This is a genomic window from Mycolicibacterium wolinskyi str. Jessa 2025 (genome assembly GCF_049241375.1).
Lineage (GTDB): Bacteria > Actinomycetota > Actinomycetes > Mycobacteriales > Mycobacteriaceae > Mycobacterium > Mycobacterium wolinskyi.
This window is the reverse complement of the sequence record NZ_CP185960.1, coordinates 111965-338497: the sequence shown is the minus strand read 5'-3', so window position 1 is coordinate 338497 and position 226533 is coordinate 111965. Positions and strand designations below refer to the sequence as shown.

General features: G+C 67.3%; 223 protein-coding genes and 2 pseudogenes (2 of these 225 only partly in view). 113 read left to right on the top strand and 112 right to left on the bottom strand.

Annotated elements, in window-relative coordinates; all coding sequences use genetic code 11:
• Window positions 1-433, bottom strand: partial view of a cysteine desulfurase-like protein gene (locus ACOI2T_RS01715; RefSeq protein ID WP_067851496.1) — the start only. 764 nt of this gene lie to the left of the window's left edge; the window shows 433 of its 1197 coding nt (coding positions 1-433); the start codon lies at window positions 431-433; its stop codon lies off the left edge, out of view.
• 124 nt (window positions 434-557) lie between these two features.
• Here ACOI2T_RS01715 and ACOI2T_RS01710 point away from each other — a divergent pair, with 124 nt between their 5' ends.
• From ACOI2T_RS01710 to wzm, 5 genes are read left to right on the top strand one after another with little or no spacing between them, the layout of a single operon-like run.
• Window positions 558-2525 carry a DUF6541 family protein gene (locus ACOI2T_RS01710; protein WP_409502386.1) on the top strand — a complete coding sequence of 656 codons (1968 nt, stop codon included), beginning with the start codon at window positions 558-560 and terminating at the stop codon, window positions 2523-2525.
• Between the two features lie 11 nt (window positions 2526-2536).
• The gene (locus ACOI2T_RS01705; protein ID WP_409502385.1) at window positions 2537-3058 is read left to right on the top strand and encodes a bacterial proteasome activator family protein; all 522 of its coding nucleotides are present in this window, start codon (window positions 2537-2539) and stop codon (window positions 3056-3058) included.
• Between the two features lie 7 nt (window positions 3059-3065).
• Window positions 3066-3860, top strand: coding sequence for a galactan export ABC transporter ATP-binding subunit Wzt/RfbE (wzt, locus tag ACOI2T_RS01700; protein WP_067851490.1), 795 nt, complete (start codon window positions 3066-3068; stop codon window positions 3858-3860).
• Complete coding sequence (glfT1, locus tag ACOI2T_RS01695) at window positions 3853-4746, top strand: galactofuranosyltransferase GlfT1 (protein WP_409502384.1); 894 nt, start codon at window positions 3853-3855, stop codon at window positions 4744-4746. The genes wzt and glfT1 overlap by 8 nt, the downstream gene beginning before the upstream one ends.
• Window positions 4743-5573, top strand: coding sequence for a galactan export ABC transporter permease subunit Wzm/RfbD (gene wzm, locus ACOI2T_RS01690; RefSeq protein ID WP_067851485.1), 831 nt, complete (start codon window positions 4743-4745; stop codon window positions 5571-5573). The genes glfT1 and wzm overlap by 4 nt, the downstream gene beginning before the upstream one ends.
• Here the strand turns inward: wzm and ACOI2T_RS01685 are convergent.
• Both ACOI2T_RS01685 and ACOI2T_RS01680 read right to left on the bottom strand, forming a co-directional pair.
• A complete protein-coding gene (locus tag ACOI2T_RS01685; protein ID WP_409502383.1) occupies window positions 5561-5971 on the bottom strand; it encodes a pyridoxamine 5'-phosphate oxidase family protein in 411 nt (136 codons plus the stop codon). The two genes, wzm and ACOI2T_RS01685, sit on opposite strands and share 13 nt — an antisense overlap.
• Window positions 5972-5996: 25 nt before the next feature.
• Window positions 5997-7250: an HNH endonuclease gene (locus tag ACOI2T_RS01680; RefSeq protein ID WP_409502734.1), complete on the bottom strand. Its 1254-nt coding sequence runs from the start codon at window positions 7248-7250 to the stop codon at window positions 5997-5999.
• 91 nt (window positions 7251-7341) lie between these two features.
• On the opposite strand from ACOI2T_RS01680, the gene ACOI2T_RS01675 reads away from it, so the two are divergent.
• Complete coding sequence (locus ACOI2T_RS01675; protein ID WP_421874006.1) at window positions 7342-8619, top strand: integrase core domain-containing protein; 1278 nt, start codon at window positions 7342-7344, stop codon at window positions 8617-8619.
• A 138-nt stretch (window positions 8620-8757) separates the two neighbouring features.
• Here the strand turns inward: ACOI2T_RS01675 and ACOI2T_RS01670 are convergent, their stop codons facing one another.
• A complete protein-coding gene (locus ACOI2T_RS01670) occupies window positions 8758-9288 on the bottom strand; it encodes a P-loop nucleotide/nucleoside kinase family protein (RefSeq protein WP_409504218.1) in 531 nt (176 codons plus the stop codon).
• A gap of 64 nt (window positions 9289-9352) precedes the next feature.
• On the opposite strand from ACOI2T_RS01670, the gene ACOI2T_RS01665 reads away from it, so the two are divergent.
• The gene (locus ACOI2T_RS01665) at window positions 9353-9694 is read left to right on the top strand and encodes a TFIIB-type zinc ribbon-containing protein (protein WP_067851479.1); all 342 of its coding nucleotides are present in this window, start codon (window positions 9353-9355) and stop codon (window positions 9692-9694) included.
• On the opposite strand, the gene ACOI2T_RS01660 is transcribed toward ACOI2T_RS01665, so the two are convergent.
• Window positions 9652-10428, bottom strand: coding sequence for an aminoglycoside phosphotransferase family protein (locus ACOI2T_RS01660; protein WP_409504217.1), 777 nt, complete (start codon window positions 10426-10428; stop codon window positions 9652-9654). The genes ACOI2T_RS01665 and ACOI2T_RS01660 overlap by 43 nt on opposite strands.
• 18 nt (window positions 10429-10446) lie before the next feature.
• Window positions 10447-10917 (bottom strand): carboxymuconolactone decarboxylase family protein, encoded by a 471-nt coding sequence (locus tag ACOI2T_RS01655; RefSeq protein WP_409504216.1) that lies wholly within the window; start codon window positions 10915-10917, stop codon window positions 10447-10449.
• A gap of 49 nt (window positions 10918-10966) precedes the next feature.
• Here ACOI2T_RS01655 and pdxR point away from each other — a divergent pair, with 49 nt between their 5' ends.
• Window positions 10967-12379, top strand: a complete 1413-nt coding sequence (gene pdxR / locus ACOI2T_RS01650) for a MocR-like pyridoxine biosynthesis transcription factor PdxR (RefSeq protein WP_409504215.1) — start codon at window positions 10967-10969, stop codon at window positions 12377-12379.
• Here the strand turns inward: pdxR and ACOI2T_RS01645 are convergent.
• The gene (locus ACOI2T_RS01645) at window positions 12376-13002 is read right to left on the bottom strand and encodes a trimeric intracellular cation channel family protein (RefSeq protein ID WP_409504214.1); all 627 of its coding nucleotides are present in this window, start codon (window positions 13000-13002) and stop codon (window positions 12376-12378) included. The genes pdxR and ACOI2T_RS01645 overlap by 4 nt on opposite strands.
• A gap of 33 nt (window positions 13003-13035) precedes the next feature.
• Between ACOI2T_RS01645 and ACOI2T_RS01640 the strand changes: the two genes are divergently transcribed.
• Entirely contained in the window at window positions 13036-13449 is a 414-nt protein-coding gene (locus ACOI2T_RS01640) for a GtrA family protein (protein WP_085144521.1), read from the top strand.
• On the opposite strand, the gene ACOI2T_RS01635 is transcribed toward ACOI2T_RS01640, so the two are convergent.
• The 6 genes from ACOI2T_RS01635 to ACOI2T_RS01610 all read right to left on the bottom strand — a co-directional run bounded on the left by ACOI2T_RS01635 (window position 13430) and on the right by ACOI2T_RS01610 (window position 19213).
• Entirely contained in the window at window positions 13430-14071 is a 642-nt protein-coding gene (locus ACOI2T_RS01635; RefSeq protein WP_067859997.1) for a 3-oxoacid CoA-transferase subunit B, read from the bottom strand. The genes ACOI2T_RS01640 and ACOI2T_RS01635 overlap by 20 nt on opposite strands.
• The gene (locus ACOI2T_RS01630; protein ID WP_409504213.1) at window positions 14068-14841 is read right to left on the bottom strand and encodes a CoA transferase subunit A; all 774 of its coding nucleotides are present in this window, start codon (window positions 14839-14841) and stop codon (window positions 14068-14070) included. The genes ACOI2T_RS01635 and ACOI2T_RS01630 overlap by 4 nt, the downstream gene beginning before the upstream one ends.
• A 1-nt stretch (window position 14842) precedes the next feature.
• Window positions 14843-15769, bottom strand: coding sequence for a beta-keto acid cleavage family enzyme (locus tag ACOI2T_RS01625; RefSeq protein WP_409504212.1), 927 nt, complete (start codon window positions 15767-15769; stop codon window positions 14843-14845).
• A gap of 25 nt (window positions 15770-15794) precedes the next feature.
• Window positions 15795-16808, bottom strand: a complete 1014-nt coding sequence (locus ACOI2T_RS01620; protein WP_409504211.1) for a ketopantoate reductase family protein — start codon at window positions 16806-16808, stop codon at window positions 15795-15797.
• A complete protein-coding gene (locus tag ACOI2T_RS01615; protein WP_409504210.1) occupies window positions 16805-18103 on the bottom strand; it encodes an MFS transporter in 1299 nt (432 codons plus the stop codon). The genes ACOI2T_RS01620 and ACOI2T_RS01615 overlap by 4 nt, the downstream gene beginning before the upstream one ends.
• A gap of 78 nt (window positions 18104-18181) precedes the next feature.
• Window positions 18182-19213, bottom strand: a complete 1032-nt coding sequence (locus ACOI2T_RS01610) for a LacI family DNA-binding transcriptional regulator (RefSeq protein WP_067860006.1) — start codon at window positions 19211-19213, stop codon at window positions 18182-18184.
• A 221-nt stretch (window positions 19214-19434) separates the two neighbouring features.
• Here ACOI2T_RS01610 and ACOI2T_RS01605 point away from each other — a divergent pair, with 221 nt between their 5' ends.
• The 10 genes from ACOI2T_RS01605 to ACOI2T_RS01560 all read left to right on the top strand — a co-directional run bounded on the left by ACOI2T_RS01605 (window position 19435) and on the right by ACOI2T_RS01560 (window position 38384).
• Complete coding sequence (locus ACOI2T_RS01605) at window positions 19435-20334, top strand: SMP-30/gluconolactonase/LRE family protein (RefSeq protein WP_409504209.1); 900 nt, start codon at window positions 19435-19437, stop codon at window positions 20332-20334.
• 24 nt (window positions 20335-20358) lie between these two features.
• Window positions 20359-21696: an MFS transporter gene (locus ACOI2T_RS01600; protein WP_409504208.1), complete on the top strand. Its 1338-nt coding sequence runs from the start codon at window positions 20359-20361 to the stop codon at window positions 21694-21696.
• 41 nt (window positions 21697-21737) lie between these two features.
• On the top strand, window positions 21738-23120 hold the full coding sequence (locus ACOI2T_RS01595; RefSeq protein ID WP_085144529.1) for a decaprenylphosphoryl-beta-D-ribose oxidase: 1383 nt from the start codon (window positions 21738-21740) through the stop codon (window positions 23118-23120).
• A gap of 100 nt (window positions 23121-23220) precedes the next feature.
• On the top strand, window positions 23221-23625 hold the full coding sequence (locus tag ACOI2T_RS01590; RefSeq protein WP_067855108.1) for a Fur family transcriptional regulator: 405 nt from the start codon (window positions 23221-23223) through the stop codon (window positions 23623-23625).
• Between the two features lie 35 nt (window positions 23626-23660).
• Entirely contained in the window at window positions 23661-25865 is a 2205-nt protein-coding gene (gene katG / locus ACOI2T_RS01585; protein ID WP_409504207.1) for a catalase/peroxidase HPI, read from the top strand.
• A 119-nt stretch (window positions 25866-25984) separates the two neighbouring features.
• On the top strand, window positions 25985-26749 hold the full coding sequence (locus tag ACOI2T_RS01580; protein WP_409504206.1) for a decaprenylphospho-beta-D-erythro-pentofuranosid-2-ulose 2-reductase: 765 nt from the start codon (window positions 25985-25987) through the stop codon (window positions 26747-26749).
• Window positions 26749-28623 (top strand): galactan 5-O-arabinofuranosyltransferase, encoded by a 1875-nt coding sequence (locus ACOI2T_RS01575; protein WP_409504205.1) that lies wholly within the window; start codon window positions 26749-26751, stop codon window positions 28621-28623. Before ACOI2T_RS01580 ends, ACOI2T_RS01575 begins: the two co-directional genes overlap by 1 nt.
• On the top strand, window positions 28613-31870 hold the full coding sequence (locus ACOI2T_RS01570) for an arabinosyltransferase domain-containing protein (RefSeq protein WP_085144532.1): 3258 nt from the start codon (window positions 28613-28615) through the stop codon (window positions 31868-31870). The genes ACOI2T_RS01575 and ACOI2T_RS01570 overlap by 11 nt, the downstream gene beginning before the upstream one ends.
• Before the next feature lie 56 nt (window positions 31871-31926).
• Window positions 31927-35217 carry an arabinosyltransferase domain-containing protein gene (locus ACOI2T_RS01565; RefSeq protein ID WP_409504204.1) on the top strand — a complete coding sequence of 1097 codons (3291 nt, stop codon included), beginning with the start codon at window positions 31927-31929 and terminating at the stop codon, window positions 35215-35217.
• Window positions 35217-38384, top strand: coding sequence for an arabinosyltransferase domain-containing protein (locus tag ACOI2T_RS01560; protein ID WP_409504203.1), 3168 nt, complete (start codon window positions 35217-35219; stop codon window positions 38382-38384). Before ACOI2T_RS01565 ends, ACOI2T_RS01560 begins: the two co-directional genes overlap by 1 nt.
• A 24-nt stretch (window positions 38385-38408) precedes the next feature.
• On the opposite strand, the gene ACOI2T_RS01555 is transcribed toward ACOI2T_RS01560, so the two are convergent.
• The 14 genes and pseudogenes from ACOI2T_RS01555 to glf all read right to left on the bottom strand — a co-directional run bounded on the left by ACOI2T_RS01555 (window position 38409) and on the right by glf (window position 60764).
• Window positions 38409-39827: a phytoene desaturase family protein gene (locus tag ACOI2T_RS01555; RefSeq protein WP_409504202.1), complete on the bottom strand. Its 1419-nt coding sequence runs from the start codon at window positions 39825-39827 to the stop codon at window positions 38409-38411.
• A 185-nt stretch (window positions 39828-40012) separates the two neighbouring features.
• Window positions 40013-41566 carry an acyl-CoA carboxylase subunit beta gene (locus ACOI2T_RS01550; RefSeq protein ID WP_067855090.1) on the bottom strand — a complete coding sequence of 518 codons (1554 nt, stop codon included), beginning with the start codon at window positions 41564-41566 and terminating at the stop codon, window positions 40013-40015.
• A complete protein-coding gene (gene pks13 / locus ACOI2T_RS01545) occupies window positions 41563-46974 on the bottom strand; it encodes a polyketide synthase Pks13 (protein WP_409504201.1) in 5412 nt (1803 codons plus the stop codon). The genes ACOI2T_RS01550 and pks13 overlap by 4 nt, the downstream gene beginning before the upstream one ends.
• A 56-nt stretch (window positions 46975-47030) precedes the next feature.
• Window positions 47031-48922, bottom strand: a pseudogene (gene fadD32 / locus ACOI2T_RS01540) (long-chain-fatty-acid--AMP ligase FadD32).
• A 231-nt stretch (window positions 48923-49153) separates the two neighbouring features.
• The gene (gene culp6 / locus ACOI2T_RS01535) at window positions 49154-50164 is read right to left on the bottom strand and encodes a carboxylesterase Culp6 (RefSeq protein ID WP_085144536.1); all 1011 of its coding nucleotides are present in this window, start codon (window positions 50162-50164) and stop codon (window positions 49154-49156) included.
• Window positions 50165-50182: 18 nt separating this feature from the next.
• Window positions 50183-50662, bottom strand: a complete 480-nt coding sequence (locus ACOI2T_RS01530; RefSeq protein WP_409504200.1) for a DUF732 domain-containing protein — start codon at window positions 50660-50662, stop codon at window positions 50183-50185.
• A 54-nt stretch (window positions 50663-50716) separates the two neighbouring features.
• Window positions 50717-51619, bottom strand: a complete 903-nt coding sequence (locus ACOI2T_RS01525) for an alpha/beta hydrolase-fold protein (protein ID WP_067855081.1) — start codon at window positions 51617-51619, stop codon at window positions 50717-50719.
• Window positions 51620-51761: 142 nt separating this feature from the next.
• Window positions 51762-52763 carry an esterase family protein gene (locus ACOI2T_RS01520; RefSeq protein ID WP_067855078.1) on the bottom strand — a complete coding sequence of 334 codons (1002 nt, stop codon included), beginning with the start codon at window positions 52761-52763 and terminating at the stop codon, window positions 51762-51764.
• Between the two features lie 146 nt (window positions 52764-52909).
• On the bottom strand, window positions 52910-53953 hold the full coding sequence (locus ACOI2T_RS01515; RefSeq protein WP_409504199.1) for an esterase family protein: 1044 nt from the start codon (window positions 53951-53953) through the stop codon (window positions 52910-52912).
• 73 nt (window positions 53954-54026) lie between these two features.
• Window positions 54027-56072 (bottom strand): terminal beta-(1->2)-arabinofuranosyltransferase, encoded by a 2046-nt coding sequence (gene aftB, locus ACOI2T_RS01510; protein ID WP_409504198.1) that lies wholly within the window; start codon window positions 56070-56072, stop codon window positions 54027-54029.
• Entirely contained in the window at window positions 56050-56991 is a 942-nt protein-coding gene (locus ACOI2T_RS01505; RefSeq protein ID WP_067855073.1) for a decaprenyl-phosphate phosphoribosyltransferase, read from the bottom strand. The genes aftB and ACOI2T_RS01505 overlap by 23 nt, the downstream gene beginning before the upstream one ends.
• A gap of 41 nt (window positions 56992-57032) precedes the next feature.
• Window positions 57033-57590, bottom strand: coding sequence for a phosphatase PAP2 family protein (locus tag ACOI2T_RS01500; RefSeq protein WP_409504197.1), 558 nt, complete (start codon window positions 57588-57590; stop codon window positions 57033-57035).
• Between the two features lies 1 nt (window position 57591).
• Window positions 57592-59553, bottom strand: a complete 1962-nt coding sequence (locus ACOI2T_RS01495; RefSeq protein ID WP_409504196.1) for a glycosyltransferase — start codon at window positions 59551-59553, stop codon at window positions 57592-57594.
• Between the two features lie 17 nt (window positions 59554-59570).
• Window positions 59571-60764, bottom strand: a complete 1194-nt coding sequence (glf, locus tag ACOI2T_RS01490) for a UDP-galactopyranose mutase (protein ID WP_085144788.1) — start codon at window positions 60762-60764, stop codon at window positions 59571-59573.
• Between the two features lie 230 nt (window positions 60765-60994).
• Between glf and ACOI2T_RS01485 the strand changes: the two genes are divergently transcribed.
• Entirely contained in the window at window positions 60995-61927 is a 933-nt protein-coding gene (locus ACOI2T_RS01485; RefSeq protein WP_409504195.1) for a hypothetical protein, read from the top strand.
• A gap of 129 nt (window positions 61928-62056) precedes the next feature.
• On the top strand, window positions 62057-63664 hold the full coding sequence (locus tag ACOI2T_RS01480; protein ID WP_409504194.1) for an N-acetylmuramoyl-L-alanine amidase: 1608 nt from the start codon (window positions 62057-62059) through the stop codon (window positions 63662-63664).
• Here the strand turns inward: ACOI2T_RS01480 and ACOI2T_RS01475 are convergent.
• Genes ACOI2T_RS01475 through ACOI2T_RS01465 form a run of 3 tightly spaced genes read right to left on the bottom strand, consistent with a single transcriptional unit; the run spans window position 63661 to window position 66045 of the window.
• The gene (locus ACOI2T_RS01475; RefSeq protein ID WP_409504193.1) at window positions 63661-64485 is read right to left on the bottom strand and encodes an HAD family hydrolase; all 825 of its coding nucleotides are present in this window, start codon (window positions 64483-64485) and stop codon (window positions 63661-63663) included. The genes ACOI2T_RS01480 and ACOI2T_RS01475 overlap by 4 nt on opposite strands.
• Window positions 64482-65246: a lysophospholipid acyltransferase family protein gene (locus ACOI2T_RS01470; RefSeq protein WP_409504192.1), complete on the bottom strand. Its 765-nt coding sequence runs from the start codon at window positions 65244-65246 to the stop codon at window positions 64482-64484. Before ACOI2T_RS01470 ends, ACOI2T_RS01475 begins: the two co-directional genes overlap by 4 nt.
• 7 nt (window positions 65247-65253) lie before the next feature.
• Window positions 65254-66045 (bottom strand): lysophospholipid acyltransferase family protein, encoded by a 792-nt coding sequence (locus tag ACOI2T_RS01465; RefSeq protein WP_409504191.1) that lies wholly within the window; start codon window positions 66043-66045, stop codon window positions 65254-65256.
• A 169-nt stretch (window positions 66046-66214) separates the two neighbouring features.
• Here ACOI2T_RS01465 and ACOI2T_RS01460 point away from each other — a divergent pair, with 169 nt between their 5' ends.
• Window positions 66215-67771: a Rieske 2Fe-2S domain-containing protein gene (locus ACOI2T_RS01460; RefSeq protein ID WP_409504190.1), complete on the top strand. Its 1557-nt coding sequence runs from the start codon at window positions 66215-66217 to the stop codon at window positions 67769-67771.
• Window positions 67768-68100, top strand: coding sequence for a hypothetical protein (locus ACOI2T_RS01455; RefSeq protein WP_409504189.1), 333 nt, complete (start codon window positions 67768-67770; stop codon window positions 68098-68100). Before ACOI2T_RS01460 ends, ACOI2T_RS01455 begins: the two co-directional genes overlap by 4 nt.
• On the opposite strand, the gene ACOI2T_RS01450 is transcribed toward ACOI2T_RS01455, so the two are convergent.
• Both ACOI2T_RS01450 and serS read right to left on the bottom strand, forming a co-directional pair.
• Entirely contained in the window at window positions 68097-68912 is an 816-nt protein-coding gene (locus ACOI2T_RS01450) for a DUF5718 family protein (RefSeq protein ID WP_067855043.1), read from the bottom strand. The two genes, ACOI2T_RS01455 and ACOI2T_RS01450, sit on opposite strands and share 4 nt — an antisense overlap.
• Entirely contained in the window at window positions 68909-70162 is a 1254-nt protein-coding gene (gene serS, locus ACOI2T_RS01445; RefSeq protein WP_409504188.1) for a serine--tRNA ligase, read from the bottom strand. Before serS ends, ACOI2T_RS01450 begins: the two co-directional genes overlap by 4 nt.
• A gap of 136 nt (window positions 70163-70298) precedes the next feature.
• On the opposite strand from serS, the gene ACOI2T_RS01440 reads away from it, so the two are divergent.
• The 3 genes from ACOI2T_RS01440 to ACOI2T_RS01430 are packed head-to-tail and all read left to right on the top strand — an operon-like array spanning window position 70299 to window position 72366.
• A complete protein-coding gene (locus tag ACOI2T_RS01440; protein WP_409504187.1) occupies window positions 70299-71753 on the top strand; it encodes a septum formation family protein in 1455 nt (484 codons plus the stop codon).
• Window positions 71754-71757: 4 nt separating this feature from the next.
• The gene (locus ACOI2T_RS01435) at window positions 71758-72108 is read left to right on the top strand and encodes a metallopeptidase family protein (RefSeq protein WP_409504186.1); all 351 of its coding nucleotides are present in this window, start codon (window positions 71758-71760) and stop codon (window positions 72106-72108) included.
• Between the two features lie 60 nt (window positions 72109-72168).
• Window positions 72169-72366, top strand: a complete 198-nt coding sequence (locus ACOI2T_RS01430; protein WP_409504185.1) for a hypothetical protein — start codon at window positions 72169-72171, stop codon at window positions 72364-72366.
• On the opposite strand, the gene ACOI2T_RS01425 is transcribed toward ACOI2T_RS01430, so the two are convergent.
• Window positions 72363-73049 (bottom strand): histidine phosphatase family protein, encoded by a 687-nt coding sequence (locus ACOI2T_RS01425; protein WP_409504184.1) that lies wholly within the window; start codon window positions 73047-73049, stop codon window positions 72363-72365. The two genes, ACOI2T_RS01430 and ACOI2T_RS01425, sit on opposite strands and share 4 nt — an antisense overlap.
• On the bottom strand, window positions 73046-73978 hold the full coding sequence (gene pheA, locus ACOI2T_RS01420; RefSeq protein ID WP_409504183.1) for a prephenate dehydratase: 933 nt from the start codon (window positions 73976-73978) through the stop codon (window positions 73046-73048). Before pheA ends, ACOI2T_RS01425 begins: the two co-directional genes overlap by 4 nt.
• Before the next feature lie 130 nt (window positions 73979-74108).
• Between pheA and ACOI2T_RS01415 the strand changes: the two genes are divergently transcribed.
• From ACOI2T_RS01415 to ACOI2T_RS01405, 3 genes are read left to right on the top strand one after another with little or no spacing between them, the layout of a single operon-like run.
• Window positions 74109-74891 carry a DUF2470 domain-containing protein gene (locus ACOI2T_RS01415; protein ID WP_067855024.1) on the top strand — a complete coding sequence of 261 codons (783 nt, stop codon included), beginning with the start codon at window positions 74109-74111 and terminating at the stop codon, window positions 74889-74891.
• Between the two features lie 19 nt (window positions 74892-74910).
• Window positions 74911-75675 carry a CPBP family intramembrane glutamic endopeptidase gene (locus ACOI2T_RS01410; protein ID WP_409504182.1) on the top strand — a complete coding sequence of 255 codons (765 nt, stop codon included), beginning with the start codon at window positions 74911-74913 and terminating at the stop codon, window positions 75673-75675.
• A gap of 30 nt (window positions 75676-75705) precedes the next feature.
• Window positions 75706-76944, top strand: coding sequence for an LCP family protein (locus tag ACOI2T_RS01405; protein WP_409504181.1), 1239 nt, complete (start codon window positions 75706-75708; stop codon window positions 76942-76944).
• Between the two features lie 65 nt (window positions 76945-77009).
• Here the strand turns inward: ACOI2T_RS01405 and ACOI2T_RS01400 are convergent, their stop codons facing one another.
• The gene (locus ACOI2T_RS01400) at window positions 77010-77255 is read right to left on the bottom strand and encodes a hypothetical protein (RefSeq protein WP_421877507.1); all 246 of its coding nucleotides are present in this window, start codon (window positions 77253-77255) and stop codon (window positions 77010-77012) included.
• Between ACOI2T_RS01400 and ACOI2T_RS01395 the strand changes: the two genes are divergently transcribed.
• Window positions 77136-77627, top strand: a complete 492-nt coding sequence (locus ACOI2T_RS01395) for a ferritin (protein ID WP_421877499.1) — start codon at window positions 77136-77138, stop codon at window positions 77625-77627. The two genes, ACOI2T_RS01400 and ACOI2T_RS01395, sit on opposite strands and share 120 nt — an antisense overlap.
• 6 nt (window positions 77628-77633) lie before the next feature.
• Here the strand turns inward: ACOI2T_RS01395 and ACOI2T_RS01390 are convergent, their stop codons facing one another.
• From ACOI2T_RS01390 to ACOI2T_RS01380, 3 genes are read right to left on the bottom strand one after another with little or no spacing between them, the layout of a single operon-like run.
• Window positions 77634-78479, bottom strand: a complete 846-nt coding sequence (locus ACOI2T_RS01390; protein WP_409504179.1) for a glycerophosphodiester phosphodiesterase — start codon at window positions 78477-78479, stop codon at window positions 77634-77636.
• 4 nt (window positions 78480-78483) lie between these two features.
• Window positions 78484-79569 carry a DUF4328 domain-containing protein gene (locus ACOI2T_RS01385; RefSeq protein WP_409504178.1) on the bottom strand — a complete coding sequence of 362 codons (1086 nt, stop codon included), beginning with the start codon at window positions 79567-79569 and terminating at the stop codon, window positions 78484-78486.
• Window positions 79570-79615: 46 nt separating this feature from the next.
• A complete protein-coding gene (locus tag ACOI2T_RS01380) occupies window positions 79616-79957 on the bottom strand; it encodes a rhodanese-like domain-containing protein (RefSeq protein WP_067855007.1) in 342 nt (113 codons plus the stop codon).
• A 445-nt stretch (window positions 79958-80402) separates the two neighbouring features.
• Here ACOI2T_RS01380 and ACOI2T_RS01375 point away from each other — a divergent pair, with 445 nt between their 5' ends.
• From ACOI2T_RS01375 to ACOI2T_RS01355, 5 genes are all read left to right on the top strand, one after another.
• Window positions 80403-80561 (top strand): hypothetical protein, encoded by a 159-nt coding sequence (locus tag ACOI2T_RS01375; RefSeq protein ID WP_165765953.1) that lies wholly within the window; start codon window positions 80403-80405, stop codon window positions 80559-80561.
• Between the two features lie 138 nt (window positions 80562-80699).
• Window positions 80700-81323, top strand: coding sequence for a superoxide dismutase (locus ACOI2T_RS01370; protein WP_067855005.1), 624 nt, complete (start codon window positions 80700-80702; stop codon window positions 81321-81323).
• A 203-nt stretch (window positions 81324-81526) separates the two neighbouring features.
• Window positions 81527-82060 (top strand): peptidase, encoded by a 534-nt coding sequence (locus ACOI2T_RS01365; RefSeq protein WP_067855002.1) that lies wholly within the window; start codon window positions 81527-81529, stop codon window positions 82058-82060.
• 232 nt (window positions 82061-82292) lie between these two features.
• The gene (locus tag ACOI2T_RS01360; protein ID WP_409504177.1) at window positions 82293-83000 is read left to right on the top strand and encodes a TMEM165/GDT1 family protein; all 708 of its coding nucleotides are present in this window, start codon (window positions 82293-82295) and stop codon (window positions 82998-83000) included.
• Window positions 83001-83438: 438 nt separating this feature from the next.
• Window positions 83439-83837: a secretion protein EspR gene (locus ACOI2T_RS01355; protein WP_067855149.1), complete on the top strand. Its 399-nt coding sequence runs from the start codon at window positions 83439-83441 to the stop codon at window positions 83835-83837.
• A gap of 53 nt (window positions 83838-83890) precedes the next feature.
• Here the strand turns inward: ACOI2T_RS01355 and ACOI2T_RS01350 are convergent, their stop codons facing one another.
• The 3 genes from ACOI2T_RS01350 to ACOI2T_RS01340 are packed head-to-tail and all read right to left on the bottom strand — an operon-like array spanning window position 83891 to window position 86721.
• Complete coding sequence (locus ACOI2T_RS01350; RefSeq protein WP_409504176.1) at window positions 83891-85030, bottom strand: hypothetical protein; 1140 nt, start codon at window positions 85028-85030, stop codon at window positions 83891-83893.
• Window positions 85027-85518 carry an ImmA/IrrE family metallo-endopeptidase gene (locus tag ACOI2T_RS01345; protein WP_067854996.1) on the bottom strand — a complete coding sequence of 164 codons (492 nt, stop codon included), beginning with the start codon at window positions 85516-85518 and terminating at the stop codon, window positions 85027-85029. The genes ACOI2T_RS01350 and ACOI2T_RS01345 overlap by 4 nt, the downstream gene beginning before the upstream one ends.
• A gap of 60 nt (window positions 85519-85578) precedes the next feature.
• A complete protein-coding gene (locus ACOI2T_RS01340; RefSeq protein ID WP_409504175.1) occupies window positions 85579-86721 on the bottom strand; it encodes a hypothetical protein in 1143 nt (380 codons plus the stop codon).
• A gap of 212 nt (window positions 86722-86933) precedes the next feature.
• On the opposite strand from ACOI2T_RS01340, the gene ACOI2T_RS01335 reads away from it, so the two are divergent.
• The 8 genes from ACOI2T_RS01335 to rraA all read left to right on the top strand — a co-directional run bounded on the left by ACOI2T_RS01335 (window position 86934) and on the right by rraA (window position 92192).
• Entirely contained in the window at window positions 86934-87590 is a 657-nt protein-coding gene (locus ACOI2T_RS01335) for a DUF6474 family protein (protein WP_409504174.1), read from the top strand.
• 22 nt (window positions 87591-87612) lie between these two features.
• On the top strand, window positions 87613-88146 hold the full coding sequence (locus ACOI2T_RS01330) for a hypothetical protein (RefSeq protein ID WP_409504173.1): 534 nt from the start codon (window positions 87613-87615) through the stop codon (window positions 88144-88146).
• Window positions 88147-88182: 36 nt separating this feature from the next.
• Window positions 88183-88890: a YcnI family copper-binding membrane protein gene (locus ACOI2T_RS01325; protein WP_409504172.1), complete on the top strand. Its 708-nt coding sequence runs from the start codon at window positions 88183-88185 to the stop codon at window positions 88888-88890.
• Window positions 88887-89393 (top strand): copper resistance CopC family protein, encoded by a 507-nt coding sequence (locus ACOI2T_RS01320; RefSeq protein ID WP_085144561.1) that lies wholly within the window; start codon window positions 88887-88889, stop codon window positions 89391-89393. The genes ACOI2T_RS01325 and ACOI2T_RS01320 overlap by 4 nt, the downstream gene beginning before the upstream one ends.
• Window positions 89390-90310 (top strand): CopD family protein, encoded by a 921-nt coding sequence (locus ACOI2T_RS01315; RefSeq protein ID WP_409504171.1) that lies wholly within the window; start codon window positions 89390-89392, stop codon window positions 90308-90310. The genes ACOI2T_RS01320 and ACOI2T_RS01315 overlap by 4 nt, the downstream gene beginning before the upstream one ends.
• A 91-nt stretch (window positions 90311-90401) precedes the next feature.
• On the top strand, window positions 90402-90893 hold the full coding sequence (locus tag ACOI2T_RS01310) for a hypothetical protein (protein WP_409504170.1): 492 nt from the start codon (window positions 90402-90404) through the stop codon (window positions 90891-90893).
• Between the two features lie 47 nt (window positions 90894-90940).
• Window positions 90941-91705, top strand: a complete 765-nt coding sequence (locus ACOI2T_RS01305) for a MerR family transcriptional regulator (protein WP_409504169.1) — start codon at window positions 90941-90943, stop codon at window positions 91703-91705.
• Between the two features lie 7 nt (window positions 91706-91712).
• Window positions 91713-92192 carry a ribonuclease E activity regulator RraA gene (rraA, locus tag ACOI2T_RS01300; protein WP_409504168.1) on the top strand — a complete coding sequence of 160 codons (480 nt, stop codon included), beginning with the start codon at window positions 91713-91715 and terminating at the stop codon, window positions 92190-92192.
• A 68-nt stretch (window positions 92193-92260) separates the two neighbouring features.
• Here rraA and ACOI2T_RS01295 read toward each other — a convergent pair whose 3' ends face one another.
• Entirely contained in the window at window positions 92261-93730 is a 1470-nt protein-coding gene (locus tag ACOI2T_RS01295; protein WP_409504167.1) for a flavin-containing monooxygenase, read from the bottom strand.
• 78 nt (window positions 93731-93808) lie between these two features.
• Here ACOI2T_RS01295 and ACOI2T_RS01290 point away from each other — a divergent pair, with 78 nt between their 5' ends.
• Both ACOI2T_RS01290 and dinB read left to right on the top strand, forming a co-directional pair.
• On the top strand, window positions 93809-94450 hold the full coding sequence (locus ACOI2T_RS01290) for a TetR/AcrR family transcriptional regulator (RefSeq protein ID WP_067854967.1): 642 nt from the start codon (window positions 93809-93811) through the stop codon (window positions 94448-94450).
• A gap of 35 nt (window positions 94451-94485) precedes the next feature.
• Window positions 94486-95697 carry a DNA polymerase IV gene (gene dinB / locus ACOI2T_RS01285; protein ID WP_409504166.1) on the top strand — a complete coding sequence of 404 codons (1212 nt, stop codon included), beginning with the start codon at window positions 94486-94488 and terminating at the stop codon, window positions 95695-95697.
• On the opposite strand, the gene ACOI2T_RS01280 is transcribed toward dinB, so the two are convergent.
• A complete protein-coding gene (locus ACOI2T_RS01280; protein ID WP_409504165.1) occupies window positions 95694-96125 on the bottom strand; it encodes a hypothetical protein in 432 nt (143 codons plus the stop codon). The genes dinB and ACOI2T_RS01280 overlap by 4 nt on opposite strands.
• A 65-nt stretch (window positions 96126-96190) precedes the next feature.
• Between ACOI2T_RS01280 and ACOI2T_RS01275 the strand changes: the two genes are divergently transcribed.
• Window positions 96191-96475 carry a YiaA/YiaB family inner membrane protein gene (locus ACOI2T_RS01275; RefSeq protein WP_085144567.1) on the top strand — a complete coding sequence of 95 codons (285 nt, stop codon included), beginning with the start codon at window positions 96191-96193 and terminating at the stop codon, window positions 96473-96475.
• 2 nt (window positions 96476-96477) lie between these two features.
• On the opposite strand, the gene ACOI2T_RS01270 is transcribed toward ACOI2T_RS01275, so the two are convergent.
• Together ACOI2T_RS01270 and ACOI2T_RS01265 are read right to left on the bottom strand one after the other, a co-directional pair.
• The gene (locus ACOI2T_RS01270; protein WP_409504164.1) at window positions 96478-97485 is read right to left on the bottom strand and encodes a PHP domain-containing protein; all 1008 of its coding nucleotides are present in this window, start codon (window positions 97483-97485) and stop codon (window positions 96478-96480) included.
• Between the two features lie 2 nt (window positions 97486-97487).
• On the bottom strand, window positions 97488-97865 hold the full coding sequence (locus ACOI2T_RS01265) for a thiol-disulfide oxidoreductase DCC family protein (protein ID WP_409504163.1): 378 nt from the start codon (window positions 97863-97865) through the stop codon (window positions 97488-97490).
• 89 nt (window positions 97866-97954) lie between these two features.
• Between ACOI2T_RS01265 and ACOI2T_RS01260 the strand changes: the two genes are divergently transcribed.
• Together ACOI2T_RS01260 and ACOI2T_RS01255 are read left to right on the top strand one after the other, a co-directional pair.
• Entirely contained in the window at window positions 97955-98332 is a 378-nt protein-coding gene (locus ACOI2T_RS01260; protein ID WP_409504234.1) for an ArsR/SmtB family transcription factor, read from the top strand.
• Window positions 98329-99975 (top strand): SulP family inorganic anion transporter, encoded by a 1647-nt coding sequence (locus ACOI2T_RS01255; protein ID WP_409504162.1) that lies wholly within the window; start codon window positions 98329-98331, stop codon window positions 99973-99975. The genes ACOI2T_RS01260 and ACOI2T_RS01255 overlap by 4 nt, the downstream gene beginning before the upstream one ends.
• Before the next feature lie 3 nt (window positions 99976-99978).
• Here ACOI2T_RS01255 and ACOI2T_RS01250 read toward each other — a convergent pair whose 3' ends face one another.
• The gene (locus ACOI2T_RS01250) at window positions 99979-101325 is read right to left on the bottom strand and encodes an NAD-dependent succinate-semialdehyde dehydrogenase (RefSeq protein ID WP_409504161.1); all 1347 of its coding nucleotides are present in this window, start codon (window positions 101323-101325) and stop codon (window positions 99979-99981) included.
• A gap of 134 nt (window positions 101326-101459) precedes the next feature.
• Between ACOI2T_RS01250 and ACOI2T_RS01245 the strand changes: the two genes are divergently transcribed.
• The 5 genes from ACOI2T_RS01245 to ACOI2T_RS01225 all read left to right on the top strand — a co-directional run bounded on the left by ACOI2T_RS01245 (window position 101460) and on the right by ACOI2T_RS01225 (window position 106613).
• Window positions 101460-102311 carry an LLM class F420-dependent oxidoreductase gene (locus ACOI2T_RS01245; protein ID WP_085144572.1) on the top strand — a complete coding sequence of 284 codons (852 nt, stop codon included), beginning with the start codon at window positions 101460-101462 and terminating at the stop codon, window positions 102309-102311.
• A gap of 863 nt (window positions 102312-103174) precedes the next feature.
• The gene (locus ACOI2T_RS01240) at window positions 103175-104419 is read left to right on the top strand and encodes an EspA/EspE family type VII secretion system effector (RefSeq protein WP_409504159.1); all 1245 of its coding nucleotides are present in this window, start codon (window positions 103175-103177) and stop codon (window positions 104417-104419) included.
• 20 nt (window positions 104420-104439) lie between these two features.
• Entirely contained in the window at window positions 104440-104763 is a 324-nt protein-coding gene (locus tag ACOI2T_RS01235; protein WP_067854936.1) for an ESX-1 secretion-associated protein, read from the top strand.
• Complete coding sequence (locus ACOI2T_RS01230) at window positions 104764-105246, top strand: hypothetical protein (RefSeq protein WP_067854933.1); 483 nt, start codon at window positions 104764-104766, stop codon at window positions 105244-105246.
• Window positions 105243-106613, top strand: coding sequence for a 9-bladed beta-propeller domain-containing protein (locus tag ACOI2T_RS01225; protein ID WP_409504158.1), 1371 nt, complete (start codon window positions 105243-105245; stop codon window positions 106611-106613). Before ACOI2T_RS01230 ends, ACOI2T_RS01225 begins: the two co-directional genes overlap by 4 nt.
• 122 nt (window positions 106614-106735) lie before the next feature.
• On the opposite strand, the gene ACOI2T_RS01220 is transcribed toward ACOI2T_RS01225, so the two are convergent.
• The 3 genes from ACOI2T_RS01220 to ACOI2T_RS01210 all read right to left on the bottom strand — a co-directional run bounded on the left by ACOI2T_RS01220 (window position 106736) and on the right by ACOI2T_RS01210 (window position 115287).
• Window positions 106736-108202, bottom strand: coding sequence for a glutamate synthase subunit beta (locus ACOI2T_RS01220; protein WP_409504157.1), 1467 nt, complete (start codon window positions 108200-108202; stop codon window positions 106736-106738).
• Window positions 108195-112763, bottom strand: coding sequence for a glutamate synthase large subunit (gltB, locus tag ACOI2T_RS01215; RefSeq protein WP_421877496.1), 4569 nt, complete (start codon window positions 112761-112763; stop codon window positions 108195-108197). Before gltB ends, ACOI2T_RS01220 begins: the two co-directional genes overlap by 8 nt.
• 478 nt (window positions 112764-113241) lie before the next feature.
• A complete protein-coding gene (locus ACOI2T_RS01210) occupies window positions 113242-115287 on the bottom strand; it encodes a heavy metal translocating P-type ATPase (RefSeq protein ID WP_409504155.1) in 2046 nt (681 codons plus the stop codon).
• Window positions 115288-115349: 62 nt separating this feature from the next.
• Here ACOI2T_RS01210 and ACOI2T_RS01205 point away from each other — a divergent pair, with 62 nt between their 5' ends.
• From ACOI2T_RS01205 to aqpZ, 3 genes are all read left to right on the top strand, one after another.
• The gene (locus tag ACOI2T_RS01205) at window positions 115350-116153 is read left to right on the top strand and encodes a PaaI family thioesterase (protein ID WP_409504154.1); all 804 of its coding nucleotides are present in this window, start codon (window positions 115350-115352) and stop codon (window positions 116151-116153) included.
• Between the two features lie 32 nt (window positions 116154-116185).
• Window positions 116186-117556, top strand: a complete 1371-nt coding sequence (locus ACOI2T_RS01200) for a chloride channel protein (protein ID WP_409504153.1) — start codon at window positions 116186-116188, stop codon at window positions 117554-117556.
• A 134-nt stretch (window positions 117557-117690) separates the two neighbouring features.
• Window positions 117691-118470, top strand: coding sequence for an aquaporin Z (gene aqpZ, locus ACOI2T_RS01195; protein WP_409504152.1), 780 nt, complete (start codon window positions 117691-117693; stop codon window positions 118468-118470).
• On the opposite strand, the gene ACOI2T_RS01190 is transcribed toward aqpZ, so the two are convergent.
• The 4 genes from ACOI2T_RS01190 to ACOI2T_RS01175 form a co-directional block, all read right to left on the bottom strand.
• Window positions 118458-119285 carry an MBL fold metallo-hydrolase gene (locus ACOI2T_RS01190; RefSeq protein WP_409504151.1) on the bottom strand — a complete coding sequence of 276 codons (828 nt, stop codon included), beginning with the start codon at window positions 119283-119285 and terminating at the stop codon, window positions 118458-118460. The two genes, aqpZ and ACOI2T_RS01190, sit on opposite strands and share 13 nt — an antisense overlap.
• A 59-nt stretch (window positions 119286-119344) precedes the next feature.
• Window positions 119345-119908: a Dps family protein gene (locus tag ACOI2T_RS01185; RefSeq protein WP_409504150.1), complete on the bottom strand. Its 564-nt coding sequence runs from the start codon at window positions 119906-119908 to the stop codon at window positions 119345-119347.
• Between the two features lie 78 nt (window positions 119909-119986).
• Window positions 119987-120886, bottom strand: coding sequence for a DNA-3-methyladenine glycosylase family protein (locus ACOI2T_RS01180; protein ID WP_409504149.1), 900 nt, complete (start codon window positions 120884-120886; stop codon window positions 119987-119989).
• 41 nt (window positions 120887-120927) lie between these two features.
• Entirely contained in the window at window positions 120928-121287 is a 360-nt protein-coding gene (locus tag ACOI2T_RS01175; protein ID WP_409504148.1) for a DUF427 domain-containing protein, read from the bottom strand.
• A gap of 59 nt (window positions 121288-121346) precedes the next feature.
• Between ACOI2T_RS01175 and ACOI2T_RS01170 the strand changes: the two genes are divergently transcribed.
• The gene (locus ACOI2T_RS01170; RefSeq protein WP_409504147.1) at window positions 121347-121805 is read left to right on the top strand and encodes an SRPBCC family protein; all 459 of its coding nucleotides are present in this window, start codon (window positions 121347-121349) and stop codon (window positions 121803-121805) included.
• A gap of 124 nt (window positions 121806-121929) precedes the next feature.
• Window positions 121930-122097: a hypothetical protein gene (locus ACOI2T_RS01165; protein ID WP_409504146.1), complete on the top strand. Its 168-nt coding sequence runs from the start codon at window positions 121930-121932 to the stop codon at window positions 122095-122097.
• A 57-nt stretch (window positions 122098-122154) separates the two neighbouring features.
• Here ACOI2T_RS01165 and ACOI2T_RS01160 read toward each other — a convergent pair whose 3' ends face one another.
• From ACOI2T_RS01160 to ACOI2T_RS01145, 4 genes are all read right to left on the bottom strand, one after another.
• On the bottom strand, window positions 122155-122973 hold the full coding sequence (locus ACOI2T_RS01160) for a class I SAM-dependent methyltransferase (protein WP_409504145.1): 819 nt from the start codon (window positions 122971-122973) through the stop codon (window positions 122155-122157).
• A 62-nt stretch (window positions 122974-123035) separates the two neighbouring features.
• Window positions 123036-124061, bottom strand: a complete 1026-nt coding sequence (locus ACOI2T_RS01155; RefSeq protein ID WP_409504144.1) for an NAD-dependent epimerase/dehydratase family protein — start codon at window positions 124059-124061, stop codon at window positions 123036-123038.
• On the bottom strand, window positions 124058-124561 hold the full coding sequence (locus ACOI2T_RS01150) for a nuclear transport factor 2 family protein (RefSeq protein ID WP_409504143.1): 504 nt from the start codon (window positions 124559-124561) through the stop codon (window positions 124058-124060). The genes ACOI2T_RS01155 and ACOI2T_RS01150 overlap by 4 nt, the downstream gene beginning before the upstream one ends.
• A 42-nt stretch (window positions 124562-124603) precedes the next feature.
• Complete coding sequence (locus ACOI2T_RS01145) at window positions 124604-125008, bottom strand: hypothetical protein (RefSeq protein ID WP_409504142.1); 405 nt, start codon at window positions 125006-125008, stop codon at window positions 124604-124606.
• A gap of 53 nt (window positions 125009-125061) precedes the next feature.
• Here ACOI2T_RS01145 and msrA point away from each other — a divergent pair, with 53 nt between their 5' ends.
• Window positions 125062-125577, top strand: coding sequence for a peptide-methionine (S)-S-oxide reductase MsrA (msrA, locus tag ACOI2T_RS01140; protein ID WP_067854892.1), 516 nt, complete (start codon window positions 125062-125064; stop codon window positions 125575-125577).
• Window positions 125578-125580: 3 nt separating this feature from the next.
• Here the strand turns inward: msrA and ACOI2T_RS01135 are convergent, their stop codons facing one another.
• A complete protein-coding gene (locus ACOI2T_RS01135) occupies window positions 125581-126924 on the bottom strand; it encodes a cytochrome P450 (protein WP_409504141.1) in 1344 nt (447 codons plus the stop codon).
• Between the two features lie 92 nt (window positions 126925-127016).
• On the opposite strand from ACOI2T_RS01135, the gene ACOI2T_RS01130 reads away from it, so the two are divergent.
• Entirely contained in the window at window positions 127017-127634 is a 618-nt protein-coding gene (locus ACOI2T_RS01130) for a TetR/AcrR family transcriptional regulator (RefSeq protein WP_409504140.1), read from the top strand.
• 4 nt (window positions 127635-127638) lie between these two features.
• Here the strand turns inward: ACOI2T_RS01130 and ACOI2T_RS01125 are convergent.
• Both ACOI2T_RS01125 and ACOI2T_RS01120 read right to left on the bottom strand, forming a co-directional pair.
• Window positions 127639-127917: pseudogene (locus ACOI2T_RS01125) on the bottom strand (SDR family oxidoreductase); the annotation flags it as partial.
• Window positions 127881-128450 carry a TetR/AcrR family transcriptional regulator gene (locus ACOI2T_RS01120; RefSeq protein ID WP_067854879.1) on the bottom strand — a complete coding sequence of 190 codons (570 nt, stop codon included), beginning with the start codon at window positions 128448-128450 and terminating at the stop codon, window positions 127881-127883. The gene ACOI2T_RS01120 and the pseudogene ACOI2T_RS01125, both read right to left, overlap by 37 nt.
• Before the next feature lie 53 nt (window positions 128451-128503).
• On the opposite strand from ACOI2T_RS01120, the gene ACOI2T_RS01115 reads away from it, so the two are divergent.
• Complete coding sequence (locus tag ACOI2T_RS01115; protein ID WP_409504139.1) at window positions 128504-129175, top strand: class I SAM-dependent methyltransferase; 672 nt, start codon at window positions 128504-128506, stop codon at window positions 129173-129175.
• A 13-nt stretch (window positions 129176-129188) separates the two neighbouring features.
• On the opposite strand, the gene ACOI2T_RS01110 is transcribed toward ACOI2T_RS01115, so the two are convergent.
• From ACOI2T_RS01110 to ACOI2T_RS01090, 5 genes are all read right to left on the bottom strand, one after another.
• Window positions 129189-130256 (bottom strand): MMP endo-(1,4)-3-O-methyl-alpha-D-mannosidase, encoded by a 1068-nt coding sequence (locus ACOI2T_RS01110; RefSeq protein WP_409504138.1) that lies wholly within the window; start codon window positions 130254-130256, stop codon window positions 129189-129191.
• Between the two features lie 7 nt (window positions 130257-130263).
• Window positions 130264-130986 (bottom strand): class I SAM-dependent methyltransferase, encoded by a 723-nt coding sequence (locus ACOI2T_RS01105; protein WP_409504137.1) that lies wholly within the window; start codon window positions 130984-130986, stop codon window positions 130264-130266.
• Window positions 130980-132227, bottom strand: a complete 1248-nt coding sequence (locus ACOI2T_RS01100; protein ID WP_409504136.1) for an MMP alpha-(1->4)-mannosyltransferase — start codon at window positions 132225-132227, stop codon at window positions 130980-130982. The genes ACOI2T_RS01105 and ACOI2T_RS01100 overlap by 7 nt, the downstream gene beginning before the upstream one ends.
• A gap of 134 nt (window positions 132228-132361) precedes the next feature.
• Window positions 132362-132820 carry a PPOX class F420-dependent oxidoreductase gene (locus tag ACOI2T_RS01095; RefSeq protein WP_409504135.1) on the bottom strand — a complete coding sequence of 153 codons (459 nt, stop codon included), beginning with the start codon at window positions 132818-132820 and terminating at the stop codon, window positions 132362-132364.
• On the bottom strand, window positions 132790-133350 hold the full coding sequence (locus ACOI2T_RS01090) for a hypothetical protein (protein ID WP_409504134.1): 561 nt from the start codon (window positions 133348-133350) through the stop codon (window positions 132790-132792). The genes ACOI2T_RS01095 and ACOI2T_RS01090 overlap by 31 nt, the downstream gene beginning before the upstream one ends.
• Before the next feature lie 122 nt (window positions 133351-133472).
• On the opposite strand from ACOI2T_RS01090, the gene ACOI2T_RS01085 reads away from it, so the two are divergent.
• The 7 genes from ACOI2T_RS01085 (at window position 133473) to ACOI2T_RS01055 (ending at window position 139077) form a co-directional block, all read left to right on the top strand.
• Window positions 133473-133766 (top strand): hypothetical protein, encoded by a 294-nt coding sequence (locus ACOI2T_RS01085; RefSeq protein WP_409504133.1) that lies wholly within the window; start codon window positions 133473-133475, stop codon window positions 133764-133766.
• 95 nt (window positions 133767-133861) lie between these two features.
• The gene (locus tag ACOI2T_RS01080) at window positions 133862-134662 is read left to right on the top strand and encodes a DUF427 domain-containing protein (RefSeq protein WP_409504132.1); all 801 of its coding nucleotides are present in this window, start codon (window positions 133862-133864) and stop codon (window positions 134660-134662) included.
• Between the two features lie 105 nt (window positions 134663-134767).
• Window positions 134768-136615 (top strand): hypothetical protein, encoded by a 1848-nt coding sequence (locus ACOI2T_RS01075; RefSeq protein ID WP_409504233.1) that lies wholly within the window; start codon window positions 134768-134770, stop codon window positions 136613-136615.
• Window positions 136616-136623: 8 nt separating this feature from the next.
• On the top strand, window positions 136624-136791 hold the full coding sequence (locus tag ACOI2T_RS01070) for a hypothetical protein (RefSeq protein ID WP_198538970.1): 168 nt from the start codon (window positions 136624-136626) through the stop codon (window positions 136789-136791).
• Window positions 136788-137231 carry a hypothetical protein gene (locus tag ACOI2T_RS01065; RefSeq protein WP_409504131.1) on the top strand — a complete coding sequence of 148 codons (444 nt, stop codon included), beginning with the start codon at window positions 136788-136790 and terminating at the stop codon, window positions 137229-137231. Before ACOI2T_RS01070 ends, ACOI2T_RS01065 begins: the two co-directional genes overlap by 4 nt.
• Window positions 137228-138514 carry a hypothetical protein gene (locus tag ACOI2T_RS01060; RefSeq protein WP_409504130.1) on the top strand — a complete coding sequence of 429 codons (1287 nt, stop codon included), beginning with the start codon at window positions 137228-137230 and terminating at the stop codon, window positions 138512-138514. Before ACOI2T_RS01065 ends, ACOI2T_RS01060 begins: the two co-directional genes overlap by 4 nt.
• A gap of 11 nt (window positions 138515-138525) precedes the next feature.
• Window positions 138526-139077, top strand: a complete 552-nt coding sequence (locus ACOI2T_RS01055) for an isochorismatase family protein (protein ID WP_409504129.1) — start codon at window positions 138526-138528, stop codon at window positions 139075-139077.
• Here ACOI2T_RS01055 and ACOI2T_RS01050 read toward each other — a convergent pair.
• On the bottom strand, window positions 139070-139885 hold the full coding sequence (locus tag ACOI2T_RS01050) for an enoyl-CoA hydratase/isomerase family protein (protein WP_409504128.1): 816 nt from the start codon (window positions 139883-139885) through the stop codon (window positions 139070-139072). The genes ACOI2T_RS01055 and ACOI2T_RS01050 overlap by 8 nt on opposite strands.
• Before the next feature lie 90 nt (window positions 139886-139975).
• On the opposite strand from ACOI2T_RS01050, the gene glgX reads away from it, so the two are divergent.
• From glgX to ACOI2T_RS01030, 4 genes are all read left to right on the top strand, one after another.
• The gene (gene glgX, locus ACOI2T_RS01045; protein ID WP_409504127.1) at window positions 139976-142126 is read left to right on the top strand and encodes a glycogen debranching protein GlgX; all 2151 of its coding nucleotides are present in this window, start codon (window positions 139976-139978) and stop codon (window positions 142124-142126) included.
• 270 nt (window positions 142127-142396) lie between these two features.
• Window positions 142397-142840, top strand: coding sequence for a MarR family winged helix-turn-helix transcriptional regulator (locus ACOI2T_RS01040; RefSeq protein WP_409504126.1), 444 nt, complete (start codon window positions 142397-142399; stop codon window positions 142838-142840).
• A complete protein-coding gene (locus tag ACOI2T_RS01035) occupies window positions 142837-143667 on the top strand; it encodes an ATP-binding cassette domain-containing protein (RefSeq protein WP_409504125.1) in 831 nt (276 codons plus the stop codon). Before ACOI2T_RS01040 ends, ACOI2T_RS01035 begins: the two co-directional genes overlap by 4 nt.
• A gap of 70 nt (window positions 143668-143737) precedes the next feature.
• A complete protein-coding gene (locus tag ACOI2T_RS01030; RefSeq protein WP_409504232.1) occupies window positions 143738-144478 on the top strand; it encodes an ABC transporter permease in 741 nt (246 codons plus the stop codon).
• Here ACOI2T_RS01030 and ACOI2T_RS01025 read toward each other — a convergent pair.
• Window positions 144475-144927, bottom strand: coding sequence for a YkgB family protein (locus ACOI2T_RS01025; protein ID WP_409504231.1), 453 nt, complete (start codon window positions 144925-144927; stop codon window positions 144475-144477). The two genes, ACOI2T_RS01030 and ACOI2T_RS01025, sit on opposite strands and share 4 nt — an antisense overlap.
• 114 nt (window positions 144928-145041) lie before the next feature.
• Between ACOI2T_RS01025 and ACOI2T_RS01020 the strand changes: the two genes are divergently transcribed.
• Window positions 145042-146199 carry an acyl-CoA dehydrogenase family protein gene (locus ACOI2T_RS01020; protein ID WP_409504124.1) on the top strand — a complete coding sequence of 386 codons (1158 nt, stop codon included), beginning with the start codon at window positions 145042-145044 and terminating at the stop codon, window positions 146197-146199.
• Between the two features lie 8 nt (window positions 146200-146207).
• The gene (locus ACOI2T_RS01015; protein WP_409504123.1) at window positions 146208-147314 is read left to right on the top strand and encodes an acyl-CoA dehydrogenase family protein; all 1107 of its coding nucleotides are present in this window, start codon (window positions 146208-146210) and stop codon (window positions 147312-147314) included.
• A 7-nt stretch (window positions 147315-147321) separates the two neighbouring features.
• Here the strand turns inward: ACOI2T_RS01015 and ACOI2T_RS01010 are convergent, their stop codons facing one another.
• Both ACOI2T_RS01010 and treS read right to left on the bottom strand, forming a co-directional pair.
• Entirely contained in the window at window positions 147322-148656 is a 1335-nt protein-coding gene (locus ACOI2T_RS01010; protein WP_409504122.1) for a maltokinase N-terminal cap-like domain-containing protein, read from the bottom strand.
• Window positions 148656-150428, bottom strand: a complete 1773-nt coding sequence (gene treS, locus ACOI2T_RS01005; RefSeq protein WP_085144646.1) for a maltose alpha-D-glucosyltransferase — start codon at window positions 150426-150428, stop codon at window positions 148656-148658. Before treS ends, ACOI2T_RS01010 begins: the two co-directional genes overlap by 1 nt.
• Before the next feature lie 320 nt (window positions 150429-150748).
• Here treS and ACOI2T_RS01000 point away from each other — a divergent pair, with 320 nt between their 5' ends.
• On the top strand, window positions 150749-151138 hold the full coding sequence (locus ACOI2T_RS01000) for a hypothetical protein (protein WP_067855121.1): 390 nt from the start codon (window positions 150749-150751) through the stop codon (window positions 151136-151138).
• A gap of 18 nt (window positions 151139-151156) precedes the next feature.
• Here the strand turns inward: ACOI2T_RS01000 and ACOI2T_RS00995 are convergent, their stop codons facing one another.
• Entirely contained in the window at window positions 151157-151819 is a 663-nt protein-coding gene (locus ACOI2T_RS00995) for a hypothetical protein (RefSeq protein ID WP_409504121.1), read from the bottom strand.
• Between the two features lie 154 nt (window positions 151820-151973).
• Between ACOI2T_RS00995 and ACOI2T_RS00990 the strand changes: the two genes are divergently transcribed.
• Together ACOI2T_RS00990 and ACOI2T_RS00985 are read left to right on the top strand one after the other, a co-directional pair.
• On the top strand, window positions 151974-152801 hold the full coding sequence (locus ACOI2T_RS00990) for a HugZ family pyridoxamine 5'-phosphate oxidase (protein WP_409504120.1): 828 nt from the start codon (window positions 151974-151976) through the stop codon (window positions 152799-152801).
• 43 nt (window positions 152802-152844) lie between these two features.
• Entirely contained in the window at window positions 152845-153423 is a 579-nt protein-coding gene (locus tag ACOI2T_RS00985) for an orotate phosphoribosyltransferase (protein ID WP_067855118.1), read from the top strand.
• A 3-nt stretch (window positions 153424-153426) separates the two neighbouring features.
• Here the strand turns inward: ACOI2T_RS00985 and ACOI2T_RS00980 are convergent, their stop codons facing one another.
• From ACOI2T_RS00980 to ACOI2T_RS00965, 4 genes are read right to left on the bottom strand one after another with little or no spacing between them, the layout of a single operon-like run.
• A complete protein-coding gene (locus ACOI2T_RS00980) occupies window positions 153427-154464 on the bottom strand; it encodes an ABC transporter ATP-binding protein (protein ID WP_409504119.1) in 1038 nt (345 codons plus the stop codon).
• Window positions 154461-155237 carry an ABC transporter permease gene (locus ACOI2T_RS00975; protein WP_409504118.1) on the bottom strand — a complete coding sequence of 259 codons (777 nt, stop codon included), beginning with the start codon at window positions 155235-155237 and terminating at the stop codon, window positions 154461-154463. Before ACOI2T_RS00975 ends, ACOI2T_RS00980 begins: the two co-directional genes overlap by 4 nt.
• Window positions 155234-156094 (bottom strand): ABC transporter permease, encoded by an 861-nt coding sequence (locus ACOI2T_RS00970; protein ID WP_409504117.1) that lies wholly within the window; start codon window positions 156092-156094, stop codon window positions 155234-155236. The genes ACOI2T_RS00975 and ACOI2T_RS00970 overlap by 4 nt, the downstream gene beginning before the upstream one ends.
• Before the next feature lie 8 nt (window positions 156095-156102).
• The gene (locus ACOI2T_RS00965) at window positions 156103-157242 is read right to left on the bottom strand and encodes an ABC transporter substrate-binding protein (RefSeq protein WP_409504116.1); all 1140 of its coding nucleotides are present in this window, start codon (window positions 157240-157242) and stop codon (window positions 156103-156105) included.
• Window positions 157243-157472: 230 nt separating this feature from the next.
• Here ACOI2T_RS00965 and ACOI2T_RS00960 point away from each other — a divergent pair, with 230 nt between their 5' ends.
• The 3 genes from ACOI2T_RS00960 to ACOI2T_RS00950 are packed head-to-tail and all read left to right on the top strand — an operon-like array spanning window position 157473 to window position 159032.
• A complete protein-coding gene (locus tag ACOI2T_RS00960; protein WP_067854792.1) occupies window positions 157473-157985 on the top strand; it encodes a hypothetical protein in 513 nt (170 codons plus the stop codon).
• 23 nt (window positions 157986-158008) lie between these two features.
• Entirely contained in the window at window positions 158009-158428 is a 420-nt protein-coding gene (locus tag ACOI2T_RS00955; RefSeq protein ID WP_409504115.1) for a TIGR03668 family PPOX class F420-dependent oxidoreductase, read from the top strand.
• Between the two features lie 7 nt (window positions 158429-158435).
• Window positions 158436-159032, top strand: coding sequence for a TetR/AcrR family transcriptional regulator (locus ACOI2T_RS00950; RefSeq protein WP_409504114.1), 597 nt, complete (start codon window positions 158436-158438; stop codon window positions 159030-159032).
• On the opposite strand, the gene ACOI2T_RS00945 is transcribed toward ACOI2T_RS00950, so the two are convergent.
• A complete protein-coding gene (locus ACOI2T_RS00945) occupies window positions 158991-159923 on the bottom strand; it encodes an alpha/beta hydrolase (protein WP_409504113.1) in 933 nt (310 codons plus the stop codon). The genes ACOI2T_RS00950 and ACOI2T_RS00945 overlap by 42 nt on opposite strands.
• A gap of 204 nt (window positions 159924-160127) precedes the next feature.
• On the opposite strand from ACOI2T_RS00945, the gene ACOI2T_RS00940 reads away from it, so the two are divergent.
• On the top strand, window positions 160128-162269 hold the full coding sequence (locus ACOI2T_RS00940; protein ID WP_409504112.1) for an elongation factor G-like protein EF-G2: 2142 nt from the start codon (window positions 160128-160130) through the stop codon (window positions 162267-162269).
• Window positions 162270-162289: 20 nt separating this feature from the next.
• Here ACOI2T_RS00940 and ACOI2T_RS00935 read toward each other — a convergent pair whose 3' ends face one another.
• Window positions 162290-162847, bottom strand: coding sequence for a carboxymuconolactone decarboxylase family protein (locus ACOI2T_RS00935; RefSeq protein WP_409504111.1), 558 nt, complete (start codon window positions 162845-162847; stop codon window positions 162290-162292).
• Between the two features lie 100 nt (window positions 162848-162947).
• Here ACOI2T_RS00935 and ACOI2T_RS00930 point away from each other — a divergent pair, with 100 nt between their 5' ends.
• From ACOI2T_RS00930 to ACOI2T_RS00920, 3 genes are all read left to right on the top strand, one after another.
• On the top strand, window positions 162948-163541 hold the full coding sequence (locus ACOI2T_RS00930; protein WP_409504230.1) for a TetR/AcrR family transcriptional regulator: 594 nt from the start codon (window positions 162948-162950) through the stop codon (window positions 163539-163541).
• A 27-nt stretch (window positions 163542-163568) separates the two neighbouring features.
• Window positions 163569-164276 (top strand): SDR family NAD(P)-dependent oxidoreductase, encoded by a 708-nt coding sequence (locus ACOI2T_RS00925; RefSeq protein WP_409504110.1) that lies wholly within the window; start codon window positions 163569-163571, stop codon window positions 164274-164276.
• 236 nt (window positions 164277-164512) lie between these two features.
• Entirely contained in the window at window positions 164513-165664 is a 1152-nt protein-coding gene (locus ACOI2T_RS00920) for an MCE family protein (RefSeq protein ID WP_409504229.1), read from the top strand.
• Window positions 165665-165670: 6 nt separating this feature from the next.
• Here ACOI2T_RS00920 and ACOI2T_RS00915 read toward each other — a convergent pair whose 3' ends face one another.
• Window positions 165671-166582, bottom strand: a complete 912-nt coding sequence (locus tag ACOI2T_RS00915; RefSeq protein ID WP_085144656.1) for a DMT family transporter — start codon at window positions 166580-166582, stop codon at window positions 165671-165673.
• Window positions 166583-166686: 104 nt separating this feature from the next.
• Window positions 166687-166980, bottom strand: a complete 294-nt coding sequence (locus ACOI2T_RS00910) for a hypothetical protein (protein WP_067853860.1) — start codon at window positions 166978-166980, stop codon at window positions 166687-166689.
• Window positions 166981-167197: 217 nt separating this feature from the next.
• Here ACOI2T_RS00910 and ACOI2T_RS00905 point away from each other — a divergent pair, with 217 nt between their 5' ends.
• On the top strand, window positions 167198-168652 hold the full coding sequence (locus ACOI2T_RS00905; protein WP_409504109.1) for an NHL repeat-containing protein: 1455 nt from the start codon (window positions 167198-167200) through the stop codon (window positions 168650-168652).
• Between the two features lies 1 nt (window position 168653).
• Here ACOI2T_RS00905 and ACOI2T_RS00900 read toward each other — a convergent pair whose 3' ends face one another.
• Entirely contained in the window at window positions 168654-169364 is a 711-nt protein-coding gene (locus ACOI2T_RS00900) for a histidine phosphatase family protein (RefSeq protein ID WP_409504108.1), read from the bottom strand.
• A gap of 29 nt (window positions 169365-169393) precedes the next feature.
• On the opposite strand from ACOI2T_RS00900, the gene ACOI2T_RS00895 reads away from it, so the two are divergent.
• Entirely contained in the window at window positions 169394-170053 is a 660-nt protein-coding gene (locus ACOI2T_RS00895) for an O-methyltransferase (RefSeq protein WP_409504107.1), read from the top strand.
• Window positions 170054-170135: 82 nt separating this feature from the next.
• On the opposite strand, the gene ACOI2T_RS00890 is transcribed toward ACOI2T_RS00895, so the two are convergent.
• The gene (locus ACOI2T_RS00890) at window positions 170136-170963 is read right to left on the bottom strand and encodes an AraC family transcriptional regulator (RefSeq protein ID WP_409504106.1); all 828 of its coding nucleotides are present in this window, start codon (window positions 170961-170963) and stop codon (window positions 170136-170138) included.
• Window positions 170964-170987: 24 nt separating this feature from the next.
• Here ACOI2T_RS00890 and ACOI2T_RS00885 point away from each other — a divergent pair, with 24 nt between their 5' ends.
• Window positions 170988-172250: an amidohydrolase family protein gene (locus tag ACOI2T_RS00885; RefSeq protein ID WP_409504105.1), complete on the top strand. Its 1263-nt coding sequence runs from the start codon at window positions 170988-170990 to the stop codon at window positions 172248-172250.
• Window positions 172251-172253: 3 nt separating this feature from the next.
• Here the strand turns inward: ACOI2T_RS00885 and ACOI2T_RS00880 are convergent, their stop codons facing one another.
• The 8 genes from ACOI2T_RS00880 to ACOI2T_RS00845 all read right to left on the bottom strand — a co-directional run bounded on the left by ACOI2T_RS00880 (window position 172254) and on the right by ACOI2T_RS00845 (window position 181706).
• A complete protein-coding gene (locus ACOI2T_RS00880) occupies window positions 172254-172673 on the bottom strand; it encodes a Rieske (2Fe-2S) protein (RefSeq protein ID WP_409504104.1) in 420 nt (139 codons plus the stop codon).
• 11 nt (window positions 172674-172684) lie between these two features.
• Window positions 172685-173203: a DUF6529 family protein gene (locus tag ACOI2T_RS00875; RefSeq protein ID WP_409504228.1), complete on the bottom strand. Its 519-nt coding sequence runs from the start codon at window positions 173201-173203 to the stop codon at window positions 172685-172687.
• A gap of 73 nt (window positions 173204-173276) precedes the next feature.
• Window positions 173277-173735, bottom strand: a complete 459-nt coding sequence (locus ACOI2T_RS00870) for a hypothetical protein (RefSeq protein ID WP_409504103.1) — start codon at window positions 173733-173735, stop codon at window positions 173277-173279.
• A gap of 75 nt (window positions 173736-173810) precedes the next feature.
• Window positions 173811-174317: a hypothetical protein gene (locus tag ACOI2T_RS00865; protein ID WP_409504102.1), complete on the bottom strand. Its 507-nt coding sequence runs from the start codon at window positions 174315-174317 to the stop codon at window positions 173811-173813.
• Between the two features lie 96 nt (window positions 174318-174413).
• Window positions 174414-176573 carry an acyl-CoA dehydrogenase family protein gene (locus ACOI2T_RS00860; RefSeq protein ID WP_409504101.1) on the bottom strand — a complete coding sequence of 720 codons (2160 nt, stop codon included), beginning with the start codon at window positions 176571-176573 and terminating at the stop codon, window positions 174414-174416.
• A gap of 101 nt (window positions 176574-176674) precedes the next feature.
• Window positions 176675-178405, bottom strand: a complete 1731-nt coding sequence (locus ACOI2T_RS00855) for an ABC transporter ATP-binding protein (protein WP_409504100.1) — start codon at window positions 178403-178405, stop codon at window positions 176675-176677.
• On the bottom strand, window positions 178402-180993 hold the full coding sequence (locus tag ACOI2T_RS00850; RefSeq protein ID WP_409504099.1) for an ABC transporter ATP-binding protein/permease: 2592 nt from the start codon (window positions 180991-180993) through the stop codon (window positions 178402-178404). The genes ACOI2T_RS00855 and ACOI2T_RS00850 overlap by 4 nt, the downstream gene beginning before the upstream one ends.
• On the bottom strand, window positions 180993-181706 hold the full coding sequence (locus ACOI2T_RS00845) for a TetR/AcrR family transcriptional regulator (RefSeq protein ID WP_409504098.1): 714 nt from the start codon (window positions 181704-181706) through the stop codon (window positions 180993-180995). Before ACOI2T_RS00845 ends, ACOI2T_RS00850 begins: the two co-directional genes overlap by 1 nt.
• Before the next feature lie 113 nt (window positions 181707-181819).
• On the opposite strand from ACOI2T_RS00845, the gene ACOI2T_RS00840 reads away from it, so the two are divergent.
• On the top strand, window positions 181820-182440 hold the full coding sequence (locus tag ACOI2T_RS00840; protein WP_409504097.1) for a TetR/AcrR family transcriptional regulator: 621 nt from the start codon (window positions 181820-181822) through the stop codon (window positions 182438-182440).
• On the top strand, window positions 182437-183093 hold the full coding sequence (locus tag ACOI2T_RS00835) for an enoyl-CoA hydratase-related protein (protein WP_409504096.1): 657 nt from the start codon (window positions 182437-182439) through the stop codon (window positions 183091-183093). Before ACOI2T_RS00840 ends, ACOI2T_RS00835 begins: the two co-directional genes overlap by 4 nt.
• Here the strand turns inward: ACOI2T_RS00835 and ACOI2T_RS00830 are convergent.
• The 6 genes from ACOI2T_RS00830 to ACOI2T_RS00805 form a co-directional block, all read right to left on the bottom strand.
• The gene (locus tag ACOI2T_RS00830) at window positions 183090-183980 is read right to left on the bottom strand and encodes an SDR family NAD(P)-dependent oxidoreductase (RefSeq protein ID WP_409504095.1); all 891 of its coding nucleotides are present in this window, start codon (window positions 183978-183980) and stop codon (window positions 183090-183092) included. The two genes, ACOI2T_RS00835 and ACOI2T_RS00830, sit on opposite strands and share 4 nt — an antisense overlap.
• Window positions 183981-183996: 16 nt before the next feature.
• Window positions 183997-184302, bottom strand: coding sequence for a hypothetical protein (locus ACOI2T_RS00825; RefSeq protein WP_409504094.1), 306 nt, complete (start codon window positions 184300-184302; stop codon window positions 183997-183999).
• 78 nt (window positions 184303-184380) lie between these two features.
• A complete protein-coding gene (locus ACOI2T_RS00820) occupies window positions 184381-184791 on the bottom strand; it encodes a Zn-ribbon domain-containing OB-fold protein (protein WP_409504093.1) in 411 nt (136 codons plus the stop codon).
• Between the two features lie 2 nt (window positions 184792-184793).
• Window positions 184794-186002, bottom strand: coding sequence for a thiolase family protein (locus ACOI2T_RS00815; RefSeq protein ID WP_409504092.1), 1209 nt, complete (start codon window positions 186000-186002; stop codon window positions 184794-184796).
• A gap of 10 nt (window positions 186003-186012) precedes the next feature.
• Window positions 186013-188223, bottom strand: a complete 2211-nt coding sequence (locus ACOI2T_RS00810) for an acyl-CoA dehydrogenase family protein (protein ID WP_409504091.1) — start codon at window positions 188221-188223, stop codon at window positions 186013-186015.
• A complete protein-coding gene (locus ACOI2T_RS00805; RefSeq protein ID WP_409504090.1) occupies window positions 188220-189212 on the bottom strand; it encodes an NAD-dependent epimerase/dehydratase family protein in 993 nt (330 codons plus the stop codon). Before ACOI2T_RS00805 ends, ACOI2T_RS00810 begins: the two co-directional genes overlap by 4 nt.
• 103 nt (window positions 189213-189315) lie before the next feature.
• Between ACOI2T_RS00805 and ACOI2T_RS00800 the strand changes: the two genes are divergently transcribed.
• The gene (locus tag ACOI2T_RS00800; protein ID WP_409504089.1) at window positions 189316-189885 is read left to right on the top strand and encodes a TetR/AcrR family transcriptional regulator; all 570 of its coding nucleotides are present in this window, start codon (window positions 189316-189318) and stop codon (window positions 189883-189885) included.
• Here the strand turns inward: ACOI2T_RS00800 and ACOI2T_RS00795 are convergent.
• A complete protein-coding gene (locus tag ACOI2T_RS00795) occupies window positions 189882-190550 on the bottom strand; it encodes a GNAT family N-acetyltransferase (RefSeq protein WP_409504088.1) in 669 nt (222 codons plus the stop codon). The two genes, ACOI2T_RS00800 and ACOI2T_RS00795, sit on opposite strands and share 4 nt — an antisense overlap.
• A gap of 60 nt (window positions 190551-190610) precedes the next feature.
• On the opposite strand from ACOI2T_RS00795, the gene ACOI2T_RS00790 reads away from it, so the two are divergent.
• Window positions 190611-191438, top strand: coding sequence for a class I SAM-dependent methyltransferase (locus tag ACOI2T_RS00790; RefSeq protein ID WP_409504087.1), 828 nt, complete (start codon window positions 190611-190613; stop codon window positions 191436-191438).
• Here the strand turns inward: ACOI2T_RS00790 and ACOI2T_RS00785 are convergent.
• The 5 genes from ACOI2T_RS00785 to ACOI2T_RS00765 form a co-directional block, all read right to left on the bottom strand.
• Entirely contained in the window at window positions 191435-192634 is a 1200-nt protein-coding gene (locus ACOI2T_RS00785; RefSeq protein WP_409504086.1) for a Dyp-type peroxidase, read from the bottom strand. The two genes, ACOI2T_RS00790 and ACOI2T_RS00785, sit on opposite strands and share 4 nt — an antisense overlap.
• Window positions 192627-193121, bottom strand: a complete 495-nt coding sequence (locus tag ACOI2T_RS00780; protein WP_409504085.1) for a copper chaperone PCu(A)C — start codon at window positions 193119-193121, stop codon at window positions 192627-192629. The genes ACOI2T_RS00785 and ACOI2T_RS00780 overlap by 8 nt, the downstream gene beginning before the upstream one ends.
• On the bottom strand, window positions 193114-194502 hold the full coding sequence (locus tag ACOI2T_RS00775) for a PepSY-associated TM helix domain-containing protein (protein WP_409504084.1): 1389 nt from the start codon (window positions 194500-194502) through the stop codon (window positions 193114-193116). Before ACOI2T_RS00775 ends, ACOI2T_RS00780 begins: the two co-directional genes overlap by 8 nt.
• Window positions 194503-194594: 92 nt before the next feature.
• Window positions 194595-195137, bottom strand: coding sequence for a hypothetical protein (locus ACOI2T_RS00770; protein ID WP_409504083.1), 543 nt, complete (start codon window positions 195135-195137; stop codon window positions 194595-194597).
• Between the two features lie 10 nt (window positions 195138-195147).
• Window positions 195148-195591 (bottom strand): hypothetical protein, encoded by a 444-nt coding sequence (locus ACOI2T_RS00765; RefSeq protein ID WP_421877490.1) that lies wholly within the window; start codon window positions 195589-195591, stop codon window positions 195148-195150.
• A 78-nt stretch (window positions 195592-195669) separates the two neighbouring features.
• Here ACOI2T_RS00765 and ACOI2T_RS00760 point away from each other — a divergent pair, with 78 nt between their 5' ends.
• From ACOI2T_RS00760 to lipE, 3 genes are read left to right on the top strand one after another with little or no spacing between them, the layout of a single operon-like run.
• Complete coding sequence (locus ACOI2T_RS00760; protein ID WP_409504082.1) at window positions 195670-196338, top strand: class I SAM-dependent methyltransferase; 669 nt, start codon at window positions 195670-195672, stop codon at window positions 196336-196338.
• Between the two features lie 50 nt (window positions 196339-196388).
• Window positions 196389-196874: a peroxynitrite isomerase gene (locus ACOI2T_RS00755; RefSeq protein WP_085144683.1), complete on the top strand. Its 486-nt coding sequence runs from the start codon at window positions 196389-196391 to the stop codon at window positions 196872-196874.
• The gene (lipE, locus tag ACOI2T_RS00750) at window positions 196871-198106 is read left to right on the top strand and encodes a lipase LipE (RefSeq protein WP_198538954.1); all 1236 of its coding nucleotides are present in this window, start codon (window positions 196871-196873) and stop codon (window positions 198104-198106) included. The genes ACOI2T_RS00755 and lipE overlap by 4 nt, the downstream gene beginning before the upstream one ends.
• 1 nt (window position 198107) lies before the next feature.
• Here lipE and ACOI2T_RS00745 read toward each other — a convergent pair whose 3' ends face one another.
• Window positions 198108-198539, bottom strand: a complete 432-nt coding sequence (locus ACOI2T_RS00745) for a PPOX class F420-dependent oxidoreductase (RefSeq protein ID WP_067853936.1) — start codon at window positions 198537-198539, stop codon at window positions 198108-198110.
• Between the two features lie 48 nt (window positions 198540-198587).
• On the opposite strand from ACOI2T_RS00745, the gene ACOI2T_RS00740 reads away from it, so the two are divergent.
• Window positions 198588-200135, top strand: a complete 1548-nt coding sequence (locus tag ACOI2T_RS00740; RefSeq protein WP_409504081.1) for an acyl-CoA carboxylase subunit beta — start codon at window positions 198588-198590, stop codon at window positions 200133-200135.
• On the opposite strand, the gene ACOI2T_RS00735 is transcribed toward ACOI2T_RS00740, so the two are convergent.
• The gene (locus ACOI2T_RS00735; RefSeq protein ID WP_409504080.1) at window positions 200136-200621 is read right to left on the bottom strand and encodes a GNAT family N-acetyltransferase; all 486 of its coding nucleotides are present in this window, start codon (window positions 200619-200621) and stop codon (window positions 200136-200138) included. It abuts the gene before it with no gap.
• Between the two features lie 57 nt (window positions 200622-200678).
• Here ACOI2T_RS00735 and ACOI2T_RS00730 point away from each other — a divergent pair, with 57 nt between their 5' ends.
• The 4 genes from ACOI2T_RS00730 (at window position 200679) to ACOI2T_RS00715 (ending at window position 203077) form a co-directional block, all read left to right on the top strand.
• Window positions 200679-201116, top strand: a complete 438-nt coding sequence (locus ACOI2T_RS00730; protein WP_409504079.1) for a DUF4383 domain-containing protein — start codon at window positions 200679-200681, stop codon at window positions 201114-201116.
• A 273-nt stretch (window positions 201117-201389) separates the two neighbouring features.
• Window positions 201390-201788, top strand: coding sequence for a heme-binding protein (locus ACOI2T_RS00725; RefSeq protein WP_067853933.1), 399 nt, complete (start codon window positions 201390-201392; stop codon window positions 201786-201788).
• Between the two features lie 82 nt (window positions 201789-201870).
• Entirely contained in the window at window positions 201871-202320 is a 450-nt protein-coding gene (locus ACOI2T_RS00720) for a winged helix-turn-helix transcriptional regulator (RefSeq protein WP_409504078.1), read from the top strand.
• A gap of 67 nt (window positions 202321-202387) precedes the next feature.
• Window positions 202388-203077 carry an SDR family oxidoreductase gene (locus tag ACOI2T_RS00715; RefSeq protein WP_409504077.1) on the top strand — a complete coding sequence of 230 codons (690 nt, stop codon included), beginning with the start codon at window positions 202388-202390 and terminating at the stop codon, window positions 203075-203077.
• Between the two features lie 24 nt (window positions 203078-203101).
• Here ACOI2T_RS00715 and ACOI2T_RS00710 read toward each other — a convergent pair whose 3' ends face one another.
• The 3 genes from ACOI2T_RS00710 to ACOI2T_RS00700 all read right to left on the bottom strand — a co-directional run bounded on the left by ACOI2T_RS00710 (window position 203102) and on the right by ACOI2T_RS00700 (window position 205956).
• Window positions 203102-204031 carry an aromatic alcohol reductase gene (locus ACOI2T_RS00710; protein ID WP_409504076.1) on the bottom strand — a complete coding sequence of 310 codons (930 nt, stop codon included), beginning with the start codon at window positions 204029-204031 and terminating at the stop codon, window positions 203102-203104.
• Window positions 204032-204178: 147 nt separating this feature from the next.
• A complete protein-coding gene (locus ACOI2T_RS00705) occupies window positions 204179-204943 on the bottom strand; it encodes an SDR family oxidoreductase (protein WP_421875576.1) in 765 nt (254 codons plus the stop codon).
• 77 nt (window positions 204944-205020) lie between these two features.
• On the bottom strand, window positions 205021-205956 hold the full coding sequence (locus tag ACOI2T_RS00700) for an SDR family oxidoreductase (protein WP_409504074.1): 936 nt from the start codon (window positions 205954-205956) through the stop codon (window positions 205021-205023).
• Window positions 205957-205984: 28 nt separating this feature from the next.
• On the opposite strand from ACOI2T_RS00700, the gene ACOI2T_RS00695 reads away from it, so the two are divergent.
• Complete coding sequence (locus ACOI2T_RS00695; protein WP_409504073.1) at window positions 205985-206896, top strand: LysR substrate-binding domain-containing protein; 912 nt, start codon at window positions 205985-205987, stop codon at window positions 206894-206896.
• 35 nt (window positions 206897-206931) lie between these two features.
• Here the strand turns inward: ACOI2T_RS00695 and ACOI2T_RS00690 are convergent, their stop codons facing one another.
• Together ACOI2T_RS00690 and ACOI2T_RS00685 are read right to left on the bottom strand one after the other, a co-directional pair.
• On the bottom strand, window positions 206932-207303 hold the full coding sequence (locus ACOI2T_RS00690) for a heme-binding protein (protein ID WP_409504072.1): 372 nt from the start codon (window positions 207301-207303) through the stop codon (window positions 206932-206934).
• Between the two features lie 53 nt (window positions 207304-207356).
• Complete coding sequence (locus ACOI2T_RS00685; RefSeq protein WP_084356844.1) at window positions 207357-207650, bottom strand: hypothetical protein; 294 nt, start codon at window positions 207648-207650, stop codon at window positions 207357-207359.
• Between the two features lie 242 nt (window positions 207651-207892).
• On the opposite strand from ACOI2T_RS00685, the gene ACOI2T_RS00680 reads away from it, so the two are divergent.
• Genes ACOI2T_RS00680 through ACOI2T_RS00665 form a run of 4 tightly spaced genes read left to right on the top strand, consistent with a single transcriptional unit; the run spans window position 207893 to window position 212788 of the window.
• A complete protein-coding gene (locus tag ACOI2T_RS00680) occupies window positions 207893-208453 on the top strand; it encodes a hypothetical protein (protein ID WP_409504071.1) in 561 nt (186 codons plus the stop codon).
• Window positions 208454-208463: 10 nt separating this feature from the next.
• Window positions 208464-209783 carry a Dyp-type peroxidase gene (locus tag ACOI2T_RS00675; protein WP_409504070.1) on the top strand — a complete coding sequence of 440 codons (1320 nt, stop codon included), beginning with the start codon at window positions 208464-208466 and terminating at the stop codon, window positions 209781-209783.
• Between the two features lie 9 nt (window positions 209784-209792).
• The gene (locus tag ACOI2T_RS00670) at window positions 209793-210794 is read left to right on the top strand and encodes a hypothetical protein (RefSeq protein ID WP_409504069.1); all 1002 of its coding nucleotides are present in this window, start codon (window positions 209793-209795) and stop codon (window positions 210792-210794) included.
• Window positions 210795-210847: 53 nt separating this feature from the next.
• Window positions 210848-212788: a CocE/NonD family hydrolase gene (locus tag ACOI2T_RS00665; RefSeq protein ID WP_409504068.1), complete on the top strand. Its 1941-nt coding sequence runs from the start codon at window positions 210848-210850 to the stop codon at window positions 212786-212788.
• On the opposite strand, the gene ACOI2T_RS00660 is transcribed toward ACOI2T_RS00665, so the two are convergent.
• Window positions 212757-213350 carry a methyltransferase domain-containing protein gene (locus ACOI2T_RS00660; protein ID WP_409504067.1) on the bottom strand — a complete coding sequence of 198 codons (594 nt, stop codon included), beginning with the start codon at window positions 213348-213350 and terminating at the stop codon, window positions 212757-212759. The genes ACOI2T_RS00665 and ACOI2T_RS00660 overlap by 32 nt on opposite strands.
• 73 nt (window positions 213351-213423) lie before the next feature.
• Between ACOI2T_RS00660 and ACOI2T_RS00655 the strand changes: the two genes are divergently transcribed.
• Window positions 213424-214302, top strand: a complete 879-nt coding sequence (locus tag ACOI2T_RS00655; protein ID WP_409504066.1) for a helix-turn-helix transcriptional regulator — start codon at window positions 213424-213426, stop codon at window positions 214300-214302.
• A gap of 128 nt (window positions 214303-214430) precedes the next feature.
• Window positions 214431-215477 carry an esterase family protein gene (locus ACOI2T_RS00650; protein WP_409504226.1) on the top strand — a complete coding sequence of 349 codons (1047 nt, stop codon included), beginning with the start codon at window positions 214431-214433 and terminating at the stop codon, window positions 215475-215477.
• A gap of 2 nt (window positions 215478-215479) precedes the next feature.
• Here ACOI2T_RS00650 and ACOI2T_RS00645 read toward each other — a convergent pair whose 3' ends face one another.
• On the bottom strand, window positions 215480-216511 hold the full coding sequence (locus ACOI2T_RS00645) for an alpha/beta fold hydrolase (RefSeq protein WP_409504065.1): 1032 nt from the start codon (window positions 216509-216511) through the stop codon (window positions 215480-215482).
• Between the two features lie 83 nt (window positions 216512-216594).
• Here ACOI2T_RS00645 and ACOI2T_RS00640 point away from each other — a divergent pair, with 83 nt between their 5' ends.
• Both ACOI2T_RS00640 and ACOI2T_RS00635 read left to right on the top strand, forming a co-directional pair.
• Window positions 216595-217485 (top strand): LysR family transcriptional regulator, encoded by an 891-nt coding sequence (locus ACOI2T_RS00640; protein WP_409504064.1) that lies wholly within the window; start codon window positions 216595-216597, stop codon window positions 217483-217485.
• Between the two features lie 74 nt (window positions 217486-217559).
• Window positions 217560-217979, top strand: a complete 420-nt coding sequence (locus ACOI2T_RS00635; protein ID WP_409504063.1) for a cupin domain-containing protein — start codon at window positions 217560-217562, stop codon at window positions 217977-217979.
• Here ACOI2T_RS00635 and ACOI2T_RS00630 read toward each other — a convergent pair.
• Both ACOI2T_RS00630 and ACOI2T_RS00625 read right to left on the bottom strand, forming a co-directional pair.
• Window positions 217955-219085: an FAD-dependent oxidoreductase gene (locus ACOI2T_RS00630; RefSeq protein ID WP_409504062.1), complete on the bottom strand. Its 1131-nt coding sequence runs from the start codon at window positions 219083-219085 to the stop codon at window positions 217955-217957. The genes ACOI2T_RS00635 and ACOI2T_RS00630 overlap by 25 nt on opposite strands.
• 11 nt (window positions 219086-219096) lie before the next feature.
• Window positions 219097-219699, bottom strand: coding sequence for a TetR/AcrR family transcriptional regulator (locus ACOI2T_RS00625; RefSeq protein ID WP_409504061.1), 603 nt, complete (start codon window positions 219697-219699; stop codon window positions 219097-219099).
• A 97-nt stretch (window positions 219700-219796) separates the two neighbouring features.
• Between ACOI2T_RS00625 and ACOI2T_RS00620 the strand changes: the two genes are divergently transcribed.
• Genes ACOI2T_RS00620 through ACOI2T_RS00600 form a run of 5 tightly spaced genes read left to right on the top strand, consistent with a single transcriptional unit; the run spans window position 219797 to window position 224567 of the window.
• Entirely contained in the window at window positions 219797-220378 is a 582-nt protein-coding gene (locus tag ACOI2T_RS00620) for an NADPH-dependent FMN reductase (RefSeq protein WP_409504060.1), read from the top strand.
• A gap of 47 nt (window positions 220379-220425) precedes the next feature.
• A complete protein-coding gene (locus tag ACOI2T_RS00615) occupies window positions 220426-221616 on the top strand; it encodes an acyl-CoA dehydrogenase family protein (RefSeq protein ID WP_409504059.1) in 1191 nt (396 codons plus the stop codon).
• Window positions 221579-222787 (top strand): acyl-CoA dehydrogenase family protein, encoded by a 1209-nt coding sequence (locus ACOI2T_RS00610; protein ID WP_409504058.1) that lies wholly within the window; start codon window positions 221579-221581, stop codon window positions 222785-222787. Before ACOI2T_RS00615 ends, ACOI2T_RS00610 begins: the two co-directional genes overlap by 38 nt.
• Before the next feature lie 47 nt (window positions 222788-222834).
• Window positions 222835-223665 carry an alpha/beta fold hydrolase gene (locus tag ACOI2T_RS00605; RefSeq protein ID WP_409504057.1) on the top strand — a complete coding sequence of 277 codons (831 nt, stop codon included), beginning with the start codon at window positions 222835-222837 and terminating at the stop codon, window positions 223663-223665.
• Window positions 223662-224567 carry a fumarylacetoacetate hydrolase family protein gene (locus ACOI2T_RS00600; RefSeq protein WP_409504056.1) on the top strand — a complete coding sequence of 302 codons (906 nt, stop codon included), beginning with the start codon at window positions 223662-223664 and terminating at the stop codon, window positions 224565-224567. Before ACOI2T_RS00605 ends, ACOI2T_RS00600 begins: the two co-directional genes overlap by 4 nt.
• Here the strand turns inward: ACOI2T_RS00600 and hrpA are convergent.
• Window positions 224564-226533, bottom strand: the 3' portion of a protein-coding gene (gene hrpA, locus ACOI2T_RS00595; protein ID WP_409504055.1) for an ATP-dependent RNA helicase HrpA. It continues 1915 nt past the right edge of the window; the window shows 1970 of its 3885 coding nt (coding positions 1916-3885); its start codon lies beyond the right edge, outside the window; it ends in the stop codon at window positions 224564-224566. The genes ACOI2T_RS00600 and hrpA overlap by 4 nt on opposite strands.

Genomic DNA, 226533 nt, shown 5'->3' with positions numbered 1-226533 from the left:
GTTCCCCGGTCTCGATGTCGACCTCGGCCCACTTCACTTTGGCGCCATAACGATTCGCGGCCCGCAGCCACGGGGCGATGTTCGCCTCGTCGTCGAGCCGCGTCACCACCACCTCGTAACCCAGGCCGACGCGCGCCGACGACGCTTCGGCCAGTGAGGTCAGGAGATGGGCACGGTCCGCACCGAGTACCACGCCCCGCGGATCCCCGTTGACCAGATCGGCGACCGCCTGGCGGGCGGCGGTCAGGACGGCGGCACTGCGGCGCGCAGAGGGATGCGGTCCGACCGTGGTCGGCATCGAACCACGGAATGCGGTCGAGACCGTCGTTGCGACGGAGTCGGGTACCAACATGCCGTTCTGCGCATCGAAATGCACCCACCCATCGCCCAGAGAAGGGTGCAAGCCACGCACCCGGGCGACGTCGTATGCCATGCCAGCCACCTTAGAGCGTCCGCAAATATCACAAACCGACACGATTTGGTGGGCGCCCGACCGCGCGTTTCCGCTACCGAGGCCATGCTCGGACCGGGTCGCCCTGGGCAGCCATACTAGTCCAGTGGGCTTCGGGTTCGGAGTGCTAATCGCACTGTTGTTGCTGGTTATCCCCGGAGCCTTGATCGCACGGGCCGGCGGGCTGACCTTGCCGACCGCCCTCGCAGTGGGTCCGGCCTTGACGTACGGGCTCGTCGCGCTGGCGATCGTTCCATTCGGCGCCCTTGGCGTGCCATGGAACTCGTGGTCGGCATTGTTTGCTGCGATCGTGCTCAGCGGCATGGCCGCCTGCGCGCACAGATTGTTTGCCCGCTACCGCAACCGCGACGCCGAGGCACTCGCCGCCTCGCGAGGCCCCGCCCTGGTCGTCGCGGCGGGTGTGGCGCTGGGTGCGCTGCTGATCTTCGCGGCGGCCGCGGCGGGCATAGCGCACTGGCAGTCGATTCCCAGCAATTGGGATTCCGTCTGGCACGCCAACACCGTGCGGTTCATCCTCGACACTGGTCAGGCCTCGCCGACGCACATGGGCGAGCTCCGCAACGTCGAAACCCACGAGGCCCTCTACTACCCGTCGGCGTTCCACGCCCTTGCCGCGATTTTCAGTCAACTCACAGGAGCCGCGCCGACCACCGCGTACACGGTCAGCTCGGTCACCGCGGCGGTGTGGCTGTTCCCGAGCAGCGCCGCGATCCTCACTTGGCACGTGGTGCGCGGCCATGCCTCGCAATGGTGGACCGCGGGCGCGGCGGCGACCGCGGCCGCGCTGTCGGCCTCCTTCACCGCGCTGCCCTATGTCGAGTTCGACACCGCATCCATGCCGAACATGGCGGCCTACGGCATCGCGGTCCCCACGTTCGCGTTGATCACGTCCACCCTGCGGCACCGTGACCGCATTCCGCTGGCGGTGCTGGCCCTGCTCGGGGTGTTCTCGGTGCACATCACCGGTGGCGTGGTGACGGTGCTGCTGGTCGGCGCCTGGTGGTTGTTCGGGGCGGTGTGGCGTCCGGTGCGTGGGCGACTGGCCGATTCCGTAACGCTGCTGCTCGTGGGCGCACCGACGGTCGCGGTACTGCTCCCGCAGTTCCTCGGCGTGCTGCAGCAGGCCGAGATCATCGTCGGGCATGCGTTCGTCACCCATGAAGGCAAGAAACGCGGGCTCATCGACGCCGTCCTCCAGCACACGCGCCATCTCAACGACTTCCCGATCCAGTGGGCGCTTATCGTCGCGGCAGCAGGCGGGGCGGCGTACCTGATCGTCAAACGGATCTGGTGGCCGCTGGCGGTATGGCTGCTGCTCGTCGTCTCGATCGTGCACTCGTCGGCGCCGTTCGGCGGTCCCGTCGGCGCCCTCACCGGAGTGTTCAGCGACCTGTTCTACAGCGATCCGCGCCGGCTGTCCGCGGTGGTGACGCTGCTCCTGGTCGCGGCGGCAGGTATCGCGTTGTTCACCGTGGTCACCGCCGCACTGTCATGGGTCCGCGGGCAGACCGGGCGAGGCCGTGACGCGACGTGGTTGACCGTGACCGGCGTCGGGCTGGCTGTGATCTGCATCGCCGGCGCCTGGCACTATTTTCCGCGGCACAAGTTCCTGTTCGGTGAGAAATACGACTCGGTGATCATGGACGCCAAGGATCTCGATGCCTTCGCGTTCCTCGCGGAGCTGCCCGACGCGCACACGACCGTGATCGGCAACGCCAACACCGACGGCACCGCCTGGATGTACGCGATTGCTGATCTGCGCCCGCTGTGGACCCACTACGACTACCCGGTACAGCAGGGACCCGGGTATAACCGGTTCATCTTCTGGGCATACGCCGATGACGCCGACACCGATCCGCGGGTTGCCGAAGCCGTACGGGCGCTCAACATCCGCTATGTGATCACCAGCAGTCCGGTGGTGCGCGGGTTCGTCATGCCGGACGGGCTAGTGTCGCTAGATGCCTCACGGTCGTGGGAGAAGATCTACGACAACGGCGAGGACCGCATCTACCGCTGGCGCGGGGACGACGACCAACCGAACAACGACAAGTGACTGGGAAGGCCATGACCATCAATCCGGACGACGACAACATCGAGATCCTGACCAGCGGGGCCGGCGACAACGAGGCCGAGGCCGACGCCGACGGCAAGTCGCTGACCGACCTCGTCGAACAACCGGCGAAGGTCATGCGCATCGGAACGATGATCAAGCAGCTGCTGGAGGAGGTGCGCGCCGCTCCGCTCGACGACGCGAGCCGCAACCGGCTGCGGGAGATCCACCGCACCAGCATCAGCGAGCTGGAGGACGGACTGGCACCCGAGCTGCGCGAGGAACTGGAGCGGCTGACGCTGCCGTTCACCGACGACAACACTCCGTCCGATGCCGAGCTGCGCATCGCGCAAGCCCAGCTGGTCGGGTGGCTGGAGGGCTTGTTCCACGGCATCCAGACCGCGCTGTTCGCCCAGCAGATGGCGGCCCGCGCACAGCTCGAGCAGATGCGCCAGGGAGCGCTCCCACCCGGACTGCAGGCCCCGGGTGTCCAGCGCGGCGGCCCGTCACACCCTGGCACCGGGCAGTACCTGTAGGTCACCGGTGTCTGATCCACACATCTCCACGCGCGATGCGTGGGTGGAGTTTCCCATCTTCGACGCCAAGTCGCGGTCGCTGAAGAAGGCGTTCCTGGGCAAGGCCGGCGGCGCGATCGGGCGCAACGAGTCCAACGTCGTCGTCATCGAGGCGCTGCGCGACATCACGATGTCGTTGGAGATGGGCGACCGCGTCGGGCTCGTCGGGCACAACGGCGCGGGCAAGTCCACGCTGCTGCGGCTGCTGTCGGGCATCTACGAACCGACGCGCGGCTCGGCGACCGTGACCGGCCGGGTGGCACCGGTTTTCGACCTCGGCGTCGGGATGGACCCGGAGATTTCCGGCTTCGAGAACATCATCATCCGCGGCTTGTTCCTCGGGCAGACCCGCAAGCAGATGTTGGCCAGAGTCGACGAGATCGCCGACTTCACCGAACTCGGCGACTACCTCTCGATGCCGCTGCGCACGTACTCGGCCGGCATGCGGGTGCGATTGGCGCTGGGGGTGGTGACCAGCATCGACCCGGAGATCCTCCTGCTCGACGAAGGCATCGGCGCGGTCGACGCCGAGTTCCTCAAAAAGGCTCAGACCCGCTTGCAGGATCTGGTCGAGCGGTCCGGAATCCTGGTGTTCGCAAGCCATTCCAATGAATTTCTGGCCCGGTTGTGCAAGACGGCGATGTGGATCGACCATGGCACCATCAAGATGACCGGTGGGATCGAGGACGTCGTACGCGCCTATGAGGGCGACGACGCCGCGCGGCATGTGCGTGAGGTGCTCGAGGAAACCGCGCGTGGCTGATCTGGTGTGCGCGGTGGTGGTGACCCACCGGCGTCGCGAACTGCTGGCCAAATCGCTCGATGCGATGGTGACGCAGGACCGCGCACCCGACCACCTGATCGTCGTCGACAACGACAATGATCCGGCGGTGCGCGACCTGGTGACCGGCCAGCCCATCCCGTCGACGTATCTCGGCTCGCGCCGAAACCTCGGTGGGGCAGGCGGTTTCGCGCTGGGCATGTTGCACGCGCTGACGTTGGGGGCCGATTGGATCTGGCTTGCCGACGACGACGGCAGGCCCGCCGACGCCACGGTGCTGGGGACCCTGCTGGCATGCGCCGAGCAGCACAGCCTGGCCGAGGTGTCACCGATGGTGTGCAACCTCGACGATCCTGAGCGGCTGGCCTTCCCGTTGCGCCGCGGCCTGGTGTGGCGACGCCTGGTCAGCGAGTTGCGAACCGAAGGAAGCGGTGATCTGTTGCCCGGCATCGCGTCGTTGTTCAACGGCGCGTTGTTCCGGGCCGCCACCGTGGACGCCGTCGGCGTCCCGGACCTGCGACTGTTCGTGCGCGGCGACGAAGTGGAACTGCACCGCAGGCTCGTCCGCTCCGGGCTTCCGTTCGGAACGTGTTTGACCGCAAGCTATTTGCATCCATGCGGCACCGACGAGTTCAAACCCATCCTCGGCGGGCGCATGCACACGCAGTATCCGGACGACGAGACCAAGCGCTTCTTCACCTACCGCAACCGTGGCTATCTGTTGTCCCAGCCGGGGCTGCGCAAACTCCTGCCGCAGGAGTGGGTGCGGTTCGGCTGGTACTTTCTGGTGTCACGCCGCGACCCTGCGGGTCTGCGCGAATGGATCCGCTTGCGGCGGTTGGGCAGACGCGAAAGGTTTCAGCGATGACGTTCACCGACGCCGCGGCGCAGTCAAGGACCTTTGCCCGCGCCCGCCGCGACCTGGTCGAAGGGTTCGGCAAACGCGAGCTGTGGCTGCATCTGGGCTGGCAGGACATCAAGCAGCGCTACCGGCGCAGCGTGCTCGGGCCGTTCTGGATCACCATCGCGACCGGTGCCACCGCCGTCGCGATGGGCGTCCTGTACTCGAAGCTGTTCAAGCTGGAACTCGCCGAGCACCTGCCCTACGTGACGCTCGGACTGATCGTCTGGAACCTGATCAACGCGTCCATCCTCGAGGGCGCCGAGGTGTTCATCGCCAACGAAGGCTTGATCAAACAGTTGCCGACGCCGCTGTCGGTTCACGTGTACCGGCTCGTGTGGCGGCAGATGATCCTGTTCGGCCACAACATCATCATCTTCGTGGTCATCGCGATCATCTATCCGAAACCGTGGAAATGGACCGATCTGGCGGTCATTCCGGCCCTCGGTCTGATCGTGCTGAACTGCGTGTGGGTGTCGTTGTGCTTCGGCATTCTCGCCACGCGCTACCGCGACATCGGCCCGCTGCTGGCCTCGCTCGTGCAGCTGCTGTTCTTCATGACGCCGATCATCTGGAACGAGGCCACGCTGCAACAGCAGGGCGCGGGATCGTGGGCCAAGATCGTCGAACTCAACCCGCTGCTGCACTATCTCGACATCGTGCGGGCCCCGCTTCTGGGTGCCGATCAGGAACTCCACCATTGGCTGGTCGTGCTCACGCTGACCGTCGTCGGCTGGATCCTCGCGGCGTTCGCCATGCGGCAGTACCGCGCGCGCGTGCCTTATTGGGTCTGATCCGACCCGAAGGTGAAGTAGCGGCCCGAGATCTCTTTCGGCGTGATCCGCACGAACCGGCGCTTCTCGGTGGCGGTCCACGGCAGCAGCTGAGCGCGCTCGGCGGCCGCGATGTCTTCGGGCGATTCGAGTAGCTCGGACGTGCCGCGCACGATCACACTCCAACCGTTGATGATGTTGTGGTCATCGGCCTCGAACAGGACGCGGTCACTCATCACGGCGGTGATCAGCTTCGTGCCCTCCGCCGTACGGAACAACACCGTGCGCCGTTGCACCACGAAATTGACCGGGAAGATCTCCAGCCGGGTGCCGATCGTGGTGACGAACCGCCCGAGCGCGACGCTTGCGAGCAGACGCCAGCTTTCGTCCTCAGAGAGCACCGACACCGGGCTGGCCATGCACCCAACCCTAACTTCGCCGCGGCTAGGCGGCGTGGGGCCTGGCGAATTCGATCGCCAACATGAGTTCGGTTGGGCACTCGAACTCTTCGCGCGCGCCGGGCAGCGGCGGTGCGGTGGAACGGTAGACCGCACCGGTCGGCGTCACGAAAAAGGCGGTGTGTACCCCGTTTTCATCGAAGGTGTGTACCTGCCACCCCGCCGATTCCTTGGTGTAGTTGCAGCGCTCACACAATCCTTCGCCGTTGGCCGCGCTCGTCGCACCACCGCGGGCGCTGGGCTCGGCGTGGTCGGTGTGGCGGATGGGCGCATCGCAGTACGGCGTGCGGCAGGTGTCATCACGCAACGCGATGAAATCGGCCAATCCCTTGGGGAACAACCGCGCCCGCGACTCCATCGCCACCAACGCACCCGAGCTCGGATGCCGATACAGCCGCTGCAACGTCGCCTTCGACCGCTCATCGCCGACCGCGTCGGCCACCAACTTGCGGGCCACTTCCGCGGGCACCGGACCATAGCCACTGATATGGGCAGGCACCGGTGAACGGCCCAACAACGTCTCGTCGGTGATCACGAGTTTCACCGCGACCGGTTCAGCCACATCCGCCGGTCGGCCGGTGACGCGTTCGTAGACGGTGTCGGCCATGATCTGGCCGCGGGAGCGCTCGTCGTAGGTGGTGTCGGCGGCGTTTTTGCAGGCGGCGTAGACCGCGACGGCTCGGTCGACGGGCAACAGCACCGTCACATACGCCATGGTGTCGGGGGCCGGGCGGATCCACACGCCGCGGTCGGCGGCGGCCTTGGCCGCCCGTTCGACGACCGCCGCGGCATCCAGGCGCACCGCGATCTTGCGGGCCTCGGCCTTGACCCGACTGTTGCCCCAGCCCTGCAGCCGTGTCGTATCGGCGCACAGTTCGCCATCCAACCGGCGCCGGTCCTCCACCTCCAGGCAGGCCGATTCCCGCACGATCAGGGTGGCCCGCCATTCCGAGAGCATCCCCGCTTCCAGCGCGGCCAGGGTGTGGGGCATCTCGTGGACGAGTGCTTTGGCCAGCCCGAGATACTGGTCGCCTTTCTTGGGTGCCTCGCGCCGCGCCAACGCGACCTCGGCGGCCAAACCTTTGCCGCGTTTGGCGGCCGGCACTCCGTCGGCGGCTTCGCGGACGCGGCGCTTGGCATCCCACAACGCCGTCGCGCGGGCCTGGGCGGCCGCCAGCGCCGGTTTCAGCAGTTCGTACTTCTCGACCAGGGCGCGCAGCTCGTGCTCCGACGCTGTTATGTCTCAGGACATCGGTGACAGTTCTGCATCAGGACATCGGTGACAGTTCGGGTCGTCTTGGTGGTGACACTTCTGCCTTGAGGCTCGGGCGGTGGCTGTCAATGAACCTATCGATCCTCGTGTCCGCCTCGCGATCTCGCAGTGGCCCGATGATGCACCCCGCGGCGCGGTATCGACGTTCTGCGCCGAACACGGCATCTCTCGAAAGTCGTTCTACGAGTTACGCAAACGCGTCAAGACCGACGGGCCGGCCGCCGTACTCGAGCCCAGAACCCGACGGCCGAAGTCGAGCCCGTCGGCGCTGACCGATGAGGTCAAACAACAAGCCGTGGCGGTGCGGGCCGCCCTGGAAGCTTCCGGCCTTGACCACGGGCCGATCAGCGTCCATGACAAGATGGGTGCGCTCGGCCTGGGTCCAGTGCCCTCGGTCGCATCGCTGGCCCGGATTTTCCGCCGGGAAGGTGTGGCCAAGGCCGAGCCGAAGAAGAAGCCCCGCTCGGCGTGGCGGCGGTTCGTCTATCCAGCCCCGAACGCTTGCTGGCAGCTCGACGCCACCGGGTACGTGCTCACCGGTGGACGCCAGTGTGTGATCTTCCAACTCATCGATGACCACTCCCGCTACGCCGTCGCCTCCCATGTGGCCTGCAGCGAAACGGCCGAGGCTGCGATCGCGGTGTTCGACAAAGCTGTCGCCGCCCATGGTGTGCCGCAAAGGCTGTTGTCGGACAACGGAATCACGCTCAACCCTTCACGGCGCGGATACCTGGGCAAGCTTGTCGAACACGTCTCGAGGCTGGGTGTCGAGGCGATCACCGGCAAGCCCTACAAGCCGACCACCCAGGGCAAGAACGAACGCTTCCACCAGACCTTGTTCCGCTACCTGGACAAGCAACCGCTGGCTAACACGCTGGCCGAACTGCAAGCCCAAGTCGATGCGTTCGACGACATCTACAACACCGAACGCCCCCATCAGGGGCTGCCCGGGCGCGTGACACCCCGCACGGCTTGGGAGTCCACGGCGAAGGTACCGGCCCCACGCCCCAAACACGATCTGCCCTGGTTCGTCCCACTCGCCCCGAAGCCCAAGCGGCCAGCACCGCAGCCACAGGACCTGCCCGCCGGGACCCACATCATGACGCTGAGTACCGCCGGCACGGTCAGACTCGCCGGCGTCACCTACAAGGTCGACGGACGACTGGCCTGCCAACAAGTCCTGGTCGTCACCAACGCCGAGAGCATCATCGTGGCCGACCTGGACGGCGAAGTCCTCATCGAGCACACCCGACCCCAAGCCGGAGTGAAATACGTCGGCAACGGACGCCCCCGCGGCCAACGCCCGAAGAGTGATGAAACGTCACCGATGTCCTGACACATCAACTGTCACCGATGTCCTGATGCAGAACTGTCACCGATGTCCTGAGACATCACACTCGTGCTCCGACGCCCCCGGATCGATATCGAACAAACTTTCGAACACATAGACGACACTACCCGCACCCACCGACAACTACCGTGCGCGTGCCGCCGCGACGATGTCGTCCACCGCCGCTTCGGCGCCGGATGCGGTGTCGACGCGGAGCACCGGTGTGCTCCACGGTTCGTATCTCCGGCTCAGGACCTGCTCCCACGTGGGAACGACGAGTCCGTCCAGATCCGACGTCCGCCTCTCGACTCGCTCGCGGTGCAGATCCGTGTCGCTACAGACGATCTCGATGTCGATGGCGACCGCATCGGCTGCTCCGGCGACATCGGCCCAGGCCCGCCGCGTGACACCGAGCGGGTTCACGCTGTCGGCGACGACGTCGTGCCCGGCCCGCAACAGATCGGACGCGACGCTGTACGCCACTTGGTAACCCGCATCGGGTGCGTTGTCCCAGCCGCCCGCCGCGGCGACGAGTCCGGACCGGACCATCGCGGCCTCGATCGTGTCGATACGCAGATGCACCGCACCCAGACGTTCGCCGACGCGGCGAGCCACGGTCGTCTTCCCGACCCCGGGAAGCCCCGAGAGCACCACAAGTACCCGACTCTCGCTCATCAGCCGCATAGTAGGGCCAAAAAGTTCACAGGCACTTCACAGCGGCTTCGGTCGTTATGGCGATATGAGCATCCCGCCATATGAGCCCCCGAAGACCCCTCCGACACACGGGGTGGGTAACAACCTGCTGTGCCCGAAGTGCGCCGGGGTCATGAAGACCTATGAACGCAACGGCATCCACCTCGAGCAGTGCGACACGTGCCGTGGCATCTTCCTGGACTTCGGCGAGCTCGAGGCGCTGACCCAGATGGAGAACCGGTTCGTGCAGTCCGCACCCCCGCCGCCACCGCCCCACTCCGGCTACGGCCAGAGTTACGGACACGCGAACTACGGGCCGGGCTGGGGCCATCGCGGCAACAAGCACTACCGCAAGCAGGGCTTCGGCCGGCTGTTCTTCTCCAGCTGAGGCATCCGCGCACAGGCCGCCGACAACATCTCGTCTTCGGGATCGTTCGCGGCGGCCTGGATGACGGCGGCGCGGGCGAAAGGTTCCAGCACCGGCCACGGGTCACCCGACGGCAGTGCTGGGCCGTCTGCCGCCCGGTAGGCGTCGACGAACGCGCCCCAGTCGGCGTCGGGAATCAGGCCCGCGGCCCAGAACCCGGCCGGGCGGGCCAGGTCCCACGCCGGATCGCCGACGCCGAGATCGTCGACATCGATGAGTTGCCATGGGCCCGGCGCACGGCGGCCCAGCTGGCCGAGATGGAAGTCGCCGTGTACGAGCGTGCGCGGGCGGTCGGCCGAACCGGCCCGCCATGCTTGATCGGGCAGACCGGCCGCGGCGCGCCCGATCATGTCGTATCCGCGGGCCCGAGCTACCGCGCGCCGCAGGCGAGCCGGCCAGCCGTGGGCGGGGAGCCTGGGCGCGAACGACGCGTTGTGCAGCCGCGCCAGCAGCTGCGCGATATCGGCCCACGGAACCGAATCCGGCTCTTCGGCAAGGGTTTCCATGAGCGGCCAGCGGGTTCGCCACCGGTCACCGACCCGTTCCGGCGTGAGCGACAGCGGGGTCACGAAGACGTCGAGCCCGCGGGCGACGTGCAGCCGGGCGGCCAGCGTCCGCGGGTCGGTACCCGGCCGGTGCAGCTTGTGCACGACAGCACCGTGCACGGTGATCTGCGCACCGGACCGGGTCTGCACCCCTTCAGTTTCCCAGCGTCAGCGCCGCGGCGGTGCCGTCTTCACCGCGGCGTTGATGCGGTTCCACGCGTTGATGGTCACCGCCATCGAGATGACCTGGCCGAGTTCACGTTCGGTGAAGGCGGCGGCGGCCCTGGCGTAAACCTCGTCGGAGACCGGGCCGTGGCTCAGGTCCGTCATGGCTTCGGTCAGCGCGAGTGCGGCCTGCTCTTGCTCGGTGAACAGGTCACCGGCCTCTTCCCACGCGGCGATGAGCGCGAGCCGCTGTTCGGTTTCGCCGTGCTGACGGGCGTCGTGGGTGTGCATGTCGAGGCAGAAGGCACAGCGGTTGAGCTGCGAGGCGCGGATCTTGATGAGCTCGGCGATGGTGGGGTCGATGTCCTTGGCCGATGCGTTGGACAGCGTCATCATGGCGTCGTAGAGCTCGGGTGAAGCCTTGTAGATCTTGAGCCGGTCGGTGGTCTTGGTGGGTTCGAGTGTTTGCGTCATGCCATAAACGCTAGCCACCAAAGTCCCGTCTAGATGGTTCAATCTATGGGTGAATTCGCAGTCCAATTCTGGCAGTCGGGACTTGCATCTCGAGCTGCGCACGGTCATCGAACCGGGCAGCCGGACCGCACGGGAACAGCTGATCCAGGCGCTGCGGGACGGTATCCGGTCCGGCCGGCTGGCCACCGGCACCGTGCTGCCGCCGTCGCGCACCCTGGCCGCCGATCTCGGGCTGGCCCGCAACACCGTCGCCGAGGCGTACGCCGAACTCGTCGCGGAAGGCTGGCTGGCCTCGCGGCAAGGCGCAGGCACCTGGGTCGCCAGATCCGCGGTGACGCCGCCGGCACGGCGGCCGCGGCGCACGACGATCGTTCCCAAGCACAACCTGATGCCCGGTTCGCCGGACGTCGCGGAGTTTCCGCGCACCGCGTGGCTGGCCTCGACGCGACGCGCGCTGTTGAACGCCCCGGTGTCCGCGCTGCGGATGGGTGATCCGCGCGGGCATGCCGAACTGCGGGAGGCGCTCGCCGAATACCTCGGCCGGGTCAGAGGTGTGCGCACGACACCCGAATCGATCGTCATCTGCGCCGGTGTGCGCGACGGCGTCGAACTGCTCGGCAAAGTGTTCGGGACAACCCGTCCGATCGCCGTGGAAGCATACGGGCTCTTCATCTTTCGCGACGCGTGGGCCGCGATGGGCATCGGGACCACGCCCATCGGGATCGACGAACAAGGTGCGGTGGTCGGCGATCTCGACGGGCTCGACACCCCGGCCGCACTGCTCACTCCGGCCCACCAGAGCCCGTTCGGCATGGCCCTGCATCCGGCGCGCCGCACGGCCGCCGTCGAGTGGGCGCGGCGCACCGGCGGCTACGTGATCGACGACGACTACGACGGCGAGTTCCGCTACGACCGCCAGCCGATCGGTGCCCTGCAGGCGCTCGATCCCGAACGGGTCATCTATCTGGGCTCGGCCAGCAAGGCCATGGCCCAGACGCTGCGCGTCGGTTGGATGGTTCTCCCCGAGGCGCTCATCGATCCGGTGATCGCGGCGGCCGGCGGACAGCAGTACCACGTCAACGCGATCACGTCGCTCACGCTGGCCGATTTCATCGGCACCGGCGGCTACGACCGCCACGTCCGGCGCATGCGCAACCGGTACCGACGCAGGCGGGACGCGCTGGTCGCCGCACTGGACGGGTTCGACGTCGGTATCGGCGGCCTGGCCGCCGGCGTGAACATGCTCCTGACCCTGCCCGACGGCGCCGAGCCCGAGGTGCTGCACCGGGCAGGCGAGGCGGGCATCGCGTTGAACGGGCTCGCGATCATGCGCCACCCCATGGCCGACCCGGCAATGCCCAATCCGGACGGGGTGCTCGTGGGCATCGGCGGGCCTGCCGAACACGCCTTCGGGCCCGCGGTCGACGCGCTCGTGGGCGTGCTCGCCGAGGTGTTGCGCTAGGTCTCGCCGCGCACGATCAGATCGGCGGGCCCCGTCGGCAACCGCCAGTGGAACACCAGACCGGCCAGCCGCAGCACGGTCGCGAGCACGGTGCCCACGACCAGACCCACCCACTGCGGGCCGAGATAGTCGATGGCGGCGTAGGCCGCCGCACCGAGCATCGCCGGAACGGCGTACAGCTCGTCGGGACCGAGCAGCATCGGCACCTCGCGCGCGAGTACGTCGCGGATGATGCCGCCGCCGATCGCGGTGGTCATGCCGATCAGCGCCGCCGCGAACCAGCTCGCGCCGTGATCCACCGCGATGGCCGCACCCGACGTCGCGAAGAAGCCCATGCCGATGGCGTCGAGCGTGAGCACGCTGCGCCTCATCCGGATGAACAGCCGCGCGGTCAACGTGGCCACCGCCGTGGCCACCAGGGCCACCGTGACGTTGGGCCAGTGCTGGATCGACGTCGGCGGGCTGATGTTGAGGAACAGGTCACGCACCACGCCGCCGCCGACGCCCGTCATGATCCCGAGCGCCGCAATGCCGAACAGGTCGAAGCCCTTGCGGATCGCGACCATCGCGCCCGACGACGCGAACACGGCGATACCGAGATAGTTGAGCACCATCTGCAACACACCCGCACGGTAGGCCCTCGCTAAGCTGCCCGAGTGGCCGACACCGCACCAACGACCCCGCGCCTGAGTCTGACGACGCAGGCGTTCCGGTTCATCGTCACCGGCGGATTGTCGGCGATCGTCGACTTCGGCCTGTATGTGGCGCTGCTCGCGACGGGCATGCACGTCAACATCGCCAAGACGCTGAGCTTCATCGCGGGCACCACCACGGCCTACCTGATCAACCGGCGCTGGACGTTCCAGGCGCCGCCCAGCAAGGCCCGGTTCATCGCGGTGTGCGTGCTGTACGCGCTGACCTACGCGGTGCAGGTCGGGATCAACTACGTGTTCTACATGGCCTGGGACGAGAAGCCGTGGCGCGTGCCCGTCGCATTCGTCATCGCCCAGGGCACCGCGACGGTCATCAACTTCGTGGTGCAGCGCGCGGTCATCTTCCGGCTGCGCTGAGCAGCGGCGGCTCGGTCTTGTCGCGGACCTCGGCCTCGGTGACACCGGGCGCGAGTTCGACGAGTTCGAGCCCGGCGGGAGTGACGTCGAGCACCGCGAGATCGGTGATGATGCGTTCGACGACGCCACGTCCCGTGTACGGCAGCGAGCACTCGTTGACGATCTTGTAGCTGCCGTCCCTGGCGATGTGTTCCATGAGCACGATGACGCGCCGGGCGCCGTGCACGAGGTCCATCGCACCGCCCATGCCCTTGACCATCTTTCCGGGGATCATCCAGTTCGCGATGTCGCCGGACGCCGAGACCTGCATGGCGCCGAGGATCGCGGCGTCGATCTTGCGCGCCCGGATCATGCCGAACGAGGTCGACGAGTCGAAGAACGACGCGCCGGGACGGACGGTGACGGTCTCCTTGCCCGCGTTGATCAGGTCGGGGCTCTCGTCGCCGTCTAGCGGATAGGCGCCGACGCCGAGGATCCCGTTCTCGCTCTGTAGGGACAGTTCGACATCGTCCGGGACGAACCCGGGCACCAGCGTGGGCAGTCCGATGCCGAGGTTGACGTACGAGCCGTCGGTCAGCTCGGCGGCTGCGCGGGCAGCCATCTGATCGCGTGTCCAGCTCATGCTGTCGTCCTCACGGTGCGCTTCTCGATTCGCTTGTCGGCGGCCTGCTCCGGGGTCAGCGCCACGACACGGTGCACGAACACCCCGGGGGTGTGGATGTCGTTGGGGTCGATCTCGCCGGGTTCGACGAGTTCTTCGACCTCGGCGATCGTGGTCTGCCCGCACATGGCCGCGAGTGGGTTGAAATTCCTTGCCGCGTCGCGATACACGAGATTGCCGTACCGGTCGCCCTTCCAGGCGCGGACAAGCGCGTAATCGCACGCGATCGATTCCTCGAGGATGTACTCGCGGCCGTCGAAGACCCGGGTCTCCTTGGCCGGCGACGCGACCGCGACCGTGCCGTCGGGCGCGTACCGCCACGGCAGCCCGCCGTCGGCGATCTGGGTGCCGACACCGGTCGCGGTGTAGAACGCGGGAATTCCGCTGCCGCCGGCGCGCATTCGCTCGGCGAGGGTGCCCTGCGGGGTCAGTTCGACTTCGAGTTCACCGGACAGGTACTGACGGGCGAACTCCTTGTTCTCGCCGACGTAGGAGGCCACCGTGCGCCGGATCCGGCCGGCCGCCAGCAGTATTCCCAGCCCCCAGTCGTCGACCCCGCAGTTGTTGGAGACGACTTCGAGATCGTCGGCCCCGTGCTCGAGCAGCGCTCCGATCAGGACAGCGGGTATGCCGCACAATCCGAAGCCACCGACGGCGAGCGACGCCCCGCTGGGGATGTCGGCAACCGCGCGTGCGGCACTGTCGACGACCTTGTCGAGTCCACGTCGCATCTCAGAACGCAACTGCCCCAGCACCTTTCAGACCGAGATACTGGCGCGCCTCATCCGGGGTGGCGGGTGTGCGATCGAACAGCGCGGCAAGTTGCGCGACCTTCTGCACGAGCTCCGCGTTCGACGACGCGTTCTCGGTCCTGGTGACCCGCAGGTTGTCCTCGAGTCCGACCCGCACGTTGCCGCCGAGGGTCAACGACAGGGCGGCCAGGCTGAACTCGCCGCGATACCCAACCCCGGCGGCCGACCAGGTGAACGAGTCCCTGCCGAAGACCCGCTCGGCGGTGCGCAACATGTGGATGAGCTGATCGGGTTCGGCGGCGTTGGCACCGAGCACACCGAGCACGAACTGCAGGTTGAACGGCGGCTCCAGCACGCCGTCCTTGACGAGCTGCTCGAGGTTGTAGATATGGCCGACGTCGTACACCTCGATCTCGGGGCGCGTCTGCGCCTGGCGCATCTGCTCGGCCATGTAGGTCATGTCTGCGAAGGTGTTCTTGAAGATGTAATCGGTTGTGCCTTCGAGGTATTCGCGTTCCCAGTCGGCGAACGGCAGATCGCGCGACGCGACCGGGAACAGCCCGAAGTTGAAGCTGCCTGCGTTGAACGTCGCCATCTCGGGACGGAACTTGAGGACCGAGGCCCGCTCTTCGACGGTCATGCCGCGACCTCCGCCGGTGGTCGGCTGGATGACGGCGTCGGTGTTCTTCTTCAGCTCAGTGAGCGCCCGCTCGAACAGATCGAGATCGGCGACCGGGCGTCCGGTCGCTTCCTCCCGCACGTGGACATGCAGAACGGACGCGCCGGCCTCGGCCGCCTTGACGCCCTCTTCGACGATCTGATCGACGGTGATCGGAATGGCCTTGCTCTGGGCGGGCACGGTCATGCCGCCGGTCAGCGCGCAGGTGATGATGACCTTGTCGTTCACGGTCTTACTCCTTCATTGGTTGGGTTCAGGCGGGGACTTCGGCGAGCGCTTCGAGCGTGGCCCGGCCCGGGGCCCGGCTCCCGCGCTCGCAGTCGTGCACGAGCTCGACGATGCGGGCGTTCAACGGGCTTGTGACACCGGCCTTCTGAGCTGTCGAGCACACCCCGCCGTTGATGACGTCGACCTCGGTGATCGCACCGCGTTCGAGGTCTTGCAGCATCGAGGCCTTGGTCGCGCCGAGCCGGTCCATCAGGATGCCCAGTGCGGCGTCGGCACGTTCGAGATCCGCCCCGGACCGGACGACGAGCCGATCCGGCTGCACACCGACGATCTCGTCGAGCTCGATGCCGGCCGCGTCGGCGACGTCGTAGGCCTCGGTCCACAGCCGGTAGGCGAGCTCGCGGCCGAGCGGCTCGGCCACGACCTCGCGGTACAGCATTCCGCTGACCGCCCCGAGCCCGGAGAACGTGCTGTTGAGCAAAAGCTTCGTCCAGATCTGGCCGACGATGCGCGACGAGATGCGTACCTCGGCCGCGGCCGAGAGGATGTCGCGCAGCTTCTCGATCCGTTGGCTGTCGCTGCCGTCGGCCTCGCCGATCACGAACGGTGCGACGGTGGTCTGCGCGAGGTGGCCGGGGCCCAGATTGGTCGCGCCCCACTCGGTGATGCCGATGACCAGCCGGTCCGGGCCGACGATCTGCTCGACGCTGTTCTGCACCAACCCGTTTCCGAGTGACACATAGGTGTCCACCAGGTCACCGGCGACCAGCGGCGGCAGCGCGACGTCGAGGTAGGGCGCCTTGAGGGTGACCAACGCATAGGAGAATCGACCCGGCAGGTCGGCGGGTTGGTCGACCGCGGTGATCGGGACGATCGACGTCTCGCCGAGCTCGTCGAACCGAAGCCCCGGCGAGTTCATCAACCGGACGTGTTCGGTGTTGGCGTCGAGCACCACTACGTCGTGTCCGGCGCGCGCGAGATGGGCCGCGGTGACACCGCCGATGGCGCCCGCGCCCACGACGAGGATTCGGTCGGTCATGCTGTTACCTCTTTCTCTGTGGTCTTCACCGGGGCGTCCTGAATCTTGAGGCTCAGGCTCACGACGGCTCCGATGAAGACGAGTGCGATGACGAACCACAGCCCGGCCGAGGGGTTGTCGGTCGCCGATTCGAGCAGCCCCATCACGAACGGCCCGACGAAACCGCCGAGGATGCCGAGGGTGTTCACGAGCGCCAGGCCGCCGGCCAGCGCCGCGCCTGCCAATCTGGAGGCCGGGACCGCGAACAGAATCGACTGGACGACAAAGAAAGTCGATGCCGCGACGCAGAACCCGACGAGTGCAAGAGCCGGCCCGGCGACCGCCCCGACCGTGAAGCCGATGACCATCGCGGCCATGCCGCCGAACAGCATCGTGCGGGAACGTCGCCCATCGGTCGCGTAGCGCGGCAACACGAGCGTGCCGATCGCGGCCGCGACCCACGGCAGCGCGGTGAGCAGACCGATCGTGAGGTCGGTCATCTCACCCCATTCGCCGATGATCCCGGGCAGGAAGTAGGTGAGGCTGTATACCGCGATCTGGTGGGTGAAGTAGACCGCGATGACCAAGAGGATCTGCTTGTCGCGGAACACCCCGGCGAACGAGTGGGTGCCCGAGGCCTGGGCGCCCTCCTGCTGCTCGCGGGCCAGCCGCGCGGTGAGCTCGCGGGCCTGTTGCGGGTCAAGCCATTTCGCGTCCTGCGGGCCGTTCGGCAGGAATTTGTACACGACGAACGCGAGTGCGACGGCGGGCAGGCCTTCGATGACGAACATCCACTGCCACCCGTGCCAGCCGAGCACGCCGTCCATGCCGAGCAGGGCACCGCCGATGGGCGCGCCCATGATGTTCGCGAGGCAGACCGCGACCAGGAAGGCACCGTTGGCCCGGGCCCGCTGCTCGCGCCCGAACCAGTACGTGAGGTAGAGCATCACGCCGGGAAACAGCCCGGCCTCGGCCATCCCGAGTAGCACCCGAAGGATATAGAAGGACACCGGTCCCTGGACGAAAGCCATGGCCGCCGACAGCAGGCCCCACGTCACCATGATCCGGGTGATCCACAGCCGGGCCCCGACGCGGTGCATGATGAGGTTGCTCGGCACCTCGCACAGCGAATAGGCCAGGAAGAACAGCCCGGCACCCAAACCGTATGCGGCCGCGGAGAGTCCGAGGTCTGCTTCGAGGTGGTTCTTGGCCAGACCGATGTTGGTTCGGTCGATGAACACGATGATGTAGGCCGCGATCAACAGCGGCATCAGCTTGCGGAAGATGAGCTTGTTCAGCTCGGTGTCCGTGCCCATGGCAAAGCCCCTTCTGCAGGGTGTCGAAAGGTAGTCCCGTGGGCGGTATTGCCCAGGGATCGCGGTGTTTTGGTTGTGTCAGGCGGCGGCGGCGCGGTTACGCGGGCAACCGCAGGTGGTGCCGATGCGGAGTTGGTGTGCGCGAAGAACCGATTGGAACGAGCCTCCGGCACCGTCGATGCGGCGGGTCAGGAGTTCGATTGCCTGCTCGGCCATTTCGCGGCGTGGTTGGTTGACCGTGGTGAGTTCGACGAGCGGAGACGTGCCGGGATACAGGCCGTCGAAACCGGTGACCGCGACGTCCTCGCCCACGTTGATCGCGTGCGCGCGAAGCGCGCTGATCGCGCCGAGAGCGATGGCGTCGCTGCCGCACACGATCACGTGTGGGATGGCTTTACGTGCGAGCACCTGCTCGACGGCGACGTAGCCACCGCGTTCGCTGAGATAGGTGCTGATGCGGTGCGAGGCGATGCTGCGGATCCCATGCGATTCGGCGGTGTGGACGAATCCTTCTTCCCTGGCGGCCGATGCGCTCGACGTACGGGGCCCGACGATCGTCACGATGTCGCGGTAGCCATGGCCCACAACGTGTTCCATCATCTCCGAGGCCGCGGCCCGGTCGTCGATCCCGACGAAGTCGGCGTCGATGCGCTCGATTCGCCGCGACAGCTGCACGAGTGGGATATGCGCACTGCGCAGCGCGCGGATGACGTCGCCGTCGTCGGGATGCAGCACGGTGAACACCACGCCGTCGACGTGGCGGGCGATCATGGCGTCCACCACCGAACGCAAGGTATCCGGATCTTCCTGGGTGTGGGCGAGGAACACCTCATAGCCACGGGCCCGGGCGGCGTCGATCGTGCCCGCCGCGATCTCGGTGTAGAAGGGATTGGCGATGTCGGTCAGGACCAGCCCGATGACCCGGGTCTGATGAGAGCGCAGCCGATCGGCACGTGCGCTGGAGATGTGCCCGAGCTCCTCGGCGACCTCCAGGATCCGCGCACGGGTCTGCTCGGAGACGCCGCTGCGGCCGTTCATCACATAAGAGACGGTTGCCGGCGAGACGCCGACCGCCCGCGCGACATCGGCCGCCGATACGCGTGCCCTCACCGGTTCACCTCCTCCACCGTGGTTGGTGCCCCGACGTTAAGTGTGACCCAAATCGTTAAGCAACGTTAAGTTGACCCGGCCCGCACCGGGGCGGCCGGAGTGCTGAATCGCGCGGTGAACGCCTCCGGATGAGTGCTGCCGACCACTGCCGATCGGGGTCCATGCCCAAGATCACAACTTAACGTTGCTGAACATCCGGATGCGCTCCTAGCGTTCCCCCAATGTCTGACCGCCACGCCACACCCACGATCGACGTCGTCGTCGATCTCAAGACCACCCTGGGCGAGGGACCGCTGTGGGACTGCGAGCAGCAATTGCTGTACTGGATCGACAGCGCGGACGGCCGCATCTTCCGCTCGACCGCGGACGGCTCGCAGATCCGAGCTTGGGACGTCGGTCAGAAGATCGGCTCGATGGCGCTGTGCCGCGACGGCGCGCACGCGATCGTCGCCCTCGCGAACGGGCTCCACAAGCTCGATCTGGCGGACGGCACCCTCACGGAATTGATCGACCCGGAAGCCGACCTGCCGAACAACCGGCTCAACGACGGCAAGGTCGACAAGCGCGGGCGCTTCGTGTTCGGGTCGATGGACACCCTGGAGGAATCCGCAAGCGGCAAGCTCTACAGCTACCGCCCGGACGGCTCACTCGCGGTGCTCGACGAGGGGATCACCGTGTCGAACGGTCCGTGCTGGAGCCCCGATGGCGAAACGCTGTACTTCTGCGACACCTGGACCGGTGAGATCTGGGCCTACGATTACGACCTCGACACCGGGGCGGTGGCCAACCGCCGCACGTTCGCCCGGGTCGACACGAGCTCGGGTGGCGCGGCCGACGGCGCGACGGTCGACGCCGACGGTTACCTGTGGCAGGCACTGGTCTACGGCGGCAAGATCATTCGGTACGCGCCGGACGGATCGATCGACCGCGTCATCGACTTTCCGGTCCGCAAACCCACGAGCGTCATGTTCGGCGGAGCCGATCTCGACGTCCTCTACGTGACGTCCATGGCACGCCCGCCGCTGCCGCGCTTCCCCGGCGACGGCCAGCTCCGTGGATCCCTGTTCGCGATCCGCGGCCTCGGAGTCCACGGCATTCCCGAAACCCGCTTCGGCGCATAGTCATCCACCCTCAAGGACGCACCCATGAAAGTTGCCTCGCCCCGCGGCTCCCTGCGCAACACGCACAAGTATTCGTGGATCTCGCTCGCCGTGTGCTGGCTGATCTGGATCCTCAACGCCTACGACCGCGAGATCATCCTGCGGCTCGGGCCCACGATCTCCGAGCAGTTCCACTTCAGCCCGGACGCGTGGGGTGCGATCGCGTCGCTCATCATGATTTCGCTTGCCGTGCTGGCGATCCCGGGTTCGACGCTCAGCGACAAATACGGCGGCGGGTGGAAACGCGCCCGCTTCCAGGTGCCGCTCGTAATCGGTTACACCGCACTCTCGTTCGTGTCGGGCCTGAAGGCCGTCAGCTCACATGCGGTCGCCTTCATCGCGCTGCGCGTCGGCGTCAACCTGGGCGCCGGGTGGGGTGAGCCGGTGGGCGTCAGCAACACCGCCGAATGGTGGCCCAAGGAGCGCCGCGGATTCGCACTCGGCGTGCACCACACGGGCTACCCCGTCGGATCACTGCTGAGCGGACTGTCCGCGGCCGTCGTGATCGCGGTTTTCGGCGCCTCCAACTGGTCCTACACCCTGTTTCTCGGCCTGATCGTCGCCGTCCCGCTCATGATCTTCTGGGGCCGGTACTCGACCGCAGATCGCATCGCCACGCTGTACGAGGACATCGCCGACAAGGGCCTCACCCCGCCCGAGGGCGACCTCGACCGGGCGGCCGGCGGGAAGGGCTTGATCTCGGCCTGTTTCCGGAACCGGTGCATAAATCTCACGGCGCTCACAACGCTGCTCACCCAGATCGTCTACATGGGCATCAACGTGGTGCTTCCGGCCTACCTCTACAACGTCGTCGGGCTCTCACTCGCCGAATCGGCAGGTCTCAGTGTCGTCTTCGCGTTCACCGGGATCCTCGGCCAGATTCTGTGGCCGACGCTGTCGGATGTGATCGGGCGCAAGACCACCATCATGGTCTGCGGCATCTGGATGGCGATCAGCGTGGCGTGCTTCTATTTCGCCACGTCGTCGCTGCTCGTCGTGGTCATCCAGTTGGCCTTCGGCTTGGTCGCAAACGCGGTGTGGCCCATCTACTACGCGGCGGCCTCCGACGCCGCACCGGAAGGTGCCGTCTCGACCGCGAACGGCATCATCACCACCGCCATGTTCATCGGCGGCGGCATCGCGCCACTGCTCATGGGGCGGCTGATCTCGCTGGGCGGCGGCTGGACCGCACACGGCGGCTACATCGTCTGCTTCTTCGTGATGTCGGCATGTGCGCTGGCAGGCGTGCTGCTCCAGCTGTTCCTGCGCCCGACGGAGTCGCCGGAGAACACGCAGGACGAGCAGTTGACCGCGTCCCCTTAGGTATCGGGGACGCGACCGTCGACGCGGTACGCTTCGGGACGATGGCAACGACCGAGTTTCCGACCACCACCAAGCGCTTGATGGGCTGGGGGCGCACCGCGCCGACCTATGCGCACGTGCTGTCGACCAGTGACCCCGAGGTCATCATCAAGGCCGTCGTGGCCGCGGCCGAAGAGGGTGGCCGTGGCGTGATCGCGCGTGGCCTCGGCCGCTCGTACGGAGACAACGCACAAAACGGTGGCGGCCTCGTCATCGACATGGCCGCGCTCAACCGCATCCACTCGATCGACTCGGGCACCAGGCTGGTCGACGTCGACGGTGGGGTGAACCTCGACCAGCTGATGAAAGCCGCGCTCCCCCACGGGTTGTGGGTGCCGGTACTGCCGGGCACGCGCCAGGTCACGATCGGCGGTGCGATCGGCTGCGACATCCACGGCAAGAACCACCACAGCGCGGGCAGCTTCGGCAACCACGTGCGCTCGATGGAGTTGCTGACCGCCAACGGCGAGGTGCTGCACCTGACACCGGATGGCGACAACGCCGACATCTTCTGGGCGACGGTGGGCGGCAACGGCCTCACCGGCATCATCCTGCGCGCGACGATCGAGATGACGCCCACCGAGACGGCCTATTTCATCGCCGACGGCGACGTGACGAAGACGCTCGACGAGACCATCGCGTTCCACAGCGACGGCAGCGAGTCCAATTACACGTACTCGAGCGCGTGGTTCGACGCGATCAGCAAGCCGCCCAAACTGGGCCGGGCCGCGATCTCCCGCGGCTCGCTGGCCAAGCTCGACCAACTGCCGCCCAAGCTGCAGAAGGATCCGCTGAAATTCGATGCGCCGCAATTACTTACCCTGCCCGACATCTTCCCGAACGGGCTCGCCAACAAGTTCACGTTCATGCCGATCGGCGAGTTGTGGTACCGCAAGTCGGGCACATACCGCAACAAGGTGCAGAACCTGACGCAGTTCTATCACCCGCTCGACATGTTCGGGGAGTGGAATCGCGCCTACGGCTCCGCCGGATTCGGCCAGTACCAGTTCGTGGTGCCCACCGAGGCCGTCGAAGAGTTCAAGGGCATCATCTACGACATCCAGCGTTCGGGGCACTACTCGTTCCTCAACGTCTTCAAGCTGTTCGGTCCCGGCAATCAGGCACCGCTGAGCTTCCCGATCCCGGGCTGGAACGTGTGCGTGGACTTCCCGATCAAGGCCGGGCTCAACGAGTTCCTCAACGATCTCGACAAGCGCGTCCTGGAGTTCGGCGGGCGCCTCTACACGGCCAAGGATTCGCGCACCACGGCTGAGACGTTCCACGCCATGTATCCGCGCATCGACGAGTGGATCGCGGTGCGGCGCAAAGTGGACCCCGACGGCGTCTTCGTGTCCGACATGGCGCGCCGGCTGGAGCTGCTCTAGCCCCTGACCTGCAGCGGAAGCGTCGAGAACTTTATTCTTGACTAATTCCAGAAAAGCAGTAAGACTTCTGTTCGTGGCCACGACTACGGACTTCCAGCACATGCTGCGGAGAGCCGACATGCGCGTGACCAGACCCCGGGTGGCGGTTCTCGGTGCGGTGCACACGCACCCGCACGCCGACACGGACACGATCATCCGTGCCGTACGAGAAGAGTTGCCCGATGTGTCGCACCAGGCCGTGTACGACTCGCTGCACGCGTTGACCGCAGCGCGTCTGGTGCGGCGCATCCAGCCGTCGGGCTCCGTGGCTCGCTACGAGTCACGAGTCGGCGACAACCACCATCACGTCGTGTGCCGATCGTGCGGTGCCATCGCCGACGTCGACTGTGCGGTCGGGGCAGCCCCTTGCCTGACCGCGTCCGACGACCACGGCTTCTCGATCGACGAAGCCGAGGTCGTCTACTGGGGCCTGTGCCCCGAATGCTCCACCGCGCCAAATAGTTAACACCCCTTAACCGACAGCCCCGGAAAGGATTTGTCATGGCCGAAGCCGAAACACACCCTCCGATTGGTGAAGCCCAAACCGAGCCCGCCGCAGGCTGCCCCATGCGCATCAAGCCGCCCGTCGAGGGTGGCAGCAACCGGGATTGGTGGCCCAATGCGGTCAACCTGAAGATCCTGCAGAAGGATCCCGAGGCCATCGACCCGATGGACGAGGGGTATGACTACCGCGAAGCGGTCCAGACGCTCGACTTCGAGCAGTTCCAAAAGGATTTCGATGAGCTGCTGACCAACTCCCAGGAGTGGTGGCCCGCCGACTTCGGTCACTACGGCCCGCTGTTCGTCCGGATGTCGTGGCACGCCGCGGGCACCTACCGCGTCGAGGACGGCCGCGGCGGCGGCGGCAAGGGCATGCAGCGCTTCGCGCCGCTCAACAGCTGGCCCGACAACGTGAGCCTCGACAAGGCCCGCCGCCTGCTCTGGCCGCTCAAGAAGAAGTACGGCAAGAAGATCTCGTGGTCCGACCTGATCGTCTACGCGGGCAACCGGGCGATGGAGCACATGGGCTTCAAGACGGCCGGTTTCGCGTTCGGCCGCCCGGATTACTGGGAGCCCGAGGAGGACATCTACTGGGGCGCCGAGCACGAGTGGCTGGGCTCGCAGGAGCGCTACGCCGGCGCCAACGGTGACCGCACCAAGCTGGAGAACCCGCTCGGTGCCAGCCACATGGGTCTGATCTACGTCAACCCCGAAGGCCCGGAAGGCAATCCGGATCCGGTGGCCGCGGCGATCGACATCCGCGAGACGTTCGGCCGCATGGCGATGAACGACATCGAGACCGCCGCGTTGATCGTCGGCGGCCACACCTTCGGCAAGACGCACGGTGCCACCGAGGTCGAGAACGGCCCGGAGCCAGAAGCCGCACCGCTTGAGCAGATGGGCCTCGGCTGGGCCAACTCGGGCGTCGGCAACGAGACCGTCAGCAGCGGCCTCGAGGTCACCTGGACGCACACCCCCACCAAGTGGGACAACAGCTTCCTGGAGATCCTCTACAGCAACGAGTGGGAGCTGACCAAGAGCCCCGCGGGCGCCCACCAGTGGAAGCCCAAGGACAACGGCTGGGCCAACTCGGTGCCGATGGCGCAGGGCAGCGGCAAGACCCACCCGTCGATGCTGACCACCGACCTGTCCATGCGGATGGACCCGATCTACGAGAAGATCACCCGCCGCTGGCTGGATCACCCCGAGGAACTCGCCGAGGAATACGCCAAGGCCTGGTTCAAGCTGCTGCACCGTGACATGGGTCCGGTGACCCGCTACCTCGGGCCGCTCGTGCCGAAGCAGACCTGGCAGTGGCAGGACGTCATCCCGGCAGGCAAGCCGCTGTCGGCCGACGACATCGCGAAGCTCAAGAGCGCGATCGCCGAGTCGGGTCTGACTGTGCAGCAACTGGTTTCGACCGCGTGGAAGGCGGCGTCGTCATACCGCCACAGCGACATGCGCGGCGGAGCCAACGGCGGCCGGATCCGGCTGCAGCCGCAGCTCGGCTGGGAGGTCAACGAGTCCGACGAGCTCGCCCAGGTGATCAGCAAGCTGGAGGAGATCCAGGCCGGTGCCGGCGTCGACGTGTCGTTCGCCGACCTGGTGGTGCTCGCGGGCAACGTCGGTATCGAGACGGCGGCCAAGGCGGCCGGCCACGACATCGAGGTGCCGTTCACCCCGGGCCGCGGCGACGCCACCCAGGAGCAGACCGACGTCGAGTCGTTCTCCTACCTGGAGCCCAAGGCCGACGGCTTCCGCAACTACGCGGGCAAGGGTCTGCAGTACCCGGCCGAGTACCACCTCATCGACCGCGCCAACCTGCTCAACCTGACGGCGCCCGAGATGACCGTGCTGCTCGGCGGCCTGCGCGGGCTGGACGTCAACCACGGCGGCACCAAGCTCGGTGTGCTCACCGACCGTCCGGGCCAGTTGACGAACGACTTCTTCGTCAACCTGACCGACATGAGCACCAAGTGGGCACCGTCGCCGGCTGACGACGGCACCTACGTCGGTACCGACCGGGCCAGCGGTGCCCAGAAGTACACGGCCAGCCGCGTCGACCTGCTGTTCGGTTCGAACTCGCAGCTGCGGGCGCTGGCCGAGGTCTACGCCGAGGACGACTCGAAGGACAAGTTCGTCAAGGACTTCGTCGCGGCGTGGGTCAAGGTGATGGACGCCGACCGGTTCGACGTCAAGAAGTAACGCTCGACAAGTGCCTGGACGCCCAGGCCGGCCAGTTGGCCGGTCTGGGCGTTCGGCGTTGGAGCGGGACTCGCACGGTACCCTCGTCACGATGTCCCCGAGGCTTGGAGCTGCACTAGATGGTGTTCGACGCCGTAGGTAACCCCCAGACGATCCTGCTGCTCGGCGGCACCTCCGAAATCGGGCTGGCGATCTGTGCGCGCTATCTGCGCAATGCCTCGGCCCGAGTCGTGCTGGCCGCGCTGCCCGACGATCCCGGCCGCGACGACGCCGCCGCGCAGATGCGCAACGCGGGCGCCAGTTCGGTCGAGGTGATCGACTTCGACGCCGTCGACACCGACAGTCACCCCGCCGTGATCGAGAAGGCTTTCTCCGGTGGCGATGTGGATGTGGCGATCGTGGCGTTCGGCCTGCTCGGCGACGCCGAGGAACTGTGGCAGAACCAGCGCAAAGCCGTCCAGATCGCCGAAATCAACTACACCGCAGCGGTTTCCGTCGGCGTGCTGCTCGGCGAGAAGATGCGCAAGCAGGGCTGGGGCCAGATCATCGCGATGAGCTCGGCGGCAGGCGAGCGCGTGCGCCGATCCAACTTCGTCTACGGCTCGACCAAGGCCGGGCTCGACGGGTTCTACCTCGGCCTCGGTGAGGCACTGCGGGAGTTCGGGGTCCGGGTGCTCGTCATCCGGCCCGGCCAGGTGCGCACCCGCATGAGCGCCCACGTCAAGGAAGCCCCGCTGACCGTCGACAAGGAGTACGTCGCCGAACTGGCCGTCACGTCGGCGGCGAAAGGCAAAGAACTCGTGTGGGCCCCGGGCGCGTTCCGGTACGTGATGATGGTGTTGCGGCACATCCCGCGACCCATCTTCCGCAAGCTTCCGATCTGATGGGGGCAGCGCCGGCGGGCAGGGCTCTCGGCCAGATGCTGATCGCCGTGCTGATCTCCTCGGCGGTGGCCGGGGTGGCGATCGCGGCGATCGCCCGCGTGGAATGGCCTGCCTACAACACCTCCAACCAGCTGCACGCGCTCACGACCCTGGGCCAGTTCGGTTGCCTGGCAGGCCTGTTCGCCGCCGGACTGATCTGGCGGCGAGGCCGCCGGACCCTGGCCCGGCTGTTCGCGCTGATCTTCCTGTCGGCGTTCTCGGTCGTGACGATCGCGATGCCGCTCGGTGCCACCAAGCTCTATCTGTTCGGCGTATCGGTCGACCAGCAGTTCCGCACCGAGTACCTGACGCGGCTCGCCGACACCCCCGGCCTGCACGACATGACCTACATCGGCCTGCCGCCGTACTACCCGGCGGGCTGGTTCTGGATGGGTGGCCGCATCGCCGCCGCGACCGGCACCCCGGCGTGGGAGATGTTCAAGCCATGGGCGATCGTGTCGATCACGATCGCCGTCGCAATCGCATTCGTGTTGTGGGCGGCGATGATCCGCTTCGAGTACGCGCTGATCGTCACCACCGCGAGCACCGCCGCGATGCTGGCCTACTCGCCCGCCGAACCGTACGCCGCGATCATCACGGTGCTGTTGGCCCCGGTGTTCGTGCTCGCGTGGTCCGGGCTGCGGGGCAAGAGCAGAAGCGGCGGGTGGGCCGCGATCGTCGGCGTCGGCATCTTCCTCGGCGTCGCCGCGCTCTTCTACACCCTGCTGCTCGGCTACGCCGCGTTCACGGTGACCATCATGGCGCTGTGCCTGGCCGTTTCCCGCCGCAGCATCGAACCGCTGCTGCGGCTCGCGGTCATCGCGGTGATCTCCGGGCTGATCGCGCTGCTCACCTGGGCGCCCTACCTGCTGGCCGCGCTGCGCGGCGAGCCCGCAGAGACCGGAACCGCCCAGCACTACCTGCCCGACGCCGGTGCACAGCTGACGTTCCCGATGCTGAGCTTCACGCTGCTCGGCGCACTGTGCATGGTCGGCACGCTGTGGCTCGTGGTCCGGGCGCGCACGTCGACGCGGGCCGGCGCGCTCGCCATCGCCGTGCTCGCGGTGTACGCGTGGTCACTGCTGTCGATGCTCACGACGCTCGTGGGCACGACGTTGCTGTCGTTCCGGTTGCAGCCGACCCTGACCGTATTGCTCACCGCCGCGGGGGCGTTCGGGTTCATCGAGGCGACGCTGGCGATCGCCCGGCGCTATCGGCCAGAGACCGGGCGCCGCGTCGTCCTCGCGGCGACGGCGGTGGGCGCCATCGGAGCGGTCACCTTCAGCCAGGACATCCCCGACGTGCTGCGGCCCGACATCAACGTCGCCTACACCGACACCGACGGCACCGGCCAGCGCGCCGACCGGCGGCCACCCGGCGCCGAGCGCTACTACCGCGAGATCGACGCGAAAATCCTCGAAGTCACCGGCGTGCCCCGCAACCAGACCGTGGTGCTCACAGCCGACTACAGCTTCCTGTCCTTCTACCCCTACTACGGTTTTCAGGGTCTGACGTCGCACTACGCCAACCCGCTCGCCCAATTCGACAAGCGCGCCGATGCCATCGAGGGCTGGGCCACGCTGAGCGACGCCGACCAGTTCGTCAAAGCGCTCGACGAACTGCCGTGGGCGCCGCCGACCGTGTTTCTGATGCGCCACGGCGCGAACGACACCTACACGCTGCGGCTGGCCTCGGACGTGTACCCGAACCAGCCCAACGTGCGCCGCTATCACGTGCAGCTCGACTCCGCGCTGTTCGACGATCCGCGTTTCGAGGTATCCGACATCGGGCCGTTCGTGCTCGCGATCAGGAAGCCCACTCCCGATGGCCATTAGTTCCGGCACCGACGCGCCATTAGCATCAAAGCCCGTGATCGAACGGGGCAGCAATCACCGGACCGCCCGGCTCATCGCGATTGTCGCGGGTTTGCTCGGAGTGCTGATGGCGGTGGCGACGCCGCTGCTGCCAGTCAAGCAGACCACCGCCCAGCTCAACTGGCCGCAGAACGGCGTCTGGCAGAGCGTCAACGCACCGCTGATCGGCTACGTCGCGACCGACCTGACCATCACCGTGCCGTGCCAGGCGGCGGCCGGCCTGGCCGATCCGCGTGACCGCGGCCGGTCGGTGCTGCTGTCGACGGTGCCCAAGCAGGCGCCGAAGGCGATCGACCGCGGTCTGCTGATCGAACGGGTCAACAACGATCTGCTGGTCATCGTCCGCAACACCCCGGTGGTCAGCGCCCCGCTGGACCAGGTGCTCAGCCCGGCCTGCCAGTACCTGACCTTCACGGCCCACGCCGACAAGGTGACCGGCGAGTTCGTCGGTCTCACCCAAGGCCCAGACGACGACGATCCGGGCGAACCGCTGCGCGGCGAGCGCGGCGGCTATGACTTCCGCCCGCAGATCGTCGGCGTCTTCACCGACCTGTCCGGGCCCGCGCCGGACGGTCTGAAGTTCTCGGCCACGATCGACTCCAGATACAGCAGCGCCCCCACGCTGCTCAAGATGCTGGCGATGATCATCGGCGTCGCGATGACCATCATCGCGCTGGGCGCGCTGCACGTGCTCGACACCGCCGACGGGGTACGGCACCGGCGGTTCCTGCCGCCGCGCTGGTGGTCGATGACGCCGCTGGACGGGCTCGTCACCGCGGTGTTGGTGTGGTGGCACTTCGTCGGCGCGAACACCTCCGACGACGGCTACATCCTGACCATGGCCAGGGTGTCCGAGCACGCCGGCTACATGGCGAACTACTACCGCTGGTTCGGCACCCCCGAGGCGCCGTTCGGCTGGTACTACGACCTGCTGGCGCTGTGGGCGCACGTCTCGACGAACAGCGTCTGGATGCGGCTGCCCACCCTGGTGATGGCGCTCGCGTGCTGGTGGGTGATCAGCCGCGAGGTGCTGCCGCGCCTCGGCCACGCGGTGAAGGTCAACCGGGCCGCGGCATGGACGGCCGCGGGCATGTTCCTGGCGTTCTGGCTGCCGCTCAACAACGGGTTGCGGCCCGAGCCCATCATCGCGCTCGGCATCCTGCTGACCTGGTGTTCGGTCGAGCGCGGTGTGGCCACCAACCGCATGCTCCCGGTGGCCATCGCGATCATCATCGGCGCGCTCACGCTGTTCTCGGGCCCGACCGGCATCGCGGCCGTCGGCGCGCTGCTGGTCGCCGTCGGACCGCTGAAAACCATTGTGGCCCGCCATACTTCGCGGTTCGGCTACCTGGCGCTGCTGGCCCCGATCCTCGCGGCCTGCACCGTGACCATCATCCTGATCTTCCGCGACCAGACCCTGGCCGGCGAGATCCAGGCCAGCACCTTCAAGTCTTCGGTCGGGCCGAGCCTGGCGTGGTTCGACGAGCACATCCGCTACTCGCGCCTGTTCACCACGAGCCCGGACGGCTCGGTGGCCCGCCGGTTCGCGGTCTTGACTCTGCTTCTGGCGCTTGCCGTCTCGGTCGCGATGTCGCTGCGCAAGGGGCGCATACCCGGCACCGCGGCCGGGCCGAGCCGGCGCATCGTCGGCATCACGATCATCTCGTTCTTCGCGATGATGTTCACCCCCACCAAGTGGACGCACCACTTCGGCGTGTTCGCCGGGCTCGCCGGATCGCTCGGCGCGCTGGCCGCCGTCGCAGTGATGGCCGCGGCCATGAAATCCCGGCGCAACCGGTCGATGTTCGCCGCCGCGGTGCTGTTCGTGATGGCACTGTCGTTCGCCACCGTCAACGGCTGGTGGTACGTGTCGAACTTCGGTGTGCCGTGGTCGAACTCCTTCCCCGAATGGAAGTTCGGCTTCACCACGATCCTGTTGGGCTTCGCGGTGCTGGCACTGCTCGGCGCGGCGTGGTTCCACTTCAGCGGGCGCGACAAATCGCCGGACGGCCCGCAGCGCCGGTGGCAACGGATACTGCAGTCCCCGCTCGCGATCGCGGCCTGGGTGCTCGTGATGTTCGAAGTGGTGTCGCTGACGCTCGCGATGACCAATCAGTACCCCGCCTGGTCCGTCGGCCGCTCCAACCTGGAAGCGCTCACCGGCAAGGGTTGCGGGCTGGCCGACGACGTCATGGTCGAGGAGAACGCCAACGCGGGCATGCTGACGCCCATCGGCGAACCACCCGGCGAGGCGCTCGGCGCGGTCATCTCGCAGGGCTTCGGCCCCAACGGCATACCGTCCGACGTCTCGGCCGACCCCGTGATGGAACAGCCGGGCTCGGACAACTTCGCCGACACCGACTCCGAAACCGTCACCGGCAGTGAAGTGGGAACCGAGGGCGGGACCACCGCGGCCGCGGGCGTCAACGGATCCCGCGCCCGGCTGCCCTACGGCCTGAACCCGGCCACCACACCCGTGCTCGGCAGCTGGCGGGCGGGCACCCAGCAGCCCGCGGTCATGCGCTCGGCGTGGTACCGGCTGCCCGATCGCGACCAGGCCGGACCGCTGCTCGTGGTCGCGGCGGCCGGACGCTTCGATCCCGGCGAGGTCGTGGTCCAGTGGGCCACCGACGAGGGCGCCGCCGCCAACAAACCGGGCGGCGGCATCGGGTTCGCCGACGTCGGCGCCGCCCCGGCCTGGCGCAACCTGCGTGCGCCGCTGGCCGCCATCCCGAGCGAGGCCACCCAGATCCGCTTGGTGGCCACCGACGACGACCTCGCACCGCAACACTGGATCGCGCTGACGCCGCCGCGCATCCCGCAACTGCGCACGCTGCAGGAAGTGGTCGGCTCATCCGATCCGGTGCTGCTCGACTGGCTCGTCGGCCTGGCGTTCCCGTGCCAGCGGCCCTTCGGCCACCAGTACGGCGTGACCGAGGTGCCCAAGTGGCGGATCCTGCCGGACCGGTTCGGCGCCGAGGCCAACTCCCCGGTGATGGACTACCTCGGCGGCGGCCCGCTGGGCATCTCCGAACTGCTACTGCGGCCATCGAGCGTGCCGACCTATCTCAAGGACGACTGGTTCCGTGACTGGGGCTCGCTGCAGCGGTTGACGCCGTGGTACCCGAATGCCGAACCGGCCCGCCTCGACCTCGGGACGGCCACGCGCAGCGGACTGTGGAGCCCCGCGCCGCTGCGGCTGAGCTGAGCCGGGTCGGCAGGGGAAACCGGTCTTCACATGTGGGTCGCCTACGATCGACCCTCGTGCCGGGCGATGAACAGCGTGAGCGAACAGCAGACAGCGCAGCGAACAAGCCGTCCCGCATCGCACGCCTGATCGCCGTCATCGCCGGCATCGCTGGTGTGTTGTTGTGCGGATTGGTTCCGCTGTTGCCGGTCGAGCAGACCACCGCGACGGTCCTGTGGCCGCAGGGCACCGGGGCGGACGGCAACATCACCGACGTCACCGCGCCGCTCGTGGCGGGGGCGCCCAAAGCGCTCGACGTCGCGATCCCGTGCCGCACCGTCGCCACGCTGCCCGCCGACGGCGGGGTGGTGTTCTCCACCAACCCCGCGGGCGGTATCGAAGCCGGCCGCAACGGCATGTTCGTCCGCGCCAACGCCGACGTCGTCTACGTCGCATTCCGCGACACCGTCGCCGCGGTCGCCCCCAGGGACGCGGTGAACTCCGGCGCATGCAGCGAGATCCGGGTGTGGGCCAACGTCGGGGCCGTCGGCGCCGACTTCGTCGGCATCCCCGGCGCGACCGGAACCCTGCCCGTCGACAAGCGGCCGCAGGTGTCGGGCCTGTTCACCGATCTGGCCGTGGCGCCGCAGCCGGGCCTGTCCGCGCGGGTCGACGTCGATACGCGGTTCATCACCTCACCCGGCGCGCTCAAGCTGCTCGTGATGGTGCTCGGCGTCGGCTGTGTGATCGCCTCGATCGTGGCGCTGTTCCTGCTCGACCGCATATCCGGCCGACGGCCGCCGCGCAGCCGCCGCCGGGTCGGCCTGTGGACCTGGCTGACCGACGCCGGCGTCATCGGCGGCCTGCTCGCGTGGCACGTTGTGGGCGCCCTGTCCTCCGACGACGGCTACAACCTCACGATCGCTCGCGTCTCCGCCGAGGCCGGCTACTCGGCCAACTACTACCGGTACTTCGGCGCCACCGAAGCCCCGTTCGACTGGTATCAGAGCGTGTTGGCGCACCTCGCCGCGATCAGCACCGACAGCGTCTGGATGCGCCTGCCCGCGACCGCGGCCGCGATCGCGACGTGGCTCATCATCAGCCGCGCCGTCCTGCCGAGAATCGGCAGGCGCGTCGCGGCCAACCGCGTCGCGGTGTTGACGGCGGGCGCGACGTTCCTCGCCGCGTGGCTGCCGTTCAACAACGGCCTGCGGCCCGAACCGCTCATCGCGTTCGCGGTCGTCGCGGTGTGGATGCTCGTCGAGTACACCATCGGCACCCGGCGGCTGTGGCCCGCCGCGATCGCGATCGTCATCGCGATGTTCTCCGTCACCCTCGCGCCGCAGGGCCTGATCGCACTCGCCCCGCTGTTCGTCGGCGCCCGCGCGATCGGGCGCATCGTCGGTGAGCGCCGCGCCCGCGACGGGATCCTCGCCTCGCTTGCCCCGCTCGCGGCGTCGGCGGCGCTGGTTTTCGTGATCGTGTTCCGCGACCAGACGCTCGCCACCGTCGCCGAATCGGTGCGCATCAAATATGTCGTCGGGCCGACCATCCCCTGGTACCAGGAATTCCTGCGGTACTACTTCCTCACGGTCGAGGACAGTGTCGACGGCTCGCTGACCCGCCGGTTCGCGGTGCTGGTGCTGCTGCTGTGCGTGTTCGGCGTGATCATGGTGCTGCTGCGCCGCGGCCGGGTGCCCGGTGCCGTGAGCGGACCGGTGTGGCGGCTCGCCGGTACGACAGCCATCGGGCTGCTGCTGCTGACGCTCACCCCGACGAAGTGGGCCGTGCAGTTCGGTGCCTTCGCCGGCCTGGCGGGTGCGCTCGGCGGTGTCACGGCCTTCGCGTTCGCCCGGGTCGGCCTGCACAGCCGCCGCAACCTGGCGCTGTACGTCACCGCGCTGCTGTTCATCCTCGCCTGGGCGACCTCGGGCCTCAACGGCTGGTTCTACGTCGGCAACTACGGCGTGCCGTGGTTCGACAAGCAGCCCGTCATCGTCGGCTTCCCGGTCACCACGATCTTCCTGGTGCTCGCGATCGCGGGCGGCCTGCTCGCCGGCTGGCTGCACTTCCGGATGGACTACGCCGGGCACACCGAGGTCGCCGACACCGGGCGCAACCGCGCGCTGGCGTCGACCCCGCTGCTCATCGTGGCGACCATCATGGTGGTGCTGGAGCTCGGCTCGATGCTCAAGGCGACGGTCGGCCGCTACCCCGTCTACACCACCGGCGCGGCCAACCTGGCGGCGCTGCGGTCGGGGTTGTCGGAGGACAGTTGCGCCATGGCCGATGCCGTACTGGTCGAGGCCGACACCAACGCGGGCATGCTGCAGCCCGTCCCCGGGCAGCGGTTCGGCGAATACGGCCCGCTCGGCGGTGAGGATCCCGTCGGATTCACCCCGAACGGCGTCAGCGACACGCTCGAGCCCGCCGAACCCGTCGCGGCCAACCCCGGCACCGTGAACTCCGACGGCCCGGTCGACAAACCCAACATCGGCATCGGCTACACCGCGGGCACGGGCGGCGGCTACGGCCCCGAGGGCGTCAACGGATCGCGGGTGTTCCTGCCGTTCGGTCTCGACCCCAAGCGCACGCCCGTGATGGGCAGCTTCGACGAGAACACCGTGGCCGCCAAGGCCACGTCGTCCTGGTACCAGTTGCCGCCGCGCACACCGGACCGGCCGCTCGTGACCGTCGCCGCGGCAGGCGCGATCTGGTACTACGAGGAAGACGGGTCGTTCAACTACGGCCAGTCGCTCAAGCTGCAGTGGGGCGTGCACCGGCCCGACGGCTCCTACCAGGCGCTCAACGAGGTGCAACCGATCGACATCTTCCAGCAGAAGGCGTGGCGCAACCTGCGCTTCCCGCTGACCACGGCGCCGCCCGAGGCCAACGTCGCCCGCATCGTCGCCGACGACCCGAACCTGTCCGAGGACCAGTGGTTCGCCTTCACGCCGCCGCGCGTGCCGGTGCTGCAGACCGCGCAGCAGTTCCTCGGCAGCCAGACGCCCGTGTTGATGGACATCGCGACCGCCGCGAACTTCCCGTGCCAGCGGCCGTTCGCCGAACGTCTCGGTGTCGCCGAGCTACCGGAGTACCGCATCATCCCGAACTTCAAGCAGATGGTGGCCTCGTCCAACCAGTGGCAGTCGGCCGCCGACGGCGGGCCGTTCCTGTTCATCCAGGCGCTGCTGCGGACCGAGGCGATCCCGACGTATCTGCGCGACGACTGGTATCGCGACTGGGGTTCGCTCGAGCGCTACATCCGGGTGGTGCCGCAGGATCGGGCGCCCAACGCCGTCATCGAGGAAGGATCGACGCGAGTGTTCGGTTGGAGTCGCGGCGGACCGATCAGGGCGCTGCCGTGATGAAAGACGTGAAGATCGCGCGCTGGGTCGCCACGATCGCAGGCCTGCTCGGGTTCGTGCTCGCCGTGGCCGTCCCGCTGCTGCCCGTCACGCAGACCACGGCGACGCTGAACTGGCCACAGCAGGGACAACTGGCCAATGTCACGGCGCCGTTGATCACCCAGGCCCCGGTGAGCCTGCGCGCGACGGTGCCGTGCTCGGTGGTCCGGGACATGCCCGCCGACGGCGGCCTCGTGTTCGGCACCGCACCCGAGGAGGGCCGCGACGCCGCGCTCAACGCGATGCTCGTCAACGTCTCGGAATCGCGCGTCGATGTGATCGTGCGCAACGTCCCGGTGGCCAGCGTGCCCCGCGACCGCGTGGCCGGCCCGGCCTGCCAGCGCATCGAGATCACGTCGAGCACCGACGGCACGTACGCCGAGTTCGTCGGCCTGAACAAGGCCGACGGATCTCCGCAACGCACCGGCTACGCCGACCCGAACCTGCGCCCCGCGATCGTCGGCGTGTTCACCGACCTGACCGGCGCTGCGCCACAAGGGCTCTCGGTATCGGCCGAGATCGACACCCGGTTCACGACCCACCCGACGCCGCTCAAGCTCGCGGCGATGCTGCTGGCGATCGTCTCGACCGTCATCGCGCTGCTCGCCCTGTGGCGTCTTGACCAGCTCGACGGTCACCGCATGCACCGGCTGATCCCGACCCGCTGGCGCACCCTCACCGCGGTCGACGGCGTCGTCGTCGGCGGGTTCCTGGCGTGGTACGTCATCGGCGCCAACTCGTCCGACGACGGCTACATCCTGCAGATGGCGCGCACCGCCGACCATGCCGGCTACATGGCCAACTACTTCCGCTGGTTCGGCAGCCCAGAGGACCCGTTCGGCTGGTACTACAACCTGCTGGCCTTGATGACCCATATCAGCGACGCCAGCATCTGGATCCGGCTGCCTGACCTCGTCTGCGCCCTGGTCTGCTGGCTGCTGCTGTCTCGTGAGGTGGTGCCGCGACTAGGGCCCGCCGTGTCGGGCAGCAGGCCCGCGCTGTGGGCCGCCGGCCTCGTCCTGCTGGGCGCGTGGATGCCGTTCAACAACGGTCTTCGGCCCGAAGGCCAGATCGCGACGGGCGCGCTGATCACCTATGTGCTGATCGAACGTGCCGTCACCTCGGGCCGGCTGAGCCCGGCCGCGCTCGCGATCACGACGGCCGCGTTCACCCTCGGCATCCAACCGACCGGCCTGATCGCCGTCGCGGCGCTGCTCGCGGGCGGCAGGCCGATCCTGCGCATCCTGATGCGGCGGCGCCGCATGGTCGGGACGTGGCCGCTCGTCGCACCGCTGCTGGCCGCGGGCACCGTGATCCTGGCCGTGGTGTTCGCCGACCAGACGCTGGCAACGGTGTTGGAAGCCACCAGGATTCGCACGGCGATCGGGCCCAGCCAGGAATGGTGGACCGAGAACCTGCGCTACTACTACCTGATCCTGCCCACGACCGACGGCGCGATCTCACGGCGCGTGGCATTCGTGTTCACCGCGATGTGCCTGTTCCCGTCGCTGTTCATGATGTTGCGGCGCAAGCGGGTCGCCGGTGTGGCACGAGGCCCGGCGTGGCGGCTGATGGGCATCATCTTCGCCACCATGTTCTTCCTGATGTTCACGCCCACCAAGTGGATTCACCACTTCGGGCTGTTCGCCGCCGTGGGCGGTGCGATGGCGGCACTCACCACCGTGCTGGTCTCACCGGCCGTGCTGAGGTCGGCGCGAAACCGGATGGCGTTCCTGGCGCTCGTGTTCTTCGTGCTGGCGTTCTGCTTCGCGTCGACCAACGGCTGGTGGTACGTCTCGAACTTCGGTGCGCCGTTCAACACTTCGGTGCCCGAGTTCGGCGGTGTCACGGTCAGTGCGGTCTTCTTCGCGCTGTCGGCCATCGCGGCGCTGTGGGCGTTCTGGATCCACCTGACCGACCGCGGTGACTCCAAGTTGGTCGACCGGCTCACCGCCGCGCCCGTCCCGATCGCTGCCGGCTTCATGGTCGTCGTCTTCATCGCGTCCATGGTGATCGGCGTCGTGCGTCAATACCCGACCTACTCCAACGGGTGGGCCAACATCCGCGCGTTCGCGGGTGGCTGCGGCCTGGCCGACGACGTCCTGGTCGAACCGGACTCCAACTCGGGCTTCCTGCAGGCGATGCCGGGCAACTACGGTCCGCTCGGGCCGCTGGGCGGCGAGAACCCGGCAGGCTTCTCCCCCAACGGCGTTCCCGACCGGATCATCGCCGAGGCCATCAGGCTCAACAACCCGCAGCCCGGCACCGACTACGACTGGAACCAGTCCATCAAGCTGGACACGCCAGGCATCAACGGCTCCACCGTGCCGCTGCCCTACGGCCTCGACCCGGCACGCGTCCCGGTCGCAGGCACGTATTCGCTTGGGGCACAGCAGGAGAGCAAGCTCGCCTCGGCGTGGTATGAGCTGCCCGCACCCGACGACTCCCACCCCCTCGTGGTGATCACGGCCGCGGGCACGATCACGGGAACCAGTGTCGCCGAGGGTCTGACGACCGCTCAGACCGTCGAACTCGAATACGCCCGCCGCGGGCCGGACGGTGCTCCGGTGCCCGCGGGCCGGGTCAAACCGTTCGACGTCGGCCCCACGCCGTCCTGGCGCAACCTGCGCTACCCGCGCGCCGAGATCCCCACCGACGCGGTCGCGGTACGCGTGATCGCCGAGGACCTGTCGCTGAGCCAGGGGGACTGGATCGCCGTCACACCGCCGCGCGTGCCCGAGGTGCGGTCGGTGCAGGAGTACATCGGCTCCGAGCAGCCCGTGCTGATGGACTGGGCGGTCGGACTCGCGTTCCCGTGCCAGCAGCCCATGCTGCACGCCAACGGCGTCACCGACATACCCAAGTTCCGGATCTCGCCCGACTACTACGCCAAGCTGCAGAGCACCGACACGTGGCAGGACGGCATCAACGGCGGCCTGCTGGGCATCACCGACCTGCTGCTGCGGGCCTCGGTGATGTCGACGTACCTGTCGAACGACTGGGGCCAGGACTGGGGCTCACTGCGCAGGTTCGACACGATCGTCGACGCCGAGCCGGCCCAGATCGAACTCGGTGAGTCCACCCACAGCGGGCTGTACAAGCCGGGCCGCATCCGGATCGGTCCGTAGCCCCGTACGGTCGAGGCATGAGATCTAGCGGGTGCGCAGGTACTTCAACGCTTGCGCCGCCGCGTTCGCACCGCACATACCGTGGGCACCCGGGCCCGGCGGGGTGGCGGCCGAGCAGATATAGGTGCCCGGTAACCCGACCGAGTAGGGGCTCAGCGTGGGACGCGGGCCGAACACGAGTTGTCTGACGTCCTTGGCGCCCGTGCAGATGTCACCGCCGACGTAATTGGCGTTGTACACCGACATCTCGGTGGTCGAGCGCACGGCGGTTCCGACGATCCGCTCGCGGAAGCCGGGAGCGAACCGCTCGAACTGAGCGATCATCGCGTCCGTGGCGTCACCGGTATAGCCATGCGGCACATGGGCATAGGCGTACACCGGGTTGACGTCGCCCGCCGAGCGGCCCGGATCGGCCACGTACTGCTGGCCGACCAGGACGAACGGGCGCTGCGGCATGCGGCCCGCGTGGATGTCGCGTTCGGTCGCCGCGATCTCGTCGATGTCACCGCCCAGGTGAACCGTCCCGGCGCGGCCGACGTGCGGGTTGGTCCACGGCACCGGGCCTTCTAGCGCGAAGTCCACCTTGAAAGCGCCTGGACCGTAACGGAACCGGCGATAACCACGGGCGGTGCGGCGCGGCAGCCGGTCGCCGAGAATGTCTGCGACCGCGGTCGGCGTGAGATCGAACATCGTGATGTCGGCGGGCGGAAGATCCGCGGCCGACGCGACCCGGACGCCCGTCTGCACCTTGCCGCCGGCATCGGCCAGTGCGGCCGCCAACGCATCGGTGATCGACTGCGATCCGCCCTCGGCAACCGCCCAGCCGTGCCGGTGCCCGGCCGTGATGATGCCCAGCCCGATCGCCGACGTCATCGGGTAGTGCAACGGCCGGAAGGTATGTGCGGCAACGCCGCCGAACAAAGCCCTCGCCCGCGGCGTGCGGAACGCCCGGGCGAACACCGCTGCGGGCAGAAGCGTCGGCGCACCGAACCGGGCCAGTGCGAGCGGGTGTTTGGGTATCCGCAGCAGCGGGCCCATGATGTCGTCGGCGAGCGTGTCGAAACGCGCGGACGGGCCGCCGAACAACATGCGCCACCGTGCGCCGTCGGAACCGAGACCCGCGGCGGTGTCGTCGACGCTGCGGTACAACAGCCCCGCGTCACCGCCATCGAGTGGGTGCGCACAGTCGATGTCGGGCCAGCGCCACCGCAAGCCGTGGCGCTGCAGGTCCAGGCCCGCGAGAAAGGCCGATCCGACGGCCATCGGGTGAATCGCCGCGCAGTCGTCATGGATCAGGCCGGGAACAATGCCCTCGCTCGAGCGCACTCCGCCGCCGACCGTGTCCGCGGCTTCGAGGACGGTGACCTCGACACCGTTGACCGCCAACGTGATTGCGGCCGCGAGCCCGTTCGGCCCGCCGCCGACCACGACCGCTGCGCTCATGGGCGATCCCCCTTCGCCGTCACTCCAGAGCACTCTAGCGGCCCGTGCGCCCAGCCAACCCGCCAGAGCTGTGGAGAACTTGTGGATCGTTTTCCGGCGGTGCGCCGACACCGCAGCTCAGCGGCAGCGCAGGCGAATTACACGCTTGTGAGTAACGGCGTGGGAAGAACGCCCACCGCAAACGGCTAGATCGGGAGCAGGCCGTGCTTGCGCTGCACACGGCCGTGCTTCTGCTTGTCGCGCAACAGATGAAGCGACTTGCGCAGCAGCAGCCGGGTCTCGTGCGGCTGGATGACGGCGTCGATGAATCCGCGCTCGGCCGCGATCCACGGCGTGGCCATGTTCTCGTTGTAGCCCTTGATGAAGTCGTCGCGGATCTTGCGCACCTCGGGCGCGGTTGGATCCGGGAAGCGCTTCACCAGCAGCTGCGCCGCGCCCTCGGCGCCGATCACCGCGATACGCGCGGTCGGCCACGCGAAGTTGAGATCCGCCGACAGCTGCTTGGAGCCCATCACCGCGTACGCGCCACCGTAGGACTTGCGGATCGTGATGGTGACCTTCGGGACGTCGGCCTCCACGACGGCGTTGAGGAACCGGCCGCCGCGTTTGATGATGCCGCCCTTCTCCTGCTCGACACCGGGCAGGAAGCCGGGGGTGTCGACCACGAAGATCAACGGCAGGTTGTAGGAGTCGCAGAACCGGACGAACCCGGCCGCCTTGTCCGAAGCCTCGTTGTCGATGGCGCCCGACATGTGCATGGGCTGGTTGGCGATGACCCCGACCGGATACCCGTCGACCCGCGCGAACGCGGTGATCATCGACTGCCCGCGCTGCGCAGCCACGTCGAACACGTCGCCGTCGTCGAAGATGCGCAGCAGGATCTCGTGCATGTCGTAGGCCATGTTGTCGGCGTCCGGCACGATCGAATCGAGCTCGAGATCGTGCGGCGTGATCTCCGGTTCCAGGCCAGGGTTGACGATCGGTGCGTCGTCAAAAGTGTTGGCCGGCAGGAAGCTCAGGTAATCGCGGACGTACTGGAAGGCGGCCTTCTCGTCCTCGACCACCTGGTGGATGTTGCCGTACCGCGCCTGGGCGTCAGCGCCGCCGAGCTCGTCGAGGCTGACGTCCTCACCCGTCACGTCCTTGATGACGTCCGGACCCGTCACGAACATGTAGCCCTGGTCGCGCACCGCGACCACGAGGTCGGTCTGGATCGGCGAATACACCGCTCCGCCTGCGCATTTGCCGAGGATGATCGAGATCTCCGGCACGAAGCCGCGCAGCAGTTCGTGGCGCCTGCCCAGTTCGGCGTACCAGGCCAGCGAGGTCACCGCGTCCTGGATGCGCGCGCCACCGGAGTCGTTGATGCCGATCATCGGGCAGCCGACCATGGCCACCCACTCCATGAGCCGGGCGACCTTGCGGCCGAACATCTCGCCGACCGTGCCCTGGAACACCGTCTGGTCGTGGCTGAACACGCCGACCGGGCGGCCGTTGATCGTGCCGTGGCCCGTGACGACGCCGTCGCCGAACAGCGCGTTGGGATCGCCGGGCGTCTTGCAGAGCGCGCCGATCTCCAGGAAGCTGCCAGGATCGAGCAGTGCGTGGATGCGGGCCCGCGCGCTGGGGATACCCTTCTTCTCCCGCTTCGCGACGGCCTTCTCACCGCCGGGTTCCTTTGCCAGTTCGAGCTTTTCGCGGAGTTCGGCCAGCAGCTCGGCAGTGGTCTTGTTCGTCACTTGTGCTCGCTCTCAGCTTCGATACGGTTGAGCGCCTCGCTCATATGCGCACCCACTTTGGCAATGTACGGCTCGTCGATGGCCTGGATGTGCTCACCCCCGATGTGCACAACCTCGAGGTCCGACGCGTATTCGCCCCAGCCGCCATCGGGCTGACGCGTCGCGTACGCGGGCTCGAACACGATCGCGTCATCGTGATAGCGGTCGGCCATGTAGAGCGTGACATGCCCGTCGTAGGGCTTCATCTCCACGGTGTCGAGCGCGCGGTTGTCGAGGTAGGACGTGCGCTGGTGCTCGATGATCCCGCCGGGGATCTGCACACCGCTCTCCTTGACGACCTCGAGGACGAACTTGACCTGGCCCTCGTCGTCGAGCTTCTCCAGTTCCTCGTAAGGGATCTCGGGCACCTCGACGTTGAACGTACGCTCGGCGAACCGCGCGTAGCGGTCCCAGCGGGCGCGCATGCCTTCCTTCGACTGGTCGATCGGCTCGCCGGGGCGCACCGTGTCGATCAGCCCGACGAACCGCACGTCGGCGCCGGACTGCTTGAGCCCGATCGCACACGCGTAAGCCAGTGCCCCACCGAGCGACCAGCCGGCCAGCACGAACGGACCCTTGTGCATCTCCAGCAGTTTCGGCACGTATTCGGCCGCGCGCTCCTCGACGGAGCCCTCGACGCGCTCGATGCCGTAGATCGGGGTGTCGGCAGGCAACCGCTTCATGAGCGGCTCATAGACCACCGTCGACCCGCCCGCCGGATGGAAGACGAAGACGGGGACATGCGACGAGCCCTCTTTCGGCGCCCGCAGCGTGCGGACGAACCCGTCGACCACACCTTCCTCGAGCTGATCGCGAACGGTGCTCGACAACTCCTCGATGGTCTTGGCCGACTTCACGTCGTCGACCGTGATGATGCCCTCGGCACGCTCCGACAGGCGTTCGGCCATCTTGGTCGCGGTCGCATCGTCGATCGCGGGCAGCTCGTTGAAGATGCCGCCCGGCGACTTGCCGGTGACGATCGCCCACGTCGCGAACGTGACCCGCTCGGCGGCATCCCGCGGCGGCACGTCGGCGCCGAGTGCCTCGGTAACGGCCTCCTGGGTCAGCACCTTGGCGGCAGCCGCGGCGGCGGTCGCCTTGTTCGGGCCGGACGGGCCCGAGGGATCCGTCGGCGGCGGCGGGACTGCCGGGCCGCTGGGATCAGTTGGCGGCGGCGGGATCTCGAGCTTCAACTCCCCGTCGTCGGCAGGCGACTCGGCCGCCTTGTCCGCGGCAATGGGATGCCCGGCCTCGGAGAGCTTGGCCTCGACCTCGGCGACACTCGACGCCCCGCCGAGAAGCTCGGCCTGCTCAGCGGCAATCTGCTCGGCCGTCTTGCCCTTCTGGGACTCGGCGAGCTGATCCACCTCGTCGCGATGCTCGATCGCGTACTTGATGAGCTCCTCGACGTTGTAGAGGTTGGCGTCGCGCACCGCGGTCAGCTGGATCGGCGGCAGGTCGAAGTCGTACTCGACACGGTTCTTGATGCGGACCGCCATCAGCGAATCGAGACCGAGCTCGATCAGCGGCACCTCCCACGGCAGGTCCTCTGGCTCGTAACCCATTGCGGCGCCGACGATGGTGCCGAGCCGCTGCGCGACGGTCTCACCCGAATCCGGTGACCACTTCTGGAACTCGGCGCCCATGCCGGCTCCGGATGTCAGGTTGTCGTGCAGGATTTCGGCATCCTGCTCGGGCTCGGGCTCGGTAACCGCGGCGACCTCGGTGGCAGCGGTGGCGGCACCGACCGCGGTCGGCAGCGCCGCCGCGGCACCGCCACGGGTCACGATCGCGTCGTAGACGAGCGTGAAGGATTCCTCGATGCGCGCATGCACCTGCACGGTCGCACCGCCGGGATGACGCGTCAGCGTCGTGACCAGCCGCGCGCCATCGGCGGGCACCGCGCGCTGCTCGAACGCCGTCAGCTTGGCATCCGGAAGCACCTGCGCGGCAGCGGCTTTGACGAGCGCGGCCAGATCGGCGGCACCCTTCGGCACGTACTCCCACACGTGTTTGCCGTCCGGCGTCGCGACGTGGTTGCCCGGCATGACCGCCGAGCTGTCACCGGTGAAGTGCGCATCGAGCCAGTGCTGCTTGCGCTTGAACCGCGTCGGCGGGATGTTGGCGAAGTCCAGCGCCCCGGCCAGCCCGGTCGACCGGCGCGGGAACAGGGTCCGGAAGTCGATGTCGTGGCCGTGCACGTACAGCTGTGCCATGGCCGAGATCATCGAGGCGACCTCGTCCTGCTTGCGGGCGAGCGTCGGAATGAGCTGCGCGTCGTGCAGACCCGCCGACGCCGTCGTCAGCCCGACCTGCATGAGCGCCACCGGGTTCGGCGCGAGCTCGAGGAACGTGGTGTGGCCGTTGTCGACGGCGTTGCGGATGCCGTGCGTGAAGTAGACGCTGTGGCGCAGCCCCTTCTTCCAGTAGTCCACGTCATGGATCGGCTCCGAGCCCGCGCGGATGAGGCGGCCTTCGTGCACGGTCGAGAAGTACGCCGTCTCAAGCGGTTTCGGCTCGATGCCCTGCAGTTCGGCGGCCAACTCGCCGAGCAGCGGATCCATCTGCTGGGTGTGGCTGGCGCCCTTGGTCTGGAACTTGCGGGCGAACTTGCCCTCCGACTCGGCGCGCGCGATGATCGCGTCGACCTGGTCGGGCGGACCGCCGATGACCGTCTGGTTCGGTGCCGCGTAGACGCACACCTCCAGGTCCGGGTAGTCGGAGAACACCGTCTTGATCTCGTCGGCGGAGTACTCCACCAGCGCCATCAGCCGGATGTACTCGCCGAACAGCATCGCCTCGCCCTCACCCATCAGGTGGGCACGCGAGCAGATGGTGCGCGTCGCGTCGGCCAGCGACAGGCCGCCGGAGAAGTAGGCCGCGGCCGCTTCACCGAGTGACTGGCCCACCACCGCAGCGGGTTTCGCGCCGTGGTGGCGGAGCAGTTCACCGAGCGCGATCTGGATGGCGAAGATCACCAACTGGACCACTTCGATGGGATATTCGCACGTGGCGTCGGTGTAGTCGACGGAGTCGTCGAGGATCAGCTCGAGGATCGAATAGCCGCGCTCGTCCTGGATCAACGCGTCGACCTTGTCGATCCACTCGGCGAAAACGGGCTCGCGCAGGTAGAGACTCTTGCCCATCTTGCGGTGCTGGGCACCGAATCCGGCGAGCACCCACACCGGTCCGTTGGTCACCGGGCCGTCGGCGGTGATCACGCTCGGATGCTGCTTGCCCTCGGCCAGCGCGCGCAGGCCCTTGATCGCCTCGTCGTGGTCGTGGGCCAACACCACTGCGCGGGACCGGCCGTGGTTGCGCCGCGACAGCGACCGCCCGATCGATTCGAGCGACGACGCGCGGCCTTCCGCGCTGTCGATCCAGTCGGCGAGCTCAGCCGCCGCAGCCTTCTTGCGCGAGGTCAGGAATGCCGAAACAGCGAGCGGGACAACCTTCTTCGTCGGCTCGGCCGCCTCAGCCGCCTCGAGTTCCGCGCGGGCGACCTCGAGCAGGCGCTTGGCTTCGTCGGTCAGCCCGGGCAGTTCGTGGCCGGCCTCGTCGTAGGACGGGTAGCCGTCGCCATCGCCGGACTCCTCGTCGTCGTGGATGAACTCGCCGTACTCGTCCATCCGCACACCGCCCACGTAAACGGCGTTGGCATCGCCGGAGGCCGACTTGTCCTCGGACACTTCGGGTTCGGGCTCGGGCTCGACGAGATCGCTCGGCAGCACCTCACGCAGCACCAGGTGGGCGTTGGCGCCGCCGAAGCCGAAGCCCGAAACACCGGTGATGGCGTGCCCGCTGTAGCGCGGCCAATCCGAGACGGTGTCGTTGACCTTGAGGTGTTCCTTATCGAAGTCGATGTAGGGGTTGGGCCCCGCGTAGTTGATCGACGGCGGCAGCTTGTCGTTGGCGAGCGACAGCGTCATCTTGGCCAGGCTCGCCGCACCCGCGGCCGACTCCAGATGGCCCACATTGGATTTCACCGCGCCCAGCAGCGCAGGCTTGTCGGCGGCGCGGCCACGGCCGACCACGCGGCCCAGTGCGTCGGCCTCGATCGGGTCGCCCAGGATCGTGCCGGTGCCGTGCGCCTCGATGTAGTCGACGTCGCGCGGATTGATGCCGGCGTCCTTGTAGGCCTTGCGCAGCACCTCGGCCTGCGCGTCGGGGTTGGGCGCCAACAGGCCGTTGGACCGGCCGTCGTGGTTGACCGCGCTGCCCGCGATGACCGCAAGGATCTGATCGCCGTCGCGGCGGGCATCGGAGACGCGCTTGAGAATCAGCATGCCGCCGCCCTCGGAACGCGCGTAGCCGTCGGCATCCGACGAGAACGACTTGATCCGGCCGTCGGACGCCAGCACGCCACCGACCTCGTCGAAACCGACCGTCACGAGCGGTGTGATCAACGCGTTGACACCGCCGACGACCGCGACGTCGGCCTCACCGGCCCGCAGCGCCTGCACGCCCTGATGCGCGGCCACAAGCGAACTCGAGCACGCGGTGTCGACCGACACCGAGGGCCCGCGGAAGTCGTAGAAGTACGAGACGCGGTTGGCGATGATCGAACTCGCCGTACCGGTGATCGCGTACGGGTGCGCGACCGACGGGTCGCTCATCGCCAGGAAGCTGTAGTCGTTGGTCGAATTGCCGATGTACACACCGACACTCGTGCCGCGCAGGCTCGACGCGGGGATCCGCGCGTGCTCGAGCGCCTCCCACGTGAGCTCGAGCGCCATGCGCTGCTGCGGGTCGATGTTGTCGGCTTCCATCTTCGACAGCGCGAAGAACTCGGAGTCGAAACCCTTGATGTCGGACAGGTATCCGCCGCGCGTGCGGGCCTTGGCGACCCGCTCGGCGATGCGCGGCTCGTCGAGGAACTCCTCCCACCGGCCCTCGGGCAGGTCGGTGATGCAGTCCTTCCCGGCGAGCAGGGCCTCCCACATCTCGTCCGGGCTGTTCAGGTCGCCGGGGAAGCGGGTTGCGACGCCGACGATCGCGATGTCCTCGACATCGCGGTCACGCGACCAGTCCTCGTCGTCGGGGTTGAATTCGACCTCCGGTTCACCCTCGATGATCACGGTGGCCAGCGACTCGATCGTCGGGTGACGGAACGCCACCGTGGCGGTCAGCGTGACACCGGTGAGGTCCTCGATGTCGCTGGCCATGGCGACCGCGTCACGCGAGGACAGGCCGAGTTCGACCATCGCGGTGGACTCGTCGATCGCGTCGGGTGACTGCCCGGTCGCGTTGGCGACCCACTTGCGCAGCCACTCGCGCATCTCGGCGACGCTCATGTCCGGGCGCGAGGCCGGCGCAGCCGCAGGCTCGGTGGCCTCTGGAAGATTCGAATCGTTCTGTGTTTCATCCATTTTCAGGTCACCTTTGCCAGTCGGCGGCACAAGCCGCCGGTCGGGTGGGAGTCAGATCAGTCGGTCTCGTCCGGGAACGCGTTGGCCACCTTGCCGCTGCGCAGGCTGCCGTCCAGGTAGGCGGCGCGGCAGGCGCGGCGGCCGATCTTGCCGCTCGAGGTCCGCGGGATCGCGCCCGCGGCGGTCAGCAGCACGTCGCGCACCGTGACGCCGTGACGCACGGCGATCGCGGCGCGGATGTCGTCGGTGATCGGTCCGACGTCGAGCTTGTGCGCGCCGGGGGCCCGCTCGGCGACGATCACCAGTTGCTCGGACGTATCGTCGGCGTCGCGCTTGAGGCCCGAGTGCGCGTTCTCGAACACCTCGTCGGGCAGCTGGTTGGCCGGCACCGAGAACGCCGCGACGTACCCGGTACGCACTGCCTTGCTGGCTTCCTGCGCGGAGTACTCGAGATCCTGCGGGTAGTGGTTGCGGCCGTCGATGATGACGAGGTCCTTGACGCGGCCCGTGATGTAGAGGTCGCCGTCGTAGAAGGCGCCGTAGTCACCGGTGCGGACCCAGGTGGCGTCGTCGGCCGCGCCTTCGGCGTGCGACGGGCTGGTGCGCGACTTGAGGATGTTGTGGAAGGTCTCGACGGTCTCGCGCTCTTTGCCCCAATAGCCCGTGCCCATGTTCTGGCCGCTGATCCAGATCTCGCCGATCTGGCCGTCGGGCAGCTCGGTGGCGGACTCGGCGTCGACGATGACCGCCCACTCGGCGATCCCGACCTTGCCCGCCGACGCCTGCGCGACGGCCTTGGGCGAATCGTCGTCCACCTCGACGATGCGTCCGGAGTTCAACGCGTCGCGATCCACCGAGATGATCTTCGGCTCTTCCGCCGACGGCGTGGTGGACACGAACAGCGTGGCCTCGGCCAGGCCGTAGGACGGCTTGATGGCCTTGGGCGGGAAGCCGAACGGGCCGAACGCCTCGTTGAACCGGCGCACCGTGGCCGCCGAGATCGGTTCACTGCCGTTGAGGACGGCCTTGACGTTCGACATGTCGAGCGGCGGCGAGCCCTCCTTCGGCACACCGCGGGCCGCGGCATGGTCGAACGCGAAGTTCGGGGCCACCGAGATGGTGCCGCCGGTGTCGCCTTCCTTGCGGGCGAGCTCGCGGATCCAGCGTTCGGGGCGACGCACGAACGCCGCAGGCGTCATGAACGTGAAGTAATGGCCGATCATGGGCGCCAGCAGCGCCGTGATCAGGCCCATGTCGTGGAAGAACGGCAGCCAGGACAGGCCGCGGTCGCCTTCCTCGCCCTCAAGGGCCTCGATCACCTGGACGACGTTGGTGGCCAGGTTGAGATGCGTGATCTGCACACCGGTCGGGATGCGCGTCGACCCGGAGGTGTACTGCAGGTAGGCGATCGTGGTCTCGTCCGGCTCGTCCGGGTTGATCCACGTCGCCGCGACGTCATCGGGCACCGCGTCGACCGCGATCACCCGCGGCCGCTGGTTGGCCGGCCGCTGCGGAAGAACTTCCGCACGCCCTCGGCGGCCTCGGTGGTGGTCAGGATCGCCGACGGATGGCAGTTGTCGAGCACCGCGTGCAGGCGGCCGACATGGCCCGGCTCGGACGGGTCGAACAGCGGGACGGCGATGCGGCCTGCGTAGAGGGCGCCGAAGAACGCGACGAGGTAGTCGAGGTTCTGCGGGCACAGGATCGCGACGCGGTCACCCGGCTCGGTGACCTGCTGCAGCCGCGCGGCCACCGCCTTGTTGCGGGCACTGAACTGAGCCCAGGTCAGATCGCGCGCCACACCGTCACGCTCGGTGGAGAAGTCGAGGAATCGGTACGCGAGCTTGTCCCCGCGCACCTTGGCCCAACGCTCGACGTGGGCGACGATACTGCTGCCGTCAGGGAACTTGATCTGTCCGTTCTTGATGAACGGATTGTGGAACGGCATATCACTCTCCTGTCAGAGCCGCACTCATCGCGTTGTCGCACGTAATTCGCGGTGCGTCGCAGCCACTCGACCGGCCGAACGTACCCAAACCCGGAGCATCGTACCGGGCTTGCGGATCTGTGCTCACCGATCAGCAGATCCCGGCTGGCCATCTCCTCGCGTGCGAGGTGCTCTTACTTTTCTCTTAATGTTAAGGGAACTTACTAGTCCCGACCAAATCCGGCGCGCGCATCATCCGTGTTTGGGATGCGGCGCGTTCTCCACGAGGCCCTTGGCCCAGTTCAGCGTCCACTGCGTGGCCGTCTGGCCGTTTTCGACCCAGAACTGCGGAGTGTTGTACAGCGCGTGCACGGGGCCGGCCGCGCTGCCTGACAACGTCTCCAGAGTCTTAGGAAGATTGAGGATCGAGAACGCTTCCTCGGGTGCCGAGCAGATCAGATCACCTGCACCGCAGATCTCGAACGTGCGGTCGTTGAGCGCCCCGAACCCGCCGGGACGCGGACCCGTCATCGACAGACCCAGCGCCGAGAGCGTCGGAACCTCGTGCAACGTGATCTCGGCGCCCTGGCCGACGGGGTTGGGGCCGACGTCCTGGCCAACGCCCATCTGCCTGCGGCCGTCGGCGATCAGCGTCACGCCCAGCACGAGATCCTGGTCGACCGGCCCCCGGCCGTTGCCGATGTCACTCGCGACGTCGCCGCCGATGACCGCGCCCTGCGAGAACCCGGCGATCACGTAACTCGTCAGCGGGCACCGCTCGTTCATGTCCGTCATCGCCTTGACCGTGGCGCGGGTGCCCTCGGCGCGGCTGTCGTTGTAGGACATCTGCTTGTCGGCCGAAAACGGGTTATGGAACTGCGCGGTGTAGGGCACGGTGAACACCTGCAGGCGCTCGGGCGGGAACTGCTCGGCCATCGGCCTGCTGATGTTCGACATCAACGACAGCGGGAACTGCGTCGGGTTGAACGGATCGTCGGTGGGCGAGGACTCCCAGGTACCCGGGATCGAGATCATCATCACGTCCGGGCAGTCCGCCGACTGGAACTCCGGACGCGGCTTGCGGGTCGTCGGCGGCGCGGGCACCCCGGCAGGCGGCTGGGCGCTGGGCGGCGCCGACGGCGTCTCCGGACGCCGCATCACGACCACCACGATGGCCACCACGAGGACCACCACGAGCGCCATCGCCCCGGCGGCGATCAGAGCCAGGATGCGGTGGCGCTTACGCCGAGCGTTCTTTGCCATGAATTGTTAGTGCTCCTGCTAGCAGAGTCGTTCGGTTGCGATGCGGATGTAGTCGGAAGTGGCGGCGTCGACCTCGCCGGGCACCTCCACTCCCCCGTCCCCCGAATGGGCGGTGCGCACATCGCTGCGCACCAGCGGCAGTACGAAATCCCACACCGCCTGATCATTCTGCTTGGCAGCCCGGGCCTGGCACACATGCGACCCGATCGACAGCGCCAGCAGGTCACTGGACGGGTTGACCCCGGCCTCGCGCAGCGCATCCAGATACGCCTGCTGCTGGCTGCTGACGACGAGCTGGCCGTTACGGCCCTGCTGCGGCGACGCGGCAACCGACGGCAACACGCCCGACTGCGCCTGCGTGTCCTTGATTTGCGAGCTCGGCAGAGCCAGCGGCGCCATGATGTCGCTGCCCGCATCGCACCCGGTGAGCAGCGATGCAGCCGACACCGCGAGGGCCGTCGCAATGGCCGGGGTGGCCGACCGTACCGTGTGCTGCACGACTCCACCGTACCGGCTGCCCAAAAGTGCCCCGGCGCAGGTGATTCGCGTCAACTACTGGATCGTGGCGACCAGTTCGCCCGACATCAGCGCCAGTTGCGGCGCCCAGCTACCCCAGTCGTGCTGCCCGGCCGACGGGAAGTCGAAGTGCCCGTTGCTGCCGCCGACCGCGCGGTAATGCTGATAGAACGCACGGTTGCTGCCCTGGGCCTGATCGCAGTAGCCGATCATCGCGGCCGGGTCGCTACAGGTGAGGGTGCCCGGGCTGAACACCCACAACCGGGTGTTCGCGTTGGCCAGCAACTGGACGTGCACGTCAGGGTCGTGCCACTTCCAGCGGCCGAACTGTGGCGGTCCCCACATGCGGTTGGTGTCGACGTTGCCGAACCGGTTCAGCCCGGCCGTGATCGCGCCGTTGAGGGTCGTCGCCGACGGCGTCAGGAATCCGGACAGCGAGCCCGCGAACCGGAACCGGTCCGGGTGGAACGCTGCCAGCGTCAACGCGGCGGTACCGCCTTGGGCCGCGCCGACGACGCCGTGCCCGTTGGGTGCCAGACCTTTGTTGGCGGCCAGCCAGTCCGGCAGCTCAACCGACAGGAAGGTCTCCCATTGCTTGCTGCCGTCCTGCTCCCAGTTCGTGTACAGGCTCCACGCCCCACCGGCCGGTGCGGCCACCGAGATGCCGCGGCCCGCGAGCGTCGTCATGGCGTGGCCGGCGTTGACCCAGTTACTCACATCGGGTGCGGCATTGAACGCGTCGAGCAGGAACACCGCGTGCGGGCCGCCGCCCTGGAACGCGACGGGGATGTCGCGGCCCATGGCCGCCGACGGCACCATCAGGAACTCGACGCCCTCGGCCCGCGCGGGCGCGCCGGTGGCCGTGGACGCCGTCCACAACCCGGCAGCCAGAACCGCCGACAGCAGAATCGCTCGCACCACACTCACCGCACGCCTCATCCTCAACCCTCCTGCTGCCGACCCGCGTTGTAGTGAACCACATCCGTGCCGCGGGTTACGCCGGAAACGACTGACGGCGGCGACCCCGTGAAGGGATCGCCGCCGCCAGCTCAACTCGATTCGGCCGTCAGCCGCCGTCCGCTCAGGCGGTCGGGGTGGCGCCGAGCACGCGCTGCAGGTCAGGCTTCATGGCCTGCAGCTGCTGGCCCCAGTAGGCCCAGTTGTGCGTACCGCTCTGCGGGAAGTTGAACACCGCGTTCCGGCCACCGGCCTCGATGTACTTCTCCTGGAAGGTCGAGTTCGTCCGGCAGACGAAGCCCTCGAGGAACTTGGCAGGCATATCGGTGCCGCCCAGCTCGCCCGGCTTGCCGTTACCGCAGTACACCCACAGGCGGATGCCGCTGTTCGCCAGCGCGGCGACGTTCTCGGTCGGGTCGTTGGCCTTCCACGCCGGGTCGTCCGACTTGCCCCACATGTCCTCGGCCTTGTAGCCGCCGGCGTCACCCATCGAGACACCGATCAGCGTCGGCCACCAACCCTCGGACGGGTTGAGCGTCCCCGACAGGGATCCGGCGTAGATGAACTGCTGCGGGTGGCGCAGCGCCAGCATCAGCGCGGACGAACCGGCCATCGACAGACCCACCACGGCGCTGCCGGTCGGCTTGACGTCCCGGTTGGCGGACAGCCAGGCAGGAAGCTCCTGGGTGAGGAAGGTCTCCCACTTGTAGGTCTTGCAGCCACCGTCCTTGCTGCCGCACGCCGGCTTGTACCAGTCTGCGTAGAAGCTGGACTGACCGCCGACGGGCATCACGACGGAGATGCCCGAGTTCAGGAACCACTCGAACGTCGGGAGCTCGATGTCCCAACCGCTCTGGTCCTCGCGGGCGCGCATGCCGTCGAGCAGGTACAGCGCGGGAGCCCCCGGGCCACCACTCTGGAACTCGACCTTGATATTGCGCCCCATCGCGGCCGACGGCACTTCGAGATACTCGACCGGCAAGCCGGGTCGAGACCAGGCTCCAGCGGTCGCCGAGCCGCCGACGACGCCGACCAGGCCAGGCAGCACGGCCGCGATCGCGGCCGCAACCGTCAGCCGGCGCGACAGGCCTGCCGCTGCGCCGCGCATCTTCCCAACGAACTTCATTCCGCTCCCTATCTGATCTCTCATCTGTCGTATTCCAGTCATATTTCGCGAGCCGGGTCCCCTGACCCAGCCGGCTCGCGTGCCCGTGTAGTCAACCACACGTGCGCGTGACGTTTCTTTCCAGCAGTTGTCGTCCTGGTTGCCCCTCAGCCGTTCAGTGTCGCGATCAGGTCCGGTTTGAGGGCCGTCAACTGCGAGCCCCAGTAGGGCCACGCGTGGTTGCCCGCCGGCGGGAAGTGAAAGCTCGCGTTACTACCGCCGGCCTTGACGTAGGCGTCCTGAAAGTCCTTGTTGCTCTTGATCGCCAGCGTCTCCAGACTGTTGGCGCTCATCGCCAGATTGGGGTCGGCGCCCTCGTCGAGCGGCGTCGAGCCACCCGGCGCGCAGTAGATCCACAGGCGCGTACCGTTCGCGACGATCTTGGCGACCTGCTTGACGGGATCGTTGCGCTTCCAGGCGCCGTCCCATGGCGCACCCCACATGTTGTCGACGTTGTAACCGCCCGCATCGAGCATCGCGACCCGGATCGCCTGCTGCATCAGCAGCGCCGACGGGTTGAGGAAGCCGGACAGCGACGCCGCGTAGCGGAACTGTCCGGGGTGATAGGCCGACAGGATCAGGGCCGCGCTGCCCGACATCGACAGCCCGACGACGCCGTTGCCGGTCTGCGAGACCTGCTTGTTCGCGGCGAGCCACGCCGGTAGCTCCTGAGTGAGGAACGTCTCCCATTTATAGGTATAGGCCTGGTTGTTGAAACTCGACGGCGAATACCAGTCGCTGTAGAAGCTGGACTGCCCGCCGACCGGCATCACCGTGGAGATGCCCGATCCGTAGAACCACTCGAACGCCGGGGTGTTGATGTCCCAGCCGCTGTAATCGTCCTGTGCGCGTAGGCCGTCGAGCAGGTAGACCGCTCGGCTCGGCGTGGATGGCGCAGGCGCGGCGGGTGCGGCCCCGTCCGGCGGTGGCGCGGGCGCCTCGGACGGCCCCTGGAACTGCACCCGGATGTTGCGGCCCATCGACGGCGAGTACACGTCGAGATACTCGACCGGCAGGCCTTCCCGGCTGAAGGCCGAAGCGCTCGGTTCGCCGCCGGTCACCACGGCAAGTGTGGGCAACGCCACAGTCGCGGCGGCGATCGCCAGGATGCGGCGGCCCCAGATCCGCGCAGCGTTCACCCCAGGAGTCATCGGCGATTCTCACCGTCCGTTCGTGTGTCCGTTGCCCGTGCTCGCTTGCCTATCGACAGCGCGCGTCCGGGCGTTACGGACCGGTCGCGGGCATCCCGGTGTAGGGCGGATGTTTGGGCGGGGGGATCTCCAGGCCACAGCGCTGCAGTTCGTACAGCGGCACGCGGTCGATCCGGTACTTCGTGAACTCGTAGGCGTGCCACAGGTTCGACAGGAACCGGCGCGGGGTCAGTTCGCCGCGTACGGAATTCAGCATCGCGTCGGTGGCCGGGCACTTGAGCGCCGCCTCGGCCTGGGCGATCCAGTCCTCGTCCAGGTACGCGGGGACGTACGGGTGGGTCTTGATGAAGGGGCCCTCGGCCACCGCCCAGTCCGGGAAGAGGTTCTTGTCGTGCCCGATGCGGCCGTCGGTGAGGCGCTGCGTGTGCATCGCCATCGGGTTTGCCAGGCCGATCTGGTCGATGACCCGCACATCGAGCCCCACGTTCATGCCGAGCATGCCCATGTTGGTGAAAAACACTGTGTGCGGGGGGTTGTACGCCGCGCGGACCTCGGGCGGCGTATCGGGCGGCAGCGGGATCGCGGGCACGACATCCCACTGGTCGTAGTTGCCGGAGGGCAGCAGCAGGGCGCCTTCGGGTGTGTTGTTGATCGCGGTGAGGACCGCGCGCATCCGTGGGTAGTCGAGATAGTCGGCAGCCGTCAGCGGATGTGCGTGCCCGGTGGCCTGCGCGTAGAAGCGCCGCTCGTCGACGATGCCGGTGTAGGTGACGCGGGTGGCATCGGCACCCATGCCCGGCGAGTTCGCGGCCCAGATCGACCAGCCCACGATCGCGGCCCACAGCACGCTCGTCGCGGCGGCCAGCAGGTAGCCCGTCTCCCTGGTGAATTTCGTGCCGTCGGGCAGCACCACCGGTATCACCGCCACCGGCGCCAACATGCAGAACAGCGGCGTGAGGAGAACGCGGCCGTGCATGAAGTCCCCGCCCTGGCGCACCCAGTAGATGCCCTGCAGCAGACCGCTCAGCACCATGAAAATCACTACGGCAGGGGGGCTCTGGATGGTCCGCGACAGCCGGCCGTACCCCCGCGGCACCTGCCTGCGCAGCCACCACGGCCGAGTCCTGGTGGCCAGCAACACGATTCCCAGCAGGGCCAGCAGGACCGCAGGAACCCACAGGAGATAGGGCTGATTGAAGTTGGTGAGGTAGACGAAACCCTGCGACCATTTCGAGCCCGACGCGTCCTTGGCGACCGCGGTGCCTGGCACGAGCAGCGCGTAGTAGCCCATGCGGAAGATCTGATAGGCCACCGGCAGCAGCCCGCCCGCCACGATGATCAGCACCCGGCGGCGCCAGCCGCGCGCCGCGACCAGCATCATGACCAGCACGCCACCGCCGATGAGCGCGAGCTCGGGCCGGACCAGCACGCTCAGTCCCGCCACGACGGCCAGCGCACCCTCGAAGAACCGGCCGGGGATGTCGCGCGGCTCGGCCTCGGCCGCCCCGCGATCGGGCGGGGCCGGGTGGGCGCGCAAGGCCTGCGACCAACACACCAGCATCCACCACAGCAGACCCAGATACGCCAGCACCAAACCGTTTTCGAGACCCGAGGTGGCGAAGTCGCGCGCCGGTGGGACCGCGATGTACACCAATGCGCCCGCCGGCAACAGCAACGCCCGCCGCCCCTGCAGGCTCGGCGCATACAGCCGGCCGGTGCCGAGCATGACCAGCACGACCCCGAGGATGCTCAGGATCAGGGCGAGATAGAGCACGACGTACTCCAGCCGCACCGAGCCGCCGATCCAGGCGAAGAACGTCACGAGGTAGGTCCACAGCGTCGACGTGTTGGCCTCGACGCGTTCACCGGCGTTGAACACCGGGCCGTTGCCCGCCAACAGGTTTCGGACCGTGCGCAGCACGATCAGGCCGTCGTCGGCGATCCAGCGGCGCTGCCACGCACCCCACCCGAACAGCCCGGCCACCACCAGCACACTGACCCACAGGCTGATGCGGACCGAGATGTCGTACGGGAACGACGGCCAGCGGACCGCGCGTTCCCCGGTGCCGCCGGCGAGGCGGCGGGCATTCAGCCGGTCAGCTGAAATAGATGGCTGCACCGATGGTTCCGATCCACGCCAGGAACAGGATCTGCAACACCCGGTCTTTCAGCGCGATCTCCTCGGGCTCACCGGCGATGCCGCCATCGATGTCTACTGCGTAGCGCAGGATCGCAATCGTCCACGGGACGATCGTGACCGCGTACCACGACGCGTCCTGCCCGTCGATCCCCAGCGGATCGCTCGCGCTGTCGCGGCCGAAGGCCCACAAACCGTACGACACCACGACTGCGGTGGCCGACAGCGTCCACACGAACCGCAGGTAGCTGCTGGTGTAGCGCTCCAACGACTTACGGATCTTGGCGCCCGTTCGCTCCGACAGCTGCAGTTCGGCATACCGCTTTCCGGCCGCCATGAACAACGAACCGAAGGCCATCACCAACAGGAACCATTGCGACAGCCCGATGTCGGCGGCCACACCGCCCGCGATGGCGCGGATCAGAAAGCCCGACGACACGATGCAGATATCCAGCACAGCCTGGTGTTTGAGGCCGAAGCAGTACGCGAGCTGGATGATCAGATAGACGGCCATGACCACGGCCAGGTCCGGCGTGAGCAACCACGAGATGATCAGCGAGGCCGCCGCCAGCAGCACCGCAAGCGTGTATGCCATCCACTCCGGCACCACACCGGCCGCGATCGGGCGGAAACGTTTGGTCGGATGGGCGCGGTCGGCCTCGACGTCACGGGCGTCGTTGACCAGATAGATCGACGACGCGGCCAGGCAGAACACCACGAAGGCGATCGACACCTTGACGGCGAGATCGCCGTAGTCGTACTGGATGCCACTGCCCACCGCGGCCAGCGGTGCCGCGAGCACCAGCAGGTTCTTCACCCACTGACGGGGCCGCACCGCCTTGACCAGCCCGGCAGCCAGATTCTTCGGCGGGCCGGCGACCGGCTGGGCTTCCTCACTCATGTGGGTTGTGCTCATCTTCGCTGCACTCCGTTGCGACCTGCTCACCGACGCTCATCAGTCTCCTTCGGCCCGGCACCCACAGAATCCGAGATCCTACCGACCGCCTTGCCGACTGTTTTCCCGACGATCGTCCCGACGACCACCCCGGTCAGCACATCGGTCGGATAGTGCACGCCGAGCACCAGTCGCGACAGCGCCATCGGCGGCACCAGCAGCGCGGGCATCGGCAGCCCGGTCGTCCGGGCCAGCAGCACCGCGGCGGCGGTGGTCGAGGTCGCGTGCGCCGACGGGAAACTGAGCCGGCTCGGTGTCCCCACGTTGACGGCGATGTCCGGATGATGCGGCCGTTCCCGGCGCACCACGCGCTTGATCAACACCGCGGCGGCGTGTGCGACGAACGCACCGGCGCCCACCGCGATCCACGACTTGCGCCGCGCCGGCTGTGCCACCGCACCCGCGGCGGCCACTGCCACCCATCCCGCACTGTGCTCACCGAAGTGCGACAGGGCGCGTGCACCGGCCAGTACCCCTGGCCGGCCGGCCAATGCCGATTGCACGGCAACCAGCACGGCGTCCTCGCCGCGTGGGGCGTCGCTCATGTCAGACTTTCTCCGCCGACTCGGTGAGCAGCACCGACTCCCACTTCTGGGTGCTGGTCAGGGTGGGCAGGGCACCGCGGTACACCTTGCGCATCCGGTTGAACTGGCGGGCCACCCGCGCCTGCTGGCGCAGCGAAGCCCTAAGCAGCTCAAACATTTTCGCGCGGTCACGCTGGCGGTACACCACGCCGCGGCCGTCTGCGGTGGTGACGGTGACACCGTCGACCCGGCACAGCGAGAACCACCTGGCATCCTGCGTCGCCACGTTGATCTGCGGCCGCACGTGTGTCTCGGGGTCGTGTTCGCGCAACTGGTGGACGACGCCCCTGGCCAGGTTGACCGCGATCGCGGCCTTGGACACCGGGATGCCGATCTTCTTGCGCTTCATGTCCGACGGCGGCGGCAGCGCGGTGGCACCGGGCAGCACGACGGCGTCGGGGTACTCCGAGCGCATCTTGCGTATGTCGGGCAGGGCCGACTCCAGGATGGAGAAGATGTGTTCGGGACCGGCCAGGAAGTCCTCCATGGCCTTGTTCTGGATGGCTACCGTCGAATACTCAAGGCACAGAAGGTGTTTGAACGTGGCCTTCAGATGGCTGGCCAGCAGGCCGCTGATCGGGCCGTCCCAGTGCAGCGCCGCGACCACCAGACGGTTGCGCAGGTGGAAGTAGGCCTGCCAGTCGATCGCGTCGTCCTTGTCGCTCCAGGCCATGTGCCAGATCGCGGCACCCGGAAGCGTGATGGTGGGATAGCCGTGCTCACCGGCCCGCAACCCATATTCCACGTCATCCCACTTGATGAACAGCGGCATGGGCTGGCCGAGTTCCTCGGCGACCTGGCGCGGGATCATGCACATCCACCAGCCGTTGAAGTCGACGTCGATGCGGCGGTGCAGCAGCTTGGTGCGCGGTTGTTCGGCGTCGCTCAGCGCGTACTTGGCGAAATCGTGGTCGTATTCGGCATTGGGCGCCGCGGACCACATGAAGTTCGTGCGATCCACCATCTCGCCCATGATGTGCAGGTGTGAGGGCTCCTGCAGGTTGAGCATCTGGCCGCCGACGAGCGTCGGCTCTTTTGCGAACCGGTTCATCGCGAGCGCCCGCAGGATCGAATCGGGTTCGATGCGGATGTCGTCGTCCATGAACAGGATCTGTTCGCAGTCGGTGTTTTTCAGCGCCTCGTACATCACCCGGCTGTAGCCGCCCGAGCCGCCGAGGTTCGGCTGGTTGTGCACGGACAGCCGGCTGCCCAGCCGCGCGGCCGCCTCGTCGAAGCCGGGGTGGTCCTTGGCCTTCTTGGCGCCCTGGTCGGAAACGATGACCGCCGAGATCACCTCGTCGACAAGGGGATCGGCGGTCAGCGCGGCCAGTGCGTTGACGCAGTCCGCAGGCCGGTTGAAGGTCGGGATCCCCACGGCGACGTTGGCGCGGCCCGGCGCGGGTGTGGGGGCGTACCAGCCTGCGCTGTGCACGCGCACGGCGGTGTCGGTGGTGATGTCGAACCAGATCCACCCGCCGTCTTCGAACGGCGAGATGTCGATCTCGAATTCGACAGCGGCGCTGGCGCCGCCATCGGGCCCAGCCGCGGTTCCGCCGGTTCCACTGGAGACCGGCGCGCCCCCGACCGTGATGCGCGCACCCGTCGCCTTGGACCGGTACACGTCGACGCGCGCGCTGCCGGTGAGTTCGACCCGCAGCACCACGGTGTCCAGCGTCGACCAGCGCCGCCAGTAGCTGGCGGGGAACGCGTTGAAGTAGGTGGCGAACGAAACCTCGGACTCGGCACCGATTTCCAGCGTGGTACGCGTCGGCGCGTGCGCGCGCCTGGCGTTGGTGGCCGATTCCTCTATATAGAGCTTGCGGACGTCCAGTGGCTCGCCCGGTCGGGGCAGTATGACGCGGGCCAGCAGACTGACCGCCCTGGATTCTCCGGCATCCAATGCGCCGGACGGGATGTCACTCATGCGTTGCTGCTTCCTGTTCACGTCTCGGGATCGGTTATCAGCGGCGCACCGTCGGACAGATGCGGTGCCAGGGTGTTGTCGTACATGCTCAGTGCGCTCGCGATGGCCATGTGCATGTCGAGGTATTGGTACGTGCCCAACCGGCCGCCGAAAAGCACCTTCGCCGACGCGGTCTCGGCCTTAGCCCTGGCCCGGTAGGCCGCGAGCAGCTTGCGGTCGGCCTCGGTGTTGATCGGGTAGTAGGGCTCGTCGTCGTCGGCCGCGAACCGCGAGAACTCCCGCATGATCACGGTCTTGTCGGTCGGGTATGCCCGCTCGGGATGGAAGTGCCGGAACTCGTGGATGCGCGTGTACGGCACCTCGATGTCGTTGTAGTTCATCACCGGCGTGCCCTGGAAATCACCCGTGTCGAGCACTTCGACCTCGAAATCGAGTGTGCGCCAGCCCAGCCGGCCCTCGGCGTAGTCGAAGTAGCGGTCCAGTGGTCCGGTATAAACAACCGGCGCGTCGGGGTTCTCGGCCCGCAGCGCGTCGCGGACGTCGAACCAGTCGGTGTCCAGCCGCACCTCGATCCTGTCATCGGCGGCCATGTTCTGCAGCCACGCGGTGTACCCGCCGGCGGGCAGCCCTTCATACGTGTCGTTGAAGTAGCGGTTGTCGAACGTGTAGCGCACCGGCAGCCGGGTGATGTTGGCCGCGGGCAGTTCCTTGGGATCGGTCTGCCACTGCTTGGCGGTGTAGTGCTTGATGAAGGCCTCGTAGAGCGGCCGGCCGATCAGCGAGATGGCCTTCTCTTCGAGGTTCTGCGCATCCTCGGTCTTGATCTCCGAGGACTGCTCGGCGATGAGGGCGCGGGCCTCGTCGGGCGTGAAGTAGCGGCCGAAGAACTGGCTCACCAGGCCGAGTCCCATCGGCAACGGATACGCCTGGCCCTTGTGCATCCCGAACACCCGGTGCTGGTAACCGGTGAAGTCGGTGAACTGCCGCACGTAGTCCCACACCCGCTTGTTCGAGGTGTGGAACAGATGGGCCCCGTACTTGTGGACTTCGATACCGGTCTGCGGATCGGCTTCGGAATAGGCATTACCGCCGATGTGCGGGCGACGTTCGATAACAAGGACACGCTTGTCCAATTGCGTCGCCACGCGCTCGGCGATCGTCAGACCGAAGAATCCGGAACCGACGACATAGAGGTCAAAACGAGCGGTCATCGGCAGCCAGGGTATCCGACCGCCCCGCCGCGCCCCGAATTCGACGGCGGCCGCAGGTCGCGATTCGCTCACAATTCAATATCGTCACTCTAGACCCATTAGTCACACCCGTACCATCGATCACGTTGGCGCTCATGGGCTTCGCACGATCCCGTCCGTAGCCGCTGACGAAGCAAGCGGAGCGCACCAGCTGCAATCCGACATGCAGTCCAAATATTGAGGAGACTTCCGTGCCGAACCGACGTCGACGCAAGGCCTCGACAGCCATGAGCGCAGTCGCCGCCCTGGCAGTCGCAAGTCCAGTCGCATTAGTGGCCGTTACCCAGCTTTCCCCTGCACCACAGCATCGTGAGTTCACGCAGGCCGCCCTGGTCACCGACCTGCCGGGCGAGTTGATGTCCGCGCTTTCCCAGGGCCTGTCGCAGTTCGGCATCAACCTGCCGCCCATGCCGACCGGCATGCTGACGGGCAGCAGCCCGATGCCGTCGCTCGCGTCACCGACCCTGACCTCGCCCGGTCTCGCCTCACCGGGGCTGACCTCCCCCGGCCTCACGTCGCCCGGTCTCACGACGCCCGGCTTGACGTCACCCGGCCTGACCACACCCGGTCTCACCACCCCCGGTCTGACCGATCCGGCGTTGGCCACCCCCGGCCTGACGTCACCAGACGGCGCGTTGCCGTCGACGCCGTCGCTGACCGATCCGGGCCTGACCAATCCGTCGCTCACCAACCCGGCGCTGACGAATCCCGCCCTGACCAGCCCGGCAGGGGCGGTGCCCGGCGGGCTGGCCACCCCGGACCTCGGTACGCCCGGCCTGACCACACCGGCGCTGGGCACCGATCCGTCGCTGACCCCGATCTCCAACGCGGCCGGGTTGCCCGCACCGGGTGAAGTGCCGATCTCGGCGCCGATCGGTCTGGATCCGGGACTGGGTGCCACCTATCCGATCCTGGGTGACCCGTCGCTGGGTGCGATGCCCGCGGCCAGCACCGGTGGCGGCGGACTGTTCGGCGACCTGTCCAGCGCTGCCGAGCAGCTCGGCGCCGGCCAGGCCATCGACCTGCTCAAGGGCATGGTGATCCCGGCGATCACGTCCGCGATGAAGTCCGGTGTGCCAGCGGCGCCGCCCGCACCCCCGGCACCGGTGCCACCGCCGGCCTGACCCAGTAGTCCTATTACGAAACGGCACCGCAGAAGCCATCGAGGCTCTGCGGTGCCGTTGCGCAATTAGACGGCCTATCCAGCCGTGTCGAATCATTGGTAACAACAGACTCATACGTAACATCAGTCCGTGCAGTCACGCCGCCCAGCGCCGTCGATCCTGTTCACCGCAATCGCGGCGACCGTCGTGATCCTGCCGTGGGCGCTCACCGGCATACCCGGAAGCGACCAGTCCGACGCGAAAGACGCCGCGCCCGCCCTCACCCAGCAGCCCCTCGAGAACCTCGGTGGCGGTGAGAGCATCCGGGAGATCCACCAGGACGAACCGTTCTCGATGGTCGCGCTGACCGCCCAGGATCTGCGCGGGACCTCGGCCCGCGTACGCGCCCGCAAGGCCGACGGATCCTGGGGGCCGTGGTATCAGGCCGAGAATCTCGACGGCGTCGGCGCTGACACCCCGGGGCCGCGCGGCACCGAGCCGGTGTTCGTCGGCCGCACCAACACCGTGCAGATCGCCGTGACCCGGCCCCGCGACGCCGCCATCACCCCGGCCGCGCCGCCGGCCGCCGAGGGGCCCGGGCTCGGCTACAGGCCGGCCACCGTGCAGCAGCCCATCGCCGAGAACATCAACGCAGTGTTGATCAGCCCGCCTCAGACGCCGGTGGACATCGGGCCGCTGCCGACCGCCGTCACCGCCCCCGGCGTCCCGCCGAACATCATCAGCCGCGGCCAGTGGGGCGCCGACGAGTCGATGCGCTGCGGACCCGTCAAGTACGACAAGGTGGTTCGCGCCGGGATCGTGCACCACACCGCGGGCAGCAACGACTACGCACCCGAGGATTCCGCAGGCATCGTGCGGTCGATCTACGAGTACCACACGAGGACGCTGGGCTGGTGCGACATGGCCTACAACGCACTCGTCGACAAGTACGGCCAGGTGTTCGAGGGCCGCGCAGGAGGCATGGACAAACCCGTCGAGGGATCGCACACCGGCGGCTTCAACCACGACACCTGGGGCGTGGCGATGATGGGCGACTTCAACACCGTCCCACCCACGCCGATCCAATTGCGCACGACCGGAAGACTTCTGGGCTGGCGACTCGGGCTCGATCACATCGACCCGCACGGCACCGTGGTGCTCACGTCGGCGGGTGGGTCGTTCACCCACTTCCCGCGTGGTGCGGCCGCGACGCTGCCGACCATCTTCACCCACCGCGATGTCGGTATCACCGAGTGCCCGGGCAATGCCGCGTACGCCGAGATGGGCCGGCTGCGCGACATCGCCGCGCGGTTCAACCGGCCGCCCGGCCCCGAAGACCTGGCCGAGCAGATGCGCGGCGGTGCGATCTACGACCGCTGGCAAGCCCTCGGCGGGCCCGGCGGCGTGCTGGGCAACCCCACCTCGCCCGAGACCCCGGCCCTGGACGGCGCCCGCTACGCCAGATTCGAGAAGGGTGCGGTGTACTGGTCGCCATCCAGCGGCGCCGAGCCGGTCACCGGTGCGATCTACGAAGCCTGGGGCGCACTGGGATTCGAACGCGGCGCACTCGGTCTGCCCACGAGCGCCGAGATCGACGAACCGCAGTGGATCGTACAGAACTTCCAGCACGGCACGTTGAACTTCGACCGGGAGAAGGGCACCGTCACCCGCGTGATCGACGGGGTTCCGCTCGAGCTGCCGCCGCCGTCACCGGATCACGAGCCCGTGCAGCTGGAGCGCTTCAGCCGGATCTCCTAGGACCACCAGCGTTCGAGCACGTGCGCGACGCCGTCCTCGGCATTGGTGGCGGTGACCTCGTCCGCGGCGGCCACGGCTTCCGGGTGTGCGTTACCCATCGCCACCCCGCGTCCGGCCCAGCTCAGCATCGGGATGTCGTTGGGCATGTCGCCGAATGCGACGATGTCGGCGTCGGTGAGCCCCAATGGCGCGGCCAACTGCGCGACACCGGTGGCCTTGCTGATGCCAAGCGGCACGACCTCGATCAACCCGTTGTTGGTCGAGTACGTGATATCACCCTGCAGCCCAATGTGTTTGAGCAGTTCGGCAGCCATGTCGGCGCTGCGCGCGCCGGCCTTGCGGATCAGCAGTTTGACCGCGGGCGCACTCAGCAGATCCTCGATGGACACCTCGGTGTTGTCGGGGTTGAGCCAGGCGTGCTCGTAGCCCGGCGAGCTCACGAACTGCGGCGTGGCCGCGTCGTGTGCCGAGCGTCCGACCCTTTCGACCGCGAGGCCCGCACCGGGTATCACCCGGGTCGCGATCTCGGCGAGTTCGCCGAGCACGTCGGCCGACAGGGTCTGCGCCGACACGATCCGGTCGGTGGAGGGGTCGTAGATCACGGCGCCGTTGGCGCACACCGCCATCGGGGCCAAACCCAGACCGTCGACCACCGGCTGGATCCAGCGCGGCGGGCGGCCCGTCGCGAGCACGAACGTGGTGCCCGCCTCGACCGCGGCCTGCACTGCGGCCCGCGTGCGCGGGGTGACCTTCTCGTCTTCGTCGAGCAGGGTGCCGTCCACATCGGTGGCGATCAGCCCCGGCGTTCTGTCAGGGGTCACCGATTGTTTCCCGTCGCTTCCTGTTGTGCGCGCTTGCGTGCGCGTTCGGCGAGTTCGGCTTCGTCGAGGCGTTTTGCCTCCGAAAGCGTCGGGGCGCCACCGCCGAGCCGACGCGGAACCCAGTACGCGCCTTCCGGCGCGGGATAGTCACGCTGCACCTCATCGAGCAGACCCGACATCGCGGCGCGCAGCGCTGCGTCGAGTTCGCTTACCGACCCCACCGGCGGGACAGGCTTGCCCACGGCGACGGTGATCGGGATCTTGCTGCGGCCCAACGATTTCGGATGGTCCTTGGTCCAGATGCGCTGTGCGCCCCACACGATCAGCGGAATCATGGGCACACCCGCCTCAAGCGCCATCCGCACGGCGCCGGTCTTGAATTCCTTGAGCTCGAAGCTGCGGCTGATCGTGGCCTCGGGGTAGACCCCGACCAATTCGCCTGCCTGCAGCGCCTTGACCGCGACCGCGTATGCGCCTGCCCCGGCATTCCGGTCGACCGGGATGGTGCCGGTGTGCTTGATCAGATAGCCGACGATCTTCACCTGCTCCATCTCGGCCTTGATCATGAAGCGCATCCGCCTGCCGCGTTCGGTCGCGGCGAGCCCGGCCGGCAGGAAGTCGACGTAACTGGTGTGGTTGATCGCGACGACGGCACCGCCAGTCGTCGGCAGATTCTCCAGTCCGGTGAAGGTGATCTGAGATCCGGTCGCGCGGACTCCGAGCCGTGCCGCGATCTCCAAACTTCGGAAAACCGGTTCCATACGCGTGCTACCCCGGCGCTCCGGTGGGTTCGGACGGTCCAGCGGGTCCGGCCTCGGCGCTGCGGGCGGCTTTCTCGGCTGCTTCCTCGGCGTCCATCCGGTTGGCTTCGGCCAGCGACGGCGCGCCGCCGCCGAGGCGATGCGGCACCCAGAATTCACCTGGCGGATGCGGCCCGTAGGCGTCCTGCACCTGCTCGAGCAGATGCTGCATGCGTGAGTGCAACAGCGCCGTCAGCTCGGTTGCGGGCAGCGTGGGCTGGATCGGTTCGCCGACCGCCACCGAGATGGGCACCTTGGGCCGGTAGAGGTTCTTCGGATGCCCCTTGGTCCAGATGCGCTGCGCGCCCCACACGATGTGCGGAACGATCGGCACACCCGCCGCGATCGCCATGCGGGCCGCGCCGGACTTGAACTCTTTGATCTCGAAGCTGCGGCTGATCGTGGCTTCCGGATACACGCCGACCAGTTCGCCCGCCCTGAGGTAGTCGCAGGCCGCGTCGAACGATGCCGCACCGCTCGAGCGGTCCACCTCGATGTGGCGCAGGCTGCGCATGATCGGGCCGGTGATCTTGTTGTCGAAGACTTCCTTCTTCGCCATGAAGCGCACCTTGCGGCCGCGCTTCTGCTTGTATGCGGGCAACCCGGCGAACGTGAAGTCGAAGTAGCTGGTGTGATTGATGGCAACGACCGCGCCACCGGTGACCGGAAGATTTTCGACACCGGTCACGGTGAACTTCAGCCCCTGCAACCGCCAGGCCAGCCGGGCGAGCTGGATGACAGTTCCGTATACCGGTTCCACAGCGCCAGCGTAATGCCAGCCGGTCCGCGTGCGTACCCGGTCACCCGCTGCGCGGCAAATTCGGTGGACGCTCCTGAAAACTGACGCTCGCCGACCTGTCGGACTTCGGCGCGTCGCGCAACTCCAGCTAGGCTGGCGGGGCATCGACGTTTCCAACGAAAGGCTGTTTGTGCAGGTCACCAGTGTCGGACACGCCGGCTTCCTGATCGAGACCAGGGCCGGCAGCATCCTGTGCGACCCCTGGGTCAACCCCGCGTACTTCGCCTCGTGGTTCCCGTTTCCCGACAACAGCCAACTGGACTGGGACGCGCTGGGCGACGTCGACTATCTCTACGTCTCGCACCTGCACAAGGACCATTACGACCCGGAGAACCTGCGCCGCCACGTCAACAAGGACGCCGTCGTGCTGTTGCCGGACTACCCGGTGCCCGACCTGCGACGCGAGCTCGAGAAGCTGGGCTTCTCCAAGTTCTTCGAGACCACCGATTCGGTCAAACACCGGGTGAGCGGGCCCAAGGGCGACCTCGACATCATGATCATCGCGCTGCGGGCGCCGGCCGACGGCCCGATCGGCGACTCCGGGCTCGTGGTCGACGACGGCGAGACCGTCGTGTTCAACATGAACGACGCCCGGCCCGTGGATCTGGACGTGCTGCACACCGACTTCGGCCAGGTCGACGTTCACATGCTGCAGTACTCGGGTGCGATCTGGTACCCGATGGTCTACGACATGCCCGCCCGGGCCAAAGAGGCGTTCGGCACCCAGAAACGCCAGCGCCAGATGGATCGCTGCCGCCAGTACATCGCCCAGGTCGGCGCGACGTGGGTGGTGCCGTCGGCGGGCCCGCCGTGCTTCCTGGACCCCGCGTTGCGCGATCTCAACGACGACCACGGCGATCCGGCCAACATCTTCCCGGACCAGATGGTGTTCCTCGATCAGCTGCGCACGCACGGCCACGACGGCGGCCTGCTGATGATCCCCGGCAGCACGGCCGATTTCACCGGTTCGCAGCTGAACTCGCTGACGCATCCGGTCGAGGATCCGGAGACGATCTTCACGACCGGCAAGGCCGCTTACATCGAGGAGTACGCGCAGCGGATGGCGCCGGTGCTGGCCGCCGAGAAGGCGCGCTGGGCGCCGTCGGCCGGCGAACCGCTGCTGGAGCCGCTGCGCGCGATGTTCGAGCCGATCATGAGCCAGACCGACCAGATCTGCGACGGCATCGGTTATCCGGTCGAGCTGCGCCTGGCCGGGCGCGACCACAACGAGACCGTGGTGCTGGACTTCCCGAAACGAGTTGTGCGTGAACCTATCCCGGACGAGAAGTTCCGCTACGGCTTCGAGATCGCGCCTGAGCTCGTGCGGACCGTGCTGCGCGACAACGAACCCGACTGGGTCAACACGATCTTCCTGTCGACACGGTTCAAGGCGTGGCGCGTCGGCGGTTACAACGAGTACCTGTACACGTTCTTCAAATGCCTCACCGACGAGCGCATCGCCTACGCCGACGGCTGGTTCGCCGAAGCGCACGACGATTCCGCGTCGATCACGTTGGACGGCTGGGAGATTCAGCGTCGCTGCCCGCACTTGAAGGCCGACCTGTCGAAGTTCGGCGTGGTGGAGGGCAAGACCCTCACCTGCAACCTGCACGGGTGGCAGTGGAATTTGGAGAACGGGCGGTGCCTGACCACCAAGGGTCACGAGCTGAGGTCGACCAAGTTGTGAGCGCGCCGCGGCAGTACTACGACGACGGCCTCGTCCAGCTCGACCGCGAGGCCATCACGTTGCGCCGCTACCACTTTCCGTCCGGCACGTCCAAGGTGATCCCGCTGCGGGATGTCCGCAGCTACACCGTGACGTCGCTGAACCTGCTGCACCGGTTCCGGCTCTGGGGCAGCTCGGATCTGCGCCGGTGGCTGCCGCTGGACGTCGGGCGGCCGATGCGCTCGACGCTGGTGACCCTCGATGTCGCCGGGACCCGCTGGCGGCCGGCGTTCACGCCGGCCGACCCGCACACCTTCACCGAGATGCTCGACGAGCTCCTCGACGGCTAGCCCGTCGAAACCACCTGGCGCAGTTCGGAAGCCGCGCTGGAGGCGCTGTCGTAGACCCGCACGATGGCCTCGTCGCCCGGCTTGAGATACGTCGACTCCCCCAACGGCGTGTATCGGGTCGCGCCGATGCCGATCAGCACGTTCTCCGGGTGCCCGCTGGCGACCATGAGCGCACCGACATCCTCCAGCGGCGTGTCCGCCGAGCCCTTCTGGTTGGCCAGCCGCTCGACGATCCAGTCCAGCAGAACCTCGCCGTAGTACGAGTAGCCGACGAGCGGGGAGTCGACGCCGTAGGCGTGCTGCTGGCCGCCATCGTCGCGCAGGTAGCAGACCAGCCGCATGTCGGCGGTCGGGCCGTCCGGGGTGAGATCGCTGATTTCGAAGAACTGCGAGGCAACGCCTTTCGACGCCGGGCCCCAGTTCTTCTTGTAGCTGATCTTGGGCGCGTTGGGCCTGCGGATCGAGCAGTCGTTGAACGCACCGAGCGCGAACGGTTCCAGCCGCACGACGGTGTCGCCGTTCCACACCACGTGGCAGGCCACCCCCACCTCGGGTTCGATCTGCAGATTGAGCGGGCCGTCGCCCTCCGCCGTCGCGGGCAGCAGGATGGTGTCGCTCGACAACGGGAACTCGCCGAGGAAGTCGTCGCGGCCGGGTGCGTACCACGGGAAGATCCCTTTGGGCGCATAGCCTTCCGTCACGACCTTGACGAAATCGCCTGCCTCTCCCGCCTGCTCGAGATGGCCGGCGAAGTTCCCGGCAACCCCGAACCCGAACCAGTTACGCACTTCAGCAAGGTCGATATCGATCATGGCTCAAGCACTTCCGTTCTGACGAAGGGAACCAGCGCGGCGGGGATGCGCACGCTGCCATCAGGTTGCTGGTGATTCTCCAGGATCGCCACCAGCCACCGTGTCGTGGCCAGGGTGCCGTTCAGGGTCGCCGCGATCTGCGGCTTACCGTTCTCGTCGCGGTAGCGCGTGGCCAGCCGGCGCGCCTGGAACGTCGTGCAATTCGACGTCGAGGTCAGCTCGCGGTAGGTCTGCTGCGTCGGCACCCACGCCTCGCAGTCGTACTTGCGCGCGGCCGAGGAGCCCAGATCGCCTGCGGCGACGTCGATCACGCGGTACGGCACCTCGATGGCGGCGAGCATCTCGCGCTGCCAGCCCAGCAGCCGCTGATGTTCGGCCTCGGCGTCTTCTGGCTTGCAGTAGACGAACCCTTCGACCTTGTCGAACTGGTGCACCCGAATGATGCCGCGGGTGTCCTTGCCGTAGCTGCCCGCCTCCCGGCGGAAGCACGACGACCAGCCCGCGTAGCGGCGCGGACCGGTGGAGAGGTCGATGATCTCGTCGGCGTGATAGCCCGCGAGCGGCACTTCCGACGTGCCGACCAGGTACAGGTCGTCGGCCTCGAGCCGGTACACCTCATCGGCGTGTGCGCCGAGGAATCCGGTGCCCGCCATCACTTCCGGGCGCACCAGAACGGGCGGGATCACCAGGGTGAAGCCGTTGGACACCGCAAGCTGTGTGGCCAGTTGCAGCAGACCCAGTTGCAGGAGCGCACCCGCGCCGGTGAGGAAGTAGAACCGCGAGCCGGAGACCTTGGCGCCGCGTTCCATGTCGATGAGCCCGAGCGCCTCACCGAGCTCGAGGTGGTCCTTCGGGTTCTCGATGGCCCGCGGTTCGCCCACGGTGTCGAGCAGGGCGAAGTCGTCCTCGCCGCCCGCGGGCACGCCGTCGATGATCACGTTGGCGATCGCCATGTGCGCCGCGGTGAACGCCTTGTCGGCCTCGACCTGGGCGGCTTCGGCGGCCTTGACCCGTTCGGCCAGATCCTTGGCCTGCTGCAGCAGCGCGGGCCGCTCGTCCGGCGAGGCCTTGCCGACGAGCTTGCTCGCGGACTTCTGTTCGGCGCGCAGGTTGTCGGCCGCAGAAACCGCCGACCGGCGCGCGGTGTCAGCCTCCAACAGCGCGTCGACGAGCGCCGGGTCCTCACCACGGGCCCGCTGTGACGCGCGGACGATATCGGGATTCTCGCGCAGCAACCTGAGGTCGATCACGGCCGCAACCCTACTTTTGGGCGCGCCGCCTCGTACATCCGAGGTGTCGAAAGCCATGGCCGCCAACCGCCCGCAAGCACAACCTCGTAACGTTACAACCGCCTCACTTGTCACAGCACCTGACACGCCTGTCACAATGGAGCGGATGTTGGAGGCACCCGAGCACCCCGACCGACTCCCCGACCGGACCGACGGCGATCCGCACGAGGGACGTTGGTGGCAGAGCCTGCAGGCCGCGTCGACGCGGCGTGCGCTGCTGCTGACCGCACTCGGCGGTCTGCTGATCGCGGGTCTGATCACCGCGCTGCCGCGCAGCGAAGGCGCCCAGACGGCACTCAACGCCGGCGCGATCTCGCTCGGCCCGCGGGGCAACGACACCTTCGACCACGTCAAGAGCGGTGACTGCCTGAACTGGCCGGGGCGCAACCCCGACGCCGCCCACATCGTCGACTGCAAGGACCCGCACCGCTTCGAGGTCGCCGAGTCGATCGACATGCGCACGTTCCCCGGCAGCGAGTACGGGCCGGGCGCCGCGCCGCCGTCGGTGGACCGCATCAAACAGATCAGCCAGGAACAGTGCTCCCCGGCGCTGAAGTCCTATCTGGGCCCGAAATTCGATCCGAACGGGAAGTTCACCATCGGCCTGCTGTGGTCTGGCGAGAAGGCCTGGAAGCAATCCGGTGAGCGCCGGATGTTGTGCGGCCTGCAGCTGCTCGGGCCCGGCGACAGCCAGTTGGAGTTCCAGGGCAAGGTCGCCGACATCGATCAGTCCAAGGTCTGGCCCGCGGGCACGTGCCTCGGCATCGACCCGGCCACCAATCAGCCGACCGATGTTCCGGTCGACTGCGCCGCCCCGCACGCCATGGAGGTCACGGGCGCGGTCAACCTGGCCGAGAAGTTCCCCGGCGGCCTGCCCGCCGAGGCCGATCAGGACGAGTTCATCAAAGACACCTGCACCAAGCTGACCGATGCCTACCTGGCTCCGGTGCAGCTGCGCGCGACGACGCTGGCGCTGAGCTACAGCACGATCTCGCTGCCGAGCTGGTCGGCAGGCAGCCACCAGGTGTCGTGCAGCATCGGCGCCACCCTCGGCAACGGCGGTTGGTCCACGCTCGTCAACAGCGCCAAAGGTCCGCTCATGATCAACGGGCAGCCGCCGGTCGCACCACCGGACATCCCGGAGGAGCGCCTGAACCTGCCGCCGATCCCGATGCCCGAGTCGGACAGCTCGTCGTCGTCGGATTCATCGGACTCGTCGTACGGTTCGTCCTCGTCGTCGGGCTCGTCATCGTCGGGCTCGTCCTCAAACTCGTCGTCGGATTCGTCCGGTTCATCGTCGAGCAGCCAGTCCGAGCACATGCCGCAGCAGTCGGCCCCGAGCACCACGGCCGAGCCGGCGCCGCCCGCGCAGTCCAACACCTTCAATCCGCCGCCGCCCGGCGCACCGCCTGCGCCTGCTCCACCACCGGCACCCGAACAGGCCCCGCCGCCGCCGGCCCCCGCGCCCGCACCGGCTCCCGCGCCGGCACCGCCGGCCGGCCCGCCGCCCGGTGAGCCCGTGTTGCCACCGCCTCCGCCGCCGGGGCCGTAACCCCGTGGCCGTGCGGATGGGTTCGCAACGGTTCGAGGAATTGGTCTCCGACGCACTGGATCTGGTGCCGCCCGAGCTGGCCGCGGCGATCGACAACGTCGTCGTCCTCGTCGAGGACCGCAATCCCGACGAACCGGAGATCCTCGGCCTGTACCAGGGCGTCGCGCTCACCGAGCGGGATTCGTGGTACGCGGGCTCGCTGCCGGACACGATCACGATCTACCGCGACGCACTGCTCGACATCTGCGATGACGAGGAGCAGGTCGTCGACGAGGTGGCGATCACGGTGATCCATGAGATCGCCCACCATTTCGGGATCGACGACGAGCGTCTCCACGAACTCGGGTGGGGCTAGGTACTTCATCGGCCCGCGCGGCAACCGCGCGATGTCGGCGCACAGTGCTATGAACAGGCCATGACCTTCCAGTGCCCGGAGTGTGTGGCCGGACTGGAGCACTGCCACGGCACCGTCATCCATCACGTCCGGTTCCGGGTCGAGTGCACTCACGACGGCTGCACCACTCCAGAAGCAGCGCATGCCTTCAGCGTCGACTGCGAGGCGGTCGGCTGCCCCTGCGGGCGCGACCAAGCGCTGCGCGCGTCGGCGATCTAGCCCATCGGGTCGTTCGACTTGAGCGCATCCTCGACCGGATGCACGTCGAGCTCGGGGTAGAACGGCGGGGTCAGGTTCGCCCACTGCACGCAGCTCCAGCGCCCGTCGGTGATCGGCGCGAGCACCACCGACTGCGCGTTGGCCAAGTGGTGGTCGAGCGCGAAACTGCCGTCGACGCCGGCCAGCACCGCCGCCACCAACCTGATCGCCGCGCCGTGGCTGACGAGCACGATGTCGCCGTCGAAGGCATGGTCGTCGAGGTAGCGCATCCGCAGTTGGGTGACGACCGGAACGTACCGGTGCAGCACCTGGCTGGCCGACTCGCCGCCCGGCATCGGCACGTCGAGCTCGCCTTCGTGCCAACGCTGGTAGATCGCGTTGAACTGGGCGATCGCGGCGTCGTCGTTGCGGTCCTCCAACTCACCGACCTGCACCTCGTGCACGCCGTCGAATTCATGGGGGGTCAGACCGGTCTCCTCGGCGATGCCCGCGGCGGTCTGGGCCGCCCGGCGTGCCTGCGAGTGGGCGACGATCAGCGGCCGGTTGCTCAAGGTGCTCGCGAACGACCGGGCCTGATCGCGGCCGAGGTCGGTCAGCTCGGCGCCGGGCGGGCGGGTGTCGAGCCGGCGTTCGACGTTGGCCAGTGACTGCCCGTGCCGGACGAGGACGAGCCGCCCGCTCATGATTCGCCCGATCCGTCACGCAACCGGGCCAGCCAGCGGGCCGCCTCGTCGAATCGCGGGGGCGGCGCGCCTGCCGCCGATCCCGTGGGCCATGAACCTAGATATCGCACATCTGAACAACGTCGGTGGAGCGCTTTGAGTGCCTCGGCGACCGAATCGTCGTCGATGTGGCCGACGCAATCCAGGAAGAACACATAGGTGCCCAACTCAGTTCTGGTGGGCCGGGATTCGATGCGGGTCAGATCGATGTCGCGAACCGACAGCTCGGTCATGGCCGCCACCAGGGCACCCGGGGTGTTGTCGAGCCGCAGCACCACCGAGGTGCGGTCGGCGCCCGTCGCCGGTGGCGGCGGCCCGGGCGGACCGGCCAGCACGAACCGGGTACGCGCGTTGACCTCGTCGACCACGTCGGCGGCCAGGATGTCCAGCCCGCACCGCTCGGCGGCCAACCGCGTGCTCACGCCCGCGTCGGCGCGACCCTCGGCGACGTCGTGCGCGGCCGCGGCGTTCGAGTTGGCGGGCACCACCGCGGCGTCGGGAAGGTTGGCGGCCAGCCAGTTGCGGACCTGTGCGGCGGCCACCGGGAACGCCGCGACCGTGCGGACCGGTCCGGTGTGGCCGGGGCGGACGACGATGGTGAACGCGACGTCGAGGGTCAGTTCGGCGTAGATCTGCAGCGGGCTTCCGGCCGCCAGGCTGTCCATGGTCGGCAGCACCGAACCCTCGATCGAGTTCTCGATCGGCACACAGGCGTAGTCGGCCCGCCCGTCGCGGACGGCGCTCAGCGCACCCGGTGTGCTGTCGGTGCGCACCGGCGTGAATCCGCCGTCGCCGCCCTGGCTGCCGGGCACCATGTTTTGCGCCACCATCTGCAGCAACGCCGCTTCGGTGAAGGTTCCCTCCGGTCCGAGATAGGCAATGCGCTGCACCCCGTCAACATTAACGGCAACCCCGTCCGCGCCGGCCTCATCGGCCCGGTCGCACATTCGGTAAGCCTTGCGCGCCGTTCGCGCGTCCAGTTAAGTTAGGCTTACCTCACCTAAGCGGAAGGCGGCGAGAATGGCAGTAGCGGCACCGACGACAGCCGAGCGGATTCGCAGCGCGTGCGCCCGGGGCGGCGGTGCCATGCTCGCCGTCGAGGGCATCGAGCCGGTCGAGTCTCCCGTGCATCATCTGCTCGACGACGGCTCGTTCGCGATCACCGTTCCCGAGGCGGGCCCACTCGTCGGCATGGTGCTGTCCTCCGGTTCGGCGGGCGTGCAGGCCGTCCTCGAGATGACCGACTACGCGCCCCTGCCGCTGCGCGAACCGGTGCGCTCGCTGGTCTGGATCCGCGGCCGGCTCCAGCATGTGCCGTCCGGCGAGATTCCCGCGCTGCTCGACCTCGTCGCCACCGAGGACCCGAATCCCGCACTGCTGCAGGTGAATTCCGGATCCGGGCCGGTCGAAGACACGTATGCGTTGATGCGGCTGGAGATCGAGTCGGTCGTGGTGGCCGATGCGACGGGTGCCGAGTCGGTGAGTCTCGGCGCGCTGCTGCAGGCTCGTCCCGATCCGTTCTGCGCCATGGAATCCTGCTGGCTGCAGCACATGGAGTCGGCACACCGCGACGTCGTCGAGCGCCTCGCGACGCGGCTCCCGATGACGCTGCGCCAAGGCCGGGTACGCCCGTTGGGCCTGGACCGCTACGGCGTGCAGCTGCGCGTGGAGAACGAGAACGGCGACCACGACGTGCGCCTGCCGTTCGCCAAGCCCGTCGACGACGTGACCGGGCTGAGCCAGGCGATCCGGGTGCTGATGGGTTGCCCGTTCCTCAACGGGCTACGCGCGCGCAAGATCTAGCGCCGCTACCGTAGCTCCGGTGACGGGGCCCAACGAACAGCTCGAGCCGCAGCGGCGAACCCTCAAGATCGAGATCGCCGTCGTGCTGGCGGTGACGTTCGGGCTCAGCGCCTACACCGCGCTGCTGAAGCTCACCGAAGGCGTGCTGCTCGGGTTGTCCGGTCAGACCGTCGCACTCAATCCCCGCCGCTCCCCGTTCGACCTCATCGATCTTGGCCTGCATCTGGCCGGCATCCTGCAATTGCTCGCATGGGGTGCGCTGGCGATATATCTGCTGTGGCGCAGCGGTTTCGGTCCATCGGCCATCGGCTTGGCCCGCCCGCAGTGGCGTGCCGACGGGTTGGGCGGGCTCGGCCTCGCCGCCCTGATCGGTCTGCCCGGGCTCGCGTTCTACGTCATCGCCCGGGTACTCGGGCTGAGCGCCAACGTCGAACCCGCCGAGCTCTACGACACGTGGTGGCGGATTCCCGTTCTTCTCGGTGCGGCGTTCGCCAACGGCTGGGCCGAGGAGATCATCGTCGTGGCCTTCCTGCTGACGCGGCTGCGCCAACTCGACGTGAGCCCGGCCCGCGCGTTGGTGATCTCCAGCCTGCTGCGCGGCGCCTACCACCTGTACCAGGGCTACAGCGCCGGATTGGGCAACATCGTGATGGGCCTGGTGTTCGGCTACGTGTGGCAGCGCACGGGCCGGTTGTGGCCGCTGATCATCGCCCACGCCCTGATCGACGCGGTGGCGTTCGTCGGCTACGCACTCGTGGCCGACCGGCTCGGCTGGCTGCAGTAGCCGGGCCCGGTCAGCACGTACATTGCTGGAATGGACCAGAACCGGCACCCCGACCCGCGGTTGCGGCGTCCGGTGCCGCGCCGTCCATCCGGTGAACCGCCGCAGGCGATGCGGCGCGATCCGAACTACCGGCCGGCCTGGCCGCCCAATCCGCCGACGCCACCGCGCCAGCCGCCACCACCCCGACAGCCTCGGCAGGTTCAGGCGCCGCCGCGTCAACCGCCGCGTCAGCCACCACCCCGGCCGGTCCCGCCACCAGCGCGGCCGGCCCCCAAGCCACCCCCGCCCGCCGTCGTGCGCAAGCCACGCAAACGGCGTCCGTGGGGCCGAATCATTCTGACGCTGTTCATGATCGGCGTCCTGGCGATCATCGCGGGCGGCGTGTGGATAGACACCTCGCTGCGGCGCATACCGGCATTGGCCGATTATCCGGAGCGTCCCGGATCGGGCCGTGGCACCACGTGGCTGCTCGTCGGCTCCGACAGCCGTCAGGGTCTGACGCCCGACCAGCAGGCGGAGCTCGCCACGGGTGGCGACATCGGGACCGGCCGCACGGACACGATCCTGCTCGTGCACATTCCCGGTATCGGCGCCGACGCCCCGGCGACCATGGTGTCGATCCCCCGCGACTCCTACGTGCCGATCCCCGGATACGGCGAAGACAAGATCAATGCCGCGTTCTCGTTGGGCGGCGCACCACTGCTGGCACAGACCGTCGAGCTCGCGACCGGCCTGCACCTCGACCACTACGCCGAGATCGGGTTCGACGGCTTCGCCGCCCTCGTCGATGCCGTAGGAGGCGTGACGATGTGTCCCGCCGAACCGATCAGCGATCCGCTGGCAGGCATCGATCTGCCTGCCGGTTGCCAGGTGCTCGACGGGCGCAACGCCCTCGGCTTCGTCCGGACCAGGGCCACGCCGCGCGCCGACCTCGACCGCATGGTCAATCAGCGCGAGTTCATGTCGGCGCTGCTGCACCGGGCCGCGAGTCCCTCGGTGTTGCTGAACCCGCTGCGGTGGTACCCGATGGCTCGCGCCGCCGGCGGCACGATCGCGGTCGACGAAGGCGCCCACGTGTGGGATCTGGCGTGGCTGGCGTGGGCGTTGCGCGGCGACCTGCTCACCACCACGGTGCCGATCGGGGAATTCACCGGAAGCGACTCGGGCGCGGTCGTGGTGTGGGACAGCGACGCGGCGAGCCGCCTGTTCGACGCGTTGGCGACCGATGCGACCATCCCGCCCGACGTGATCAATACCCCGGGCACTTGAGCTTAGGCAAAGCTAAATTAACAACAGCAAATTCGCTACGAGAAACGTAATCGCCGTCACACGACTTAGGTAAAGCTGACCTCAATGAGGTCTACCTTCGCTGACAATGCGTTCTGACCTGCTATATCCTCGTCCGCATGACAACGTCCGGCGCAATCGACACGAAATTCCACGCCCTGATCCAGGATCAAATCCGCAGCGAATTCACTGCTTCGCAGCAATATATTGCGATCGCTGTTTATTTCGATAACGCCGACCTGCCCCAGCTCGCCAAGCACTTCTACGGCCAGGCGGTCGAGGAGCGCAATCACGCGATGATGCTCGTGCAGTACCTGCTCGACCGCGACATCGACGTCGAGATCCCCGGTATCGACACCGTGTGCAACCGCTTCGACGTCCCCCGCGAGGCGCTCGTCCTGGCCCTCAACCAGGAGCGCACGGTCACCGAGCAGATCAGCCGGCTCGCCAGCGTGGCCCGCGAGGAGGGTGACTACCTCGGTGAGCAGTTCATGCAGTGGTTCCTCAAGGAGCAGGTCGAAGAGGTCGCGACGATGACGACGCTCGTGCGCATCGCCGACCGCGCGGGTGCGAACCTCTTCCATCTCGAGGACTTCGTCGCCCGCGAGATGTCCGGTGGCGCCGCGGATCCCACGGCCCCCAAGGCAGCAGGCGGCAACCTCTAGAACCACTCAGTCCCGGCCCGCACCGGTCAGGCCGTTCTGCAGCCAGTCCTTGGTGCGGCCGGGATGGTTGGTGGCCACCCACGCCACCCCGATGTCCCGGCAGAACCGGACATCCTCGTAGTGATCGACCGTCCAGCAGTACAGCGCACGGCCCTGGGCGGCCGCCCGGTCGACCAGCTCGGGATGTTCCCGCAGCGTCGCGATCGACGGGCCGACCGCCGTCGCACCGACTGTGGTCGCCGCGCTCCCCCCGAGATAACGCGACGTCTCCCCCAACAGCACGGTCGGCAGCATCGGCGCGGCGCGGCGGATCCGCCAGACCGCGGCGGCCGAGAACGACATCACGACCGCGCGGGACAGATCGGCCGACGGCGGCGACGCGATGCCGTAGCGGTGCAACAACGCCAGCACCTTGTTCTCGACGAGTGCGCCATAGCGCACCGGGTGTTTGGTTTCGATGAACAGCTTGACGGGCCGGTTCCAGTCCAATACCAGGGCCACGAGGTCGTCGAGCGTGAGCAGACCGGTCTCGCCGTTGCCGCCGTCGACGCGCGAACTGGCATGCCACGACCCGTAATCCAGCTTCCGGAGTTCGGCGAGCGTCATCTCGCTCACAAGGCCCGAGCCGGTCGACGTCCGGTCGATCCTGCGGTCGTGCACACACACCAGATGCCCGTCCCGCGTCAGCCGCACGTCGCATTCGACTCCGTCGGCACCCTCGCGAAGCGCCAGGTCGTAGGCGGCGAGCGTGTGCTCCGGCCGGTCTGCGGACGCTCCCCGATGGGCCACCACGAACGGATGTCCCGGGCCCGGTGTCGCCTGCCCAGCGGCTCCGGCGTCGCCCACGTTCATATGGCTATGCTGCCGGGTTCTGGCCTTCGGACTCAACCGGAGCGGCGGATTCGCGTCGATCCCGCTGCTCGGGCTCACTCTTCGGCTGCTCGCCGCCGTCGGCCTCCGCGACGGGGGCCGGGCGGCCGGGCTGCGTCGATCCGGAATCGACCACCACCCAGCGGTGCAGGCTGCGGTGGGCCGTCGCGGTGCGTTCGAAGCCGTTGAACACACGGGTGATCAGCACGACGGCCGCGAGCGCGAGCAGGTAGCCGATCGTCACGGTCACGGTGTTGTCGGCGATGTTCTGCGGGTTGTTGGCGAAGAACGTGACGACGAAGGTGCTGACGATCGACCACACCGCCACCACCGCGCTGAGCACCCAGACGATCCACCACACCACGATGGGCCGGCGCAGTTGTGACAGCCGGTTTTCCACGGATGCGAGCTCGAGCACGAACACCGGCGCCATGAACAGGTTCACGAGCGGCAGCAGGCAGCAGATCCACAGTTCCCACGCGCCGCGCGGATCGTCCTGTCCGCGCTGGGCATACGCCGCGCTTCGACGATCGACGAGCCAGTACACCAGCAACACGACGGTGATGAACATGACGGCCAGCACCATGAGGCTCGCCAGCAGGCCGATGGTGACACCTGTCCAAGCGATCACCGGATGCAGCAGCACGCTGCGGTTGATCAGCAACAGGGCGTACCGAACGATGTGGGTGAACGCCGCGATCCCCAGCGCGATCATGGCCAGGATCAGCACCAGCCGCACGGTGTCGGGCCCGGGGCCGCGCCGTTTGGCCACCGTCTCGTGATCGGCGACCTCGAACTGCTGTTGCAGACCCCAACTCGGAATCGTCCGGTACCGCGGGGTCGGCCCGAGTGGCCGACGCTGGCGACGGGTCGGCGGCGGGGCGCCGGGCCGGACCGCGATCCAGCGGTAGCCGGGTGCCAGCCGCGGCGGAGTCGCCCGAGAGCCGGCGTCGGCCGCCCACTGCTGTTCGGTCGACGGCGCGAGCAGGGTGCCGCCACACCGAGGGCACCACGACCGCTGCCGATCACGCACGTTCCAGCGCGTCCCACACTGCGAACACACCTGGATCATCTGACCAGCCTAGCGACGGTCATCGGGCTGCCTGCGCGCCAGCCGGTCAGAGGCTGCCCGCACTGCCGTCGTCGGTGACGACGGGCCGTCCGGCACCGACCCACGAGAGCATCCCGCCGTCGACGTTGACCGGGGTGTAGCCGTTGCGCGCCAGGTAGTGCGCAACCCGCAGCGAGCGCCCGCCGGCGTGGCAGATCACGAACAGCTCGGCATCCGGATCGATCTCGGCCATACGGGCCGGCACGTCCCCCATCGGGATGTGCTGTGCACCGGCGACGTGACCGCGCTGCCATTCGTCGTCTTCACGTACGTCGAGCAGCACCACCGACTCGTCGAACGTCGTGGGAACAGCGGCGATGTCGGCCTGCGCGACTTCCACATCGTCCATGCGTCCATGCTCGCACGCACCCCGCGTCCGCGCACCCACCCCTGGCACTCGACGAAGCCAGCAATTCGCGGCTATCCACAGTTTCCACAGGTTCATCCACAGGCTGACACCTGCGCAGATATTGCTTGATGGGCTTCAGCTGTGTGCTTGCTGTCGGACCCTGTGGATAACCGGGTCCCCAAATGGGCAGCGATCAACAACGTCTCAGCGGCCCGAGCGAAATTTCTCGGCGGGCTAAGCACCCGCCGCGCGGCGTGCTGACACTGATACCCAGTCGAACGACGTTGCAATCAACATGATTCCCACCCGCAGCGGGTTGGTCCGCTCGGCGCATCGGGGCCGATTTCTTCCTCACCGTTTAACGGGCTATGATCGCGGTCACACCAGATGTTGTGACAGAACTCACTGGGGGCCAGACATTGATCGTGCAGGTCAGGAGTGTTTGATGGCGTCGCATCCGATGGGACCGGGATCAGCGTTACCACAACCTGAATGGCAGTCGTCCGGACATCTGCACACCCGCAACCAGATGATGGCTTTTCTCCGCGCAGGCATCATCGCCCTGCTTCTGCTGGGCATCCTGGCGCTCATCGTCTGGTTCTGACCGCAGCCCCGTCGGGTATACGTGGGGGTGGTGAGGCGCGTCCTTGCGGTGCGCGCTGCGATGGAGCAATGTTGAGGTTGATCTTGAGGATCCCCTGAGGACGCCAAGCTCCATCGATCGATATGAGGAAGGAATCTCGTGGCTGAATACACCCTGCCAGACCTGGATTACGACTACGGAGCGCTGGAGCCCCACATCTCCGGACAGATCAACGAGCTTCACCACAGCAAGCATCACGCCACCTACGTCAAGGGAGTCAACGACGCGGTCGCCAAGCTCGAAGAGGCTCGGGCCAACGGCGATCACGCGGCGATCTTCCTCAACGAGAAGAACCTCGCATTCCACCTCGGTGGCCACATCAACCACTCGATCTGGTGGAAGAACCTGTCCCCCAACGGTGGTGACAAGCCGACCGGCGATCTGGCGGCCGCGATCGACGACCAGTTCGGTTCGTTCGACAAGTTCCAGGCCCAGTTCACCGCCGCGGCCAACGGGCTGCAGGGCTCGGGTTGGGCCGTGCTCGGCTACGACAGCCTCGGCGGCCGGCTGCTGACATTCCAGCTCTACGACCAGCAGGCCAACGTGCCGCTCGGCATCATCCCGCTGCTGCAGGTCGACATGTGGGAGCACGCCTTCTACCTGCAGTACAAGAACGTCAAGGCCGACTACGTCAAGGCGTTCTGGAACGTCGTCAACTGGGAAGACGTGCAGAACCGCTATGCGGCCGCCACGTCGAAGACCGGTGGCCTGATCTTCGGCTGATCCGGTCCGAGGGTCGGATCGGTATCTGATCCCAACTTTCCGATCTCTACACAAGGGGCGTCGTGCGAACTCGCGCGGCGCCCCGCCCTCGTATTCGGGCCTGCCGTGTCGCCTTGCACGCCTCGCAAAGCTGTCGCATGCTGATCTGATCGACTCACAGACGTGTCGAGCGGGAAGCTCAACACCGATGTCCCGGAGGCGAAATGGATACGGGGTCCGGTCGGGCGATCGAGATCGCCCCTTTTCATTCGGGCGGAACACTCAAGGGTTTTGTCGTGTCGGGCCGTTGGCCGGATTCCACCAAAGAGTGGGCACAGCTGCTGATGGTGACGGTCCGCATCGCTTCGCTGCCGGGATTGCTGTCCACCACAACGATTTTCGGTGTTCGCGAAGAACTTCCCGATCAGCCGCAGCCCGGCACCGTCGGCCTCGTGATGGCCGAGGGACCCGTGGTCGGTGAGGAAGCGGTACCGCCGGGATACTTCGCCGATCACCAGCCGCCCGCGTTGCTGATGCTGCATCCGCCGTCGGAGACCACGCCGTCGCTGCCCGAATGCACCGGCGCGGCATCGGGTTGCGTGCTGCTGCCCGGGCTGCCGCATCTCGGTCTGGAGCACCGCGCGGCGTGGGTGGAGGCCGAATCCGACGGCACCGTGACCTCGATGGTCAGCCGCGTCGGAGTCGATCCGATCAGCCATCCCGACACGGCGATCCTGGCCATGCTGCTCGCCGCATGAGGGTTCTGCGAAACGCAGAATACGGCTACCCGAAATAGATAGGGAAACTAGCCAATTCGGCCTTCGGTCGATATGGTCGATTGCGTAAGCGAAGGGGAGTAGCCCTCAATCGTCGTGTCGACATACTGGCGTCCAGCCCGGCCGGCGAACCGCATCCGCGGTGGGCGAGACCTTCGACCGTGTGTCGATGCACCGCCTCCACAGTGCATCGGCGATGTGTCGAAAGGTCGTCATGCTCGCCGCAACTCTCATCAGCCTCGGTGTCGTCTTCGTCGCGGAACTCGGCGACAAATCGCAGTTGATCACCATGACCTACGCACTGCGCCACCGCTGGTGGGTCGTGCTGTCCGGCGTCGGCATCGCGGCGTTCCTGGTGCACGGCCTTTCGGTCACGATCGGCCACTTCCTCGGATTGACGTTGCCGGAGAAGCCGATTGCGTTCGCGGCGGCGATCGCATTTCTGCTCTTCGCGGTGTGGACCTGGCGCGAGGGCCGCAGCGGAGGTGACGACGAGAACGTGCGGGTCGCCGAACCGCGGTACGTGCTCTTCGCCGTGATCTCGTCTTTCGTGCTCGCCGAACTCGGCGACAAGACCATGTTGGCCACGGTGGCGCTCGCGAGCGACAACAACTGGGCCGGCGTGTGGCTCGGCGCGACCCTGGGCATGGTGCTGGCCGACGGCGTGGCCATCGCGGCTGGGGCACTGTTGCACACACGGCTGCCCGAGCGGTTCCTCCACGTCCTCGCGAGTGTGCTGTTCCTGCTCTTCGGCCTGTGGATGCTGTTCGACGCGGCACTCGGGCTGCGCGCGGTGGCCATCGCGGTGACCGTAACCGTCGCCTTGTCTGCGATTGGCGCCGGTCTGGTGCGGCTACGCCGTAAGCGCGCGAACGAATCCGCCCGGCAATCCCGCGTTGAATCGTCGCCAGAATCCGCCTGACCACGCCGTGGCTATCCTTTGACGCCAACGTCATTTGCATTCGCCCGCGGCAGCGGTAGTGTGCACGACGTTGACCCACAACGACGCCAGACGCTGCGCGCGACTCCTGAGGTCTGTGCTCTAGCAAATACCTGATCGGGCAAGTACCGCACACGTCTCCGTTGCCCGCAGAGAACGGGAAAGTCGCTGCTTGGCGGGGTGACCGCAGCTCATCCGGCTCAATACAACGCGACCGTCACTATTTGCCTTGCCACCCGGTGCAATCCCGCCGTCTGAGCCCGGCGAAGATGCGGGTTTCAGTGGCCATGTTGGTCAAAACACGAAGGAAGGTTAACTTTTACGCGGTTTGCACTTGGTTGTCGTCACAACACTCGCTACGATGGTCAGCAAATACGCCGCCTTTTCGTTCCGCTCATGATGCATGTGGAGGTCAAATCGATGAGCAAGACGTTCGCCGCCCGTCTAAACCGCCTGTTTGACACGGTTTATCCACCTGGGCGCGGACCCCACACCTCGGCCGAGGTGATTGCTGCGCTCAAGTCCGAGGGCATCACCATGTCGGCTCCGTACCTGTCGCAACTACGGTCGGGCAACCGCACCAACCCGTCAGCGGCAACCATGGCCGCACTTGCCAACTTCTTCCGGATCAAACCGGCGTACTTCACCGACGACGAGTACTACGAGAAGCTCGACAAGGAACTGACCTGGCTGGCCAGCATGCGGGACGAAGGGGTTCGCCGCATCGCCGCCCGCACCGTCGGGCTGTCCCCGGAGGCTCAGCAGGATCTCGCCCAGAAGGTCGATGAGCTGCGCCGACGCGAGAATCTCGACAGCTGATCCGCCACAACAACAGCATCACCGCGTAGGCAGGGATCCGAACGGGTCCCTGCCTACGTTTGCTTCTGCCCCCGGTCGAGCTCGCGATATTGCTGCGCGATCGCCAAGATCCATTCGCGGTCCGAGAACGACGTCGGTTGCCTGAGCCAGTTCAACCCGGGGAACGCCGACAGTGCCCTGTCATCTGCGGCTTCCTCGCGCGTGTCGTAGATCCACTGGGCGAGCGCCCGCGCCTGCTTACGCGGAGAAACCGCGGGTGCATCGAGCACCGGCGTGTTGCCCTCGGAGGCCGACGATCCTTGAGTGCCCCCGGCCTTGCGCCGCTTGTTCTCGGCGGCCGTCGCCTCGAGGTAGAGCGAGTCGGAGATGAGCGACATCCGCTCGGCCACCCGGAACACCAGCGGACCGCGCGGGCGCACCCCGATGCCGACGTCGGGATGCCGACGGCCGAGCTCGGAAAGTAGCGGTGCGATCGTCCGCAACTCCTGGCGGGCGCCGAACCAGTCCTCGATACTCGGCAGCAGCGAACCCGCGGCCACGATCACCATCGCGCAGCCCAGCAGCGTGGCGGCGGTCCCAACGCCGACCGAGCGCGTCTGCCCGACTGCCCGCAGGACGAAGAACGCGCTGGCAGCGACGATGAGAACGATTCCGACGGTGAACACGAACAGCGCACGCCCCCGGCGGCTGCGATTCGAGTAGCGCAGCCCCGCCCAGGCCACCAGGGTGAGCGCCAGAAGCACGTACAGCAACGGCAGCAGCCAGGACGAGCCGTTGGACCCGAGTTCGCGCCGCAGGAACTCCTCGGGTGACATCTCGGGCTGCTTGCCGGCCAGGAAGAAGATCACGAGGCTGATCACCGCGACCACACCGGCGATGCCGTACTGAACCATGGCAATCCGCCGGGTGATTGCCGGCGCGCGTTCCGAGGATGCGGTGGTGATCATGACGCAGCTGCCCGCCGCGCACGCGATCAGGGCGACCTGGCTGAGGCCCATCGAAATGTTCGGCCACCGCAGCAAGGTGTCGAGCAGCAGCGCCAGCGGCTGCCAGTTGAGCGCGGCGACGACGCCGAGGCTGCCCAGCGCCAAGATCATGGCCGAACTCACCAAGGACTGCTTGTTGACCAGCGCCCAGCCGATCCGCAGCCCGGTCGCAAGGCCGAGCAGCCCGGCGATCACCCAGATGATCAACCAAACGCCTCTCCGAGGCGGACCTGCACGATCGACGACCGGTCGGAGGGTAACCGGCCGAGGCGGTACAGCAGCAGGGCCGCGAAGTCCTCGGCCTCCTGCTCGATGTCCTCGCCGTTGGGACCCATGCACCCGGTCCGCTGATTGAGCATGTAGCTGATCAGATCCGAGCTGGCGACCTCGACCGTCTCCTGCGCAGCGTCGACGATCGAGATGCCCTCATGGCCGAGCACCAGATGCCCGAGTTCATGCGCGAGCGTGCGGTCCCATGCGGGCAGGCCCTGCTGGATGAGGAAGACGTCGTGGTCGGCGTACTGACGCCACTGCCCACACACGCCGGGCGGAAGTTCGGCCATCGTGACCTCGATCGGTCTGCCACGGTCCTCGCTGACCGCATCGACCAGGCGGGTCAATGTCACTTCACCTCGTCGCGGCGCGAGATCGAGCACCGCGTTGACAGCGCGGGTGACACTACGGCTGGCTGACATGTCTCCCCCTTCCGCCCTTTCCTAGCACTATGTAACCCGGAATTCTCCCAGGACGGACTCTTAGCTCATGAACCGGTTGGTGCCGTTCCGCGCTGACAGAGCGGCCTTTGCCTGCCGGTAGCCGACAAACCCGCCCAAACCGGTGAGGCCGAGGATGCCGGCAACCCCTGGTACAGCCACCGCTGCGATCTCGAATACCCCGGCCGTCCGCAGATAGTCGGTGTAACCGACGCGGAATGACGCCGGCGGGACGGCCGCGTCATATCCGACTGCGAGCGGGCCACCGGACGGGGGCTGCTGCTGTTTCAGCGTTGCGGTCACCTCGGGCTGCCGGTCAGGTCCGCTCGACGAATCGTTGTCGTCCGGGTTGCCAGGAGCCAGGATCGGCGGCACGACGACAGGCGGAACGACAACCGGCATGACGATCGGGGGCGGCGGCACCGCGCCCGCGGCAGCGGCCAGGCCCGGCGGTGCGCCGGCTGGGGCCGGCAGCGGCGCGGCGATTTCCGGCAATTGCATGGCAGGCGGTCGGGGCTGACGGATCTCGGGCGGCACCGCGCCTCCACCACCGCCGCCACCACCGGTCTCCCCGATGACGATCGTCGTCGTCGCCGAGGTCGTCCGGCTGGTGGTCGTCGGTTCGGTGGTCGTCGGGTCCGTCGTCGTCGGCTCTGTGGTGGTCGGGTCGGTGGTCGTGGTGGTGCGACTCGTCGTGGTTGCGGACGACGTGACCGAGGTGCCCGACGTGGTTTGAGTCGTCGGGTACTCGGTCGACGGTTCCGTCGTGGGCTCCGTCGGCGTGTGCGACTGCGAGGTAGCTGTGTTGGTGTTCGTCACCGTGCCGCTCCCGCTCGGCTGCGGAGATCCGCTCGGCTCGTCGGTCTTCGTGGGGTGGTCGGTCTTGGTCGGCTCTTTGGTCGGCTTGGTGGGCTTGGTGGGCTTCGTCCCGCCGTGGGACGGCCGCGTCGGCCCATTTCCGTCGTCGCCGTCGCCGTGCTCGCCGTCATGCCCGTGACCGTGGGTATGGTCGTGGTCACCGTCGTGGCCATTGCCTCGGGGTCCACCGCCGTCGGTGCCGGTCGACGGGCGCTGCCCGCCGCCACGATCGGGGTCGGCAAATGCCAATGCGCCGCCCAGACCGGCGATGAACAGGCCGGAGATCACCAAACACGTAGAGGCGGCGACGCGCAACCGCGAACGCACTTCGTCACCACCCTCCCCGCGCACCGCCGCATCGGCACGTTGACGCCATCTGATTGTCGCACAAACCGCTTCTCTGGTTTGCTAGCTGAGAGGATTGCCCGGGCCGCTTGCGGGTAGGAAGAGCAGAGCAAATCGGCCGGACGATACTGTTGGTCTGCAGCAGTTCGACGGCGCGCATCAACACACGACGAGATGACCGGGAGGCAGCCGGAATGGGCCTGTTCACGCGACGAAAAAGCCGTGCTACCCGCCGAGCCGAAGCCCGCGCTATCAAGGCCAAGGCCAAGCTCGAAGCCCGGCTCACGGCAAAGAACGAGGCTCGCCGGATGAAAGCCGGCCTCAAGGCCGAGCGCAAGGCACTGCAGGCGCAGCTCAAAGCCCAGCGAGACAGTGACCGCAATGCCCTCAAGATCGCCGAGGCGGAGTTGAAGGCGGCCCGCGAAGGCAAGCTCCTATCGCCCGCCCGCATCCGCCGCATGCTCACTGTCACACGTTTGCTGGCGCCCGTGCTGGTGCCGGTGGTCTACCGCGTTGCCATCGCCGCCCGGGGTGCCATCGACGAGCGTCGGGCCGATCAACTCGGGGTGCCGCTCAGCCAGCTCGGCCAGTTCTCCGGCCACGGCGCGCAGTTGTCGGCACGCATCGCGGGCGCCGAACAGTCCCTGCGCCTGGTGGCCGAGAAGAACCCGAAGGACGCCGAGACCAAACAGTTCGTCAGCGCCATCAGTGACCGGCTCAAGGATCTGGCGGCGGCGGTCACGGCCGCCGAGCACATGCCCTCGGCACGCCGCCGCGGCGCGCACGCCGCGATCGCGACACAGCTCGACGGCATCGACGCCGACCTGATGGCCCGGCTCGGCCTGGTCTGACCGGCTTCACGACGACCGCCCGATGACTCCGGCCCGCACCGACCCCGCAGCGCCGCTGCGCGGTACGGCCGTCGGGCTGCTCACCGCGGCGCTGGCGGTCGCGGCGCACGGCACGGCGGGCGGCGTACTGCCCGATGGCGCGATCACGGCGCAGCTCGCGGTCCTGGCGGTGACGTTGGGCGCGGTCGCCGCCACGGTCCGCACGGCCGATCGAGCGGCCGTCCTGTGGGCGCTGCTCGGCTCCGGCCAGCTGTTGGCGCATGCGCTGTTGGCCACGGCCGACCACGCACATGCCGCGAGTCCGATGGCCTCCGGCGCGACGATGCTCGTCGCACATGTCCTGGCAGTGGCCGTCGGCGCAGCCCTCATCGCGGGCGGCGCTCGATTCTGTGCCGCGATGTCCCGCGCGGTGCGCGCCGTCGCGGCGTCCGGCGGTCGGCTGCCGGTGGCGGCCACGTCCGTGCTCGTGGGCAGCACGGATCAGCCGCTGCACTCCGCGTTGTTCCTTGCCGCTTCGGTGTCGCATCGAGGGCCTCCGGTCGGCGCGATCGCCTGACCTGAATCCCATCGACTTCCGAAAGACACCCGAACGATGAAACCCCTCACCGGGGCGCCCTGGCGCGCCCTGCTCGGCACCGCCGCCACGGTCACCGCGGTCGGCCTGCTCACGGCCGCACCGGCCTCCGCCCACGTACACGTCGACGCGGACAACCCCGCGCCGGGAAGCACCTCGGTCCTCACCTTCCGGGTCCCTGGCGAATCCGAGTCCGGTGCTGTGACAACACAATTGACCGTCGCCCTGCCCGACGTCGCATCGGCGCGCACCGAGGTGATGCCCGGCTGGACGGCCAAGCTGGACCGCGACGCGGCGGCGGGCACGGTCAAATCCGTCACCTGGACCGCGGCACCCGGCGTCGGCATCTCCTCCGACCAGTTCGCCTTGTTCAAGATCTCCGTGCGGCTGCCCGAATCCGACACGGCGAGTTTCCCTGCCACCCAGACGTATTCCGACGGCAGCGTCGTGCGCTGGGATCAGGCCCCATTGCCCGACGGCAGCGAGCCCGAGCATCCGGCGCCGCAACTGACGCTCTCGGACTCCACTGATCCCGCCGGCCAGGACGATCACGGCGGGCCCGCCATCGCGTCACCCACACCGGCACCGTCCGCACCGTCCACCGTGTCGGCTGCGGACACCGCTGCCAGCACCACCGACAACTCGGCGCGGTGGCTGGCAGGCGGTGCGCTGACCGTCGCGGCGGTCGCCGTGGTCGTCGCCCTGCTGGCAAGGCGCCGATCATGAGGCGGCTGCTGGCCATGACCTTGGCCGCCCTCGCCCTCGCCGCGTCGGCACTCGCCGGTGCGGGCACCGCGTCCGCACACGCCACCAGAACCGGCGCCGACCCCGCCGAGCACGCGAAGCTCACCGAATCGCCGCAACGCGTCAGCGCCACGTTCAACGAGCAGCTTCAGAAGGCCTTCGCGGCGATGACGGTCGTCGGGCCGGACGGCAATCTGTGGTCCGACGGTGAGCCGCAGGTCGAAGGCGCGGTCGTCAGCGTGGGTGTCCGGCCGTTGGGCCCCGCCGGGACATACACCGTGAACTACCGGGTGACCTCGGCCGACGGGCACGTGGTGTCGGGTTCGTGGGCGTTCGAGCTGACGGTCGAGGGAACGGGCACGCCCGGGCCTGCGGCCGCCGCTCCCAGCTCGTCCGACGAGGGCCTGCCGGTGTGGCCCTTCGTGCTGGCCGCCGTGGTGATCGTGGGTGGCGGAGCTTGGTGGGCGGTACGACGGCAGTCATGACCTGGCGGTCGGCGGCCGGCGCAGCGCTGGTTGTGACCGCCGCTTCGGTCGCGGCAGCCGCGCTGTCCTACCCGCAGAGCCAGCTGGCCGGGGCGTTGGTGCGCACGGTCGCCGATTGCGCTGCCGTCGTGACCGTCGGCCTGGCGGCCGTTCCGATGCTCGAAAGCGCCCGCTACCGCGCGGAGTTGGCGCGCACCGCGGCCCGCCCGCTCGCGTTCAGCAGCGCAGTCTGGCTGCTCGCCGAATTGGTGCGCCTGATCGTGGTGGCGGCGCAGGCGGCGGCGGTTCCGGTCCAGCGCGTCGGCGTGCACACCGTCGGCGAGTTCGCACTGCACACGACCGTCGGCCGGTCCGGGTTGGTCGCCATCGTGGCCGCGCTCGCGGTGTGCGTCGCTTCGCTGCTGGCCCCGCGCACCGCCGCGGCGATCGTCGCGACGATCGGAACCGCGGCGGCAGGCGTAGCGGCCCGCACCTTGGCCGGCCATCTCGCGGAGAGCCCGATCGGCGGGCTCGCGGTGGCGGTGCACGCGCTCGCCGCGGCGGTGTGGTGCGGTGTGCTGGCCGCGTTGGTGCTGACCGTGACGCACCGCGGTCAGTGGGCGCGGGTATTGCCGCGGTTCTCACAGCTGTCGCTGGGTTCCGTGGCCGTGCTGCTGCTGGCCGGCGTGCTCGGCGCGGTGATCCGGCTGCAGGCCCCGGCCGACCTGTGGACGACGGGCTATGGGCGGTTACTTGCCGCGAAAGTCGTGGTGACGGTCGGTCTGCTGGTGCTGGCGTGGCGTAACCGGGCGGGCTGGCTTCCGGCCGCCCGCGCGCATCGCACCAGCGCCAGCCTGTCGACCAATCGGTCGCTTGCCGAATTGGCGGTGATGGCCGTCGCGGTCACCTTTGCCGCTGCCCTGGCCGTCACGGGTTGACCATGCGCGGCCTGGCATGATGGAACCCACTGCCGGCCACCCCGAGACCGCGCTGGCGCGGAATATCAGACACTGCGAAGGAGCAGCCAGAATGGCAGAGCAGCCGGATCAACCCGCCGAGAAGCCGGACACCCCAGCCGGCTCCGCACCGGCCGGCCCGTCGGGCGCCGGCGACGATTCAGCTGCCGCGACGCCGCCCGCTCCCGCGACTCCGCCTGCCAAGAAGGCCCCGGCGAAAAAGGCACCCGCCAAGAAAGCACCGGCGAAAAAGGCCCCGGCCAAGGCCGCCAAGAAAGCTCCGGCCAAGAAGGCTCCGGCGAAAAAGGCACCCGCGAAGAAAGCCCCAGCGAAAAAGGCCCCTGCCGACATCCCGCCACCCGAGGTGCTCACGGCCGCTGCGGAAGAGACTGCCGCACAAGCAAAGTCGACGGTGGCCGCGGCCGCCAATCCGGTGTCCGGGCCGGCTCCGGTGCCGTTGGAGACGCCTGCGCAATCTCGCCTGCCGCTGGCGGCCGCGGTGGCTGTCGGCCTGCTGGCGATCCTGCTCGTCGTCGTGACGCGTCGTCATTCGACCGAAGACTGATCGGTCGCGCTTGACCCTGACGCGACGTCAGGGTCGATAGTTGGCTCATGCACGCCAACCGGGACGCCAAAACCGTCGGAGCGGTAGCCGCCCTGACGGGTGTCTCCGTGCGGACCCTGCACCACTACGACCACATCGGCCTGGTGGTTCCGAGCGTGCGTACCGCGGCGGGTTATCGCGGCTACACCGACACCGACATCGAGCGGCTGCACCTCGTGCTGGTGTACCGGTCGGTGGGGCTGGCGCTGGACGAGATCCGGACGCTGCTCGACGACGCCGACGCCGACGTACTCGCCCACCTGCAACGCCAGCACAGCCTGCTGTGTGAAAGGGCCGAGCAGCTTCAGCAGACCATCAAGGCAGTGGAGGAACTCATGAGCGCCCACAACAACGGTATCCAGCTCAGCGCCGAGGAACAGGTTGAGATCTTCGGCAGCGCCGTGTTCGACGAACACCACGAGGAGGCACTGGAACGCTGGGGCGGCACCGAGGAGTGGCGGCAGTCGCAAATCCGCACGGCCGAGATGAGCAAACAGGACTGGATCGAGTTCAAGGCCGAGAACGACGCTTTGCTGCAGGCGCTCGCCGATGGCAAGCGGGCCGGCATGCGGCCGGGTTCACCCGAGGCCGACGCGCTGGCCGCCCGCCATCGCGCCAACATCTCCCGGTTCTACGACTGCAGCGACGACGTGCACGTCTGCCTGGCGCAGATATATCTGGCCGACGAGCGGTTCACCCGCTACTACGACGACGTCGAGCCCGGTCTGGCCCAGTTCGTCCACGACATCATCACGGCGAGCGTCCTGAAATAATCGCGGCGTGAGTATCGAACCCCGCGCCACCGCCGATCTCGTCGACGAGATCTATCCCGACGTCCGTAGCTGTGACCTGCAATTGCAGAACTACGGCGGCAAGACGATGTTCGCCGGGCGGATCACGACCGTGCGCTGTTTCCAGGACAACGCGCTGTTGAAGTCGATCCTGTCCACGCCGGGCGACGGCGGTGTACTCGTGGTCGACGGTGACGGGTCACTGCACACCGCGCTGGTCGGCGACATCATCGCGGGTCTGGCCGCCGACAACGGCTGGTCGGGAGTGATCGTGCACGGCGCGGTGCGTGATGCCGCGGCGCTGCGCACGATCGACGTCGGAATCAAGGCGCTTGGCACCAACCCGCGCAAGGGCACCAAAACCGGTGCGGGCGAACGGGATGTCGAGGTCTCGTTCGGCGGAGTCACGTTCGTTCCCGGCGAGGTCGCATACTGCGACGAGGACGGGATCGTCGTCATCGCCGCATAACGCGAGCAGACACAGAATCGCACTTCTCGAGTCCGATCAGTGCGATTCTGTGTCTGCTCACCGAAGGACTAAACCGTCACTGCGGCACGGTGTTTGGTGAAGTGCAGGGACTCCTCGTCGACCTTGCCGTACCGGATGGTGCGCATGTCGAAGAAGTAGTTCTGCTTGAGCTTCCACGGTGCTTCCGATCCGGACTTCGGCAGGCTGTCCATCGCCCGCCGGAAGTAGCCGGGAGTGAAGTCCATGAACGGCAGCTCGTCGACGGCGTCGCCGGGGTGCTCGGGCTCGACCTTGTCAAAGCCGTTGGCGTCCATGAAGTTCAGCAGACGGCAGATGAATTCGGAGACCAGGTCGGCCTTGAGGGTCCAGGATGCGTTGGTGTAGCCGAACGTGATCGCCATGTTCGGCACGCCCGACAGCATCAGGCCCTTGTAGGTCATCGACTTCGTCAGGTCGACCGCCTCACCGTTGCGGGTGACGGTCGCACCGCCGAACAACTGCATGTTCAGACCTGTTGCGGTGATGATGATGTCGGCCGCCAGCTCGTCACCGGAGGTCAACCTGATGCCGGTCTCGGTGAAGGTCTCGATCGTGTCGGTGACGACGTCGGCCTTGCCCGAGCGGATGGTCTTGAACAGATCGCCGTTGGGCGCCAAGCACACTCGCTCATCCCACGGGTTGTAGCGCGGGCTGAAGTGCTTGTCGTAGTCGAAGCCCTCGGGCAGCCGTCGGGTCGCCATCTGGCGCAACGCCTTCTTGAAGACGCCCGGGAACTTCCTGGCGATCTGATACTGCCCGGTGCTGTAACCGATCTGCTTCCACCGGTTGACGAAGTGCGCCAGGTTCTTCGGCAGGTACTTGTTGGCGCGGCGCGCGAACGGGTCCTCCAACGGCAGTGCGCCGATGTAGGTGGGTGAGCGCTGCAGCATCGTGACGTGCCCGGCGCCGCCCGCCACGAGGGACGGTATGAGCGTCACCGCGGTGGCACCCGATCCGATCACGACGATCTTCTTGCCTGCGTAGTCGAGGTCCTCGGGCCAGTGCTGCGGGTGGATGATCTGGCCCTTGAAGTCGGCCGCCCCGGGGAATTCCGGCGAGTAGCCCTCGTCGTAGTTGTAGTAACCGCTGCACACCGACAGGAACGAGCAGGTCATCTCGATCTGCTCGCCGCCCTTGTCGATGGTGAGGGTCCAGCGGTTGTCGGCGTCGGACCAGTCGGCTGACAGCACCCGGTGGTTGACCCGGATGTGTCTGCTGATGCCGTTCTCTTCGGCGGCCTCGTTGATGTAGTTCCAGATCGACTGGCCGTCGGCGATCGACTTGGCCGAGGTCCACGGCTTGAACCGGAAGCCGAGCGTGAACATGTCGGAGTCCGATCGGATACCCGGGTATTTGAACAAGTCCCAGGTGCCGCCGATGTTCTCGCGGCGTTCCAGGATCACGTAGCTCTTGGTCGGGCAGCGGTCCTGCAGGTGCCAGGCCGTGCTGATGCCGGAGATGCCGGCACCGACGATCACAACGTCGAGGTGTTCGCTCATGGGACCGACGGTATCAACAGGGTGTTGAGTTGGTCAACACCCTGTTGAGAAAATCGACGCAGTGTTAAGCTGCTGGTTGTGACCACCGCCAGCCAGGCGCGCGCACCGCGCGGCCGCCGCTCCAACCGCCCATCGGGCGACGATCGGGAAGCGGCGATCCTCGCGACGGCCGAGCGGTTGCTCGACGACAAGAAGTTCTCCGACATCTCGGTCGACGACCTCGCCAAAGGCGCCGGAATCTCGCGGCCGACGTTCTACTTCTATTTCCCGTCGAAGGAAGCCGTGCTACTGTCGTTGCTCGATCCGCTGATCAAGCGCGCCGACACCGGGTTCGACAACGCGCTCGAAGGCATGCCCGCCGATCCGCACCGCGCCATCCGCCGGGGCATCGAGATCTTCTTCAGCTCGTTCGGGTCACATCCGGCGACAGCCCGCGCGGGAACCGAGGCACTCAACAGCAGCCCCGAATTCCGCACGTTCTGGTCCGGGCTCATGCAGAAATGGATCGCGCTGACGGCGGCGCTCATCACCGCCGAGCGTGAGCGCGGTGCCGCACCCGACACCATCCCCGCCCTCGACCTCGCGACCTCCCTGAACCTCATGAACGAGCGGACGATGATGGCAGCGCTGTCCGCCGAGCAGCCGGCCGTCGAACACGACAAAGTCGTCGACACCCTCTCGCACATCTGGCTCAACAGCATCTACGGCAGCGCCGCCTGACGGGTCTCGCACCTGTCGGTCCCTGATGCGAACATATGTTCGTGTCCGGTACTCAGGCGGCCGACATCCTGCACGCCGACCTCGACTCGTTCTACGCGTCGGTCGAGCAGCGCGACGACCCGTCGCTGCGCGGCCGGCCCGTCATCGTCGGGGGCGGTGTGGTGCTCGCGGCGTCGTACGAAGCGAAGGCGTTCGGTGTCCGTACGGCAATGGGCGGACGGCAGGCCCGTGCGCTGTGTCCGCAAGCCATCGTCGTCCCGCCGCGCATGGCCGCGTATTCACAGGCGAGCAAGGACGTCTTCGCCGTGTTCCACGACACCACGCCGCTCGTCGAGCCACTGTCGGTCGATGAGGCGTTTCTCGACGTGTCCGGCCTTGGCCGGGTGTCGGGCACGCCCGTCGAGATCGCCGGCCGGCTGCGCGCACAAGTCAAGGAGCAGGTGGGGCTGCCCATCACCGTGGGCATCGCGCGTACCAAGTTTCTCGCCAAGGTGGCCAGCCAGGAAGCCAAGCCCGACGGGCTGTTGCTCGTGCCACCGGACCGTGAGTTGGCGTTCCTGCATCCGCTGCCGGTCCGCCGGTTGTGGGGCGTCGGCGCCAAAACCGCCGAGAAGCTGCACGCGCATGGCATCGAGACCGTGGCCGACGTCGCCGAACTGTCCGAGGCGGCACTGGGTTCGATGGTCGGTGGCGCGATGGGGCGTCAGCTGTTCGCGTTGTCCCGCAACATCGACCGCCGTCGGGTGACGACGGGGATGCGGCGCCGTTCCGTGGGCGCTCAGCGGGCCTTGGGCCGGCGCGGCAACACGATGTCGGGCGCCGAGGTCGATGTGGTGGTGGTGAATCTGATCGACCGGATCACGCGTCGCATGCGCGCTGCGGGCCGTACCGGCCGCACGGTCGTGCTGCGGCTGCGCTTCGATGATTTCGGGCGCGCAACGCGTTCGCACACCCTGCCCCGCGCGACGGCGTCCACCGACGCGATCCTCAGCGCCGCACGGGCTTTGGTGGCCGCGGCCGCACCGCTGATCGCCGAACGCGGTTTGACGCTCATCGGGTTCGCGGTGTCGAACATCGACCGCGAAGGCAGCCAGCAGCTGGAGCTGCCGTTCGACGCCGCGCCCGATCCGATCGCGATCGACTGCGCCATCGACCAGGTGCGTCAACGGTTCGGCAACGCCGTGCTGACGCGTGGTGTGTTGGTCGGCCGTGACCCGGGATTGGAGATGCCTATGCTCCCGGATTAAAGCAGTTGTGCCGCAACGAATCCGGCGAGCAGAACGGCGAATCCGCCGACCTCGCCGACGATCAGCGCGACCATCCCCGCATGCAGTCCGAAGCTCGGCTGGCCGAACTGATTGGTGGTGTCCTGCTTGGCGCCATGCTCGATATAGCTGACGATGGCGATGACGAAGAAGAACACCAGGACCATCGCGGCGGTGAGGTTGACCCAGGTCGGCCAGGCACTCAGTTCGACGAAGACCGCCACCAGCAGTGTCGCGAACGAGTAGAGCAATGCGGCGCGATGGGCGATGTCGACGTAGGGGTGCGCCAGATGGTTCTCACTCGTGGCCATCTGCCGGTACTTCCAGATTCCGAGGATCAGCGCCAGCAGGAAGATCAGGCCGGCAGCCAGCAGTGTGACGATCGTGTCGACGCCAAGATCCGCGCGCATCGCGTGAGTGTAGTTGAGTAGTCTCACGCATCCGCCGGACGGCGAGCTACGCCAGGCTTTTCGACATGAACACATTGACCGACACGGCGAAAGTCACCGCCGCGTTCTTCCTTCAGGCCGCCATCGCCTTCGGCGTCAGTTTCCTCGGCGTGCTCGGCGGGATCTTCTTCCTGCCGATCGACACGTGGCAGCGGATGTTCCTCGGTATGTCCGTCCTGTTCCTCGTCACCAGCGCCTTCACCCTGGCCAAGGTGATCCGGGACCAGCAGGAGGCCGCCACGGTCCGGGTACGTCTCGACGAAGCTCGCATGGAAAAGCTGATCGCCGAACACAATCCGTTCACCACCTGAGATCAGGTCGTCGCGGTCCACTCCAGGAGTTGTTCGGCAGGCCAGGTGTTGACGATGCGCTCGGCCGGCACCCCGGCGTCCAGCGCCCGTTGGGCACCGTAGCCGAGGAACTCGAGCTGGCCCGGCGCGTGTGAATCGGTGTCGATGCTGAACAGACAGCCGATCTCCAGTGCGAGTTTCAACAGCCGGGTGGGCGGGTCGCGGCGCTCCGGACGCGAGTTGATCTCGACGGCGGTGCCGCTGTCACGGCATGCGGTGAAGACCTTTTCGGCGTCGAACTTGGACTCCGGCCGCATGCCCCGGCCACCGGTGACCAGGCGTCCCGTGCAGTGGCCCAGCACATCGGTGTGCGGGTTGGCGACGGCCTTGATCATCCGCCGGGTCATGGCCGTCTCGTCCATGGCGAGTTTGGAGTGGACACTCGCCACCACCACGTCGAGCCGCTCCAGCAACTCGGGTTCCTGGTCAAGCGAGCCGTCTTCGAGGATGTCCACCTCGATGCCGGTGAAGATGCGCATCGGCGCGACCAGGTCACGCACCTCATCGATGACGTCGAGCTGTTCGCGCAGCCGATCCGGCGACAGCCCGTTGGCGATCTTCAGCCGCGGCGAGTGATCGGTCAACGCACAGTACTCATGACCCAGATCCCTTGCGGCCAGCATCATTTCCTCGATCGGCGCCGATCCGTCCGACCAGTTGGAATGCACATGCAGGTCACCGCGCAACGCGGCACGGATGTCTCCCCCACCGAGATCGGCCACCGAGGACCGCAATTCGACGAGCGCATCGGGTTCGCGGCCGGCACACGCCTGCGCGATGACTTTCGCGGTCTTCGGGCCGATACCGGGCAGCGACTGCCAGCCGTTTGCGGCACCCAACCGTTCCCGCTGCTCGTCGGTCAAACCCTCGACGATGTCGGCGGCGTTGCGATAGGCCATGACCCGTCGCGGGTCTTCCCGGGCCCGATCTTTGTAATAGGCGATCTGACGTAGCGCGGTCACCGGATCCATGGTCAGCAGTCACCCGGTTGTGCCGCGCAGTGCGGCGTCGTCCCCGGAAACCGGTAGCGGTGGGTGGCGACCCACCGGTAGACGACGTCCTCAAGCCGCCGGACACCCGGCAATCGATAAAGCCGCAACGGAATTCGAGTACCGAAACCCGCCCCGAGCGCGGCGTTGATCGCCTCGGCGCCGCGATACACCGCGCCGTCCGCGTCGTGCCACCATGCCGCCTCGACCATCGTGTCGACGTCAACCCCGAGTCGCTCGGCGGTGCCGGACTTCTGAAACGGTGCGATCCGCACGTCACCCGTCCGCTGCCTGCCGCTAAGTGCGCGCACACTGCGCGTGCACATGCCGCAGTTGCCGTCGAAATACAGCACGCCGCTCATACCTCCAGTGTGCCCGGTTGTGGCTGCGAGCGAACCCCGCTACATTGAATTGCGAATTCATTCAATCCATTAATCCGTCAGGTCGCCTCGTGCCGCACCGTTTCACCGCCAGCCCCGAACAGCCGCTCTACGAAATCAAGGCCAATCTGTTCAAGGCGCTCGCCCACCCCGCGCGCATCCGCGTGCTCGAAATCCTTTCGGCCAGTGGACAACCCACCCCGGTGAGTGACATTCTGGCCGAGACGGAGCTCGAGCCGACGCTGTTGTCACAGCATCTGGCGGTGCTGAAACGCCATCATGTCGTGAGCGGACAGCGAGTCGGCAACGCGGTGTTCTACAAGCTCGCCCACCCGAAGATCTCGGAGCTGCTGGTGATCGCGCGCACCTTCCTGGCCGACACCCTCGGTGTGCAGCGGGACCAGCTGGCCACATTGCGATCCCTGCCACCTATCGGGCATCGACCGTGATTGTTGCCGCGGCAGGCAACCTCGGTAGGTTGCTTCCGCATCGCCGCGACTACTCCGACCTGCCTCGTTCGTGGCGGCAGGACGTCCTCGCCGGTATCACCGTCGGAGTGGTCGCCCTGCCGCTGGCGTTGGCCTTCGGCATCAGCTCCGGGGTTGGGGCGGCCGCCGGCCTGATCACCGCGGTGGTGGCCGGATTGGTCGCGGCGGTGTTCGGCGGTTCTCATGTGCAGGTTTCGGGGCCGACGGGGGCGATGGCGGTGGTGCTGGCGCCCATCGTCGCAACACACGGACTCGGCAGCATCGCACTGGTCACAGTGGTCGCGGGCGTGCTGGTGCTGGCGGCAGGCGTAACCGGGTTGGGACGGGCGGTGACCTTCATTCCTTGGCCGGTCATCGAAGGGTTCACGCTCGGCATCGCAGCGATCATCTTCCTGCAGCAGGTTCCGGCCGCTTTGGCGCAGCAGACACCGGCCGGACAACGCACGCTCACGGCGGCAGTCACGGTCCTCGCGAATGCCGACTGGTCGCATGCCGCGAAAACCCTTGCGGTGGTAGCACTTGTCGCTGTGCTGATGATCGCGCTGCCGAAGCTTCACCGGGCGATCCCGGAATCGCTGACCGCGGTGATCGCGGCGACGGTTGTCGCGGTGACGCTGCACCTACCGGTCGCATCGATCGGTGATCTGCCATCACATCTGCCCGTTCCGGTGCTGCCGCATGCCGACGCAAGCGCCCTGCGCGCGCTGCTCGGTGCGGCACTGGCCATCGCGGCACTGGCGGCCATCGAATCGTTGTTGTCCGCGCGGGTGGCCGCAACGATGTCGCCGACGGGACCGTACGACCCCGACCGCGAGTTGGTCGGTCAGGGCTTGGCGTCCGTGGCATCCGGGGTGTTCGGCGGTATGCCGGCAACCGGCGCGATCGCACGCACGGCCGTCAACGTGCGGTCAGGAGCCAGAACCCGGGTCGCGGCGATCGTGCATTCGCTGGTGCTGCTGGCCGTCGTCTACCTGGCCACCGGCCCCGTCTCGGCGATTCCGTTGTCGGCGCTGGCCGGTGTGCTGATGGTGACGTCGTTCCGGATGATCTCGGGTTCGACCGTCCGCAAGATCCTGCGTTCGACGCGGTCGGACGCATTGATCTTCGCGCTGACCGCGGCCGTCACGGTGTGTTTCGACCTGATCGAGGCCGTCGAGATCGGCATCGTGGTGGCGGCCTTCTTCGCGTTGCGTTCGGTTGCCCGGCGCAGCAGCGTGGTGCGCGAGGAGTTGCCGGAACCGCACCGGTCGGGCGACGAGCAGATCGCGCTGCTGCGCCTCGACGGCGCGATGTTCTTCGGTGCCGCCGAAAGGATTTCGAACGCGATCGGGGACGCTGAGCATCCCCGTACATCCGTCGTCATCATCCGGATGTCACAGTTGGGCATGCTCGATGCCACCGGTGCTCACACGCTCGCCCAAATCGCCACTGACTTGGAGTCGCGCGGAATCACCGTGATCATCAAGGGCGTGCGGCCCGAACACATGGATCTACTGGCGAACGTCGGGGTGTTCGACTCACTCCGACATGAGAACCATCTGCTGGACTCACTCGACGACGCCGTCGAACACGCACGGACCCACGTCGCCCGGCAGCCGCAATGACCGTCAGCTCACCGTGCGGATGAGCTTTTTGTTCACGAACTCCTCGATGCCGAATCGACCCAGCTCACGTCCGAACCCGGAGCGCTTGACGCCGCCGAACGGCAATTCGGCGCCTTCTGCACCGACGGCATTGACGAACACCATGCCCGCGTCGATCTTCTCGGCCACGCGCTGGGCCTGGTCCTTGTCCGTGGTGAAGACGTAGGAGCCCAATCCGAACGGGGTGTCGTTGGCGATCGCGACGGCCTCGTCCTCCGAACCGGCCTTGTACACCACGGCGACCGGTCCGAACAGTTCCTGCCGATAGGCGTCGTTGTCCTCGGTCACCCCGGTTAGCACGGCCGGCGGGTAGAACGCACCGTGGCGTTCCCCCGATGAAGTGAGCTGTGCGCCTTGGTCGACTGCGGTCTTGACCTGCTGCTCGAGCCGCTCTGCTGCCTGCTCGGAGGACAGCGGCGCGATCCCGTCGGCAGCCGCCAGCAGCTTGTCGGTGAACTTGGTCAGGAAGTCGTCGTACAGATTCTCGGCGACGATGAACCGCTTGGCCGCGTTGCAGGCCTGCCCGGTGTTCTCCATCCGCGCCTCGACGGCGGATTCCACGGTTGCGTCGAGGTCATCGGTCGACAACACGATGAACGGATCGGAGCCGCCCAGCTCCAGCACGCATTTCTTCAGATTGCGCCCGGCGATCTCGGCGACCGCCGCGCCCGCCCGCTCCGACCCGGTGAGCGAGACCGCCGCCACCCGCGGGTCGGCGATGATCGTGGCCACTTGGTCGTTGGTGGCCCGGATGTCGATGTAGGCGCCCTGCGGGAACCCGGCCTCCAGGAACAGCAGCTGGAGCAGCTCGGCGGATTCGGGGCACTGCGGTGCGTGCTTGAGCAGGATTGTGTTGCCGATGACCAGGTTTGGGCCGGCGAACCGGGCCACCTGGTAGTACGGATAGTTCCACGGCATGATGCCGAGCAGCACGCCGATGGGTCCGCGTTTGACGACGGCGGTGCCTTCGCCGTCGAGCAGTTTGATCTCCTCGTCGGCCAGGAATTTCTCGGCGTTCTGCGCGTAATACCGGTAGATGTCTGCGCAGAAGTCGACTTCGCTCAGCGATTGGTCGCGCGGCTTGCCCATCTCGCGGACGATGACATCGGCCAGTTGTTCACGGCGCTGCTCATGCAGATCCGCGACCTTGCCGAGCATCGCGGCGCGCTCGGCCACCGTCGAGGTCCGGGGCCACGTGCGGCCCGTCTTCGCGGCGGCCTCGATCGCGGCTTCGATTTCAGCGTCGGTTGCGGTGGGATAGGTGGCGACCACTTCGGCGGTCGCGGGATCGGTGACTGCGTACTCGGTCATGGTTCACTCCCGATCGTTCGGTCCACTCGCGAGATTACCGAGCACACCGTCACATTGGGCCAAGAAGGCAGTTCACAGCATTTGTTCATCTGCTGCCAGGAATTTCTGCCGATGCGTGTCTAGTTTTGAGTGTTGTGCGATTCGCCTTCAAAACTTCCCCGCAGAACACGACCTGGGCCGACATGCTGGCCATCTGGAAAGCCGCCGACGATATCGATGTCTACGAGTCGGGCTGGACTTTCGACCACTTCTATCCGATCTTCTCGGACTCGACCGGCCCGTGCCTGGAGGGCTGGACGACACTGACCGCGCTGGCGCAGGCGACCGAACGGCTGCGTGTCGGCGTGCTCGTGACCGGCATTCACTACCGGCATCCCGCGGTGCTGGCGAACATGGCCGCCGCGCTCGACATCATCTCGAACGGACGCCTCGAACTCGGCATCGGCGCCGGGTGGAACGAGGAGGAATCGGGCGCCTACGGCATCGAACTGGGCTCCATCAAGGAACGTTTCGACCGGTTCGAGGAAGCCTGCGAGGTGCTCAAGGGCCTGCTGAGCCAGGAGACGACGACGTTCGACGGCAAGTTCTATCAGCTCAAGGACGCCCGCAACGAGCCGAAGGGCCCGCAGCAGCCGCATCCGCCGTTCTGCATCGGCGGCAGCGGCGAGAAGCGGACGCTGCGGATCACCGCCAAGTACGCCGACCACTGGAATTTCGTCGGCGGCCCGCCTGAGGAGTTCGCGCGCAAACGCGATGTGCTCGCATCGCATTGCGCCGACATCGGCCGCGACCCCAAGGAGATCACGCTGTCGGCGCATGTCCGGCTCGGCGAGGATCGGGATTACGCCAAGGTCGTCGACGAGGCTGCCGCGCTCGGTGCGGAAGGTCTGGATCTGGCCATCATCTACCTGCCGCCGCCATACGACACGGCCGTGCTCGAGCCGCTGGCGCAAGCGATCAGGGATTCCGGGCAGCTGACCAGCTAGTACGCGCGCCTGATGTCATGGCCGGCATCGTGTTCATCAAGCGGTGCCGGCCTTTTCGTGCCGGCTGGCAGAACGCAAAAATTGACGAGCGGCCACTGCGACCACCCGCCGATGCGGCTTGCGACGCGCTAGACCCCGAAGCGAAGTAGCTCGTCGGCGGTGACCAACCGCTCGTTCTTGGCCGGGAACTCCCGACTCTTCACCGGGTGGCGTAGCAATGACCAGGCAATTCGACCCATCCGTGACCGACTGATCGGACTGAGATACACGGTGATCACTCCTGCGGCTTCTTGATAGCTGTACCCGTAACCCCACGTTACCGCAGAGCTCTCACCAAGTCATTAGATACCTGGTTTCCGGCAAACAGTGCGTGCCACGCCGCGGAGAATTCTGAGTGTTTTTCTTGTGACTCATGTGACTGATGTGGCGATCATGCGGCCGAATTTGTGGCCTACACCACATCAACCAGCGCCTTTGAGCCCCTCGGCGACGTGATGAACCCCACACAAGCTAATTAAGAGCGTCTTACTAATTGCTAATCGGTCCAGATCCGTCGAGCCGCCCGACACCCCCTACCACCGTTGTCACGCCAGAGTGACGCTGGACCTCCAGGGTCACTCTGGCGTGACAATCGCGAGTCAAGGAAGGTCAGCGCCCGGCGGGTCGCCAACGCCTTGTCGCAGTGTGGGTCTTTCTTGCATACGTCCCGCAGGCTCCTGCAACGATTCCAAGCGCTCGCCTTACGAACCGATGTACTCCCACATCATTCGAAATCATCTGTCCATGCACGTAGTCCTACAAATTGCCGTCATCAAGGTATGCGTGGCGTTGTTACGCTTTTTTGGGCACAAAAGGGGGTTCACGTGGGCATACGAGACGGGCTGGCCGACCTGATCGAAGCTCCATTCAAGATTGGCAGCGGCGTCGTCGAAGGTGCCAAGGACACAGCGAGTCTCGTTGACAACGTGCTCGATGGGGATTGGGGCGGCGCGTTCAATGATGGCTTCAAACTCGTCGGCGATGCGAACGACCTCGTCGAAGGCATCTCCGCTCTCGGCGGTTTTGCGACCCCGCTGCCGACGAGTTTCTATGCGGTAAAGAACCTCCTCCCGGCCGACTCAAAGATTCTCTGGGCCGCTCAACAGACGATCGAGGGCATGAAGAAGACGACGGGCTCCGGGCAGCCTTGTAACGGCGACGAGTTCCGTGGTTCGAGCGAGCGTCTCCAGACGGTAGTCGACACCCTGATCAGCGCGGAGCCACACGAGGACAAGTGGGACGGCACCGCCTCGCAGGTTTACAACGCCGTGAACGCGTCCCATCGACGAGTCACTTCTGAGGTTCAAAACGCCGATCTGGAGGTCGCAAAAGTCCTCGACATCGAGGCCGGCCAGGTGACACGCACCAGGGAGACCCTCGATGATCAGATCGAGTGGCTGAAGGTCTACGACGTCGCGACGTTCGCTCTGAACGCAACACCGCTCGGCCGCCTTGCCAAGTTGGGGCTCGACACCGCCGCTGCCGCCGCCGCGCTGGGAATCGCTGGCACCACGATGAGCATCCTCGTCAAGAACAGCGTCGAAAATGCGCTGAGCATTCGTGAGCACCTCGATGGTTACGCCAATGGAGCTAGAGACACGTCGGGCAATCCCGACGGTGGTTGCGAGATTTTCGCAGCACCGGATCCGAACGAACAAAAGCAGCAGCTTCCTAGACACGACCAACGGGCAACACCTCTACCCGACCCGGCGAGTGGTACGCGCCCGCCATCGCGGTCCCTCCCCACAACCGAATACACGGTTCCAAGCCCTGAAGAACCCATCGTTTACGGCCCGCCGGCGACCCCGTACGCGGTTCCCACTCCCACAACTCCATCCGCGTCCGGCGCATCTGCTCCCGCTGCGACCGCACCTCCGGTAGCCCCCGCCGCTCCCGCTCAATCGGCGCCAGCTTCACCCAGCGCGCCACGATCGGCGCCCCCGACGATCTCGGCACCGCCCGCCGGTCCCGGAGCGGCCGCACCCGCCGCTTACTCTGGCGGACGTGCGCCGGTCAATGCAGGCCTGGGCGCGCCGGTCTCGCCCCGTACGTATCCCACCCAATCCTGAGCCTCGACGAAGGAACCTAGGTGCCAACAGATTACGAAAAGAATCTTGCTGTTCTGACCGACCATATCGTTCGACTGGCTGACAAGCAGCAGACCGCAGTCAGCCAGATCACGGGGGCTAATCGGTCGATTGTAGACCCGGCTCGCAACGTGTTGGACACACACGGACTTGCATGCGGGGCAACCAATCTCGCAGTCTCCGCCGTCGAAGCTGCCCGTCGCACGGCCGGCGGGAAGCTGCTTCAAGTTTCCACCGAACTCGGTGAAAAACTCACTGCCGCTGCGGCAAACTACGAGAACACCGACTCCGCCGAAGCCGGGAACATCGACTCATGTGGGGCCTGAGTGGGCGACAGCTGGTCGGATACATCGTGGGACGACGACGAGGCTGACAGTTCCGAGGACGAGTCGACGCTGTCCGCGCTCGACTACATCAATGATGGCGAAGAGCCTTCATCCACGAGCGAAACCGAAGCTGACGTCGAAGATTCGGGCCTCGAGATGCTCTTCACGGTGACGAACCCTCCAGGTACGGTGTCAGTCACCACGTTGGTGAACGGTCTTCCGATGCAGATCGACCTCGCGCCTCGAGTCGTAGACATGACGGAAAACGAACTCACTGAGGAGATTTTGTTGATCGCGAGGCTTGCCGCACAGAACGCTCTGGCCGGTCAGCACGTGCTCATCTCCGGAATCATGCAGCGCTGCGGCTTAGATCCATCGGCCGTTCGGAGCTACCTCGAGCACGATTTGGGCCTGCCCTCGGCCGAGAAGGTGCTCGCTGAAAAGGCCCAGATCTTCGCCGAGCGGTACGGATACGGAGAATGACGAACTTGCCGGAACGGGTGTCGCGACGCAGACGCTGGCCGCTCATCGTTTCCGCCCTCATAGCTATGTTGATCATCGCGATCTCGGGCGTCGCAGGGTGGTGGTTTTTAGGTGGTTCTGAGGCGTGGGCACGATCGCGGTGGCAACCTCCTGAACAAACGCTTCTGTCATCGGTGCGTACGCAGCCAGTGGCTGGTTGGAGGACCGACATCGCCGCACTGGGATTGCCGCCGGAATCAAGGATCACCACCGGCGACACCCCCTGGGTACCCGGCCCTGTCATCCAAACCGCCACGGCTCGCGCCTACCTCCTGGCCAACAGTCAAGATCCGTCCCCGCAGTGGTGGCTGACCGGCATTGATTCCACCGACGGGCGCAGATCGTTTGCGCCGGTCGCGCTCAACGCGACGCCCGCCGCACCCAGTTGCTTCATCAACGGCGCTGCAGTCGTGTGCATCTCGGATGATTTCGACAGAGCAACCGCCTGGGTCATTGACGGGGAGACCGGAAACCTTCTGCACACCGGGCCGACTGAGCTCCGTTTGGTCACCGGGGGGAAACTCATGGCGACGCAGGCAGGTGGGTACTTGGTGGCGGCGGCTAAGGACGAAGGCCTCTATGGCGTTGGCTCACAAGCAGAAACGACGTGGTTTGTACCCGGTCGCGGAATCCTCGGCGAACACAACGAAAATGTCGCGTTTCAAGGCGCTGGCGCCGAGGAGTCGGGCATCACCACCATGTTTTCGCTGGAGGACGGGGCAATAATCGACCCACAGCTTGGTGAGGGCAATCGCTTTCGGAACATTCACTTCGTTGACGGCGGATTTGCTGCGACCGTCGAGCAAGACTACTTCGGCCCTGCGTTCGCTCGGTTCTTTGATCTCAACGGAAGATTGACCAGCGACAAACGCATCAAGACCACATTCGTCAACACGACCGCGAACCTCACCGGAATCGCAGAGGATGACACGTTCGGGGTCTACGACTCGCACGGCACCAAGCTGCTCGATATCGATGACGGCCGGTCGCATGGCATCCACCTGATCGGAGACACACTATGGGTGAGCGAATCTGATGTCACCCAATCCACCGTCTACCGGCCATATGACATGCGCACCGGCGACAAGGGTGAGCCGTGCGAATTCGACTTGGGCGTAGGCTATCTCGGGAGCGACGGCGTCGTCGCCGTGCGAGCCCCGGTGAATCTCAAGTCTGACCTACTGGCCGACGCCTACGATCTCACCACGTGTGAAAGGGTGTGGTCGATTCCCAGGAACGGGCCTTTCGGCCGGGTGACCAGAGTCGGCGATACCCTCGTCCGGGTTTCGGACGACGGCACCGAGATCTTCTCCCTCGTCAGCCCCTAGCTCGCCGAGCCTGTCCGACACCGCGCTCCCCACCGTTGTCACGCCAGAGTGACGCTGGACCTCCAGGGTCACTCTGGCGTGACAAACGTGACCAACGCACGCGGGTAGCGCGGAAAACCAAGTCAGCGCTGCGGCGCAGCAGTCGGCTTGATGGGCGCGGGCAGTGCCGTGCGGCCCATCAGGTAGCGGTCGACGCCTGCGGCGGCGGCCCGGCCTTCGGCGATCGCCCACACGATCAACGACTGGCCACGGCCCATGTCGCCGGCCACGAACACGCCGGGAACCGAGGTCTGGAAGTTCGCATCGCGTGCGACGTTGCCGCGGTCGGTCAGCTCGACACCGAGATCGGTGATCAGGCCCGGCTTCTCGGGTCCGACGAAGCCCATCGCGAGCAGGACGAGATCGGCCTTGAGCTCGAAGTCGGTACCTTCCACCTTCTCGAACTTGCCGGCGTTCATCTTCACCTCGTGCGCCCGCAGCCCGGTGACATGACCGTTCTCGCCGATGAATTCCTCGGTGTTGACCGAGAAGACGCGCTCGCCGCCCTCTTCGTGGGCCGAGGACACCCGGAACATCAACGGGTAGGTCGGCCACGGGGTCGAGTCCGCACGGGTCTCCGGCGGGCGCGGCATGATCTCGAACTGGTGGATGCTGGCCGCACCTTGGCGGTGTGACGTGCCGAGGCAGTCCGCGCCGGTGTCACCGCCGCCGATGATGACGACGTGCTTGCCCTTGGCCGTGATCGGCGGCTCGCCGTCGGGTCCGAGGACATCGTCACCGAGCTGCACGCGGTTGGCCCAGGGCAGGAACTCCATCGCCTGGTGGATGCCGTCGAGTTCGCGGCCCGGGATCGGCAGGTCACGCCAAGCGGTGGCGCCACCCGCGAGCACGACGGCGTCGTAGTTCAGCCGCAGCTGCGCCACGGTGATGTCGACGCCGACGTTGACGCCGGGCCGGAACTGCGTGCCCTCGGCCGCCATCTGCTCCAGGCGCCGGTCGATGTGGCGCTTCTCCATCTTGAACTCGGGGATGCCGTAGCGCAGCAGCCCGCCGATGCGGTCGGCCCGCTCGAACACCGTCACGGTGTGGCCGGCCCGCGTGAGCTGCTGGGCGGCGGCCAGACCGGCCGGGCCGGAGCCGACGACGGCGACCTTCTTGCCGGTCTGCACGTCGGGCAGCATCGGGACGACCCAGCCCTGGTCGAAGGCGTTGTCGATGATCTCGACCTCGACCTGCTTGATGGTCACCGGATCCTGGTTGATGCCGAGGACGCACGACGCCTCACACGGCGCCGGGCACAGCCGGCCGGTGAACTCCGGGAAGTTGTTGGTGGCGTGCAGCCGCTCGATCGCGTCGCGCCACCGGTCCCGGTACACCAGGTCGTTCCACTCGGGGATCAGGTTCCCGAGCGGGCAGCCGTTGTGGCAGAACGGAATACCGCAGTCCATGCATCGCGATGCCTGGTTCTGCAGAACCCCGTGGGAGAAGTCCTCGTAAACCTCGTTCCAGTCCTTCAGGCGCAGCGGAACCGGCCTACGGGACGGAAGTTCCCGGGACGTGTGCTTGAGAAAACCGCGCGGATCAGCCACTGGCGGCCGCCATGATCGCCTCGTCCACGTTGTCGCCGGCGCGCTTGGCTTCGGCGATGGCAGTCAGCACGCGCTTGTAGTCGCGCGGCATGACCTTGACGAAATGCTTCAATTCGTTATCCCAATCAGACAGGACCCGTTGCCCGACAGTCGAATCGGTGGCATCAACGTGCGCGGCAAGAATGCCCCGCAGCCATTCGACGTCAGAGTCTTCGAGCTCCTCCAACTCCACCATCCCGGTGTTCAGGTTCTCCGACAGCGTGCCGGAGACGTTGTACACATATGCGATGCCGCCGGACATACCGGCCGCGAAGTTGCGGCCCGTCGGTCCGAGGATCACGACCTTGCCGCCGGTCATGTACTCGCAGCCATGATCGCCGACGCCTTCGACGACCGCGTGGGCGCCGGAGTTACGCACCGCGAACCGCTCACCCACCTGGCCGCGCAGGAACGCCTCACCGCTCGTGGCACCGAACAGGATCACGTTACCGGCGATGATGTTGTCTTCTGCGGCAAAGCCTTCCGGGGCCTCGTCGGCAGGGCGCACGACGATCCGTCCACCGGACAGGCCCTTGCCGACGTAGTCGTTGGCGTCGCCGTAGACCCGCAGCGTGATGCCCTTGGGAACGAACGCACCGAAGCTGTTGCCTGCCGACCCGTCGAACGTGATGTCGATGGTGCCGTCCGGAAGCCCCTGCCCGCCGTAGGCCTTGGTGACCTCGTGGCCGAGCATGGTGCCGACAGTGCGGTTGACGTTCGTGATCTTGGTCGAGAAACGCACCGGCGTGGCCGAATCCAGCGCCTCCCGGCTCTGCGTGATCAGCTGCTGGTCCAGCGCCTTGTCCAGACCGTGGTCCTGGCGCGAGCTGCAGTACAGATCCTGATTCATGAACGCCGATTCCGGCTCGTGCAGCACCGGCGACAGGTCGAGCTTGTGCGCCTTCCAGTGCTCGGCGGCACGGGTCGTGTCGAGCGAACCGACCTGGCCCACCATCTCGTTGACGGTGCGGAAGCCGAGCTGCGCCATGAGCTCTCGGACTTCCTCGGCGATGAACATGAAGAAGTTCTCGACGAATTCGGGCTTGCCGTTGAACCGTTCGCGCAGCACCGGGTTCTGGGTGGCCACACCCACCGGGCAGGTGTCGAGGTGGCACACGCGCATCATGATGCAGCCCGAGACCACGAGCGGCGCAGTGGCGAAGCCGAATTCCTCACCGCCCAGCAGCGCGGCGATGACCACGTCGCGGCCCGTCTTGAGCTGGCCGTCGACCTGGACCACGATGCGGTCGCGAAGACCGTTGAGCAACAGGGTCTGCTGGGTCTCGGCCAGGCCGAGCTCCCACGGCGCACCCGCGTGCTTCATCGAGGTCAGCGGTGTCGCACCGGTGCCGCCGTCGTGGCCCGAGATGAGCACCACGTCGGCGTGTGCCTTGGAAACGCCCGCGGCGACCGTGCCGACGCCGTTCTCGCTGACCAGCTTGACGTGCACGCGGGCCTGCGGGTTGGCGTTCTTCAGGTCGTGGATCAGCTGCGCGAGATCCTCGATCGAGTAGATGTCGTGGTGCGGCGGCGGCGAGATCAGGCCGACACCCGGGGTCGAGTGCCGCACCTCGGCCACCCACGGGTACACCTTGTGCCCCGGAAGCTGGCCGCCCTCACCGGGTTTCGCGCCCTGCGCCATCTTGATCTGGATGTCGGTGCAGTTCGTCAGATAGTGCGATGTCACACCGAACCGGCCCGATGCCACCTGCTTGATGGCGCTGCGGCGCCAGTCGCCGTTCTCGTCGCGGTCGAAGCGGCTGACGTGCTCGCCGCCCTCACCCGAGTTCGACCGTCCGCCAAGGCGGTTCATCGCGATCGCGAGTGTCTCGTGCGCCTCGGCGGAGATCGAGCCGTAGCTCATGGCACCGGTCGAGAAGCGCTTGACGATCTCCGACGCGGGCTCGACCTCGTCCAGCGGCACCGGCGGACGCACGCCCTCGCGGAACTTCAAGAGCCCACGCAGCGAGGCGATGCGCTCGCTCTGGTCGTCGACGAGCTTGGTGTACTCCTTGAAGATCGAGTACTGACCGGTGCGCGTCGAGTGCTGCAGCTTGAACACCGTGTCCGGGTTGAACAGGTGGTACTCGCCCTCACGGCGCCACTGGTATTCGCCACCGACCTCGAGCTCGCGGTGGGCACGCTCGTCGGGGCGGTCCAGGAATGCCAGCGAATGCCGGGTGGCGACGTCGTCGGCGATGTCGTCGAGGTCGATGCCACCGACGGGGCACGCGAGGCCGGTGAAGTACTCGTCGAGCACTTGCTGGCTGATGCCGATCGCCTGGAACAACTGGGCGCCGGTGTAGGAGGCCAGGGTGGAGATGCCCATCTTGGACATCACCTTGAGCACGCCCTTGCCTGCCGCCTTGACGTAGTTGGCCTTGGCCTTGTCGCTCGTGATGCCGGTGATCACACCGCGATCGACCATGTCCTCGATCGACTCGAACGCCATGTACGGGTTGATCGCCGCGGCGCCGAAGCCGACCAGCATGGCCATGTGGTGCACCTCGCGGGCGTCACCGGCCTCGACGACCAGACCGACCTTGGTACGGGTGCGCTCGCGGACCAGGTGATGGTGCACGGCCGCAACCGACAGCAGCGACGGGATCGGCGCCATCGTCTCGTTGGATTCGCGGTCGGACAGCACGATGATGCGGGCGCCGTCGCGGATCGCCTCGGACACCTTGGCGCGCACGTTGTCGAGGGCTTCCTTGAGCCCCTTGCCGCCCCGGTTCACCGGGTACAGGCAGCGGATCACCGCGGCCCGCATGCCGTGCTTGTGGCCGCGGATCTCATGGTCGGGATCCACGCACATGAGCTTCGACAGGTCGGCGTTGCGCAGGATCGGCTGTGGCAGCACGATCTGGCGGCACGACTCGGCGCCTGGGTTGAGCAGGTCGCCTTCCGGCCCGATGACGCCCTGCAGGCTGGTCACGACCTCTTCGCGGATGGCGTCCAGCGGCGGGTTGGTCACCTGGGCGAACAACTGCTGGAAGTAGTCGAACAGCATGCGCGGGCGTGCCGAGAGGACGGCGACAGGCGTGTCGGTGCCCATCGAGCCCAGGGCCTCGGCACCCGTGCGGGCCATGGGCGCCACGAGCAGGTTGAGCTCTTCGTAGGTGTAGCCGAAGATCTGCTGGCGCAGTACGACCCGGTGGTGCGGCATGCGGACGTAGTCACCCGGCGGCAGCTCGTCGAGGTGGAACAGGCCCGATTCGAGCCATTCCTGGTACGGCTGCTCGGCCGCGAGTTCGGCCTTGACTTCCTTGTCGGAGACGATGCGGCCCTGCGCGGTGTCCACGAGGAACATGCGGCCCGGCTGCAGGCGCATCTTCTTGACGACGGTGGACGGGTCGAGGGGCAGGACGCCGGCCTCCGACGCCATCACCACGAGACCGTCGTCGGTCACCCAGATGCGGGAGGGGCGCAGGCCGTTGCGGTCGAGCACCGCGCCGATGACAGTGCCGTCGGTGAAGCAGACCGAGGCCGGTCCGTCCCACGGCTCCATGAGCGACGCGTGGTACTGGTAGAACGCACGCCGCGCGGGGTCCATCGACTCGTGCCGCTCCCACGCCTCGGGGATCATCATCAGCACGGCGTGCGGCAGGCTGCGGCCGCCGAGATGCAGCAGTTCGAGCACCTCGTCGAAACGTGCGGTGTCCGACGCACCCGGGGTGCAGACCGGAACGATCTTGTCGAGGCCCGCGGTGCCGAACAGATCGGTGCGGATCAGCGCCTCGCGGGCGCGCATCCAGTTCTCGTTACCGGTGACGGTGTTGATCTCGCCGTTGTGGGCGATGCGCCGGAACGGATGCGCCAGCGGCCACGACGGGAACGTGTTGGTGGAGAACCGCGAGTGCACGATGCCGAGCGCACTGGTCAGCCGGTCGTCCTGCAGATCGAGGTAGAACGCCTTGAGCTGCGGGGTGGTCAGCATGCCCTTGTAGACGAAGGTCTGACCCGACAGGCTTGGGAAGTAGACGGTTTCGCGTCCGGGGCCGTCCTGGCCCGGACCCTTGGTGCCGAGCTCGTGTTCGGCGCGTTTGCGCACGACGTACGCGCGACGCTCCAGGTCCATGCCCGACGCGCCACCGAGGAAGATCTGGCGGAAGGTCGGCATGGCGTCCCGGGCGAGTGCGCCGAGAGAAGAGTCGTCGGTGGGCACCTCGCGCCAGCCGAGAACCTCAAGGCCTTCGGCCTCGGCGATCTTCTCGACGGCCTCACACGCGGTCGCGGCGTCGCGCGACGACTGCGGCAGGAATGCGATGCCGGTGGCGTAGCTGCCCGCCTCGGGGAGCTCGAACTCGACGACGTCGCGCAGGAAGGCGTCCGGCACCTGGATGAGAATGCCCGCACCGTCACCGGTGTTGGGCTCGGCGCCCTGGGCGCCGCGGTGCTCGAGGTTCACGAGCGCCGTGATGGCCTTGTCGACGATGTCGCGGCTGCGGCGGCCATGCATATCGGCCACCATCGCGACGCCACACGCGTCATGTTCGTACGCGGGGTTGTACATGCCCTGCATACGCGAGGAGCTGTTCCCACTCTGGCTCTGGGGCGTCATTCCCACCTGGCCCTTCAACATGCATTTCTGGAGCTTCGCCGCTAGTCACCACTTACAGCGACTAGCTGGCGTTAGCCGGCTCGGCGGTGGAAGCCCTTCGTGCAGCACTGAACGACGGCTATGCCCCACACGCCATAAGTGGACAAAACGATAAGACAGAAACCGTGCGACATGCCAACTTAGCCAAGCCTAACTATACTCGCTGGTCAACGGAGTTCCGTTGCGGCGCGGGCAGTGCCAGAATGTCGAATCACGTTGCAACAGAGGGTATTTCACGCAGCCACCTATCAGGTGGTTGCCACCCCTTCGAAGCCTCTTACCCGCCCCCTACCGACAATTCGTTTGCTGTAGCTCTTGTTATGCAGCCGTTATTGTGCTGTGATGGGTCGTTATTTTATTTGCTGAAAAGCTTAGTCAGATTCTTAGAATTGGTCGCTGATCACGTTCGGCCCGCCCGAACGGCGGATTCGGGCCGCAAATCGAGCCGGCGCAACAACTGCGCGTTGAGCGCAACCACCACAGTCGACACCGACATGAGCACCGCGCCCACCGACATCGGCAGCACGAACCCGACGGGAGCGAGCACACCCGCGGCCAACGGAACCGAGATGAGGTTGTAACCCGCTGCCCACCAAAGGTTTTGGCGCATCTTCCGGTAGGACTGCGTCGACAGCTCGATCACCGATAGCACCGAACGCGGATCGGAGCTCGCCAGGATCACGCCTGCCGACCCGATCGCGACATCGGTACCGGCGCCGATCGCGATGCCCACGTCGGCCTGTGCGAGTGCCGGTGCGTCATTGACGCCGTCACCGACCATCGCCACGGTCAGTCCCTCGCGCTGCAGTTCGGTGACCTTGGCGGCCTTGTCCTCGGGACGCACGCCGGCATAGAACCGGTCGATTCCGAGATCGGCGGCGACGGCTGCCGCGACGGGCTCGGCGTCGCCGGTGATCATGACGACGCTGACCCCGCGCTCGTGGAGCGCGTCGACCGCCTGTCGGGATTCCGGACGGATCTCGTCGGCCAGCGCCAATGCACCGGCGACCGCCCCGTCGACCAGAACGTGCAGCACGATCGCCCCGTGCCACTGCGTGGTCTCCGGCAACGGGGCTACGCCGGCCTGTTCGAGCAGCCGTGGTCCGCCGACCTGGACCCGACGGCCCGATACGACCGCGCTGACGCCGACCGCGGGCGACGACGTGAATTCCGACGCCGAGGAGACCGCCAGGCGACGACGCTGCGCCGCTGAGACGATCGCCTTGGCCAGTGGGTGCTCCGAGGCCGCTTCGGCTGCTGCCGCGAGCGTCAGCACCTCGTCGTCGCTCCCGCCGGTCGCCAGCACCCCCGTCACCGCGGGCTCGCCCTTGGTCAGCGTCCCGGTCTTGTCGAACAGCACGGCCTTCACCGAGCGCATGGTCTCCAACGCCAGCCGGTCCTTGACCAGGACACCGCCCCGCGCGGCCCGCTCGGTCGCGATGGACACCACCAGCGGGATCGCCAGACCGAGTGCATGGGGGCAGGCGATCACCAGGACGGTGATCGTGCGGACGACGGCCTCGTCGGGCTGCCCCAGATACGTCCAGACGATCGCGGTCAGAATCGCTGCGCCCAAGGCGAACCAGAACAGCCAGCCCGCCGCCCGATCCGCGAGCCGCTGAGCGCGAGACGAGGAGTTCATCGCATCGGTGACGAGGCGTTGAATGCCCGCGAGCGCGGTGTCCTCGCCGACGGCGGTCACCGTGATCCGCAAGCCGGAATCCGTCGCCACCGTGCCGGCGACGACGTTGTCGCCGACGCTGCGGCGCACCGGCCGCGACTCGCCGGTCACCATCGATTCGTCGACGTCGGCCGAGCCGTCCACGATCCTTCCGTCGACCGGGACACTGCCGCCCGGCCGCACGATCACGAGGTCACCGACGCGCAGGTCCGCAGGCGCGACCGTGACGATCTGTTCGGTGCCACCGCTGTCGTCGACCCGCTCGGCCTCGTCGGGCAACAACGCCGCCAACGAGTCGAGCGCCGATGTGGTCTGCGCGAGCGAACGCATCTCGATCCAGTGGCCGAGCAGCATGATCACGATCAGCAGCGCGAGCTCCCACCAGAAGTCCAGCTGGTGGTGTAGAAGGCCGAGGCTCGCGCCCCACGAGGCGAGGAACGCGACCGTGATCGCCAGGCCGATCAACAGCATCATTCCCGGTGCGCGCGAGCGTATTTCGCTGACGGCACCGACCAGGAACGGCCGGCCACCCCAGACGTACATGACCGTTCCGAGCACCGGCGACACCCAGCGCAGCCCGGTCGCGTCGGGAATCGAATAGCCGAGCAGCATCGCGAACATCGGCGAGAAGAGGACGGTCGGGACCGCCAGGATCGCCATGATCCAGAACAGCCGCCGGAACTGCCCGGCGTGGTCCCCGTGACCGCCCCCATGCCCCTCGGCGTGTCCGGAATGTCCGTGTTGTGCGTGATCGGTCATGGTCATGCCGCCATGATATACCCCCTGGGGGTATATGGCCACCGCCCCGAACGGCACTGTGGACGGCCATGCACTATCCGCTGAGTACCCCGCTGGGCCGCATGGGCGTCGAAACCCAGATCGAGGGCCCCGATCGGTGCGTCGCCTCGATCCCGGCGGGTGGACTTCTCAACCCGTTCACGGGTGCACCGACGCTCGTGCCGGTGGCGATGCTCATCGACCACGTCGGCGGCCTGGTCAATCACCACCGCCGCGGACCGGACGAGTGGACGGTGTCGAGCGAGCTCGCCGTGGAGTTCGCCCCGAACGCGGTCGAGCTCGTCAGCGCGGCTCCGCAGCTTCCGGTCGTGGCCACCGGGCGTCCGTTCGGCCCGACCGGGGCCGCGCCACTGGCACTGTGCGAGCTCACCCATGCCGGGCAGCTCCTCGCGACCGCCACGGTGCGGTCGTTTCACATCACCGCGCCGGGCCACCTCGTCGAGTGGCCGACCGACTCGGCCGACGCCGCCCTACCGGCAACACTGACCGACCGGATGGCGGTGGAAGTCGCCGAGAGCGGCGGAACGACCAAGGTGTTGCGCCAGCTGTCGGACCCGGTGATCAACAACAGCCTCGGCATCGTCCACGGCGGGATGTCGGCAGCGGCTCTGGAACTCGTGGCGTCGGCAGCGGTGAACGAGGGGCAGGAGGCAAGCCCCATGCGGACGGGCTCCCTGCGCATCAATTTCCTGCGCCAGTTTCGTGGCGGCGACGAATCCCGCTATGAGGGCAAGGCCGTCCGGGTGGGCCGCAGCACCGCGGTGGCCGACGCGTCCGCTGTCGGCGACGACGGCAAGGTCGCGCTGCTGGCGCGCCTCACCGCGTACCGCTGAACGCCGACCGGTTCCCCAGTACCATCCGCAACATGCGCCAGACGCACGAATCCGACGGTGGCCTCGGCGGATTCATCCGGCAGTCCGGCTATCTGCGCAAGTGGTTGATCCTCGGCATATCGATCGGCATCATCGCCGGGCTCGGTGCGGTGGTGTTCTACCTGGCACTCGACTATGCCGGCCGGTTCCTGCTCGGCTACCTCGGCGGCTACGACATCCCGAAACCGACCGGTGACGGCGGCGATCCCGGCTCGGCCGGATTCGACCGGCCCTGGGCGATACCGCTGATCGCGTGCGGCGGCGCACTCATCTCGGCCCTGCTCGTGGCGAGATTCGCCCCGGAAGCCGAAGGCCACGGCACCGACAACGCGATCGAAGCCGTGCACACCGATCCACGCAGCATCCGGGTCAGGGCCATCGTGGTGAAAACCATTGCGAGCGCCTTGACGATCGGTTCGGGTGGATCCGGTGGCCGGGAAGGCCCGGCCGCTCAGATATCGGCCGGATTCGGCTCGCTGCTCACGCGTTGGCTCAACCTGTCCGACGAGGACGGCCGGTTGGCGGTGTCGCTCGGAATCGGTGCTGGCATCGGAGCCATCTTCGGCGCGCCGCTCGGCGGGGCGGTGCTGGCCGCCTCGATCGTCTACCGCGAAGACTTCGACTACAAGGCGCTCGTACCCGGGTTCATCACGTCGGCAACCGCATATGCGGTCTTGGGTTCGTTCCTCGGGTTCGACCCGCTGTTCGGCTTCCTGGCCGCCGACTACCGGTTCGATCACCCGCTGGATCTCGGTTGGTTCGTGGTGCTCGGGGTGCTCGCCGCGGGCGTCGGCTGGCTCTACGCCCGGGTCTTCTACGGCACCGTCGCACTCACCGCGAAACTGCCCGGCGGCAAGGTCGTCAAACCCACGCTGGGCGGGCTCGCGGTGGGCCTGCTGGCTCTGATCATCCCGCAGGTACTCGCCAGCGGGTACGGCTGGGCCGAAAAGGCCGCGGCCACCGATACTTTGATGGCCATCCCGTTGTGGATCGTGCTGCTGATGCCGTTCGCGAAGATCCTCGCCACGTCCCTGTCCATCGGCACCGGCGGATCGGGCGGCATCTTCGGACCCGGCGTGGTGATCGGCGCATTCCTCGGCGCCGCGCTGTGGCGCCTCGGCGACGTGCTCGGGGCGCCCGGTTTGCCGGACAGCCCAGCGGTTTTCGTCGTGGTGGGCATGATGGCGTGCTTCGGCAGCGTCGCACACGCCCCGTTGGCAGTGATGATCATGGTGTGCGAGATGACCGGCTCGTTCTCCGTGATCCCGTGCGCGATGGTCGCGGTCGGTATCGCCTATCTGCTGATCTCCCGGACCGACGTGTCCATCTACCGAGCTCAACGGCTCGACCGCGATCACGTGTAACGGAAACGTGGAGCACCGGTTTCGGTGGGATAGCGTTAATTTCGGTCAGCGAACAGTTTGACAACGATGACTCTGCCATCGAACGATGGCGTGCGACGGTACCGAGGACCACACCCGACAGTGGAGGAGTCCTCATGAATACGCCCACTATGACACATAGATTGGCGGCTGAGTTCATCGGCACGTTCTGGCTGGTTCTCGGCGGCTGCGGTAGCGCCGTCTTCGCCGCCAAGTTCGTCGCCGACGACGGGATCTCGCTTGGGATCGGCTTTCTCGGCGTCTCGCTGGCATTCGGCTTGACCGTGCTCACCGGCGTGTACGCGTTCGGCGTCATCTCGGGCGGTCACTTCAACCCGGCCGTCACCCTCGGCGCAGCACTGGCGCGCCGGGTCGAGTGGAAAGCCGTTGTGCCGTATTGGATCACCCAAGTCATCGGTGGCCTGGCGGCCGGCCTGGGGATCTATGTGATCGCCAAGGGACAGGACGGGTGGACCGCGACCGGCAACATGGCGGCCAACGGTTACGGTGACAACTCGCCTGGCGGCTACTCGCTCGTGGCGGTGCTGATCGCCGAGATCGTCCTGACCGGCATCTTCCTGCTCGTCATCCTCGGCTCGACCGATGACCGGGCGCCGAAGGGCTTCGCCGGCCTGTCGATCGGCCTCACGCTGACACTGATCCACCTCATCTCGATTCCGATCTCCAACACATCGGTCAACCCGGCCCGGTCGACGGCGGTCGCGTTCTTCAACGGCGACGGCGCGCCCGCACAGCTGTGGGTGTTCTGGCTGGCGCCGCTGATCGGTGCGGCGATCGCCGGTGTGGCCTACCCGTATCTGTTCGGCGTCGCCGAGGAATTGGCCGATCGCCCGGTCCGTGACGACGCGCTCGAACCGCCCGATCAGGTGAGGTGATCGAACTCGCCACTGACCCAGCGGATGTGAGTCTCAGCTGATCGGTGCACCACATCCTTGGCGGCGCTGTCGATCTCATCGCCGCCAAGGGTGTAGAGCCGGTCGTAGTCGTAGGCGTCCAGCCGGTCCACGATCCGGCGCACGACCGCCGCCGACAACGGGACATGTTTGGGGAAGTTTCGCTGGAACGACACCCAGTTCTTGGCCAGGCCACCGCTGATGCTGTCGCCGGTGAGCAGGGTGCCGTCCGCGGTCAGCGCCACCGAACTGCCGCGCATGTGCCCGCCGACGTGGATGAGCCGTACACCGGGGACCGGTTGGATCTCTCCGTTCCACAACTCGATCAACGGGTCCGGAGACGGAATCCACTCCGCGTCAAGCTCGTTCACGTAGACCGGTACGCCGCCGAATTCCCGGCTCCAGCTCAGCTGGGCGCCGAACATATGCGGGTGGCTGGCCGCGATCGCCGCGACACCGCCGAGCCGGCGGACGACGCCCAGGATTTCGTCGTCGAGGTAGCTCGGCGCATCCCACAGCAGATTGCCGGCGGAGGCCTGTACCAGATATGAGCGATGACCGATCGCGAACCGCGGCGCCCGCCGGAGGCTGTGGACGCCGCGGCCGTGATCGACATGCTCGGTGTGATGCTGTTGCGCGGCAAGCGCTTCCAACGTGGTCCACGTGCCGTGCGGCGGCAGGTCGCCGCGCTCCTCGATCGAGACGACCTCAGAGGTCAACACACAGCTGTTCTCCGGCGGCCTGCGGTCGGAATCGGCGTGCTCGACGCCGCATCCCGTGCATATCCAAGTTGGCATGCCACCAGGCTGGCACCTCAACAGAGGTTGAGGTCAACAACCTGGCGGCACAGTCGAGATCACGCGCTCTTGCGGCGCGCCTTACCGGCGGCTCCCTTTTCGGTCGGTTGGCCCTCGTGCGCGAGTTGGCCGCCCGCACTCTCCAGATGCGCTCGCACGAACCACTGGAACTTCTCGAGTTCGGCCGAGTGGTCGATCAAGACGTCCTGCGAGACGAGATCAAGGTCTTCGAGCCGCTCGATGGCCTTGCGGGTGTCTTCGATGACCCCGTTGTAGACGAGATCGAGCGCGGCCAGGTGCGCTTGGACATTGTCGCGGCCCACGGAGTAGTCGTCCCAGCTGCGGTCGGAGACGATGGCGCCCGGCGTGCCCTTCGGCGAGGCGCCAAGGGCCGCGATCCGCTCGGCGACCTCGTCGGCGTAGCCGCGCACGAGCTCCACCTGCGGGTCGATCATCTCGTGCACCCCGATGAAGTTCGGGCCCACGACGTTCCAGTGAATGTGCTTGAGCGTCAGGTGCAGATCGTTGTAGGTGCTCAACTGCTTCTGCAAGAGCTCGGCTACCTCTGCGCCCTGCTTGTCCGTGAGGCCGGGGATGGTGAAGGTGTTCTTCGATGAGGGCATGTCGTCGGCTCCTTTCGCCTGCGGTGTAGTCCGGGCCTCGGGTACCCAACGGCACCGCCCGCTAATCACCGGCGAACGTCAGAGCGCACGTAGGTTCGGAATGGCCTGACGTGCGGCACGCCGCTGATATCCCACCAGGCCACTGGCTTCCAGCAATCGCACGGCCCGGTGTCGATGCGGGCGCAGCGGCTCCAGCAATTCGACCATCTCGTCGTCGTCGATCGGCTTGCCCAGCAGGCTCATCCCCACGATCTTCGCCAAGTGATAGTCACCGACGGACAAGGCGTCGGAGTCGCCGAACGCCCGCTGCACGGTCTCTGCGGCCGTCCACTCCCCCACCCCGGGCAGCGACCGCAGGCCCGTCACCGCACGGTCGGCGGTCAGCCGCTCCAACGAGTCCGCGCGCTGCGCGCAGCCGACGATGGTGCGTGCCCGTCCCGGATCGACGTTGGCCCGGTGGTATTCCCAGGACGGTATGCGCCGCCACACCTCGGCCGCCGGTGGCACCCGCATGCCGGTGGGCGCGGGGCCGGGAGCCGGCGGCCCGTACTTCGTCACCAGCCTGCGCCACGCCCGCCACGCGTCCATGCCGTACACCCGCTGTTCGAGGATCGCCGGGATCAACGCCTCCAGCAGTCGTCCGGTTCGCCCCAGTCGCAGATGCGGAACGCGCCGGTATGCTTCGGCGATCGTCGGCTCGACGGGGTCGAAGCCGGAATCGTCGTCCTCGGTTCCCAGCAGTGGGCCGAGCCCGTCGAGAAACTCCGAAGCGCCGTCGCCCCATGCGTCGCAGTCCACGGTGTCCGGTGACGACTTGCTGATCCGTGCGGTGACCGGGCCGCTCGTCATCATGCTCGTACGCCAGATGGCGCCGTCGGCTGCGATCCGGAAGCACGGATCACCACCGCCGCGGCGCAACGGAGCCAGTGTCAGGCCCGGGCTGGCCGGACCGGTGAAGACGACGCTGGCACTGGGCATCGCACCAGGCTAAGCCCCGCCAGGACGACGGCGGTAACTCCTCAGGACACCGTGATGTCGGCCTTGTCGGCGTAGAACGCCACCCGACCGGCGATCTCGGCGACCGCCGGATAGGGCTGTTCGTACGTCCAGATGACGTCCTCGGCGGTGCCGACGTTGTAGTAGTTGGCCTCACCCTTGAACGGGCAGTACGTCGTGGTGTCGCTGCGAGTCAGCGCCGACGGGTCGACATCCGCCAGCGGGATGTACTGCACGGCGGGGTAGGTGGATTCCTGCAACGTCAGCGCATCGTCGGTCTCGGCGACGACGACGCCGCCGACCCGCACGGTGACGTGCCGGCCGGTTGGGGTGACAGTGATGGGGTGTGCGGCAGACGGCTGCAGCACCGGGCGTTCGGTCATGAACGTTGCAACGTGACCGCGCTCACCGTTCTTCCGGCCCGGTCAATACGATTCTTCGCATGACTGCTCCCGTGAAAGCCTCCGTCTCGATCGCCGCCGATCCCGCCGCGGTGTACGCGCTCATCACCGATCTGCCGACGCTGGCATCGCTCGCCGAAGAAGCCCATGCGATGCAATGGCAGAAGGGCGGATCGGCGACTCCGGGCGCGGTATTCAAGGGTCACAACCGCAACGGTTCGAAGACGTGGAGCACCACCTGCACGGTCACCGACGCCGAGCCCGGCAAGACCTTCGCGTTCGACGTCAACTCCCTCATATTTCCCGTCGCACACTGGCGCTACGACATCGCACCGACCGACACCGGCTGCACGGTGACCGAGTCGACGTGGGACCGCCGCGCCGGCTGGTTCAAGGCGATCGCGGGCCGGGCGACCGGGATCACAGACCGCGATACGGCCAACGCGAAACACATCGAACTGACCCTGCAGCGGCTCAAGGAGAAGGCGGAAACCCCGTAGAACGCGGGTCGAACATACTTGTTTCTGCCAACTCACGATCAATCTCTGCCAGCGGAATTATCGCTCTGACCAGTCTGTTTAGACAGACATACGCGATACAGCGAATGTCAGAGGAGACAGAGAAATGAAGAAGTTCGGAATCGCCGGCGCCATCGCCACCGGTTTTGCCGCCGCATTCATCGGCTTGGCCGGACCGGCCTCCGCAGACGTCGGCCACCACGACTGGGTGCACGACATTCAGCAGCGGGCCACCGTCAGCCAGACCGTCCCGGTTTTCGGCAACGGCCGCTGACACCCATCACCTTCGACAGGGGCACCCCACCGGGGTGCCCCTGTTTCGCGTATGGCCTCAGAACGCGTAGCGGTGATACTGCGCCATGTACCGCAGTGCGGGCACGGGCCGCATGATGGCGGCCATCAGCCGGAAGTACCACGCCACTTCGTTGAACGCCGCGTCGTCGAACGGCGATGACCATGCCAGCAGTCTGGTGCCCGGCACCGCGCGCAGAACGTCGTCGGGCTTGTTGATCGCCCAGTACAGCGTCGATCCGGAGCGCCGCACCACCGCGTTCATCCACTGCGACTTGATGCCCAACGAGTTGAACGCGTCGAACTGCAACTCCCCGGACGGGAACCGGTCGACGATGCGTCGCAGCAGGGCGACACCGTCCTGTTCGGTCAGGTACATCGTGAGGCCCTCGCCGATCATCAGCACCGGGCGGTCGGCCGGAATGTCTTGCAGCCAAGCCGGATCCGTCACCGACGCCGACACCACATGATAGTGCTCGCGCGTCGGGTACAGCTGCTCACGTAGGCGCGCGACGTCGGGGTAGTCGACGTCGTACCACTCGACACCCGGCCCCGGCTGGAGCCGGAAGAACCGGCCGTCCAGGCCGCAGCCCAGGTGCAGCACCACGGCCTGCGGGTGCACGTCGAGAAACTGGCGTGCCCATCGGTCGAAGTGCGCACTGCGGGTGGTCACGGACGGCGAGTTCGCCGCGGTGATCGACGTCTTGCTCCAGTCGTAGTCGATTCGGTCGGCGATGTCCTTGGCCAGGCGGTCGCCCAGGATGGGCTTCGGCAGCCCGGCGTCGAGCGCTTTGGCGTAGAACGTCGCGAGCATGGTCTGCGGCGCCCCGCTGAGGTCGACTTTGAGTTTGTCGGTCATGCCTCCACGCTAGCCCGCAATAACCTTGCGGCACAGTGGCTTAACACCCACCGGCGTGGCGTTCAGCCGGCCTTGCGGGCCTGCTTCGCGGCTCGGAGGCCCGCCCAGAACTTCGCCGCATCGACGATCGATTCCTCCACCGGCCTTGGCTCCCAACCGAGTTCGCGCACGGCTTTGGCATGGTCGAGTGGGGCTTCGGCCCGCATCAACCGCAATGACTCCAGTGACAGCCGCTCGTCGGTGCCACGCAATTTGCCCTTGACGCTGCCCGCGGCCGCCAGCAGATACGACACCGGAAGCGGGATGGACCGCGCCGGCGGCGCCACCCCGGCTGCCTCGGCCGCCAACCTCGCGACCTCGGCGTTACTGATCATCTTCTCCGAGATCAGATACCGCTCGCCCGAGCGTCCCTTGTCGGCGGCCAGGATCAGTGCCCGGGCCGCATCGTCCACGCCGACCGCTTCCAGTTCGATGCCGCTCATCACGAACGGCAACTTGCCGAACGCGGCACCGGCGATGATCGCGCCGTGCGGGGTTCGTCCCCAGTCGCCGCTGCCGTACGTGGTGGACACGCACATCGCGACGGCGGGAAGGCCACGTTCGCGCGCGTAACTCAGCACGAGCTCCTCGGCCTGTACGCGGGACCGCACGTACGGCGTCACGCGGCGCACGTCGACGAGGTCGTCCTCGGTGGCGCGCCGCCCACGTTTGCGGCCGACGGTGACGTAGCTGCTCGTGTAGACGAACTTCCGTAGTCCGGCCGCGATGTCGGGTTCGGTTGCGACGTCGAGCACGTGGCGGGTGCCCTCGACGTTCGTGCGGAACAGCGGGGCCGGGTCGCGCAGCCAGCCCCTGGCGTCGACGACGCAGTAGTACACAACGTCACAGCCGGACATGGCTTCGCGCAGTACGTCGGCGTCGAAGACGTCACCGACGAACCGGTTGACCGGCAGGTCGTCGATACCGACGGTGTTCGCGCCGGTCCGCACCATCGCGCGGATCTCGCGTCCGTCGTCACGCGCGACGAGTTGTCGAAGAACATGCGAGCCGAGGAATCCGTTGGCGCCGATGACCAGCTGGGCACTCACTTGCTCTTACCCCCGAACTGCTGCATCCAGGCTGCCGCCTCGTCAGGCAGATTGCCGAGTTCGGCGGCCTTGCGACACCATTTCATGCCCGCGGACACGAACCGCATCGGGTTGTAGATGTCCTCCTGTCGCGACCAGAGCCCGTCGCCTGCGTAGGTGATGATCGAGATGTTGGTGGCGCTGATGATCGTCCCGTCACCGGGATCGACCATCGGGTTGTCTAGTTCGCAGATGATGCGACCGGTCGGCTCGTCGATCACCGACCAGAGCGACGGGAACGCCGTCATGTAGCTGCCGGGAAACGCCGTCATCGTCTTCCAGATCCAGGCGCGCACCTGCTCGCGGCCTTTCATCGTGCCCGCGGCGTGCTCGATGTAGTCGACGTCCGGGGTGTAGTGCTCGACCCACACGTCCCAGTCCTTGGTCTGCGCGGCCCGGTCGACGGTCTGCTCAAACGTCTCGAATGCGGCGGCCAGTTCGTCGCGGGTGAACTTGCTCACCGAAGAACTAGAACACGTTCTAGTCGAGTTTGTCGAGAGCCGTCATTGCGCAGCCATCACCACGCGACCGCCGAGCGGACCCTGCAGCGGCACGTCCATCGTGCCGTCGACCGCGAGTGCGATGCACATCCGGCCGACCGCCTCCGGAGGTGTCCCGCCGTGCAGCTCGACCATCACCGTTTCGGGGGTCTCCTGCGTGGTCAGGTGCACGCCGAAGCAGTCCGGGGTTCCCGCGGTGAAGTTGATCCGCAGCCCCTGGCCGTGCCGGCTCCACGAGTCGATCTTGGTCGTGTGCTGATCGACGATCCAGGGGTTGTCGACGAAGACCGTGCGTGCGGGTTCGGCAGGCACTTCAGGCACGACGACGGTGTTCGGCTCGGCGGCTGCGACCGGCACCGTTGTTGCCAGGAGTAAACCGGTGAGCGCGGTGGTTACCACTACACGCATGCGTTCCACCGTAGCGCCGCGCACAATGAAGGTGACAGAAGGAGATAACGCGTATGAGCAACTACTCCACCGCGATCCTCGCCGGCGGCTGCTTCTGGGGCATGCAGGACCTGATCCGTAAGCAACCCGGCGTGGTGTCCACCCGGGTGGGCTACACCGGCGGCCGCAACGACCACCCCACGTACCGCAACCATCCCGGCCATGCCGAGGCGATCGAGATCGTCTATGACCCCGCGCAGACCGATTACCGCGCGCTGCTGGAGTTCTTCTTCCAGATCCACGATCCGACCACGAAAGACCGTCAGGGCAACGACGTCGGCACGAGTTACCGGTCGGCGATCTTCTACCTCGACGACGAGCAGAAGCGCATCGCGCTGGACACCATCGCCGATGTCGACGCATCGGGGCTGTGGCCGGGCAAGGTGGTCACCGAGGTGACGCCGGCGAGTGACTTCTGGGAGGCCGAGCCCGAGCATCAGGACTACCTGCTGCGCTACCCCAACGGGTACACGTGCCATTTCCCGCGCCCGGGCTGGAAGCTGCCCCGGCGCGAGACGGCCAGCCAGTAGGCGTCAGGCGCCCAGCGGCTCGGCGCGGCGGCGGACGACGACCCGTCCGCCCGCCGCCGGCGTGTAGGCGACCCCGCGGGAGTGCACCTTCTCGTCGGGCTTGGTGGTGGTCTCGATGATGAAGTGCCGCAACACCGTTCGCAGGACGACGTCCATCTCGATGTTGGCGAACGCGGCGCCGACACAGCGCCGGGTGCCCCCACCGAACGGGATCCAGCCCAGACCCGGCCGGCTTCCGACGAAACGCTCGGGATCGAACCGGTCCGGATCCGGGAACTCCTCGTGACGTTCCTGGATCTGCGAGATCGCGACGATGATCGAGTATCCACGCGGAATCACCCAGTCGCCGAGTTCGAACGACGGTGCGTAGACGTGGCGGCCCGCGAAGTCGATGACGGTGCGGGCCCGCTGCACTTCGAGAATCGTGGCCTGGCGGTACTCGTTGCCGTCGGTGGCCGCCTCGGCGACGAGACGGGCCAGCACCTGCGGATGGCGGCTGATGCGCTCGAACGCCCAGCCCAACGTCGACGCCGTCGTCTCGTGCCCGGCCGCCAGCAGCGTCAGCAGCTCGTCCCCGATGTCCTTGCGGGACATGGTCGAACCGTCTTCATAGGCACTGCGCAACAAGAGCGCCAAAATGTCGTCGCGACGGTCGAAGTCCGGATCGGCCTCGACGCGGTCGATCAGCCGGTCGATCACGTCGTCGTACTGCCTGCGGTAGGCGGCGAGCCGGCCCCACGGGCTGAACCGGCCATAGGTGCGCTTGGGTGTCGGCAGCACCGCCAGCCGCGACCCCAGGGTCACCCACGGCGGGATGATGCGGCGCAGCTCGTCGAGTTGTTCACCGTCGGCGCCGAACACCGCGCGCAGGATCGCGTTGAGCGTTATGCGCATCATCGGTTCGAGCGTTTCGAACTCCTGCCCCTCGGGCCAGGTCGCCGATTCCCGCAGGGTCTCCTCTTCGAAGATCTTCTCGTAGTTCTTGATGCTCTTGCCGTGGAACGGCGGGGTGAGCAGCTTGCGCCTGCTGCGGTGATCGGAGCCGTCAAGCGCGAACACCGACCCGGAGCCGAGGATGCGGCTGAGGTTGGGCTGGATGTTGCCGACGTCGTCGGTGTTGGCCTGGAAGAGCTGCTTGGCCAGTTGCGGTTCGGCGACGATGACGGTGCGCCCGAACACCGGCACATGGAGCGTGAAGATGTCGCCGTAACGGCGCGACACCTGCTTGACCACCCAGCGGCGCGCTGCCGAGAACGCGACGCCCTGCACCAGTCGAGGCAGTTGCGGCCCCGGCGGGATCCGGTGAGCGCGCGTGGAAGTTTCGAGAACGGGCACTGTTTCGGTCATGCCATCTCCAAGCCAGGTCCTTGGTACTGCGGTGTACCAGAAGCGATGTGTAGTACGGTACTCGCAGGTACCACACAGCGCAAGGGGGTCTCATGACGACCGCATCCGCGCTGACCGGTGCCGGATCGAACGCCGGCACCGACGCGTTCCGGCTGCGGCTGCTCGACGGGCTCACCGCCGCGATCAATGACAAGGGCTATCGCGACACCACCGTCGCCGATATCGTCCGCCACGCCCGCACGTCCAAGCGCACGTTCTACGACCAGTTCGCGAGCAAGGAAGAGTGCTTCATCGAGTTGCTGCGGGCCAACAACGCCGCGCTCGTCACCCGGATCCGTGGCGCGGTCGACGCCGACGCCCCCTGGCAGGACCAGATCGGCCAGGCCGTCGGCGCCTACGTCGATCACATCGAGTCGGCGCCGGCGATCACGCTCAGCTGGATCCGCGAGCTTCCCGCGTTGGGCAGCGCGGCCCGTCCGTTGCAACGTGCGGCACTGCGCGAACTCACCGATCTGCTCATCGAACTCAGCGGCAGCGCGGGTTTCCGCCATGCCGAGTTGCCCACGCTCACCCGGCCGATGGCGATCATTCTCCTGGGCGGATTACGCGAACTCACCGCGCTGATCGTCGAGGACGACCGCGACATTCGCGAGATCTACGAACCGGCACTGGCGGCGTCGAAGGCCATCCTCGGGCCGAGGCCGGACTAGTACTTCAGCGGCGCGAACGCGAATAGCCGAGGAAACGCAACAGGTACCGCGGCACGGATCTCGCCGGAACCCGAGTCGGCCAGGCATCGGGACGGAAATAGGCGTCGGAACCACCATCGACGAAAACTACGCTGCCACAAAGGAAATCGGCCGCATCGGACAGCATGAACATCATCCAGTCGGCGAGTTGGCCGGCATCGCCGTAACCACCGACGGGCACTGCATACGTACCCATCGCGGCGAGCTTCAGCTCAGCACCAGGCGCGCCGACTTCTCCAGCCGCCGTGCGATATCCGGGTACGACTCGTATCCCATGCCGGCCCATACGAGGGTTCCGGTGTAGAGCAGCTCGAGTGCCTCGATCACGTCGCCGTCCACGTCCGGCCCGAGTGCCGCGACGAGACGCAGCCGGATGTCGGCGCCGATGCGCTGCCGCAGGACGTCGACATCGGGGTCCTTGCCGAGCAACGCATTGGTCACCGCACCGGCGAACTCGGGTTCGTCGGCGACCAGCGACGCGATGTGCTGCAGTACCTCGACGACCCGGGTGGCCGGATCGGGTGACTCGTGCACCGCGGGCGGCGAGGCCGACAGCCGACGCCAGAACACCTCGGCGACAAGGTGTTCCTTCGACGAGAAATAGGTGTAGGCGGTCGCCGAACCGACGCCTGCCTCGGCAGCCACCCGGCGCACGGTCAGGCCAGGGAAACCCTCGCGGCTGATCAGCTCCACGGCGGCCCGGCCCAGACGTTCGACGGTGTCAGCCTGCCGTGCGCTCAGACGACGGCGAGTCGACTCCAGAGCCGGATCGGACACGTGTCCGGACGCTACTACAACTACGGGTGACCAGCAACGGTATGTTGTCACCCATGAGCCCTGCCGACACCGCGTTGCCGCCACGCGCCGAGCGCTTGTTCACCCTGGCCGAGCAGGTCATCGGCTTCATGCCGGCCGACGAGGGCCGTGCGCTGTACGACGCCGCGGTCGCCTACCTCGACGGCGGGGTCGGGGTCGAGATCGGCACCTACTGCGGCAAGTCGACGGTCATGCTCGGCGCGGCGGCTCAAGAGACGGGCTCGGTGCTCTACACCGTCGATCACCACCACGGTTCCGAGGAACACCAGCCCGGCTGGGAGTATCACGACACCACGCTCGTCGACCCGAAGACGGGCCTGTTCGACACCTTGCCGACGATGCGGCACACGCTCGACGCCGCGGGTCTCGACGAGCATGTGGTGGCCATCGTCGGCAAGTCCCCGGTCGTCGCGCGCGGTTGGCGAATGCCGTTGCGGCTGTTGTTCATCGACGGCGGGCACACCGAAGAGGCGGCGCAGCGCGACTTCGAGGGGTGGGCGCGCTGGGTCGAGGTCGGCGGCGCGCTGATCATCCACGACGTCTTCCCCAATCCGGACGACGGCGGGCAGGCGCCGTTCCACATCTATCAGCGTGCGCTGAACACGGGAGCGTTCCGGGAGGTCTCGGCGACGGGTTCGATGCGCGTGCTGGAACGCACCTCGGGCACACCGGGCGAGCTGGACTGACGCCCCGGCCGGTCTAGTTGACCACGCACTCGCAGTCGTATTCGCCTTCGAGTCCGCGTGGCAGGCCCTCGCCGCGGAAGATGCCGCTCGCGGCAGTTGTCGACGACAGCGCGTCGGCGGCCAGGATCATGGCCGCACCGGTCCAGGTGGTGCGCTCCTCGGGCCAGCGCTTGCCGTCGGCGAAAACCAGCCCGGTCCAATAGGATCCGTCGGCTTCGCGCAGGTGGTGCATGGCTGCGAACTGCTCGTGGGCACGCCGCCTGTCGCCGATCGCGTCGAGCGCCATCACGAGCTCACATGTCTCGGCTCCGGTGACCCACGGCCGGTGGTCGACGCAGCGGATACCGAGGCCGGGCACCACGAAGTCATCCCAGCGGCCGTCGATCCGGGCTCTGGCGGCATCGTCGAGCAGGGCACCGCCGAGCACCGGGTAATACCACTCCATCGCGTGAGTGTCCTTGGCCGCGAACGCTTCCGGGTGTTCGGCGATGGCGTGGCCCAGGCGGCCGACCGCGACCTCCCATTCCGGTTGCGGATCGCCCAGGTAGTCCGCGAGGGCCAGGCCGCAGCGGATGCTGTGGTAGACGCTCGCGCATCCGGTCAGCAGCGCTTCCTCGACCGGGCCGGAAGGTGTGCTGGCCCAGTAGATCTCGCCGCCGGGCGCCTGCAGCCCGAGCACGAAGTCGATCGCTCGGGTCACCACGGGCCACATGGTCTCGGCGAATCCGCGATCGCCGGTGACGAGGACGTGGTGCCACACCCCGGTCGCGACGTAGGCGCAGAAGTTGCTGTCGCTGTTGGCATCTTCGACGACCCCGTTGCGCAGCTGGATCGGCCAGGAGCCGTCGGCCCGCTGGACGGTGCGGCACCAGTCGAACGCCGCGCGCGCCGGTTCGATGAGCCCGGCCACGGTGAGCGCCATGGCGTTCTCGACGTGGTCCCACGGATCGGTGTGGCCACCGTCGAACCACGGCAGCGCACCTGAGGATTCCTGGGTTGCCGCAATCGACCGCGCGGTCTGCAGGCAGTCGTCCGGCGTCAACACACCGGGCACGCCCGGGAGCTCAGGCAAGCGCAACATCCACCACCTACTTGCCGTGGCCCGGCTTGACGAAGTACAACGCCACGCTCTTGCCGATGAACGGGTTGAGCAGCGACTCCGCGGCGCGGGTGAGCCACGGCCGGCCCATCATGTCCCACACGAGCAACTGGTGGTAGGCCTTGACCGCCGGGTGATCGTTCTTGTCCGTCCCGACAGCGCATTTCAGCCACCAGTACGGCGAATGCAGGGCGTGCTCGTGGTGGGTGTGGGTCAGCTTGAGACCGTGGGCGAGCACTTTGTCGCGAAGTTCGTCGGCCTTGTAGATCCGGATGTGGCCGCCCTCGTTGGCGTGGTATTCGTCGGACAACAGCCAGCACACCTTCTCGGGCAGCCAGCGCGGCACCGTGATCGCCAGCGAGCCACCAGGTTTGAGCACCCGCACGAGTTCGGCGATGGCGCGGTCGTCCTCGGGGACGTGCTCGAGGATCTCCGATGCGATGACGCAGTCGAACGTGCCGTCGGAGTACGGCAGATCCAACGCGTCGCCCTTGACGGCCTCGCCGCGCGCGGAGAGGGGGACCTCGCCCTCTTCGCGCATCGCCTGCAGCATCGTGTCGACGTCGTTCAGATCGGACACGCTCTGGTCGAATCCGATCACGTGCGCGCCCCGCCGGTACGCCTCGAAGGTGTGCCTGCCCGCGCCGCAACCGACGTCGATCACCGACGTGCCCGGGCCGACACCGAGCCGGTCGAAGTCGACGGTCAGCATGGCCCCACCTTCTTCCCCATCCGTTCGCGAGCCAGCTCGTAAACCCAGACCGTCTGCGCGGCAACCGATTCCCAGCTGAAGACATCCAGCGCCCGCTGCCGTCCCGCCGCGCCCAACCGGCGGCGCTCGAGCGGCGAGTCGAGCAACTGGCCGAGCACCGCGGTGAGTTCGTCGACATCGGCCGGGCGCACCAAGCGCGCACATTCGCCGTCCGGGCCGACCACTTCGGGCAGGGCGCCCGCGCGGCTGGCCACGATCGGGGTACCGCTGGCCATGGCCTCCACCGCGGGCAGCGAAAAGCCTTCGTAGAGCGAAGGAATACACGCGACCTCGGCCGAGGCGAGCAGGCCGGCCAGTTCTTCGTCGGTCAGCCCGCTCGAGCTGTGCACGATGTCGGAGATGCCGAGCTCAGCGATCAGCTTCTCGGTCGGGCCGTTGGGTTCGAGCTTCGACACCAACTGCACGTCGAGGTTGCGTTCCACGCGGAGCCGCGAAACCCCGTGCAGCAGATGGCTTATGCCCTTGAGCGGTACATCGGCACTGGCGATCGCGATGATCCGGCCGCTCACCCGCTGCTCGGCGGGTTTGAACAGCTCGGTGTTCACGCCGAGGGGCACGATGTGCAGCTGCCCCGGCGCCACGCCGAAGTCCTCGGCGATGTCGGCTGCCGACGATGACGACACCGTGAGCAGTTCCGGGATCTGCCGCGCGACCTTCTTCTGCATCTCGGCGAATCCATACCACCGGCGCACCAACGGTTTACGCCACCACTTGGCCGCGGCCACGTCGACCACGCGGTCACGCGTGATGGGATGGTGCACGGTCGCCACCACCGGCAGTCCCAGCCCGGCGATCTTGAGCAGATCGGAGCCAAGGCTCTGATTGTCGTGAACCACGTCGAACTCATCGCGCCGCTCGGCGAGGATGCGCGCGACGCGCATCGTGAACGTCCGCGGTTCCGGGAAGCCGGCCGTCCACATCGTCAGCAATTCCAGCGCGTCGATGCGGTCGCGGATCTCGCTTGGCCGCGGAACCCGGAACGGGTCGGGCTCGCGGTACAGGTCGAGGCTCGGGACCTTGGTCAGCGTCACCCGCGGGTCGAGACCCTCCGGGTACGGCTGGCCCGAGAAGACCTCGACGTCATGGCCGAGTTCGGCGAGGCCGCGGCTGAGATGACGCACATAGACGCCCTGGCCGCCACAGTGGGTCTTGCTCCGGTACGACAGCAATGCGATGCGCATGTCAGCTCACCCGGCGTCCGGAATCGCGCTGAACTGGGAAGACGCGCTCACGCGCCGACTCCGAAACCTCTGGACATGTGTCCAGACTATAGTTTGACGTGCTAGCCGACGCAACGCGTTCGCCAGCTACCGGCTCACCGCGGCGGGGGGAAGCCACCGGTCGCGACCGGACCCCAACGCGTCGGCGTGATGCGGATGAGGCACTTGCCTTGATCCACCATCGCCTGGCGATACTCCGCCCAGTCGGGGTGTTCGCCGGAGATGGACCGGAAGTAGTCGACCAGCGGTTCGACCGCGTCGGGCAGGCCGATCACCTCGGCATCGCCGTCGATTTGGACATACGGCCCGTTGAATTCGTCGGACAGCACGGTCACGCTCGCCCGCGGCGTACGGCCGATGTTGACCGACTTGGCTCGCTGCGGGTAGCTCGCGATCACGATGCGGCCCTGGGCGTCCACCCCGCCCGTCACCGGTGAACTCTGCAGCGACCCGTCGGCCCGGAAGGTCGTCAGCACCATCCGGTGCCTGGGTCGCACGAAATCGAGAAGCTTGTCGATACCTACTACGTCTGCGGTCGCATAGTTCCTGGCCATGCCTCGACGCTAGTGGGAAGTACGAACGCAAACGGCCGCGCGAAGCCCAATCCGGTTATGCGGGCCTCCCGCACCGCCGCCACGCGCACACCGATGACACGGCCCGAGGACGGCTCGTAGCACTGCAGCGCCTCGTCATTCGCGTCGACGATCAGCACCCAGTGCCGCGGTATGCCTCGTTCGCCGATCAGCATCGCGACCGGCAAGCCCGCCGCGACCGCACCGCGCACGTCTGCCAATGCGTCACGCCTGCCCCGGAACCGCCGCCAGCGGTAGGCGACCCCGCGGGCGGCGGCCAGGCCGGTCAGCGCCCGCGCCATGCCCGCCGGGGTCGTGCCGAGCCGGCGCGGCCAAACCCGATTGACCGATGCGTGGATGCGGCCCTGTTCCCGCGCGAACCACTCCTCGCCGTCGGGTTGCAGCAATCTGGCGCGGTGGGCCGGGTCGAGGAGGGTGCCCGCGACGATCGCGACGGTCGGACCGCATGTGATCCCGTCGCGCTGACGCAGCCGCCATGACGCCGGTCTCATTGTCCGCACACAAATTCTGACATCGGTCAATAAATTTCTGCCACCGGAAATTAAAAGGCCTGACCTGCTGGTTTATCAGGACATAACGCAGCCTAGCGAAGAGGATGAGAAGGAGCGCGAAAGTGCAGAAGACCGCGAAGGGGTTCGGGGTGGCCACCATCGCCGCAAGTGGATTGGCCGCCGCGATCATCGGCTTGGCCGCACCCGGCCATGCCGCACCGGCCGGACCCGACAACGCCCAGCAGACCATCAGCCAACTGCAGCGGCAGGGCTATGTCGTGATCGTCAATCGGCTCGGTTCGGCGCCGCTCGATCAGGCCACCGTCGTGGCGATCCGGCCCGGCCAGAACTACAGCCGTACCGACACGCTCAACTCGAGCGTCACGCAGCGCACGGTCTATGTCGACGTGAAGTAGCGCCGGCGGAAACCAGAGCCCCTGCCACCAGGCAGGGGCTCTTTGCTTTTCCCGACCGGCACGCACAACCGCCCGAGGCGGTCGATAATGGAGAAATGGCAGTGAAAATGGCCGATCTCCTGGCGAGCCAACTGCAATCGCTGCGATATCAGCCGACTGCCAAACGAATTCGAGCCTGCATGGGCGGCGAGCCCGTTGTCGACACATGCGACGCCGTACTGGTGTGGGAACCGCGCCGGGTGGTGCCGACCTATGCGGTGCCGCGCGCCGCGCTCAGCGCGCAGCTCGTCCCGGCCGGTGGCGATTGCGGCGACGACGAGATACCGGGATTCCTCGATCCGTCGGTGCCGTTCACCGCGCACACCGCCCCCGGCACATGTTTCGACGTCATCGCCGGCGAGGAAACCGGGCCCGCGGCAGCCTTCCAACCCGACGATCCCGACCTCGCCGATTTCGTGATCCTCGACTTCGCGACCTTCGAATGGCGGGAAGAGGACGAGCCGATCGTCGCGCACCCGCACGACCCGTTCCACCGCATCGACATCCGGCGCAGCCGCCGCACCGTCCGCATCGAACTCGACGGCACGGCCCTCGCCGAATCTTCGCGTCCGCTGCTGTTGTTCGAAACCGCGCTGCCGACGCGGTTCTATCTGCCGCGCGAGGACGTGGCGACGGCCCTGGACCTCAGCAAGACCGTCACGTACTGCGCGTACAAGGGCCGTGCCAGCTATTACTCGCTGCCGGGCGGACCTGCCGATTTGGCCTGGACCTACCACGAACCGCTGGTCGACGCCGAACCCGTGCGCGACCGCATCTGCTTCTTCGACGAGCACGTCGACGTTTTCGTCGACGGCGAACGGCGCGACCGGCCGGTCACGTCGTGGAGCAGAAAGTAGCTATCCAGGCCTCGCGGTACCGCGTACCTCTGTTTCGGCTAGCTCAGTTCTGGCAACATTACCCACCGGTAGCATCCGTTCGGGCATAGTCAGTGGGTGGGGATCATGATCGGTTCGTCGAACGTTTCGGTCAGCGCTGCAGCAGGCACCGAGGGCGGGGGCGCCGCACTCGACCAGGTGATCGGTATGTCGGTCGTCGCGATGGTCGTCACGGTCGCGCTGCTGTGGATCGGCTACCTGCACCGGCAGCGCCGCATCACGTGGCTCAACAACTTCGCCGAACGGCTCGGGCGCAAGTTCCACCGGCCGCCGTGGGTCGCGCTGCAGGTGTTCCTGTTCACCGCGACCATCATCTGCGCGCTGTTCGGCTTCATCTGGGACGTCAGTCTGCACATCGGAAAGGGCCGCGACGCCGGGCCACTGGCCAACCCGGCGCATTACTTCATCCTGATCGGCCTGTTCCTGCTGTTCATCGCCGGCTCGATGGCGATCGTGCTGCCGTACGAGAAGCCCGGGCCTGCCGCGATCCGGATCACCCGGAGTTGGTACGCACCGGTCGGCGGTGTGCTGATGGCGTTGTGCGGTCTGTACGCCCTGATCGGCTTCCCGCTCGACGACGTCTGGCACCGCATCTTCGGCCAGGACGTCACGCTTTGGGGCCCAACACATTTGATGTTGATCGGCGGCGCCGGGCTGTCACTGATCGCGGTGCTGTTGCTCGAACACGAGGGCCGGGTCTCGATGGGCTCCGAGATCGCCGACGACACGAAGTTCAACAAGTTCCTCTACTACCTGTCGTTTGGCGGCCTGTTCATCGGGCTGTCGGTGTTCCAGATCGAGTACGACTTCGGCGTCGAACAGTTCCGCCTGGTGCTGCAGCCGATGATGATCGCCGGTGCTGCGGCGATGGCGGCCGTTGCGGCCCGGCTCGTACTCGGGCCCGGCGGCGCGCTGATCGCTGCGGGATTGGCGGTCCTGCTGCGCGGTGCGGTTGCGCTGATCGTCGGCCCGGTGCTGGGTGCGCCGACCAGTTGGTTCGCCCTATATCTGGGACCGGCCCTGGTGGTGGAGCTGCTGGCGCTGACGCCACTTGTCAAGCGACCCATCCTGTTCGGCGCGATCGGCGGGCTGGGCGTGGCGACCGTCGGGCTGTGGCTTGAGTCGTTGTGGATCGGCGCCGTGTACCGCTACCCGTGGCCCACGAGTATGTGGGGCGAGGCGCTGGCGATGGCGGTACCCGTGGCAATCGGCATGGGATTGTGCGGTGCGCTGCTCGCGCTCGTGCTCACCGGCCAGCGGCTGCCGCGGCCGGCCGCAGGCATCTCGATCGTCGTGGCGACCGTCTTGGTGATCGGCGGCGCGGTGGCCAACGGCCTGCGTACCGAGGTTCCCGAAAGTGCCAATGCGACAGTCACTTTGACCGACCTGCCCAGTGACACCGACCAGCGGATGGTTTCGGCCGATGTGCAGATCACCCCGGCGAACCTGGTCAGCGACAATCCGGAATGGGTGTCGATCCTGGCCTGGCAGGGCGGGCTCGCCAACGAGCGGGGCCTGGTCGTCGACCGGCTGGAGAAGGTGGGCCCTGGCCACTACCGCTCGACTCGGCCGATCCCGGTGTCGGGCAGCTGGAAGACGATCCTGCGGATCCAGGACGGCCTCACCATGGCCGGAGTTCCGGTGTTCCTGCCCGCCGACCCCGGTATCGGCGCCGAGGAGACGCCCGCGCAGGCTTCCGCGACCCGTGATTTCGTGCAGGAGATCACGCTGCTGCAGCGCGAACGCAATCTGGACCACCCGTCGTGGTTGTTCAACGTGGCTTCGCTGGTGGTCCTGGTGTGCACGCTGATTCTGATAGCCGCACTGACGTGGGGCGCGGGCCGGATCAACGCGCGAGAGCTGGCCGCGGGCAGCAAGATCGACGAGCCACGGCCGGTGCAACCGCAGACGTGATAGCTGCCATGACCACCTACCAGGCCGACCACACGTTGCTGCTGGCCTTGCCCGCGTTTGCGCCCGCCGTGGTGGTGGTCGGGGTGGTCGTCTACATCGCGATGCGGGACCGACGAAAGGGAGACGTGGCTCACAGTGAAGGTGAGGACGACGCAGGCCAAGATGGTTCACCGTGACCAACCGTAGAAGCAGTTTTATCGTCGTGGCGACCGCTCTCGCACTGGTGACGGCCGGTTGTGGCGGATCGGAGAATTCCGATGGCACGGGCAGTGCGGCGAGCAGCCCGGCCACCCCGTCAGAGTCCACCGTCAGCCCGTCGGACATGACCGATCAGCAGCAGGCACCCAACCGCCTGGTGATCGACGTGACCATCAAGGGTGGCGAGGTGACCCCGACCAACGCCCAGTTGCAGGCGAAGGTCAAGGATCCGATCGTGGTGCGGGTCAACAGCGACGCCGCCGATGAACTCCATGTGCACTCCAATCCCGAGCACACCTTCAAGATCGAGCCACGCAATGGCCAGCAGTTCCAGTTCACCGTCGACGTTCCCGGCACCGTCGACATCGAACTGCACCAGCTGAACCGCGTCATCGCCAGCGTGCAAGTGCAGCAGTGACTTCGGACCGGACCGCGCTACTGGCCCATGGCCTCGGCGGTTCGACCGATCTTCCGATTCCGTACACGTACGCGCTGATCGGTGCGGCGTGGACGCTGACGTTCACCTTCGCCGTCGTGGCCCTGGCCTGGCGGCGGCCGAGATTCGATCCCGCGAAGCCGGGACGGCCGCTGCCGGGCTGGGTGACGACCGTGGTGGATTCCCCCGTCACCCGGTGGACGGTCGGCCTGCTCGCGCTCGCGTTCACCGGGTGGGTCGCGGTCGCCGCGTTCGTCGGGCCGCAGGACGCGTCGAATCCGCTGCCCGGTGTCTTCTACGTGTTGCTGTGGGTCGGCCTGGTCGCGCTGTCCCTTCTGATGGGTCCGGTGTGGCGGGTCATGTCGCCGGTGCGAACCGTGTACCGGCTCTTGCCGCACACCGATCGCCGCTATCCCGAACGCCTCGGCTACTGGCCCGCCGCGGCGGGCCTGTTCGCCTTCGTGTGGCTCGAGCTCGCCAGCCCGGATCCGGGATCGCTTGCGGCCATCCGTAACTGGCTGCTCGTGTATCTCGCGGTGACGTTCGCGGGCGCGGTGTGCTGGGGTGAGCGATGGTTGTCGCGCGCCGACCCGTTCGACGTGTACAGCATGGTGGCGTCGCGGTTGTCGCCGCTGCGCCGATCCGACGGCCGCATCGCGATCGGGAACCCGTTCGATCATCTGCCGTCGTTGCCGGTGCGGCCAGGTGTCGTCGCGGTACTCGCGGTGCTGCTCGGCTCGACGGCATTCGACAGCTTCTCGGCGATGCCGCAATGGCGCAATTTCGTCGATGACAACTCCGGTTCGGCGCTCGAAGCCTCCCTGATCCGCACGGCTGGATTGCTGGTGTTCGCCGCCACGGTGGCGGGGACGTTCTGGTTGGCCGCCCGCGCCACCGGCGGGGTGGACCGCGAACGCCGCCGCGAGCTGCCCGGCCTCATGGCGCATTCACTCATCCCGATCGTGATCGGCTACGTGTTCGCCCACTACCTGTCCTACCTCGTCGAGAAGGGCCAGCAGACCGTCATCCTGCTGTTCGGTCTCGACGGTGTCGAGGTCAATTACTTTCTGTCGCAGCATCCCTCGCTGTTGGCGACGCTCAAGGTGGGCTTCGTGCTCGCCGGTCACGTGGCCGGGGTGATCGCCGCGCACGACCGCGCGCTACGGCTGCTGCCCAAACCGAACCAGTTGACCGGGCAGCTCGCGATGATGCTCGTGATGGTGGGCTACACGTTCACCGGGTTGTACCTGCTGTTCGGCGGGTAGTTTCTACGGGCATGAAGGCACTCATCGTCGTCGACGTGCAGAACGATTTCTGCGAGGGCGGCTCGCTTGCCGTGGCCGGCGGTTCGGCGGTGGCGCGCGGTATCACCGAACTGTTGGCCGGCGACCACGGCTATCACCATGTCGTGGCGACCAAGGATTTCCACATCGATCCGGGTGAGCATTTCTCCGACACCCCCGACTTCCGGGTGTCCTGGCCGCGTCACTGCGAGGCTGAGACGCCGGGAGCCGAGTTTCATCCGGAGTTCGACGCGTCGACGGTTGAGGCCGTGTTCAAGAAGGGCCACTACTCGGCGGCCTACAGCGGATTCGAGGGCACCGACGAGTCCGGCACGACGCTCGCGGACTGGCTGCGGCAGCGTGGCGTCGACACGGTGGACGTCGTGGGCATCGCGACCGACTACTGTGTCGCGGCCACCGCGACCGACGCCGCCAGGGCCGGATTCACGACGCGCGTCCTGACGAGGCTGACGGCCGGCGTCGCACCGGACAGCACCGCGTCGGCGGTGAGCGAATTGCGGACTGCCGGAATCGAAGTCAGTTAGTCGGGTCGACCGGGCGGCCGGTCCAGCGCGGGTCGCGGCGCTCGGTGTGGGCGCGCACGCCTTCGCGCGCGTCGTCGTGGCCCATCAGTCGCAGATGGATCTCGGTCTCTCGCGCACCGACGGCCTGCCGGTCGAGGTCGAACGAATCCCACAGGAGCCGCTTGCTGGCCGCGACCGACATCGGCGCGGTGTTGACGGCGATGTCGTGCGCCAACTCGAGCGCCGCGGGCAGCACGTCGTCCGCGGGCAGGACCCGGCTGCCGAGGCCGAGTTGCACGGCGCGGTGCCCGTCGAAAGTCGCGCCGCTCAACAGGATCTCGGCGGCGTTGGCGAGCCCGACCAGGCGCGGCAGGATCCAGTGCGAATACGCGTCGCCAACCATGCCCCGCCGCGTCTGCACCACGCCGTAGCGCGCGTCGGCCGCGAAGAACCTGATGTCGCACTGCAACGCCAGCGTCAGGCCGAGCCCGATCGCGTGACCGTTGATCGCGGCGATGACCGGCTTGCCCAGCGTCCACGCCGGCACCGCGATGCCCGCGGCGCTGAACTCGGGCCCCGGCTCGGTGAACGTGCGCTCGCCCGCAGCGAGGTCTGCGCCCGCGCAGAACGCGGGCGGTGCCCCGGTCAGGACGATCACCCTGACGTCGTCGTCGGCGTCGCAGCGCGTGTACGCGTCGGCCAGTTCGGCACCCATTCCGTCGCCGAACGCATTGCGCTGTTGCGGGCGGTCGAGCGTGATGGTTGCAACAGAATTTTCGAGTTTGAACCGCAGCGTCCGGTAGTCGGGCAGGTCAGGGCTGGTGGGCAAAGGTGGCTCCATCTCGCGCGCACGAGGTCGAACTGTTGGTCCAGTGTGCATTGCGCCACCGCTCGACCGTCGCAGCCGTAAGGTCGATTTGTGCATCCCGCAGATCGAACCTCCGAGACCGAACTGGAAATCTGGCGGGGCAAGGCCTACCCGCTCGGCGCGACCTATGACGGCTCCGGCACCAATTTCGCATTGTTCAGTGAGGTTGCCGAACGTATCGAGCTGTGTCTGTTCGACGACGACGGCGCCGGTGGCGTGCGGGAGACGCGGATCGCCCTGCCCGAGGTCGACGGCTTCGTGTGGCACGGGTTCATCCCCGGCATCGAACCCGGCCAACGCTACGGCTATCGCGTGCACGGACCGTACGATCCCGGCGCGGGCCACCGCTGCAACCCGAACAAACTGCTGCTCGATCCGTACGCCAAGGCCATCGACGGCGCGTTCACGTGGGGGCAGGAACTGTTCTCCTACAACTTCGGCGATCCGGACAGCCGCAACGACGAGGACTCGGCGGCCAGCATGCCGAAGTCCGTGGTGATCAACCCGTACTTCGACTGGGGCACCGACCGCCCGCCCAAACACGAGTACGCCGACACCGTGATCTACGAGGCACACGTCAAGGGCCTGACCCAAACCCACCCCGACATCCCCGAGCAGATCCGCGGCACGTACACGGCCGTCGCGCACCCGGTGATCATCGAGCATCTGCAGTCGTTGGGCGTCAATGCGCTCGAGCTCATGCCGATCCACCACTTCGCGAACGATTCGACGCTCGTCGACAAGGGACTGTCCAACTACTGGGGCTACAACACCATCGGATTCCTTGCGCCCGACCACAAGTACGGCTCCAGCGCCACCCCTGGCGGCCAGGTGCAGGAGTTCAAGGCGATGGTGCGCGCCCTGCACGACGCGAACATCGAGGTGATCCTCGACGTCGTCTACAACCACACCGCCGAGGGCAACCACCTCGGGCCGACGCTGTCGATGCGCGGGATCGACAACGCGGCGTATTACCGGCTCGTCGATGACGACAAGCGTTACTACATGGATTACACCGGCACCGGCAACAGCCTCAATGTCGGCCATCCTCATTCGCTGCAGCTGATCATGGATTCACTGCGGTACTGGGTGACCGAAATGCACGTCGACGGGTTCCGGTTCGATCTGGCCGCGACGCTGGCCCGCGAATTCTACGACGTGGACCGGCTGGCCGCGTTCTTCGAACTCGTGCAGCAGGATCCGATCGTCAGCCAGGTCAAGCTCATCGCCGAGCCGTGGGATGTCGGGCCAGGCGGCTACCAGGTCGGCAACTTCCCGCCGCAGTGGACCGAATGGAACGGCAAGTACCGCGACACGGTGCGCGACTTCTGGCGTGGCGAACCGGCCACCCTCGACGAATTCGCCTACCGGCTCACGGGTTCGGCGGATCTCTACGAGCACACCGCCCGCAGGCCGGTCGCGTCGATCAACTTCGTCACCGCGCACGACGGCTTCACGCTGGCCGATCTGGTGTCCTACAACGACAAACACAACGAAGCCAACGGCGAGGACAACAAGGACGGCGAAAGCCACAACCGATCGTGGAACTGTGGCGTCGAAGGCCCGACGGACGACGCCGAGATCCTGGCGCTGCGCGCCCGCCAGCAGCGCAACTTCCTGACGACTCTGCTGCTGTCGCAGGGTGTTCCGATGATCAGCCACGGCGACGAGCTCAGCCGCACCCAGCGCGGCAACAACAACGGCTACTGTCAGGACAACGAGCTCACGTGGATCGACTGGGAGAACGCCGACGCCGACCTGCTCGAGTTCACCCGCTCGGTGTCGGCGTTGCGCGCCGCGCATCCGGTGTTCCGCAGGCGCCGCTTCTTCAGCGGCAAGCCGGTCGGCAGGCGGGGTGAGGCGGGCCTTCCCGACATCGCATGGTTCGCGCCCGACGGGTCGGAGATGACCGGTGAGGACTGGGGTTCGGGGTTCGCGAAGTCGGTCGCGGTCTTCCTCAACGGCCTCGGCATCCCCGACCGTGACGCCCGTGGGCAGCGGGTCACCGACGACTCGTTCTTCCTGTGTTTCAACGCGCACTACGAGCCCATCGAATTCGCTTTACCGCCGACCGAATTCGGGGCCGAGTGGGTGCCGGTGATCAGCACCGCCGCAAATCCGTCCACCGAACCGATCGCGGCCGGTGCACACGTCAGCGTCGAAGCACGCGCCGCGCTGGTGTTGCGGAGCGATCAACAATGACGCTTGCGTAGGGGTTGCTAACCGTTGCGATATCCCGGTGTGTACCAGGAAGTATGGTAACTTTTTCAAGTAGCAGCCGTGGCCGCCTAGCAGGCGCCGAGCAACCGCTTGGTGCCACCGGCCGGGCGGGCCGGGGGTAGAAGCCGAAGAGCGGCGGCAACTACCCTGCGGCCACGGCTGCGGCATCCACGCCCCTCTTGAACTCCTGGCCGAACCGGTGCCAACCCCTCCGACGTGAAATACCTCTGTTACAGAGTTATTGTGGTGGGTGTGGATGAACTGGTCGGCGAACTCTTCAACGTCGTCGGTCGCTTCCGGCGTCAGCTCCGCCGGTCGACCGGTGGCGGATTCGACGGAACCGGACTGACGCAGTCCCAAGGCGAGCTCCTGCGCCTGGTCGGTCGCCGGCCCGGGATCTCGGTGCGCGAAGCCGCGGCCGAGCTCAGCCTCGTCCCCAACACCGCGTCCACCCTGGTGTCGCGGTTGGTCGCGGACGGCATGCTGGTCAGGACGGTCGACGAGGCCGACCGCCGCGTCGGCCGGCTGCGGCTCACCCCGTCCGCACAGCGCATCGCCGACGAATCCCGGGCTGCCCGCCGCGCCGCACTGGCGGCCGTGCTCGCGCAACTCGACGACGCCCAGATCAAGGACCTGGCAAAGGGATTGGACGTGCTGTCCGAGCTCACCCGCCTGCTGCACGAGAAGGACACATGACCGAACAGCCACCCGCCATCGACTGCCGTCACCTGACTCACCGCTACGGTGAGTTCACCGCGGTCGATGACCTCACATTGCAAGTGCAGCCCGGCGAAACCCTGGGCTTGCTCGGTCCGAACGGCGCGGGCAAGACGACCGCCGTACGGGTGCTCACGACCCTGACCCCGGTTCAGAGCGGCGAAGTCCGTATCTTCGGCCTGAGCGCCGGCAAACACACCATGGACATCCGGCACAACATCGGCTATGTCCCACAGCAGCTTTCGATCGAGTCGGCGTTGACCGGACGCCAGAACGTGGAGCTGTTCGCGCGTCTGTACGACGTGCCACGGTCCGACCGAACCGAGCGCGTCACCGCGGCACTGGACTCGATGCAGCTGCTCGACGTCGCCGATACCGCGGCGGGCACCTACTCCGGCGGCATGGTGCGCCGCCTCGAGCTGGCACAGGCCCTGGTGAACCGGCCGCTGCTGCTGATCCTTGACGAACCGACCGTGGGCCTGGATCCGATTGCGCGCGACAGCGTCTGGGAGCAGGTGCGGCACATGCAGTCCGAATTCGGTATGACAGTGCTGCTGACGACGCACTACATGGGCGAAGCGGACGCGTTGTGTGATCGCGTGGCACTCATGCATCACGGCCGGTTGCAGGCCGTCGGCACGCCCGCAGAACTCAAGGCCGCGGTGTCTCACGAGACCGGCTCGGACGACGCCACGCTCGAAGACGTCTTCCGCCACTACGCGGGTTCGGATCTCGATGCCGAAACCCAGCATTCGGGTATCCGCGAAGTCCGCGCCACGAGAAGGACGGCCCGCCGTGTCAGTTGAATCCACCGCACGCACCCAACTGGTCTACGCGCCGCGGGGCTGGCGCCGCCTGCGCGGCCTGGTACTGCGGATGGGCGCGTTCGCGCTCGTCGAACTCCAGAAGCTCCGCCATGATCGGACCGAACTGTTCACGCGGTTGGTCCAGCCCGCACTGTGGCTGCTGATCTTCGGCCAGACGTTCAGCCGGTTGCACCTAGTCGACACCGGCGGACTGCCCTACCTGACGTTTCTGGCGCCGGGCATCATCGCGCAGTCCGCGCTGTTCATCTCGATCTTCTACGGCATCCAGATCATCTGGGACCGCGACGCGGGCATCCTGGCCAAGCTGATGGTGACACCGGCGCCCGCATCGGCACTGGTGACGGGTAAGGCGTTCGCGGCGGGCGTGCGGTCTGTCGTACAGGTCCTCGGCGTGGTCGTGTTGGCGTATCTCATGGGTATCGCGATGACGGTCAACCCGCTGCGGATCCTCGCCGCGATGGGTGTGGTGGTCCTGGGCTCGGCCTTCTTCGCGTGCTTGTCGATGACGCTGGCCGGGCTCGTGCGCAAGCGTGATCGGATGATGGGGATCGGCCAGGCCATCACCATGCCGTTGTTCTTCGCGTCCAACGCGCTCTATCCCGTCGACATCATGCCGGGCTGGCTGCACTGGTTGTCCGCGGTCAACCCGCTCAGCTACGAGGTGAACGCGCTGCGCGGGTTGCTGATCGGGACGCCGACGAACTGGCTGCTCGACATCACCGTCCTGGTGGTCGCGGCCGTGGCCGGGGTTGCGGTCGCATCGACGTTGCTGAGGCGGCTGGTTCGTTAGCGGGCGCGCATCGCGTCCGTCAGCGTCCAGACGGAGATTCCCAGCAGGGCAACGTCTTTGATCAGGAATCCCCCGGTCACCGAGAGCGCCGGGAACCCGCCCGCCGACGCCTCGAACACGCCCGGCGTGGTGAACAGGAAGCTGATCGTGGCGAGGAACAGCAGGATGGCGAGCAGGCTGCCGCCGATCGACACCTTCGGCCACCACGGCTTGACGGCCAGCAGTACCGCCGCGGTCAGTTCGAACACGCCGAGCAGGCTCGAGAACGCGCGCACCGAGAAGATCTCGTAGAGCCAGCCCATGAACGGGCTGGCCGCGACCAGCGGCTGGATGCCCGCGGCTTCGTAGGCCATGAACTTCAAGCCGCCGAACCAGGCGATCACCACCACCAGGCCGTATCGGGCCGCCAGGCCGGCGACGGTGTCGAGTGTGGTGTCGGTGCGATTCATCAAGGAGTTGTCGTTTGTCATGCCCCGTAGTGCATGGCGAATGCCGGACCGTTACACGGCCCAACCAACCGGTGGTTTAGTGTGCTGTCAGATCCACCGAGCAGGGAGACGGTCATGCAACTGGCGCTCACACCGGAGGAAGCAGCCTTCAGAGACGAGCTGCGCACCTTCTACACCACGAAGATCCCCGCTGAGATCCGCGAGCGGTCTCGTCAGGGTCTCGAACTGCGCAAAGAGGACTTCGTCACGGCGCACAAGATCCTGCACGAGCACGGCCTGGCGGTGCCGAACTGGCCGGTGGAGTGGGGCGGCAAGGACTGGACGCCGAACCAGCACCAGATCTGGCTCGACGAGATGCAGCTGGCCTGCGTCCCCGAGCCGCTGACCTTCAACGCCAGGATGGTCGGCCCGGTGATCGCCGAGTTCGGGTCGCAGGAGGTCAAGGAGCGGTTCCTGCCGCCGACCGCGGCGCTCGACATCTGGTGGTGCCAGGGCTTCTCCGAGCCCGAGGCCGGCTCCGATCTGGCCTCGCTGCGCACGACGGCGATCCGCGACGGCGACACCTACGTCGTGAACGGCCAGAAGACCTGGACCACGCTCGGCCAGCACGCCGACTGGATCTTCTGCCTCGTGCGCACCGACCCGAACGCGCCCAAGAAGCAGGCCGGGATCTCGTTCCTGCTGATCGACATGAACACGCCCGGCATCACACTACGGCCGATCAAGCTGGTCGACGGCAGCTTCGAGGTCAACGAGGTGTTCTTCGAAGACGTCCGGGTTCCCGCCGACCAGCTCGTCGGCGAGGAGAACCAGGGCTGGACGTACGCCAAGTTCCTGCTGGGCAACGAACGCACCGGCATCGCGCAGGTGGCCAGGACCAAGGTGCGCCTCGCCGAGGTCAAGGAACGTGCGGCAGCCAATGGGCTGCTGTCCGACCCGCTGTTCGCCGCCCGGCTGGCCGAGGCCGAGAACGACGTGCTCGCCCTTGAGCTCACCCAGATGCGGGTCACCTCGGCATCGGCCGACGGCAAGCCGAGCCCAGCCTCGTCGGTGCTCAAACTCCGCGGCAGCCAGCTGCAGCAGACCGCCACCGAGCTGCTCGTCGAGGTGGCCGGCCCCGACGCGCTTCCCTACGACGCGGGCGACATCGCCTCGCCCGAGTGGGCGCAGCTGGCCGCACCGCACTACCTGAACTATCGCAAGACCTCGATCTACGGCGGCAGCAACGAGGTACAGCGCACCATCATCGCGTCCACCATTCTCGGATTGTGAGTTGAGCCATGGATTTTCAGCTGACCGACGAACAGACCCTGCTGGCAGACACCACCCGTGACCTGCTGTCGGCGAGCTATGACGCCGAGACCCGCAACAAGGTCGTCGACGCCGACCCGGGCTACAACCCGCAGGTGTGGAGCCAGCTCGCCGACATCGGCGTCCTCGGGCTGGGATTCGACGAGGATTCCGGCGGCCAGATCGAGATCATGCTGGTGCTCAACGAGATCGGGCGCCAGCTGGCACCCGAACCGGTGCTGCACGGCGCGATCGGGCCTGGCGCGCTCATCGCCGAACAGGGCAGCGCCGACCAGCGGGCCCTGCTCGACGAGGTGGCCGCCGGACAACGCTTGCTGGCGTTCGCCCACGCCGAGCCCGGGCCGCGCGGCGCCGCGATCGCCACGACCGCGGCCCGCGACGGGGATTCGTGGACGCTGACCGGCACCAAGAATCCGGTGCTGGCCGGCGACAGCGCCAACACCCTGATCGTCAGCGCCGCATTGCCGGACGGCGGGGTCGGGCTGTTCCTGGTCGACGCGTCGGGCAGCGGCGTCACGCGCACCGGCTACCGGACCTTCGACGGTAGGCGCGGTGCGCAGGTCGAACTCGCCGGCGCACCCGCCGAGCCACTCGGCGAAGCGGTCGACGCGACCGACGCGATCACCCGTGCGCTGGTGCGGATCTCGTCGGCGCTGTGCGCCGAGGCGGTCGGCGCGATGGACGAGGCGCTGCGCTTGACGACCGATTACCTCAAGCAGCGCAAGCAGTTCGGGGTCACGCTGAGCAAGTTCCAGACGCTCACGCAACGGGCCGCCGACATGTACATGTCCTTGGAACTGGCGCGCAGCATGGCCGATTACGCCGCGATGTCGATCGCCGACGGCCAGTTCGACCCGGTGATCGCGGCGCGCGCGAAGCTACAGATCGGCCGTTCGGGCAGGCACATCGCGCAGGAGTCCATCCAGCTGCACGGCGGCATCGGCATCACCGCAGAGTACCCCGTCGGGCATTACGCCGCGCGGCTCACCGCGATCGAGCACACCCTCGGCTCGTCGCAGGACCAATTGCACACGCTCATCGGTCAACTCGCCGACTACGAGATCGTCACGCTGTAACGGCGGGTCAGCCCACCAGCCGGGCCACGGAACCCATCGGGATGGGTAACCAGCTCGGCCGGTGTCTGGCCTCATAGGCCGCTTCGTAGACCGCCTTGTCGAGTTCATAGGCGGCCAGCAGCTCGGGCTGATCGCGCGGATCGGCGCCCGCGACAACCGCATAGCCGTCGCAGAACGCCGCACTGTTGCGGTCCACCCATTCGCGGGCGCGCGCCGCGAGTTGCCGGGCCCGGTCCTCGTCGGCCGCCTGCTCCACCAGCCGCTGGTGTGCGGCGTACTCGAAAGACCGGAGTATGCCCGCGACGTCGCGCACCGGTGAATCCGGGCGCCTGCGTTGTTCGAGCGGCTGGCCGGGTTCGCCCTCGAAGTCGATCAGGAGCCACCGCTCGGGCGTGCGCAGCACCTGACCGAGGTGAAGGTCGCCGTGCACGCGTTGCACGGTGACGAGTTCACCGGCGAGCTTGTGATAGCGCTCCTCGATCAGCGGAACATACTCGCGCAGTTGCGGTACCGCCTCAACGGCGGCCGCAAGCCGCTGCAGCATGATCTCCGTCGGGAAGGGTGCGGACTCGGCGCCGAGCGCATCGGCCAGGCACGCGTGCACCGACGCGACGGCTTCGCCGAGCCGGTACGACTCACCGGCGAAGTCGCCGCCGACCTCGTCGGCGTACAGATCGCCCTCGGCATAGAGATCGCGCGTGCTGGCGGTCGCCATGTCCCAGCCCTCGGCGGAGTTCGCGGCGAACTCGGTGACCATACCCAACGCGTAAGGTGCACCGTCCCAGGTGGTTTCGAACGAACCGAGCAGCCGGGCCACATGCGGGTTGTCGGCCCTTGCCAGGACACGGTTGAGTTCGATGTCGGGATGCACGCCGGGCGTGATACGCCGGAACACCTTCAGCACGGCGTCCTGTCCGAACACCACGCTGGTGTTGCTCTGCTCGGCCGACGACACGCGCGGCGGGGCGTCCAGCGGCAGTTCGGCATCGGGCTCGCTGGAGAACCTCACCCCGTCGACGGTCGCGGATTCGCCGATGAGCGACAACAGGTATCGCGCGGCGTCCGGATCGTAGAGCGCGTCGTAGGCGGTGCGGTCGTCCTCTGATCCGATGGTCGCGACATTGCTGTATTCGTCGATCGGGCCTTTGATCTGCGCATGGTCGAATTCGACGATCACCTGGTACCGCTCGGAGGCGCCGCCGGCATAGCTCACGTCGAGCAGCACCAACTTCAAGCCATCGCGCAGTGTCGCCACCATACCTGGTGTGGCAGAGGTCAATTCACGGTTGCGGCCGGCATACCACCGTTGCTGGGACAGCCATTCGCCAAAAGGAATATTCATCACTGTGCTCCCGGTTCTGGGTCAGGCTCACGAAGCTCGAACCAGTAGAACCCGTGCCCCGGCAGGGTGAGCAGGTACGGCAGTTGGCCGATACTGGGAAACTCGACATAGCCGGACATCTCAACTGGAATGTAGCCCATCCACTCCTGCAGGTTCAGCTCGATGGGCTGCGGGAAGCGCGACAGGTTGTTGACGCACAACACGGCGTCTTTGGTCCCGCTGTCCCCGTTGCCGCCGTCGATCTCGCGGACGTAGGCGAGCACCGAAGGGTTGGAACCGCCCAATTCCCGGAATGATCCGACGGCGAACGCATCATGACGGCTCCGCACCGACAACATGTTGCGCGTCCAGTTCAGAAGCGAATTGGAGCTGTCGCGCTGTGCCTCGACGTTGACCGACTGGTACCCGTAGATCGCGTCCTGGTTGGGCGGCAGATACAGCCGGCCCGGATTGGCCTTGGAGAATCCCGCGTTGCGGTCCGGTGTCCACTGCATCGGCGTGCGCACGCTGTCGCGGTCGCCCAGCCAGATGATGTCGCCCATGCCGATCTCGTCGCCGTAGTAGAGCACCGGCGAACCCGGCAGCGACAACAGCATCGCGGTGAACAGCTCGATCTGGTTGCGGTCGTTCTCCAGAAGCGGTGCGAGCCTGCGGCGGATGCCGACGTTGGCCTTCATCCGCGGATCCTTGGCGTACTCGGCGTACATGTAGTCGCGCTCTTCGTCGGTGACCATCTCGAGCGTGAGCTCGTCGTGGTTGCGCAGGAAGATTCCCCATTGCGCCATGTCGGGTATCGGCGGTGTCTGCGCGAGGATCTCCGAGATGGGGAAGCGCGACTCACGCCGCACGGCCATGAATATGCGTGGCATCAACGGGAAATGGAAGGCCATATGGCATTCGTCGCCACCCGTGGCGGGATCGCCGAAGTACTCCACGACATCGGCAGGCCACTGGTTGGCCTCGGCGAGCAGCACCCGCCCGGGAAATTCGTCGTCGATCACCTTGCGGCACTTCTTGAGGAACGCGTGCGTCTCGGGCAGGTTCTCGCAGTTGGTGCCTTCGCGTTCGAACAAGTAGGGCACCGCGTCGAGCCGGAAGCCGTCGATACCGAGGTCCAACCAGAACCTCAGCACGTCGATCATCGCTTCCTGCACGGCCGGGTTGTCGTAGTTGAGGTCGGGCTGGTGGGAGAAGAACCGGTGCCAGTAGAACTGGCGGCGGACGGGGTCGAAGGTCCAGTTCGACTCCTCGGTGTCGACGAAGATGATCCGCGCATCGGGATACTTGTCGCTCGTGTCGCTCCAGACGTAGTAGTCGCCGTACGGCCCGTCGGGGTTGCGCCGGGACTCCTGGAACCACTCGTGCGAGTCCGAGGTGTGGTTCATCACGAGGTCGGTGATCACCCGGATCCCGCGCCGGTGTGCGGCATCGAGGAGTTCGACGAAGTCGTCGACCGTGCCGAACTCGGGCAGCACGCGGTAGAAGTCACGGATGTCGTAACCACCGTCGCGCAGCGGGGAATCGTAGAACGGGGGCAACCACAGGCAGTCGACCCCGAGCCATTTCAGGTAGTCGAGCCGCTCGGTCAGGCCACGCAGATCGCCGACGCCGTCGGCGTTGGTGTCGTGGAACGCCCGCACCAGGACCTCGTAGAAGACCGCCCGCTTGAACCAGCTGCGGTCGGTCGGCAGGGTCCTGGCATGAGCGAAATCCTCAGCGGTCGGATGCTCCACCACGCCTGCCTCGACGTGGCTTCCCTGGTTGACGTCCATCTCCCTCCCATCCTCGGTTCAACGTACCCACTTCGAAGGTGTTGGACACCCGGGAACCATGCGCGATCCGCCTCCGGCTTCGCGCTACGGCCGAAACGATCGTGCAGCAACGCTATTCACTGTGGACGCCACGTTTGCGGAAAAACTAACGGTTGAATAAGAGCCGACGGCGGGTTAGGTTTTCCCCGATTTGATCTTGTCGCCGGCTTCACCGCCGGCGATCGAAATACACATTCGACGAGGGATGGCCTGTGGCTGAGTCGGCACCTAATGATGGTGAAGCACCCGTAATCGTTGGTCTGTCCGATGCGGCGATGCACATGTACACCGCCGCCATCGACGCGCTGCCGCATGTGGGCGATGCAGAGTTCCCGGAGCGGGCCGCAGTGGTGCTCAGCGGTCTGCGCAAGCTGCAGGCCTCGCTGTCCGAGGCCGCCGGGCGCAGCCGCGTCACGCCGTCGGTCATCGTCGCGCTGAGCGGAGTGCGCAGCCGCTACGACGACCTGATGGTCACCGCGGCCGAAGGTCCGGGAGCCACGCTGGGCCAGCGGCTCTACGTCGCGCGCATGCGGGCCAAGCTCACCACCGCGGAGGCGGCCAACGGCATCGGCGTTCGCCAGGACCTCATCGAGGCGGTGGAAGCCGAGGAGCCGGCGACCGAGTCCGAGACCGCACAGATCAAGGAGCTCATCGCCGCACTGGGCGGCTGAGCAGTCACACAGTCGGCCTCAGCGCAGGAACCGACGGATCGCCGGGGCGTAGCCGGCAACGGCCGGCTGCGCGCGGCGATAGCCCACGAATCCGGCGACCGCCGTCAGCAGCACGAGCGCGATGACTCCCGGCACGGCAGTCCGCAGATCCGGCGCGACCGCCCGCGGCGTGGCATCGGGTAGGGCCGACAGATTGCGCTCGAGGAAACGTAACGGGCCGTAGATGCGGACCGGCTGGACCGACGCGATGGGCACCGCGTGCTCGACCGGTCCGGCTTGGCGCTCGGCAACAGCCACGGGCTTTGCCCGTACGGTCACCGCCGGTGGACTGGGCGGTGTCACCGGCGCAGCGGCGACGGGCTTGGCGGCAGGCGTCCGGATCTCGATCCGCGTGGCACGCACGATCGGGCGGGCACGCGTCGCACGAGCCGGCTTTCCGCCCACCCGGGCTGCCCGATCCCCACCGGCGAACGTCGCGAAATAGTCTGAGCCGTTCGCGTCTTTTCGGGCCCTCGCAGGCGTCGGGGGTCCGGGCGAAACGCTGATTCCGTCCAGCGGGCCATCGTCGCAGGGCCCCGTTGCCCGGGCGGCCGATGCGCTGACGACGGCGCACACGAACAGCACGGCCAACACGGCGAGCACGGCCAGCACCGCGCACGCCCGCTCCGACGCCCTCGCCACAGTTTCCCCGATCCGGATACGTTGATTGCCAGGAATCTGTGCACCTCATCGTGATGCCAGGCTACCAACGTGTTTCGTCGCCAGCCATAGTAGTACGGAATTTGCCGAAATTGCGCGTCCACTTGGCTGGCCGCTTCGGCGGTAGGGTTCGTGCGTGGCACTTCGCGACTCACGTGGAACTCGTCGCTCGCGCGACCATGGCGATCCGGGGGACGCACCATCGGCTCCGCCTCCGCTCACTCCGGTCGGCGATGCCGCGCGGCCGTCGGCCGCCGAAGAGGCCCGCACGATCGCGGCCTCCACCAACACCGGCACCCTCGCGACGCTGACCGAGGACGGCGACCCGTGGGCGTCGTTCGTGACGTACGGCCTGCTCGGCGGGTCGCCGGTGCTGTGCGTGTCGAACCTCGCCGAGCACGGCCGGAATCTGGCGGGCGACCCGCGCGCCAGCATCGCGATCGTCGCGCCGAAGACCGAGTCGGATCCGTTGGCAAGCGGTCGCATCACCCTTGCCGGCGTGGCCGAGCGCCCGGCGGGCGACGAGCTCGCGGCCGCCCGCGACGCGCACCTGGCCGCCGTCGCGGCGGCGAAGTACTACATCGACTACAGCGACTTCTCGGTGTGGGTGCTGCGCGTGCACCGGGTGCGCTGGGTGGGCGGCTACGGCCGGATGGACTCCGCGACCGGTGCGGACTACGCGGCCGCCGAGCCCGATCCGGTGACACCGCGGTCCGCCGGGGCGATCGAGCATCTCAACGCCGACCATGCCGATTCGCTGACCGCCATGGCGCGCACGCTCGGCGGCTACCCCGACACCACCGCGGCGGTGTGCACGGGCGCCGACCGCTACGGTCTGGATCTGCGGGTGACCACCGATCGGGGCATCGCCTACACCCGCGTCGGGTATGCCGCACCGATCGGCTCGTACGACGAGCTGCGCGGCGCCACAGTCGAATTGGCGCGGCGCGCCCGGCAGGGCTGAGCTGCCCGACGGCACGGCTCACCTGGTGCAATACGATCGCGGTATGCCCGCTGCGACCGAACGCCCGGAGACCTGGCAAGCCGCCTTCGACCTGATCCGCACCCGCGGCTACGAGCATCGCGAAGAGCCGTTCCGGCTCGTCAGCGGTCAGCTCAGCCACGACTACATCGACGGCAAGTACGCGATCGACACCGGCGAGCGCATGACGATCGTCAGCCGCGCGGTCGCCGACCTGGCCGCCGCCCGGGGCATCGAGTTCGATGCCGTCGGCGGGTTGACCATGGGCGCCGACCCGCTCGCGCACGGCGTCGCGATGGTGACCGGCAAGGCGTGGTTCTCGGTCCGCAAAGAGCAGAAGTCACGAGGCCGTGAGCAGTGGATCGAGGGCACCCGGCTCGAACCGGGCACGCGCGTGCTCCTGGTCGACGACGTGATCAGCACGGGCGGCTCGACCGAGATCGCCTATGAGCGCGTGACCGCGGCGGGTGCGGTGGTCACCGGGGTCATCCCGATGGTCGATCGCGGCGACGTGGCCGCGGGCCGATTCGCCAAGCGCGGGGTGCCGTTCGCGGCGCTGGTGACCTACCGCGACCTCGGCATCGAGCCCGTCAAGGACGTCTAGGGCTCAGACCACCAGCACCGGCACCGGGTCGATCCCGACGCTCACGGCCGCACCGGCTTCGAAGGTGCGCGCCTGCCCACTCGTCAGCTGCGCATGGATCACCGAGCCGTCCGGCAGCGTCACGTACACGCGCGAGATCGGTCCGAGAAACGCCACGGACGCCACCGTCGCGGCGCCGGCCGGGTCGGCTCGCACCGTGACCGACTCGGGCCGCACCATCGCCGTACCCGCGCCCGCGGTCACCGATCCGGGCAGGGTCGGGACGGCCACGCCCAGCAGGTGTGCCCGCCCGCCCGACACCTCGGCCGCGACCTTGTTGTGCAGCCCGACGAACTCGGCGACGAACGGGGTCGAGGGGTTCGCGTACAACTCGGCAGGCGCCGCGAGTTGCTCGAGTTTGCCCTGGCTCATCACGCCGACCCGATCGGCAACCGCGAGAGCCTCCTCCTGGTCGTGGGTGACGAACAGTGTCGTCGTTCCGACCTCGAGCTGCACCCGCCGGATCTCGTCGCGCAACTGCGCGCGCACCTTGGCATCGAGCGCCGACAACGGCTCGTCGAGCAGCAGTACGCGCGGCTGGATCGCCAGGGCCCGCGCGAGTGCGACGCGCTGCTGCTGACCACCCGACAGCTCGCTCGCGTACTTGTGTTTGTGGGCGGCCAGACCGACCAGGTCGAGCATGTCGGCGGCCCGGGAAACCCTCTCCCCCTTGGCTTTTCCGCGCATCTTCAGGCCGAACGCGACGTTGTCCAGCACGGTCAGGTGCGGGAAAAGGCTGTAGGCCTGGAACACCATGCCCATGTCGCGCTTATTGGCGGGAACCGAACTGACATCCTGGCCGCCGACGAGCACGGTGCCCGACGTCGCCTCGTCGAGCCCGGCCACGATGCGAAGGGCCGTGGTCTTGCCGCAGCCGGACGGTCCGAGCAGCGCCACGAGCTCGCCCGGCTCGATGCGCAGGCTCAGCCCGTCGAGCGCCTTGACGTTGCCGTAGGCGCGCGTGAGGTCATTCAACTCGACCGCCACACTCGGACCGCTCACGCCTGTTCTCCTAACCTGCGCCGCCCACGCGTGACGACCGCCAAAGCCAACAACAATACGAATCCGAGCAGCAGGACGGCCAGCGAGGCGGCGACCGACGTGGGGCCGTCGCTCTTGCCGATCGCGACGATCTGCACCTGCAGCGTCGTGAAACCGCTGAGCGAGGCGATGGTGTACTCACCGAGCACGACGGCAATGGAGATGAACGCCGCGGACAGGATGCCCGACCAGATGTTGGGCACGATCACCCGCACGATCGTGGTGAACCAGCCGGCGCCCAGTGAGCGGGCCGCCTCCGCCAGCGTCTGCAGGTCGATGGCGGCCAGTGCGGAATCGATGGACCGGTAGGCGAACGGCAGCACGAGCACGATGTAGACGAAGGTCAGCGTGAGCGCCGACTCGCCGAGAAAGTAAGTCACCCACAGGTATACGTTGCGCAGCCCCACCACGATCACCAGCGCCGGGATGGTCAGCGGCAGCAGACACAGGAATTCGACGATCCCGCTCGCCCACCGCGCGCGCAGCCGGACCCAGATCATGGTGGGTACCAACAGGATCAGCATGCCCGCGACGGTGAACACCGCGAGCAGCAGCGAGATCACGATGGACTGGTAGAGCGCATCGTCGGCCACGAGGTTGCGCCAGGCCGCCAGGGTGCGTCCGCCCTCGATCAGGTTGCGGGTCGAGAAGTCGGCCATCGCGTAGAGCGGGAACAGGAAGAACAGCCCGAACACGATCCACAGCGCGACCCGTGCGACGCGCCTGACACTCATTTGAGCCACCGCGCGGTCCGGCGCACCAGCAGGTTGTAGGCGATCATCACGGCCGCGACCACCACGATCATCTCCAGCGCGAGCGCGTAGGCGAATCCGGACTGCCCCAGAACCACTTCGCTGGTGAGCGCGGCGCGGATCAACAACGGCACGATCGGGCTGCCCTGGCTGACCAACGCCGCCGCGGTCGCATATGCGGCGAATGCGTTGGCGAACAACAGCAGCGCCGAGCCGAGGAACGCCGGGGTCAGCAATGGTACGGCAACCTCACGCAGGTACTGCCACGTCGACGCGCCGAGGCTCACGGCGGCTTCGCGCCACTGCTCACGCAGTCCCTCAAGGGCCGGGATGAACACGATGACCATGAGCGGGATCTGAAAGTAGGTGTACACCAACGTCAGTCCGGCCAGCCCGTACAGCCAGCCGGATCCGGCCAGATCCCACCCGAGGTGCTCGGCCGCCCACAGCGTCAGCACACCGTTGAGGCCGATCGTCGCGAGAAACGCGAAAGCCAGTGCCACACCGCCGAACTGCGCCAGCACGCTGCACAGCGCCAGCACCGAACGGCGCAGCATCGACGTCGGCGGCGAACTGACGATCAACCAGGCCAGCACCGCACCGAGCACCGCGCCGAGCAGTGCGGTGCTCGCCGACAGCAGCACGCTCTTGCCGAGCGCCGCAAGTGCGGTGCCGGAGAACAGCGCGGCGATGCGTTCGAGCGAGAACGTTCCGTCGGCGAAGAACGCCATGACGATGACCGTCGCGGTCGGCACGATCAGAAAGATCGTGACCACCGCGAAGAACGGCAGCAGCGGCAGGGCGTCGCGGATTCGCCGAACCAGGGTTCGACCATCCATCGGCCGCGTCAGCCGATCGCCTTGGCCCAGTTGTCGGCGAGATACTTTGTGGCGGCTTCTGTTTGCGCCTGGGTCGGAATGGTGACCGGGCCGTCGATGACCGGGAGGTCGCCGAAGGACGCCTTGTCGACGGTGCCTGCCGCGGCCATCTGGTCGGCACGCACCGGGCGGACACCGCCTGCGGCATAGAGGTTCTGGCCCTCGTCGCTGTACAGGAACTCCTGCCAGAGCCGGGCGGCCGCCGGATGCGGTGCATCCTTGTTGATGGCCTGGTAGTAGTAGCCGGCCACGGCCGCGTCGTGCGGCACCAGCACCTGCCAGCCCGGCACCTTCTTGCTTTCGGTGGCGTTGAGGTAGTTCCAGTCGATCACGACGGGTGTCTGACCCGACTCGATCGTGGCCGGGGTCGGGTCGACCGGCAGGAAGTTGCCTGCCTGCTTGAGCTTGGAGAAGAACTCGACGCCGGGTGCGATGTCGTCGGCGGATCCGCCCTGCGACACCGCGACCATCAGCACGCCCGAGAAGCCCGCGCCGGCCTGCGTGGGGTCACCGTTGAGCGCGACCTTGCCGTGATACTCGGGTTTGAGCAGATCGTTGACGCTCGTGACCGGCGGGACCTTGCTGGAATCGAAACCGATCGACATGAAGCCGCCGTAGTCGTTGACCCAGGCGCCGTTGGGATCTTTGAACTTGGCCGGGATGTCGTCGAACGTGGCCACCTTGTAGGGGGCAAACATCGAGACGTTCGCCAGCGCTACCGACTGCCCGAGATCGAACACGTCGGGCGCGGTGCTCTTGCCCTTCTGCTGATTGGCGGCGTTGATCTCATCCTGGCTGGACGCGTCGGGTTGCGCCGAGTTGACCTTGATCCCGTACTTGTCCGAGAAGGCCTTGATGATCTCGCCGTAGTTAGCCCAATCCGGTGGCAGCGCAATCACGTTCAGCTCACCCTCGGCCTTCGCCGCCTCGACGAGCTTGTCCATTCCGCCGAAGTCGGCCGCCGACTTCGCTTCGGCCACCTTCACTCCGCTGTCGGTTTCACCGCCCGCGCTGTCCTTCTCGGGTGGGGCGCAGGCCGCGAGGCCCACGACTACCAGGGCCGAGGCGGCGACTGCGGCAGCCTTCGGGATGAACCGTGATGTGATCATGGGCCAAACCTTCCGATGGTCAAGAGGCGCCGCAGTGGCGCGCCGGTTACCGGATCTCGTCGTGCACCGGTCACCTGGGTGAACGGATCCGCGGGTACGTATTTCCGCACGAGACAGGCGCATCGCACCATATCGTGACCTCGGCGAACAGGGGGCGAGTTCGATGCCACTGCCATGCTTGCCCGGGTTTGCCGCGAATTTTCCCAGGTCGTGCCGCTAGCATCAGTGGGGTGTCTGAACGCGAAGCCGGGGGGAGCTTCGATTACCTGTGGGACGACCCTCCGCCCACTCCCGATGCGGGCCCCAACGCGGGCCGGGACGGCTTCGACGCGTTCGACATCAACACCTGGAATTTCAAACCGGCCCCGGTGCCCTGGTACCGCACCCGCGGTGCGGCCATCGCCCTGATCGCGGCGGGCGTGGCCGCGGCCGCGATCGTGGTTTCACTGGTCCTGCTGTTGCTGCGTGGTTCGTCGCCGGTGGTCGACGAGGACGAGCCCACGTCGGTCGCCCCGACCGCCACCACCGCACCGCCGAGCCCGTCGCCGTCGTTGCGCGTGGGCGTGCCGCCCGCACCGCCTCCGCCACCGCCCCCGCCGGCGCAGGAAGCCCCCCGGCGCCCGGTGTACCGGCCCACGCAGCGCCCGAGCGAGAACAAGAAACCCGAGATCGGGGTGACCCGCACGCCGGTGACCCGTTCCCCGATCAGTGTCGCGCCCCAACCAAGGCATCCGCGCAACTGAGGCTCGACGCCTAATCTGAGTCCATGCCAGGATTCGACGCCGTCACCGAATTCGCGAGCGCGCCTACCGCGGTGCTCGCGACGCTGGGTTCCGACGGCGCACCGCATCTGGTTCCGGTGGTCTTCGCGGTGCGCCGCGACGCCGAGTCGGCGACCATCTACACCGCGGTGGACGCCAAGCGGAAGTCCACCCACAAACTGCGCAGGCTGGCCAACATCGAACGCGACGCGCGGGTGAGCCTGCTCGCCGACCACTACACCGACGACTGGACGCAGCTGTGGTGGGTCCGGGCCGACGGGCTGGCCGCGACGCATTACAGCGGCGAGGAGATGGCCACCGGGTACGCGTTGCTGCGCGCCAAATACCGCCAGTACGAACGCATTGCGTTGGACGGGCCGGTCGTGACGATTGCCGTAACGCGCTGGTCCTCATGGCAGGCCTGAGCGGGCCATGAGCGACGCCCCGCGCAAGGCACCTCGGCAGGACCGGTCCCGGGAAACTGTCGACGTCGTGCTGGAGGCGGCCGCACAGGTCTTCGAACGAGAAGGCCTGTCGGCCACCACCAACCGCATCGCCGAGCGGGCCGGCGTCTCGATCGGCTCTGTCTACCAGTACTTTCCGAACAAGCACGCATTGCTGTACGCGCTGGCCGAGCGGCACGTGCGCGACACCGTCGAGCGACTCGACAAGGTGTTCGCCCGGCTGCGTACCGAACTCCCGCCCTTCGACGACACCATGCGCAGGATTCTCGGTGAGGTCGTCGCACTGCACAGCGACCGTCCCGGCCTGCACGGCCTGATGCACCGCGTGGCACCGAGGCGTGCGAAGGAGCTTGCTGCGCTGCAGGAGTTCGAGGACCACCTCGCGCGCGAGATCGCGTTTCACCTCGAGCGGTGCGATCGCGCGGGTGACGACGATCCGTTGGTCACCGCACAGGTGCTCGTCCACGCGATCGACGCGCATCTGCACCGGGTACTGACCCGGCGCGGCATGGACGTCGACCAGTTAGTGGATCTGGTCGAGCGCCTGCTCGCGCACCCGGCGTAACGCCGAAACCAACTGGCTCAAACCGGGCTCCTCCACCGGATAGTGGCCACAGTTCTCCAGCATCACGAGCTGCGTCGGCGCGGCGATGCGGTCGAGGAACCGGATGCTCAGCGCCGGTGGCGTCCAGCGGTCGGCGCCCGGATGTACGAGCGTGACCGGTGCCGCGTCGAACGTCTCGGGTGCGGTGTGGGCGAAGTTCAGCCAGCTCGACAGGAAGCCGAGGGGCACCCGGATCCCGCCGCCTTTGGGGTCGGTCGCACACAACCGGGACAGCTCGCGGTTGCCGCTTATCGCCGTCATCTTGACCAACCATCGGATGGGTACCCGCAGCCCTCCCATCACCGGTTCGGCGACCCGCATGAGACCGGGCGCCACCCCTCCCAACCGGGATATGCGTGACGCGGCCCGGCGCGCCGCCGGGTCGGCCGGATCGAGCAGACAGGTCGCCACCACATGGGTCACCAGCCGGGTCCGCGCCGCCACCTCGTAGCCCAGCAGACCGCCCATGCTCGCGCCGAACACGATGAGCGGACGGTCGTCGCGCTCGCATTCGGCGCGGACCAGATCGCACAACAACTCGACCCAGTCGTCGTATCTGACCGAAGCCGGACGTGGGACGACGGTGTCGCCGTACAGCGGCAGATCAGGCACGAGCACGTCGGCGCCCTCGGCCGCGGCGAAGGCCGCGAACGGCCACAAGGCTCCCGAATAACCGCCGGCACCGTGCAGCACCAGTGCGCGGATGTCGCTGTCCGGCACCGCGGCCCGCGCGATGTGCACGGTGCGCCCGCGCCACGGCCACCACGTCGAGGTCGGTTCGATCAAGGGTTCGGCGCGGTACTGCGGAGGTAGGAAGCGGGCATAGGCGTCGAAATCCCGGACGGTGTTCATGAATCCAGCCTCAAGGCGTCAGCACGTCCGGACAACTCGCATTCCGCCACCGAATATCGCCCGGTCAGTCCACGCCTGCCGGCGCCGTGCTCACATTCTCGGCGCCGGGCCCGCAGGACTTGTGCTGTAGGTCACATCGGGGAATGGTGGAGACAGGTCCGGCGGGCCGCAGCGTGGCGTCCCGGGGGCTCAGGAGGCAAAGCCATGGCGGACAGGACGAATTCATCGGCAGGCGCAGGCGCGGTACCCACCGCGGACAGTCCGGCGGCCATCCGCAACGTGGCCCTGGTCGGGCCGTCCGGGGCAGGTAAGACGACGCTCGTCGAGGCACTTCTGGTCGCGGCCGGCGTGCTGAACCGGGTCGGCTCGGTGGTCGACGGGTCCACGGTGTGCGACTTCGACGACGCCGAGATCTCACAGCAGCGCTCGGTCGGTCTGGCCCTGGCACCGTTGCAGCACAACGGGATCAAGGTCAACCTCATCGACACCCCCGGTTACGCCGACTTCGTCGGTGAACTGCGGGCCGGTCTGCGGGCCGCGGACTGCGCGATGTTCGTCATCGCCGCCAACGAGGCCATCGACGAGCCGACCAAGACCCTGTGGCTGGAATGCGCCGAGGTGAACATGCCGCGCGCCGTCGTGATCACCAAGCTCGACCACGCGAGGGCGAACTACGCCAGCGCGCTGGCGGGTGCGCAGGAGGCGTTCGGCGACAAGGTCCTGCCGCTCTACTTTCCGGCCGGGGCCGGGGTGATCGGGCTTCTCACCCGCACCCATTACGAGTACGCCGACGGCAAGCACAGCACGCACGCACCGGCCGCCTCCTACACCGACGAGATCGAGGAGCTTCGCGGCTCGCTCATCGAGGGGATCATCGAGGAATCCGAGGACGAGACTCTCATGGAGCGTTACCTCGGCGGTGAGGAGATCGACGAGTCGGTGCTCATCGGCGACCTGGAGAAGGCGGTGGCCCGCGGCTCGTTCTTCCCGGTCATACCGGTGTGCAGCGGCTCCGGGGTCGGCACGCTGGAACTGCTCGAGGTCGTCACGCGCGGGTTCCCGTCACCGCCCGAGCATCGGCTGCCCGATGTCTTCACGCCCGCGGGCGCCGCGCGCAAACCGTTGACGTGCGATCCGGATGGCCCGCTGCTGGCCGAGGTGGTGAAGACGACGTCGGATCCCTACGTCGGCAGGGTCAGCCTGGTCCGGGTGTTCTCCGGCACCATCAGGCCCGACGCCACCGTGCATGTGTCGGGCTATTTTTCGGCCCTCACGAACTCCAACGGTTCGTCCGGCCACCAAGATCACGACGAGGACGAGCGCATCGGCGCGCTGTCGTTCCCCCTCGGCAAACAGCAGCGGCCCGCGCCGACGGTCGTGGCCGGCGACATCTGCGCGATCGGCCGGTTGAGCCGGGCCGAGACCGGGGACACGCTGAGCGACAAGGCCGATCCGCTCGTGCTGCGGCCGTGGACCATGCCCGACGCCCTGCTTCCGATCGCCGTGTCACCCCGCGCCAAGACCGACGAGGACAAACTCTCGGTCGGACTGCAACGTCTCGCGGCCGAGGATCCGACGTTGCGCATCGAGCAGAATCCCGAGACCCACCAGATCGTGCTGTGGTGCATGGGTGAGGCCCACGCCGGGGTGGTGCTCGATGCCCTGTCCCGGCGGTACGGCGTATCGGTGGACACCGTCGAGCTGCGCGTTCCGCTGCGGGAGACGTTCGGCGGCAAGGCAAAAGGCCACGGCCGTCACGTCAAACAGTCCGGCGGCCACGGCCAGTACGCCGTGTGCGACATCGAGGTCGAGCCACTGCCAGAGGGAAGCGGATTCGAGTTCGTCGACAAGGTCGTCGGCGGCGCGGTGCCGCGTCAGTTCATCCCGAGCGTCGAGAAGGGCGTGCGCGCGCAGATGGAGAAAGGCGTCGGACCCGGCTATCCGGTCGTCGACATCCGCGTCACGCTGTTCGACGGCAAGGCCCACAGCGTCGACTCGTCGGACTTCGCGTTCCAGATGGCCGGTGCGCTGGCACTGCGCGAAGCCGCCGCGGCGACCAAGGTCAACCTGCTCGAACCCGTCGACGACGTATCGGTGGTCGTTCCCGACGAACTCGTCGGAGCCGTGATGAGCGATCTCGCCGGGCGCCGCGGCCGCGTGCTCGGAACCGACAAGGTCGGCGAGGACCGCACGGTCGTCAAAGCCGAGATCCCCGAGGTCGAGCTCACCCGCTACGCGATCGACCTGCGCTCGTTGTCACACGGCGCGGGCTCGTTCACCCGTGCGTTCGCCCGTTATGAGCCGATGCCGGAATCGGCGGCGGCCCGGGTCCGCAGTTCGGTGTGATGTCGGGTCGTCGGCGGTGACTACCCCATTGCGGCGTAGAACTCGTCGTTGCCCGCGCCCGGTTCCAGCTCGACGTCAAAGGTGTTGAGCGCCAGCGCAAGTGTGCTGTAGCCGCCGTAGGTGAACATCAAGTCCATCCGCTGGCGGTCGTCGAGGCGCGCGCCGAGCCGCGCCCAGGTCGGCGCGGTCATCCGCGAGCCCGAGTTCAGCTCGTCCACCGCATCGAGCACGGCCTGGTCGAATTCGTCTGCGGCGACCCCGGTTCGGGCCGAGGAGATCTCTGCGTCGGTGAGGCCGAGCACGCGCCCCATGGCCTGGTGGTGTCCCCACTCGTATGCGCAGCCGTGCAGGTGTGCGGTACGCAGGATGACCAGTTCCCGGACGCGATCCGGCAGCGTCGACCCCTGCTGAAGGTAGGCGTTGAACGGCAGGAACGACCCGGCCAGCGCCGGATGGCGCACGAGCGTCGCCAGCGCGTTCCCCGCGTCGTCGGGATTGCGCCGCTCGGGCGGCACCGTGGCGGCCAACGCATCTCGCGCCGCATCGTCCCAGTCCTCGGCCGGCAACGGCGTCAACATCGGCATAGTCCTCTCCGCGTCGATCTGCTTTACGATCGACTAGTAAGCTACTTTACGATCGTAAAGTAGATCGGTGAAGAACGCACCCAAGGGGATCCCGATGACAGCCGTCGCCGACGAGCCGGCCGGTTCGGGTGCCAATCGCGCGGCCACCCGCCAACGACTGGTCGCCGCGGCCGTCAGACTGTTCACGCGCCACGGCTTCGCCGGCACCTCGCTGCAGATGATCGCCGACGAGCTCGGTTTCACGAAGGCCGCGATCTACTACCACTTCCGCACCCGCGAGCAGTTACTGACGGCGGTGGTCGAGCCGATCCTCGCCGAACTGCAGACCGTCGTCGAGGCTGCCGAGCAGGAGCGCGGCGCACACGGCCGCGCCGACCGCATGGTGTGCGGCTACGCCGAGATCGCGCTGCGCAATCGCGCGCTCGTCTCGGTGCTGGCCGGCGATCCGAGCGTCAACGAGGCACTGCGCACCCGGCCGGAATGGGACGCGGTGATCGACCGCCAGATGGCGCTCCTGGCCGACGTCGACCCCGGCCCGGCGGGTGTGGTCAAGGCATCGATGGTCTTCTCCGGAATCGCCGGCGCCGCCGCGGCGGAGATCGGGGACGACGACTTCTACCGGTACGCGGTGGAGGCAAGCCGGCGCACGCTCGGGCTGCGCCCCACCCGTCGCCCCGAAAAAGCCTGAAACGCAACGACTTACGAAAGGGTTACCATGACAACCAAGACAGCGCTGGTCACCGGCGGCGCCTCCGGGATCGGCAAGGCCATCGCCGAACGGCTGGCGGCCGACGGCCATCAGGTCGCGACGCTCGACCTGACCGCGACCGACGCCGCGCACGCGTACACAGCCGATGTCACCGATCGCGCGCAGGTCGACGCAGTGTTCAAGGCCGTGCGGGAAGAACTGGGCCCGGTCACGATCCTGGTGAATGCCGCCGGGCTCAGCGGTTTCAAGCCGTTCGCCGACATCACCTTCGAGGAATGGCAGCACGTCGTCAACGTCAATCTCAACGGCGTCTTCCATGTGGTGCAGGCCGCGCTGCCCGACATGATCGCGGCGGGCTGGGGTCGCATCGTCAACATCTCGTCGTCGAGCACACATTCCGGTGTGCCGTACATGAGCCACTACGTATCGGCGAAATCCGCGGTCAACGGGCTCACGAAATCCTTGGCCCTGGAATACGGCCCGGCCGGAATCACGGTCAACGCCGTCCCGCCCGGCTTCATCGACACCCCGATGCTGCGCGCGGCCGAGGCTCGTGGCGAACTCGGCAACATCCAGGACACCATCGACGCCACCCCGGTGCGGCGCATGGGCAAGCCCGAAGACATCGCCGCGACGTGCTCGTTTCTCATCTCCGACGAGGCCGGCTACATCACCGGCCAGATCGTCGGGGTGAACGGCGGCCGCAACACCTGACGGAGTTGCGTCTGTGACGGAAGTCTCGTCGCGCGCAGTATTTGATGTTCACCGCACTGGCCCCATTCAGTTGCTTTTGTCTCCGATAGTTTGCGACAGTTTGCTGAGCTCACTAACTCGCTGCGTCGATATCGGGGGTTTAGCGCGTGGCCTCATCCGCGGCGTCTCGGGACCGGTTCGGTCAACGGTTCAAGCATTGGCGATACGACCCGCCGTACAAGTCCGCATCTCTCGGCATGGTCATCGTGATCGTGGCGGTCCTGGCCCTCACCTGGATGCAGTTCCGGGGCGTCTTCGAACCCAAGACTCAACTGACGGTGATGTCGGGCCGGTCCGGATTGTCCATGGACCCGGGCTCCAAGGTCACGTTCAACGGCGTGCCGATCGGCCGCTTGTCAGCGGTCAATGTCGTCGAATCCGACGGTGACACGCAGGCCAAGCTGACGGTGGACGTCGATCCCCGCTACCTCAACCTGATTCCCGAGAACGTGCACGCCGAGTTGCGGGCGACGACGGTGTTCGGCAACAAGTACATCTCGTTCGTGTCGCCCGAGGACCCGTCCCCCGCACGTGTGTCGGCTGCCACGCCGATTCGGGCGCAGGGCGTCACGACGGAGTTCAACACGCTGTTCGAGACCATCACCGCGATCTCCGAACAGGTCGATCCGATCAAGCTCAACGAAACCCTCACCGCCACCGCGCAGGCGCTCGACGGGCTCGGCGACAAGTTCGGCCGGTCGATCGTCGACGGCAACGACATCCTCGCCGACGTCAACCCGCGCATGCCCCAGATCCGCCGCGACATCACGGGTTTGGCCGACCTCGGCGAGATCTACGCCGACGCGTCCCCCGATCTGTGGGACGGGTTGACCAATGCGGTGACCACTGCGCGCACGCTCAACGAGCAGCGGGGCAATCTCGACCAGGCCCTCGTCGCGGCGGTCGGCTTCGGCAACACCGGCGGCGACATCTTCGAGCGCGGTGGCCCGTATCTGGTGCGCGGCGCACAGGACCTGCTCCCGACATCGGCGTTGCTCGACGAGTACAGCCCGGCGCTGTTCTGCACGATCCGCAATTACCACGACGCGGCCCCCAAGTTCGCCGCCCAGACCAGCAATGGGTATTCGATCCAGTTGCTCGACTCCTTGGTGGGAGCCGGCAACCCGTATGTGTACCCGGACAACCTGCCCCGCGTGAACGCCAAGGGCGGGCCCGAAGGGCGGCCGGGCTGCTGGCAGCCGATCACCCGTGACCTGTGGCCGGCGCCCTACCTGGTGATGGACACCGGCGCCTCGATCGCGCCCTACAACCACTTCGAATTGGGCCAGCCGATTCTCACCGAATACGTCTGGGGCCGACAGGTCGGCGAGCCGACCATCAACCCGTAGCGGGCGTCAGCTGGGCCCTGCCTTGGCTTTCATCTCGGCCTCGAGTTCGGCTTCCAGCTTCTCCTCGTAGGCGCCCTCGTCACGGCCGAGCGCGATCGTGGCCGCTGCCATCGCGCCGATCGCCAGCGACAGCGCGACGGGCTCCCAGCCGGTGATCGACAGATGCTCGCCGAGCACGATCGAACCGAGCATCACGGCCACGACCGGTTCGAGCACGAGCATGGTCGGCACCGAAGTCTGCAGCGAGCCGGCATGGAACGCCGACTGCTGCAGAAGCGTCGCCACCACACCGAGCAGCACCACCAGGTACAGCGCCGGGGTGGCCAGCGTGGCGAGCATGCTGCCCTCGGCGACCATGTGCATCACGATCTTCGTCAGCACCGCGACCACGCCCAGCATGACGCCGACCCCGGCCGCCAGCAGGACAGCCCGGCGCCAGTTCGTGGAGCGCGTGGCCAGCAGGACGAACAGCGTGACCACGATCGCGCACACCACGGCCACCGTCACCGTCGTGGACACCGGAACCGCGTAGCTGCCGGTACTCGATCGAGCCAGGACGACGAACACCGTGAGCGCTGTCGTCAGCAGCAGCGCCCACAGCCATTCGGCGCGCGTCACCCGGCGGTTCGCGAGATGCGCGCTCAACGGCAGCGCGAAAAGCAACGCGGACACGAGCACGGGCTGCACCAGCAGCAGCGAACCGAACGCGAGTGCCAGGGCCTGAAACGCGTACCCCGCAATGGCGGACGCGGTGCCCGCCCACCACAGTTTGCGGCGCAGAAGCGTCCGCAGCATCGCGGTGCTGACACCCTTCTCGGGCGGAACGTCCATCGTGGCGCGTTGCCGTACCACGATGCCGATCGCCGCGAAAACCGCGGCGCACAGAGCGAACAGCACCGCAAGACCGTTGCCGAGCAAGCCTCGTCAACCCCTTTCGGGCCATTGTCGGTCGGCCCTCTGGAGGCGAGAAGGCCCAGTCACCTTCAACCGTAGAGCGCCGCGGCGAGGCGTGCCGATCGGGGCTATACGACCTGCAGGTGTGGCCGCTGCGGTGGACCGGCGGGCTCCGCGGGTTCGGCATGGTCGGCGGGTGCGGGCGCGATCTTGTCGTTGACCGATGCCACGGCCAGGTCGACCCGGTTCACCGCGGTGTCGCACAACACCCGCACCCGGCCGCTGGCCGTCTCGACGTCGTCGGCCGCACTGCGCAGATAGGCCCTGACGTTGATCCGGAGCCGCTCGCCGGCGATGCGCATCCGCTGACGCAACCGCTCGTCGACCTCGACGGTGACGTATGGCAGCAACCGAAACCTCATATGCCCCGCTCCCATCCTGGATGTCATGGCTCACAGTAGCTCCGACCAGGCAGCCTGGGGAGCCAGACGTGATGGGCGCCGCAGGCTTCCGGAACCAGTGGCGCAGGTCACATTGTGCCGGTCCTTGGCTCAACCGATTTCCGTCGGATGCGGTTTCGTGACCCGCTGTCCGTAGCGTTCGGATCCCGACGAACCCGCCGGCGCCAGGAGTTGACGAATGTCCGTTACCGGATGGCCGGCAAAGTTCTTGGCGGCCGTGCTCGTGGCGGTGCTGTCGGCGGCCGTGGCCCTACCCGATCCAGCGCACGCCGCCAGTCCGTACGGTCCGCAACTGCCCGACAATCCGCACGACGGCCCGACCGGCACCGCGGCGATGCACGGCGACAGCGGCGCGTCGGACACCACGCCGTTGCGCGGCCCCGGCACCCGCCACGTGCTGACCCAGCCCATCGCGCTCGGCGCGGCCTGCCCGACCGTCCTGATCGGCCGCGACGGCATGCCCGTCGCGCTGTGCACGCAGGTGCTCGGCCGCACGCCGCGGGTCTACCTGCTCGACAAGGCCACGGGCATTCCGCTCGCGAGCATGGCGGTGGCCGCGGGCAGCCTGCTCGGCGGTGTCTATGCGTATCTCGACGAGGCTGATCGCATGGTGCTCGTCGACGGCGACAACAACCTGATCCGGGTCGCGCACACACCGAACAAGCTCGGGCTGTGGAACCTGAGCATCGTCGAGTCGACACCGTTGGGTGCCGGTCTGCCCGCAGGCGACGCCGTCACCAGCGTCGCGCCCGCCTACAACGGCAAGGTCTGGTACGCCACGGCGGGCGCCACCGTCGGCATCGTGGACACCGCGACCGGCGCGGTCACCTCGGTGGCGCTGGCGGCAGGCGAACGCGTCGACAACAGCATCGCCACCGCACCGCAGGGCACGGCCGTCGTGACGAGCCACGCGCTGTATCTGCTGACCGAGGACTCCGCGGGCAAGCCCGTGGTGAAGTTCCGGGTCGGCTACGACCGCGGCTCGGCCCGCAAGCCCGGCCAGCTCAGTTGGGGCAGCGGGTCGACGCCGACGTTCTTCGGCCCCGTCACCGGCGGCGACTACCTCAGCTTGATCGACAACGCCGACAACCAGGTGCATCTGCTGGTCGTCGACGCGGCTTCCGGAGCGCTGCTGTGCACCACGCCGGTGTTGACGTCGGGCGGTCCGGGTTCGGAGAACTCACCGATCGGCGCGGGCCGCACGGTGATCGCGGCCAGCACCTACGGCTATCCGTACCCGACCGTGCCGGACGGTGCCGGCCCCGCGGTCCCCCCGACGGCTCCGTTCGTCGGCGGCGTGACGCGCGTCGACGTCCGGGCCGACGGGTCGGGTTGCGACGTGGTCTGGAACAACACCGTGCGTTCGGCGGCCGTGCCGAAACTCTCGGTGGCCGACGGACTGATCGCGACGGTCACGCGCCACAACCCGCTGGGTGATCAGTTCGGCACCTCGCCTGCCGACACGTACTTCTACGCCGCGGTCGACGCCGCGTCGGGTGCATTGGTCACCGAACAGTTCATGAGCGCCACGATCGCGGCCGACCCGATCCAGATGGCCGGGACGACGGCGCCCGACGGCGTGCTCTATCAGGGTTCGGTGACCGGCATCCAGCGCATCGTGGGGCTCGGCTGACTCACCCGGCGGGGACGCCGTCCCAGTCGACCAGCGTCCAGCCATCGGTCGGATTGCCCTTGACCACGACGTAGCTCGTGTTGTTGAGCGGATGGCTGCGCAGCAGCTGCGGATCGGGATTGCCGACGTTCATGCTCACCCACAGCATGATCGCGCCGCCGTGCGAGTACGCGACGGGCTTGTCGTCGCCGGTGTCGTAGATCTGTTGCACGGCCTGGTCGAACCGCGCGTCGAACTCGTTGCCGTCGACCGATCCGGGAATCCGGGCGGTGCGGTTGCCTTGCAGCCACTGCTGAGGCGCCCCGAAGTAGGTGTCGGCCGCCGCGGCCTCCGGCTGTCCCTCGTACACCCCGGCCTCGAGTTCACGGAGCCCCGGCAGCACCGTGACCGGTTCGTGGAGGCTGTCGGACATCGGCTGGGCGGTCTGCTGTGTGCGGATCATCGTCGACGCGAAAATCCCGTCGTAGTCATTGCCCGCGAGCTTCTGTGCGCTGGCGATCGCCTGGCTGCGGCCGAGCTCGGTGATCGGCGGGCCCGGCGTCGAGGTGTCGATGAGACCCGATGCGTTGCCCGCCGATTGCGCGTGCCGCACGAAGGTCAACGTGATGGTGCGGTAGCCGCCCGCCAGCGCCGTCGGGGTGACGCCCGATCCGGCCAGGACAGCCGTGAGCACCGCAATGCATAGCAGCTGCACAGCTTTCGTTCGGGTCATGGCGTCCCATCGCGCGTAGGTTCGTCAACGTGGCTTCCCTCAACGATGACAGAGTCGCCGGTGTGCTGGATCGGCTGTACACGGCGGCTTCCGAACAACATGCGAGATTCCGCGCCGACGGCCCCGGCCGGTTCGCCCGGTTGGAGAACGCGAGCGTGCAGGAGCGCGCGGACGCACTCAGTGACATCTACATGCCGGTGACCCGTGAGGCCGGCCGGCTGCTGTATTCGCTCGTGCGGGCGGCCCGGCCGCAGATCGTGGTCGAGTTCGGGATGTCTTTCGGCCTGTCGGCACTGCACCTGGCGTCGGCGGTCCGCGACAACGGCACCGGGCGCGTGTTCACCACCGAGCTCAGCGCCGCCAAGATCGCGGCCGCCCGTGCGACGTTCGCCGAGGCCGGGCTCGACGACGTCATCACGGTGCTCGAGGGCGACGCCCTGGAAACACTGCAGACCATTGCCGGCGACATCGGGTTCGTACTGCTCGACGGATGGAAGGAGCTCTACCTTCCGGTGCTCAAAATCCTTGAGCCCCAGCTCGTTCCCGGTGCACTGCTGGTCGCCGACAACACCTCGATGGCCGACACCCAGCCGTATCTCGACTACGTGCGCGACCCGGCGAACGGATATGTGAGCGTCAACTTCCTCGCGCGCGACAGCGACAGCATGGAGATCACCTCCCGCTCGTAGGCCCTCCCCTTGCACCGCGAGCGACCGTGTCTGTACATCGACACGCCGTCCAATCCGGCATTCGACGGTCGCTCGTCGGCTACTACTGACGCGCCCGGGCCCGGTACGCCGACGGGGTCTCACCGCTGAACTGAGCGAAGCACCGGGTGAACGCGCTCAGGCTCTCGAACCCGACCGCTGTCGCGGTGGCCTGCACCGACTGGCCCGGTGCCGCGAGCAAGGCCATCGCCCGTAGCATCCTCGCGTGCAGAAGATATGTGCGCCAAGACAATCCGAGCGTCTCGGCGAACAGCCGGCGTAATGTCCGCTCCGACACCGAGACCGCCCGGCTCACCTCGTCGGCAGTGACCGAGTCCAGGTGCTCCTTGGTGTAGGCCAGCGCAGCGGCCACGATCGGGTGGTCGCAGGTCGGCAGGCTCAGGGGCGCTTCGTGATCGAGCGCCTCGGCCACCAGATTCGCCAGGGTCTGGAAGAACCCGTCGGAGACCGCATCGCCGTCGGCGCGGTCGATCGGCCAGCGCAACGCGTAGATCATCATCTCGCGGATCAGCGGAGATACGGCGATGATGCGCGCGCGGTCGCCACCCGGGATCAGCCCCGGGTCGAACATCACCGCGACGGTCTTGACGTCCGGGTTCATCACCGCCTGGTGTTCGAGGCCGGCCGGGATCCACGCGGCCTGCTGCGGCGGCAGCAGATAGTGCGCGGTGTCGGTCTCGACCTCGACCACCCCGTGCAGCGCGTACTCGATCTGGTGCACCTCATGGGAATGCCATCCGGTGATGAGGCCTTCGCCCTCGTAGAGGTAGCTGCCGGACGGCGCACGGCCGCCGCGGCGCAGTTCGATGACCGGCCTGGTGATGTTGGCCGATTCAGCTAAACCTCTGTCCGAAAGCGCAGAGACGGTCACACTGCTAGACGGTACTACTTGGTTATGCAGACCGACGACCTCATCCTCGTGAGCATCGACGACCACGTCGTCGAACCCCCCGACATGTTCCTGCGCCACGTCCCGGCCAAGTACAAGGACGAGGCGCCGATCGTCGTCACCGACGACAAGGGCGTCGACCAGTGGATGTACCAGGGCCGCCCGCAGGGCGTCAGCGGGCTCAACGCCGTGGTGTCATGGCCCGCCGAGGAGTGGGGCCGCGATCCGGCCGGATTCGCCGAGATGCGTCCCGGTGTCTACGACGTGCACGAGCGCGTACGCGACATGAACCGCAACGGCATCCTCGCCTCGATGTGCTTCCCGACGTTCACGGGGTTCTCCGCACGTCATCTCAACATGCACCGAGAGGAAGCCACGCTCGTCATGGTGTCGGCCTACAACGACTGGCACATCGACGAATGGGCCGGCTCCTACCCGGACCGCTTCATCCCGATCGCGATCCTGCCGACGTGGAATCCCGAGGCGATGTGCCGCGAGATTCGCCGGGTCGCGGCCAAGGGCTGCCGCGCGGTTACCATGCCGGAACTGCCGCACCTGGAAGGGCTTCCGAGCTACTTCGACGAAGACTACTGGGGTCCGGTGTTCCGCACCCTGTCCGAGGAGAACGTCGTGATGTGCCTGCACATCGGCACCGGATTCGGCGCCATCTCGATGGCCAAGGATGCCCCCATCGACAACCTGATCATCCTCGCCACCCAGGTGTCGGCGATGTGCGCGCAGGATCTGCTGTGGGGTCCGGCGATGCGCAACTATCCCGACCTCAAGTTCGCCTTCTCGGAAGGCGGAATCGGTTGGATCCCCTTCTATCTCGATCGCAGCGACCGCCATTACACCAACCAGAAGTGGCTGCGCCGCGACTTCGGCGACAAGCTGCCCAGCGACGTATTCCGCGAGCACTCACTGGCCTGCTACGTGACCGACAAGACGTCGCTGAAGCTGCGCCACGAAATCGGCATCGACATCATCGCCTGGGAGTGCGACTACCCGCACTCCGACTGCTTCTGGCCGGACGCGCCCGAGCAGGTGCTCGCCGAGCTCAACGCCGCAGGAGCCAGCGACTCCGACATCAACAAGATCACCTGGGAGAACTCATGCCGGTTCTTCAGCTGGGATCCGTTCAAGCTGACGCCACGTGAGCAGGCCACCGCAGGTGCATTGCGCGCCAAGGGAGCCGACGTCGACGTGTCGATCCGCCCGCGGGCCGAATGGGCACGCCTCTACGAGCAGAAGCAGCTCGCGAAGGCCTGATGCTCACTGCAGAGTTATCGAATCACCCTGAACAACAATCTGTTTCGACTCCAGCGGCCGCTTCGCCGGACCGTTGGCAACGGTGCCGTCGAGGTTGAAGCTGCTGCCGTGGCACGGGCAGTTGATCGATGCGCCCACGACCTCGGACACCGTGCAGCCGGCGTGCGTGCACACCGAGGAGAAGCCCTGGAAGTCACCGGCCGTGGGCTGGGTGATGACGACGTCGCCGACGATCACGCCGGAACCGACCGGCACGTCCGCGGTTTTCGCGATGGCCGACACACTGGGGGCGGCAGCGCCGGGAGCGGCCGCCGGTGGCGAGGTTTCGGCAGGAGGTTTGCCGTAGGTGGCGCAACCCGCGACGGTGCCTGCGGCCAAGGTGATTCCGGTGCCGACGAGGGCCTGACGACGAGACAGAAACATGGGATCTTCCTTCAGAAGGTGAGGCCGGTGGTTTCGAAGAACCACAGCGCCGAGGTCAGCCAGACATAGACCAGCACGAAGAACAGCAGACCGCCGATGATCGGAATGACCCACGGCCTGAGGTTCTTTCGCGTCAGCAACATCATCTTGGTGACGAACACGCCGTAGAAGAAGCAGCCGAACAGCGAGTGGAAGAACACCCGCGAGTCACCGGACTGGAAGCCCAGCGCGTACAGGCAGTGCACGGCGACGGGCACACTGGCCAGCACCGCCAGCCGCCCGGACCACACGTGGGCAGGCGCGATCCAGGACGGGGCACGGCCGCTCGGCGTCAGCCGGTACATCACGAACGCCGACACCAGCTGGAAGACGGCAAGCGTGACGGCCACGGTCGCAAGCCATGACTTGACCGCGGTGCCGCTGGAGAACCCCGCCACACTCACCGAAAAGAACTGTGGCTCATGAACTCTGCCGAACACGCCGAGGGCCACGGCGACCGCCGCCCCGACCAGGACCGGTACCAGGACCAGCGCGGTCCCCCGCGGCGCGACGACCTGTGCGGGCCGGGTCGGGGCGGCATGGAAATCGGACTCGGAAGACTGCTCAGAAAACACTGGTCTCACCCGCCTTGGCGGTGAAGTCCCAGCGCTTCTCGCCGATCCGCAGGTTTCCGACGACGGTGTTGCCGACGTGGCGCCCGTCGAGCTGCGCGGTCGAATCGGCACTTTTCAGCTTGAGCACACCGCCCTCGGCGCTGCCCGAAAGCCAGGTCTCGATGCCTTTGTTGTCACAGGCGTAGGCCTTGGCGGTCGCGCCGGTGACGCGGATCTCCAGACCGAGGTTGCCCGCCTTGGTGGGAATGTCGGCGACGAAGTCCTCGCGCGCTCCGAACGGGGTTGCGGCTGGCGTGGTGGGGGCCACCGAGGGCGGCGCCGGAGCGGCCGTGGCCGCGGCCGGCTGGGGCGCGGATGCCTCCGGTTGCTGGTTGATGTTCACCAGGAATATGCCGGTTCCCAGCGCCGCGACGGCGCCGAGGGTGGCGATGGGGCCGTTGATCTTCATGGCGACGAGCCTGCCCGCGACGCAGGTGGCGGCGCTTGGAGAACGTGTGGAGATCGCGTGGAGAAGTGCCGTAACTCAGGCGTGCAAGGTCGCGAATGCCGCAGGCGGGCCTGCCACCTCGAAAACCTCGGTCCAGCCGACCTCGTGGTCGGCCACGCCCGCGGCGGCCAGCGCTTCGGCCTTGAACGCGCGCCCGGCAGCGCTGAGCCGATGGGACACCGCGCGCTCGGGTTCTGCGGGCTTACCCCAGATCAACACCTCGGCCGACCGCGACAGCAGCCGGTGGTTATCCTCCTGTGCCACATGTGAATACAGGTCGGCGTCGATGGCCAACACACATCGGTCCTCGTCCGGCCCGGCAATGTTTTCCTCGGCTTCGACGAATTCCGCGCCGAGGATCTGCAGCGGCCGGGCATCACCGGCGTGGGTGAGCGACACCGTGACCCGCCAGCCGCCCATCACCCGATCCACGATCAGCCCCGCCGCGTGGGCTGCCACGTCGGCTGCGTCGGCCGCGACCACGTGTAGCCGATAGGTCATCGGGCCGGTGTTGCGTCCGGCCCTCATCTGTGCCGTCGTCACGAGACCTCCCCACCACCCGACACCATTCCGGGACGACTAACTGTAATGGTTACAGTAGTGGAGACTCAAGTCTAGCCCGCCGCCGAGGGCCTGCGCCTACTTGATGAGCGGGTCGCGCGGCATGCCGAGGATCCGCTCGGCGATCTGATTGCGGGTGACCTCCGACGTCCCGCCGGCGATGGCCATCGCGCGCGCACCCATCGCCATCTGTGCGGCGATCCCGGCCGGGCCGTCCATCAGGGCGACGTCGGGCCCGAGCAACGCACACCAGATCGCCGCGTACTCGCCCATGTGCTCGGCGAGTTTGAGCTTGGTGATGTTGCCTTCCGGCCCTGGTCCCGCGCCCTCGATGCTGCGGACCGCGCGGCGCAGGTTGAGCAACCGCATCGAATGGTCGTTGGCGATGAAGTCACCGATTCGAACTTTCGCCCCGGCCAAGGCATCTGGATGTTCGGCGAGAATGGGGATGAGCGCGGTCGGATCCACCCCGACGACTCCGGACCCGCTGCCGATACTGACGCGCTCGTTGCCAAGCGTCGCGCGGGCCACGGTCCAGCCGCTGTTGGGCTCGCCGACCACATCCTCGTCGGCGACGAACACGTCGTTGAAGAACACCTCGTTGAACTCCGAGCCACCGCTGATCATCCGCAGCGGCCGGACCTCGACGCCGGGGGCCTTCATGTCGATCAGCACGGTGGTGATGCCGGCGTGCTTGGGCGCATCGGGATCGGTGCGCACGGTCGCCAGGCCGCGCCGGCAGTAGTGCGCCCCGCTCGTCCACACCTTCTGCCCGTTGATCTTCCAGCCCCCGTCGACGCGTGTCGCGCGGGTCTTGATCGCCGCGGCGTCGGATCCGGCATCCGGTTCGGAGAACAGCTGGCACCAGATCTCTTCCTTGCGCAGCGCCTTGTCGACGAATCGGTCGATCTGCGACGGGGTTCCGTGCTGGATCAGCGTGAGGATCACCCATCCGGTGATGCCGTAATCCGGTCGCTTGATACCTGCGGCCCGGAACTCCTGGTCGATGACGAGCTGCTCGATCGAGTCCGCGGCCCGGCCCCAAGGTTTGGGCCAGTGCGGCATCACATATCCCGTGGCGATCAACTGGTCGAGCTGGTCCTGGCCGTCGAGCTTGGCGATCTCGGCCGCGTCGGCGCGCACGGTGCCCCGCAGCGCCTCGGCCTCGGGAGGGAGATCGAGGCTGTTGGTCCGGCGCACACCTGCCGCGGTCAACTCGAACACGTCGTTCGCCGGGCCGTCACCACCGAGCACCGCACGCAGCGTCATGGCGCGCCGCAGGTGCAGATGCGCGTCGTGCTCCCAGGTGAATCCGATGCCACCGTGCACCTGGATGTTGAGCTCGCTGTTGCGCACGTACGCCGGAAACGCCTGCGCCGCAGCGGCTGCCGCCATCAGCCGAAACTGCTGTTCGTCGGTGCCCGCGGCCCGCGCCGCGTCCCACACGAGCGCCACGGCTGATTCGGCGGCCACGATCATGTTGGCGCAGTGGTGCTTGATGGCCTGGAACGTCGCGATGGTCCGGCCGAATTGCTCACGCACCTTGGCGTATTCGACTGCGGCGTCCACACAGTCCGACGCTCCGCCCGCGGCCTCGGCGGCCAGCAGCAGCCGGGCCCGGGCCACCGCGGCCGCGCCCGCAGCTTGAAGAATGTCGGCTTCGGACACCGCGACGCCGTCGAGCAGCACCCGTCCCGATCGACGCGTCAGGTCGAGATTCGTCGGCACCTCGACCGACACCCGCGCGCGGTCGATCACCAGCACGTCATCGCCGGCCACCAGTAGCAGCAGATCGGCCGACGCACCGCCCAGCACCACGCGCGCGGCACCGTTGGCGACACCGTCCTCGACCGTGATGCCGTCACCGAACCCGAAGCCGGCCGTCACCGAGCCGTCGATCAACCCGGGCAGCAGCCGCGCCTTCTGCTCGTCGCTACCCGCGTAGTCGATCACCGCCGAGGCCACCACCGTGGGTACGAACGGACCGGGCGCCACGGCGCGGCCGAGTTCGTCGACGATGACGACAAGTTCGGGCAGTCCGTAGCCCGATCCGCCGTGCTCTTCGCCGATGTGCAGGCCGAGCCAGCCGAGTTCGGCGATCTCGTCCCAGAACACGGGCCGGTTCTCCTCCGGCGCATCCAGGAGTTCTCTGGCCGCGGCCCGCGCTTTCTGCGCGGTGAGGAACGAACGGGCCACATCGGCCAGTTCACGATGGTCGTCGGTCAGCGCAATCCCCATGGTGAGCCCCTTTGCCCTACGAGAGTGTCTCGACTTGACGCGTGTCGAATTCGCGCCAACGCTACCGCGAGATCGACACGCTCAACAGGGGTTGGGCCGACTCAGTGCGTGATCTGCCAGTCCGCGGCTTCGTGCTGTTGGCGCCAGAATTCGTCGAATCGGCCACCCGCGGCGAGGAGTTCGTCGATGCCGCCGTCTTCCACGATCCGGCCCGCGTCGAGGAACAGCACGCGGTCGGCGTGGCGGATACTGGCCAGCCGATGCGCGACGATCACCCGGGTGCGGGCCTGCAGGTCTGCGGTGAGGGCGTCGACGACGGCTGCCTCGTTCTCGTTGTCGAGCGCGCTCGTCGCCTCGTCGACGAGCAGCACCGGCGCGGGTTTGACGAGCGCACGCGCGATGCTGACCCGCTGACGCTCACCGCCCGACAACGCCGTACCCGCCTCGCCGACCTTGGCGGCGTCGCCGTCGGGCAGCCGGCCGGTCAGCTCGTCGACCCGCGCCAGCCGGATCGCCCCGGCCAGTCGTTCGTCGTCCGCACCCGGATCACCGACCAGGATGTTGTCCCGGATCGACCCGTCGAACAGGTACGGGTGCTGGAACACCACACTCGTTGTGGCCCGGCGGGTTTCGGCGTCGAGGGTCGCGGCGTCGACACCGTCGATCAACACCCGGCCCGCGGTCGGCTGATGCAGCCCGGCAATGAGCGACAGGATCGTGCTCTTGCCCGATCCGGACGGCCCGACGATGGCCGTGGTGCCACCCGGCTCCAGCACGAAGCTCACGTTCTCCAGTACCGGGTTGTCGCCGTAACCGAAACTCACGTTGTCGAATTCGATGCGCGGCGCGGATTTCAGATCCGGTAGGCCCGAGGTTCCGGCGGTCAGCGCCGGGGCGTCGAGCACACCCCGGATCCGGCCGAGCGTCGCCCGCGTCGACTCGATCGCCGGCGCGAGTTCGCTCAACGCCGTGAACGGTTCGAGATAGCGCGCGATCACGACGATCAGCGCGATCGCCTCGGGCACGCCGAGTTCGCCGCGCACGGTGAGGACAGTGGCCATGCCCGCCAACAGGATCAGCGCCAGTTGGCTGGCGAGGCTGAACAACAGCTGTCCCGGGATCTGCATGGCCAAAAGCCGGACGCCCGCGCCGTGCTGAGCGGCCAGCGCCCCGCCGACGAGGCTGCGGGCCGGCTCGACGCGGCGCGCGGCGCGCAGCGCCTGCTGGGTGCGGGCGAATTCGATGATGCGCTCGGTGAACGCACTGTTGGTTTCGTCGGCGACGGTGTCGGCCTTGCGGCTCAGCCGGCCCGACGCCCACAGCGCGCCGAGCAGCACGACGACGCCGGCCAGCGCGGCCAGCCCGAGCGGCGCCGACACCGGCAGCAGGACCACCGCGATCGCGGCGGGCAACAGGATCGCGCCGATGAGCGGGGTCAGCAGATTGACCACCAGGCCGACGAGTTCGGGCCCGGTCGAGGCGATCGCCTGGCGCGCGGTGGCGGTGTGCTCGGCCGTCAACCAGTCCAGCCGGATGTTCGGCAACCGGTCGGCGACGTCGTGCTGGGTGTTGTCCAGAACCGCGAAGCCGAGCGCGAACCCGAGCCGCGAGGTCGTGGTGTCGACGATCCAGCCGGCCACGGTCGCCAGCGTCAGCCAGCCCAGCCAGCGCCACGCGTCGGCAGGCGTGTCGCTGAACAACGCGGCGACGAGCGGTACCAGCAGCACCGTCCCGACCGCACGGATCAGCACCGAAAGCAGTGTCAGAATCGAGTAGACACCGAGCTTGCCGCGCATCGCGGCGGGTACGAGGGCGATCAGCGTGCGGATCATCGGGCGGCCTCCCCGGCGGTGACGGTGTCGCGCCTGCCCATCTCCCACAGCTGGTGGTAGCGGCCGCCCGCGGCGAGCAGTTGCTCGTGGGTTCCGGTTTCGACGATCCGGCCCGCGTCGAGCACGACGATCTGGTCGGCATGGGTGATGGTGTGCAGCCGGTGCGCGATGACCAGCACCGTCCGGTCCTTGGTCAACCGGTTGAGTGCCTGCTGCACAAGGTATTCCGATTCGGGGTCGGCGAAGGCCGTCGCCTCGTCGAGGATCAGCACCGGCGTGTCGGCGAGGATTGCCCGCGCGATCGTGAGCCGCTGCTTCTCACCGCCGGACAGGCTCGACGCCGCACCGAGCGGCGTGTCGTAGCCGGCGGGCAACCGCAGGATGCGGTCGTGGATCTGAGCGTCCCGCGCGGCTTGGTGGATCCGTTCGATGCTTGCGTCGGGATCGGCCAGCGCGATGTTCTCGGCGACGGTGCCTGCCACCAGTTGCGTCTCCTGGAGCACGAATCCGACCCGGCGGTACAGCTCGTCGGCCGGCAGCGACCGAATGTCGCTGCCACCCACCGAGATAGCGCCGTCAGCCACGTCGTAGAAGCGGGCCAGCAGCGCGGCGAGCGTGGACTTGCCCGAACCCGACGGACCGACGAGCGCGGTCACCGTGCCCGGCTTGAGGGTGAGCGAGACGTCGTGGATGACGGGGACACCCGGCCGGTACCCGAACGTCACCCTGTCGAACACCACATCTCCGGGCGCGGCGGCCGCGCTCTCCCCGGTGCGCACCGCGAGTTCGGCTTCGTCGAGCGTGGACTGGATGCGACGCGCCGCGAGCATGCCCCCGCGGATACCGCTCAATCCGTAGCCGATGCCGAGCAGGCGGACGCCGAACGTGGTGCCCAGCAACAGGAACGGCAGGAGATCCACCGGGTTCATCGCGCCGGCGACGATCATCGGAGTCCCCACGACCGCGATCAACCACAGGAACGTGCCGGGCCGCGTGACCAGATCCATCAGCGACTTCTTGCCGGTGAACGGACGCTGCCAGGCCACCAGGAATCCGATGTACTCGTCGAGGCGGCGGCGGAAGCTCGATGACGCGGCGCCGCCGAAAACCCGCACCACGGGCTGGCCTTCGAGGTAGGCACCGGCTTCGCCGCTCATCCGCTCGGCCCAGCGCTGCGCCTGCCCCATCTTCTGGCCGGACTGGATCGTCATGACCGACATCAGCACGAGGTAGGTCAGCACCGGGATGAACAGCACCAGTGCCAGGCGCCAGTCGACCACGAACAGATACACCAGCACGGCGATGGGCGCGATGACGGCTGCGACCGCGTCGGGGATGGCGTGGGTGACCAGGTAGTGCAGCGACAGGGTGTCGTCCTGCACGAGCTGCTTGATCGATCCCGAGCCGCGAGCGGTGAACCAGCCCAACGGCAGCCGGGCCATCTTGGTCAGCAGTCGGGTTCGCAGATCGCGTGCGAAGTTGGCGTCGATCCAGTGCAACCACAACGTCAGCGCGGCGGCGAGGAATGTGCCGGTGCCGAGCAGGCCGACCGCGGTGAGCCCGAGAGTCCACAGCCGGTCGGCGTCGGCGCCCGACAGCAGCAGCCGGGCGAGTTCGACCAGCAGGACGAACGGCGCCAGTTGCACGAGGGTGATCAACGCCTGCAGGACGCCGGAGATGATCAGTTTGTTCTTCAGCGGGGCCAGGAGCCGGCCCGCGGCCTGCGCTCGCCAGTTGCCGCGGGCGCCGGTCGGGGCCGGTTTCTTGTCCTCGGCCGTTTTGACGGCGGTCGCTTTCCCGGCGGCCGGTTCGGCCACAGCGGGTGCGGCGTCGGGAGTCTCGTCGTCGCGCTTGGTGCCCATCGCGCGACCCTGGGTCCAGTACGCCTGGGCGTGCAATTCGGACTTCGGGAAACCGAACTCGTCGCGCAGCCGGGTCCGCAGGTGCTTGAGCGAGCCGGCCTCCGGCGTCACCCAGCAGTACCAGTCCGACCAGTCCCTCGACTCGATCGCCGCGGCCAGCGAGGCGGTGTCCTCGCGGGCCACCCAGTGCAGGGTGCGCCGCGGGTGCTCGGCGATCGGGATGAGCAGATCGCTCTCGTCGTGCTGCTCGAGGTACACCTCGATGGGAATGTCTTGGGGGACAACGCCGATGATGCCGTTGATGGCCGGCGTGGCCGCGGCGTCACCGATCAGCAGATAGCCCGCGGGCGGATCATCCGGGACGGTGAAGCCGGGTGAACCGAGCGACATCACCGGAACACTGTCCCCCGGCTTGGCCGACCTGGCCCATTTCGAGGCCGGGCCGGAAGGCTCGTGCAGCACCACGTCGATCGTGAAATGTCCGGTGTCCGGATCCATTTCGGTCATCGTGTATGCGCGCTGGTACTCGGTCTTCGAGCCGTCCGGGTCGGGCACCCAGAACCGCAGGTACGACGTCGGTACGGCCACGGCGTCCTCGAACACCGTGGGCGAGACCATGCGGAGCCGCAGCAGATTCGGCGTCACCTGCTCGGTACTGATCACGGTGGCCTGGTGATCACGCGCGCCGAAGCCGCGCATCATCACCCCCTGGAATCCGCGTGCCATCAGCGGTCCTCTCCCGCGGCGGTCAGGTCCGCCACGATGTCGTCGATCGGTCTGCCGGGTGCCGCCGTCGCCAGCAGTCCCCGGATCAAGGCGTTCAGCAGCAGGTCCACGTACTGCCTGCTGGTCAGTTGCATGCCTGCGGTGTGCACCGGGCCGAGCGCGGCATCACCGGCGAGCCGCTCGGCGATCGCGTCGCGTTCCCGGTCGAAGCCCTCGTCGGTGACACTGGCCTCGGCCTTGATCTCGTGCTGGGCGGCCAGTCCGATGGCCACCACGGCAACAGAGCTGCTGAGCAGCGCGGCCGACTCGGGCGGGTAGCCGCGCCTGCCGAGGATCGACACCTCGTCGGCCAGCAGCCGGGCGCCTGCCTCGCCGCGCGGAAACAGCAACTGCAGGTAGGCGGCCAGCCCGGGATGGGCGAGCGCGAAGCCGTGCAGCCGTACCCCGAAGGACAGCAGATGTTCCTCGATGGTTTCGCTCGGGTCGTCACCGAGTTCGAGTTCGGCGAGCAGGCTCTCCCCCACGAGCCGCTCAAGCTCCCACCGGCCGCCGATGTGGCGGTACAGCGCGGTCGCGGATACGCCGAGCCGGGCCGCGACGGCGTTGACGCTCAACCGGCGCATGCCCAGTTCACGCCCGGCCTCGACGATGTCGGCCACCGCGATCTGCGGCGGACGCCCGCCGACGCGGGCTGCGACATCGTGGATCGCCACCGCTACCCCCAGTGGGCCGATAGGAAAGTTACCCCCACAAACTAAGGGTGACCTTACCGATCGTCAACCTCCACGTCCGAATAACCGAGCAATCGCTCTGTTATGGTGGCGTCATGCCGCGTCCCCGCTTGTACGACCCGGACGTCGTCCTCGACGCCGCCGAGTCGCTCGCCGTCGCATCGGGCCCGGCGGCCGTGACCGTCCGGGCGATCAGCGACGCGGTCGGCCTGTCCAACGGGGCGCTCTATCACACGTTCGGATCCCGGGCGGGCCTGTTGGCCCGCACCTGGCTGCGGGCAGGCCGCCGGTTCCTCGATGTGCAGCGCGAGTTGGTGGCCGATGCTCGGCCGGGCCTCGACGCGATCGCCGCCGCGGCACAGGCGCCGGTGGCCTTCGCCGAGCGCTGTCCCGACTCGGCCGCCCTGCTGTTGCGCATGCGCCGCGACGATGTGCTCGGCCCCGACGCGCCAGGCGAATACGCCGCCGAGATCGCCGAACTGGAAAAGCTGTTGGTGGAGTTGATGATCCAGCTTGCGAACGATGCCTGGGGCCGGCGCGACCGGGCCGCGGTGGATGCCGTGACAACGTGCATCGTCGATCTGCCCACGGCAATCCTGTTGCACCGCAATCGGCTTGCCGATCCGACAGCCCGCCGTCATCTGCGGGCCGCCGTCGACGCCGTGCTGGCCGTGGGGCCGGCACCGCAGAAGCCCAGAGAAAGGGAACAGCAGTGACACCGACCCTCGACTACGACGGCGAGATCGCCGTCCTCGACCTCGGCGACGACGAGAACCGCTTCTCGCCGGAATTCCTCGACGCGGTCGACGCACTGCTCGACACCGTGCTCGACAAGGGTGCGCAAGGACTGGTGACGACCGCCGACAGCAAGTTCTACTCCAACGGGCTCGACTTGGATTGGCTTGGGGCACACAGTGACCAGGGACCGTGGTACGTCGGACGGGTGCAGGGCCTGCTGGCGCGGTTCCTGACGCTGCCGATTCCCACGGCCGCGGCGGTGGTGGGCCACGCCTTCGGGGCGGGCGCGATGCTGGCCGTCGCGCACGACTACCGGGTGATGCGCGCCGATCGCGGGTTCTTCTGCTTCCCCGAGGTCGACATCCGTATCCCGTTCACGCCGGGTATGGCCGCACTGATCCAGGCGAAGCTGACGCCGCAGGCCGCGGTGGCCTCGATGACGACCGGACGCCGGTTCGGCGGCGTCGACGCACATGAAAACGGTTTGGTCGACGCCACCGCGGCCGAAGGCGCGGTGACGCTCACGGCGACCGAGATGCTGCGCCCGCTCGGCGGCAAGGACCCGGGCACGCTGGGCGCGATCAAGCAGGTGATGTTCGGCCCGGCGGCCGACGCGCTGCGGGCGGGTTAGACCGGGATGGCGGTTCCGGTCTCCCGCTCGGCGAATTCCACGACGCGGGCGGCGGATTCGTAGTCGCAGGCCACCGCCGACCGGCCGATCAGCACGGGGCCGCCGCGCAACCCGAATTTGCCATCGACGCCCACGTAGCTGCCGGGCGGGATCGGTTCGCTGATGCAGTAGAGCGTCGGGGCGGCTCCGGCGTCGATGTCGTTGGCCAGCACATCGGCCACGGCCTTGACGCCGCGCTGTACCGCTGACATGAGCGGCTTCTCGGAGACATTGGGCAGATTCGATGCGACCCAACCGGGATGGGTCAGGTGTGTGACGATCGGCGAGCGCGCCGCCCGCAGCCGTCGATCGAGTTCGAGGCCCCACAGCATGACGGCCAACTTCGATCGGCTGTAGGCGCCCATCACCGTCCACTTGTTGCGGCGCAGGTGCATATCGTCGAGCCGCAGGGTCGCGCTGCGGTGCGCATCCGACCCCACATTGATGATCTGCGACCGCACCCGGTCGAACAGCAGATTGGTCAACGCGAACGGGCCGAGCAGATTGGTGCCGAGCGTCATCTCGAAACCATCGATGGTGTCGGCCCGGTGCTGGCTGAGCGCGCCGGCATTGTTGATCAGCACGTCGACGTCACCGTCGAACAAGCCGGGAAACGCCCGCACCGAAGACATGTCGGCGAGATCGAGCTTGACCACCTCGGTCGAACCACCGATCTCGGCGGCCCGCTGCGCGCCGAGTTCGGTGTTGCGGACCGCGAGCACGACGTGGGCACCAGCCCGCGCGAGCGCGCGGGCGGTTCCCAGGCCGACGCCGTTGGTCGCACCGGTCACGATGATGCGCTTGCCGCTCAGATCGCCGAGTCGGCTCGGCGCCCACCTGGTCGTCACATGGGTGAGAGTAGCGTCAGCCGCCCCAGCCGCGCTGGCCGTCCCAGCCACCGCAGATGCCGTTGATGCAGCCGTGGCCCCAGCCGCCCTGGACCGGGTTCCAGCCGCCGCAGCCCTGCCAGCCCGGCCCGCTGTCACAGCCACCGCCGCCGCCGGCGTCGCCGCTGCCGCTCGGCGTGGCGAGGACAACCTGATTGGTTCCGGTGAGATCGGTGAACGTGGCAGGCGCGTCGGCCAAAAGTGCTGCTGTCGGTCCGGCTGCGATCGCGGCTGCGGCTCCCGCTACGAAGACTGACCCCAGGAGTTTCCGTATGGTTAGCATGACTCCATAATCCTCCGCGGCGCGCCTCATGCCAAGGAAAATGTGAGAGCCAACACCACTTTTCGCCGAACGCCGAGGTCAGGCGGGTGCGTAGCGCAGCATTGTCACGGCATGCTCGGGGTGGTCGCAGAACACCGGGCGCACCCGCATACCGATCCGCAGATCCTCCGGCCTGGCCTCGACCATTTCGGTGGAGAATCGCGGCCCCTCATCCCATTCCACGATCGCCAGTATTTGCGGGACGGCGTCGGCGAAGTGGGGTCCGACGGGCCGCCGCGCGACGGTGAACGTGTACAACGTGCCCATGCCCGAGATCTCGCGCCACTCCAGATCGGAGGCCAGGGTTCGCGGGGCGAGCACGCGCGGGTAGAACACGTAGGCCTGCGACGACGGCGAGTACTGGACGACGATGCGGTGTTCGCTCAACGCATCCCAAAACGGCGTACTGGTCGGGGTTTTCACCGGCATGGGCCGGGTGAGTCCGGTCATCGTCAGTCGCCTTCCAGGATGAGGGTGGTCTGCTCGGACAGGATGCCGCCGTTGCCGGAGACGAACGCGCGATCGCATGCGGTGACCTGCGCGGCGCCGGCGCGGCCCATGATCTGGCGCGCCGCGTCGCACACGTGGTGCATACCGCCGGCGAGTCCGGCCTGCCCGAAACCCAGTTGCCCGCCCGCGGTGTTGAGCGGGAAGTCGCCGCGGAACGTGAGGTCGTGGTCGGACACGAACGCCATGCCCTTGCCCTTCTCACAGAAGCCGGCGTCCTCCAGGCTCAGCAGCACCGTGATCGTGTAGCAGTCGTAGATCGACACCATGTCCATCTGGTCCCGCGTCAGCCCGGTCATCCCGAACGCGGTGTCGGCGGCCTTCCGGATCGGCGTATCCAGCAGGTTCTCGGCGTAGGTCGGCGTCTTGAACGGCACGTGCTCGCCAAAACCCTTGACCCACACCGGCCGGTGCCTGGCCTTGGCGGCCACGTCGGCGTTCGCGACCACCACGGCAGCCCCGCCCACGCACGGCATGACGATCTCCAGCATGTGCAGCGGGTCGGCGATCACCGGGCTGGCCAATACGTCCTCGATGGTCAACGGCTTGTCTTTCCAGATCGCACCGTCAGTGTGGTTGGCGTTGACCCGTTGATCCACCACGATCTTAGCCATCGCTCGTTCGTCGTAGCCGTACTCGTAGGCGTAGCGCTGCGCCACCTGGCCGTACGGCCCGTTCTGCCCGAGGTTGCCGTAGGGAATCTCGAATTCGGCCTGTGGCGAACCGAATTGGTTGCTGGACGAGCCGAAGAACACGGCGTCCGACAGCGTTTTGGGTTTGAGTTCGGAGGTGGGCGTGAGGTAGCGGGCAGGCAGCGCGCACAGCACAACATCGCAGATGCCGAGCTCGACGGCGGCCGCCGCGCGCCACACCATGCCTGCGGCACTGGCTCCGCCGAGGTCCAGCAACTCGGCGAAATTCGCTCGCACACCCAGGTATTCGGCGACTGTCGACGGAACGAAGATCTCCGACTCGCCCAGGTGGGATGTGACGATGCCGTCGACGAGTTCGGCCGACAAACCGGCGTCGTCGAGCGCCGCGGCCGCCAACAGTGCCCATTGTTCGAGCGTGAACGGCGCAGGCGTGGCAGTGCTCAACCGCTCGGGCGGCAACTCGACGTAGCCGACGATCGCGGCCTCACCCTTCAATCCCATACCGGCTCCTTTATTTGCGGGGCAATCCCAGAATCATCTGGGCGATGATGTTGAGCTGAATTTCGGTGGTCCCACCGCCGATCAGTTCGGCGGGCAGGTCCAGATACGGCGCGACGACGGGCGGATCACTCTCGGCTTCCAGGGCGAGCGGGCCGGACAGTCCCAGCGTGAGTGTTGCTGCGCGCCGCAGCATCACGTTGGTCGCAACTTTCGCGATGCTCGACGCAGGCCCGGGCGGCCGGCCGTCGAGCAGTCGCAGCGTCTCGCGAAGGCCGAGCGCCTTGAGGGCATTCGTGTAGGCGTCGATCTCACCGATCGCATGCAGCAACGGGTCGCGGTCGGTACTCACGGACGCGAGCCGGCGCAGGGCACCGACGCGGTCGATGTGCACGTAGCCGCTGATGGCCACCCGCTCCTGCGCCATGGTGCTGATCGCCAATTGCCATCCCGACGTCGGCTCGCCCAGCAGCATGTCGTCGGGGATGAACACGTCGGTCAGGAACACCTCGTTGAAATCGGCCCGCCCGCTCGCTTGCGTGATCTGCTGGAATCGGACTCCCGGCGAACGCATGTCGAGGATGAAGTAGCCGATCCCGCGGTGCTTCGGCGCCTGTGGATCGGTGCGGGCCAGCAGCGCCCCGAAGTCGGCGCGGTGCGCCACCGAGGTCCAGATCTTGTGGCCGTTGATGAGCCAACCACCATCGACCCGGGTCGCGCGAGTGGTCAGCGACGCGAGGTCCGAACCCGCTCCGGGCTCGCTGAACAGCTGGCACCACGCCAGCTCACCGCGCAGCGTCGCAGGCACGAAACGCTCGCGGAGTTCGTCGGTTCCGGCGGCGACGATGCTCGGCAGGATCCATTCCGCGATGCCGATCGACGGCCGCTGCAGCGCGCGCTTGCCGAACTCCTCGTCCACGATGAGCTGCTGGCGCACGGTGGCGTCACATCCCCACGGCGCAGGCCAGGGTGGCGCGATGAGCCCGGCTTTCGCCAGCAGATCGCGGCGCGGCCCGGTCGCGAATTCGGGACGGTCGCCCTGGCGGCCGGCACCGTCGTCGGTCACGGTGAGCGCGGTGTCGAGCACCTCGGCGACCCGCACGCGGAATTCCGCATCGCCATCCCCGAGTTCGACGGTCATGTCCCGCGTCGCGGTTTCCGACAGTTCGCCGAGTTCACGGGTCCACCGCGGCAGCGGACCGATCGCGGCCGCCAGGCTTGTGGCCCGCCGCCAGTAGAGATGCAGATCGTGTTCCCAGGTGAAGCCGATCGCCCCGAACATCGTGAGTGCTTCGAGCACCAGGCCGGGTGCCGGTGCCACCGCCATCACGGCAGCCGACGCGACGGCGAGCCGACGCTGGTCGGGCGTACCGGCCAAGGCGTGCACCGCATCCCAGGCCGCTGCCGTCGCCAGTTCGCTGTTGACCAACAACATCGCGGCCTTGTGCTGCAGCGCCTGGAAGGTACCGATCGGTTTGCCGAACTGCTCACGCGTGCGCAGGTGTTCGGTGACGACGCGCACGCACCACTGGCTGATTCCGGCCGACGCGCATGCGCTCAGGGCCGCGGCGATACCGGCGATCCGATGCTCGTCCAGATTCGGCAGAAGCGCGTTGCCCGGCACCGGATGGTCCTGCAACCGCAGCACGCCCAGGTCGGTGGTCAGATCGGTGCCCCGGCGCGTCTCGATGTCGGCCGCTGCCGGATCGATCACGAACCACACCAGGCGGTCCGGGGTGCGGGCCGGCAGGATCACCCGCTGCGCCGCGCCCAGTCCGAGTGTCGGGCCCGACGAACCGGTGACGCGCCAGCCGTCGCCGTCGGCGCGCGCGGTGAAATCCGAATGCTCCCGCAGGACGACAGCCGCCGGGCGCCCGGCCGCCAAATCAGTGAGAACGGTTGTGGTCGACTCGGTTTCGCCCGCAGTGCACACCACCGCACCGGCGATCGCGGTACTCAGCAGCGGCCCGGGCAGCAGCGCCGATGCCGCCGCTTGCAGCACACAGGCCAGATCGGTGAGCTCGCCGCCTCCGCCGCCGACCTTCTCCGGCAGGTGTACGGCGTGAAAACCGTTGGCCACCAGCTCCGGCCACCACGACGGCAGGATTCCGTGCGCCAGATCGTCGAAACCGGCCCTGGTGGCCGCGATCGGTGCGTGCCGCGCGGCGAATGCGCACACCGCCTCGGCGAGTTGCTCCTGTTCGGGCGTGATCGCGATGCTCATGCGCGGCGCCGGGAGGTGAAGAACTTCGCGGCATCGGCGATGGCCTGCGGCGTCGGGCCCGGTTGCCAACCGAGTTCGCGTACGGCCTTGCCGTGGTCCATCGGCGACATCACATGCATGAGCCGTACGGTCAGCGGGCTCAACCGGCTGTCGCGTCCGGTCAGGCTCGTGACACGGTCGGCGACCGCACCGGCCGCCGCCAGCAGGCGGATTGGCACGCCGCGCTTCGGCGGCTCGACACCGACGGCGGCACAGGCAATTTCGTAGATCTCCTGAGCGGTCATGAAGCGTTCGGAGACGATGTATCGCTCGCCCGGGCGGCCCCGTTCGCCGGCCAGGATCAGCGCCTCGGCCGCGTCGTTGACACCGACCGTCTCGGCTGCCGCGCCTTTGACGTAGAACGGCAGCTTGCCACGCACCGCGGCCGCGACGAGCCCGCCATGCGGGGTCGGCAGCCAGTCGCCGGCGCCGTAGGTATTCGAGACGCACATCGCGACTGCGGGTAGCCTCTTTTCTTGCGCGTATCGCAGCACCATCTGTTCGGCGAGCACGCGGGTGTGCACGTAGTCGCCGCCGATGTCGAGCCAGTTGTTGGGTAGTTCCTCGGTGGCGCAGCCGGATTCGGCCAGTCCGATGGTCGCGATCGAGCTCGTGAAGACGAACTTGCGGAGATTCGCGTCGGCGGCGATGTCTAGAACGTTCTGCAGCCCTTCGACATTCGTGCGCCACATGGGTACCGGATCGCGCAGCCAGGGCCGCGCGTCGACGACGCAGTAGTACACCACGTCACAACCGTCCATCGCGGCACGCAGCGACTCGGCGTCGAAGATGTCGCCGTAGCGCCGCTGCACATCGAGATCGTCGATGCCCCGGGTCGAGCTCGTGGTGCGGATCAGGACGCGCACCTTCTCGCCGCGTTCGACCAGCCTGCGGGTGACGTGTGAACCGAGGAACCCGCTGGCCCCGATGACGAGTTTCTCAGCAGTCATAGGCCCTTGCGTTCGTTTCACGACATACACGAGACGGTGCGTCTCGTCTTGTGGGAGATTACGGCGTGTAGCTTTTCCTGTAAAGAGCGACGAGGATCTGCCGATGACGACCGAAACCGCCCCACGGCGGCGCAGCGAGAAGTCCCGGGTGGCCATCATCGAGGCCACCCGGGAGTTGTTGCTGGAACGCGGCTTTGACGGCCTGAGCATCGAAGCCGTCGCCGCGAAGGCCGGGGTCGGCAAGCAGACGATCTATCGCTGGTGGCCGAGCCGGCCCGCCCTGGTCGCCGACGTGCTGCTCGAGGATGCCGACAAGATCCTCGCGACGATGCCCGCCACCGACGACGTCACCGCCGACCTGGTGTCATGGGCTGGGACGCTGGCGTCGGCGCTGACCACCAAGCGCGGGTACGCCATGCTGCGCACGCTCACCGCGGCCTCGCTCGAACACGAAGACACCGCGGCCCGGTTGCGCGCCGGGTTCAGCAGGCCGCTGCTCGACTCCGTCCGCAACCGGTTGCTTGCCGAGAACATCGCGGCCGACACCGCCCATGCGGCGGCTGACGCCCTGCTCGGCGCGGTCGTCTACGCGATCCTGTCCGAGGGCCGCAGCTATGAGCGGCAACGTGCCGAGACCACGGCCCGCACGATCGTGGCGAGCCTGCGCGGTTAGGCCGGAGGTACGGCGCCCGTTGCACGCACGACCATCGGCACGGCCGGGAAGCACGAGGCCATCTCCGAACGCGACTTACGCAGCGCCGCAGTGCCATAGCCCCGCTTGCGGAAATCCGGGTGAATCCAGATCCGCACGTTGACCTCGCCGCCGACGAGTTCGCCGAACACCATCCCGACCTTCTCGGAACCTTCGAGCGCCACGAACCACGCGGCCTCCTCGGCGTTCACGCGGCCGAGCGCGGCGCGGATCTCGTCGTCGAGTTCGGCTGCCGGAGCGCCGGATCCGTCACCGGACGCGCCCACGTCGGCGGTGCGGGCCGCGAAGATGTCGCGGTCGGTCTCGGGAGAGAACGCCCGCAACTCCAGCGTCTCCCCGGAACTCGCCGGGCGTTCCTGGGTGGTGAAGCTCAGCTGACTGTTCAGATCATCGAGTTCCGCGGCGATCTGGCGCCGGGAATCCTTGGTGATCTGCGCGAAAGACAATCCGATGACGGCCTCGGCGGCGGCGTGCGACGTACCGAGCAATCCGGCGACAGCATCGACGGCGGTAGCACGATCCTCGGCCTCGACGATCACATCGAGCAGTTCGTGCCGCCGGTTGAGGGCATTCAGCAGTGCGTCGGTGATTTCCCGCCGCGCCGCGGCTTTGTCGTGATCGGTCATGACGACGAGCGTAGAGCAGTAGCGAACACGGCGCCCGCGGCTTAGGCTAGCCTAAGTTCCATGGCGAAGGTGGAACCAGCGCTCGGTGAAGTGCAGGAGACGCTGCTCATTCCGCTCTACGGCCGGGCCAGGGACGCCGCCGCGCGCCATCCCGTGCTGCACGACCGTCGCGCCGTCGAACTCGTGGATCGAATCGACTACGACTTCACGAAGTTCGGCGGCCCGTCGTTGTCGGGTTCGGTACTGCGGTCGGCGATCTTCGACGGCTGGGTCAGGCAGTACCTCGACGAACACCCGGACGGGACCGTCGTCGAGATCGGCACCGGCCTCAACACGCGGTTCGACCGCCTCGACAACGGCCGCGTGCGCTGGTTCGACCTCGACCTGCCCGACACGATCGCGATGCGCAGGCAGTTCTTCACCGACCGTGACCGCTGCACGATGCTCGAGGGTTCGGTGCTCGACACCGATTGGTTCGACGCCGTCGCACCGAACGCCGGCACGGCTGCGCCCCTACTGTTCGTGATCGAAGCCGTGCTGGTGTACTTCACCGAGGAGCAGGCCCGCACCGTTGTCATGCAACTGGCCGAGTGCTTCCCCGGTTCGCTTCTGGCCTTCGACACCGGCGGCGCCACGATGATGCGCAATCAAGAGCGCAACGGTTCGATGAAGGCCGTGACCGCGCGGATGCAGTGGGTGTGCGAGGACCCGCGCCGGCTGGAGGCATGGGGAGTGAAGCTGCTCGACAGCCGTACCTTTGCCACGCCGCAGCCGGAGGTGGGGAGAGGCTGGCCGGCGCGCTACCGCTACGGTCTTCGCGCGCTGGCCCGCCTCGCGCCCGGTGTCGTCAACAGCTACAAGCTCAACCTGTTCCGGCTCGGCGGCTAACCTCCCTCCAGCAGCGCCTGACCCAGGTACTGCCCGGACGAGTCGACACCCGGCAGCATCACGAACACCGCCGAGCCGATCGCGGTGGTCCACTGGTTGAGCGCGTCGAACGCGGCGAGCCGCCGCTGCACCGGCAGGAACTGTGCGTCGATGTCGCGTTGATACGTCACGAAGATCAGCCCGGTGTTGGAGGTATGGCCGGATTCGGGCGGATCGTCGTAGTTGTAGGGCCGGCGCAGGAACCGTTCCCGGCTGTCTCGGTGGTGTGCCAGCGCGATGTGGGAATTCTCGGGTATCACCGGAATACCATTGCGTTGCATCGTGAAATCCGGCTCGTCCATCTCACGTTGCCCGGTCAACGGCGCACCGGTGTCCAGCGTGCGGCCGACGGTGAGTTCCTTGCTCTGCCGGTCCAGTTCATCCCACGTGTCGAGCTGCATCTCGATGCGCCGGATGACCATGAGCGTTCCACCGCCCAGCGCCGGCTGGTCGTCGCCCAACCACACCAGATCGTCGAAGTCGTCAGGACTCAGCGTGGCCGTGCCGTCCACCTGCCCCATCAGGTTGCGCATCGACGTGCCCTGCTGGTCGGCTCCGCGGGCGCTGCGAAATCCCGTCTGCCGCCAGCGTTGTACGGACATCGACCGGACGTTCTTCGACAAGACCCGGGTAGCGTGTGCCACCACGACAGGATCGTCGGCACAGATCTGCAGCACCAGATCACCGCCCGACCAACGTTCGTCGAGGCGGTCGGTGTCGAACACCGGAAGCTCCCGGGCCGAGGGCGGCCGGGGCAGGCCGAGCCGATCGAGCAGGCCGCCACCGAGACCCACGGTGATCGTGAGACGTGCTGGGCGCAGGGCCAATTCGGGTTCGGTGTCGGCGAGTGCGGGCACACCGCGGGTGAGCCGTGCCGCGTCGGCAGTCCACAGCCGCAGGATCGCGGCGACGGTGTCCCGCTCGCCGCGGCCCGTATCGGGCTTGACGTCGAACGCGATGAACACCGCGTGGGACTGCGGAGCGGTGGCTATCCCGGCCTGGTGAGGGCCGTGGAACGGCTCGGCCTCACCACCGAACCCGACCGTGGCGGATTGCGCGGCACCGCATTCGGTGAGAACAGCACCCGCGGCCAACACGGCGGCACCCCCGGTGAGGAGGCGCCGCCGGTTGACCGTCAGCCAGGACGGATCAGCCATGGGCATGGGGATCGGCGGGCTGATAGTTCTCGTCGCCGCCGGAGGCGTCGCGCACCTGGGCGGTGATCGGTAGCGACGAGCCGTCGTCGAACACCACCGTCATCTCGACGTCGGCCCCGGGCTGCAGCGGTGCCGTCAGATCCATCAGCATCAGATGGTCACCACCCGGGATCAGCTCGTGCGTGCCGCCGGCGGGAATGGTGAAGCCGCCTTCCTTGGGCCGCATGGTCTTCGTCCCGCCCGAATCGGGCACAACCTCGTGCATCTCGACCGTCTTGGCGGCCGGTGAGGTCGCCGAGACGATCCGCGCGTCATGATGACCGCTGTTCGCGAGGGTGCCGAAAACCGCCGTCATTCCCGAGTCCGCGGCGCTGGCCCATTGATCGGTGATCGTGACCGTCGCCGCCATCTTCTCGTCCTCGTGGCCTTGTGTGCATCCCGCTGCCACGAACGTGACGGCACCGAGAACCGCTATCGCCCTACGCATTGCGCTTCCTCACTGCAAGCCCCGCGACCACCGCGTCTGCGACCAAGAACGCCACCAGACTCAGGCCGAACAACGGCAGACACCAGCCGATCACCGCGGCCACGACGACGACCGCGGCGATGCCGAGCGGTGGGAGTCGTCGGAGTACGCCGCGCAGTGGTGGCCTGCCGACCGCCCAGTCCGACCCTCGGGTCGGACGGCGCTGCCACCACATGCGGTAGCCGCGCACGATGACCGTGATGAGCCCGATCATGGTCAGCGCCAACACGATCTGGTTGGCCAGGCCGAACAGCAGACCCATGTGGGCCTCGATCGTCCATTCGGTGAGCTTGGCGAGCAACGGCCATTCCGAGAAGTCGACCCGGTCGCTGATCGCGCCCGTGGCCGGGTCGACGGCTATCGAGTCGTAGCGGGTCGGCCAGTCACGTTTGCGTTCATCGACCTTCCACGCTTCGCCCGATTCCGCGGGCGGGTACAGCCACATCGGCCCCTGCAGTCCAGCCGATTCGGCGGTGCGCAACACGGTGTCCACACCGTGCAGGTTGGTTTCGCCTGCGCTGCCGTGACCGTGATGCCCTGTCGCCGTTGCGGTTCCGCCCGCCAGCGCGGTGTCGACGCTCGGCGCGGTCGTGTCGAACCGCGCCTGGATACTGTTGACCGTTTCCCCCGCATAGCGCGACCACGTGATGCCCGAAACCGACAGCGCGAGCAGCACCACGATCGTCCACACGCCGACCGCGCCATGCCACGACAGCGTGCGGCGGCGCCCGGTCGCCGACCGGTCGGGTGCGACGAGGTTGCGCAGCTTGTTGTCGCGGCGCTGCATGATCCACAGCGCGAGGCCGGCGAGTGCGATCACCCACATCCAGCTCGCGGCGAGTTCGCTGTAGTTGCGGCCGACCGCGCCGAGGTGCAGGTTGCGGTGCAGCTCATCGAACCAGGCGCGCAGCGGCATCCACTGGCCGTACGTGGTGAGCGCGCCGCGCACTTCACCGGTGTACGGGTCGACGAACACCGTGCGCGAATAGTCCGGTGGAACGTCCTCGACGGTCAGGCGCACCTGCGTCGTCTCGTCGGGTTCGACCGGTGGGCGGATGCTCTCGACGGAGCCTTCCGGGTGGGCGGCACGGGCCGCGTCGAGTTGATCCGCCAGCGGCAGACGGTGGTCGCCGACATGGTCGACGGTCAACTCGTGGCGGTAGACCATGTTGTCGATCTGCGGAATGAGGGCGTACAGCAAGCCGGTGACGGCGGCGATCAGGATGAACGGGCCGACGAACACGCCCGCATAGAAGTGGAGCCGGACCAGCAGCGGGCGGATGGTCCGGGGTTTGACGGGTGGGGGTTCGGTGCGTAGTTGATCGTCAGGGGTCGTGGTCATGGAAATGCCTTCGCTCAAGGAGGATGTGCGCAGACGCGCAACGGGTAACAGCCCGCCGGGGACGACGGGCTCACATGAAGCGATCGCGGGTGCTAGACGCCCGCGGGGCACACCACAGGGGGTGCCCGCATTCCCAAACCAGCGCGCAGCAGAACAGGGCGCGCCACCACGGTGTCCGACGGCCACCAGACCGCGTGGCCGGCGGGGCGGACGCGGCCGAGGATGAAGACCCGTAGCCAGCACAGGACCGATGCGCAGACGACGTAGAGGTATTCGACCGCGCCGATCAACAGTCCGAGGCCGACCGCGGCCGCGACGTGCAAGCCCAGCATCGGCGCGGACAACGACGATGTCGCGTGATGGTGACCGCCGGTCAAGCTCAGCGCGAGGTGGCCGAGCGTCTGGCCGGCGCCGAGCCCCGCGATCAGCAACGCTGTCCGGCCCACGCGGGTCTCGGGGGTGAATCCGCCAACCACGGCGCCGAGCGTCGCGCACAACATGACCAATACGACCAGCGGACTGCTGGACGGCGCGGCGCCGCCCGCGGCGGTATGTGCGACCGCGGCCGTCAACGCCGAGCAGGCACCCACCAACCCTCCGCGCATGCGCGCGGCATGGTTGACAGGTGTGCTCACCTGCGGGACTTTACCGCCCTGCCGCGTCGGCGATTGCGACGAGCGCGTCGGCGACCTCGGCGGCCGACCTCGTGGTGTCCAGTTCATGTGTGGCGGACGCCCGCAGCAGCGGCTCGATCTCGTCGATATCGCCGGTGATCCTCGCCACGTCGGCCGCGGTTTTGCCGAAGTCATTGCCGGTACGCGTGCGCAATCGGTGAAAGATGACGTCGCGCGGTGCGCTGAGCAGGACGACGGCGGCGAACTGCGGGTAGAAGTCCACCTGATTGGCCACCGTTCCGAGGACGAACAGCGGACCGGTTCGCGGTCGGCCGAGCAGCGCCTCGATGTCCGGCTCACGCCACAACGGCTCGTCGTCGACCACATGGATCCAGTCGCCGTAATCAGTGTCGACCGTCTCGTACCCACGCCGCGCCAGTTCGGCCAGGACGGTCGACTTACCCACCCCCGACATTCCGGTGATCAGAATCGCGGTCACGCGCGCAGTCTCTCACCCGGGTGGTGTCGTGCCTCCTGCCTAATGTTGATCCTCGTGTACGACCAGTACGAGTTGATCGCCACCGAGTACGCCGCAACCTTCACCGACGAATTCGACGTCAGGCCGTTCGACCGTCGTTTGATGGAGTCATTCGCCGACCTCGTCCGGCTATCCGGCGGCTCCGATGCTCTGGACGTGGGCTGCGGGCCGGGTCAAGCAACCGCCGAGCTCGCCCGCTGCGGGCTGAACGCCGTGGGCATCGACGGCTCGCCGGCCATGGTTTCGATTGCCCGGCAACGCTATCCGCAGGCTCGATACCAGGTTGCCGACATGTTCGACCTGCCATACCCGCCGGCGAGCTTCGCCGCGGTGTGTGCGTGGTATTCGATCATCCATACCTCAACCGAGCGCCTCCCCTCCTTGTTCGCCGAATTCGGCCGCGTCCTCACCGATCCGGGTTGGCTGTTGCTTGGCTTCCAAACCGACGCTCCCCCTTCGGTTTACGCTGAGGCGTTCGGCCATCGGGTCGACATGACGTTCTTGCGGCACGACACCTCGACGGTGTGCGACGCCCTGCACACTGCCGGGTTCACCGTGTACGCGACAGCCAGACGTGAACGCCAAGAGCGTCTCAACGAGCTCACCGCTCAAGCCTTCGTGATCGCCCACCGGACGGTGGATCAGGCTGGTCCGCAACCGAGAAGTCCACGTATCGAACACTAGTTCGAACCACCGACAAGTCGGCGCTGCCGCGGCCGCCGTACCCTGGCGATGTGGTTGACCTCCATCCCGGCATAGCCGTCCTGGCTCCCTTGCTGGGCACGTGGGCCGGCCCCGGCGCCGGTGAGTATCCGACGATCGAACCGTTCGAGTACCTCGAGGAGATCACGTTCGGCCACGTCGGCAAGCCTTTTCTCACCTACAGCCAGCGCACGAGGGCCCGCGATGACGGCCGCCCACTACATGCGGAAACGGGCTATGTCCGTGTCCCGGAGCCGGACCGGCTGGAATGGGTCCTCGCTCATCCGACGGGCATCACCGAGATCCAGGAAGGCACACTGACAACCGATGGAGACCGCATCTCGATGGATCTGACCGCGACCACCATCGGCCTGACCGAGTCCGCCAAGAAGGTGACCGCGCTGGCCCGGTCTGTCCGCGTCGAAGGTGACGAACTGACCTACACCGTCCGGATGGGTGCCGTCGGGCAACCGCTGCAGCATCACCTGGCCGCGACCCTGACGAGGAAACCGCAATGAACATCGATGGCAAGATCTCGGTACCCACCGACCTGGATGCCGTCACCGACATCGGCGACGAAGACCACTCCGACATCGATGCCGCGGCAATCGAGCGCATCTGGCAGTCCGTGCAGCACTGGTACCGCGCCGGCATGCATCCCGCGATCCAGGTGTGCCTGCGGCGCAACGGGAAGGTGGTGCTCAACCGCGCGATCGGCCATGGCTGGGGTAACGGCCCGGATGATCCCCAGGACGCCGAAAAGATCCCGGTCACAACGGAAACCCCGTTCTGTGTGTATTCCGCGGCCAAGGCGATCAGCTCGACCGTCGTGCACATGCTGGTCGAACGCGGACACTTCTCGCTCGACGATCGGGTGTGCGACTACCTGCCGAACTACACGAGCCATGGCAAGGACCGCACCACGATCCGCCACGTGATGACCCACAGCGCGGGCGTGCCGATCCACACCGGTCCGCGTCCCGATGTCACGAGGGTCAATGACAGCGAGTACACGCGCGAACAACTCGCGACGCTCAAGCCCCTGTATCGGCCCGGCCTGGTGCACATCTATCACGGGCTGACGTGGGGACCGCTGATCCGTGAGATCGTCTCGGCGGCCACCGGTCGCAATATCCGCGACATCCTGGCCGAGGAGATCCTCGATCCGCTCAAGTTCCGGTGGACGAATTACGGCGTTCTGCCGGAAGAGGTTCCACTGGTCGCACCCAGCCACGTCACCGGTAAGCCATTGCCCGCACCCATCGCGGCGGCCTTCCGCGCCGCGGTCGGTGGCACGCCCGACCGCATCATCCCGCTCAGCAACACACCGCTGTTTCTCACCAGCATCGTGCCGTCGTCAAGCACGGTCTCGACGGCCGACGAGCTGTCCCGCTTCGCCGAGATCCTGCGCCGCGGCGGCGAACTGGACGGCGTGCGCATCATGAGCCCCGAGACCCTGCGTGCCGCGACGGCACCGTGCCGGCGGATGCGTCCCGATGTCGCGACCGGTCTCAAGCCGATGCGGTGGAGCACCGGTTACATGTTGGGCGGCAAGCGATTCGGTCCTTTCGGCCGTAACACCCCTTCGGCGTTCGGCCACACCGGGCTCGTCGACATCGCGGTGTGGGCCGATCCCGCACGCAAGTTGTCGGCTGCCGTCGTCAGCAGTGGCAAGCCGGGCGGACAGCGCGATGCCAAGCGTTATCCCGCTGTCCTCGACCGCATCGCGGCCGAGATCCCGCAGGGTTGAGTCAGCGCAGCTTCTCGCCGTAGACGCGCTCGACCGCCAGGGCCATCAAGACCCTGCGGTCGGACACCATCACCGACCGGTATTCGTCCCAGTCGGGATGCTCGCCTGCCGCGTTGCGGTAGTAATCCACGAGCGCCTGCACCTCGGGCCCGTGCGGATCGGTGCCCGGCCCGGTCAGCGTCACGGCCCCCTCTGCGGTCGCCCACGCCCAGCCGTCTGCGCTCGTGACCTCGAGCGCGGCCCGCGGGTCGCGACGCAGGTTCACGGTCTTGGCCCGGCCTTCGGTCATCGACACATAGATGACGTCGGCATTTCGGTCGTAGAAGGGTGTCACCGGGGACAGTTGCGGGACGCCGTTGGATTTAATAGTGGCGAGTACCCCGAGTCGGGCCTCGGCGAGCAGGGAGCGTGGATCGAATGAGGTGACGGTCACATCCACCGCAACCGCCGATCGCCCGGTCGCTATTCCAGTAGGAGCACGATGCCCGACGAACCGATCCGCGACGATCTCGCCGAAGTGCTGCGGCGCCGGGCACTGACGCAGGACGACGCCCGGCCCGACGCGGTGGCGCGACGCCACGCTGCCAAGGGCAGGACGGCCCGCGAGAACATCGCCGACCTCATCGACCCCGAGTCGTTCGTCGAGTACGGGCGATTCGCGATCGCCGCGCAACGCCGGCGTCGCGACGAAACCGATCTCATCGAACGAACCCCCGCCGACGGCCTCGTCGCGGGCACCGCGCGCATCGGCGGCCACGCGTGCGCTGTGCTGTCGTACGACTACACCGTTCTCGCCGGAACACAAGGTGCGCTTGGCCATCGGAAGAAGGACCGGCTGTTCGAGATCATCGAGCGGCTCCGGCTGCCCACGGTGTTCTTCGCCGAGGGCGGCGGCGGTCGGCCCGGGGACACCGACTACCCGACCGTGTCGTCGTTGGAGGTGCGGGCGTTCAAACTGTGGGCGGCGCTGTCGGGTGTGGTGCCGCGCATCGCGGTCGTCAAGGGCCGCTGCTTCGCCGGCAACGCGGTGATCGCTGGGGCGGCAGACCTGATCGTCGCAACCGCGGACACCTCGATCGGGATGGGCGGCCCGGCGATGATCGCCGGTGGTGGTCTCGGCGATATCGCCCCCGACGACGTCGGGCCCATCTCGGTGCAGGCGCCCAACGGCGTCGTCGACGTCGTGGTCCCCGACGAGGCCGCGGCCGTCGCGGCCACCAGGAAGCTCCTGGGTTACTTCCACGGGCCGAGTGAACCGGGGCTCGCTGCCGACCAAACAGCCTTGCGCACAATGGTTCCGGAACGAGCCCGCCGTGCCTACCACGTCGGGCCGATCATCGAGACGCTCGCCGACCAGGACACGGTGACCTACCTGCGCGAGAAGTTCGCGCCCGAGATGGTGACAGCGCTCGCGCGCATCGACGGCCGCCCGGTCGGCGTCATCGCCAACAACACCAGGGTCATGGCCGGTGCCATCACGGCTGCGGCCTCGGACAAGGCCGCGCGGTTCCTGCAGTTGTGTGAGGCGTTCGGGCTGCCGGTGGTCTCGCTTGTCGACTGCCCTGGGTACATGGTCGGCCCGGCTGCCGAGGCCGAGGCCTTGGTGCGCCGCGGCTCGCGGTTGCTGGTGGCCGGCGCGGCGTTGAGTGTGCCGCTGGTCGCGGTGATCCTGCGGCGGGGGTACGGCCTTGGCGCACAAGCGATGTGCGGCGGAAGCCTGCACGAACCGCTGCTCACGGTCGCATGGCCGGGAGCGCACCTGGGTCCGATGGGTCTCGAGGGCGCCGTCCGGCTCGGGATGCGCAAGGAACTTGAGGCGATCGAGGACGCCGACGCCCGCGAGGAAGCCGTGCGAGCCGCGACTGCGGCCGCCGAAATGCACGCCAGGGCGCTGAACTCGGCGTCGATGTTCGAAATCGACGATGTCATCGATCCGGCCGAGACGCGGTCGCTGATCGCCGCCACCCTGACTGCGGCCGCCGAACACGAACGACCGCCTACGGCCCGCCGGTTCGTCGACACCTGGTGATCACAGCTCCAGATACATGATGTGCAGGCCTACCGGTCCGTGCGTGCGGGACCGGTAGGCGCGGGGAACGGTGCCGATGATCCGGAATCCGAGGTTCTGCCACAGCGCCACCGCCCGCACGTTCGTCTCGACGACGGCGTTGAATTGGATTGCCGAATAACCGTTTTCGCGGTGCCAGTCGATGACCCACTGTCCCATGGCGCGCCCGACACCACGGGCGGGCGACGCCGGGTCCACCATGAAGCTCGCGGTGCCGACGTGATCACCACGGCCGGGTTTGTTGGGGCCCATCCTTGCGGTGCCGACGACGACGCCGTCAACCACCGCGACGATGGTGTGCCCCGGTGGCGCCGCGAGCCAGGCCTCGCGGATCTGCGCATCGGTCATGTCGTCGGGGTAGGTGTAGCTTTCGCCGTCGGCCACGATGGCACGGAAGAACGGCGCGATCGCGGCGATGTCGGCTGCTTCGGCGGCGCGGATTTCCACGCTCCGACCTTACGACGGGCATTGACTACGCTCTGTAGTAGACGTAGCGTCCGAGACATGAGGCGATGGAGTTTCGCCCAGTGGGGCCTACTGCTGATCTCGCTGTTTCACGTGGTCCAAGCGATCATCGGATTCATCGTCGAGCCGAGCTTCGCGACCGGGCCCGACGCACCGACCGCCCAGATCCTCGGCATGGACTACAACGGCTGGCACGCTGTCGCGGGGCTCGCGCTGTTCGGCCCCGGCCTGGTGCTGTGCTGGCGTAGATCATGGGCGGTTCTCTACCTGTTGCTGGCCGCGGTGGCCGGCGCATTGCCCGGAATCTGGGCGTTCTTCTCCAACCAGGTCGCCTACATATTTGCCTTCCCGAACAACGTCACCGACGCGGTCGTCCATCTGGTTACCGCCGCGGTGATGCTGGCGATCGCCGCCGTGCAGATCCGGCGGGACGGCGGCTTGCGAAACTCGCTCGCCGAGCTAAGACGCGAAGGCTGACTTCCCACGGTTAGCTGGGGCCGTCGTCCGATAACAATTCGGTCACCATGCAGATCACGATCAATTAAGAGCGGCCCGCGAAACCTGAGAGTTTTCAAGATCTCAATTCGAATACAGGGCGGATTGAGGCGTAATTCACGCCCGCCGGCCGTAACACTTCTCCGCAGGTAGTTGCTGCGAGAGCCAGGTGCGTTTTGCTCCACCCAGAGACGGTTACTTTCGACTCGGGCGGGGAAATCAGCGACCACAATCGCGACCCAAAGGAAAATGATCATGAAATTCACTGGTATCACTGCGCGCCGCGGAATCGCCGGTGCCTGCGCCTCCGGTCTGCTCGGGGGCGTCGCCGCAGCAATGATCGCCGCACCGGCGGCGAATGCGGCACCGGACTGCAGCGCCAGCGGGCTGGCTAACACAGTCAGCTCAGCCACCGGCGCGGCGCGCGCTTACCTGGACACCCACCCGGGTGCCAATCAGGCGGTCACCACCGCGATGACCCAGCCGCGTCCGCAGGCCGCAGCGACGCTGCGTGGTTACTTCACCGCCAACCCGGCGGAGTACTACGACCTGCGGGGCATCCTGGCTCCGATCGGTGATGCACAGCGTGCGTGCAACGTGACCGCGCTGTCACCCGAACTGTCATCGGCCTATGACGAGTTCATGGCCGGCTGACCCCATGAGGATCGGCCCGCCGCCTTCGGGCGGCGGGCCTTTCTGACTTCGATCTCCCAACTCAGAGTCGTACCCTCGAAGCATGGGACGAAAGAACGTCGAGACCTTGCAGTGTTCTGTCGCCCGAAGCCTCGCCGTCCTCGGTGAACGATGGACGATCCTCATCCTTCGCGAGGCACTGCTGGGCACGACGAGATTCGCGGACTTCCAGTCCCGCCTCGGCATCGGCGCCGACATGCTCAGCGACCGGCTCGCGACGCTCGTCGACTACGGCGTGATGACTAAAACGTCCTATCAAGAGCCTGGTCAACGCGCCAGGCCCGAGTACCGGCTCACCCCGGCCGGGCGTGAGCTCCACGTCCTCGTCGGCGCCCTGCAACAGTGGGGCGACCGCCACCTGCCCCGCCCCGAGGGCCCCACCGTCGAGCTGAAAGCCCGGCGCACCGACCGGCCGGTCCACGTCGCGTTCATCGACGACCTCGGCTACGAGGTACCCGGTGACGATGTCGCGGCGATGCTCACCGGCAACTGAGGGAACAGATCCCTCCACCGCACGGTTCTAACTCCACATAACCAAGTCAGCCTCACAAGGAGTCACCGTGCAGATTCAGGGATCCGTCGCGTTCGTCACCGGAGCCAACCGCGGCCTCGGCCGCCATCTGGCCCAACAACTCGTAGCCCGCGGCGCCAAGGTGTACGCCGCTGCGCGCAACCCAGAAACCATCACGCTCGACGGTGTCATCCCGGTTCGCATCGACATCACCGATCCCGCCACGATTGCCGCGGCGTCGGAAATCGCGCGCGACACAACCCTTTTGGTGAACAATGCGGGAACCGCCAGCTACAACGGACTCCTCGAAGGCCCGCTCGACGACATCCGTGCCCAGATGGAATCCCACTACTTCGGCACGTTGGCCGTGACGCGCGCATTCGCGCCACACCTCATCGCCAACGCGCCCGGCGCCGTGCTCAACGTCGCCTCGGTGCTGTCCTGGATCCACCCGGCCGGCATCGGCGCGTACTCGGCGGCCAAGGCCGCTCTGTGGGCCCAAACCGATGCTGTGCGTGAGGAATTGGCCCCGAAGAACGTCGCGGTGACCGCACTGCACGTCGGTTACATGGACACGGACATGACCGCAGGCGTCGACGCCCCGAAGGCCGAGCCGGCACAGGTCGCGGCCGCCGCTCTCGACGGCGTGGAAGCCGGCCTGGTCGAGGTGCTCGGCGACGACCTGACCCGCCAAGTGAAGGCCGGCCTGAGCGCCGACCGCGGGGCCGTCAGTGTCTAGACCGGCGGCAGAATCGTCTGGTGGTCACCCGAGATTTCGTCGGGCCCATTCCTCGGCCGTCGTCGTAGCGATCCCGTGAGACGCGTTGTAGGACTGCGCTTTCGGCCAGGCCACGCCGTTCGACCGGGCAAACACCGCACGGTACTTGCGCATCGTGTCCTCCGGATCGCGGCGCAGTTGATCGGCCAGGTACTCGGTGGTCCACTCCACACGGGTGACCGTGGTTCCCCGGACCCGGTCGACGATGTCGGCGAGTTCGCGGTAACTGATCGTGTCGCCGGCAAGGTAGACGACCGTGTCTCGGATCCGGGGTTGGGCGAAGACGATGTCGGCGGTGAGCACACCGATGTCTTCCGGCGTCGTGAGAGTGACTTCGTTGTCCCAGCTTCCGAGGGCATGCACGGTGTTGGCGGCAAGATCGACGACACCGAAGGCGGGTTCGAACAGGAAGCTGGTGAACATGCCGGTGGAAACGATGACCCATTCCGTGGTGTGCTGGTCACGTAGCAGATCGCGGACGTCGAGTTGCTCGTCGAACAGCGGTTGGGCGCTGCCCCGCCCGATCTCGTCGTAGTCGACGCCGAACTGCCACGGGAAGTAACGCGGCACGCCAGCGGTGAGTGCGGCACGCGCGAGTTTGAGCTGGGTGCCCGAACCAGCCGCGAAGCCGATGCAGCTGATGACGGTGTCGTAGCCGCCCATGATGGCCGCGAGTTCGGCGGCCGAAGCGGTCGCGACATCGGCGTGCTCGATCGCGATGCCCATGGCGGTCAGCTCCTTGCTGCGGCTATCCCGTTGTCCGCCGGTGTCGGGTGCTGGTGGCCGCAACAGCACGCTGATCGTCGCGGCGCCGGGGTGCTCGCCGACATGGCGGGTGAGCGCGGCGAGCACACTCGCGCCGAGTTCTCCGGTGCCGATGACGAGGATCGCGGGGCCGGCTGTGGTGGGTGGCATCGTGAGTTCGGTCCTATGCTGCTGGTTCGGGTCAGGGAGGACTCAGTGCGCACTGCGTCCCCTGCGATCAACCGACAGCTGTGCCGCGATCATTCCGCCGCCGTACCGGCTACAGGTGAGCCGTGAAGCCCACGGCGAAGCTCAGGCTCAATGCCCGTGCGGATCTGCGGCATTGAGCGTGGCGACCACCTGGTCGTAGTCACCACGGGCCTCGCCGTAGCGCAGGAACTTCACCCGCTCGACCTGAATCTCCTTGGCGTCCGGTTGGCTTTCCAGCAGACCGACGACCTCGGTCACGAAATCCTCCAGCGGCATCGCGAAGCTGCTCTCGCGTTGGCCGGGGATCAGATCGGTGGCGACGGACGGCGGGATCAGCTCGACGAACTTGACGTTGGTGTCCGAAAGCTGCAGGCGCACTGATTCGGTGAGCATGTGGACGGCGGCCTTGGACGCGTTGTAGCTCGGCGTCGCTTTCAACGGGGCGAACCCCAACCCGGACGACACCGTGACGAACGTCGCGTCTTCCTGCGCCTGCAGATGCTCGACGAAGGCGGCGATGAGGCGAATGGGGCCAAGCACATTGGTGATGACGACGGACTCCGCCGATCGCAGGAACGAGTCCGGCTTGTGCCAGTTCTCGACGGCCATGATGCCTGCCATGGCGATCACGACGTTGAGGTCGGGATGCTTGTCGAGCACGGCCGCGGCCGCACTCTCGATGCTCGCGGGGTCGGCGACATCGATCTGCACCGTATCGAGTTCCGGATGCTCGGAGGCGATCTGGTCGAGAAGCTCGGTACGCCTGCCGCCGACGATGACGGTGTTGCCCTTCGCCTGCAGCGCGAGGGCGAGTTCCAGACCAATACCACTCGTCGAACCCGGAATGAAGATGGTGTTGCCTGAGATCTTCATGTGCTTGCCTTTCTGTTCTCGATGGGTATTTTCAGCTGCTCGCGTCGTGGCCGCGCTGCCGCTGGCAAGACTCTTTGCTACCGGCTAGCGGTAATCAGTAGGTCGGCTAAGCCGACGCGGTGCAGCATCTCGGCGCGGAGCCGGTCGAGTACCGCGAATCCGACGTCGGCGCCGTCACCGGCCGGATCGATGTGAACGCGGAACGGCCGCTTGCCGAACGGCGCCGCGACCACGTCGACGATTGCACGAGCCACCTCCGACACGTCGGCGTCGGCCGGCACGATCGAGTTGAACGCCGCTGTCACCTGCGGGCCGAAATCCCGGTACGGCCCGCTCTGGTAGTCGTCGACGACTTGTTGGTCGGCCGGCGTACCCGCATGGGCGAAGTGGTTGGTACCAGAGGTGAATGCGCCAGGGACGATGATCGAGGTCTCGATACCCCACCGGCTGACCTCGCGCGCATACGACACGGCGAGCGAGTCCATCGCGGCTTTGACGGCGAAGTACGGGGCGAGGTAGGGCGGCGTTCCGCCTGCCGAACTGCTGCTGGACACCCACACCAGCAATCCCCGCCCTTGGCGCCGCAGCTGTGGCAGTGCGGCTCGGTTCACCCGCTGCGTCCCGATGACGTTGATGTCGAACAGGTTCGCGTACTGGTCGGGTGTGAAGGCCTCGGCCGGACCGAACACCATGTGCCCGGCATTGTGCACCACCACGTCGAGGCGCCCGGCCTCGGCGACCACCCGTGCCACCGCGTCTGCCGCCGATTGGTCGGACTGTACGTCGAGTTCCAGCGGCCGCAGGTCCATGGCTTCGCGTCGTGACATCGCAGCGATCTCGGCCGCTTGCGCGGCGTTACGTCCGGCGGTGTCTCGCATCGACGCGTAGACAGTGTGGCCTGCCCTGGCCAGCGCTTCGGCGGTGAGTCGGCCGAAGCCGCTGGAGGCACCGGTGATCAGGATGACGTCGCGGCTCATGGTCACCAGAGTTCCAGCACCAGTCCCATAAGTCATATGCATCCTTACTATGACGTGTATGCACATGGCGCATATTGATCGGATCGACCTCAATCTGATCCCGCCGCTTGTCGCGCTCATCGAAGAGAGGCAGGTGTCCCGCGCCGCCGAGCGCGTGGGCCTGAGCCAGCCGGCGATGAGTCGGGCCCTGCAGCGGCTGCGCCGCCTCCTCGACGATCCTCTGCTGATTCGCGACTCGACCGGCTACCGGTTGTCCGCCCGTGCCGAGTCGATCCAGGCCCAACTGAACATCGTGCTACCGCAGCTCGAAACCATCTTCGCGCCAGCAGATTTCGATCCGCGAGCATCGACACGGCCGGTTCAGTTGGCCGCCACCGACTACGGGGTGCAGACCTTCGGGCCGGCGATCTGCGGGGAGCTGCTTCGCCAGTCACCGCATACGCCGGTGCGCTTCCACAGTTGGACCCCCGACGGGGTCGCGGACCAGATCCGCAACTCGGCCATCGATTTGGGCCTCTACGGTGGTTTCGCCACCGCTGACCTCCACTCGGAAGAACTGCTCGTCGAACGCTTCGTGTGTGTCGTCGCGGCCGATCACCCGCTGGCTGACACCGGAAGCATCGCGCTGCCGGAGTACTGCCGTGCCCGCCACGTCATCGTCGACGTGCACGACGGTCTGCAACCCGACATCGACCTGCCGCTGGCCGAACTCGGCATGCCCCGACGGCCCGCGGTCACCGTGGCCTACCACGCGGTCGCCACGCAACTGCTGCCCGGCACCGATCTGATCGCCACCCTGCCGAGCCAGGCCGTCGCTACACCCATGGCAGCCGACCAGCTCCGGATCTTGAGCGCCCCGGACGAGATCGCGACGTTGCCCTACCGAATGGTCTGGCATCCCGCGCTCGACAACGACCGCCGCCATCAATGGATCCGCGACGTCGTGCGATCGGCGGTTCGGCAACGCGTGGCGTGAACGGGTCTGGCAGAACCGTCGCCACGCGCTGTTGATCAGGGGGTAGCCGGCAATCCGCAACGTTGACGGAAGTCGGCCGAGGGCTGCCGGATGCGCTGAAGGTCGTCGCGAACCGTCGGATTGGCGTTGAAGTAGTTGTCCACCTGCGCCTTGATCTGGTCCTTGGGCTGACCTTTGAGGCTGGTGAAGAAATCGTTCACGTCGGGGTGCGCGATGAGGTAATTCGACGTCTCGAACGTGACGCCGGACATCACTCGGGCGAGTTCGGCTGCCGTACATGGCGGCGGGACCGGCGGCGGTTCGGCTCCCGCCACGGCGGCCGAGCCGAACAGCATCGCACCGGCCAAAGCCCCGGTGCCGATCGCCACCTTGACTGTGCGGCGTTGGGAACGCATTGAGGATGTCATGTTGGCTCCTTTGTCGAGTATCGAGAGTGTGTGAAAAGCGTTGGCGCGATTGGTCAACGAGGCCGGCCGGGCCGGCCGATATCGATGCCGCCTCCCCCGCCGGGATCCCAGCCGATGTCGAGATCCCATTCCGTGCCGCAATACCAGTCATATTCGCATGGGTACGGAACCACCGGAGTCGCGGCCCGCGGCACTCCGTCGGCACCGCGGACTTCGCCCTGCGCGCATACCGTGGACCCGCCGCTGTATGTGCAGTCGGCCATGGCCGGTGGCGCTGCGAGAAGGATTGCAAGTGGACTGGCCGCCGTCACCAAACCCACCAATAGATAGCGCTGAGTTGATCGCACGGGCGTCTCCCTCTGTGCATTCAAATGGGGCTTGTCGCTCCCTGTCCGGAGCATAGGCCCGAATTCCACGCTCAATGCGCGAAATACAGTTTCACTCGATCGGAAATCAAGTATTTGCAAAAGGAGCAAAGACGTCGCCGCTGAGCCCCGACAACTTTCCACGGTGTTCATTGCGAAGTGGTCGGTGCAGGTGACGTCACCGGTGTACCGTCCGCTTCCAACAGGTCGAATTTGGAGGCGCCATGCCCAACGGCAATCACGACTGGACGAAACCGGCAGCCTTGGCGATTCCGAAAGAAGGGTATTTCGAACTCGAACGCGGGCGATACGGACCCGTCTATCCCCGGACTCCGGCTTGTTACGGATTTTCCATCATCGCGAAGGTGAAAGAAGGCCGCGAAGAGGCGGTTCGCGCATACGGGAAACAGATCGAGGAGGCAATTGCCGACAGCCCGGATGTGCTGGCACCGCTACGCCTGCACTACCTGCGGTGGGTGTTGTTCGACGTCGGCTCCGGCCTGCATTTCCAGTACCAAGGCATATTCGACACCGATTTCGACAAGTACACCGAGGACGCGGTGCAGTTGTTCAGCGCCACCGGTATCACGACCGTGTTCACCAACCTCGAAGGCTTTCCCGAGGATTGGCGGGAGAACCCGGAGGCATTCGTCAAGTTCGTACGTGAGCACCAGTGCCCGAGCTTCCTCGAGTACGGCGAGTATCCCTACGTCACCGCCGACGAGATAAAGAAAGCACTGCGACTCAAGGCTGCGTTCTCGCACATGCTCGATCAGATGCAATGAGTCGGTCCCGATGCTCGATCTCAATGACATTCAACACATCCTGCTGACCCGCACGCCGGCCATCACCGGGCGCTACGAGTTTCTGTCATTCGACACGCCCGCAGGCGGCCGGGCCTGGCTGGCCGAGTTGCTCGACAAAGTTCAGTCGGCGGCGGATGTCCAGGCCACCATGGACACCTCCGATCGCTGGGTTACGTTGGCGTTCACCTGGAACGGACTGCGGGCGCTCGGCGTACCCGACGAGTCCCTTGCGACGTTTCCGGACGAGTTCCGCGAGGGCATGCCGGCTCGCGCCGACATCCTCGGCGATACCGGGACCAACGCGCCCGAACACTGGGTCGGCGGCCTGGCCGGCTCAGACCTCCACGCGATTGCAATCCTGTTCTCGCGCACCGACGAACAATCCCGACGCTCCATCGCCGAACACGACAAACTGCTGGCGCGGACCGACGGAGTCCGTAGTCTGTCGTTTCTCGACCTCAACGCGACGCCACCATTCAACTACGCCCACGACCACTTCGGGTTCCGAGATCGGTTGTCACAACCCGTGATGAAGGGGTCGGGCGAAGAACCGACGCCGGGCTCCGGCCCGGCCTTGGAGCCGGGTGAGTTCATTCTCGGCTATCCGGACGAGGACGGTCCGGTCGCCAACCTGCCGCAGCCAGAGGTGTTGTCCCGCAACGGTAGCTACCTGGCGTACCGAAGACTGCAGGAGCATGTCGGGGCATTCCGCGACTACCTGCGGGAGAATGCCGACACTCCGGACAAGCAGGAACTGCTGGCCGCCAAGTTCATGGGCCGATGGCGCAGCGGCGCGCCGCTCGTACTGGCGCCGGACAAAGACGACCCTGAGTTGGGCGCAGATCCGATGCGCAACAACGACTACAACTACAAGGAGATGGACCCGTTCGGCTACGCATGCCCGCTGGGGTCGCATGCCCGCCGCCTCAATCCGCGCGACACCGCCCACTACATGAACCGCCGTCGGATGATCCGACGCGGTGCCACCTACGGCCCCGCACTGCCGGACGACGCACCCGACGACGGCGTCGACCGTGGCATCGCCGCATTCATCATCTGCGCCAACCTGATTCGCCAGTTCGAGTTCGCGCAGAACGTCTGGATCAACGACAAGACCTTCCACGAACTCGGCAATGAACACGACCCGATCTGCGGCACTCAGGACGGCACACTCGATTTCACCGTTCCGAAACGCCCGATCCGCAAAGTACACAAGGGAATCCCGGCTTTCACGACGTTGCGGGGCGGGGCGTACTTCTTCCTGCCCGGCATCAACGGCCTGCGCTACCTCGCTGCGCTCGACAGCTAGAAGGACACAATGCGAGCTCGCACGTACAACCAGAACCATGCGCCCCGGGCACACACCGGCGGGCGGCGGATCAGCATTTACTGGACCTGGAGCTATCCCTGGGAATCTCAACGTGATCCGGCCGAGGTCTACAACCGGTTCTCCACCATGACCGAGGTGCGCAATGTCGCGTGGCCCGCGTACGAGACACCGGAGTACGACGCGGCCAGTTTCCTGCAGGGCATCGCCGGAACCCTCGAGCTGTTCCACCGGTCCACATTGTCGTTCCAAGAACTGGCCGAGGAGGCCACGGGCCATCCCGTCGCGGTGTTCCAGCGCATCGATCAGGCCGGGTACAAACTCCCGATCGACGACCGCATCCTCGCCGACACCGACACGCTGATGGTGTTCGGGCTCGATCATCTCCTGTCCCAACAGGTGGCCGCACCCGACGAGATCGCGGCAATCACCGAATGGCTCAAGCGCGAAGGCACCTGCCTGCTCCTCGCACCCCATCACGATGTGGGCTTCACCGACGACTACGCGCAGCGCCAGGTCGAGTACAAACACCACGGCGACCGGCTCGTGCCGCGTCAGCAACGCTTCGGCCAGTACACCCGCTCACTCATGCACGCGTTGGACGTGCCCGTGCACAACACCTGGGGCCTTCGACCCGCCGTGGTGAATGGCACAAAGGAAATCGCACCACTCACCGCAGTTCGCGACCTCGACAGCCTTCGGCTCCTCGACAACGTCGTCACGTTCAACTTCCACCTACACCTGCCGCACTACGAGCTGACCGCGCCCGAAACCGACCAACTGCGAGTCCTGGGCCGCCAGCGCATCGACCCCAACCGTCCGCATCCGTTCACGGCATCGGGCAACACCGAATTCAACGCGTTGATCTGGATGCCACCCACCGGCCAGCGGTCCGGTGACATCCTCCTCATCGACTCGACCCACTTCACGACCTTGTTCGGCGGCACCGACAGCCTGCGCAATCTCTGGCACAACCTGGCCACCATGCGATAGCCACGACGCCACGCCTTACCGTCTACCTTGTCGACACGAGTCAAGGGGGACCGATGGCGAACAGATTGCAGGCATGGCGTGAGAAGGCCATCGTCGGCTGGGCCGCTACGCGTACGCGGAAGCGAAGCCCGTCGCCGCTCCAACCGGAGTGGACACCGGGGCCCGCGCGCTACGGCGTCGGCGTACACCACAACGTCGCGGTTCCCACGTCCGACGGAACTGTCCTGCGGGCCGATGTCCACTACCCCACCGACCCCGAGACCGGCCGGCCCGCTGTCGGCCCGTTCCCGGTGCTGCTGTCGATCACCCCGTACGGAAAGAAGGCCCCGCCACCCGCGGCGCAGATCGGCGGCGGTGCCACCCGCTACCTCATCCGGCGCGGCTATATCGAGGTGATGGCCGATGTCCGCGGCACCGGCGTATCGGGCGGATCGTTCGAGATGCTGGGCGTCGAGCAGGTCACCGACGGGGTCGACCTGGTCAACTGGGCAGCAAAGCTGCCGAACTCGAACGGCCGCGTCGGCATGTTCGGGATCTCCTACCTCGCGATCAACCAGCTCCTCACCGCGGCTGCGGTCGGCCCGGACTCCCCCCTCAAAGCGATCTTCCCGGTCATGGCCGCCAACGACTTCTACCGCGACGTGGTGACGATGGGCGGCGTGCCGCACATGCGCACGGTCCGCGCATACGGCGCGGTGTACTCGTTGCTCAACGTCGTCAATCCGGCACTCGAGTTCGCCAAGCGCGGCAGCCACGATCGCCCTCGCGCCGGTGGGCTTGCCGCGGTGCGGCAGCGTGGTCGCGACCAGCGGACGTACTTCCGCACGATGACGGCCGACGCGGCGCAGGGCGGGGACACCGCGTTCGACGGCCCGTTCTGGGACACCATGCGCGCGAGTGACGTGTTGCCCAAGATCGTCGAGAACGACATCGCGGTGTTCTTGGTCGGCGGATGGCACGACGCGTTCCAGCGCGGCGCGCCGCTCAACTACACCGCGCTGCAGAACGCGTACGCGGGCCGGCCGCCGAACGCTCCGATGGAGCCGGGTCAGCCGGTGTCGGACAAGTTCCAGCTGATGATGGGTCCCTGGTACCACGTATCGGATCTCGACGGCCTGCACCTGCACGCGATCCAATTGCGGTGGTTCGACCGCTGGCTCAAGGACGCCGACGACGCCGCGGTGAGCGGGCCCCCGCTGCGATTCCAGCCGATCGGCAACTCGCACTGGTTCCACACGCGCGAATATCCCTTCCCCGAGGCCACACCCACGCGCTTGTACCTGGCAGAAGGCGGTGGCTTGCTCACCGAGGCCGCCGCCGAACGCAGCGAGGCGCCGCTACGCTACACCGCACGCGGGCCGATGTCGGGGCGCAGCCTGGAGCAGTGGAGCCTCGGCATGGGCAGTTTCATGGTGTCTCAGACCGGCAGACAGATCCGCTACGACCTCGATCACAGCCGGATGCAGCGCGAGGCTCTGACCTACACGACGCCGGAATACCGCACGGCCCAACTGATCGCGGGGCCGATCACCTTGACGCTGTTCGCCACCGCGAACACCGCCGAAACACTCTGGGTGGCGTATCTGGACGACGTATCACCCGAGGGTGTCAGCAGGCCGGTGACACAGGGTGCGCTGCTGGGTTCGCACCGCGCGCTCGACCCGGAGGCGACGTGGTACCTCCCGGACGGAACGGTGCTGCGCCCGCAGCATCTGAGCACCCGTGCCGCAGCACAACCGGTCGTCCCGGGCGAGCTCACGCGCTACGACCTCGACATCTTCCCCACCGCGGCGCTGATCGAACCCGGACATCGGCTGCGATTGACCCTGACGACCTACGACTTTCCGCACCTGGTTCCGACCAAACCGGCACGTGCAGCGCTCGCCGGCGGGCTTTACCAGGTCAGCCAGGGCGGAGATTCGCCGTCCAGCCTGCTCATCCCGCTGGCTGACCCGGTTGCGTTCAGTGCGGACGGGTCGCGCGATAGTACGTGATCTGACCGATCACCCGATGGCGTTCGGCTCTGGTTGTGGCGCAATCGAATCCGGCCGCTTCCAACACGCGCGGGATGGCATCGCCACGCACGTCGACGATGTGCAGCAGCCCGCCGGGCTTGAGAACGCGAAGGAGTTCGGCGGCGGCCGCCGCCTTCGTCGCATCGTCGAGGTGGTGCAGCATCATCGACGACAGTGCCCGGTCGAACTCACCGTCGCCGAACGGCAGCTGCTGCGCATAGGCACGCTCGAATCGGATACCGGTCAATCCCTTCGCTTTTCGCCGGGCGCGTCGCAGCGCGCGCGGGTCTGGGTCGGTGGCGGCGAACTCGCTGCCCGGAGATGAGCGTTTCGCCCGTGTGGTGAGATTCCCGGTGCCGCAGCCGATTTCGACAACCCGTTGCCCGGGCTTCAGATCGGCGTCGTCGACCAACGTGGCGTAGACGCGGCCCATGCCCAATGCCCGAGTCAGCAGATCATAGGCCGGGAGCAACAAGTCGTGACCGGCGGCGGGCAGGTAGTCGTGCCGGTTTCCGACAAAATGTGGATGATATTCGGTCATGGCACCCATCATCCAAGTGCGGATATACCCGTAGTGGGGTGATGATCGGCGTTATCGGGATTATCTTTTGCACATGCCTGATCCGGCCCGCCTGGTACGTCACCGCGACGGCATCCCCGTCTACCGCTACTGGACGGATCGCGAAGCGCCTCCGGTGTCGGTGGCCCGCGGCCGCCGCGGGGATCTGGTCGAACACGGCCCGCACATCCACGACTTTCCGGTGCTCTGGTACATCCATGACGAGGGTGTCGCGTATGTGGTCGCCGCAGGAGAGGTGGTCGACCCCGGACCGATGACCGCCGAATCCGACGGCGTCGGGGTGTACTTCGATCCCGCGGCGCTCGGACATGACGCGAGCTCGCCGTGGCCGGCGTGGCAGGCGCATCCGCTGTTGTTCCCGTTCATCCATGGCCGGGCCGGTGGGCTACTGCAACTGGACGTTCCTGTTGATCGACGGGCCTTGTGGGACAACATGTTCTGCGCCATCGAGGCGGAACTGGCCGGACGCCGCGAGGCCTACCGGCAAGCCACCCTCGCCTACCTGACCATATTGCTGATCGATCTCGCCCGGTTGGCGGACGATGTGGTTGGCGATTTGCGGCGCAGCGGCGAACCGCTGCTCGCCGAGGTGTTCACGGTGATCGACCGTCAACTGGCGCAGCCGCTGTCACTGCGCGATGTCGCCGATGCGGTCGGGATGACAGCCGGTCATCTCACGACGCTCGTGCGCAAGCGCACCGGGCGCACCGTCGGTGAGTGGATCGTCGAGCGCCGGATGAGCCGCGCACGTGCGTTGCTCGCCGGAACCGACCTGCCGGTCGCCGAGGTGGCCAGGCACGTGGGCATGGTCGACGCGGGTTACTTCAGCCGACAGTTCCGCAGGACACATGGCATATCGCCACGCGAGTGGCGGCGGACCGGAACAAACGGCATCAGAACTGAATCGCCTTGATAACAGAGGGGTTACGGCAGGCGCGGCCCCAGAGGTTGCGCTGGCGGCGTTGTTAGCGTGCCGGTGTGAATCGGAGGGCCCTCGGACGATTGTCACGCCGCGTGGCGGCCTTTGCGGCGGCCGCGCTGATGCTGCCCGCGCTGAGCGTGGCCGGACCGCTACCCGGCGCCGCGGCGTACTCGCGGGAGGGATTGCCGGTCGAGTACCTGCAGATCCCCTCCGCGGCGATGGGTCGCGACATCAAGGTCACGTTCCAGGGTGGTGGGCCGCACGCGCTGTACCTGCTCGACGGCCTGCGCGCCCAGGACGACGCCAACGGCTGGGACATCAACACCGCCGCATTCGAGTGGTACTACGAATCGGGGATCTCGGTGGTGATGCCCGTCGGCGGCCAATCCAGCTTCTACACCGACTGGTATCGGCCCGCGGCGGGCAGCGCTGGCGTCACGACCTACAAGTGGGAAACCTTCCTGACCCAGGAACTCCCGGCGTGGCTGGCCGCCAATCGCGGTGTCGCCCCGACCGGCAACGCCGTCGTCGGGCTGTCGATGTCGGGTGGTGCGGCACTCAACCTCGCGATCTGGCACCCGTACCAGTTCATCTTCGCCGGAGCGCTGTCGGGCTTCCTCAACCCGTCACAGGGCTTGTGGCCCACCATGATCGGCTTCGCCATGAAGGACGCGGGCGGCTACAACGCCACCGACATGTGGGGCACTTCCAACGACCCGGCCTGGCGGCGCAACGATCCGACGGTCAACATCAATCGGCTGGTGGCCAACAACACCGCGGTCTGGGTGTACTGCGGCAACGGCACGCCGGGCGACCTCGACGTGGCCGGCGACTTCGGCCAGCTCTACAGCGCGCAGTTCCTGGAGAACATCACCGTCAACAGCAACAAGGAATTCCAGCAGAAGTACGTCGCCGCGGGTGGCCGCAACGCGGTGTTCAACTTCCCGCCCAACGGCACGCACAACTGGAACTACTGGGGTGCACAGCTGCAGGCCATGAAGGCCGACATGCTGCGGGTGCTCGGCGTGGGCGTCACCCCGGCGGTGCCGGCTGCGCCCGCGGCACCGATGCCGGCCATACCCGCGCCCGTCGCGCCCGTGCCCGGCGTGGCCACACAGCCCGCGGTGCTACCCGCGCAGGCGCTGCCGGCCATCCTGCCGCGCTGACGTCATCGCGAACCCATCGCCCTGACATCGACCACGGCACTTGCGAATTGGTCGGGCGCTTCCTGCGGTACGTTGTGCCCGATGCCGTCGAGGACACGGTGCTCGTAGGGGCCGGTGTAGAGCTTGCGGTAGCCGGCACCATCTTTGGCGGCGCCGTCGAAGTCGCTGCCGATCGTGATGGTCGGTACGGTGACCGGCGGCTTGCCGGCCAGCCGCTTTTCGTCTGCGTCGAAACGGCTTTCGCCCGGTGCCAGGCTCTGACGCCATCGGTAGTTGTGCACGACGATCTCGACGTGGTCGGGATTGTCGAACGAGGCGGCGCTGAGATCGTATGTGGCATCGGTGAATTTCCACAGCGGTGAAGCCCTGGTCCAGATGAGGCGGTTGAACTCCATGGTGTTCTGCCGGTACCCGAGTTCGCCGCGCGGGGTCGCGAAGTAGTACTGATACCACCAGCCGAGTTCGGCCTCCGGCGCGAGCGGCTGCAGGTTGGCGGCCAGGTTGACGATGATGTACCCGCTCACCGCGACGAGCCCGGACACTCGCTGCGGCCACAGCGCGGCAACGACATTGGCCGTGCGGCCACCCCAGTCGTAACCACCGAGGATCGCCTTGGGGATGTTCAGCGCATCCATGAACGCGATGACGTCGTTGGCCAGTGCGGCCTGCTGACCGTTACGCACGGTGGCGCCGGAGACGAAGCGCGTCGACCCGAACCCCCGCGCGAAGGGCACGATGACCCGGAAACCCTGATCGGCGAGCTGGGCCGAGACGTCTGCATAACTGTGGATGTCGTAGGGCCAGCCGTGCAGCAGGATGACCGGGGTGCCGTCGGCAGGTCCCGCCTCGGTGTAACCGACGCTGAGGTCGCCCGCGGTGATCTGCTTGACCGGGTTCAACGTATGCGTCGGCGCCGGCGGTGCCTCAGTGCCGGCGGCGGGCGTCCCGCTCTGTGTCGTGCATGCCGCCAGGGTCGCCGCGCCGGCGGCCACCGTCGCCATGAGGCCGAACTGTCGTCTGCTGAAACCGCTCATGAGCTCATCCCACCCGGCGGACTCCATCACGTCAAACGATCATCATCGATGACTTCGATCTAGATCAGCGATAGCTTGATGGGGTGGAGTTACGCCAGATCGAGCACTTCATCGCCGTGGCGGGCGAGATGAGTTTCACGCGTGCCGCGCATCGCGCCCATGTGGTCCAGTCGGCGCTCTCGACGTCGATCGCAAAGCTCGAGCGCGAACTCGGCGTCGAACTGTTCGACCGGTCCCGCCAGCAGATCAAGCTCACCGCGGCCGGCGAGCGGTTCCTCACGCACTCCTACGACGTCATGCGTGCCGCCCGTGCAGCCACCGAGTCGATCGGTGAATATCGCGGCGCACTGTCGGGCACGGTCGAGTTCGGCTCGCTGATCTCATTCGGCCCCATCAGCGTCGCCCGGGCCCTCGGCGATTTTCATCGCGCCCATCCGTTCGTCCGAATCCGTTTGCACCTCAGCCAGTCCGGTGCATCGGCCTACCTGACCGCACTCATCGAGGGCTCGCTGGATCTCGCCCTTGTCTCGGTGCCCAACCGGTTCCCGCCGCAACTCGACATGCGACTGTTGTTCGAAGAGCCCATGGTCTTCGTATGCCGGGACGACCACGCCTACGCCCGCAAGAAACGCGTCGGCTTCGGTGAACTCGCCGCAGAGGACCTCGTGGGCCTGCCGTCCGAGTTCGGACTGCGGCGATTGATGGACGACGCATTCCGCGCCGCGGGCGCCGAGGCCCACACCCAGTACGAGGTGCCCGCCGGTTTCGCGGCCATCGCCGATCTCGTCGGCAACGGCCTGGGCACCTCGTTCATGCCGGTCTCCGAGGCGTGGCGATTCCCGGAGCTCAAGTCGATCGACCTCGCCGACCCGGTGATCTGGCAGGTGTACCTGGCGTCGCCGCCGGCCGAGCAGTTGACGCCGGCGACCGCACGGCTTGCGGACACGCTGCTCACCGCCGCCGCGGAGGCATAGTCATCGCGACCAGAGATGGAATCCATCGATGATGATCGTTGGACTTGATCGCCTGCCGCGGCTGGGATGGAGTCATGACGCCCACCTCGCTCAAACTCGCCGCACTGACCCTCACGACCACTGCCGTGTTCGCGGCACCGGTCGCGCACGCCGACAACGGATCCGACGGCCCCGCCGCGGGCGTGACACGGACCGAACTGCAGCGGTTGCCCGCTCCCACACCGGGTTTCGAAATCGTTCAAACGCGGGTCGAGATCCCGGTCGGTAAGGAGTCCGGGCGCCACAGCCATCCGGGGCCGGAGATCGGCTACATCGTGCAGGGCGACGTCGACATGGTCTTCGACGACCGACCGACCCAGCACCTCCATTCCGGCGATCCGTTTCTCATCCCGGCAGGCGTGATCCACAACGCCCACAACGTCGGCACGGTTCGCACGCTCATGCTGTCGACCTACGTGGTGCCGGCCGATCAGCCCTTGGTCACCATGTACTGATCACGCACGCCCCGGTAGATCCCGCGCCGCACGATCCACGGTTGCAAGATCCGGTCGATCGACCAGGCCGGGAACCGGAAGGCAAACCCATTGGGCGCGAACACTTCCAGCCCGTTCGGCTGCACGCCGAGCACCGAACCCCAGCGGGTCGCCGGCGGACGGTACGCCCGCATCCGGCCGCCGGTGAAGTAGGCGGCGACGTTGCCTGCCACAAGCCTGTCAGCCCGGTTGCGGGCCGAAGACCGCAGCGGATCGGTGGCCGCGACGTCGCCGATCGCGAACACCCCGGGTGCTCCCGGGACCTGCAACTCGGGCGTCACCCGGACGAAGCTACGGTCATCGAGGACATTCCTCGGCAGCCAGCCAGTGTTGGGGCGGACGCGGCCGATCGCCCACAGCACCGCGTCAGACCGCACGGGTGACTGCCCGGTGCTCCAATACACCGGGTCGGCGGTGATGGCGTCGCAGTCGAACCCGTCGGGCACGACCGCCCGATGGCCGGGATGCAACGTCACGCCCGCGGCGCACAATCTGCTCTCGATACGTTGCCGAACTCGCCGATGATGCTGCGGCAGAAGGCTTTCACCCGGGTAGTACAGCGCGACCCTGGTCCCCGGCCACCGGATGGCGAGGTTTGCCGCACTACTCACGGCCGCTGCGCCGCCGCCGATCACCGCCACCGACCGCGATTCGCCCAGCCGGTCGTGCGCGGCCCGCAGCCCCTCCTCGACGTCGGCAGCCGTTTGCAGGACGGGTTGTCTCCAGAAGCCGTTCGTCACGCCGGTCGCGATGACGAGGGCGTCGTAATGTTCGGACCGCGGATTGCCGTGTGCGTCCTCGACGCTGACGGTGCGGGCGGCCAGGTCGGCTCCGGTCAATGTGCCGTGCACCGTGCCGACGCCGTCGAGTGCGCGGAACCGGTCGAACCCGATCCAGTAGTCACGCGCCCAGTCATCCGGACGGGCGAGCCGCACGCCCAGTTCCTGACCGCTTACCAGACCAGGGTTCACCGAGATGCCGACGACATCGAAGCGACGGGCCAACCGAATCGCGGTGAGCACGCCGGTGTCTCCCAATCCGGCGATCAGCACGCGCTTGCGGTCCACGATCGGTGAGGCTACCGCCGCAACGCGCGGCTGATCTCCGCTTCGGCGGGAGCCGGCGGAGCGGTTCCTGAACCCGCCGCGCCGTCGAGCCACAGCGCGACCAACCGCGCTGACGCACCAGGTGCGTCGTCGACGGTGCGCCGGATCAGCCCCGCGTTCGCGATCAAGAGCACCGCGACATCGGCGGGTCGCAGGTCTTCGCGCACCTCGCCGGCAGCCACCGCGCGTTCCACGACGTCGACGATCGCCGCGTGTTGCCGCAGGCGGAGCGCGTCGACAGCCGGCGATACCGGCCGAGTCGACACCAGCAGATCGGCCAGCGCGCGGTTGGCCGCCTGCAACTCACACGTTGCCGTCACACACTCACGGAAGGCGGTTCCCGAATCGTCGGCCGCCGCGGCTCGCTCAGCCGTCGCCACGTACTGCTCCATCTGCCGCTCGAACAGCTCGTCGACGAGCGCTCCGCGCGTGGGGAAGTGCCGGTACAGCGTCGCGTTGCCGATACCGGCCCGGCGCGCGATCTCGTTGAGCGAGGCGTCGAGGCCCTGCTCGGCGAAGACCTGCTCGGCGGCGTCGAGCACCGTCGACCGGTTACGCGCGGCATCGATGCGCATCGAGTCCTCCTGCGGGAAATAAACCGGGGATGGTTCCCCGTTAAGGTTAACGTCCAACTAACCGGGGAGCCTTCCCCACTTCTGAAAGGGCTTTCTCATGGCCAGAATCGCGGTCATCCTCACCAGCACGCGCCAGGACCGCTTCGCCGACCGGCCGGCCGCTTGGGTTGCCGAACACGTGCACCGCCCAGGTGTCGAGGTCGACGTGGTCGACATCCGCGATCACGACCTGCCGAGCTTCGACGGGCCCGCCCCGCTCTATACCCCGCGGCAATACGCGACCGAGGCCGTCGCCGCGTTCGGCAGGCGGATCGATGCGGCCGACGCGTTCATCGTGCTCACCGGCGAGTACAACCACGGCTACACCGGCGTTTTCAAGAACGCCGTCGACCACCTGTACGTGGAGTGGGACCGCAAGCCCGTCGCTTTCGTCGGGTGGGGCAACGTGGGCGGGGCCCGCGTGGTCGAACAGTTGCGGACCGTCTCGATCGAACTCGGCATGGCCCCGATCCGCCCTGCCGTGCACATCCTCCCCGACGTACTGGTGCCCGCCATGACCGCACCGAGCTACGACCCGTCGCTGTTCTCGTCGCTCGACGCCAAGCTGGATCTGCTGGTGTCCGAATTGCTCTGGTGGAGCGACGCTTTGACGGACGCACGCGCGGAGAGCGCCGCCTGAGGTGCCCTCGTGGCCGGGGGCCGGCACCCGTTCCCTATCGTGACTGGATGAGCAGCGTCGCTGATGCGGACCGGGTCGCCGACCTCGCCCGCCGGGTCGTGGCAGACCACGACCCGAAGAAAGTACCGATTCCGGAGTATCTGGCCGCGTGCTACGACGCCGGCCTGTCCTGGGTGCACTTCCCGGAAGGCCTGGGCGGCCTCGGGGTGTCGCGGGGTCTGCAGGCCGTGGCCGACCGCATCCTGCAGGGTGCGGGTGGGCCCGTGCCGCTCGGTCTGAACCCGATGGGTTACGGCATGGCCGCACCCACCGTGCGTGAGCACGCACAGTCCGAGGAACTCAAGCGGTCGTGGCTGCGGCCGCTGGCCAGCACCGAACACATCTGGTGCCAGCTCTTCTCCGAACCGGGCGCCGGGTCCGACCTGGCGGGGCTGGCCACCTCGGCCGTGCGGGACGGCAACGACTGGGTGGTCAACGGGCAGAAGGTGTGGACGAGCCTCGCGCACCGGGCGCGGTGGGGTCTGCTGCTGGCCCGCACCAATCCCCATGTGCCCAAGCACAAAGGGCTCACGTACTTCGTGCTGGACATGCACGCGCCGGGCGTCGAGACCCGGCCGCTGCGGCAGTTGACCGGTCAGGCCGAGTTCAACGAGGTCTACTTGACCGACGCCCGGATTCCCGATGCGCACCGGCTCGGCGAGGTGGGTGACGGCTGGCGCGTCGCGATGACGACACTCATGAACGAGCGCAGCGCACTCGGCGGCAGCGGCAGCCGGCGCGGCGCAGGCACCATCTCAGATGCCGTGGCACTGTGGGCTTCCCGCCCCGATCTCCACACGCCGGTCTTACGGGACCGGCTCACGCAGCTGTGGCTGCGCTCGGAGGCTCAACGGCTGACCGCCGAACGGTCACGCGCGGCGGCCACCGTCGGCGGGCCCGGACCGGAGGGCTCGATCGGCAAACTCGTCGGGGCCGAGCTCAACCAGCACATCTATCAGTGGTGCATGGATCTGCTTGGGCCGGAAGGCATTCTCTACCACGGCTACGGCATGGGCGAGGGCGACGGCGCAGACTGGCGCGGACCCATCCAACAGCGGTTCCTGCGCAGCAAGGCCAACACCATCGAAGGCGGTACGTCCGAGGTGATGCGCAACATTCTGGGCGAACGGATCCTCGGGTTGCCCGGTGATCTGCGGGCGGATGCTGGTATGCCGTGGAAGGAGATCCCGCGTGGCTGAGGAGCTTGCGGATCAGCCCATTGAGGGCGCTGAATTTAGCCTCACCGATGAGCAGGTTCAGCTGCGGGCGGCGGTGCGTAGGTTCTGCGGCGAGAACTTCGATGAGCAGACCGTGCGGACGCTCATGGAATGCGAACCCCGCTTCGATCCGAAGGTATGGGCGCGGCTGGGCACCGAACTCGGAGTGCTCGGTCTGGCGGTGCCCGAGGCCGACGGCGGAGCCGGCGGCACACTCGTCGATCAGGCGATCGCGGTCGAGGAGCTCGGCGCCGTACTCGCGTGCGGGCCGGTGTTCGGCACGGTGTTTCTGGCGATCCCCGCGCTCGTCGCCGCCTCGGCAGGCCCGGTTCGCGACGAGTTGCTCAGCGCGCTCGCCGAAGGCACCAGGACCGCCGCGTTCGCCGTGCCCGACCGCGCCGGTGCGTTCGACGCCGCGCTCGTGACCGTCACCGCCGGCGACGGGACCCTCACCGGGACGGTGGAGCGCGTGGTCGACGGTGACGCGGCGGACGTCGTCCTGGTGGCGGCCACCGGACCCGATGGCGTTGCGCTGTATGCCGTCGACGCATCCGACGTGCAGCGCACGCCGTTGGTCACGCTGGACCTGACCCGACCGCAGGCCAACCTCGAGTTCACGCACGCGCCCGCACAGTTGCTGGCCGGACCCGACGAGGCCGAGCGCGTCATCACCCATGCTCTTCAGGTCGCCTCGGCACTGCTGGCGGCCGAACAGGTCGGTGCCGCACGGCATTTGCTCGATCTGTCGGTCGCGTACGCGAAGTCGCGCTTGCAGTTCGGCAGGCCGATCGGATCGTTCCAGGCCGTCAAGCACCGCCTGGCGGACTGCCTGGTCGACATCGAGCACGCCAGGTCGACGGCGTATCACGCGGTGTGGGCGCTCACCGATGGCACCGACGACCCGGCGCTCGCGGCGAGCATCGCCCAGGCGACGGCCTCGGCGGCGTTCGCCAAGGTCGCGGCCGACACCATCCAGGTGCACGGCGGCATCGGGTTCACGTGGGAACATCAGGCGCATCTGTACCTGAAGAGGGCCACCACGGACGCCGCGCTGTTGGGCAGCGCCGAGGCCCACCGGTCACGGGTTGCCGAACTGGTCCTCGACGGTGCCGAAGCGGATCGGGTGCCGCACATCGCAACCGGCACGAGCTGATCGGTTGAAAGCGTCCGGCGGACGGGGTGCGACCGTAGTATCCGCTGATGGACAACGCTCCTGAACTCCGCACGCTGGCCGTGGAGGGAGTGCGGTCGCCGGTTCTCGTCGGCGGCGCCGACAGTCCGGAGACCGTCGTGTTCGTGCACGGAAACAACGCGGGGGCGCGCTGGGATGCGCTGCTGGAGCCGATCTCCGAATTCGCCTGTGTCATAGCGCCGGAGATGCCCGGTTTCGGCGCAGCCGACAAGCCTGCGCAATGGCCCTACACCGTCGCGGCCTACGCTGCCCATCTCGATGGGCTGCTGCGCCAACTCGGTGTGCGGCGAGCACATCTCGTCGCGCACGACTTCGGCGGACCGTGGGCGCTGGCATGGGCGGTCGATCACCTCGACTCGGTCGCCAGCATCACGCTGATCAACGCTCCCGTGGTGATCGACCACTTCGCCGCCAAGCTGTGGCGCACCCCGGTGCTGGCCGAGATGCTCACCCGCGTGGGCAATCCGGCCATCCTTCGGAAGGTGTTGGCTTCTCGCGATCCCGGCTTACCGCCGGATGCGGTGGCCGCGATCGCCGAGCACATGTTCGCCCCGGGTACGCCTGACGCGGTGCTCAAGCTGTACCGGTCCACCGGTCCCGATGCGATTGCCCCGTATGTCGATCGGCTGGCAGACTTCGACAGGAACGTCCTGATCGTGTGGGGCGCCGACGACCACTATGTACCGTTCGAGCAGACCGACGACTATCGGCGGATCTTCCGGCACTGCGAGATCCATGCGGTTCCCGGCGCCGGGCACTGGCCCTGGCTTGAGCAACCCGACGTGGTGGCCGGCTACCTGACGAACTTTCTCCGCCGCCAACCAGGAGGTCACGAGTGAAGCTGCGCCGCGTCCGTACGTCGACCGGTCTGCAGGTGGAAACCCTTGATTCCGAGGGTAACTGGGTGCGCTGTGACGATGTCACCCCGCTGGGCGGCCAGGTGTTCGATGATACCTGGCAGATCGCGGCCGCGGACCGTCAACTGGAGCACAGTGAGTATCTGCTGCCGTTCCAACCCCTGTCGTTTCGCGACTTCATGCTGTACGAGCAGCACAACATCGATGCTGCGCGCGGGCTGATCCGACGGTTTCATCCCGGGCTGTTCCGGTTGACGTCTGCGTTCGAGCGGGTCACGGGCCGGCCAGTGCCTCAGTTCAAACCGAAACCGTTGTTCTATCGGCAGCCCATCTACTACATGTCCAACGCCCAAACGTTCGTGCCGACCGGAACTGCGGTGCCGGTGCCCGACTATTCGCAGGCACTGGACTTCGAACTCGAGATCGGCTTCGTCCTGGCCGCACCGCTGTTCAACGCCACCACGGCAGAAGCGTCCGCCGCGATCGGCGCTTTCGTGGTGCTCAACGACTTCAGCGCGCGCGACGTCCAGCGCCCCGAGATGCTCAGCGGTCTCGGGCCGCAGAAGTCCAAACACTTCGCCAGTTCGATGTCGGACACCGCGGTCACCGCCGACGAAATCCTGCCTCGGATCGATTCCCTCACCGGGTCGGTGTCGCTCAACGGTTCTGTAGTCAGCACCGTACACAGCGCCGGCATGCAACACAGCCTCGGCGACGTGCTCGCGCATGCGTCCCGCAGCGAACCGCTCTATCCGGGCGAGGTTTTCGGCACCGGCACCCTGCCGGGCGGCAGTGGCATGGAGACCGGGCATTGGCTGCGGCCCGGTGACACGCTCGCGTTGACCCTCGACGGTATCGGCTGCATCGAGCACACGATCCGTTAACGGGTGACCGCGTCGATGGCCTTGTAGATCCGCTGTTCGCTCACCGGCCGTGGGGTGCCGAGCTGCTGGGCCCACAGGCTGACGCGCAACTCCTCGATCTGCCAGGCGATCTCGCGGACGTCGGCGGCTTCGGCCCGCGCCGGCGACAGCGCACGCACCAGATCGTCGTAGGCATCCTCGACGGCGTGCACACGGGCCATCCGCTCACGGTCGGCCGCGATCGCGTGCGGCAACCGTTCGAGCCGCCGAGCAGCCGCCGTGACGTACCGGACGAGGTCAGCCAACCGGGCGACACCGGCAATCGTCACAAAACCGTTGGGCAGCAGCCGGTCCAATTGCGAACGGACATCGGCGACCGCGTCGGCCTGCGCGGCCGGCGGTTTGTCGGGCAGCGCCATACCGACCTCGTGCGCGGCGGCCAGCACCTTCTCGACGCGGCTCACCGCGGCCTGCGTGGTGGGCCCGAGTTCTTTCGCGGCTCGCTCGACCAGTCCTCTGAACTCCGCCTTCGTCCATACGGGTTTGCGGATCAGCACATCGGCGGCAGCATCGGCACAGTCGTCGAGCAGTGCGGCGAGCGTCCCATCGGGGTTCGCGTTGAGCGACAGCCGGGCGCGCGTGCTGAGTCCCCGTTCGATGGCCTTGACCGGCGACGGCGCCGCCAGCCGCAGCAGCCGGCGCAGCCCGGGGCCCATCGCCGCCGCCTGTTCGGCCTGGCTGGCAAACACCTTGACGTCAACGGCTTTCCCGGTGTCGACGAATGCCGGGTAACCGCGCACGGTGTGCCCGCCGCTGACGTTCTCCACGGTGCGGGGCAACTCGTCGAGGTCGTCGGGCCATGCCTTGAGACCCGTGCGTTCCAGGTCACCACCCAGTGCGTCGGCGACAGCCTGCGCGACGGGAACCGCCAACTGCTCACGCAGCACGTCGATGTCCTTGCCGCGGGCCACCTCTTTGCCGTCAGTGGATTCGACGGCGAACGTCAACCGTAGATGGTTCGGGATCTTGGTCAGATCAAATGCGTCGATCGGCACGAGAATGCCGCTGCGCCTGCGGAGTTCGCGCTGTACCTCGTCCAAGAGGGATCCGGCCGACGGATCGAGGTCGGGCAGGATCACCCGCGCGGTGTCCGGCGCGGGTACGAAGTTGCGCCGCAGATCTTTCGGCAACGATTTGATCAGCGCGGTGACCAGTTCTTCGCGCATTGCCGGGACCTGCCACGCGAAGCCCTCGCCGCCGAGTCGCGCCAGCACGCCCACCGGGACGTGCACGGTCACCCCGTCGTCTTCGGCTCCCGGCTCGAAGCGATACGTGAGCGGCAGTTCGAGATCGCCGGTCTGCCAGGTGTCTGGATGCTCGGCGGCGTCGTCGGTGCGCAGCAGATCGTCGCGGGTGAAGGTCAACAGATCCGGAGTCTTGTGGCGCTGCTTGCGCCACCAGCCGTCGAAGTGGCGGGCCGACACGATGTCGGCCGGAATTCGCGCGTCGTACAGCGCGTATATCTCGTCGTCGTCGACCAACAGGTCGCGCCGCCGGGCGCGCTCTTCGATCTCTTCGAGTTCTTCGCGCAGTTTTGCGTTGTCGCGGAAGAAGTGGTGGCGCGTCTGCCAATCACCCTCGACAAGCGCGTGACGGATGAACAGCTCACGCGACACCACAGGGTCGATCTGTGCATACCCGACCCGGCGGCGCGGCACGAGCGGCAACCCGTAGAGGGTCACTCGCTCGAAGGCCATCACCGCACCGCGTTTGGCGTCCCAGTGCGGTTCGCTGTAGGTGCGCTGCACCAGATGGCCGGCCACCCGCTCGATGGCCTCGGGCTCGACGCGCGCGGCGATCCGGCCGAAGAGCCTGCTGGTCTCCACCAGGTCGGCGACGACGATCCACCGTGGCGGTTTCTTGGTCAGCACCGAGCCGGGCGCGAGAACGAACTTGGAGTTGCGGGCTCCCGTGTAATCCCGTGTCT

Excerpts from the sequence above, each read along its gene's own strand:
- ACOI2T_RS01705 (WP_409502385.1), top strand. The coding sequence starts at position 2,537 with ATGACCATCAATCCGGACGACGACAACATCGAGATCCTGACCAGCGGG.
- wzm (WP_067851485.1), top strand. The coding sequence starts at position 4,743 with ATGACGTTCACCGACGCCGCGGCGCAGTCAAGGACCTTTGCCCGCGCC.
- ACOI2T_RS01685 (WP_409502383.1), bottom strand. The coding sequence starts at position 5,971 with ATGGCCAGCCCGGTGTCGGTGCTCTCTGAGGACGAAAGCTGGCGTCTG.
- ACOI2T_RS01670 (WP_409504218.1), bottom strand. The coding sequence starts at position 9,288 with ATGAGCGAGAGTCGGGTACTTGTGGTGCTCTCGGGGCTTCCCGGGGTC.
- ACOI2T_RS01665 (WP_067851479.1), top strand. The coding sequence starts at position 9,353 with ATGAGCATCCCGCCATATGAGCCCCCGAAGACCCCTCCGACACACGGG.
- ACOI2T_RS01655 (WP_409504216.1), bottom strand. The coding sequence starts at position 10,917 with ATGACGCAAACACTCGAACCCACCAAGACCACCGACCGGCTCAAGATC.
- ACOI2T_RS01635 (WP_067859997.1), bottom strand. The coding sequence starts at position 14,071 with ATGAGCTGGACACGCGATCAGATGGCTGCCCGCGCAGCCGCCGAGCTG.
- ACOI2T_RS01630 (WP_409504213.1), bottom strand. The coding sequence starts at position 14,841 with ATGCGACGTGGACTCGACAAGGTCGTCGACAGTGCCGCACGCGCGGTT.
- ACOI2T_RS01620 (WP_409504211.1), bottom strand. The coding sequence starts at position 16,808 with ATGACCGACCGAATCCTCGTCGTGGGCGCGGGCGCCATCGGCGGTGTC.
- ACOI2T_RS01615 (WP_409504210.1), bottom strand. The coding sequence starts at position 18,103 with ATGGGCACGGACACCGAGCTGAACAAGCTCATCTTCCGCAAGCTGATG.
- ACOI2T_RS01605 (WP_409504209.1), top strand. The coding sequence starts at position 19,435 with ATGTCTGACCGCCACGCCACACCCACGATCGACGTCGTCGTCGATCTC.
- ACOI2T_RS01600 (WP_409504208.1), top strand. The coding sequence starts at position 20,359 with ATGAAAGTTGCCTCGCCCCGCGGCTCCCTGCGCAACACGCACAAGTAT.
- ACOI2T_RS01595 (WP_085144529.1), top strand. The coding sequence starts at position 21,738 with ATGGCAACGACCGAGTTTCCGACCACCACCAAGCGCTTGATGGGCTGG.
- ACOI2T_RS01590 (WP_067855108.1), top strand. The coding sequence starts at position 23,221 with ATGCTGCGGAGAGCCGACATGCGCGTGACCAGACCCCGGGTGGCGGTT.
- katG (WP_409504207.1), top strand. The coding sequence starts at position 23,661 with ATGGCCGAAGCCGAAACACACCCTCCGATTGGTGAAGCCCAAACCGAG.
- ACOI2T_RS01580 (WP_409504206.1), top strand. The coding sequence starts at position 25,985 with ATGGTGTTCGACGCCGTAGGTAACCCCCAGACGATCCTGCTGCTCGGC.
- ACOI2T_RS01575 (WP_409504205.1), top strand. The coding sequence starts at position 26,749 with ATGGGGGCAGCGCCGGCGGGCAGGGCTCTCGGCCAGATGCTGATCGCC.
- ACOI2T_RS01570 (WP_085144532.1), top strand. The coding sequence starts at position 28,613 with ATGGCCATTAGTTCCGGCACCGACGCGCCATTAGCATCAAAGCCCGTG.
- ACOI2T_RS01560 (WP_409504203.1), top strand. The coding sequence starts at position 35,217 with ATGAAAGACGTGAAGATCGCGCGCTGGGTCGCCACGATCGCAGGCCTG.
- ACOI2T_RS01555 (WP_409504202.1), bottom strand. The coding sequence starts at position 39,827 with ATGAGCGCAGCGGTCGTGGTCGGCGGCGGGCCGAACGGGCTCGCGGCC.
- pks13 (WP_409504201.1), bottom strand. The coding sequence starts at position 46,974 with ATGGATGAAACACAGAACGATTCGAATCTTCCAGAGGCCACCGAGCCT.
- culp6 (WP_085144536.1), bottom strand. The coding sequence starts at position 50,164 with ATGGCAAAGAACGCTCGGCGTAAGCGCCACCGCATCCTGGCTCTGATC.
- ACOI2T_RS01525 (WP_067855081.1), bottom strand. The coding sequence starts at position 51,619 with ATGAGGCGTGCGGTGAGTGTGGTGCGAGCGATTCTGCTGTCGGCGGTT.
- ACOI2T_RS01520 (WP_067855078.1), bottom strand. The coding sequence starts at position 52,763 with ATGAAGTTCGTTGGGAAGATGCGCGGCGCAGCGGCAGGCCTGTCGCGC.
- ACOI2T_RS01515 (WP_409504199.1), bottom strand. The coding sequence starts at position 53,953 with ATGACTCCTGGGGTGAACGCTGCGCGGATCTGGGGCCGCCGCATCCTG.
- ACOI2T_RS01505 (WP_067855073.1), bottom strand. The coding sequence starts at position 56,991 with ATGAGTGAGGAAGCCCAGCCGGTCGCCGGCCCGCCGAAGAATCTGGCT.
- ACOI2T_RS01500 (WP_409504197.1), bottom strand. The coding sequence starts at position 57,590 with ATGAGCGACGCCCCACGCGGCGAGGACGCCGTGCTGGTTGCCGTGCAA.
- ACOI2T_RS01495 (WP_409504196.1), bottom strand. The coding sequence starts at position 59,553 with ATGAGTGACATCCCGTCCGGCGCATTGGATGCCGGAGAATCCAGGGCG.
- glf (WP_085144788.1), bottom strand. The coding sequence starts at position 60,764 with ATGACCGCTCGTTTTGACCTCTATGTCGTCGGTTCCGGATTCTTCGGT.
- ACOI2T_RS01470 (WP_409504192.1), bottom strand. The coding sequence starts at position 65,246 with ATGGAACCGGTTTTCCGAAGTTTGGAGATCGCGGCACGGCTCGGAGTC.
- ACOI2T_RS01450 (WP_067855043.1), bottom strand. The coding sequence starts at position 68,912 with ATGATCGATATCGACCTTGCTGAAGTGCGTAACTGGTTCGGGTTCGGG.
- ACOI2T_RS01440 (WP_409504187.1), top strand. The coding sequence starts at position 70,299 with ATGGAGCGGATGTTGGAGGCACCCGAGCACCCCGACCGACTCCCCGAC.
- ACOI2T_RS01430 (WP_409504185.1), top strand. The coding sequence starts at position 72,169 with ATGACCTTCCAGTGCCCGGAGTGTGTGGCCGGACTGGAGCACTGCCAC.
- ACOI2T_RS01425 (WP_409504184.1), bottom strand. The coding sequence starts at position 73,049 with ATGAGCGGGCGGCTCGTCCTCGTCCGGCACGGGCAGTCACTGGCCAAC.
- ACOI2T_RS01415 (WP_067855024.1), top strand. The coding sequence starts at position 74,109 with ATGGCAGTAGCGGCACCGACGACAGCCGAGCGGATTCGCAGCGCGTGC.
- ACOI2T_RS01405 (WP_409504181.1), top strand. The coding sequence starts at position 75,706 with ATGGACCAGAACCGGCACCCCGACCCGCGGTTGCGGCGTCCGGTGCCG.
- ACOI2T_RS01390 (WP_409504179.1), bottom strand. The coding sequence starts at position 78,479 with ATGAACGTGGGCGACGCCGGAGCCGCTGGGCAGGCGACACCGGGCCCG.
- ACOI2T_RS01385 (WP_409504178.1), bottom strand. The coding sequence starts at position 79,569 with ATGATCCAGGTGTGTTCGCAGTGTGGGACGCGCTGGAACGTGCGTGAT.
- ACOI2T_RS01380 (WP_067855007.1), bottom strand. The coding sequence starts at position 79,957 with ATGGACGATGTGGAAGTCGCGCAGGCCGACATCGCCGCTGTTCCCACG.
- ACOI2T_RS01375 (WP_165765953.1), top strand. The coding sequence starts at position 80,403 with ATGGCGTCGCATCCGATGGGACCGGGATCAGCGTTACCACAACCTGAA.
- ACOI2T_RS01365 (WP_067855002.1), top strand. The coding sequence starts at position 81,527 with ATGGATACGGGGTCCGGTCGGGCGATCGAGATCGCCCCTTTTCATTCG.
- ACOI2T_RS01360 (WP_409504177.1), top strand. The coding sequence starts at position 82,293 with ATGCTCGCCGCAACTCTCATCAGCCTCGGTGTCGTCTTCGTCGCGGAA.
- ACOI2T_RS01355 (WP_067855149.1), top strand. The coding sequence starts at position 83,439 with ATGAGCAAGACGTTCGCCGCCCGTCTAAACCGCCTGTTTGACACGGTT.
- ACOI2T_RS01345 (WP_067854996.1), bottom strand. The coding sequence starts at position 85,518 with ATGTCAGCCAGCCGTAGTGTCACCCGCGCTGTCAACGCGGTGCTCGAT.
- ACOI2T_RS01335 (WP_409504174.1), top strand. The coding sequence starts at position 86,934 with ATGGGCCTGTTCACGCGACGAAAAAGCCGTGCTACCCGCCGAGCCGAA.
- ACOI2T_RS01330 (WP_409504173.1), top strand. The coding sequence starts at position 87,613 with ATGACTCCGGCCCGCACCGACCCCGCAGCGCCGCTGCGCGGTACGGCC.
- ACOI2T_RS01325 (WP_409504172.1), top strand. The coding sequence starts at position 88,183 with ATGAAACCCCTCACCGGGGCGCCCTGGCGCGCCCTGCTCGGCACCGCC.
- ACOI2T_RS01320 (WP_085144561.1), top strand. The coding sequence starts at position 88,887 with ATGAGGCGGCTGCTGGCCATGACCTTGGCCGCCCTCGCCCTCGCCGCG.
- ACOI2T_RS01315 (WP_409504171.1), top strand. The coding sequence starts at position 89,390 with ATGACCTGGCGGTCGGCGGCCGGCGCAGCGCTGGTTGTGACCGCCGCT.
- ACOI2T_RS01310 (WP_409504170.1), top strand. The coding sequence starts at position 90,402 with ATGGCAGAGCAGCCGGATCAACCCGCCGAGAAGCCGGACACCCCAGCC.
- ACOI2T_RS01305 (WP_409504169.1), top strand. The coding sequence starts at position 90,941 with ATGCACGCCAACCGGGACGCCAAAACCGTCGGAGCGGTAGCCGCCCTG.
- ACOI2T_RS01295 (WP_409504167.1), bottom strand. The coding sequence starts at position 93,730 with ATGAGCGAACACCTCGACGTTGTGATCGTCGGTGCCGGCATCTCCGGC.
- dinB (WP_409504166.1), top strand. The coding sequence starts at position 94,486 with ATGTTCGTGTCCGGTACTCAGGCGGCCGACATCCTGCACGCCGACCTC.
- ACOI2T_RS01280 (WP_409504165.1), bottom strand. The coding sequence starts at position 96,125 with ATGCGCGCGGATCTTGGCGTCGACACGATCGTCACACTGCTGGCTGCC.
- ACOI2T_RS01275 (WP_085144567.1), top strand. The coding sequence starts at position 96,191 with ATGAACACATTGACCGACACGGCGAAAGTCACCGCCGCGTTCTTCCTT.
- ACOI2T_RS01270 (WP_409504164.1), bottom strand. The coding sequence starts at position 97,485 with ATGGATCCGGTGACCGCGCTACGTCAGATCGCCTATTACAAAGATCGG.
- ACOI2T_RS01265 (WP_409504163.1), bottom strand. The coding sequence starts at position 97,865 with ATGAGCGGCGTGCTGTATTTCGACGGCAACTGCGGCATGTGCACGCGC.
- ACOI2T_RS01250 (WP_409504161.1), bottom strand. The coding sequence starts at position 101,325 with ATGACCGAGTACGCAGTCACCGATCCCGCGACCGCCGAAGTGGTCGCC.
- ACOI2T_RS01225 (WP_409504158.1), top strand. The coding sequence starts at position 105,243 with ATGACGAACTTGCCGGAACGGGTGTCGCGACGCAGACGCTGGCCGCTC.
- gltB (WP_421877496.1), bottom strand. The coding sequence starts at position 112,763 with ATGCAGGGCATGTACAACCCCGCGTACGAACATGACGCGTGTGGCGTC.
- ACOI2T_RS01210 (WP_409504155.1), bottom strand. The coding sequence starts at position 115,287 with ATGACCATGACCGATCACGCACAACACGGACATTCCGGACACGCCGAG.
- ACOI2T_RS01205 (WP_409504154.1), top strand. The coding sequence starts at position 115,350 with ATGCACTATCCGCTGAGTACCCCGCTGGGCCGCATGGGCGTCGAAACC.
- ACOI2T_RS01200 (WP_409504153.1), top strand. The coding sequence starts at position 116,186 with ATGCGCCAGACGCACGAATCCGACGGTGGCCTCGGCGGATTCATCCGG.
- aqpZ (WP_409504152.1), top strand. The coding sequence starts at position 117,691 with ATGAATACGCCCACTATGACACATAGATTGGCGGCTGAGTTCATCGGC.
- ACOI2T_RS01190 (WP_409504151.1), bottom strand. The coding sequence starts at position 119,285 with ATGCCAACTTGGATATGCACGGGATGCGGCGTCGAGCACGCCGATTCC.
- ACOI2T_RS01185 (WP_409504150.1), bottom strand. The coding sequence starts at position 119,908 with ATGCCCTCATCGAAGAACACCTTCACCATCCCCGGCCTCACGGACAAG.
- ACOI2T_RS01180 (WP_409504149.1), bottom strand. The coding sequence starts at position 120,886 with ATGCCCAGTGCCAGCGTCGTCTTCACCGGTCCGGCCAGCCCGGGCCTG.
- ACOI2T_RS01175 (WP_409504148.1), bottom strand. The coding sequence starts at position 121,287 with ATGACCGAACGCCCGGTGCTGCAGCCGTCTGCCGCACACCCCATCACT.
- ACOI2T_RS01170 (WP_409504147.1), top strand. The coding sequence starts at position 121,347 with ATGACTGCTCCCGTGAAAGCCTCCGTCTCGATCGCCGCCGATCCCGCC.
- ACOI2T_RS01165 (WP_409504146.1), top strand. The coding sequence starts at position 121,930 with ATGAAGAAGTTCGGAATCGCCGGCGCCATCGCCACCGGTTTTGCCGCC.
- ACOI2T_RS01160 (WP_409504145.1), bottom strand. The coding sequence starts at position 122,973 with ATGACCGACAAACTCAAAGTCGACCTCAGCGGGGCGCCGCAGACCATG.
- ACOI2T_RS01145 (WP_409504142.1), bottom strand. The coding sequence starts at position 125,008 with ATGCGTGTAGTGGTAACCACCGCGCTCACCGGTTTACTCCTGGCAACA.
- msrA (WP_067854892.1), top strand. The coding sequence starts at position 125,062 with ATGAGCAACTACTCCACCGCGATCCTCGCCGGCGGCTGCTTCTGGGGC.
- ACOI2T_RS01135 (WP_409504141.1), bottom strand. The coding sequence starts at position 126,924 with ATGACCGAAACAGTGCCCGTTCTCGAAACTTCCACGCGCGCTCACCGG.
- ACOI2T_RS01130 (WP_409504140.1), top strand. The coding sequence starts at position 127,017 with ATGACGACCGCATCCGCGCTGACCGGTGCCGGATCGAACGCCGGCACC.
- ACOI2T_RS01115 (WP_409504139.1), top strand. The coding sequence starts at position 128,504 with ATGAGCCCTGCCGACACCGCGTTGCCGCCACGCGCCGAGCGCTTGTTC.
- ACOI2T_RS01110 (WP_409504138.1), bottom strand. The coding sequence starts at position 130,256 with ATGTTGCGCTTGCCTGAGCTCCCGGGCGTGCCCGGTGTGTTGACGCCG.
- ACOI2T_RS01105 (WP_409504137.1), bottom strand. The coding sequence starts at position 130,986 with ATGCTGACCGTCGACTTCGACCGGCTCGGTGTCGGCCCGGGCACGTCG.
- ACOI2T_RS01100 (WP_409504136.1), bottom strand. The coding sequence starts at position 132,227 with ATGCGCATCGCATTGCTGTCGTACCGGAGCAAGACCCACTGTGGCGGC.
- ACOI2T_RS01095 (WP_409504135.1), bottom strand. The coding sequence starts at position 132,820 with ATGGCCAGGAACTATGCGACCGCAGACGTAGTAGGTATCGACAAGCTT.
- ACOI2T_RS01090 (WP_409504134.1), bottom strand. The coding sequence starts at position 133,350 with ATGAGACCGGCGTCATGGCGGCTGCGTCAGCGCGACGGGATCACATGC.
- ACOI2T_RS01080 (WP_409504132.1), top strand. The coding sequence starts at position 133,862 with ATGGCAGTGAAAATGGCCGATCTCCTGGCGAGCCAACTGCAATCGCTG.
- ACOI2T_RS01075 (WP_409504233.1), top strand. The coding sequence starts at position 134,768 with ATGATCGGTTCGTCGAACGTTTCGGTCAGCGCTGCAGCAGGCACCGAG.
- ACOI2T_RS01070 (WP_198538970.1), top strand. The coding sequence starts at position 136,624 with ATGACCACCTACCAGGCCGACCACACGTTGCTGCTGGCCTTGCCCGCG.
- ACOI2T_RS01055 (WP_409504129.1), top strand. The coding sequence starts at position 138,526 with ATGAAGGCACTCATCGTCGTCGACGTGCAGAACGATTTCTGCGAGGGC.
- ACOI2T_RS01035 (WP_409504125.1), top strand. The coding sequence starts at position 142,837 with ATGACCGAACAGCCACCCGCCATCGACTGCCGTCACCTGACTCACCGC.
- ACOI2T_RS01030 (WP_409504232.1), top strand. The coding sequence starts at position 143,738 with ATGGGCGCGTTCGCGCTCGTCGAACTCCAGAAGCTCCGCCATGATCGG.
- ACOI2T_RS01025 (WP_409504231.1), bottom strand. The coding sequence starts at position 144,927 with ATGAATCGCACCGACACCACACTCGACACCGTCGCCGGCCTGGCGGCC.
- ACOI2T_RS01020 (WP_409504124.1), top strand. The coding sequence starts at position 145,042 with ATGCAACTGGCGCTCACACCGGAGGAAGCAGCCTTCAGAGACGAGCTG.
- ACOI2T_RS01015 (WP_409504123.1), top strand. The coding sequence starts at position 146,208 with ATGGATTTTCAGCTGACCGACGAACAGACCCTGCTGGCAGACACCACC.
- ACOI2T_RS01010 (WP_409504122.1), bottom strand. The coding sequence starts at position 148,656 with ATGAATATTCCTTTTGGCGAATGGCTGTCCCAGCAACGGTGGTATGCC.
- treS (WP_085144646.1), bottom strand. The coding sequence starts at position 150,428 with ATGGACGTCAACCAGGGAAGCCACGTCGAGGCAGGCGTGGTGGAGCAT.
- ACOI2T_RS01000 (WP_067855121.1), top strand. The coding sequence starts at position 150,749 with ATGTACACCGCCGCCATCGACGCGCTGCCGCATGTGGGCGATGCAGAG.
- ACOI2T_RS00985 (WP_067855118.1), top strand. The coding sequence starts at position 152,845 with ATGCCCGCTGCGACCGAACGCCCGGAGACCTGGCAAGCCGCCTTCGAC.
- ACOI2T_RS00975 (WP_409504118.1), bottom strand. The coding sequence starts at position 155,237 with ATGAGTGTCAGGCGCGTCGCACGGGTCGCGCTGTGGATCGTGTTCGGG.
- ACOI2T_RS00970 (WP_409504117.1), bottom strand. The coding sequence starts at position 156,094 with ATGGATGGTCGAACCCTGGTTCGGCGAATCCGCGACGCCCTGCCGCTG.
- ACOI2T_RS00965 (WP_409504116.1), bottom strand. The coding sequence starts at position 157,242 with ATGATCACATCACGGTTCATCCCGAAGGCTGCCGCAGTCGCCGCCTCG.
- ACOI2T_RS00955 (WP_409504115.1), top strand. The coding sequence starts at position 158,009 with ATGCCAGGATTCGACGCCGTCACCGAATTCGCGAGCGCGCCTACCGCG.
- ACOI2T_RS00950 (WP_409504114.1), top strand. The coding sequence starts at position 158,436 with ATGAGCGACGCCCCGCGCAAGGCACCTCGGCAGGACCGGTCCCGGGAA.
- ACOI2T_RS00945 (WP_409504113.1), bottom strand. The coding sequence starts at position 159,923 with ATGAACACCGTCCGGGATTTCGACGCCTATGCCCGCTTCCTACCTCCG.
- ACOI2T_RS00940 (WP_409504112.1), top strand. The coding sequence starts at position 160,128 with ATGGCGGACAGGACGAATTCATCGGCAGGCGCAGGCGCGGTACCCACC.
- ACOI2T_RS00935 (WP_409504111.1), bottom strand. The coding sequence starts at position 162,847 with ATGTTGACGCCGTTGCCGGCCGAGGACTGGGACGATGCGGCGCGAGAT.
- ACOI2T_RS00930 (WP_409504230.1), top strand. The coding sequence starts at position 162,948 with ATGACAGCCGTCGCCGACGAGCCGGCCGGTTCGGGTGCCAATCGCGCG.
- ACOI2T_RS00925 (WP_409504110.1), top strand. The coding sequence starts at position 163,569 with ATGACAACCAAGACAGCGCTGGTCACCGGCGGCGCCTCCGGGATCGGC.
- ACOI2T_RS00920 (WP_409504229.1), top strand. The coding sequence starts at position 164,513 with ATGGTCATCGTGATCGTGGCGGTCCTGGCCCTCACCTGGATGCAGTTC.
- ACOI2T_RS00910 (WP_067853860.1), bottom strand. The coding sequence starts at position 166,980 with ATGAGGTTTCGGTTGCTGCCATACGTCACCGTCGAGGTCGACGAGCGG.
- ACOI2T_RS00905 (WP_409504109.1), top strand. The coding sequence starts at position 167,198 with ATGTCCGTTACCGGATGGCCGGCAAAGTTCTTGGCGGCCGTGCTCGTG.
- ACOI2T_RS00900 (WP_409504108.1), bottom strand. The coding sequence starts at position 169,364 with ATGACCCGAACGAAAGCTGTGCAGCTGCTATGCATTGCGGTGCTCACG.
- ACOI2T_RS00885 (WP_409504105.1), top strand. The coding sequence starts at position 170,988 with ATGCAGACCGACGACCTCATCCTCGTGAGCATCGACGACCACGTCGTC.
- ACOI2T_RS00880 (WP_409504104.1), bottom strand. The coding sequence starts at position 172,673 with ATGTTTCTGTCTCGTCGTCAGGCCCTCGTCGGCACCGGAATCACCTTG.
- ACOI2T_RS00870 (WP_409504103.1), bottom strand. The coding sequence starts at position 173,735 with ATGAAGATCAACGGCCCCATCGCCACCCTCGGCGCCGTCGCGGCGCTG.
- ACOI2T_RS00860 (WP_409504101.1), bottom strand. The coding sequence starts at position 176,573 with ATGGGGATTGCGCTGACCGACGACCATCGTGAACTGGCCGATGTGGCC.
- ACOI2T_RS00855 (WP_409504100.1), bottom strand. The coding sequence starts at position 178,405 with ATGATCCGCACGCTGATCGCCCTCGTACCCGCCGCGATGCGCGGCAAG.
- ACOI2T_RS00850 (WP_409504099.1), bottom strand. The coding sequence starts at position 180,993 with ATGGCACGCGGATTCCAGGGGGTGATGATGCGCGGCTTCGGCGCGCGT.
- ACOI2T_RS00840 (WP_409504097.1), top strand. The coding sequence starts at position 181,820 with ATGCCGCGTCCCCGCTTGTACGACCCGGACGTCGTCCTCGACGCCGCC.
- ACOI2T_RS00825 (WP_409504094.1), bottom strand. The coding sequence starts at position 184,302 with ATGCTAACCATACGGAAACTCCTGGGGTCAGTCTTCGTAGCGGGAGCC.
- ACOI2T_RS00820 (WP_409504093.1), bottom strand. The coding sequence starts at position 184,791 with ATGACCGGACTCACCCGGCCCATGCCGGTGAAAACCCCGACCAGTACG.
- ACOI2T_RS00815 (WP_409504092.1), bottom strand. The coding sequence starts at position 186,002 with ATGGGATTGAAGGGTGAGGCCGCGATCGTCGGCTACGTCGAGTTGCCG.
- ACOI2T_RS00810 (WP_409504091.1), bottom strand. The coding sequence starts at position 188,223 with ATGAGCATCGCGATCACGCCCGAACAGGAGCAACTCGCCGAGGCGGTG.
- ACOI2T_RS00805 (WP_409504090.1), bottom strand. The coding sequence starts at position 189,212 with ATGACTGCTGAGAAACTCGTCATCGGGGCCAGCGGGTTCCTCGGTTCA.
- ACOI2T_RS00800 (WP_409504089.1), top strand. The coding sequence starts at position 189,316 with ATGACGACCGAAACCGCCCCACGGCGGCGCAGCGAGAAGTCCCGGGTG.
- ACOI2T_RS00795 (WP_409504088.1), bottom strand. The coding sequence starts at position 190,550 with ATGACCGATCACGACAAAGCCGCGGCGCGGCGGGAAATCACCGACGCA.
- ACOI2T_RS00790 (WP_409504087.1), top strand. The coding sequence starts at position 190,611 with ATGGCGAAGGTGGAACCAGCGCTCGGTGAAGTGCAGGAGACGCTGCTC.
- ACOI2T_RS00785 (WP_409504086.1), bottom strand. The coding sequence starts at position 192,634 with ATGGCTGATCCGTCCTGGCTGACGGTCAACCGGCGGCGCCTCCTCACC.
- ACOI2T_RS00780 (WP_409504085.1), bottom strand. The coding sequence starts at position 193,121 with ATGCGTAGGGCGATAGCGGTTCTCGGTGCCGTCACGTTCGTGGCAGCG.
- ACOI2T_RS00775 (WP_409504084.1), bottom strand. The coding sequence starts at position 194,502 with ATGACCACGACCCCTGACGATCAACTACGCACCGAACCCCCACCCGTC.
- ACOI2T_RS00765 (WP_421877490.1), bottom strand. The coding sequence starts at position 195,591 with ATGTCGGGGGTGGGTAAGTCGACCGTCCTGGCCGAACTGGCGCGGCGT.
- lipE (WP_198538954.1), top strand. The coding sequence starts at position 196,871 with ATGAACATCGATGGCAAGATCTCGGTACCCACCGACCTGGATGCCGTC.
- ACOI2T_RS00740 (WP_409504081.1), top strand. The coding sequence starts at position 198,588 with ATGCCCGACGAACCGATCCGCGACGATCTCGCCGAAGTGCTGCGGCGC.
- ACOI2T_RS00730 (WP_409504079.1), top strand. The coding sequence starts at position 200,679 with ATGAGGCGATGGAGTTTCGCCCAGTGGGGCCTACTGCTGATCTCGCTG.
- ACOI2T_RS00725 (WP_067853933.1), top strand. The coding sequence starts at position 201,390 with ATGAAATTCACTGGTATCACTGCGCGCCGCGGAATCGCCGGTGCCTGC.
- ACOI2T_RS00720 (WP_409504078.1), top strand. The coding sequence starts at position 201,871 with ATGGGACGAAAGAACGTCGAGACCTTGCAGTGTTCTGTCGCCCGAAGC.
- ACOI2T_RS00710 (WP_409504076.1), bottom strand. The coding sequence starts at position 204,031 with ATGCCACCCACCACAGCCGGCCCCGCGATCCTCGTCATCGGCACCGGA.
- ACOI2T_RS00705 (WP_421875576.1), bottom strand. The coding sequence starts at position 204,943 with ATGAAGATCTCAGGCAACACCATCTTCATTCCGGGTTCGACGAGTGGT.
- ACOI2T_RS00700 (WP_409504074.1), bottom strand. The coding sequence starts at position 205,956 with ATGACTTATGGGACTGGTGCTGGAACTCTGGTGACCATGAGCCGCGAC.
- ACOI2T_RS00695 (WP_409504073.1), top strand. The coding sequence starts at position 205,985 with ATGGCGCATATTGATCGGATCGACCTCAATCTGATCCCGCCGCTTGTC.
- ACOI2T_RS00690 (WP_409504072.1), bottom strand. The coding sequence starts at position 207,303 with ATGACATCCTCAATGCGTTCCCAACGCCGCACAGTCAAGGTGGCGATC.
- ACOI2T_RS00680 (WP_409504071.1), top strand. The coding sequence starts at position 207,893 with ATGCCCAACGGCAATCACGACTGGACGAAACCGGCAGCCTTGGCGATT.
- ACOI2T_RS00675 (WP_409504070.1), top strand. The coding sequence starts at position 208,464 with ATGCTCGATCTCAATGACATTCAACACATCCTGCTGACCCGCACGCCG.
- ACOI2T_RS00670 (WP_409504069.1), top strand. The coding sequence starts at position 209,793 with ATGCGAGCTCGCACGTACAACCAGAACCATGCGCCCCGGGCACACACC.
- ACOI2T_RS00665 (WP_409504068.1), top strand. The coding sequence starts at position 210,848 with ATGGCGAACAGATTGCAGGCATGGCGTGAGAAGGCCATCGTCGGCTGG.
- ACOI2T_RS00660 (WP_409504067.1), bottom strand. The coding sequence starts at position 213,350 with ATGACCGAATATCATCCACATTTTGTCGGAAACCGGCACGACTACCTG.
- ACOI2T_RS00655 (WP_409504066.1), top strand. The coding sequence starts at position 213,424 with ATGCCTGATCCGGCCCGCCTGGTACGTCACCGCGACGGCATCCCCGTC.
- ACOI2T_RS00650 (WP_409504226.1), top strand. The coding sequence starts at position 214,431 with ATGCTGCCCGCGCTGAGCGTGGCCGGACCGCTACCCGGCGCCGCGGCG.
- ACOI2T_RS00645 (WP_409504065.1), bottom strand. The coding sequence starts at position 216,511 with ATGAGCGGTTTCAGCAGACGACAGTTCGGCCTCATGGCGACGGTGGCC.
- ACOI2T_RS00635 (WP_409504063.1), top strand. The coding sequence starts at position 217,560 with ATGACGCCCACCTCGCTCAAACTCGCCGCACTGACCCTCACGACCACT.
- ACOI2T_RS00625 (WP_409504061.1), bottom strand. The coding sequence starts at position 219,699 with ATGCGCATCGATGCCGCGCGTAACCGGTCGACGGTGCTCGACGCCGCC.
- ACOI2T_RS00620 (WP_409504060.1), top strand. The coding sequence starts at position 219,797 with ATGGCCAGAATCGCGGTCATCCTCACCAGCACGCGCCAGGACCGCTTC.
- ACOI2T_RS00615 (WP_409504059.1), top strand. The coding sequence starts at position 220,426 with ATGAGCAGCGTCGCTGATGCGGACCGGGTCGCCGACCTCGCCCGCCGG.
- ACOI2T_RS00610 (WP_409504058.1), top strand. The coding sequence starts at position 221,579 with ATGCTGGTATGCCGTGGAAGGAGATCCCGCGTGGCTGAGGAGCTTGCG.
- ACOI2T_RS00605 (WP_409504057.1), top strand. The coding sequence starts at position 222,835 with ATGGACAACGCTCCTGAACTCCGCACGCTGGCCGTGGAGGGAGTGCGG.